Source organism: Mycolicibacter sp. MU0102 (assembly GCF_963378105.1).
GTDB lineage: Bacteria > Actinomycetota > Actinomycetes > Mycobacteriales > Mycobacteriaceae > Mycobacterium > Mycobacterium holstebronense.
The window spans coordinates 4,583,442-4,794,172 of sequence record NZ_OY726398.1; the positions used below are offsets into that span (position 1 = coordinate 4,583,442).

175 protein-coding genes, 3 pseudogenes and 1 riboswitch (1 of these 179 only partly in view) are annotated in these 210,731 nt (G+C 67.1%); of the genes and pseudogenes, 94 read left to right on the plus strand and 84 right to left on the minus strand.

The genetic code is table 11. The features are described 5' to 3' along the window. Together RCP37_RS21270 and pheA are read right to left on the minus strand one after the other, a co-directional pair. On the minus strand, positions 1 to 660 hold the 5' portion of the coding sequence (locus RCP37_RS21270) for a histidine phosphatase family protein (RefSeq protein WP_308484899.1). Its footprint begins 30 nt before the window's first position; the window shows 660 of its 690 coding nt (coding positions 1-660); it begins with the start codon at positions 658 to 660; its stop codon lies off the left edge, out of view. Between the two features lie 32 nt (positions 661 to 692). Beyond that, positions 693 to 1,523, minus strand: a pseudogene (gene pheA, locus RCP37_RS21275) (prephenate dehydratase); the annotation flags it as partial. A gap of 132 nt (positions 1,524 to 1,655) precedes the next feature. Between pheA and RCP37_RS21280 the strand changes: the two are divergent. Beyond that, positions 1,656 to 2,495, plus strand: coding sequence for a DUF2470 domain-containing protein (locus RCP37_RS21280; protein WP_308484900.1), 840 nt, complete (start codon positions 1,656 to 1,658; stop codon positions 2,493 to 2,495). 31 nt (positions 2,496 to 2,526) lie between these two features. Next, on the plus strand, positions 2,527 to 3,276 hold the full coding sequence (locus RCP37_RS21285) for a CPBP family intramembrane glutamic endopeptidase (RefSeq protein ID WP_308484901.1): 750 nt from the start codon (positions 2,527 to 2,529) through the stop codon (positions 3,274 to 3,276). A gap of 24 nt (positions 3,277 to 3,300) precedes the next feature. On the opposite strand, the gene RCP37_RS21290 is transcribed toward RCP37_RS21285, so the two are convergent. Then, positions 3,301 to 5,583, minus strand: a complete 2,283-nt coding sequence (locus RCP37_RS21290) for a cellulase family glycosylhydrolase (RefSeq protein ID WP_308484902.1) — start codon at positions 5,581 to 5,583, stop codon at positions 3,301 to 3,303. Between the two features lie 308 nt (positions 5,584 to 5,891). On the opposite strand from RCP37_RS21290, the gene RCP37_RS21295 reads away from it, so the two are divergent. Continuing rightward, positions 5,892 to 7,106, plus strand: coding sequence for an LCP family protein (locus RCP37_RS21295; RefSeq protein WP_373693081.1), 1,215 nt, complete (start codon positions 5,892 to 5,894; stop codon positions 7,104 to 7,106). 126 nt (positions 7,107 to 7,232) lie between these two features. Beyond that, a complete protein-coding gene (locus RCP37_RS21300; protein ID WP_046282826.1) occupies positions 7,233 to 7,769 on the plus strand; it encodes a ferritin in 537 nt (178 codons plus the stop codon). Between the two features lie 16 nt (positions 7,770 to 7,785). On the opposite strand, the gene RCP37_RS21305 is transcribed toward RCP37_RS21300, so the two are convergent. Both RCP37_RS21305 and RCP37_RS21310 read right to left on the minus strand, forming a co-directional pair. Further along, a complete protein-coding gene (locus tag RCP37_RS21305) occupies positions 7,786 to 8,601 on the minus strand; it encodes a glycerophosphodiester phosphodiesterase (RefSeq protein ID WP_308484903.1) in 816 nt (271 codons plus the stop codon). Positions 8,602 to 8,605: 4 nt separating this feature from the next. Next, positions 8,606 to 9,685, minus strand: a complete 1,080-nt coding sequence (locus RCP37_RS21310) for a DUF4328 domain-containing protein (RefSeq protein ID WP_308484904.1) — start codon at positions 9,683 to 9,685, stop codon at positions 8,606 to 8,608. A gap of 494 nt (positions 9,686 to 10,179) precedes the next feature. On the opposite strand from RCP37_RS21310, the gene RCP37_RS21315 reads away from it, so the two are divergent. From RCP37_RS21315 to RCP37_RS21365, 11 genes are all read left to right on the plus strand, one after another. Further along, positions 10,180 to 10,338, plus strand: a complete 159-nt coding sequence (locus tag RCP37_RS21315; RefSeq protein WP_308484905.1) for a hypothetical protein — start codon at positions 10,180 to 10,182, stop codon at positions 10,336 to 10,338. Positions 10,339 to 10,547: 209 nt separating this feature from the next. Next, positions 10,548 to 11,168 carry a superoxide dismutase gene (locus RCP37_RS21320; RefSeq protein ID WP_308484906.1) on the plus strand — a complete coding sequence of 207 codons (621 nt, stop codon included), beginning with the start codon at positions 10,548 to 10,550 and terminating at the stop codon, positions 11,166 to 11,168. Between the two features lie 206 nt (positions 11,169 to 11,374). Beyond that, positions 11,375 to 11,911, plus strand: a complete 537-nt coding sequence (locus RCP37_RS21325) for a peptidase (RefSeq protein WP_308484907.1) — start codon at positions 11,375 to 11,377, stop codon at positions 11,909 to 11,911. A 203-nt stretch (positions 11,912 to 12,114) separates the two neighbouring features. After that, complete coding sequence (locus RCP37_RS21330; RefSeq protein ID WP_308484908.1) at positions 12,115 to 12,804, plus strand: TMEM165/GDT1 family protein; 690 nt, start codon at positions 12,115 to 12,117, stop codon at positions 12,802 to 12,804. A gap of 342 nt (positions 12,805 to 13,146) precedes the next feature. After that, a complete protein-coding gene (locus RCP37_RS21335; RefSeq protein ID WP_308484909.1) occupies positions 13,147 to 13,545 on the plus strand; it encodes a transcriptional regulator in 399 nt (132 codons plus the stop codon). Between the two features lie 64 nt (positions 13,546 to 13,609). Beyond that, positions 13,610 to 14,278, plus strand: a complete 669-nt coding sequence (locus RCP37_RS21340) for a DUF6474 family protein (RefSeq protein ID WP_308484910.1) — start codon at positions 13,610 to 13,612, stop codon at positions 14,276 to 14,278. After that, positions 14,275 to 14,952 (plus strand): YcnI family protein, encoded by a 678-nt coding sequence (locus tag RCP37_RS21345; protein ID WP_373693082.1) that lies wholly within the window; start codon positions 14,275 to 14,277, stop codon positions 14,950 to 14,952. The genes RCP37_RS21340 and RCP37_RS21345 overlap by 4 nt, the downstream gene beginning before the upstream one ends. A gap of 44 nt (positions 14,953 to 14,996) precedes the next feature. Next, entirely contained in the window at positions 14,997 to 15,485 is a 489-nt protein-coding gene (locus RCP37_RS21350; protein WP_308487193.1) for a copper resistance CopC family protein, read from the plus strand. A gap of 102 nt (positions 15,486 to 15,587) precedes the next feature. Continuing rightward, positions 15,588 to 16,067: a nucleoid-structuring protein H-NS gene (locus tag RCP37_RS21355; RefSeq protein ID WP_308484911.1), complete on the plus strand. Its 480-nt coding sequence runs from the start codon at positions 15,588 to 15,590 to the stop codon at positions 16,065 to 16,067. A gap of 6 nt (positions 16,068 to 16,073) precedes the next feature. Next, positions 16,074 to 16,547, plus strand: a complete 474-nt coding sequence (rraA, locus tag RCP37_RS21360) for a ribonuclease E activity regulator RraA (protein WP_046301938.1) — start codon at positions 16,074 to 16,076, stop codon at positions 16,545 to 16,547. 13 nt (positions 16,548 to 16,560) lie between these two features. Further along, positions 16,561 to 17,280 carry a YggS family pyridoxal phosphate-dependent enzyme gene (locus RCP37_RS21365; protein WP_308484912.1) on the plus strand — a complete coding sequence of 240 codons (720 nt, stop codon included), beginning with the start codon at positions 16,561 to 16,563 and terminating at the stop codon, positions 17,278 to 17,280. 17 nt (positions 17,281 to 17,297) lie between these two features. Here the strand turns inward: RCP37_RS21365 and RCP37_RS21370 are convergent, their stop codons facing one another. Continuing rightward, positions 17,298 to 18,767 carry a flavin-containing monooxygenase gene (locus RCP37_RS21370; protein WP_308484913.1) on the minus strand — a complete coding sequence of 490 codons (1,470 nt, stop codon included), beginning with the start codon at positions 18,765 to 18,767 and terminating at the stop codon, positions 17,298 to 17,300. 76 nt (positions 18,768 to 18,843) lie between these two features. Here RCP37_RS21370 and RCP37_RS21375 point away from each other — a divergent pair, with 76 nt between their 5' ends. Next, positions 18,844 to 19,479: a TetR/AcrR family transcriptional regulator gene (locus tag RCP37_RS21375; protein ID WP_046282840.1), complete on the plus strand. Its 636-nt coding sequence runs from the start codon at positions 18,844 to 18,846 to the stop codon at positions 19,477 to 19,479. Positions 19,480 to 19,500: 21 nt separating this feature from the next. Here the strand turns inward: RCP37_RS21375 and RCP37_RS21380 are convergent, their stop codons facing one another. Then, on the minus strand, positions 19,501 to 19,923 hold the full coding sequence (locus tag RCP37_RS21380) for a hypothetical protein (RefSeq protein WP_308487194.1): 423 nt from the start codon (positions 19,921 to 19,923) through the stop codon (positions 19,501 to 19,503). A 129-nt stretch (positions 19,924 to 20,052) separates the two neighbouring features. On the opposite strand from RCP37_RS21380, the gene RCP37_RS21385 reads away from it, so the two are divergent. Continuing rightward, positions 20,053 to 20,901: an LLM class F420-dependent oxidoreductase gene (locus tag RCP37_RS21385; RefSeq protein WP_308484914.1), complete on the plus strand. Its 849-nt coding sequence runs from the start codon at positions 20,053 to 20,055 to the stop codon at positions 20,899 to 20,901. A 351-nt stretch (positions 20,902 to 21,252) separates the two neighbouring features. Here the strand turns inward: RCP37_RS21385 and RCP37_RS21390 are convergent, their stop codons facing one another. Then, positions 21,253 to 21,861, minus strand: a complete 609-nt coding sequence (locus tag RCP37_RS21390; RefSeq protein WP_308484915.1) for a TetR/AcrR family transcriptional regulator — start codon at positions 21,859 to 21,861, stop codon at positions 21,253 to 21,255. A gap of 87 nt (positions 21,862 to 21,948) precedes the next feature. On the opposite strand from RCP37_RS21390, the gene RCP37_RS21395 reads away from it, so the two are divergent. Genes RCP37_RS21395 through RCP37_RS21415 form a run of 5 tightly spaced genes read left to right on the plus strand, consistent with a single transcriptional unit; the run spans position 21,949 to position 26,228 of the window. Beyond that, complete coding sequence (locus tag RCP37_RS21395; protein ID WP_308484916.1) at positions 21,949 to 22,482, plus strand: DUF4242 domain-containing protein; 534 nt, start codon at positions 21,949 to 21,951, stop codon at positions 22,480 to 22,482. Next, positions 22,479 to 23,525 (plus strand): acyl-CoA dehydrogenase family protein, encoded by a 1,047-nt coding sequence (locus tag RCP37_RS21400; RefSeq protein ID WP_308484917.1) that lies wholly within the window; start codon positions 22,479 to 22,481, stop codon positions 23,523 to 23,525. The genes RCP37_RS21395 and RCP37_RS21400 overlap by 4 nt, the downstream gene beginning before the upstream one ends. Further along, a complete protein-coding gene (locus RCP37_RS21405) occupies positions 23,501 to 24,244 on the plus strand; it encodes an ABC transporter ATP-binding protein (RefSeq protein WP_308484918.1) in 744 nt (247 codons plus the stop codon). The genes RCP37_RS21400 and RCP37_RS21405 overlap by 25 nt, the downstream gene beginning before the upstream one ends. Further along, positions 24,241 to 25,410, plus strand: coding sequence for an ABC transporter substrate-binding protein (locus tag RCP37_RS21410; RefSeq protein ID WP_308484919.1), 1,170 nt, complete (start codon positions 24,241 to 24,243; stop codon positions 25,408 to 25,410). The genes RCP37_RS21405 and RCP37_RS21410 overlap by 4 nt, the downstream gene beginning before the upstream one ends. Next, positions 25,407 to 26,228: an ABC transporter permease gene (locus tag RCP37_RS21415; protein ID WP_308484920.1), complete on the plus strand. Its 822-nt coding sequence runs from the start codon at positions 25,407 to 25,409 to the stop codon at positions 26,226 to 26,228. The genes RCP37_RS21410 and RCP37_RS21415 overlap by 4 nt, the downstream gene beginning before the upstream one ends. A gap of 16 nt (positions 26,229 to 26,244) precedes the next feature. Here the strand turns inward: RCP37_RS21415 and RCP37_RS21420 are convergent, their stop codons facing one another. Then, the gene (locus RCP37_RS21420) at positions 26,245 to 27,696 is read right to left on the minus strand and encodes a glutamate synthase subunit beta (protein ID WP_308484921.1); all 1,452 of its coding nucleotides are present in this window, start codon (positions 27,694 to 27,696) and stop codon (positions 26,245 to 26,247) included. Further along, a complete protein-coding gene (gene gltB, locus RCP37_RS21425; RefSeq protein WP_308487195.1) occupies positions 27,689 to 32,293 on the minus strand; it encodes a glutamate synthase large subunit in 4,605 nt (1,534 codons plus the stop codon). The genes RCP37_RS21420 and gltB overlap by 8 nt, the downstream gene beginning before the upstream one ends. A 273-nt stretch (positions 32,294 to 32,566) precedes the next feature. Here gltB and glnA point away from each other — a divergent pair, with 273 nt between their 5' ends. Together glnA and RCP37_RS21435 are read left to right on the plus strand one after the other, a co-directional pair. Then, positions 32,567 to 33,991, plus strand: a complete 1,425-nt coding sequence (glnA, locus tag RCP37_RS21430) for a type I glutamate--ammonia ligase (RefSeq protein ID WP_308484922.1) — start codon at positions 32,567 to 32,569, stop codon at positions 33,989 to 33,991. A 120-nt stretch (positions 33,992 to 34,111) separates the two neighbouring features. Next, positions 34,112 to 35,161, plus strand: coding sequence for a MinD/ParA family ATP-binding protein (locus RCP37_RS21435; RefSeq protein WP_308484923.1), 1,050 nt, complete (start codon positions 34,112 to 34,114; stop codon positions 35,159 to 35,161). Here the strand turns inward: RCP37_RS21435 and RCP37_RS21440 are convergent. Both RCP37_RS21440 and RCP37_RS21445 read right to left on the minus strand, forming a co-directional pair. Then, positions 35,149 to 35,604 carry a MaoC family dehydratase gene (locus tag RCP37_RS21440; protein WP_308484924.1) on the minus strand — a complete coding sequence of 152 codons (456 nt, stop codon included), beginning with the start codon at positions 35,602 to 35,604 and terminating at the stop codon, positions 35,149 to 35,151. The genes RCP37_RS21435 and RCP37_RS21440 overlap by 13 nt on opposite strands. A 17-nt stretch (positions 35,605 to 35,621) precedes the next feature. Beyond that, positions 35,622 to 36,836 (minus strand): CoA transferase, encoded by a 1,215-nt coding sequence (locus tag RCP37_RS21445; protein ID WP_308484925.1) that lies wholly within the window; start codon positions 36,834 to 36,836, stop codon positions 35,622 to 35,624. Between the two features lie 201 nt (positions 36,837 to 37,037). Here RCP37_RS21445 and RCP37_RS21450 point away from each other — a divergent pair, with 201 nt between their 5' ends. Continuing rightward, complete coding sequence (locus RCP37_RS21450) at positions 37,038 to 38,030, plus strand: esterase family protein (protein ID WP_308484926.1); 993 nt, start codon at positions 37,038 to 37,040, stop codon at positions 38,028 to 38,030. Positions 38,031 to 38,128: 98 nt separating this feature from the next. On the opposite strand, the gene RCP37_RS21455 is transcribed toward RCP37_RS21450, so the two are convergent. Both RCP37_RS21455 and RCP37_RS21460 read right to left on the minus strand, forming a co-directional pair. Next, positions 38,129 to 38,806 carry a YoaK family protein gene (locus RCP37_RS21455; protein ID WP_308484927.1) on the minus strand — a complete coding sequence of 226 codons (678 nt, stop codon included), beginning with the start codon at positions 38,804 to 38,806 and terminating at the stop codon, positions 38,129 to 38,131. A gap of 15 nt (positions 38,807 to 38,821) precedes the next feature. Continuing rightward, a complete protein-coding gene (locus RCP37_RS21460; protein ID WP_308484928.1) occupies positions 38,822 to 39,868 on the minus strand; it encodes a S1C family serine protease in 1,047 nt (348 codons plus the stop codon). 219 nt (positions 39,869 to 40,087) lie between these two features. On the opposite strand from RCP37_RS21460, the gene RCP37_RS21465 reads away from it, so the two are divergent. Genes RCP37_RS21465 through RCP37_RS21475 form a run of 3 tightly spaced genes read left to right on the plus strand, consistent with a single transcriptional unit; the run spans position 40,088 to position 43,512 of the window. Further along, on the plus strand, positions 40,088 to 42,205 hold the full coding sequence (locus tag RCP37_RS21465; protein ID WP_308484929.1) for an elongation factor G-like protein EF-G2: 2,118 nt from the start codon (positions 40,088 to 40,090) through the stop codon (positions 42,203 to 42,205). 20 nt (positions 42,206 to 42,225) lie between these two features. Next, positions 42,226 to 42,708 (plus strand): hypothetical protein, encoded by a 483-nt coding sequence (locus RCP37_RS21470; RefSeq protein ID WP_224974487.1) that lies wholly within the window; start codon positions 42,226 to 42,228, stop codon positions 42,706 to 42,708. A 39-nt stretch (positions 42,709 to 42,747) separates the two neighbouring features. Then, positions 42,748 to 43,512, plus strand: a complete 765-nt coding sequence (locus RCP37_RS21475) for a L,D-transpeptidase (protein WP_308484930.1) — start codon at positions 42,748 to 42,750, stop codon at positions 43,510 to 43,512. A gap of 84 nt (positions 43,513 to 43,596) precedes the next feature. On the opposite strand, the gene RCP37_RS21480 is transcribed toward RCP37_RS21475, so the two are convergent. From RCP37_RS21480 to RCP37_RS21495, 4 genes are all read right to left on the minus strand, one after another. Continuing rightward, positions 43,597 to 43,773, minus strand: a complete 177-nt coding sequence (locus tag RCP37_RS21480) for a hypothetical protein (protein ID WP_308484931.1) — start codon at positions 43,771 to 43,773, stop codon at positions 43,597 to 43,599. Between the two features lie 351 nt (positions 43,774 to 44,124). Continuing rightward, positions 44,125 to 47,640 (minus strand): carboxylic acid reductase, encoded by a 3,516-nt coding sequence (car, locus tag RCP37_RS21485; RefSeq protein WP_308484932.1) that lies wholly within the window; start codon positions 47,638 to 47,640, stop codon positions 44,125 to 44,127. 142 nt (positions 47,641 to 47,782) lie between these two features. After that, complete coding sequence (locus RCP37_RS21490; RefSeq protein WP_308487196.1) at positions 47,783 to 49,858, minus strand: SGNH/GDSL hydrolase family protein; 2,076 nt, start codon at positions 49,856 to 49,858, stop codon at positions 47,783 to 47,785. 146 nt (positions 49,859 to 50,004) lie between these two features. Continuing rightward, positions 50,005 to 50,805 carry a rhomboid family intramembrane serine protease gene (locus RCP37_RS21495; RefSeq protein ID WP_308484933.1) on the minus strand — a complete coding sequence of 267 codons (801 nt, stop codon included), beginning with the start codon at positions 50,803 to 50,805 and terminating at the stop codon, positions 50,005 to 50,007. A gap of 54 nt (positions 50,806 to 50,859) precedes the next feature. Between RCP37_RS21495 and RCP37_RS21500 the strand changes: the two genes are divergently transcribed. Next, positions 50,860 to 51,501 (plus strand): class I SAM-dependent methyltransferase, encoded by a 642-nt coding sequence (locus RCP37_RS21500; protein WP_308484934.1) that lies wholly within the window; start codon positions 50,860 to 50,862, stop codon positions 51,499 to 51,501. Positions 51,502 to 51,554: 53 nt separating this feature from the next. After that, positions 51,555 to 52,004, plus strand: a complete 450-nt coding sequence (locus RCP37_RS21505; protein WP_308484935.1) for an Rv1352/Rv1906c domain-containing protein — start codon at positions 51,555 to 51,557, stop codon at positions 52,002 to 52,004. Between the two features lie 199 nt (positions 52,005 to 52,203). On the opposite strand, the gene RCP37_RS21510 is transcribed toward RCP37_RS21505, so the two are convergent. Beyond that, positions 52,204 to 52,821 (minus strand): TetR/AcrR family transcriptional regulator, encoded by a 618-nt coding sequence (locus tag RCP37_RS21510; RefSeq protein WP_308484937.1) that lies wholly within the window; start codon positions 52,819 to 52,821, stop codon positions 52,204 to 52,206. Between the two features lie 125 nt (positions 52,822 to 52,946). Between RCP37_RS21510 and RCP37_RS21515 the strand changes: the two genes are divergently transcribed. From RCP37_RS21515 to RCP37_RS21535, 5 genes are all read left to right on the plus strand, one after another. Next, positions 52,947 to 53,402 (plus strand): MmpS family transport accessory protein, encoded by a 456-nt coding sequence (locus RCP37_RS21515; protein WP_308484938.1) that lies wholly within the window; start codon positions 52,947 to 52,949, stop codon positions 53,400 to 53,402. Then, the gene (locus tag RCP37_RS21520) at positions 53,399 to 56,383 is read left to right on the plus strand and encodes an MMPL/RND family transporter (protein ID WP_308484939.1); all 2,985 of its coding nucleotides are present in this window, start codon (positions 53,399 to 53,401) and stop codon (positions 56,381 to 56,383) included. Before RCP37_RS21515 ends, RCP37_RS21520 begins: the two co-directional genes overlap by 4 nt. A gap of 85 nt (positions 56,384 to 56,468) precedes the next feature. After that, positions 56,469 to 57,818, plus strand: coding sequence for an NAD(P)/FAD-dependent oxidoreductase (locus RCP37_RS21525; RefSeq protein WP_308484940.1), 1,350 nt, complete (start codon positions 56,469 to 56,471; stop codon positions 57,816 to 57,818). Further along, the gene (locus tag RCP37_RS21530) at positions 57,815 to 58,264 is read left to right on the plus strand and encodes an SgcJ/EcaC family oxidoreductase (RefSeq protein ID WP_308484941.1); all 450 of its coding nucleotides are present in this window, start codon (positions 57,815 to 57,817) and stop codon (positions 58,262 to 58,264) included. The genes RCP37_RS21525 and RCP37_RS21530 overlap by 4 nt, the downstream gene beginning before the upstream one ends. After that, positions 58,257 to 58,928: a maleylpyruvate isomerase family mycothiol-dependent enzyme gene (locus RCP37_RS21535; RefSeq protein ID WP_308484942.1), complete on the plus strand. Its 672-nt coding sequence runs from the start codon at positions 58,257 to 58,259 to the stop codon at positions 58,926 to 58,928. Before RCP37_RS21530 ends, RCP37_RS21535 begins: the two co-directional genes overlap by 8 nt. 2 nt (positions 58,929 to 58,930) lie before the next feature. Here the strand turns inward: RCP37_RS21535 and RCP37_RS21540 are convergent, their stop codons facing one another. Further along, the gene (locus RCP37_RS21540) at positions 58,931 to 59,557 is read right to left on the minus strand and encodes a hypothetical protein (protein ID WP_308484943.1); all 627 of its coding nucleotides are present in this window, start codon (positions 59,555 to 59,557) and stop codon (positions 58,931 to 58,933) included. Positions 59,558 to 59,624: 67 nt separating this feature from the next. Between RCP37_RS21540 and RCP37_RS21545 the strand changes: the two genes are divergently transcribed. After that, positions 59,625 to 61,673, plus strand: a complete 2,049-nt coding sequence (locus RCP37_RS21545) for an MMPL family transporter (protein WP_308484944.1) — start codon at positions 59,625 to 59,627, stop codon at positions 61,671 to 61,673. A 4-nt stretch (positions 61,674 to 61,677) separates the two neighbouring features. Here RCP37_RS21545 and RCP37_RS21550 read toward each other — a convergent pair whose 3' ends face one another. Then, complete coding sequence (locus RCP37_RS21550; protein ID WP_308484945.1) at positions 61,678 to 63,135, minus strand: aldehyde dehydrogenase family protein; 1,458 nt, start codon at positions 63,133 to 63,135, stop codon at positions 61,678 to 61,680. 153 nt (positions 63,136 to 63,288) lie between these two features. On the opposite strand from RCP37_RS21550, the gene RCP37_RS21555 reads away from it, so the two are divergent. Next, complete coding sequence (locus tag RCP37_RS21555) at positions 63,289 to 63,909, plus strand: TetR/AcrR family transcriptional regulator (protein WP_308487197.1); 621 nt, start codon at positions 63,289 to 63,291, stop codon at positions 63,907 to 63,909. Here RCP37_RS21555 and RCP37_RS21560 read toward each other — a convergent pair. Genes RCP37_RS21560 through RCP37_RS21570 form a run of 3 tightly spaced genes read right to left on the minus strand, consistent with a single transcriptional unit; the run spans position 63,878 to position 67,140 of the window. Then, positions 63,878 to 64,822 carry an oxidoreductase gene (locus RCP37_RS21560; protein WP_308484946.1) on the minus strand — a complete coding sequence of 315 codons (945 nt, stop codon included), beginning with the start codon at positions 64,820 to 64,822 and terminating at the stop codon, positions 63,878 to 63,880. The genes RCP37_RS21555 and RCP37_RS21560 overlap by 32 nt on opposite strands. A 14-nt stretch (positions 64,823 to 64,836) precedes the next feature. Then, complete coding sequence (locus tag RCP37_RS21565; protein ID WP_308487198.1) at positions 64,837 to 65,340, minus strand: SRPBCC family protein; 504 nt, start codon at positions 65,338 to 65,340, stop codon at positions 64,837 to 64,839. 36 nt (positions 65,341 to 65,376) lie between these two features. Continuing rightward, entirely contained in the window at positions 65,377 to 67,140 is a 1,764-nt protein-coding gene (locus RCP37_RS21570; protein ID WP_308484947.1) for an N-acyl-D-amino-acid deacylase family protein, read from the minus strand. A gap of 81 nt (positions 67,141 to 67,221) precedes the next feature. Here RCP37_RS21570 and RCP37_RS21575 point away from each other — a divergent pair, with 81 nt between their 5' ends. Further along, positions 67,222 to 67,824, plus strand: a complete 603-nt coding sequence (locus tag RCP37_RS21575; RefSeq protein ID WP_308484948.1) for a TetR/AcrR family transcriptional regulator — start codon at positions 67,222 to 67,224, stop codon at positions 67,822 to 67,824. Then, the gene (locus tag RCP37_RS21580; protein WP_308484949.1) at positions 67,811 to 68,950 is read left to right on the plus strand and encodes an epoxide hydrolase family protein; all 1,140 of its coding nucleotides are present in this window, start codon (positions 67,811 to 67,813) and stop codon (positions 68,948 to 68,950) included. Before RCP37_RS21575 ends, RCP37_RS21580 begins: the two co-directional genes overlap by 14 nt. 4 nt (positions 68,951 to 68,954) lie before the next feature. Here RCP37_RS21580 and RCP37_RS21585 read toward each other — a convergent pair whose 3' ends face one another. After that, positions 68,955 to 70,127: an aromatic ring-hydroxylating oxygenase subunit alpha gene (locus tag RCP37_RS21585; RefSeq protein WP_308484950.1), complete on the minus strand. Its 1,173-nt coding sequence runs from the start codon at positions 70,125 to 70,127 to the stop codon at positions 68,955 to 68,957. Positions 70,128 to 70,220: 93 nt separating this feature from the next. On the opposite strand from RCP37_RS21585, the gene RCP37_RS21590 reads away from it, so the two are divergent. Beyond that, on the plus strand, positions 70,221 to 70,820 hold the full coding sequence (locus RCP37_RS21590; protein WP_308484951.1) for a TetR/AcrR family transcriptional regulator: 600 nt from the start codon (positions 70,221 to 70,223) through the stop codon (positions 70,818 to 70,820). On the opposite strand, the gene RCP37_RS21595 is transcribed toward RCP37_RS21590, so the two are convergent. Genes RCP37_RS21595 through RCP37_RS21605 form a run of 3 tightly spaced genes read right to left on the minus strand, consistent with a single transcriptional unit; the run spans position 70,817 to position 74,534 of the window. Next, positions 70,817 to 73,636 (minus strand): MMPL/RND family transporter, encoded by a 2,820-nt coding sequence (locus RCP37_RS21595; protein WP_308484952.1) that lies wholly within the window; start codon positions 73,634 to 73,636, stop codon positions 70,817 to 70,819. The two genes, RCP37_RS21590 and RCP37_RS21595, sit on opposite strands and share 4 nt — an antisense overlap. Continuing rightward, the gene (locus RCP37_RS21600) at positions 73,633 to 74,076 is read right to left on the minus strand and encodes an MmpS family transport accessory protein (protein WP_308484953.1); all 444 of its coding nucleotides are present in this window, start codon (positions 74,074 to 74,076) and stop codon (positions 73,633 to 73,635) included. The genes RCP37_RS21595 and RCP37_RS21600 overlap by 4 nt, the downstream gene beginning before the upstream one ends. Beyond that, positions 74,073 to 74,534: a hypothetical protein gene (locus RCP37_RS21605; RefSeq protein ID WP_308484954.1), complete on the minus strand. Its 462-nt coding sequence runs from the start codon at positions 74,532 to 74,534 to the stop codon at positions 74,073 to 74,075. The genes RCP37_RS21600 and RCP37_RS21605 overlap by 4 nt, the downstream gene beginning before the upstream one ends. 148 nt (positions 74,535 to 74,682) lie before the next feature. On the opposite strand from RCP37_RS21605, the gene RCP37_RS21610 reads away from it, so the two are divergent. The 10 genes from RCP37_RS21610 to RCP37_RS21655 all read left to right on the plus strand — a co-directional run bounded on the left by RCP37_RS21610 (position 74,683) and on the right by RCP37_RS21655 (position 87,139). After that, the gene (locus RCP37_RS21610) at positions 74,683 to 75,255 is read left to right on the plus strand and encodes a TetR/AcrR family transcriptional regulator (protein WP_308484955.1); all 573 of its coding nucleotides are present in this window, start codon (positions 74,683 to 74,685) and stop codon (positions 75,253 to 75,255) included. Between the two features lie 116 nt (positions 75,256 to 75,371). Continuing rightward, positions 75,372 to 76,841, plus strand: a complete 1,470-nt coding sequence (locus tag RCP37_RS21615) for a cytochrome ubiquinol oxidase subunit I (protein ID WP_308484956.1) — start codon at positions 75,372 to 75,374, stop codon at positions 76,839 to 76,841. Positions 76,842 to 76,861: 20 nt separating this feature from the next. Then, positions 76,862 to 77,908, plus strand: coding sequence for a cytochrome d ubiquinol oxidase subunit II (gene cydB / locus RCP37_RS21620; protein WP_308484957.1), 1,047 nt, complete (start codon positions 76,862 to 76,864; stop codon positions 77,906 to 77,908). A gap of 56 nt (positions 77,909 to 77,964) precedes the next feature. After that, the gene (cydD, locus tag RCP37_RS21625) at positions 77,965 to 79,578 is read left to right on the plus strand and encodes a thiol reductant ABC exporter subunit CydD (RefSeq protein WP_308487199.1); all 1,614 of its coding nucleotides are present in this window, start codon (positions 77,965 to 77,967) and stop codon (positions 79,576 to 79,578) included. Then, entirely contained in the window at positions 79,565 to 81,271 is a 1,707-nt protein-coding gene (gene cydC, locus RCP37_RS21630) for a thiol reductant ABC exporter subunit CydC (RefSeq protein ID WP_308484958.1), read from the plus strand. Before cydD ends, cydC begins: the two co-directional genes overlap by 14 nt. Positions 81,272 to 81,379: 108 nt before the next feature. Beyond that, the gene (locus tag RCP37_RS21635) at positions 81,380 to 82,408 is read left to right on the plus strand and encodes a fused (3R)-hydroxyacyl-ACP dehydratase subunits HadA/HadB (RefSeq protein WP_308484959.1); all 1,029 of its coding nucleotides are present in this window, start codon (positions 81,380 to 81,382) and stop codon (positions 82,406 to 82,408) included. 475 nt (positions 82,409 to 82,883) lie between these two features. Then, positions 82,884 to 84,149: a PPE family protein gene (locus RCP37_RS21640; protein ID WP_308484960.1), complete on the plus strand. Its 1,266-nt coding sequence runs from the start codon at positions 82,884 to 82,886 to the stop codon at positions 84,147 to 84,149. A gap of 68 nt (positions 84,150 to 84,217) precedes the next feature. Continuing rightward, positions 84,218 to 85,540, plus strand: coding sequence for a PPE family protein (locus RCP37_RS21645; RefSeq protein ID WP_308484961.1), 1,323 nt, complete (start codon positions 84,218 to 84,220; stop codon positions 85,538 to 85,540). 50 nt (positions 85,541 to 85,590) lie between these two features. Beyond that, positions 85,591 to 86,766 (plus strand): sodium-dependent bicarbonate transport family permease, encoded by a 1,176-nt coding sequence (locus tag RCP37_RS21650; RefSeq protein WP_308484962.1) that lies wholly within the window; start codon positions 85,591 to 85,593, stop codon positions 86,764 to 86,766. Between the two features lie 58 nt (positions 86,767 to 86,824). Beyond that, positions 86,825 to 87,139 (plus strand): DUF732 domain-containing protein, encoded by a 315-nt coding sequence (locus RCP37_RS21655; RefSeq protein ID WP_308484963.1) that lies wholly within the window; start codon positions 86,825 to 86,827, stop codon positions 87,137 to 87,139. 54 nt (positions 87,140 to 87,193) lie between these two features. Here RCP37_RS21655 and RCP37_RS21660 read toward each other — a convergent pair whose 3' ends face one another. Together RCP37_RS21660 and RCP37_RS21665 are read right to left on the minus strand one after the other, a co-directional pair. Then, complete coding sequence (locus RCP37_RS21660) at positions 87,194 to 88,318, minus strand: acyl-CoA dehydrogenase family protein (RefSeq protein WP_308484964.1); 1,125 nt, start codon at positions 88,316 to 88,318, stop codon at positions 87,194 to 87,196. Beyond that, entirely contained in the window at positions 88,318 to 89,550 is a 1,233-nt protein-coding gene (locus RCP37_RS21665) for an acyl-CoA dehydrogenase family protein (protein ID WP_308484965.1), read from the minus strand. The genes RCP37_RS21660 and RCP37_RS21665 overlap by 1 nt, the downstream gene beginning before the upstream one ends. 158 nt (positions 89,551 to 89,708) lie before the next feature. Between RCP37_RS21665 and RCP37_RS21670 the strand changes: the two are divergent. Further along, a pseudogene (locus tag RCP37_RS21670) lies at positions 89,709 to 90,218 on the plus strand (molybdopterin dinucleotide binding domain-containing protein); the annotation flags it as partial. 11 nt (positions 90,219 to 90,229) lie between these two features. Here RCP37_RS21670 and RCP37_RS21675 read toward each other — a convergent pair. Then, a complete protein-coding gene (locus RCP37_RS21675) occupies positions 90,230 to 90,724 on the minus strand; it encodes a nuclear transport factor 2 family protein (protein WP_308484966.1) in 495 nt (164 codons plus the stop codon). Then, the gene (locus RCP37_RS21680; protein WP_308484967.1) at positions 90,721 to 91,587 is read right to left on the minus strand and encodes an LLM class F420-dependent oxidoreductase; all 867 of its coding nucleotides are present in this window, start codon (positions 91,585 to 91,587) and stop codon (positions 90,721 to 90,723) included. Before RCP37_RS21680 ends, RCP37_RS21675 begins: the two co-directional genes overlap by 4 nt. Positions 91,588 to 91,708: 121 nt before the next feature. On the opposite strand from RCP37_RS21680, the gene RCP37_RS21685 reads away from it, so the two are divergent. Together RCP37_RS21685 and RCP37_RS21690 are read left to right on the plus strand one after the other, a co-directional pair. Continuing rightward, positions 91,709 to 92,548 carry an SDR family NAD(P)-dependent oxidoreductase gene (locus tag RCP37_RS21685; RefSeq protein WP_308484968.1) on the plus strand — a complete coding sequence of 280 codons (840 nt, stop codon included), beginning with the start codon at positions 91,709 to 91,711 and terminating at the stop codon, positions 92,546 to 92,548. Next, positions 92,529 to 93,146 (plus strand): TetR/AcrR family transcriptional regulator, encoded by a 618-nt coding sequence (locus RCP37_RS21690; RefSeq protein ID WP_308484969.1) that lies wholly within the window; start codon positions 92,529 to 92,531, stop codon positions 93,144 to 93,146. Before RCP37_RS21685 ends, RCP37_RS21690 begins: the two co-directional genes overlap by 20 nt. On the opposite strand, the gene RCP37_RS21695 is transcribed toward RCP37_RS21690, so the two are convergent. From RCP37_RS21695 to RCP37_RS21715, 5 genes are read right to left on the minus strand one after another with little or no spacing between them, the layout of a single operon-like run. Next, positions 93,096 to 93,827, minus strand: coding sequence for a hypothetical protein (locus tag RCP37_RS21695; RefSeq protein WP_308484970.1), 732 nt, complete (start codon positions 93,825 to 93,827; stop codon positions 93,096 to 93,098). The two genes, RCP37_RS21690 and RCP37_RS21695, sit on opposite strands and share 51 nt — an antisense overlap. Beyond that, entirely contained in the window at positions 93,824 to 94,624 is an 801-nt protein-coding gene (locus tag RCP37_RS21700; RefSeq protein WP_373693083.1) for a DUF1906 domain-containing protein, read from the minus strand. Before RCP37_RS21700 ends, RCP37_RS21695 begins: the two co-directional genes overlap by 4 nt. Positions 94,625 to 94,652: 28 nt before the next feature. Beyond that, positions 94,653 to 95,573: an LLM class F420-dependent oxidoreductase gene (locus tag RCP37_RS21705; RefSeq protein WP_024441629.1), complete on the minus strand. Its 921-nt coding sequence runs from the start codon at positions 95,571 to 95,573 to the stop codon at positions 94,653 to 94,655. A gap of 24 nt (positions 95,574 to 95,597) precedes the next feature. Further along, positions 95,598 to 96,419: an SDR family NAD(P)-dependent oxidoreductase gene (locus RCP37_RS21710; RefSeq protein ID WP_024441628.1), complete on the minus strand. Its 822-nt coding sequence runs from the start codon at positions 96,417 to 96,419 to the stop codon at positions 95,598 to 95,600. Beyond that, on the minus strand, positions 96,419 to 97,393 hold the full coding sequence (locus RCP37_RS21715) for an acyl-CoA thioesterase (RefSeq protein WP_308484971.1): 975 nt from the start codon (positions 97,391 to 97,393) through the stop codon (positions 96,419 to 96,421). The genes RCP37_RS21710 and RCP37_RS21715 overlap by 1 nt, the downstream gene beginning before the upstream one ends. 471 nt (positions 97,394 to 97,864) lie before the next feature. Next, a riboswitch (M-box (ykoK) riboswitch) is annotated at positions 97,865 to 98,037 on the plus strand. Between the two features lie 289 nt (positions 98,038 to 98,326). On the opposite strand from RCP37_RS21715, the gene RCP37_RS21720 reads away from it, so the two are divergent. Together RCP37_RS21720 and RCP37_RS21725 are read left to right on the plus strand one after the other, a co-directional pair. Continuing rightward, entirely contained in the window at positions 98,327 to 98,626 is a 300-nt protein-coding gene (locus tag RCP37_RS21720; protein WP_308484972.1) for a PE family protein, read from the plus strand. Positions 98,627 to 98,640: 14 nt separating this feature from the next. Further along, a complete protein-coding gene (locus RCP37_RS21725; protein ID WP_308484973.1) occupies positions 98,641 to 99,849 on the plus strand; it encodes a PPE family protein in 1,209 nt (402 codons plus the stop codon). On the opposite strand, the gene RCP37_RS21730 is transcribed toward RCP37_RS21725, so the two are convergent. Beyond that, positions 99,846 to 100,766, minus strand: coding sequence for a carotenoid biosynthesis protein (locus tag RCP37_RS21730; protein WP_308484974.1), 921 nt, complete (start codon positions 100,764 to 100,766; stop codon positions 99,846 to 99,848). The two genes, RCP37_RS21725 and RCP37_RS21730, sit on opposite strands and share 4 nt — an antisense overlap. Before the next feature lie 124 nt (positions 100,767 to 100,890). On the opposite strand from RCP37_RS21730, the gene RCP37_RS21735 reads away from it, so the two are divergent. Continuing rightward, positions 100,891 to 101,685, plus strand: coding sequence for a DUF1906 domain-containing protein (locus tag RCP37_RS21735; RefSeq protein WP_308484975.1), 795 nt, complete (start codon positions 100,891 to 100,893; stop codon positions 101,683 to 101,685). A 358-nt stretch (positions 101,686 to 102,043) separates the two neighbouring features. Further along, complete coding sequence (locus RCP37_RS21740; protein WP_308484976.1) at positions 102,044 to 102,958, plus strand: MBL fold metallo-hydrolase; 915 nt, start codon at positions 102,044 to 102,046, stop codon at positions 102,956 to 102,958. Here RCP37_RS21740 and RCP37_RS21745 read toward each other — a convergent pair. From RCP37_RS21745 to RCP37_RS21755, 3 genes are all read right to left on the minus strand, one after another. Next, complete coding sequence (locus RCP37_RS21745; RefSeq protein ID WP_308484977.1) at positions 102,952 to 110,289, minus strand: beta-ketoacyl synthase N-terminal-like domain-containing protein; 7,338 nt, start codon at positions 110,287 to 110,289, stop codon at positions 102,952 to 102,954. The two genes, RCP37_RS21740 and RCP37_RS21745, sit on opposite strands and share 7 nt — an antisense overlap. Positions 110,290 to 110,310: 21 nt before the next feature. After that, a complete protein-coding gene (locus RCP37_RS21750; protein WP_308484978.1) occupies positions 110,311 to 117,105 on the minus strand; it encodes an SDR family NAD(P)-dependent oxidoreductase in 6,795 nt (2,264 codons plus the stop codon). A 259-nt stretch (positions 117,106 to 117,364) separates the two neighbouring features. Then, the gene (locus tag RCP37_RS21755; RefSeq protein WP_308484979.1) at positions 117,365 to 119,011 is read right to left on the minus strand and encodes a PfaD family polyunsaturated fatty acid/polyketide biosynthesis protein; all 1,647 of its coding nucleotides are present in this window, start codon (positions 119,009 to 119,011) and stop codon (positions 117,365 to 117,367) included. Positions 119,012 to 119,209: 198 nt separating this feature from the next. Between RCP37_RS21755 and RCP37_RS21760 the strand changes: the two genes are divergently transcribed. After that, positions 119,210 to 120,709, plus strand: coding sequence for a bifunctional phosphatase PAP2/diacylglycerol kinase family protein (locus tag RCP37_RS21760; RefSeq protein WP_308487201.1), 1,500 nt, complete (start codon positions 119,210 to 119,212; stop codon positions 120,707 to 120,709). 12 nt (positions 120,710 to 120,721) lie between these two features. Here the strand turns inward: RCP37_RS21760 and RCP37_RS21765 are convergent, their stop codons facing one another. From RCP37_RS21765 to RCP37_RS21800, 8 genes are all read right to left on the minus strand, one after another. Continuing rightward, on the minus strand, positions 120,722 to 122,101 hold the full coding sequence (locus RCP37_RS21765) for an acyl-CoA dehydrogenase family protein (RefSeq protein ID WP_308484980.1): 1,380 nt from the start codon (positions 122,099 to 122,101) through the stop codon (positions 120,722 to 120,724). 100 nt (positions 122,102 to 122,201) lie between these two features. Then, the gene (locus RCP37_RS21770) at positions 122,202 to 122,687 is read right to left on the minus strand and encodes an SRPBCC family protein (protein WP_308484981.1); all 486 of its coding nucleotides are present in this window, start codon (positions 122,685 to 122,687) and stop codon (positions 122,202 to 122,204) included. A gap of 12 nt (positions 122,688 to 122,699) precedes the next feature. Further along, positions 122,700 to 123,032: an ArsR/SmtB family transcription factor gene (locus RCP37_RS21775; RefSeq protein ID WP_036458234.1), complete on the minus strand. Its 333-nt coding sequence runs from the start codon at positions 123,030 to 123,032 to the stop codon at positions 122,700 to 122,702. A 61-nt stretch (positions 123,033 to 123,093) separates the two neighbouring features. Next, on the minus strand, positions 123,094 to 124,077 hold the full coding sequence (locus RCP37_RS21780; protein ID WP_308484982.1) for a PE-PPE domain-containing protein: 984 nt from the start codon (positions 124,075 to 124,077) through the stop codon (positions 123,094 to 123,096). 128 nt (positions 124,078 to 124,205) lie between these two features. Continuing rightward, positions 124,206 to 125,075 (minus strand): MerR family transcriptional regulator, encoded by an 870-nt coding sequence (locus tag RCP37_RS21785; protein WP_308484983.1) that lies wholly within the window; start codon positions 125,073 to 125,075, stop codon positions 124,206 to 124,208. A gap of 94 nt (positions 125,076 to 125,169) precedes the next feature. Further along, positions 125,170 to 126,006 carry an SDR family NAD(P)-dependent oxidoreductase gene (locus RCP37_RS21790; RefSeq protein WP_308484984.1) on the minus strand — a complete coding sequence of 279 codons (837 nt, stop codon included), beginning with the start codon at positions 126,004 to 126,006 and terminating at the stop codon, positions 125,170 to 125,172. After that, on the minus strand, positions 126,003 to 127,544 hold the full coding sequence (locus RCP37_RS21795; protein ID WP_308484985.1) for a flavin-containing monooxygenase: 1,542 nt from the start codon (positions 127,542 to 127,544) through the stop codon (positions 126,003 to 126,005). Before RCP37_RS21795 ends, RCP37_RS21790 begins: the two co-directional genes overlap by 4 nt. Continuing rightward, positions 127,541 to 128,470, minus strand: coding sequence for a ferritin-like domain-containing protein (locus tag RCP37_RS21800; RefSeq protein ID WP_308484986.1), 930 nt, complete (start codon positions 128,468 to 128,470; stop codon positions 127,541 to 127,543). The genes RCP37_RS21795 and RCP37_RS21800 overlap by 4 nt, the downstream gene beginning before the upstream one ends. A gap of 284 nt (positions 128,471 to 128,754) precedes the next feature. Between RCP37_RS21800 and RCP37_RS21805 the strand changes: the two genes are divergently transcribed. The 5 genes from RCP37_RS21805 (at position 128,755) to RCP37_RS21825 (ending at position 133,904) form a co-directional block, all read left to right on the plus strand. After that, entirely contained in the window at positions 128,755 to 129,756 is a 1,002-nt protein-coding gene (locus RCP37_RS21805; protein ID WP_308484987.1) for a PE-PPE domain-containing protein, read from the plus strand. A 59-nt stretch (positions 129,757 to 129,815) separates the two neighbouring features. Then, entirely contained in the window at positions 129,816 to 130,802 is a 987-nt protein-coding gene (locus tag RCP37_RS21810; protein WP_308484988.1) for a PE-PPE domain-containing protein, read from the plus strand. Positions 130,803 to 130,837: 35 nt separating this feature from the next. Further along, positions 130,838 to 132,358: a serine hydrolase domain-containing protein gene (locus RCP37_RS21815; RefSeq protein ID WP_373693084.1), complete on the plus strand. Its 1,521-nt coding sequence runs from the start codon at positions 130,838 to 130,840 to the stop codon at positions 132,356 to 132,358. Positions 132,359 to 132,416: 58 nt separating this feature from the next. Continuing rightward, positions 132,417 to 133,433, plus strand: a complete 1,017-nt coding sequence (locus RCP37_RS21820) for a CobW family GTP-binding protein (RefSeq protein WP_308484989.1) — start codon at positions 132,417 to 132,419, stop codon at positions 133,431 to 133,433. Between the two features lie 84 nt (positions 133,434 to 133,517). Then, positions 133,518 to 133,904 carry a VOC family protein gene (locus RCP37_RS21825; protein WP_308484990.1) on the plus strand — a complete coding sequence of 129 codons (387 nt, stop codon included), beginning with the start codon at positions 133,518 to 133,520 and terminating at the stop codon, positions 133,902 to 133,904. Positions 133,905 to 133,924: 20 nt separating this feature from the next. Here the strand turns inward: RCP37_RS21825 and RCP37_RS21830 are convergent, their stop codons facing one another. From RCP37_RS21830 to RCP37_RS21840, 3 genes are all read right to left on the minus strand, one after another. After that, positions 133,925 to 135,313: an oxygenase MpaB family protein gene (locus tag RCP37_RS21830; protein ID WP_308484991.1), complete on the minus strand. Its 1,389-nt coding sequence runs from the start codon at positions 135,311 to 135,313 to the stop codon at positions 133,925 to 133,927. A gap of 98 nt (positions 135,314 to 135,411) precedes the next feature. After that, entirely contained in the window at positions 135,412 to 136,341 is a 930-nt protein-coding gene (locus RCP37_RS21835; protein WP_308487203.1) for an alpha/beta fold hydrolase, read from the minus strand. Positions 136,342 to 136,432: 91 nt separating this feature from the next. Then, positions 136,433 to 137,233, minus strand: a complete 801-nt coding sequence (locus RCP37_RS21840; RefSeq protein ID WP_308484992.1) for a crotonase/enoyl-CoA hydratase family protein — start codon at positions 137,231 to 137,233, stop codon at positions 136,433 to 136,435. 428 nt (positions 137,234 to 137,661) lie between these two features. Here RCP37_RS21840 and RCP37_RS21845 point away from each other — a divergent pair, with 428 nt between their 5' ends. Continuing rightward, the gene (locus tag RCP37_RS21845) at positions 137,662 to 138,030 is read left to right on the plus strand and encodes a hypothetical protein (protein WP_308484993.1); all 369 of its coding nucleotides are present in this window, start codon (positions 137,662 to 137,664) and stop codon (positions 138,028 to 138,030) included. Between the two features lie 157 nt (positions 138,031 to 138,187). Here the strand turns inward: RCP37_RS21845 and dnaB are convergent, their stop codons facing one another. The 5 genes from dnaB to rpsF all read right to left on the minus strand — a co-directional run bounded on the left by dnaB (position 138,188) and on the right by rpsF (position 142,727). After that, positions 138,188 to 140,575, minus strand: a complete 2,388-nt coding sequence (gene dnaB / locus RCP37_RS21850; protein ID WP_308484994.1) for a replicative DNA helicase — start codon at positions 140,573 to 140,575, stop codon at positions 138,188 to 138,190. A gap of 495 nt (positions 140,576 to 141,070) precedes the next feature. After that, positions 141,071 to 141,529: a 50S ribosomal protein L9 gene (gene rplI, locus RCP37_RS21855; protein ID WP_308484995.1), complete on the minus strand. Its 459-nt coding sequence runs from the start codon at positions 141,527 to 141,529 to the stop codon at positions 141,071 to 141,073. Between the two features lie 33 nt (positions 141,530 to 141,562). Continuing rightward, a complete protein-coding gene (gene rpsR / locus RCP37_RS21860) occupies positions 141,563 to 141,817 on the minus strand; it encodes a 30S ribosomal protein S18 (protein WP_024442719.1) in 255 nt (84 codons plus the stop codon). 32 nt (positions 141,818 to 141,849) lie between these two features. Further along, a complete protein-coding gene (locus RCP37_RS21865) occupies positions 141,850 to 142,359 on the minus strand; it encodes a single-stranded DNA-binding protein (RefSeq protein ID WP_046285276.1) in 510 nt (169 codons plus the stop codon). 77 nt (positions 142,360 to 142,436) lie between these two features. Next, a complete protein-coding gene (gene rpsF, locus RCP37_RS21870) occupies positions 142,437 to 142,727 on the minus strand; it encodes a 30S ribosomal protein S6 (protein ID WP_024442721.1) in 291 nt (96 codons plus the stop codon). A 153-nt stretch (positions 142,728 to 142,880) separates the two neighbouring features. Here rpsF and RCP37_RS21875 point away from each other — a divergent pair, with 153 nt between their 5' ends. Then, on the plus strand, positions 142,881 to 143,561 hold the full coding sequence (locus RCP37_RS21875; protein ID WP_308484996.1) for a sensor domain-containing protein: 681 nt from the start codon (positions 142,881 to 142,883) through the stop codon (positions 143,559 to 143,561). A gap of 6 nt (positions 143,562 to 143,567) precedes the next feature. On the opposite strand, the gene RCP37_RS21880 is transcribed toward RCP37_RS21875, so the two are convergent. After that, on the minus strand, positions 143,568 to 144,365 hold the full coding sequence (locus RCP37_RS21880) for a sensor domain-containing protein (RefSeq protein WP_308484997.1): 798 nt from the start codon (positions 144,363 to 144,365) through the stop codon (positions 143,568 to 143,570). Positions 144,366 to 144,398: 33 nt separating this feature from the next. Next, complete coding sequence (locus tag RCP37_RS21885; RefSeq protein WP_308484998.1) at positions 144,399 to 145,076, minus strand: sensor domain-containing protein; 678 nt, start codon at positions 145,074 to 145,076, stop codon at positions 144,399 to 144,401. 235 nt (positions 145,077 to 145,311) lie between these two features. Here RCP37_RS21885 and RCP37_RS21890 point away from each other — a divergent pair, with 235 nt between their 5' ends. The 3 genes from RCP37_RS21890 to RCP37_RS21900 are packed head-to-tail and all read left to right on the plus strand — an operon-like array spanning position 145,312 to position 148,912. After that, positions 145,312 to 147,051 (plus strand): AMP-binding protein, encoded by a 1,740-nt coding sequence (locus RCP37_RS21890; RefSeq protein WP_308484999.1) that lies wholly within the window; start codon positions 145,312 to 145,314, stop codon positions 147,049 to 147,051. A gap of 33 nt (positions 147,052 to 147,084) precedes the next feature. Continuing rightward, a complete protein-coding gene (locus RCP37_RS21895) occupies positions 147,085 to 147,762 on the plus strand; it encodes a GAP family protein (RefSeq protein WP_308485000.1) in 678 nt (225 codons plus the stop codon). Between the two features lie 52 nt (positions 147,763 to 147,814). Next, entirely contained in the window at positions 147,815 to 148,912 is a 1,098-nt protein-coding gene (locus tag RCP37_RS21900; protein WP_308485001.1) for a PE-PPE domain-containing protein, read from the plus strand. 9 nt (positions 148,913 to 148,921) lie between these two features. Here RCP37_RS21900 and RCP37_RS21905 read toward each other — a convergent pair whose 3' ends face one another. The 8 genes from RCP37_RS21905 to RCP37_RS21940 all read right to left on the minus strand — a co-directional run bounded on the left by RCP37_RS21905 (position 148,922) and on the right by RCP37_RS21940 (position 167,088). Beyond that, positions 148,922 to 151,939, minus strand: a complete 3,018-nt coding sequence (locus RCP37_RS21905; protein WP_308485002.1) for an MMPL/RND family transporter — start codon at positions 151,937 to 151,939, stop codon at positions 148,922 to 148,924. Between the two features lie 84 nt (positions 151,940 to 152,023). After that, complete coding sequence (locus tag RCP37_RS21910) at positions 152,024 to 153,439, minus strand: condensation domain-containing protein (RefSeq protein WP_308485003.1); 1,416 nt, start codon at positions 153,437 to 153,439, stop codon at positions 152,024 to 152,026. A 69-nt stretch (positions 153,440 to 153,508) separates the two neighbouring features. Beyond that, the gene (gene pks2 / locus RCP37_RS21915; RefSeq protein ID WP_308485004.1) at positions 153,509 to 159,838 is read right to left on the minus strand and encodes a sulfolipid-1 biosynthesis phthioceranic/hydroxyphthioceranic acid synthase; all 6,330 of its coding nucleotides are present in this window, start codon (positions 159,836 to 159,838) and stop codon (positions 153,509 to 153,511) included. A gap of 111 nt (positions 159,839 to 159,949) precedes the next feature. Beyond that, the gene (locus tag RCP37_RS21920) at positions 159,950 to 161,575 is read right to left on the minus strand and encodes a glycosyltransferase family 87 protein (RefSeq protein WP_308487204.1); all 1,626 of its coding nucleotides are present in this window, start codon (positions 161,573 to 161,575) and stop codon (positions 159,950 to 159,952) included. A 23-nt stretch (positions 161,576 to 161,598) separates the two neighbouring features. Beyond that, complete coding sequence (locus RCP37_RS21925; RefSeq protein ID WP_308485005.1) at positions 161,599 to 164,007, minus strand: transglycosylase domain-containing protein; 2,409 nt, start codon at positions 164,005 to 164,007, stop codon at positions 161,599 to 161,601. After that, entirely contained in the window at positions 164,004 to 164,141 is a 138-nt protein-coding gene (locus tag RCP37_RS21930; RefSeq protein WP_308485006.1) for a hypothetical protein, read from the minus strand. The genes RCP37_RS21925 and RCP37_RS21930 overlap by 4 nt, the downstream gene beginning before the upstream one ends. Positions 164,142 to 164,198: 57 nt before the next feature. After that, positions 164,199 to 166,745 carry a transglycosylase domain-containing protein gene (locus tag RCP37_RS21935; RefSeq protein WP_373693085.1) on the minus strand — a complete coding sequence of 849 codons (2,547 nt, stop codon included), beginning with the start codon at positions 166,743 to 166,745 and terminating at the stop codon, positions 164,199 to 164,201. Next, positions 166,663 to 167,088 (minus strand): DUF5318 family protein, encoded by a 426-nt coding sequence (locus tag RCP37_RS21940; protein WP_046286212.1) that lies wholly within the window; start codon positions 167,086 to 167,088, stop codon positions 166,663 to 166,665. Before RCP37_RS21940 ends, RCP37_RS21935 begins: the two co-directional genes overlap by 83 nt. 112 nt (positions 167,089 to 167,200) lie before the next feature. Here RCP37_RS21940 and RCP37_RS21945 point away from each other — a divergent pair, with 112 nt between their 5' ends. The 9 genes from RCP37_RS21945 to RCP37_RS21985 all read left to right on the plus strand — a co-directional run bounded on the left by RCP37_RS21945 (position 167,201) and on the right by RCP37_RS21985 (position 175,405). Continuing rightward, on the plus strand, positions 167,201 to 168,052 hold the full coding sequence (locus RCP37_RS21945; RefSeq protein WP_308485007.1) for a DUF1707 SHOCT-like domain-containing protein: 852 nt from the start codon (positions 167,201 to 167,203) through the stop codon (positions 168,050 to 168,052). Between the two features lie 127 nt (positions 168,053 to 168,179). Next, entirely contained in the window at positions 168,180 to 168,719 is a 540-nt protein-coding gene (locus RCP37_RS21950) for a PadR family transcriptional regulator (RefSeq protein WP_308485008.1), read from the plus strand. A gap of 79 nt (positions 168,720 to 168,798) precedes the next feature. After that, positions 168,799 to 169,890: an inositol-3-phosphate synthase gene (locus RCP37_RS21955; protein ID WP_308485009.1), complete on the plus strand. Its 1,092-nt coding sequence runs from the start codon at positions 168,799 to 168,801 to the stop codon at positions 169,888 to 169,890. Between the two features lie 24 nt (positions 169,891 to 169,914). Then, on the plus strand, positions 169,915 to 170,799 hold the full coding sequence (locus RCP37_RS21960) for an Rv0045c family esterase (protein ID WP_308485010.1): 885 nt from the start codon (positions 169,915 to 169,917) through the stop codon (positions 170,797 to 170,799). Positions 170,800 to 170,866: 67 nt separating this feature from the next. After that, entirely contained in the window at positions 170,867 to 171,664 is a 798-nt protein-coding gene (locus tag RCP37_RS21965) for an LLM class F420-dependent oxidoreductase (RefSeq protein WP_308485011.1), read from the plus strand. Then, a complete protein-coding gene (locus RCP37_RS21970; RefSeq protein ID WP_308485012.1) occupies positions 171,646 to 173,427 on the plus strand; it encodes an ABC transporter substrate-binding protein/permease in 1,782 nt (593 codons plus the stop codon). Before RCP37_RS21965 ends, RCP37_RS21970 begins: the two co-directional genes overlap by 19 nt. Beyond that, positions 173,424 to 174,170 (plus strand): amino acid ABC transporter ATP-binding protein, encoded by a 747-nt coding sequence (locus RCP37_RS21975; RefSeq protein ID WP_308485013.1) that lies wholly within the window; start codon positions 173,424 to 173,426, stop codon positions 174,168 to 174,170. The genes RCP37_RS21970 and RCP37_RS21975 overlap by 4 nt, the downstream gene beginning before the upstream one ends. Positions 174,171 to 174,227: 57 nt before the next feature. Further along, positions 174,228 to 174,740 (plus strand): MarR family winged helix-turn-helix transcriptional regulator, encoded by a 513-nt coding sequence (locus RCP37_RS21980; protein WP_308485014.1) that lies wholly within the window; start codon positions 174,228 to 174,230, stop codon positions 174,738 to 174,740. Next, on the plus strand, positions 174,740 to 175,405 hold the full coding sequence (locus tag RCP37_RS21985) for an SDR family oxidoreductase (RefSeq protein ID WP_308485015.1): 666 nt from the start codon (positions 174,740 to 174,742) through the stop codon (positions 175,403 to 175,405). The genes RCP37_RS21980 and RCP37_RS21985 overlap by 1 nt, the downstream gene beginning before the upstream one ends. A 1-nt stretch (position 175,406) precedes the next feature. Here the strand turns inward: RCP37_RS21985 and RCP37_RS21990 are convergent, their stop codons facing one another. The 3 genes from RCP37_RS21990 to RCP37_RS22000 all read right to left on the minus strand — a co-directional run bounded on the left by RCP37_RS21990 (position 175,407) and on the right by RCP37_RS22000 (position 178,006). Then, positions 175,407 to 176,543, minus strand: a complete 1,137-nt coding sequence (locus RCP37_RS21990) for an adenylate/guanylate cyclase domain-containing protein (RefSeq protein WP_308485016.1) — start codon at positions 176,541 to 176,543, stop codon at positions 175,407 to 175,409. Positions 176,544 to 176,650: 107 nt separating this feature from the next. After that, a complete protein-coding gene (locus tag RCP37_RS21995) occupies positions 176,651 to 177,322 on the minus strand; it encodes a sensor domain-containing protein (RefSeq protein WP_308485017.1) in 672 nt (223 codons plus the stop codon). Positions 177,323 to 177,364: 42 nt separating this feature from the next. Beyond that, a complete protein-coding gene (locus RCP37_RS22000) occupies positions 177,365 to 178,006 on the minus strand; it encodes a sensor domain-containing protein (RefSeq protein WP_308485018.1) in 642 nt (213 codons plus the stop codon). A gap of 176 nt (positions 178,007 to 178,182) precedes the next feature. Between RCP37_RS22000 and RCP37_RS22005 the strand changes: the two genes are divergently transcribed. From RCP37_RS22005 to RCP37_RS22025, 5 genes are read left to right on the plus strand one after another with little or no spacing between them, the layout of a single operon-like run. After that, on the plus strand, positions 178,183 to 178,905 hold the full coding sequence (locus RCP37_RS22005) for a sensor domain-containing protein (RefSeq protein ID WP_308485019.1): 723 nt from the start codon (positions 178,183 to 178,185) through the stop codon (positions 178,903 to 178,905). After that, entirely contained in the window at positions 178,902 to 179,717 is an 816-nt protein-coding gene (locus tag RCP37_RS22010) for a sensor domain-containing protein (RefSeq protein WP_308485020.1), read from the plus strand. The genes RCP37_RS22005 and RCP37_RS22010 overlap by 4 nt, the downstream gene beginning before the upstream one ends. Positions 179,718 to 179,743: 26 nt before the next feature. Then, entirely contained in the window at positions 179,744 to 180,433 is a 690-nt protein-coding gene (locus RCP37_RS22015; RefSeq protein ID WP_308485021.1) for a sensor domain-containing protein, read from the plus strand. A 23-nt stretch (positions 180,434 to 180,456) separates the two neighbouring features. Continuing rightward, positions 180,457 to 181,074: a hypothetical protein gene (locus RCP37_RS22020; protein ID WP_308485022.1), complete on the plus strand. Its 618-nt coding sequence runs from the start codon at positions 180,457 to 180,459 to the stop codon at positions 181,072 to 181,074. Beyond that, the gene (locus RCP37_RS22025; RefSeq protein ID WP_308485023.1) at positions 181,071 to 181,664 is read left to right on the plus strand and encodes a DUF4352 domain-containing protein; all 594 of its coding nucleotides are present in this window, start codon (positions 181,071 to 181,073) and stop codon (positions 181,662 to 181,664) included. The genes RCP37_RS22020 and RCP37_RS22025 overlap by 4 nt, the downstream gene beginning before the upstream one ends. A 251-nt stretch (positions 181,665 to 181,915) precedes the next feature. Here RCP37_RS22025 and RCP37_RS22030 read toward each other — a convergent pair whose 3' ends face one another. Both RCP37_RS22030 and leuS read right to left on the minus strand, forming a co-directional pair. Beyond that, positions 181,916 to 183,424, minus strand: a complete 1,509-nt coding sequence (locus RCP37_RS22030; RefSeq protein WP_308487206.1) for a hypothetical protein — start codon at positions 183,422 to 183,424, stop codon at positions 181,916 to 181,918. A gap of 5 nt (positions 183,425 to 183,429) precedes the next feature. Continuing rightward, positions 183,430 to 186,315 (minus strand): leucine--tRNA ligase, encoded by a 2,886-nt coding sequence (gene leuS, locus RCP37_RS22035; protein ID WP_308485024.1) that lies wholly within the window; start codon positions 186,313 to 186,315, stop codon positions 183,430 to 183,432. A 183-nt stretch (positions 186,316 to 186,498) separates the two neighbouring features. Between leuS and RCP37_RS22040 the strand changes: the two genes are divergently transcribed. After that, positions 186,499 to 187,437: an LpqN/LpqT family lipoprotein gene (locus RCP37_RS22040; RefSeq protein ID WP_308485025.1), complete on the plus strand. Its 939-nt coding sequence runs from the start codon at positions 186,499 to 186,501 to the stop codon at positions 187,435 to 187,437. 24 nt (positions 187,438 to 187,461) lie between these two features. After that, positions 187,462 to 187,911, plus strand: a complete 450-nt coding sequence (locus RCP37_RS22045; protein WP_308485026.1) for a hypothetical protein — start codon at positions 187,462 to 187,464, stop codon at positions 187,909 to 187,911. A gap of 28 nt (positions 187,912 to 187,939) precedes the next feature. On the opposite strand, the gene RCP37_RS22050 is transcribed toward RCP37_RS22045, so the two are convergent. Beyond that, complete coding sequence (locus tag RCP37_RS22050; protein WP_308485027.1) at positions 187,940 to 188,545, minus strand: YqgE/AlgH family protein; 606 nt, start codon at positions 188,543 to 188,545, stop codon at positions 187,940 to 187,942. Between the two features lie 132 nt (positions 188,546 to 188,677). On the opposite strand from RCP37_RS22050, the gene RCP37_RS22055 reads away from it, so the two are divergent. Both RCP37_RS22055 and RCP37_RS22060 read left to right on the plus strand, forming a co-directional pair. Then, entirely contained in the window at positions 188,678 to 189,982 is a 1,305-nt protein-coding gene (locus RCP37_RS22055; protein ID WP_308485028.1) for an MFS transporter, read from the plus strand. Beyond that, the gene (locus tag RCP37_RS22060; protein ID WP_308485029.1) at positions 189,969 to 190,742 is read left to right on the plus strand and encodes a TIGR03084 family metal-binding protein; all 774 of its coding nucleotides are present in this window, start codon (positions 189,969 to 189,971) and stop codon (positions 190,740 to 190,742) included. Before RCP37_RS22055 ends, RCP37_RS22060 begins: the two co-directional genes overlap by 14 nt. A 245-nt stretch (positions 190,743 to 190,987) precedes the next feature. On the opposite strand, the gene RCP37_RS22065 is transcribed toward RCP37_RS22060, so the two are convergent. Both RCP37_RS22065 and RCP37_RS22070 read right to left on the minus strand, forming a co-directional pair. Beyond that, entirely contained in the window at positions 190,988 to 191,518 is a 531-nt protein-coding gene (locus tag RCP37_RS22065) for a pullulanase (protein WP_308485030.1), read from the minus strand. 25 nt (positions 191,519 to 191,543) lie between these two features. Further along, the gene (locus tag RCP37_RS22070; RefSeq protein ID WP_308485031.1) at positions 191,544 to 192,986 is read right to left on the minus strand and encodes a CCA tRNA nucleotidyltransferase; all 1,443 of its coding nucleotides are present in this window, start codon (positions 192,984 to 192,986) and stop codon (positions 191,544 to 191,546) included. 214 nt (positions 192,987 to 193,200) lie between these two features. Between RCP37_RS22070 and RCP37_RS22075 the strand changes: the two genes are divergently transcribed. From RCP37_RS22075 to RCP37_RS22110, 8 genes and pseudogenes are all read left to right on the plus strand, one after another. Continuing rightward, positions 193,201 to 193,965: an NUDIX hydrolase gene (locus RCP37_RS22075; RefSeq protein ID WP_308485032.1), complete on the plus strand. Its 765-nt coding sequence runs from the start codon at positions 193,201 to 193,203 to the stop codon at positions 193,963 to 193,965. Between the two features lie 77 nt (positions 193,966 to 194,042). After that, the gene (locus RCP37_RS22080; RefSeq protein ID WP_308487207.1) at positions 194,043 to 196,319 is read left to right on the plus strand and encodes a hypothetical protein; all 2,277 of its coding nucleotides are present in this window, start codon (positions 194,043 to 194,045) and stop codon (positions 196,317 to 196,319) included. After that, a complete protein-coding gene (gene murJ / locus RCP37_RS22085; protein WP_308485033.1) occupies positions 196,316 to 199,699 on the plus strand; it encodes a murein biosynthesis integral membrane protein MurJ in 3,384 nt (1,127 codons plus the stop codon). Before RCP37_RS22080 ends, murJ begins: the two co-directional genes overlap by 4 nt. Positions 199,700 to 199,779: 80 nt before the next feature. Next, positions 199,780 to 200,340: pseudogene (gene sigM / locus RCP37_RS22090) on the plus strand (RNA polymerase sigma factor SigM); the annotation flags it as partial. Positions 200,341 to 200,534: 194 nt separating this feature from the next. After that, entirely contained in the window at positions 200,535 to 200,927 is a 393-nt protein-coding gene (locus tag RCP37_RS22095; RefSeq protein WP_308485034.1) for an RsmA family anti-sigma factor, read from the plus strand. A 98-nt stretch (positions 200,928 to 201,025) separates the two neighbouring features. After that, positions 201,026 to 202,018: a thioredoxin-disulfide reductase gene (gene trxB, locus RCP37_RS22100; protein WP_308485035.1), complete on the plus strand. Its 993-nt coding sequence runs from the start codon at positions 201,026 to 201,028 to the stop codon at positions 202,016 to 202,018. After that, a complete protein-coding gene (gene trxA, locus RCP37_RS22105; RefSeq protein ID WP_308485036.1) occupies positions 202,015 to 202,344 on the plus strand; it encodes a thioredoxin in 330 nt (109 codons plus the stop codon). Before trxB ends, trxA begins: the two co-directional genes overlap by 4 nt. A gap of 167 nt (positions 202,345 to 202,511) precedes the next feature. Continuing rightward, positions 202,512 to 203,732 (plus strand): N-acetylmuramoyl-L-alanine amidase, encoded by a 1,221-nt coding sequence (locus RCP37_RS22110; RefSeq protein WP_308485037.1) that lies wholly within the window; start codon positions 202,512 to 202,514, stop codon positions 203,730 to 203,732. A gap of 67 nt (positions 203,733 to 203,799) precedes the next feature. Here RCP37_RS22110 and RCP37_RS22115 read toward each other — a convergent pair whose 3' ends face one another. The 9 genes from RCP37_RS22115 to rpmH form a co-directional block, all read right to left on the minus strand. Beyond that, positions 203,800 to 204,558: an acetyltransferase gene (locus RCP37_RS22115; RefSeq protein WP_308485038.1), complete on the minus strand. Its 759-nt coding sequence runs from the start codon at positions 204,556 to 204,558 to the stop codon at positions 203,800 to 203,802. Between the two features lie 223 nt (positions 204,559 to 204,781). Beyond that, complete coding sequence (locus RCP37_RS22120) at positions 204,782 to 205,780, minus strand: ParB/RepB/Spo0J family partition protein (RefSeq protein ID WP_308485039.1); 999 nt, start codon at positions 205,778 to 205,780, stop codon at positions 204,782 to 204,784. Positions 205,781 to 205,823: 43 nt separating this feature from the next. Beyond that, the gene (locus RCP37_RS22125) at positions 205,824 to 206,822 is read right to left on the minus strand and encodes a ParA family protein (RefSeq protein ID WP_308485040.1); all 999 of its coding nucleotides are present in this window, start codon (positions 206,820 to 206,822) and stop codon (positions 205,824 to 205,826) included. Beyond that, positions 206,819 to 207,550, minus strand: a complete 732-nt coding sequence (rsmG, locus tag RCP37_RS22130; protein ID WP_308485041.1) for a 16S rRNA (guanine(527)-N(7))-methyltransferase RsmG — start codon at positions 207,548 to 207,550, stop codon at positions 206,819 to 206,821. The genes RCP37_RS22125 and rsmG overlap by 4 nt, the downstream gene beginning before the upstream one ends. 70 nt (positions 207,551 to 207,620) lie before the next feature. After that, entirely contained in the window at positions 207,621 to 208,169 is a 549-nt protein-coding gene (locus tag RCP37_RS22135; RefSeq protein ID WP_308487208.1) for a Jag family protein, read from the minus strand. 72 nt (positions 208,170 to 208,241) lie between these two features. Beyond that, positions 208,242 to 209,282, minus strand: coding sequence for a membrane protein insertase YidC (gene yidC / locus RCP37_RS22140; protein WP_373693205.1), 1,041 nt, complete (start codon positions 209,280 to 209,282; stop codon positions 208,242 to 208,244). A gap of 43 nt (positions 209,283 to 209,325) precedes the next feature. Further along, complete coding sequence (yidD, locus tag RCP37_RS22145) at positions 209,326 to 209,640, minus strand: membrane protein insertion efficiency factor YidD (RefSeq protein ID WP_308485043.1); 315 nt, start codon at positions 209,638 to 209,640, stop codon at positions 209,326 to 209,328. Then, complete coding sequence (gene rnpA, locus RCP37_RS22150; protein ID WP_308485044.1) at positions 209,640 to 210,029, minus strand: ribonuclease P protein component; 390 nt, start codon at positions 210,027 to 210,029, stop codon at positions 209,640 to 209,642. Before rnpA ends, yidD begins: the two co-directional genes overlap by 1 nt. Positions 210,030 to 210,046: 17 nt before the next feature. Further along, the gene (gene rpmH, locus RCP37_RS22155; protein ID WP_024442093.1) at positions 210,047 to 210,190 is read right to left on the minus strand and encodes a 50S ribosomal protein L34; all 144 of its coding nucleotides are present in this window, start codon (positions 210,188 to 210,190) and stop codon (positions 210,047 to 210,049) included. Positions 210,191 to 210,731 lie beyond the last annotated feature (541 nt).

The following is a 210,731-nucleotide window of genomic DNA, read 5'->3' on the forward strand; positions in this document are numbered from 1 at the left end:
CGCGTCGCCGACCGGGTCCGGGTGCGGTTCCGGATAGAACGGCGGCGTCAGCGAGCCCCACTGCACACAGCTCCATCGGCCGTCGGTGATCGGCGCCAGCACCACGGCGGTGGCGTTCTCCAGGTGGTTGTCCAGCACGAAACTGCCGTCCACACCCGCCAGCGTCGCCGCCGCCAGTCGGATCGCCGCGCCGTGGCTGACCACGACGACGTCCCCGGTCCAGTCGTCGTCGTCGAGGTAGCGCAGCCGCAGATCGGTGACGACCGGCAGGTAGCGATCGAGCACCTGTTCGGCCGATTCCCCGCCGGGCAATGCGATGCCGGGTTCGCCGGAGTGCCAGCGCTGATAAATCGCGTTGAACTCGGCGATCGCGTCGTCGTCGCTGCGGTTCTCCAGCGAGCCGGCCTGTACCTCGTGAATACCGTCCAGGGCGCGGGCGGTCACGCCGAGCCGTCCGCTGATCTCGGCAGCGGTCTGAACCGCGCGGGTGGCCACCGAATGGGCGACCAGCATCGGACGGTGGATGCCCTCGGCGGCGAAAGCCCTGGCTTGGTCGCGACCCAGCGGGGTCAGTTCCGATCCCGGCGGGCGGGTGTCGAGTCGACGGTCGACGTTGCCGTAGGACTGGCCGTGGCGCAGCAGCACCAGACGCCCGCTCATGACACCACCCCGCATCGACCTACCGGCTCGATGGGCCAGGAGCCCAGGTAGCGGACGTCGGCGCAGCTGCGGCGCAGGGCCTGCAGTGCCTCGGCGACGGCTTCGTCGTCGATGTGTCCGACGCAGTCCAGGAAGAACAGATACGTGCCCAGCTCGGTGCGGGTCGGGCGCGACTCGATGCGAGTCAGATCGATACTGCGACTTCCGAACTCGGTCAGGGCTGCCGCCAACGCTCCGGGCGCGTTATCGAGGCGCAGCACCACCGACGTCCGGTCGGCGCCGGTGCGCGCCGGAGGAGGCGCCGGGGCACCCACCAGCACGAAGCGCGTGCGCGCATTGGGCTCGTCGATGACTCCCTCGGCCAGCGCCACCAAGCCACGCTGCTGGGCAGCCAGCGCGGTGCTCACGCCGGCATCCACCTCACCGTCGTAGACCTGCTGCGCCGCAGCGGCATTGGAGTTGGCCGGCACAGTGTGGGCCCCGGGCAGGTGCTCGGCCAGCCAGCGCCGCACTTGGGCACCCGCCACCGGATGGGCGGCCACAGTGCGAATTGCCGCTTCGCCGCGACCCGGCGCGACGACGATCGAGAACGAGACGTCCAGGGCGGTTTCGGCGAATATCTGCAACGGCGCCCCGGCCGCGAGGCCGTCCAGCGTGGGCGTCACCCCGCCCTCGATCGAGTTCTCGATCGGCACACACGCGTAGTCGGTGGCGCCGGAGCGCACCGCCTCGAGAGCGGCCGGCGTGCTCTCGGCCGGCACCGGTTGAAGGTCGGCGCCGGGAACCCGTCCGGCGCCATTCAACGCGAGCAGCGCCGCTTCGGTGAAGGTCCCCGCCGGGCCGAGATAGCTGATGCGGGTCACCGGACAACCCTATCGGCCGCAGCCCGTCGGCGCGCTCACCGGCGGCGCGAGCGTGAGGTCATTCCGCAATTCCTGTTGCGCCCACCCGAGTCATTAATTAAGTTAGGCTTACCTCACTTCGAAAGGTGATCGATGGCCACGACTACAGCAGCAACCGTCCCGACGTCCGCCGAGCGGATTCGCAGCGCCTGCATCCGCGGTCAGGCCCTCTTGGCGATCGCCGACGCCGCCGACGCCGCCCCGGTCAACGCACCGGTCTGCCACCTGCTGCGGGACGGATCCCTGGTGGTCGCGGTCCCGGTCGAGGACCCGGTCGCGCGGGCCGCCGCCGACTCCGGCGTGCAGGCGATGCTCGAGCTGACCGATCACGCGCCGTTGCGGCTGCGCGAACGCGTGCGTGCGCTGGCGTGGATCCGGGGCCTGTTGCGCCCAGTGCCCGACCGCGAGATCCCGATACTTCTGGACCGGATCGCGGCGGTCGACCCCAACCCGGCTCTGCTCCAGGTCGTCTCACCGCGCTCGGCGTCGCACTCCCGCGATATGGCTGCACCGGAGAGCAGCGACGCAGACGTCGACTACGCGCTGCTGCGGCTGACGCCCGAGTCGGCGGTGCTGGCCGACGCCACCGGAGCCGAGGCGGTCGACGTGCACGAGCTGCTGGCAGCCCGACCCGACCCGTTCTGCGCGATCGAGGCGCATTGGCTGCAGCACCTCGACTCGGCGCACCCCGAGATGGTCGCCCGGCTCGCCGCCGCCAAGCTGCCGCCGCAGCTGCGCCGCGGCCAGGCCCGCCCGCTTGCGGTGGATCGCTACGGCATGTGGCTGCGGATCGAGGCCACAGACGGGGACCGCGACGTCCGGCTCAGCTTCCCGCGGCCGGTCGAGGACGTAATGAGCCTGAACCGGGCGGTGCGCGCACTGATGGGCTGCCCATTTCTCAACGGGCTACAGCCCCGACGCCAGGAGCAGTAGCCGCACGGAGTCGAGCGGCTACCGTGGCGAGGTGACCGAGCGCCAGACCCCGCGCACGCTGCGCCTGGAGATCATTCTGGTTCTGGCGGTCACTTACGGCCTGAGCGCCGTCACCGCGATTCTGCAGCTCGCCGACGCGGTGCTGCGCGACCTTCGCGCCCAGCGGATCCCCCTGAACCCTCGCCGGTCTTATTTCGACCTGATCGACCTCGGTCTCAACGCCGCCTGGGCGGTGCAACTGATCGCCTGGGGCGCACTGGCGTTGTACCTGCTGTGGCGCAGCGGATTCGGACCCGCCCGCATCGGACTGAACGGGCGACCCCGCCGCACCGACCTGGCCGGAGCACTCGGCCTGGCCGCCCTGATCGGGTTGCCGGGCCTGGGCCTGTACCTGCTGGCGCGAACCCTGGGCCTCAATGCCGACGTCATTCCCGCTGCGATCAACGACACTTGGTGGCGCGCTCCGATGCTGATCGTGATCGCGTTCGCCAACGGGTTCGCCGAGGAAGTGATCGTGGTCGGCTACCTGCTGACCCGGCTACCGCAGCTGCGGGTTTCGCCGCGGGTGGCGCTGGCCTGTTCAGCCCTGCTGCGCGGCGCCTACCACCTCTATCAAGGCTTCGGGGCCGGCCTCGGCAACATCGCGATGGGCCTGGTGTTCGGCTACGCCTGGCAGCGCACCGGACGGTTGTGGCCACTGATCCTGGCGCACGCCCTGATCGACACCGTGGCGTTCGTCGGGTACGCGCTGTTCGCCGACAAGCTCGGCTGGCTGCGGTGACCGCTACCGCGGCCCGCGCAGACCTCAGCCCGCAGCCCGGGTCACCGTGACGGTGATGGTGGTGGCGCCGGCGTTGGATTCGATCACCAGCACCGAGGCGTTGTTCGCCGAGACGACCTCACCACCGGTGACGCTGACCTGGTAGCCGTCCGGGAACTGGACGTCCGGAATCGAGATCCGGGTCTCCGACCCGGCGTCGAAGTTGCCCGCGCCACCGGCGATCGCCGTGGAGTAGCTGAACGAGAAGACCCCGTTCTCGAACGACCAGCTGTTCGGGATACCGGCGATCACCTGCGGATACGGCTGGGCCAGCGTCGCCACAATGGGCTCGTTGACGTTGTCGCCGGTCGGCGGCAGGTTGGTGTTGTGCACCAGCGAGCCCGTGTCGTTGTAGCCCCAGTACAGCCAGCCGAACTTGTGCGGGTTGATCGAGTTCAGCTGGCTGGCGATGGTGTCGATGTTGCCGGTGGCTCCGAACTCGGTGACCACGCCCGGAACGCCGTAGCGGTCGATGTAACGCTGGGCGTTCTCCATCATCATCCCGTCCCAGAGCGAGCAGCCGGCGGAACTGCCAGCGCCCAGGGCGTCGAAGATGCAGTAGTCGTGGAACGAGAAAACGGCGTTGTCGTCGTCGACCCCGCGCATGTTGATGCCCGCAGTTGCGTTGCCGAACAAAACGTTCGGCTCGTAGTACACCGTGGTGCTCGAGTCCACTGACCGGATCGCCGAGATCACCTGGTCGTAGAACGGGGTCAGCGACTGGGTGTCGAAGTGCGGGTTGCCGAGCAGGCTGCCCAACCACGACGAGCCGGCCCACGGCTCGTTCATGATCTCGTAGCCGACCACGCCGGGGGTGCCACCGAAGTAGTCGGCGACGGTCTGCCACATCCTGGCGTAGTAGTTCTGCAGCCCGATGCCGTCGACCTTTTCGTTGGCCCAGAACGCATCCCAGGCCTGGTTCTGCGCCGGGTTAAGCGCGTAGGCGAACGGGAAAGGCTGGGTGGTGTCGTTGTTGTCGGGGTTGAACATCGTCGCCCAGTCCGGTGCGCCGTGGCCGCCGATGTCCACACCGTAGAGGTCCTGGTGCATGTCGAGGATGCTGACGATGCCGTGCGACTTAAGCGTCTGGATGGTCTCCATGACCGACTCGAGGTAGGCCCAGTTGTAGACCCCGGGCTGCGGTTCGATCTGGTCCCAGTACAGGCCAACGCGTACCGCGGTGAAGCCGTTGGCGGCCAGGAACGCCGCGTCGTCGTCGCCGAAGCCGCCACCGCCCGGCGTGAACGGCGGCGACTTGTACACCTGGTTGACGCCCTGCAGGATGACCACCCGGCCGTCCTGGTCGACGATCCAGTTGCCGGATGTGTGGAGTTCGGCCAGGGCCTTCTCCGGAGCTCCATCCAGCGTGCCGAAGTGGCCCACCGCGCCGTGGGTGCCCAGCGATCCGGCGAGCCCGCCCGCCCCGCCCAGGGCGGGCAGATCCCCCTGGCCCAGGTAGACGCCGTTGCCGCCGTCACCGCCGGCGCCGCCGCCGCCGAACCAGATCGACCCGTTTCCGCCGTCACCGCCGTTGCCGCCGAGGTGGGTGCCGTCGCCGCCGTCACCACCAGCCCCGCCAATACCGAGCATCCACCCGCGCCCGTCGCCACCGGCCCCGCCGATGCCGCCGTTGACGCCGTCGCCACCGGCTCCGCCGGCGCCACCGACGCCCATGTACCAACCGCCGGCTCCGCCGACACCACCGCTGCCGCTCTCGCCGCCTTCACCACCGGCGCCACCGTTACCGAAGAAGCCGGCCGATCCGCCGGCTCCACCGGCGCCACCGACCTCGGTGTTGTCCCAGCCGGCCCCGCCGTCACCGAACAACCAGCCGCCCGCACCACCGGCGACGTGCTCGGCAGTGCCGTCCGCGCCATCGCCGATCATCAGGCCCAGGCCCAGCGCCCCACTGATCTGGTTGTACACATCGACCACCGGCGCCAGCAACGGGTTAGTGACCAACCAGTCGATACCGCTGTAGAGCGGGTTGTAGACCCAGTTCTGGACCAACGCCGCCACGTCCGGGTACAGCAAGCTGTCCAGGCTCAACGACCCAGCTGCCGATCCAGCCAGCAGGCCATCCCAGTTGGCCGAGGAGGCGAACGCGTCCCAGGCCGCCGGACTGAACACCGCATCCCAGTCCAGGCCGCCGGTAGTCGTATCCATAAACGGCGCCAGTACCTGTTCGAACACGTCCTCGAAGCCCTCGGCAGACGCCACCGGCGCCGGTGCCATCGGCATCACCCCGAACGCCAGAAACGCCCCCACGGCCGTACCCAACCCGGCGACCCGGCGGTTCAGCGAGGCTCGACGTAGGAGAGGCGAAGCTGGGACCGCCGCACCGACCCGACTGTTCCGCTTCGTGCTGCACTGACGAGTCATCTGCGGGTAGACCTCTCTTCATGTTCGCGGCGGCGAATGACGTGGCCAAGATAACGATTTCTTCGGAAGATTACTAATAATCGCTGAGAATTCCGCGGAATTTGGACGGCGGGCTGGGAATCTTCGGTGTCCATCGCGCAGCTGAGCCGGCCCTGAAGATCGCCCGGGGGCCTATCGATACGTAGATTGGGCAGGTGAACGGTGATCGCGGGCCGGGCCAACCCTGGCACCTTCCACCGCCGCGTCGTGAACCGCCGCCGATGTTGTACCGCGACCCCCATGGCCGGCCGGTCTCGCCGCCGCCACGGGCCGTCCGGCGGCCGGCAACCAAGCCCGCACCGCGCACCACGGAACCCCGCCCCTACCCGGCGGCTCCGCCCGCGCCGCGTCCGCCGGCACCGCGCCCACCGGCTGCACGTCCCCACACGCCGCGGCGCCCCGCTGCGCGCCGACGCCGGTCCTGGCCGCGCCGACTGGCGGTGCTCGCTCTGCTTCTGGCCTTGATCGCCACCTCGTCGGTGGTGGGCGCCGCGGCCTGGCTCGACACCTCGCTGCAGCGGACCGTGGCGTTCGCTGATTACGCCGACCGCCCGACGCCGGGCCGCGGGACGACGTGGCTGCTAGTCGGTTCGGACAGCCGCGCCGATCTCACACTCCAGGAGCAGCAAGACCTGAGCACCGGCGGGAACATCGGCAACGGGCGCACCGACACCGTATTGCTCGTACATCTACCCAGCCCGGGATCTGAGTCAACGGCCACGGTGGTGTCGCTGCCGCGCGACTCCTACGTCACGATCCCCGGCTACGGCAAAGAAAAGATCAACGCCGCATACACCCTCGGCGGGGCTCCCCTGCTGACCCGGACGGTGGAGCAGGCCACCGGGCTACGGCTGGACCACTATGTCGAGATCGGATTCGGCGGTTTCGCCTCGCTCGTCGACGCCCTCGGTGGGGTGACCTTGTGCCCGGACGAACCGATCGACGACCCACTGGCCGGGCTGAATCTGCCGGCCGGCTGCCAGAAACTCGCCGGCGCGGCCGCGCTCGGCTACGTGCGTAGTCGGGCCACGCCGCGCGCCGATCTGGACCGGATGGCCCACCAGCGGCTGTTCCTGTCGGCGCTGCTGACCCGCCTCGCCGATCCGGCCGTCTGGCTCAATCCGCTGCGCTGGTACCGCGTGCCGCACGCTGCCGCGCACGCGGTGACCGTGGACGACAGCTCCGGCGTCATAGACCTGGCGGCCCTGGGCTGGGCGCTACGCGGCGCCACCACCACGCTGACCGTCCCGATCGGCGAGTTCCTCCGGACCGACGTCGGCGACGCGGTGGTGTGGAACCATGCCGAGGCCGCCCGGCTATTCGAGGCATTGCGGCGCGATACACCACCACCATCGAGCGCAGATAATTGAGTCAAACCTAATTCCGACGCGCCACTATTCAATTTCAGCCTACCCTATCTTTACTTAGGCAATGCTGACCTGAGTAAGCCTCGCCTTGGATGCAAACCCACTCTGACCAGGGGTAGCATCGCGTTCATGATCGAGAACGACAGCCACAAGACGAAATTTCACGCGCTGCTTCAAGAGCAGATCTACCACGAATTTACCGCGGCACAGCAATATGTCGCGGTTGCGGTTTATTTCGACGGCGAGGATTTGCCACAATTGGCCAAGTTCTTTTACGCCCAGGCCGTCGAGGAACGTAACCACGCGATGATGTTGGTGCAATACCTGCTCGACCGGGACATCCGCGTCGAGATTCCCGGCGTGGACGCGGTACGCAATCACTTCGACGCCCCGCGGGATGCCCTGGCGCTCACCCTGGAGCAGGAGCGGACCGTCACCGAGCAGATCAGTCGGCTCACCAGCGCCGCGCGCGACGAGGGCGACTACCTCGGCGAGCAGTTCATGCAGTGGTTCCTGCGCGAACAGGTCGAGGAGGTAGCCGTGATGACCCGGTTGCTCCGGGTCGCCGACCGCGCCGGGCACAACCTGTTCGAGCTGGAGACGTTCCTCGCACGCGAGATCACGGTCGGCCAAGAGGCCGGCGCGCCGCGCATCGCCGGCGGGTAAACCCCTCGCCCGCCGATCAGCCCGCCCGCAACCGCGCCTTGGTTCGGGCGGGCTGATTTGTCGCAATCCACGCAACCCCGACATCCCTACAGAAGTCGACGTCTTCATTGCGGTCGACGGTCCAGCAATACAGCGCGCGACCCCGTACGGCGGCCTGGTCCACCAACTCCGGATGTTCCCGCAGCGTCTCGATCGACGGACCGATCGCAGTGGCACCCACCGTCGTCGCCGCACCGCCACCCAGATAGCGCGCGCCCGACCCGAGCAGAACCGTCGGCAGCAGGGGCGCGGCCCGGCGAATCCGCCACACCGCGGCCGCCGAGAATGACATGACCACCGCACGCGACCGCGAGGCCGACGCCGGCGCGGCGAGCCCGAATCGATGCAGCAACGCGAGCACCTCACGCTCAACCATCGAGCCGTATCGCACCGGATGCTTAGTCTCGATAAAGATCTTCACCGGCCGGTGCCAGTCCAGAACCAGCGCAACCAGTGCATCGAGGGTGAGCAGACCGGTGTCGCCGATCTCGGCACCCTCCGCTGAGCCGGTTTGCCCGTTTCGGTGCCACGCGCCGTAGTCGAGGCGCTGCAGCTGCGACAGCGTCATCTCGCTGACCACTCCGGCCCCGCTGGAGGTCCGATCCACCCGGCGGTCGTGTACGCAGACCAGGTGGCCGTCACTGGTCAGCCGCACATCGCATTCGACGCCGTCCGCCCCCTCCTGCAGCGCCAAGTCGTAGGCGGCCAGGGTGTGTTCCGGGCGGTCGATCGACGCACCCCGGTGTGCGACCACGAACGGGTGTTCCGAGACGACATCGCCGGCCGGGGTCATGGGCTTATGCTGCCGGTTCCCGCCCGTCGGACTCAAGAGCCGGGGCCGGGGCCGTGCCTTCTTCCGGTTTCGGCGCGGCGGCCGGAGCCGCCGGCGGTGCAACGGCGGTATCGCGCCCGTCGGCCACCACCACCCAGTGGTGGGCGGGCCGGCCCATCGATCGCCGTTCGAATCCCTCGACCACCCGGGCCGCCGTCACCACTGCCGCCAGTCCGAGGAGGTATGCCACCACGGTCGCCACCATGTTGTTGGCAATGCCCTGTGCCCCGTCGGCCCAGCTGGTGGCGGTAGCGAAGATCGCTACGGCAGTGCTGGCAGCCCACACGGCCCACCACACCACGATGGGCTTGCGCAGCCGGTCCAGCCGGTCCTCGCGTTTGGCCAGCTCCATGACAAACACCGGCGCCCAGGCCAGGTTGACCACCGGCACCAGGCAACCGGCCCACACCGCCCAAGCCGGGCGGGTCTCGGGCAGGTGCAACCGGGCGAAGGTCACCGAACGCCGGGCGAGCAGCCACCTAGTCAGCACCACGGCACAGCTGACCACTGCCGCGATCGCGGCCAGCCCGGCCAGCCGGCCCAGCCACACCGCGCCACCGGCGACCAGGGGATTCAACAGCATGGTGCGATTGACGATCATCAGCACATAGATCAGGGCGTGCACCAGGGCCGCGATGCCCAGCGCGGCGACCGCGGCTGCGAGCGCCTTCTCCAGCGAGCGCGCCGTGGGCGCCGGCCGCTCCCCCGGTTTCTGCTGTGCCGCAGCACGAATCGGCCCGCCCATCAGCGTCCAGCGGGGCATCACCGAATAACGCGGGGTGGGTCCCAGCGGACGCCGTGCCGGCGACTGCGGAGGCGGCGGTCCTGGCCGCACCGCGATCCAGCGGTAACCGAGCCCCGGCCCCGGCGGCGCCTGCCCGGGCGCTGCCGGCGATGCGGGGGGCCCAGGTTGGGTCCACTGCAACTCAGCTTCTTGCTCGGGTGTCAGCGGCGCCCACAGCGCACCGTTGCAGCGTGGGCACCAGGCCCGCTGCTGGTCACGCACGTTCCACCGCGTCTTGCAGCGGGAACACACCTGGATCACCGCACCAGCCTAGCGGCGACCGCAAGGTCGGCGGGACCGACCGCAGCCGGGTCGACGCCATTAAGACCGCTGCGACCGCAAGGTCGGCCGAGCCGCGGCCAGAGCCATCGGCGAACGGCGCCGAAGACGCCCCGCGCGGCCCGGCAGCTACCACTAGCTATCCACAGTTTCCACAGGTTTATCCACACACCGATCGACAACCCCACGGGGCGTGATGTGCTTTTTACATGCCGACAGACGCATCGGTTGTGGATAACGCAGCGTCGTCGAAGCGAACCGACTAACAGCGTCGAGCGAAATCGCTTGATCGGCTAAGCAGCCGCCTGCCGCCCGCCTTTGATGGCCGCGAGGCCCCGGAACACATCGGTGCAGGTAAGTCGGGTTATCCAGGTGAATTTTTCCACTAGGCGAACAAAGCGCTATGATCGCCGTCACAGAACAGATGTGATGCGCCTCACGGGGGTGGGCGCACGGTGAGGTTGGGGGCAACACAGATGACGGCACGGCCGATCGGACCTGTTCCCGTCGCGGCGGCGTCGGGCTGGCATGCGGGATCGTCCACTTACAAGCGCGCCTATTTGCTGGCGTCGCTGCGCGCCGGAGTGATCGCCCTCGTGCTGCTGTCTTTCCTAATTGCGCTCGTCCTGACCTGAAGCTCCGCGTGAGCATTGCGATCGGCTGACACCGCGCGTCAGCTCCACCCGTTGTTGCGGTACACCCGGTGTTGGAGCAATGTGGTTGAAGGTGGCCCCATCACACCGCGACCGTGCTGGCAGTGGGGTGCCGCTAGACCGTCAATGCCTCTCGACAATGATCAACGGTGATCGACACCGGATCAGTACTGACCGAAGGAAGGAACCCCGTGGCCGACTACACGTTGCCGGACTTGGACTGGGATTACGGAGCTCTTGAGCCGCACATCTCGGGTCAGATCAACGAACTGCACCACAGCAAGCACCACGCCGCCTACGTGGCCGGAGCCAACTCCGCATTGGAGAAGCTCGCGGACGCTCGGGCCAACGACGACCACGGCGCGATCTTCTTGAACGAGAAGAACCTGGCGTTCCACCTCGGCGGGCACGTCAACCACTCGATCTGGTGGAAGAACCTGTCCCCCAACGGCGGCGACAAGCCGACGGGCGAACTGGCCGCGGCTATCGACGACGCGTTCGGATCGTTCGACAAGTTCCGTGCGCAATTCACCGCGGCCGCCAACGGCCTGCAGGGTTCGGGCTGGGCGGTGCTCGCCTACGACACCCTGGGCGGGAAGCTGCTGACCTTCCAGCTCTACGACCAGCAGGCCAACGTGCCGCTGGGCATCATCCCGCTGCTGCAGGTCGACATGTGGGAGCACGCCTTCTACCTGCAGTACAAGAACGTCAAGGCCGACTACGTCAAGGCGTTCTGGAACGTGGTCAACTGGGCCGATGTGCAGTCGCGTTTCGCGGCCGCCACCTCGAAGACTTCGGGGTTGATCTTCTAGCCGGACCACCGGTATGGGTGGGGCGTCGCGCCGTTGGCGCGGCGCCCCACTTGTTTTATCCGGCTTTTTCACCGTTTCGTTATCCGCCGCCTCGCCGTGTCACCTTGAATCCGGTTGTCGGGTGCCGCATGCTGCCAAATAACCCACCCGCTGAAATGCGAGCAGGCGAATCAGCCAACAAGCCAAAATGTCGCGGAGGGTGCGCGATGGAGACGACAGGTTCCGGCCGGGCGATCGAAGTCGCCCCGTTTCACTCCCGTGGCGAGCTTCGCGGATTCGTAGTTTTCGGCCGCTGGCCGGATTCGACGAAGGAATGGGCACAACTGCTCAGCATCGCCGTCCGAGTCGCTTCGATGCCCGGATTGCTGCCCACCACAACAGTATTCGGCACTCATGAGGAACTGCCAGACAATCCCGGTCCGGGCACCGTCGGGTTGTTGCTGGCCGAGGGCACTGTCGTCGGTGAATCGGCGATCGCACCGGGGTACTTCGCCGGCCGCCAGCCCTCAGCGCTGCTGATGCTGCACCCGCCGTCGGAGACCGTTCCCTCACTGCCCGAATGTCGGGGCGCGGCATCAGGATGCGTTTTGCTGCCCGGCCTGCCCTACCTGGGCCTGGAGCATCGCGCGGCTTGGGTCGAAGCCGAGTCCGACGGCACCGTCACCTCGATGGTGAGCCGGGTCGGCGTTGACCCGGTCAGCCACCCCGATACAGCGGTACTGGCCATGTTGCTTGCCGCATAAAGCAATTCGCGACGAATTGTCCCTTCGCCGGATCATCGAGGTTGATTCGGCAGTCCCGGCTTCGCCTCGCCTCCGCCGGCCCTCCGGGCCAACTCCGGCGACCCTTGCCGAACCGCCGAGTTCGGCCCGCCGAAATTCCCTGTCGGCTGGCGGCCGGGCCGCGGAGTCATTAGCCTCGGCAGCTGACGAAAGGGCGTGCCCGCATGTTTGCCGCCATGCTGATCAGCCTGGGCGTGGTCTTCCTCGCCGAACTCGGCGACAAGTCGCAACTGATCACCATGACGTACGCGCTGCGGCACCGCTGGTGGGTGGTTCTCAGTGGAGTGGCTATCGCGGCATTCGCCGTCCACGGCATCTCGGTGACGGTGGGGCACTTTCTCGGGCTGACGTTGCCCGCCCGCCCGATCGCCGCCGTCGCCGGCGTTGCCTTCATCGGTTTCGCGGCGTGGTCGTGGCGCGAGGGAACCAACTCCGCAGCTGGGGAAGCCCCCGTCCGTGAGCCTCGATTCGCACTGTTCGCAGTGGTGTCCTCGGTGCTGTTGGCCGAGCTCGGCGACAAGACGATGTTGGCCACGGTTGCGCTGGCCAGTGACCGCAACTGGCTGGGCGTGTGGCTGGGCGCGACGATCGGCATGGTGCTCGCCGACGCGGTCGCGATCGCGGTCGGGACGGTGCTGCACCGGCGGTTGCCCGAACACTTACTCCACACCGCGGCCGGACTGCTCTTCCTGGCGTGCGGCTTGTGGATTCTCTTCGATGAGGCACTGGGCTGGCGGCCGGTGGCCATCGCCTCGGTTGCGGGATTGGTATCGGTGGCGTTGGGGTCAGCGCTTTGGCGGGCTTCGCTCCGACGTTCCGGACAGACCGCCGGAGACGATTCCACCACTCGGTAGCAAATCCTGCCGACAGCCCAACACACGGTGGAAACTTCACTTCGCCGGAGGGGCTTCCAGCAGTGAGGACCAACAGACCGGTGTTGGTGGGTCTCTTCGTTCGTCGTTGCCGATGCAATTGTGCTTGGTACGACAAGAAAATCCGGCTGCAGGGGCCTCTGCGGAGAACCGAATGAACTGCACCAAGCCCGATCTCGTGGTTCAAGATCGAACTCGCCACCGAAACACCCTTGGTTGTGTCGGTAACTATCGCTACGATGATCAGCAAATCATCAGGCGCTACCGCTTGCCCCCTCGCGGAGCGCCTGTCGGCCGCCTGCCTACCCCCTGGAGGTCCTATCGATGAGCGCGACGTTCGCTGTCCGCTTGAATCGCCTTTTCGATGTGGTCTATCCACCCGGCCGCGGACCGCATACGTCCGCTGAGGTAATCGCGGCACTCAAAGCGGAGGGCGTCACGATGTCGGCCCCCTACCTTTCCCAGTTGCGCTCGGGGAATCGGACGAACCCGTCCACCGCCACCATGGCCGCGCTGGCCAACTTCTTTCGGATCAGGCCGGCGTTCTTCACCGACGACGACTACTACGCCAAGCTCGACGCCGAGTTGTCATGGCTGGACAGCGTCCGCGACGCCGGCGTACGGCGCATCGCGACCCAAGCTGTCGGGCTCTCGCCCGAGGCCCAGGAGGACGTCCTGGCCCGCATCGACGAGCTTCGCCGCAAGGAGCACCTCAGCGCCTGAGGCGTCGGCGCCGCGATTAGGGTGACTTGATCGGTTCCAGCGAGACACCGGGGAGGCGGCCGCGATGGGCCTGTTCAGAAAACGCAAGAGCCGCGCGACCCGGCGTGCCGAAGCACGGGCCTTGAAGGCCGGCGCCAGGCTTGAGGCGCGGTTGGCGGCCAAGGGCGAGGCGAAACGCTTCAAGGCCAGCCAGCGCGCGGATTCCCGTGCGCTGAAGGCTCAGATCAAGTCGGACCGCAACCGCGACCGCACCGCACGCAAGGCCGCCGAAAGCCAGCTCAAAGCCGCCCGCGACGGCCGGTTCCTCTCGCCCGCTCGCGTCCGCCGGACGCTGGTGGTCACCCGAATGCTGGCGCCGGTCGTTGTGCCGCTGGTGTACCGGGCCGCGATGGCCGTGCGCGGCCTGATCGATGAGCAGCGAGCGGCCCGGCTCGGGGTACCGCTGGCCCGCATGGGCGAGTTCTCCGGCCCCGCAAGAAACACAGCCCGGCTCTCGGCGCGGATCGCCGGGGCAGAGAAGACCCTGCGCCTGGTGCAAGACCGCAAGCCCAAGGACTCCGAAACCAAGCAGTTCGTCACGGCGATCACCGATCGGCTGTCGGACCTGTCGACGGCAGTGACTGCCATCGAGACCATGCCGGGAGATCGTCGCCGCGTGGCCTCCGCCTCGATCAGCGACCAGCTCGATGGGATCGACGCCGATCTGATGGCTCGACTGGGGCTGCCGTCATGAGCGCCCGAATGCGCGCCCTAGCGCTGGCCGCCGCGGTCACCGCAGCTTCCGTCGTCGGCGCCACTCCGGCCTGGGCGCACGTACACGCCAGCAGCCCCGGCGCGGTGCGCGGCGGGGTTGCGATGGTCACTTTTGAGGTTCCCAATGAGTCACCGAGCGGTTCTGCCACAACGGAACTCACCGTGACGCTGCCCGATGTGGCCTCGGCTCGCACGGAAACCAAGCCCGGCTGGACCGCACGCCTGGACCGCGACCCCAAATCGGGGGCGGTGCGCTCGGTGACCTGGACCGCCGCTGCCGGCGCCGGCATCGGCACCGACCAGTTCGGACTGTTCCGGATCGCAATGCGCCTGCCCGACACAGAAACGGTGAACTTCCCGTCAGCACAGCGGTACGCCGACGGCACCGAGGTGCGCTGGGACCAGACTCCCCCGCCCGGCGGCGGTGAGGCGCAGCACCCGGTACCCACGCTGCAGCTGGGCACCGGCCCCGCGTCGGCGACCGAACACCACGCCCAGCACCCGGAGCCGGCCGTATCCGCCGGCCCGGCACCCGAGGCGGGATCCGAGGCCGGCGAGCATCACGGCGACAATGCGGCCCGGCTGCTCGGCGGCGCCGCACTGCTGGTCGCGGCACTGGCTGCCACGATCGCCCTGGGCAGGCGGCGCGCGTGAGGCAGGCGTTGCGCGGCGCGCTGGCGGGCCTGTTCCTGCTGGGGATGCTTTTCGCGGCCACCGGGGTAGCCGCCGCGCACGCCGTACTGGTGTCGACGGACCCGGCACGCGACGCTGAATTGTCACGTGGCCCAGAGCGCGTCAGCGCCACCTTCAACGAGCAACTGCAGTCCGACTTCGCGGCCATGACCGTGGTGGGCCCCGACGGGCACCTGTGGTCCACCGGGGACACCCGGGTGGACGGCGCAGTCGCCAGTGTCGCGGTGCGTCCACTGGGACCCACCGGCACCTACACGGTCCACTATCGGGTCACCTCCGCCGATGGGCATGTGGTGTCCGGTTCGTGGCCGTTCCAGCTGACGGTGGCCGGCACCGGGGAGCCGGGTCCCGCGGTCACCGACCGTACCGACGCCGCACCCGCCATTCCGCGCCGTTACGCCGACCCCCAGGGTGACCTGCCGATTTGGCCCTTCGTCGCCGGTGCCGTGGTGCTCGTCGGCATCGGTTTGTGGTTCAACCGGCCTCGATCCTGACTTTCGCCCAGCGGTCGCCGCTGGCAGATGCTGGCATGATGGGAACGTTGCCGGTGACGCCGAGTTGATCTCCAGACGAGAACCCGCCAGAGGAGCTGCCGTATGACCGAACCGCAAGGCCAGCCCGACCACGAAGCCGCGGCTTCGCCCGAGCCGGTTACGCCGGCTGCAGCCGACCTGCCGGCCGAGTCGCCGGCTCCGGCGCCGCAGCAGACTCCCGCGAAGAAGGCACCCGCCAAGAAGGTCGCGGCGAAAAAGGCTCCGGCTAAGAAGGCCCCGGCAAAGGCCGCCAAGAAGGCGCCGGCGAAAAAGGCTCCCGCCAAGAGCGCCCCCGCGGCGCCAGCCCCGGCCCCGCCAGTCCCCGCCCCGCCTGCGGTCGCCGCCAACGGCTCGGGCCACCTCGCTGACGGCGCCAAAGAGACGGCTGCCCAGGCGAAGTCCACGGTGGACTCGGCCCGCAACCCGCTGAGCGCGCCGGTGTCACCGGTACGACGTTCGCCCGGCCCGCTGCTGGCCGCCGGAATCCTCGGCGTGTTCGCACTGCTGCTGCTTCGCCGGCTGCGGCGCGCGCGCCGGGGCTGACCGGCGGTGACCGCACGCTTCCGGCCCACCGCCGACCTGGTCGACGAGATCGGTCCCGACGTCCGCAGCTGCGACGTTCAGTTCCGCCAACTCGGCGGCCGCACGGAGTTCGCCGGTCGCATCAGCACCGTGCGCTGCTTCCAGGACAACGCGCTGCTCAAATCGGTGCTCTCTGAGCCGGGCGACGGCGGGGTGCTGGTGATCGATGGTGGCGGCTCGCTGCACACCGCGCTGGTCGGTGACGTCATCGCCGAGCTGGCGCGCAGCAACGGCTGGGCAGGGCTGATCGTGCACGGCGCGGTGCGTGACGCCTCGACCCTGCGCACCCTCGACATCGGTATCAAGGCGCTGGGCACCAATCCGCGCAAGAGCACCAAGACCGGCGCCGGCGAGCGTGACGTCGTCGTCGAGTTCGGCGGCACCGCCTTCGTGCCCGGCGCGATCGCCCACAGCGACGACGACGGCATCGTCGTCGTCTAGGACGGGCACGCCGATGGACGCCACTTTGCGGGCGCGTTGGGAACAGCTCCGCGCGCGCGTCGACGACGCGTGCCGCGCTGCGGGCCGTTCACCCGAGGACGTCGCAGTGCTGCCGGTGAGCAAGACCTTCGGTCCCGAGCTGATCCGAGAAGCCGTCGCTCTGGGCATGCACCGGTTCGGCGAGAACAAGGTCCAAGAGATCAAGGACAAAGCCGGGCCGCTGTCCGACTGCGGGATCGACTGGGTGATGATCGGACACCTGCAGACCAACAAGGCCGGCGTGGTGGCGCGGTTGGCCGCCGAGGTGCAGTCCTTGGACCGGTCCAGACTGGCGGTGGCGCTGGACCGCCACCTGCGCGCCGAGAACCGCGTCATCGACGTACTGGTGCAGGTCAAGACCTCCGACGAGCCCAGCAAGTACGGTCTGGAACCCGATTTGCTGCTGCCGTTCCTCGAGGAGCTGGCCGGCTACTCCACCATGCGGGTGCGCGGCCTGATGACGCTGGCCATCAACACCGACGACCCCGACACCGTCCGCGGCTGTTTCCGCCGGCTGCGCCAGCTACGTGACACTGCCGCCGAACACGGACATGACGTGCCGCGGTTGTCGATGGGGATGAGCGGCGACTTCGCACTGGCGATCGCCGAGGGCGCTACCGAGGTACGGATCGGGACCGCGCTGTTCGGGTCCCGACCCTACCCCGATTCCTACTACTGGCCAGAGCGCGCTTAACGAAAGGCGGCGGCCCGCTAGACGCTTACCGGCGCCCGGTGCTTGCTGAACTTCAGCGACTTCTCGTCCACCTTGCCGTGTCGGATCAGCCGCAGGTCCAGCAGATAGTTCTGCTTGAGACGCCACGGCGCCTCCGACCCCGAGCGCGGCAGGTCATCCATCGCCCGTCGGAAGTAGCCGGGGCTGAAGTCCATGAACGGCTCTTCCTTGACCGCGGCACCGGGGTGCTGCGCCTCGACCCGGTCGAAACCGTTGTCATCCATGTAGTTGAGCACCCGGCAGACGAACTCCGACACCAGGTCGGCCTTGAGCGTCCACGACGCGTTGGTGTAGCCGAAAGTCACCGCGGCGTTGGGCACGCCGGAGAACATCAAGCCCTTGTAGGTCATCGCCTTGGGCAGATCGATCGGCTCGCCGTTGCGCAGCAGCGACGCCCCGCCCAGCAACTGCATGTTCAGGCCGGTCGCGGTGATGATGATGTCGGCCTCGAGTTCCTGGCCGGAGCTCAGCCGGATCCCGGTCTTGGTGAACGTGTCGATCGTGTCGGTGACGACGTCCGCCTTGCCGCTGCGGATGGTCTTGAACAGATCACCGTTGGGCGCCAGGCACAGGCGCTCGTCCCACGGGTTGTACCGCGGCCCGAAGTGCTTCTGCACGTCGAAGCCTTCCGGCAGCCGGTGCTTGGCCATCGTCATCAACGTCTTGCGCATGTACTTCGGGAACTTCCGCGCCAGCTGGTACTGCAGGGTGCTGAAGCCGATCGCCTTCCAGCGGTTGGCGAAGTGCGCCGCCTTGGTCGGCAGGAACCGGTTCGCCTGCACCGCGAACGGGTCGACCAGGGGCAGCGCGCCGATGTAGGTCGGCGACCGCTGCAGCATGGTCACGTGCCCGGCCCCGGAGTTGGCCAGCGCGGGGATCAGCGTGACCGCGGTGGCGCCACTGCCGATCACCACGATCTTCTTGCCGGCGTAGTCCAGGTCCTCGGGCCAATGCTGCGGGTGCACGATGGTGCCGGCGAAGTCCGCGGCGCCCGGGAACTCCGGCGAGTAGCCCTCGGCGTAGTTGTAGTAGCCGCTGCACGCGAACACGAACGACGCGGTGATCTGCTCTTGCTCGCCGTTGTTGTCGACGGTGACCGTCCACTGGTTGTCGGCGTCGGACCAGTCCGCCGAGACGACCCGGTGCCGGTAGCGGATGTGCTTGTCGATGCCGTTCTCGGTGGCGGCCTCATTGATGTAGTTCCAGATGTCGGCGCCTTCGGCGATCGAGTGCGCCGACCGCCACGGCTTGAACCGGAAACCCAGGGTGAACATGTCGGAGTCCGAGCGGATGCCGGGGTACTTGAACAGATCCCAGGTGCCGCCGAGGTTGTCCCGGCTTTCCAGGATGGCGTAGCTCTTGTTCGGGCAGCGGTCCTGCAGGTGCCAGGCCGCGCTGATACCGGAGATGCCGGCGCCGACGATCACAACATCGAGGTGTTCAGTCATGGCGCCAGGTTATCAACGGTGTGTTGAGTCAGTCAACACCCTGTTGATTAAATCGACATCGTGTAAAGTGGCCGCCATGACCAGCCCAAATGCGACCCGTCACGGACGCCGAGGAACGCGGCCATCCGGCGACGATCGGGAGCTGGCCATCCTGGCCACCGCCGAACGACTGCTTGAGCAGCGTCCGCTGGCCGAGATCTCGGTCGACGATCTGGCCAAGGGCGCCGGGATCTCGCGGCCCACCTTCTACTTCTATTTCAAGTCCAAAGACGCGGTGCTGCTCTCCCTGTTGGAGCCCATGATCGCGGCGGCCGACTCCGAGTTCGTCGGAGCGGTGCAACGACTGCCCACCGACCCGCGCCGGATCTGGCGCAGTGGCATCAAGGCGTTCTTCATCGCGTTCAGCTCGCACCGCGCGATCGCCCGGGCCGGAACCGAGGCACTGGCCACCAGCCCGGAATTCAAGGCGATGTGGAACGGCTTCATGCAGAGGTGGATCGAGCAGACCGCTGCGATGATCACCGCGGAACGCGAGCGCGGCGCCGCGCCGACGACCATCGACGCCCTGGATCTGGCGACATCACTGAATCAGATGAACGAGCGCACCATGATGGCGGCGCTGGTGGCCGAGCAGCCGTCGGTGCCGCACGAGAAAGTGGTCGACACGTTGACCCACGTCTGGGTCAGCAGCATCTACGGCCAGGCGTCCTGACGCTGGCGCAGCCAGACGCCGTCAGAACCCGCCGACGCCGAACCCGGCCAGCAGCACCGCAAAGCCGCCGACCTCGCCGATGATCAGCAGCACCATGCCGGCGTGCAGGCGCCAACCGAGCTGCTCGAACTGGTTAGTGGTGTCGCGCAACGCGCCGTGCAGCATGTAACTGCCGATCGCGACGACGAAGAAGAACACAATGACCATTGCCGCGGCCATGTTCACCCAGGTCGGCCAGGCGCTCAGTTCCACGAACACCGCGACCAGCATGGTCGCGAAGGAGTACATCAACGCCGCTCGATGTGCGATGTCAACGTAGACGTGCGCCTGGCGGTTCTCCGAGGTGGCGATCTGTTGGTACTTCCACGCACCCAACAGCAACGCGAGCAGAAAGATCAGGCCCGCGGACAACAAAGTCACCTTGGTGTCGATGTCCAGATTCATGACCACCTGGCGAGCCTACTGCCCGTCACCTGAAGTTTGCCTCTCCGCCGATAACTTGGCCGCTCGGCTGCTGGCAGCTCCGCCGGCCTTGCGATCGCCGCGGGGTTCATGGCGGCTAGGCTCGGCGGGATGCGCTTCGCGTTCAAGACTTCACCGCAGAACACCACCTGGTCGGACATGCTGGCCGTGTGGCGTGCCGCGGACGACATCGACGTCTACGAATCCGGCTGGACCTTCGACCACTTCTACCCGATCTTCTCCGATCCGACCGGCCCGTGCCTGGAGGGCTGGACCACCCTGACGGCGTTGGCCCAGGCCACCACCCGCTTGCGCGTGGGCACATTGGTGACCGGCATCCACTACCGCCACCCCGCGGTGCTGGCCAACATGGCTGCCGCGCTCGACATCATCTCCGGCGGCCGGTTGGAGCTGGGGATCGGCGCGGGTTGGAATGAAGAGGAGTCGGGCGCCTACGGGATCGAGTTGGGCAGCATCTCCGAGCGCTTCGACCGTTTCGAGGAGGCCTGCCAGGTGCTGATCGGCCTGTTGAGCGCGGACACCACCACCTTCGCCGGCACCTATTACCAACTCACCGACGCCCGCAACGAACCCAAGGGTCCGCAGCGCCCCCACCCGCCGATCTGCATCGGCGGCAACGGTGAGAAGCGCACGCTGAAGATCACGGCGAGATACGCCCAGCATTGGAACTTCGTCGGCGGCACTCCCGCCGAGTTCGCCCGCAAGCGCGACGTGCTGGCCGCGCATTGCGCCGATATCGGGCGCGACCCGAAGCAGATCACCTTGTCGGCGCACCTGCGGTTGCAGCCGGATCTCGATTACGGGCAGCTGATCGAGGACGCCGAAGCGCTCGGCGCCGAGGGCCTGGATCTGGCGATCGTCTACCTGCCGGCGCCCCACGACCCGGCGGTTCTAGAGCCGTTGGCCGAAGCCATCCGTGACTCCGGACTGCTGGCGTAGATTACGAACTGATAACGGTCAGCAAACTCTTCTCGGGGACTGCGGCCGCCGGCTCGATCGGCGCTATGTCGCGAAGCGCAAAAGTTCGTCGGCGGTGATCAAGCGCTCATGCTTGGCGGGGAACTCTCGGCTTCGGCGCGGATGGCGCAGCAGTGACCAGGCCATACGGCCCATCCGGTATCGGTATATCGGGTTGATGTACACGGCGCTGACCCCCGCCCCGGTTCGGACCAGATTGGAATAATGCGGACCATGTTAACACGTTGTTAACGCGGATCACATAGCTGTCCATTAGACACCGGGCGCATGGCAAACAAAACCCGACGCGCCGAGTCGTGGGGCAGAAGTTGCCTAAGTGATGTGTGTAGCTGTAGTGGCGATTTGGTTGGCGGCCAGCCGACGGGCCCGGACGATCGGTGCGACAGACTGTTCGACTTTGGAACCCACCAGCGCGCCGTCGTAGAGCAACTGAAGGTCACCTGCGCGCTCCTGCGCATCGGCTACACCAGCTTGAGCAAGTAGTCCCGCCAACGTCGTATGCATCCAGCGCCGATGCGCCACCACCGGCTCGAGTTCGGTACCGGCATACGCGCCGGCGGCGTTGACATACAGGCATCCGCGGTAGCGGCGCTTCTTGGCGGCCGCCGCGGCAAGGTCAAAGAACAGCAGGATCTGCTCGACGGGATCGTCGAGTCGCGCCGCGGCCCCGTGGTATCGCTTGCGATCAGCCTGATCCAAAGCGGTCAGGTAGGCCAGCACGAGCGCTTCCTTCGAGCCGTAGAGGTTGTAGAGACTCGCCTTCGCAACCCCGGCTTCGGCCAGGATCCGGTCAATACCCACTTCTCGAATGTCCTGTGCCGCAAAGAGTTCCGTCGCCGTCTCGAGCAGCCGTTGTGCGGGCGGTGCGGCACGCCTGGAATGCGAGGCATGCTCGCGGCCCGGTCCGGTCGTGCGCGTCATGGCAGCAGATTAACCCAGCCGCCTCGATAGACAGGGTTGTCTATCGCTGGCACCGTCGTAGCCATCCGACGGCGAAAGGCAAACCCAATGACTCTGTACCTCTACGAGATCGCTCCGCTGCGCCTCGACCGCTCCGACGCCGACCGCGCGATCAAGGAACTTGACGCTGTCATCCACCGCGAGGGTGGCGAACTGATCGAGGCCCAGGTGGCCGGTGAGGCACACCGGATCTTCGCGATCGCAGAATTCGGCTCCTGTCAGGCGCCTTCGGTGGACGCCGCAACGTTGTCGGTGGCCGAGGCCAGCGGCCCGCACTCGGTACGGCTGGTCGGCGCCGAGCTCGCTCAACTCAAGGCCGCCCGCCCCGCCGCGGGCTATCTCGTCGAATGGGACCTGCCCGCCGATCTGGACATGGACACCTACCTGGCCCGTAAAAAAGCCAAGTCCCCGAAGTACGCCGATGTCCCCGAAGTGACCTTCTTGCGCACCTACGTTCGCGAAGACATGGACAAGTGCCTGTGCTTCTACGACGCCCCCGACGAGACCGCGGTCCGCCGGGCTCGGGAAGCCGTCACCACCCCAATCGACCGCCTGCACCGCCTGGAAGGCGAGCAGCGGTGAGTGCTCCGGTGCACCTTGTGCACACCGCGCTGGCCGACCTCACGGCGATCGTCGCGGATCGCGCCGAAGCGCTCGACACCGGCCGCCTCGACGTGCGCGACGACCTGGCGCGGTTCGGGTCGGCGGGACTGTTCGAGGCGGCGCTACGCGACGACGGTCTGCCGGACTTGGTGTCGGTGATCGAACACACCGCGGCGGCCAGCCTGGCGGTCGGATTCTCGCTGTGGGCGCACACCATGGCGGTGACCTATCTGGCCCACGCGCCGGAACCGGCACGTGAGGAACGCTTGGAGGCACTGAGCAGCGGTAACCGCGCGGGCGTGACAGCGATGGCAGCCGGACTCAAGCAGGTGGCCGGCCTGGGTCCGGTTCCGCTGGTCGCCGACGGTTCCGGTGACCACCTGCGGATCACCGGACCGATTCACTGGGCGTCCAACGTCTTCGACGATTCCCTGATCGTGTTGCCGGCCCGCCGCCCCGATGGCACAACGCTGGTAGCCGTGGTCGATGCGAACCTGCCGGGCATCACCGTCAACCCCGCTCCAGACCTGATGGCGCTGGGGGCCACCGCGTCGACGTCGCTGCGCCTCCATGAAGTCCCGGTCGCACCGGAGCAGATCCTCACTGAGGACCTGGCAGCCTTCGTCAGCACGATTCGACCGACATTTCTGTTGCTGCAGACCGCCTTCTGCGTCGGCGTGGCCGCTGCCGCGCGCGAGGGCGCCGAGCAAGCGACCGGCCAACTGGCCGAGCAGTTCGGTACCGAGCGCACCGAGCTGGGCCAACAGCTTCACCGGCTGCGCGACACGCTGTTCGCGTTGGCTCGTAACCCGCAGGCGGCCGGTCTCGCCGAGATTATTCGACTGCGCCTGGACGCCGCGACGACCGCGGTGGACGCCACCCGGCTGGAATCGACATTGGCCGGTGGCGCCGGCTACGCCACCCGCAGCGCGGCCAACCGACGCTTTCGGGAAGCGGCGTTTCTCCCTATCCAATCTCCATCGGAAGGACAACTGCGGTGGGAACTGAGTCGGTACGTGTAACCCAGGGCAGCAAGCGGTTTGGTTCGGTCACCGTCTTGCGTGACATCAACCTCGCAGTCGGTGACGGGGAATTCGTAGCGGTCCTGGGCAGCAGTGGCAGCGGCAAGTCGACGCTGCTGCGAGTGCTGGCCGGGCTGGAGCCACTGGATGGCGGCACCGTCACCTGGAATTCTGACGGCAACCGGCCGCGCACCGGCGTGGTGTTCCAGCGTCCGCTGCTGATGCCCTGGTTGAGCGTCGCCGAAAACGTCGCGTACGCACGGCGGTTCGCCGCCCACCGGGCAGACTTCGACCAGGCGCGCGCCGCCGAGTTGATGACCCGATTCGGTGTCGACCAGCTGGCCGATCGCTATCCCGATCAGCTGTCCGGAGGTCAGGCCCAACGCGTGGCCATTCTGCGTGCGGTGGCCACCAACCCGCGGCTGTTGCTGCTCGACGAACCTTTCAGCGCACTGGATCCGACCACCCGCGCCGACTTACAGGGCTGGCTGGCCCAGTTGGCGGCCGAGCTGGGAGTGACCGTCGTCTTGGTGACGCACGACGTTGACGAGGCGCTGCGGCTGGCCGAGCGAGTCGTGCTCCTCGGTGCCGATGGACGCCTGCGCAACCAGTGGGCGGTCGGCGCCACCACGCCACCCGACGGTCACGCCGACCTGCGCCAGGAGATCTTGGCGCACTACGACGGCGACCCTATCGGCGTTGCCGGAGTGCGGTCGTGACCACGCTGACCCGACGCAGTCTGCTGATCGGGGCGGCGGCAACTGCGGCGGCAGGCGGCGTTTTCGGGATCGGCGACCTGGCCCGCAGCGCCACCGTCAGCCGCGCAGCCGATACCGGTGGCCCGCTGCGGATCGGTTACCTACCGATCACCGACGCTGCCCCACTGTTGCTGGCGCACAGCGCCGCGCTGTACCCGGCGGGGCTGGTCAGTTCGGCCAAACCAGTACTGTTCCGCAGTTGGGCATCGCTGGGCGAGGCCTTCGTCACCGGCAAGGTCGATGTGGTGCATCTGCTGATGCCGATGGCCGTCCAGCTGCGCTACGCCTTGGGCGGTGGCGTCCGGGTACTGGGCTGGAATCACACCAACGGTTCGGCGCTGACCGTGGCGCCGCACATCAAGGACCTGGCGGATCTGGCCGGTACCCAAGTGGCGATCCCGTTCTGGTGGTCCATTCACAATATCGTGCTGCAGCAGTTGCTGCGCGCACACGGCCTGCGACCGGTGGTGCGGCGCAGCGCTTCTCGTGCCGCACGCACCGTGGAGCTGATCGTGATGAGCCCCTCGGATATGGTGCCCGCACTGGCGAACCGCTCGATCGGCGGCTACGTCGTCGCGGACCCGTTCAACGCGGTCGCCCAGATCAAGAAGATCGGCCGCATCCACACCTTCCTCGGCGATGTGTGGCGTGACCACGCCTGCTGCGTGCTGATTACCCGCGACGACGTGATCGCCCAGCGGCCGAACGCCATCCAGCAGGTGACCGATGCCGTGGTCGGCGCGCAGCTGCTGCTGAACACCGATCGAGTCAAGGCCGCCAAGGCCCTTGGCGGGGGCCACTACCTGCCCCAACCGGTGCCGGCGGTGCAGCTGGCGCTGACCTATCCCGATCCCCCGTATCCGCTGGCGCATCCGGACTGGCAGCCGCAACGGCTGGGCTTTACCCCGTTTCCCTTTGCCAGCTTCACGGACCGCCTCGTAGAAGCCATGGGTGAGACGGTCATCGACGGCGATCGCCGCTTCCTGGAGCGGCTGGATCCCGCCCGGGTGCACGCGGACCTCGTCGACGACCAGTTCGTGCGGTCCGCCCTGGCGCAACACGGCGGACCCGCAGCGTTCGGCTTGGCCGCATCATTGACCCGCGAAGAACAGGTACACGCCTCATGACCACCATCGCCGTGCAGCCCAATGACCAGCGGCCCCCAGGCGCCGAAGCCGGCACCCGGTCTGCGTGGTGGCCCCGGGTCTGGCCCCCGGTCGTCAGCGTGAGCGTGGCCATCGCGCTGTGGTGGGCGGCGACTTCGGTGCTCTGCGCCCCGCAGTCGCTGCTGCGACAAACGGCACCGCAGCACGTCGTTGCGGCACTGGTGGACCTGATCGGTCGGGGCGTGCTGGTGTCTGACACTGCCGTGAGCCTCTACCGTCTGCTGATCGGCCTGCTGATCGCTGCGCTGGTCGGCATCCCGACGGGCCTGCTCATCGGCTTGAGCCGCACCGCGGAGCGGGCGGCCGGACCGGTTGTGGCGTTCCTGCGGATGATCTCTCCGCTGTCGTGGACCCCGATCATCGTGGCGGTGTTCGGCATCGGCAGCCAGCCGGTGATCTTCCTGATCGCCGCCGCAGCGGTCTGGCCGGTGCTGCTCGGAACGGTCGCCGGAGTCCATGCGATCGACCCGGGCTATCTGCATGTCGCGCGGTCGTTGCACGCCAGCCGGTTCGAGCAGTTGACCGCCGTAGTGCTGCCGGCGGTCCGAGTGCCGGTGCAGAACGGTCTGCGCCTGGCGCTGGGCATCGCCTGGGTGGTGCTGGTGCCCGCCGAAATGCTAGGCGTGCGATCGGGTCTGGGATATCAGATCCTCAACGCCCGCGACCAGCTCGCCTACGACCAGGTGGTCGCGGTGATCGCGGTGATCGGCGTTCTCGGCTACCTGCTCGACCTGGCAGCCCGCATCCTTCTCGCACCGCGTCGTAACGCCGCGAGCTGAATGCGGGCTGCTCGGCTCAGCGAAGCGGCGCCGCGGTCGCGGTGATCGGCGAGGGCAATGCGGTGCGGCCCATCAGGTACCGGTCCACGCTCGCCGCGGCACCGCGCCCCTCGGCGATTGCCCACACGATGAGGGATTGACCGCGGCCCATGTCGCCGGCGACATAGACACCCGGCACCGCGGTGGCGTAGTCCGCATCACGCGCCACACTGCCGCGTTCGGTGAACTCCACACCCAGATCGGCCAGCAGCGGCGAACGCTCCGGCCCGACGAATCCCATTGCGAGCAGCACCAGGTCGGCTTCGAGTTCGAAGTCGGTACCGTCGACCTTCTCGAAGCTGCCGTTGCGGCGGCGCACTTCGTGGGCCCGCAACCCGGTCACCCGACCGTCACGGCCGGTGAATTCCTCGGTGTTGACCGAGAACACCCGATCACCGCCCTCTTCGTGCGCGGACGTGGTCCGCATGATCAAGGGGTAGGTCGGCCACGGGGTGGACGGATCACGGATCTCCGGCGGACGCGGCATGATCTCGAACTGGTGCACGCACGTCCCGCCCTGGCGGTGCACCGTGCCCAGGCAGTCGGCGCCGGTGTCACCGCCGCCGATGATGACGACTTTCTTGCCGTGCGCGGTGATCGGCGGCTCAGCCAGGTCGCCGGCCTGCACCCGGTTCGCCCACGGCAGGTACTCCATCGCCTGATGGATGCCCTCGAGCTCCCGGCCCGGGATCGGCAGGTCTCGCCAGGCGGTGGCCCCTCCGGCCAGCACAACAGCGTCGAAGTCTTCGCGCAGCTGCTCGACGGTCAGATCTACCCCGACATTCACGCCCGTCTTGAACGTCGTTCCCTCGCCGGCCATCTGCTCCAGCCGCCGGTCCAGAATTCGCTTCTCCATCTTGAATTCCGGTATGCCGTAACGCAGCAGACCACCGATGCGGTCATCGCGCTCGAAGACCGTCACCGCGTGCCCGCCCCGGGTGAGTTGCTGGGCAGCGGCCAGTCCGGCCGGCCCCGAGCCCACCACCGCGACCGACTTCCCGGTGCGGACCGTGGGTGGGATCGGTTGCGCCCAGCCTTCGGCGAAGCCGCGTTCGACGATCTCGTACTCGACCTGCTTGATGGTCACCGGCGGCTGGTTGATGCCCAGCACACAGGCCGGTTCACATGGCGCGGGGCAGAGCCGGCCGGTGAAGTCCGGGAAGTTGTTCGTGGCGTGCAGCCTGTCGAACGCCTCACGCCAGCGCCCGGTGCGTACCAAGTCGTTCCACTCCGGGATGAGGTTGCCCAGCGGACAGCCATGGTGGCAGAACGGGATACCGCAGTCCATGCAGCGTCCCGCCTGCTGGCGCAAGGTGTCTTCGGCGAAATCCTGATACACCTCGTTCCAGTCGCTCACCCGCTCGGAGACCGGACGGCGCAACGGCAGGATGCGCTGGGTGTTGGTCATGAATCCTCTCGGGTCAGCCATGAGCCGCCGCCATAATTGCCTCCTCAGGATCTGTGCCACTGGCTTTCGCCTCGGCGACCGCGACGAGCACCCGCCGGTAGTCGCGCGGCATCACTTTGACGAAGTCCCTTCCGCGGTTGGCCCAATCGGCCAGGATCGCGCGGGCGGGTACCGAGTCGGTGGCGGCGGCGTGAGCCGCCAGCACGTCACGCAGCCAGGCCACATCGTCGGCGTCGAAATCGTCGAATGTGTCCAGGTCCACCATCTCGGTGTTCAGCCGGTCGCCCAGCTGCCGGTCCGGGTCGTAGACGTAGGCCACGCCCCCGGACATCCCGGCGGCGAAATTGCGCCCGGTCGGGCCCAGCACCACCACTTTGCCCCCGGTCATGTACTCACAGCCGTGGTCGCCGACTCCCTCGACCACTGCTATCGCACCGGAGTTGCGGACTGCGAACCGTTCCCCGACCACCCCGCGCAGGAACACCTCGCCGGACGTGGCGCCGAACAGAATCACGTTGCCGCCGATGATGTTTTCCTCCGCGACGTAGCCGTCGGGCGCATCCAGCGGGGGGCGGACCACGATCCGGCCACCGGACAGCCCCTTGGCGACGTAGTCGTTGGCGTCGCCAAAGACCCGCAGGTTTATCCCCGGCGGCAGAAATGCCCCGAAGCTGTTGCCGGCCGACCCGGTGAAGGTGATGTCAATGGTTCCATTCGGCAACCCCTGGGCACCATAGGCTTTGGTGACCTCATAGCCGAGCATGGTGCCGACGGTCCGGTTCACGTTTGATATCGCACTGGTGAACTTGACCGGGGTGCCCGCATCGAGCGCCTCACGGCTCATAACGATCAGCTGCTGGTCCAAGGCTTTGTCTAGACCGTGATCCTGACCGGAGGTGCAGTACAGGTCCTGGTTCATGAACGCTGACTCCGGTTCATGCAGGACCGGCCCGAGGTCGAGCTTGTGGGCCTTCCAGTGCGCGCGGGCCAGCGTGGTATCCAGCGCATTCACCTGCCCGACTGCCTCGTTGATGGTGCGGAATCCCAAGGCCGCAAGGTACTCGCGCACCTCTTCGGCGATGAACCAGAAGAAGTTCTCGACGAACTCCGGTTGTCCGCTGAACCGTTCACGCAATTCCGGGTTCTGAGTTGCCACGCCCACCGGGCAGGTGTCCAGGTGACAGACCCGCATCATGATGCAGCCCGACACCACCAACGGCGCGGTGGCGAAGCCGAATTCCTCGGCTCCCAGCAGCGCCGCGATCACCACGTCGCGCCCGGTCTTGAGCTGGCCATCCACCTGCACCACGATCCGGTCCCGAAGTCCGTTGAGCAGCAAGGTCTGCTGGGTTTCGGCCAGCCCCAACTCCCACGGCGCTCCGGCGTGCTTGAGCGAGGTCAACGGCGCCGCCCCGGTGCCCCCGTCATGGCCGGAGATCAACACCACGTCGGCGTGCGCCTTGGACACTCCCGCCGCCACCGTTCCGACACCGTTCTCGGCGACCAGCTTCACATGGATGCGGGCTTCCGGGTTGGCGTTCTTCAGGTCGTGGATCAGCTGCTTGAGGTCCTCGATCGAGTAGATGTCGTGGTGCGGGGGCGGAGAGATCAGCCCGACACCCGGGGTGGCATGCCGAACCTCGGCGATCCACGGGTACACCTTGTTGCCCGGCAGCTGACCACCCTCTCCGGGCTTGGCCCCCTGCGCGATCTTGATCTGCAGGTCGGTGCAGTTGACCAGGTATTCGCTCGTCACGCCGAAACGCGCCGAGGCGACCTGCTTGATCGCGCTACGCCGCCAGGAGCCGTCGGCGTCGGGTAGGAAGCGGCTGGCATGCTCGCCGCCCTCACCGCAGTTGGAACGGCCGCCGATCCGGTTCATCGCGATCGCCAGGGTTTCGTGTGCCTCGGCAGAGATCGAGCCGTAACTCATCGCGCCGGTCGCGAACCGTTTGACGATCTCGGTGGCCGGTTCCACCTCCTCCAGCGGAACCGGTGGCCGCTCCCCGGCCTTGAACCGCAACAAACCACGCAGCGTGGCCAGGCGTTCACTCTGGTCGTCGACCAGCTTGGTGTACTCCTTGAAGACGGTGTACTGGCCCGAACGGGTGGAGTGCTGCAGTTTGAACACCGTCTCCGGGTTGAACAGGTGGTGTTCGCCCTCACGGCGCCACTGGTACTCCCCGCCCACCGGCAGTTCGCGGTGCGCCCGCTCTTCTGGGCGATCCAGGTAGGCCAGCGCGTGGCGGGCGGCGACATCAGCGGCGACGTCGTCGAGGGTGATCCCACCGATCGGGCAGTACAGGCCGGTGAAGTACTCGTCGAGAACGTCTTGCGAGATACCGATCGGCTGGAACAGCTGCGCCCCGGTGTAGGACGCCCGCGTCGAGATCCCCATCTTGGACATGACTTTCAGCACGCCCTTGCCGGCGGCCTTGGCATAGTTGGCCAACGCCTTGTCGCGATCGAGGCCTTCGATCAGGCCCCGGTCGAGCATGTCCTCGACGGACTCGAACGCCAGATACGGGTTGACCGCGGCGGCGCCGAACCCGATCAGCGCCGCCATGTGGTGCACCTCGCGGGCGTCGCCGGACTCCACCACCAGGCCCACCTTGGTGCGGGTCCGCTCGGCGACCAAGTGGTGATGCACCGCCGCGGTGGCCAGCAGTGACGGAATGGGGGCCATCGTCTCGTCGGATTCCCGGTCGGAGATCACCAAGAAGCTGGCACCCTCGGCGATCGCCTCCGAGGCCCGGGCGCACACCTGCTTGAGCGCCGCGCGCAACCCGGCACCGCCCGCCGCGGGCGGATAGAGGCAGCTGATAACGGCCGTGGACAACCCGTGCGGGCCCCGGGAACCGATCCGCTGTTCCGGGCTCAATTTCAGCAGCTTCGCCAGCTCGGAGTTGCTCAGGATCGGCTGGGACAGCACGATCTGCCGCCAGGTGGGTTCACCGGTGTTGAGCAGGTCGCCTTCCGGGCCCAGCGCACCTTGCAGGCTGGTGATCACCTCTTCGCGGATGGCGTCCAACGGCGGGTTGGTGACCTGGGCGAACAGCTGCTGAAAGTAGTCGAACAGCAGCCGCGGTCGCGCCGAGAGCACCGCCACCGGGGTGTCGGTGCCCATGGAGCCGATGGGCTCAGCGCCGGAGCGCGCCATGGGCGCGAGCACCAGGTTGAGCTCTTCGTAGGTGTAGCCGAACATATGCTGCCGCAACAGGACCCGGTGACGTTCCATCCGGGGTGCATCGCCGGGGGGCAGCTCGCCGATTCCGATCAGGCACTCATCGATCCACTGCTGGTACGGCCGTTCGGCGGCCAGCGTCGACTTGATCTCACGATCGGAGATGATCCGCCCGGCGGCGGTGTCCACCAGGAACATCTTGCCCGGCTGCAGCCGCTGTCGGTGCACCACCGTAGCGGGGTCCAGGTCGAGAACACCGGCCTCGGACGCCATCACCACCAGCCCGTCTTCGGTGACCCAAATACGCGACGGCCGCAGGCCGTTGCGGTCCAACACGGCACCCACCACGGTGCCGTCGGTGAAGGTCATCGAGGCCGGGCCATCCCAGGGCTCCATGAGCGAGTCGTGGTACTCATAAAAAGCGCGGGTAGGCCCATCCATGCTTTCGTGCCGTTCCCAGGCCTCCGGGATCATCATCAGCACCGCGTGCGGCAGGCTGCGGCCGCCCAGATGCAGCAGTTCGAGCACCTCGTCGAACCGGGCGGTGTCGGAGGCGCCCGGCGTGCAGATCGGGAACAGCTTGTCGGCGCTACGGTGGCCGCCCTCGGAGCCGAAGACGTCGGTGCGGATCAGCGCCTCCCGGGCGCGCATCCAGTTCTCGTTGCCGGTGACCGTGTTGATCTCACCGTTGTGTGCGATACGCCGGAACGGGTGAGCCAACGGCCACGACGGGAACGTGTTGGTGGAGAACCGCGAATGCACGAGGCCCAGTGCGCTCTGCATCCGCTCGTCGGCCAGGTCGGGATAGAACGCCTTGAGCTGCGGCGTGGTCAACATGCCCTTGTACACCATGGTCCGGCTGGAAAGGCTTGGGAAATAGACGGATTCCCGACCCGGTCCATCCTGGCCCGGCCCCTTGCTGCCCAGCTCATGTTCGGCGCGCTTGCGCACCACGTAGGCCCGGCGCTCCAGAGCCATGTCGGAAGCACCGCCGATGAAAAGCTGCCGGAAGGTCGGCATCGCATCTCGAGCCAGCGCGCCCAACGACGAGTCGTCGATCGGCACCTCGCGCCAGCCGAGCACCTGGAGGCCCTCGGCCTCGACGATCTTCTCCATGCCGACACAAGCTGCCGCCGACTCTTTGGCCGACTGCGGCAGAAATGCGATCCCGGTGGCGTAGCTGCCCTCGGGCGGAAGATCGAAATCGGTTACGGCACGCAGGAATAGATCCGGAATCTGGATCAGGATCCCAGCGCCGTCACCGCTGTTGGGTTCGGCTCCGGCAGCGCCGCGATGCTCCAGGTTGAGTAGCGCCGTAATCGACTTATCGACGATGTCGCGACTGCGCCGACCATGGATATCGACCACCATGGCCACCCCACACGCGTCATGTTCGAACGCGGGGTTGTAGAGCCCCACCCGACTGGGTGCCATCGCCACCTGAGTCACCTGACCCTTCGCACGTCCTTGCCCGTTGCCCGATATGGACAAGCGGTCAAGGGGGTTGGTCCGTGCGACGTTGAACGGCGTTCCTGCCTGAAAACTCTCACAGGCAACGCCACGATATACCCCGACCTAGCAAACACGCTAGTTCGCTGGACAGCGAGCTTGCGGTGAGGTTTGTGTTACGCCAACGCAATAACTGGATGATGTCCAGGAAATGTGGGCTGCCTATCGTTTGGCTGTCTGCACGCGAAGGAGACCAATATGGCCGCCGACATTTTCAAGCTCGTCGCCGACGAGTCAGTCGAGTACGTCGACATTCGATTCTGCGACCTGCCGGGGGTTATGCAGCATTTCTCGATCCCGGCGGAAGCGTTCGATGAAAGTGTGTTCGAGGATGGGCTCGCCTTCGACGGTTCGTCGATCCGCGGCTTCCAGTCCATCCATGAGTCGGACATGCTGCTGCTGCCCGACCCGGAAACCGCCCGCATCGATCCGTTCCGGGCCGCAAAGACGCTGAACCTCAACTTTTTCGTCCACGACCCGTTCACTCGGGAGCCCTATTCTCGCGACCCGCGCAACATCGCGCGCAAGGCCGAGAGCTACCTCACCAGCACCGGCATCGCCGACACCGCTTACTTCGGCGCCGAAGCCGAGTTCTACATCTTCGACTCCGTGAGCTTCGACTCACAGATCAACGGCTCTTTCCACAAAGTGGATTCGGTCGCCGGCTGGTGGAACACCGGCCGCACAACCGAAGCCGACGGCAGCCCCAACCTCGGATATAAGGTTCGCCCCAAGGGCGGCTATTTCCCGGTCGCGCCGACCGATCAATACGTTGATCTGCGCGACGCAATGTCGACCAACCTCACCAACGCCGGATTCACCGTCGAACGCGGCCACCACGAGGTCGGCACCGGCGGGCAAACGGAGATCAACTACAAGTTCAACACCCTGCTGCATGCCGCTGACGATCTGATGTTGTTCAAATACATCATCAAGAACACCGCCTGGGCGCACGGCAAGACGGTTACTTTCATGCCCAAACCGCTTTTCGGGGACAACGGTTCAGGTATGCACGTGCACCAGTCGGTATGGCAGGACGGTGAGCCGCTGTTCTACGACGAGATCGGCTATGCCGGACTGTCCGACACCGCCAGGCACTACATCGGCGGCATCCTGCACCACGCGCCGTCGCTGCTGGCGTTCACCAACCCCACCATCAACTCCTACAAGCGACTGGTTCCGGGTTACGAGGCACCGATCAACCTGGTCTACAGCCAGCGCAACCGTTCGGCCTGCGTGCGCATCCCGATCACCGGCACCAACCCCAAGGCCAAGCGGCTGGAGTTCCGCTGCCCGGACTCCTCCGGCAACCCCTACCTGGCGTTCTCGGCCATGTTGATGGCCGGCATCGACGGCATCAAGAACAAGATCGAACCGGCCGCGCCGGTCGACAAGGACCTCTACGACCTGCCGGCCGACGAGGCGGCGGCGATCTCACAGGCCCCCACCACACTGGCCGAGGTGATGGACAACCTCGAGGCCGACCACGAATACCTCACCGAAGGTGGGGTTTTCACCCCGGACGTGATCCAGACCTGGATCAGCTACAAGCGGGACAACGAGATCACCCCCGTCAACCTGCGTCCGCACCCCTACGAGTTCGCCCTCTATTACGACTGCTGACCGGTGAGCCAGCCCGACTCGCGCTTCTCGGGCTGGCTCACGGTAGATCGGCGCCTCCACGACTAGGCTGCGGTTGTTGGGCCACCTGGCCGTACCGCCGCCGTATGCCTCGAGGAGCCGATGAACGCAGACGACGACTTTCTGCGGCAGCGGATGCCGCCGCAGCAGCAACAGCCGGGACCCTGGACGCCGCCTCCCCAGCAGCAACCGCCGCAGCAACCGCCGCAACCCCCACTGCCGGCCCCCATGCCGCGGCCGCAGCCGGCCCGTGGCTGGCGGCGCATGGTCCTGTCCGCGACGCTGGGGTTGGTCAACCTGGGCCCGTCACCGGCCGAGCGGGAAGAAATGGCCTACCAGGTGGCCATCCGATCCCTGCCCAACGGAAGCTACAAAGTCGGCGTACTCGGAAAGGGCGGGGTCGGCAAGACGACCGTGGCGGCCAGCGTCGGGTCAGTGTTCGCCGCACTGCGCCGGGCCGACCACGTAGTGGCCGTGGACGCCGACACCGCGTTCGGCCGGCTCGGCAGCCGCATTGACCCGCGCGCCACCAGCTCCTACTGGGATCTGGCCGCCGATCAGAGCATGCAGTCGTTCGCCGACATCAGCAGCCGGGTCGGCGCCAACGCGGCGGGGCTCTACGTCCTGGTGGGCGAGCCCGCCGCGGGAAGTCGCCGGATCCTTGACGCGGCGTTGTACCGGGAGGCTGCGCTGCGCCTGGACCGGCACTTCACCATCTCGATCATCGATTGTGGTTCGACGATGGACTCGCCGGTGACCCAGGAGGCCCTGCGTGACCTGGACGCCCTGATCGTGGTCTCTTCGCCGTGGGCGGACGGTGCCGGCGCGGCCGCCAAGACCATGGAATGGCTGGCCGACCGCGGCCAGGGTGGGCTGCTGCAGCGCACCGTGGTGGTGCTCAACGACTCCGACGGCCATGCCGACCGCCGCACCCGCTCCGCATTGACGGCGCAGTTCCTGCAGCACGGCCAGGCGGTCGTTGAGGTGCCCTTCGACCCGCACCTGCGCCCGGGCGGGGTCATCGACGTGATGAGCGAGATGGCACCGGCAACCCGCCGCCGATTCCTACAGATCGCCGCGATCGTCGCGCACTACTTCGCGTCCCGACCCCGGGGGCGGGACGCGAAGCCGGGCCGAACTCAGAGCACGTAGCGCACGACACTCTCAGCGACGCAGGCCGGCTTGGCGCTGCCATCGATAGACACCGTGGTCGAGAAGGTCACCTGGTGGGCACCACCGCCCACATCGGCGACCTCGACCAGGGAGGTCTCGGCCCGGATCTTGGAGCCGACCGGCACCGGCGCCGGGAAGCGCACCTTGTTCAGTCCGTAGTTGATCGCCAACTTGACCCCATCGAGGCGGCTGATCTGCGCCATCAGCTGCGGCAGCATGGCCAGGGTCATGTACCCGTGAGCGATCGTGGTGCCGAAGGGTCCGGTGGCCGCACGCTCGGGGTCGACGTGAATCCACTGATGGTCACCCGTTGCGTCGGCGAACAGGTTGACGGCGTCCTGGGTGATGGTCACCCAGTCGCTGTGCCCGATCACCTGGCCCTGGCATGCGGCAAGTTCATCGATCGATGCGAAAGTGCGCACTTGGTCCCGCTCCTTTACTAATCCGTTGCCACCGCGCCGCTTTGGCGCAGCCGGTCGATCTCGTCGGTGCTCAGACCCAGCCGGGCGGCCAGCACCTGCTCGGTGTCGGCGCCCAGCGCAGGTGCCGCGACGGCGGGCGGGTGGGCGCCGTCGATCGACGCGGGCAGCCCGGCCGCCAAGTACTCCCCCACCCGGGGCTGATGCAGCGTGGCGAACATCGGGTTGTCGCGTAGGCGCTCATCGGCAGCCACCTCGGCAAAGCTGCGGTACCGGTCCCACAGCAGCGACGTCCCTGCCAGGGCGGCTTCGATCTGCGCCGCCGGCCGCTCGGCAAACCAGCCACTGAACAGCCCGGTCAGCAAGTCGCGGTGACGATAGCGCTGTCCTTCGTCGCCGAAGTCGATTCCTCGCGCTTGAGACAGTGCCGCAAGTACTTTCGTTGATCCGGTCAGCTCGGCAAGGTCTCGGAAGTGTCGATCTGTCAGCGTGACGACCATGAACGCCGCTCCGTCACCGCTGGCGAAGCTCTGCCCGTACTGCCCGTAGACCGCGTTGCCGATACGTTCGCGGCGGTCGCCGTTCACCATGGCCTCGGTGAGGAAACCCAGGGCGCTGGCGGTGCCCAGCGCCACGTCCTCCAGTGCCAGCCGGATCCGGCAGCCCTCGCCGGTGTGGTCGCGACGGTGCAACGCGGCGGACACCGCCAGCGCGGCGTGCAGCCCGCAGGCGATATCCCAGGCCGGCAGCACGTGGTTGATCGGGGCGGCGTGATCGCTGGGTCCGGTGACCAGCGGAAAACCGACACCGGCGTTGATGGTGTAATCCACCGCTGTGGAGCCGTCGGCGCGTCCGAGCACCTCGAGGTGGATCAGGTCGGGACGCTGCGACACCAGCGTTTCGTAGGAAAGCCACTGTCGGCCAGCCATATTCGTAATCAGCACACCGCTGTCGGCGATCAATTGCTGCACCACACGCTGCCCCTCGGGCGCGCGCAGATCGGCGACCACGGAGCGCTTACCCTTGTTAAGGCCCGTCCAGTAGATCGAGGTGCCGTCATCGGTGACAGGCCAGCGCCGGTAGTCGGCCGCACCGCCGACCGGGTCGATCCGCACCACGTCGCAGCCCAGTTGTGCCAGCGTCATTCCAGCGAGCGGGACGGCGACGAAGCTGGCGATCTCGATGACGCGCACCCCGGCCAGCGGCCCGGGCGCCTGCGCAGCACTGGCCTGCATGACCTGCCCTTCGTCGATGATTACGTCGACTATATGCCTACCAAAACACCCACCCCGGCCGGTGGCGAGTCCGCGCTGAATCTCAATCGTTGCCGAACCGCGATATGAAAACCCGTGGCGGCGAACAGGACACGGCTCCGACCCGTGTTTGACTCCGTTCAGAAGGGCTAGACCGCACGACATTGGGATGGGACAAGAGCTATGAAGAGCGTTGAGAAGTTACGTAACGCGGCCAGTCGGCTACCGCGCCGGCTGATGGTCGCGGCGGTGGGGGCCGCGCTGCTGAGCGGCCTCGTCGGGGCTGTCGGCGGTGCGGGTAACGCGTCAGCGTTCTCCCGCCCGGGCCTGCCGGTGGAGTACCTCCAGGTGCCGTCTGCGGCGATGGGCCGGGAGATCAAGGTGCAGTTCCAGCCCGGCGGCACCCACGCCGTCTACCTGCTGGACGGCCTACGCGCCCAGGACGACTTCAACGGCTGGGACATCAACACCCCGGCGTTCGAGGAGTACTACCAGTCCGGGTTGTCGGTGATCATGCCGGTGGGCGGGCAGTCCAGCTTCTACTCCGACTGGTACCAGCCCGCGTGCGGTAAAGCCGGCTGCCAGACCTACAAGTGGGAGACCTTCCTGAGCCGGGAGCTGCCGACCTGGCTGCAGGCCAACAAGAGCGTGTCACCGTTCGGCAACGCCGTCGTCGGCCTCTCGATGGCGGGCAGCTCGTCGCTGACACTGGCCGCCTACTACCCGCAGCAGTTCCCCTACGCGGCAGCACTTTCCGGCTTCCTGAACCCGTCCGAGGGTTGGTGGCCGACCTTGATCGGGATGGCCATGAGTGACGCCGGCGGCTACAACGCCTCCAACATGTGGGGTCCGTCGTCCGACCCGGCATGGAAGCGCAACGACCCGATGGTGCAGATCCCGCGACTGGTGGCCAACCGCACCCGAATCTGGATCTACTGCGGCAACGGCACGCCCAGCGAGCTCGGCGGCGACAACCTGCCCGCCAAGTTCCTGGAGGGCATGACACTGAGCACCAACAAGACGTTCCAGCAGAACTACACCGCCGCCGGCGGCAACAACGGGGTCTTCAACTTCCCGGCCGACGGCACCCATGACTGGCCGTACTGGAACCAGCAGCTGGTCGCGATGAAGGCCGACATCCAGCGCACCCTGGGCGTGGGCATCGACCCGACCTGATCGACCCCCCAACACGTCGGCGGCAGTGCAATCCAGCACTGCCGCCGACGTGTTTGTAGGAGAAGGGAAACCGGTGTGCGCCTAAAGCGGGTGAGCCGTCAGCGCCACAACCCGCGGCGGTCGACATAACGATGGCTGTACCAGGTGGCCATCAGGCAGATGGCGGTGGCGGTAGCCAGCATCCAGGTACCACCGACGAACACGCTGATAATGCCACCGACCACCGCGCCCGAGATGTAGCCGGTCAGCAGCATGAAGTTGAAGAACCAGTCGTGAATGGATCCGCCGCTGATGTGGCGCTCGATGCCTTGTCCCAGCTTCACCACGGTGCCGGTCACGTAGCTCAGGGGAATCGACACTTCGCCGTCACGGACGAATGTGGTGTTCAGCGCACCCACCCCGAACGCGACGAGCAGAATCGGCAGCAGGGGCACCGGCAGCGCGGGCCCGCCCTCGATCCAGTCGGTCACGGTCGCGGCCAGCAGCGACACCGCGGTCAACCGCAACGCGCCGTGTGGCCGGCTGCGCCAAACGTGGCGATGGCACAGCGAGGCGATCACCACGCCGGAGATGAAGGACACCAACAGGGCTGCGGCCGAAATCGACATCCACTGGCTGTCGGTGAACAAGCCCAGCGCCGCGCGCCCGGCGTTGCCGGTCATGAAGGTGACGAAGTAGCCCTCGGAATGGGTGTAGGCCGTGGCAGCCAGCACACCGGCCAGCCCAGCAAGAACCCACGACAGTCTTGCTTCACTGCCATAACGTTTATCTAGCACACGCGCCTAAGTGCGTCAGCCGACCGGACCTGGAACCAGGGTCACGGTGGCGCTGTGTTCGCCGCCGCCCGGGTTACGCCACGTAAGCGTGACGCTGTCGCCCGGGTGGCGCTGGTCGAGTACGTCGGTCAGGTCGGTGGCCGAGTTCACCGGCCGGCCGTTGACCGAGGTGATGATGTCGTCGCGGGCAATACCACTGCCCGCAGCGGGGGTGCCGTCGAGCACCTGGGCGACCCGTGCGCCGCCGTTGCTGTCGACCACGCCGACACCCATGAATGCCGTCTCACCGATGTGCACGGTGTTCGACGAGATGCCGGCCCGGATCTGGCCGGCGATGGCCATCGCCTGGTCGATCGGGATCGCATACCCTTCGCCGCCGGGCTGGGCGAACTTGTAGTTGTCCGACGCCGCGGTGTTCATTCCGATCACCTGGCCGGCGGCGTTCACCATCGGACCGCCCGAGTCACCCGGACGGATCGCGGTGTCGGCCTTGATCATGTTGGTCAAAGTCTCGGTGCTGCCGGTCAGCTCGTCGGCTGCGGAAACGGTCTGGTTCAGACCGATGACGCGTCCGGGCACCGCACTCGGCGTGCCGCCGTGGCCGCCGGCATTGCCCATCGCGACCACCGGGTCGCCGATGGCGACCCGCGAGGAGTTGCCGATGTTGGCAGCGGGCAGCCCGTCGGCGCCGCGCAACTGCAGCACCGCGACGTCGTGGCTGCGGTCGAAGCCGAGCACGTCGACCTCGTAGGTCTGGCCGTTGGCGACCGAGACCGCCGTGAGCCCGGTGGCGCCGGCGATGACGTGGTTATTGGTCAGCACCACGCCGCCGGGGTCCAACACGATGCCGGTACCGGCGCCGACTGCGCTCTGATAACCCATCTGGGCGTCGATGTTGACCACCGCGGGAGCGACCTGAGCAACCATCGCCGACGGGTCGAGCGGAGGAGCGGGCATAGTGGGCGACGCCTGAGCCGGCACCGCCACCAGCCCCGCGGTGGCGACCGCCGTGGTCATCACGCTGAGCAGCCGCCACCGTCCGGGGCGATGCGCTCTGCTCATACGTCATACCTCCTGCAGTCAGGGTCACGGTCCAGGCGGCTTCGCCCCGGCACGTCCCGGGACGTCGCAGACGTTGGACTCGCGAAACAAGAATGCCCAGCTTACCGGAACCGCAATTCCCCCTGGCAAACGCTATATGCCGGCAGGGCACCGTCACCGCGGCGCAACTCTTGTGCTCAGCGCCCGTTGAGGGAAGGCTGAACTGCGGAGGAGGCTGCCATGGCAGACAAGACCGGGACTTCGCGAGGCGGCGCTGCTGCCCCGATCGCGGCCACGCCGGCCGCCATCCGCAATGTCGTTCTGGTCGGTCCACCCGGCTCCGGGAAGACCACTCTGGTCGAGGCGATGTTGGTGGCCGCGGGGGTGTTGCCTCGAGCCGGTTGCATCGCCGACGGCAGCACGGTCTGCGACTACGACGACGCGGAGCTCCGTCAGCAGCGTTCGGTCGGTGTCGCGTGTGCCTCGCTGGCACACAACGATGTCAAGGTCAACCTGATCGACACCCCGGGCTGCGCCGACTTCGTGGGAGAACTGCGCGCCGGGCTGCGGGCCGCCGACTGTGCACTGTTCGTGATCGCAGCCAACGAAGACGTCGACGACGCGACCGCCGCGCTGTGGCAGGAGTGCAGCCGGGTGGCTATGCCGCGCGCGGTCGTCGTCACGAAGCTGGACCACGCACGGGCCGACTTTCCGGCCCGCCTGGCCGCCGCCCAGGCGGCGTTCGGCGATACCGTGCTGCCGCTCTATCTACCCGCGCCCGCCGAAGGCGCCGCGCTGATCGATCTGTTGGCGGCGGAACCGCCGCCCGAGGCCGAGCAGCAGCGTGGCGCGCTGATCGAGGCGATCATCGAGGAATCGGAGGACGAGTCGCTGCTGGACCGCTACCTGGGCGGAGAACAGATCGACCCGGCGGTGCTCACCGCCGATCTGGAGTGGGCCTTGAAACAGGTCCTAGCGCGCGGTTGCCTGTGCCCGGTCATCCCGGCATGCAGCGTCACCGGCACCGGCATTCCCGAACTGCTTGAGGTCATCACGACCGGCTTCCCCTCGCCGCCGGAGCATCTGCTTCCTGAGGTGTTCAACCCGAATGGCGTGGCGCGCACCGGGCTCAGTTGCGACCCGGACGGGCCACTGCTGGCCGAAATCGTCCGGACGACATCGGACCCCTACCTCGGCCGGGTCAGCCTGGTGCGAGTGTTCTCCGGAACCATCAAGCCCGACAGCGGAATCCATGTCAGCGGTCATTGCGCGGCTTTCTTCGGCGATGGGACCGGCCGCTGCGACCACGACGAAGACGATCGGATCGGGAACCTGGCGTTTCCGCTGGGCAGACAACAACGCCCTGCCGCGGTCGTGATGGCCGGGGACATCTGTACCGTCGGCCGCCTGAGCCACGCTGAGACCGGAGACACGTTGTCCGGCAAGGACGAACCCCTGGTGTGCAAACCGTGGTCGATGCCGGATCCGCTGCTGCCCGTGGCGGTCATCCCGCACGCCAAGACCGACGAGGACAAGCTCGCGGTCGGGCTGGCCCGGCTGGCCGCCGAGGATCCCAGCCTGCGCATCGAGCGGAACCCGGAGACCCATCAGACCGTGCTGTGGTGCATGGGCGAAGCACACTCCGGGATCGTGCTTGACGCACTGGCCCACCGCTATGCGGTATCGGTCGACACCGTCGGACTGCGGGTGGCGCTGCGAGAGACGTTCGCCACCAAGGCCAAAGGCCACGGCCGTCATGTCAAACAGTCCGGAGGGCACGGCCAGTACGCGATCTGCGATATCGAGGTGGAGCCGGCGACGCAGGGCGCCGGCTTCGAGTTCGTCGACCGTGTGGTCGGCGGGGCCGTTCCCCGCCAGTTCATCCCCAGCGTGGAGAAGGGTATTCGCGCCCAGATGGAGCGCGGGCTGACCGGCGACGCCGGCGGCGGTTACCCGGTGGTCGACATCCGGGTCACCCTGCTCGACGGCAAGGCGCACAGCGTCGACTCCTCGGACTTCGCCTTCCAGATGGCAGGCGCAACCGCCCTCCGTGATGCCGCGACCAACGCGACGGTGCGACTGCTCGAGCCGATCGACGACGTCACCGTGCTGATACCCGACGAACTGGTCGGCGCGGTGATGGGCGATCTGTCCGCGCGCCGCGCCCGGGTGCTGGGCACCGATAAAGTCGGGGCCGACCGCACCTGCGTGAAGGCCGAAGTACCGCAGACCGAGCTCATCCGGTACGCCGTCGACCTGCGATCGTTGACCCACGGCGCCGGTTCGTTCACCCGCGGCTTCGCGCGTTACGAACCGCTGTCGGAGTCAGCGGCCGCGCACGCCGCCAGCACCGCCTGATCGCCGCAGAGAGGACGAACATGTCGACAATCGCCGGGTTGCCCGCACACGTCCTGCTGCTGCACGTGGTGGTCTCGCTGGTCCCGCTGACCGCGGTCCTGCTGATCGTGTGTGCGGTGTGGCCGGCGGCCCGACGGCGATTGGTCTGGCTGGTCGTGACGTTTTCCGCCATCACGCTGCTGGTGACGCCGCTCACGGTCACCGCTGGCGAGTGGCTGGCCGACACCGGCAAGTTCGCCCCGTCGCCCAAGTTGGACGCGCACATGGCCGCCGGCGAGTACGCCCTCTATATGGCGTTGGGCTTGGCGGTCGCTGCGGTATTGCTGGCCGGCTTGCACGTGGCGATGTCACGCGGTAGCAACGTCGGTTCACTGCTGCGGCTGGGAATCGTCACCGTGGTGATCGCACTGGCCGGCGGGTCGATGTTCGCGATCCACACCATCGGCTCGACCGGGACCGAGGCGGCCTGGGGAGACCTGCTCACCGCGTCAGACGACGGCTAAACCTGCGCTGATGGCGTTGCTGTTGGCACAATGGACGGCATGCGCAATGTGAGGCGGGGAATTGTGGCGATTGCCGGGTCGATGGCCCTGGCTCTCGGGTCTGTAGGGGTGTCGGCCGGTATCAGCGAAGCAGCTCAGAGCTCGCCGGCACGGGGGCTGGCCGTCGCGGCGATTGAGCCGGCCGCCGGATCGGTCGTGGGGGTCGCCTACCCGGTGATCGTGACATTCAACGGACCGGTCCGGGACCGAGCGGCCGCCGAGCGTGGGATCCACATCAACTCCACGGGCAATAATGCCGGCCACTTCGAGTGGACCAGCAGCGATGTCGTGCAGTGGGTCCCGGACGGCTACTGGTCACCGCACAGCAAGATCAGCGTCGACGCCCACGGGATGTCAACGGGCTTCGAGACCGGCGACGCGGTCGTGGGACTCGCCGACATCTCCGACCACACCTTCACCGTCAGCGTCAACGGCGAGATCCAGCGGATCATGGCTGCGTCCATGGGTAAACCCAAGCGCCCCACGCCAATCGGTTCCTTCACCGCGTTGTCGAAAGAGCGCACCATCAAGTTCGATTCGCGCACCATCGGCATCCCACTCAATGACCCGGAGGGCTACCTGCTCAACGGCGAGTACGCCGTTCGGGTCACCTGGAGCGGTGTCTACGTGCACTCCGCCCCTTGGTCAGTGGGCTCGCAGGGCTATTCGAACGTCAGCCACGGTTGCATCAACCTGAGCCCCGACGACGCCGCGTGGTACTTCAACTCGGTGCACCTGGGCGACCCAATCATCGTGCAGGCCTAGCACTTAAGGCCTAAGGCAGTCGTAGACGCGGCGATAACTCGCCGCGTCTACGACCGTCTTGGCTCTGGCCTGGGACGCACCGCGTCAGCAGGCGCCGAGCACCGCTGTGGGCATGTGCGCCACGTAGCGCTGAGCGCGCTGCTCACGACGCACTTCGCGACGAGCGGCCAGGCGGCTGCGCAACCGGCTCACCATGCGGTTGCCCGCCTGGTAGTCCGTCGAGCCGTCGAGAGCCAGAACACTGATGGTGATGAAAGCCATGATTTTCTCCTGCCGGGAAGCTCACCGGCCGACGCAACCCGTACGGGTCGCCGGAACTCGTGGTTCAGGCCCTGGAAGGTACTGAAAATGCTTCAGCGGAGGCGCCGGAACCGGTGAGGAACAAATCGATCGTGGAACACGGATACGGATGCGGACCGTCACTAGAACTCACTTCGCCCTCACCTCCTTCCGGTCGAGACACACGGGCATGTCGTGGCATTAACCACCATGGTGGCATCGAAATACAGGACCGTCAAACGCAAACGGGTTCCGGCGGTGCCGGCCATCGCAACAGCGGCGACCAACACCGGCCCGAAACCCCTTCGCAGCAAGCGCTATTCAGCGCTTCACTCAGAGCAGTCCGAGCAGCTGCAGATCGGTGACGTACTTGACGATCACCGCCGGCGTGACATGCGGGATGTCGGGATGCTCGGGGTCAGGCCCGATCCCGGCCGACTGCACCGCAGCCCGGAACCTGTCCGTCGGTGCGATCGACCCGCAGATCGGCGGCTGCGGCTTCTGGTAGTTGTGCAGCAGCGGTAGCAGCGACGCCTGGCGCTGGTTTTCCGGCAGCGCCCGCAGCGTGGTCTCGAACCGCTGCAGCCAGTCGCCGTAGTCGGCGATCCGCCGGATCGGGTAACCGGCTTCGATCAGCCAGTCGACGAATTCGTCCATCCCCAAACCGTCGTCGTACGGGTTCATCACGTGGTAGGTGGTGTACCCGCCCGTCGCAAAGGACCCCAGCGTGGTGGACGCCTCGGCGATGAACTCCACCGGAAGGCCGTCGTAGTGCGCGCGCTGCCGCTGACCGTCGGCGCCCAGTTCGTAGAACGAACCCGGCGCCACGCCGGCCGCAACCAGGCTGAACATCATCCGGGTGAACATGTCGGGCAGGTTCAGCTGGCCGGCGTAGCTGGTGTCGGCCAGGATCATGTCGCAGCGGAACACCGCGACCGGCAGGCCGCACAGGTCGTTGGCCTCACGCAAGAGCACCTCGCCGGCCCACTTGCTGGTGCCGTAACCGTTGGCGTACCCGTCGTTGATCGCCCGGACCGCACTCATCACCCGGACATCGGCGTCCTCGGTGAACTTGCCCAGCGGAATCTGGTCGCCCACACCAATTGTGGAGAAGTAGGTGAACGGCTTGATCTTGCTGGTGAGCGCGATCCGGATCAGCTCGGCGGTGCCGAGCGCGTTCGGGCCGAACAGCTCGCTGTAGGGCAACACGTGGTTGACCAGCGCCGCCGGGTCGACGATCGCGTCGACGGTGTCCGCCAGACGCTGCCAAACTTCTTGGTCCAGGCCAAGGTTCGCTTCGCCCTTGTCACCGGCGATCACCTCAAGGTGCTTGGCGGCCAGTTCGCTGTAGTGCGCCAGCAGCTGCTCGTCTCCACTGTCGAACACATTGTCCAGCCGTCGGCGGGCATCCTCGTCGGACTTCGCCCGCACCAGGCAGATCAGTTTTCCGTCCACCGGGGCCAACCGCTGCAACCACTCCAGCGCCAGGTAGCGACCCAGGAAGCCGGTCGCACCGGTCAGCAGCACGGTGCGCACCTGCTCGGAGGGGCCGGGCAGCGACGGAGCCGCAGCCAGGGTCGCCTCGTCGAGGAACTTGTCCAGGGTCAGGTCGGTCGCAGCCACCTCGACCGCGTCCCGGCCGTGCACCGAGGCGAATGTCGGCCTCTTGGAGCCGTTGCGCTCGGCGGTGATGTAGTCGGCGATCGCCGCCAAATCGTTTGCCGGGCTGACGATCACGCCCACCGGCACGTCGACGTCGAAGATGTCACGCAGCAGGTTGCCGAATGTCAGCGCCGACAGCGAGTCCCCACCCAGGTCGGTGAAATGGGCCTCTGGGGCCAGGTCGCCGGCCGAGGCTCCCAACAGCGCCGCGGCGGCGCGGCTGACGGTCTCCAGCGCCGGGCGCTGCGCTCCATGATGACGCAGTTCGCTCAACTCACTGGCCTGCCCCTCGGCCAGCTCGGCGTAGCGGCGCTCAAGGCGATCGCCGTAGTGCGCCTTCAGCTTCGGCCAGGCCAACTTGCGGATCCCGGTCAGCAGTCCGTTCTCCAGCGTGAACGGCTCAGTCTCGACGATGAAGTCGCGCGGAACTTCGTAGGACTGCAGGTCGGCGTCTTTGGCCACCTGCTGCAGCGACTCGGCGATACCGGCCTTGAGGGCGGCCTCGGAGTCGAAGCGCGCCGCAGCTTCCGGGGTCGGGACCACCACGGCCAGCAGATAGGGCTGAGCGCTGTTGCCGTACACGTAGATCTGGCGCACCAGCGGGCTGTTGCCGAACACCGCCTCCAGCTTCGCCAGGGTGACGAACTCGCCCTGGGCCAGCTTGAGCACGTTGTTGCGCCGGTCGACGTAGACCAGGTGGTCCGGTGCGATCTCGGCCACCACATCGCCGGTCCGGTAGTAACCGTCGGCGTCGAACACCTCGGCGGTCACCTCAGGCCGCTTGTAGTAGCCGGGGAACAGGTTCTCGGTCTTGAGCAGCAGTTCGCCGCGCGGGTGTGGGGTGTCGGTGCCGAAGTAGCCCAGGTCCGGCACGTCGACCAGCTTGTAGTCGACTACCGGCGGCCGCTGCACTTCGCCGTCGAAGAGCACCATGCCCGCTTCGGTGGAGCCGTAGCCGTTGAGCACATGCTGCTCGGTGAGCTGATCGACCCAGGACCGCAGCTCATCCGAGATCGGCGCCGAGCCGGTCATCGCGAACACGCACCGCCCGCCGAGCAGCTCAGCGCGCATCTGCGCCAAGACCTGCGTTTCGGCCGCGGCCCGGTCTCCGCTCACGCCATCGACTTCGCTGCGGAAGTGCTGGTAGAGCATCTCCCAGATCCGGGGGACGAAGTTCAGTTCGGTCGGGCGAACCAGGGCGAGGTCTTCGAGGAAGGTGGACAGGTCGCTGCGTGCGCTGAAGTAGGCGGTACCGCCGTTGCCGAGGGTGCCATACAAGATGCCGCGCCCCATGATGTGGCTCATCGGCATGAAGTTCAGCGTGATCGAGACGGCAGTCGGGCCGAACCAGTTCTTGGTCGACCGCACCCACATCCGGGCCACATTGCTCTCCGGGTACATCGCACCCTTGGGGGCGCCGGTGCTGCCCGAGGTGTAGACCAGCAGTGCCAGTGGGTTGGCGTCGTCGCCGGAGTCTGCCTGGGCCGGCAAGGAAAGAGCGCGACCGCGGGCCAGCAGGTCGGCGAGCGGCTCGACAACCACCTCAACGCCGGCCAGTTGCGCCCGAGCATCGGCAAGCGCCTCGCGGTGGTCGTCGACCTGCTCGTGGTAGTCGAAGACCACCAAGCGGGTGGGGGTCGGGCCCGTCCGCACCAATTCGACCGCATCGGACAGCGAGTCAACGCTGGCAGCGATGACCCGGGGCTCGGTCTCGGTCACGATCGGCACCAACGTGCTGATCGCCGCTGAGGTCTGCAGCGGCACTGAAACAGCGCCGATCTGGCCCAGCGCCACGTCGATGACGGTGTAGTCGACGCTGGTGAACCCCAGCACCGCAACCCGGTCGCCGGGCCGCACGGCGCCGGCGGCCAGGGCGGCGGCCGTGGCGCGGACTCGCTCACCGAGTTCGCCATAGGTGATGGTTTCGTAGCGCGGAAGCAGGGCTGCGGTGCTGCGGCCGGTGGCCGGATCGGTGACGTACTCGACGGCACGCTGCCCGAGCGCCGGCCGGTCGGCGTAGCCCTCGAAGACGGTCCGGGCGATCTGCGCCAGCCGTGACTGTCCTTCGACAGCGGTGGCGACGGCCGGGTCGGGCCGGCCAGCGGCGAACTGCGGGTCTGTGGCGACCAGGTTGGCGATGCGGCGGGCGAGTTGCTCCTCGTCAGCGGTGGTGGAAACAGTCGACATATCGAACCTCTAACGGATATTTCGTGAAAGTGATTTTCAGGGGCGCAGTCTGCGCCGATGTAAACTACGTTAGCAAAACTAACTTAATTTCGGACCCCTGAACTGGTGTGACGTTGCACTCACGGCTGTTTGCCAGTGAGGGTCAGCTCAGCGATTCCTCCAGCCACGGGAGCAGCCACTTCACCCCTTCGGGCGTGAGGTGAATGCCGTCGCTGCGGACCTTGATGCCGTCGACTTTGGCGGTGTAGGTTCCGGCCGGCCCCAGCTTCTTGTTCAGGTCCATCACCGTGACGGCTTCCCGCCCGGCGACCTCCCGGCGCAGCAGGGCGTTCCAGCGGTCGACGCGCTCCGGTTTGTCCTCAGGCCACAGGCTGCCGTCGGGCCGCTCGCCGTAACGGCTGTAGGGCACGGTCGTCACCACGACCCGGCTGCCGGCGGACTCCAGCACGTCGAGCGCACGGCGCAGCTCCGCGGTCAGGTAGGCGTCGAAGGTCGGGTCGCCGATGTGCGACCACTGGCCCTCGTTGACTCGGTCCACGGTTTCCCAGCGGCCGACGAACAACAGCACGACATCGGGCTGGTCGGCCTTGACCTGCCGAGTCCAGCGCGCCGGCCATCCGTCGCACTCCTTGCCCTGGTCGATGACCTTGCCGGCCCAGCGGTACGGGCCGGCTCGCACAATGCTGCAGCCGACGACGGTGTGGTCGATGAAGTCGTAACCGGGGGTGTCCGGCAGATAGTGCATCAGGGTCCAGCCGATCGAATCACCGAACACCGACACGGTGCGCGGCCGGTTGGGGTCGCGTCGCGCGGCCTGCGTTGGTGGCTTTTTGGACTCCGAAAGCCGCGCAGGCGGCGAGGGAGACACCGCGGCCGCCGCGGCCACATCCGGGGTCACCCCATTCTCGGCCGTGGGCCGCTCGACGACCGGGACCACCAGCACGGTGACCGCCACCGCAGTACCGCTGACGGCGGCCCCCAGCGGCAGCAGCGACACCCGCGCCGGCCGCCAGCGGCGGATCGGCTCCTCAAGGACCCACCATGACACCGTCGCGAGCAGCAGCGTGGCGGCGCACCGCACGGCGAACAACGCCCACCCCGACCACCCGGTGCGCTGGCCGTTGAGGACCAGGAAGACCGGCCAGTGCCACAGGTATACGCCGTAGGAGATCGTCCCCAGCCACACCAGCGGCGACCAGGCCAACGCCCGGGCGACCAGACCGCTCTGATGCAGCGCGATCGGGGCGATCACCGCGATCGCAGCGACGGCCACCAGCGTGAGCAGGCCGCCGTGGAACTCCGCGGCCGTGCCGGTAGCGCGGTGGGCCGCCATCGCCAGTACGGCCAGCCCACCCAGCGGCAGCAGCCGAGCGACCCACAGCGCGCGGCGGGTGCGCACCACCGACCAGCCCGCGGTGAGCGCCGGCCAGTCCCCCACCAGCAGGGCCGCGGCCGCGGCACCGATCAGCAGGGCCTGCGCACGAGTGTCGGTGCCGAAGTAGACGCGATCGCGGGTGGCGTCTGAGGCCAGCATCTCCGCGGCCGTCGCCGAAGCCGCCGCCCCTGCGCTGGCCAACAGGAAAACGGTCAGTCGCACCCCGCCGACGGTGGCCCACCCGCCGCGGCGCCGGGCGCGAGCCCCCAGCAGCAACGCGATCGCGATCAGCAGCAGCGGCCATAAGAAGTAGTACTGCTCCTCGACGCCGAGCGACCAGGTGTGCTGCAGCGGCGACGGCGTGCCGGCTTCGGTGAAGTAGTCCGTGTGTTGGGCGACGAACCGCCAGTTGGCCACCCAGAAGAAGGCGGCGATCGCGTCCTCGCGCAGTCCCACCACCGCCTCCGACGGCAGCAGCTCGTGGGCTATGGCGACGGTCAGCACCATGAGCACCAGAGCCGGCAGCAGCCGGCGGATGCGCCGGATCCAGAAACCGGTGAGGTCGATCCGGCCGGTCCGGCCCAGCTCGTCGATGAGCAGCGAGGTGATCAGGAATCCGCTCAGCACGAAGAACAGGTCCACACCCAAGAACCCACCCGACAGTCCGGGGATGCCGCCGTGGTCGGCCAACACCAACGCGACGGCCAGCGCACGCAGACCGTCCAACGCGTGAATGCCCGGGCGTCGTCGCTCCCGCCGAACGCGGTCGGCGGCGCGCGCAGTGGTCAACCGGGCGGCACGCGGGGCCGGCGCAACCCAGCGGGATTTACCCGAGGTGCGCATCGAGGTGGCCTGGCGAGTCCGGTTCCCGGCCGGTCGACTCATGTCATCTTGGTCGCCGTTGGCGCCGATTGGTCGATCCTCTCGCTGGTGGACCACCGAAAGCTTAGGGGGCGAGCGGTCGTCTCAGCCGGATGACACGCGCGCGATCAGTAGACCAATTCGGCAGTGCGCCACCAGATCAGCGCGATGAACAGTGCCAACAGCGCAAGGCTGGCCACCGCCTGAATCCGGGTCCGGCTCGCCTGCGGCGGGTAGACGTAGGCGAACGCGATCAGCACTCCGGTGATCAGACCACCGACGTGTCCCTGCCAACTGATGTGCGGAATGGTGAAAGTGAAAATCAGGTTGACCACGATCACCGCGCCCACCGCGCGGACGTCCATCCGCAGGCGGCGTCCGATGACCAGCGTGGCGCCGAACAAGCCGAAGATGGCGCCGGAAGCGCCGGCGGTCGCGGTGGTGATCGGCGCCAACAGGTAGACGGCAACCGAGCCGCCCAGCGCACTGAGCAGGTACAGCGCGCTGTATCGCACCCGACCCAGCAGGCCCTCGAGCTCGGGTCCCACCACGTACAGCGCCCACATGTTGAGCAGCAGGTGCATCGGGCCGTAATGCAGGAACGCCGACGTCAGCAGCCGGTAAACCTGGCCGTGGGCCACCGCCGGTGTCCAGAGCACCAACTCGGACTCGATCTCCTGCGACGACAACTGCGCGAGGAAGGCCAGCACGCTCAGCGCGATCAGCCCGTAGGTGACCACCGGTGTTCCCGCGGCGGCGCGGACCCGCGGCCGCGCCGCCCGGCGCACCGGCGTGCCACCCGCCTGCGCGCAGTCCACGCAATGCTGGCCGACGGCTGCCCCCCGCATGCAGTCCCCGCAGATGTAACGGTCACACCGGGTGCAGCGCAGCGCGGTGGCCCGATCGGGATGCCGGTAGCAGACGGTCATGGCTATACCCTCTCAGAGCACGTTTGCCGGGGCGCTGCCGGTAGATTTCAGACCATGTCGTCTCAAGCTCCACGCCAAGCGTTCAATGACGTCGTCACCCGGTTTTGGAGCTTCGCCGCTCCGGCCTACGACGCCCAATTTCTGCAACGTTGGGTCTACCGTCCGGCCCAGGACGAGCTGATCGCCGCGCTGCGGTCGCACCAGCCGGCCCGGGTGGCCGACATCGCCTGCGGCACCGGCATCCTGGCCGACCGGATCGAGCGTGAGCTGTCCCCGGCGGCGGTCTACGGGGTGGACATGTCCGACGGCATGCTCAACGAGGCACGGGAACGCTCGTCGCGCGTGCAGTGGCTGACCGGGCCCGCCGAGCAGCTGCCGTTCGAAGACGGCGCGCTCGATGCGGTGGTCACCAGCTCGGCGTTTCACTTCTTCAACCAGCCGGCCGCGGTGCGCGAGTTCTACCGAGTGTTGGCGCCGGGCGGGATGGCGGCGGTCACCGCGATGAGCCCCCGGCTATCCGACCCGCTCAAGGCGCTGGCCGGGATTCGGTGGAACCCGGCGCGCCAGCCGACGCCCAGTGAGATGCGCACGCTGTTCACCGACGCCGGTTTCACCGTTCCCGACCAGCATCGCGTGGCACGTCCGGCCTGGACGCTGGTCGTGTCGGACCTGATCACGGTCGGCGTCAAACCGTAAACGGCCGGCGACGCCCCGGCCCCTGCGATTCCTTCCCGGTACCTTCGTTAGGTATGAGATCGATGAAGCTGGCCGGGACGACGGCGATCGCGCTGACAACCTGGTTGACTGCGGCCGGGATCGCCGGGGCTGATCCGGCCCCTCCTCCCCCGCCCGCGCCTAAGCAGGTGATCGACGGCGACGGCACCTTCGCGGTTGGCAAGGACATCGTGCCGGGCACCTACCGCTCCGACGGCCCGCGTGACGGCGAGGCCTGCTACTGGCGCCGTATCGGCGGCGGTAAGACCCTCGACAGCGCGATGACCAAGAAAGCCCAGGTCGTGCTGATCGAGCCGAGCGACACTTCGTTCCGGACCGACCGCTGCCAGACCTGGCAGCTGACCGAATGCCCACCCACCTGCGCGCCGGTACCGCAACAATCGGTGGGCCTGCCCGACGTATTGAAAGGCTTCGTGCCGCAGCCTCGGCCGCCGGCCCCGGCCCCTGCTCCTAGCGGCGGCTAGGTCAAACGCCGACGCCCACCCGCGAGTCGGAGTCTCACGACGGAACACGCCGTGGACGCGTCGCCAAAGTCCGACTCGATCGGGCGCCGCCAGATCGTTGAGGAACGCCCGGCCGCCTGAACTGAGCATTCAATGAAAATTGCCTGTACGTCACGCGGGATCGCGCCGTTGCAAAGGACAGACCGCAGCGACCTTCAGCTCAGACTGGTTCCGCCTGGGACAGCAATAACGTTGCGCCGTCAACCAGTGTTCCGATCACCTCGTCGGTGCTGAAATCACTGAGCCACAGATTTGGGGCGTCGGTGCGATGCAGCATCGCGACGCCGTGCAGTGCCACGGACAACGCTGCGGCGATCCGGTCCGAATCGGGATCCGAGTCCGAATCCGGCGTCTCCCCCCGGCAGGCCAGCAACCCTCTGGTCACGACGGCCAGCGCCCGGCGGGCCGCCGGCGGAGCGTGACCGTCCTGGGTCATCAGGGCGTAGCGCAACGGGTGGCGCTGCGCGAACGACACGTATACCCGACATCCGATGAGCAGGCGTTCCCGCGGGTCAGTGGCTCGCTGGACGTGTTCGGCGATCTCGTCGGAGACCTGAACCCAGCTCGACTCGGCGACTGACTCGAGCACCCGCTCCAAGTCGTCGAAGTGTGCGTACACCGAAGGTGCGGCGATGCCGGCCTCCCGGGCGATGCGGCGCAGCGAAACCTCGGCTTCGCTGTCCGCCCCGTCGATAACCCGAACAGCGGCAGCCAGGATCTCGTCGCGCAGCAGCGCGCCGTGACCTCGCAAATTGCGCCGACGAGGGGGAGTGGGCACGCGGTGATCCTAACGGTCTGTTAGTTGTCCTCACTTGCGTTCGGCATAACATCTTGCGCGCGCAAGTGTGAGCTGGCACCATTTAACTTTACACTCGTTTCGTTACGGCCGTAAGGTTAATGGTCATGAGCGTAATGAGAAAGCCGGGAAGTCTTCGAGGCCTGCTCGAGCGACTGTGGATCGTGCTGGTGATCGTCCCGGTCGCCGCGATCGGCGGGCTGGTCATCTACCGGTTCCACGGCGTGTTCGGCGCGGACGGGGCGGCGGTCGCCGGCGGCACCGGTGGCGAAATCGTCTCTACCGTGCCGAAGTACGTCACCTACGAGCTCTACGGCCCCGAATCGACGTCGGGCATGGTCAGCTACGTCGACGAACGCGCCCAGTCCCGGGAGGCCCAGTTCCACTCGCTGCCCTGGTCGTTGACGCTGACCACCACGCAGCCGAGTGTGTTCGCCAACGTCATGGCCCAGGGCGACAGCCGCGAGCTGGGTTGTCGAATCACCGTCAACGGCGAACTGCGCGACGAACACCGGGCCGACGGCCACAGCGCCGCGACATTTTGCGTGGTGAAAGCGGCATGAGCGGCGACCGCAATCCCACCGGCGCCAAAGCCCCCTGGTTCCCGCGGCTGATCCGCGCGTGCGCCATCCCGATCATCTTCTTCTGGCTCGCCGCAGCCGCCGCGACCAACCTGCTGGTGCCACAGCTGGAGGTCGTCGGCGCCCGCAACGCCGTGTCGCTCTCCCCGCAGGATGCGCCGTCGGTGATCGCGATGAAGCACATCGGCGAGAAGTTCGGCGAGTTCACCAGCGACTCCGTGCTGATGATCGTGCTGGAAGGCGAAACCGAGCTGGGCGAGGATGCCCACCGCTACTACAAGCGGCTGGTGGCGACGTTGCAGGCCGACACCGCCCATGTCGAACACGTGCAGGACTTCTGGGGCGACCGAGTCACCTCGGCGGGCTCGCAGAGCGAGGACGGCCGGGCCGCCTACGTGCAGGTACATCTGGCGGGCAACCAGGGTTCGGCGCAGGGCGTGGAGTCGGTGGACGCGGTGCGCGAGATCGTCGAAGGATCTGACCCGCCGGCCGGACTGCGCTCCTATGTGACCGGTCAAGCGGCGCTGGTCGCCGACACCAATGAGGCCGGTGACGCCTCCATGGTGAAGATGACGGGCATCACCATGGCCGTCATCGCGGTGATGCTGCTGGTGGTGTACCGCTCGATCGCGACCACGATGATCGGGCTGCTGGTGGTCGTCACCGAGATGAGTGTGGCCCGCGGGCTGATCGCGCTGCTGAGCAACGCCCACGTCTTCGCGATCTCAACATTCGTGGTCAGCATCCTCACCGCGCTGGCCATCGCGGCCGGAACCGACTATTGGATCTTTTTGATCGGGCGCTACCACGAGGCGCGCAACGCCGGTGAGCAGCGTGAAACCGCCCAGAACACCACGCTGTCCAGCGTCAGCCACGTCATCCTGGGCTCCGGCCTGACCATCGCCGGGGCGATGCTGTGCCTGCGCTTCACCCGGCTGAACTACTTCAACACCCTGGCGGTGCCGTGCGCGCTGGGCATGTTCACCATCCTGGCGATGGGGCTGACTTTTGCTCCGGCGGTGCTTGCGGTCAGCAGCCGATTCGGGCTGCTGGACCCCAAGCAGGTGACCAAGACCGGCGGATGGCGCAAAGTAGGCACCGCCGTGGTGCGCTGGCCACTGCCGATTCTGGCCGCCGCCAGCGCCATTGCGGCGGTGGGCGTCCTGGTGCTGCCCGGCTATAAGACCAGCTACGACAACCGGCACTACATCCCGGCCGGCGTCCCGTCCAACATCGGCTATGCCGCAGCCGAGAAGCACTTCAGCTCCGCGCGGATGAACCCGGACATGCTGATGGTCGAGTCCGATCACGACATGCGCAATCCCCGCGACATGCTGGTGCTGGACCGCATCGCGCGCAACATCTTCCGGGTCCCCGGCATCGAACGGGTGCAGAGCATCACTCGGCCGCTGGGGCCGCCCATGGAACACGGATCGGTGCCGTTTCAGATCAGCGCGCAGGGCGTCACGATGCGGGAGAACCTGCAGTTCTTGCACGCCCGCCTCGACGACACCCAGACCATGGCCGATCAGCTCTCGTCGATGGTCACGGTGCTGGACCGGCTGCACGGCCTGACCGTGCAACTCTCCGATGCCACCCACGGCACCGACGAGGCGACCCACGACATGGAAGGCACCGTGGCCGAGGTCCGCGACCGCATCGCCGACTTTGACGACCAGTTCCGCCCGCTGCGCAACTATTTCTATTGGGAGCCGCACTGCTTCAACATCGGCGTCTGTAACGCGTTCCGCTCGGCCTTCGACGCCACCGACGGCTTCGACAAACTGGCGGAGAACACCACGGCCCTGGCCCAGCAGCTGGACCGGGTCGACGAGATCACGCCGGCGATCGCCGATCAGATCCCGCCGATGATCGCCATCACCACCAACATGCGCGACCTGATGCTGACCATGCACAGCAGCTTCAGCCAGGTGGTGACCCAGCTGGAGCAGATGACCGATACCGCTGCGGTGATGGGCCAGGTGTTCGACGACGCCAAGAACGACGACATGTTCTACCTGCCGCCGGAGGCGTTCGACAGTCCCGACTTTCGGCGCGGGATGGAGTTGATGATGTCGCCGGACGGCTCCGCGGCGCGCATCCTGATCACCCATGACACCGATCCGGCGACCGTCGACGGCATCTCGCACGTCGGCGCCGAACTGCAGGCCGCCAAGGAAGCCGTCAAGGGCACACCGCTGGCCAAGGCGAAGTTCTATCTGGGCGGCACCGCCGCCACCTACGCCGACATCGCGACCGGGGCGCACTACGACCTGCTGATCGCGGCGATCGCGGCGATCGTGTTGATCTTCGTGGTGATGCTGCTGATCACCCGGGCGCTGGTGGCCTCGATTGTGATCGTGGGCACCGTGGTGCTCTCGCTGGCCTCCTCGTTCGGGCTGTCGGTGTTGTTGTGGCAGTACGTGTTCGGCATCGAGTTGCAGTGGCTGGTGATCGCGATGTCGGTGATCGTGCTGCTTGCGGTGGGCTCCGACTACAACCTGCTGGTGGTCTCGCGGATGAAGGAGGAGATCAACTCGGGGTCTCGGACGGGTCTGCGCACCGGGCTGATCCGGGCGATGGGCGCCACCGGCAAGGTGGTGACCGCAGCCGGCATGGTGTTCGCCTTCACCATGATCGCGATGATCGCCAGCGACCTGCGGTCCGTCGGGCAGATCGGCACCACCATCGGACTGGGCCTGCTGTTCGACACGTTCATCGTCCGCAGCCTGATCACCCCGTCGATCGCGGCGTTGCTGGGCCGGTGGTTCTGGTGGCCGATCAACGTGCACCGGCGCCTGGCGCCGATCCCGGCTAAGCCGCGGCCTCCCGCCGATTCCCGCGCCGAATCCCCCGCCGAGCGTGAAGGTGGCCGCACGGTGGGCGCCGAACGTAAAGGCAGCGTCACGTTCGGCCCGGGTAGGCCGGCCGCGACGCCGACGCCACCCGTCCCGGCAGGCTAAGAATCTTACTGTTACGCCAAGATACTCTTATTTTTCTTAATTTATCTGTATGGTGGGTCCCTGGCGTCACGGAGAGGGGCTTGCGATGGTCAGATCGGGTACGTCAGCGGTGGTGCTGGGAGCCGGGATAGCCGGGTTGCTGGCGGCGCGAGTGGCGTCGGAGTCCTACGACTCCGTCACGGTCGTGGACCGCGATCGGCTCCCCGATCACCCTGCCCAGCGCAAAGGGGTCCCGCAGGGACGCCATCTGCACAGTTTCCTCACCCGTGGCACCGGCATCCTCGGCGAACTGTTTCCCGGGATTCTCGACGAGCTCGCCACCGCCGGCGCGGTGGTGATCGACAACGGCGATCTGTCTGGGCGCTACGCCCGCATCGGCCGTCATGAGCTCAACCGCACGGGCACGCTCGCAGATCCCCAAGCTCTGGCGATCTACAGCGCGAGCCGACCGTTCATGGAGTTCCACGTCCGTCGACGCGTCGACCACCTCACTAACGTCGCGTTCCTCGACGGCCACGACGCGATCGAGCCGGTGCACGATCGCGGGGTCGTCCGCGGTGTGCGAGTCACGAATCGGCACAACAAGCTCACCCAGGTTCTGCCCGCCGACCTTGTCATCGACGCGACCGGACGGGCTTCGAGGACCGCCGAATTCCTGGCCGGCCACGGCTTCGGCTGCGTGCCCGACCACCGCCTGCGCCCCGCTTGGGCTTACTCCAGCCAGCTGCTGCGCATCCCGCCCGGACGGCTCGCCGACCAAATGGTCTTCATCAACCAGGGGCGCGCCTATCCCGGCCTGCTGCTGGTGGCCTACGAGCACGACACCTGGATGCTGTCGATCGCCCGCCACGGTGACTACGGCTCTCCCCCAAGAAATTTCACCGCCATGCAGGTCGCAGCCAGGCAGCTGCTTCCGGCATCGATCATGGCCGGGCTGCGCGACGCCACACCGGTGGGCGATATCGCGGTCTCCCATGACACCGGAGCGCTGTGGCGCCGCTACCACCAGATGACCCGCTTCCCCGAAGGGCTGGTGGTGATCGGCGACGGGCTCTGCCGACTCAATCCGCTGCACGGACAAGGCATGACGGTCGCGGCACTGCAGGCGCTGGCGCTGCGCGACTGTCTGGCAGATGGCGGGCCGGAGCTGTCGCAGCGCTTCTTCCGCGCGGCGGCCGCCCAGATCGGACCGATCTGGGCGGCAAACGCGACCCAGGATCGTCCCACTGCCGACGACCGCCCTTACTCGATCCGCCGCCGGTTGGGCGGGTGGTTCACCGAGGCGGTGGGGACCGCCGTGTCCCGCGACATCGCCGTCACCGAGCGCATTCTGCGAGTGCGCAACCTGGTGGATTCCCCATCGCGGTTGCGTGATCCGGTCCTGCTGGCCCGCATCCTGCTGGCGAACCTGCGGGGCCCGGGATTCGCCTCATGAACGATGACGAAACCGCCATCCGGGAGCTCATCGCCCAACAGGTCGCCGGCTGGAATGCGGGCGATCCCGCGGCCTACGCATCCGTCTTCACCCCCGACGCGGACTACGTCACTTTCCTGGGCGACCGCTACCAAGGTCGGGAGGCCATCGCCGCGTCGTATGCCCCGCTGTTCGCCAAGTTGCTACGAGGGACACGGCTGGAACTCAAGGCATCTACGCTGCGGTTTGTGACACCGGACGTCGCACTGATCCACTCCCGCGCCGTAGTGACCAAAAATGCGCGAGGCCCCAACCGGGGTGTGCGGATCAACACCAGCGTCGCGGTGCGAACCAGTGCCGGCTGGTTGTTGACCTCCTCGCAGAACACAACCCATCGTCGCCTGACCCAAAGGCTCATGCGCACAATCGTTTCCCGACGCCGCGACACAGGAGTCTCCCTTGCTTGACGCCAGCTACCGAGCCGCACGCGGCAGGATCAGCACCCTGGCGGCCGGACTCACCGAGGACCAATTGGACCTCGCGGTTCCGGCCACTCCCGGATGGTCGGTACACGATGTGCTGGCCCACCTCACCGGCGGCGCCGCAGATGTCTTGGCGCAGCGACTCGATGGGGCGCCGGGCGAATACTGGACCGCACGGCACGTCGCCGAACGTCGCGACCGCCCGGTCGACGAGCTGCTCACCGAGTGGGAACGCGCGGCCCCGGCGGCAGAGGCGAGCCTGCCGGAGCGGTTCGCCGGGCCCAACCTCGCCGCGGACGCGATCTGCCATGAGGGGGACCTACGCGAGGCGCTGGGTCTGCCGCGGGTCGACCGCGAGCACTGGCAGCTGTTTCTGGACGTCCTGGTCCGCTTACCCGGCCGGCGCCTCCCTGACACCGATACCCTGGTGATCAGCGACGAGCTGGGGCAGGAATGGCGTTGCGGTTCGGGTGAATCCGTCACCGCGTTGCGGGCGGCAGGTTACGAGTTGCTGCGAGGCCTGTTCAGCCGGCGCTCCCGCAGTCAGATCGCCGGCTGGGACTGGTCCCCGGAGCCGTCGGCGCGACTGGTCGACAACTTCGGCGCCTTCGGCCACCGCGACGACGATCAACCGATCCCGGTCTGCTGACCTCAAGCTCCGCAGGAGGTCAACCGCGGCGGGGAGAATGCCACCGATCCGACCCCGCCGTCGACGGCACCGTTGTTGGCGAGTTGCATCGTGGTCAGGTAGGTACAGGTTTGAATCTCGGTGGATAAATTCAGGTAGACCACGTTGTAGGTGTAGGCGAACGTGCGGACCAACTGCTTGGCATCCCAGGGCACATCCAGCACGAAACCCAGCGATGAGTCGATCGTCCGGATCCAAATTGCCCGCACACCGGTCTCACCGATCGACGGCGCCACCGAAAACGCCGAACCGTCGGGTTTGGTACCGGCGATGCTGATGCTGTCGATGCGGTAGCCGGTGGCTTCCGCCGGCACCGGCGGCCCGGGCTGAATCCTGGTGGTGAACTGGATTGCGTAGTTGGTTCCGCCGCCAATCGCCCTGGTGGTGGAGAAGCTGGTCCAGCTGAATTCCTCCGGCAACTCCACAGCGCAGTTGTCGATCAGCTCGTACGGATCCCCGCACCCGGTCGAGCCGGCCGGCACGGCCAGCGCACGCGGGCCGGCGAGCGCGGCACCGAATACCGGCAGCGACCAGGCGGCACCGCGCAGGAAGATGCGGCGCGAGATCGCCGTCTTCGCATTGCCGGTCACGAATTCACAGTAGGCGATCAGCCCGCATTCGGTTGTTCGCCCAATGATTCGGTGCCATGCTCGCCGGATGGTGTGGGAGCGATTGTCCGCCGCCGTCGCCGGCCGCCGTTCCTGGCTCGTTGCGCTGATTCCGATCCTGATCGCCGTCGCGCTGATGGTGCTCAGCAACGACAACGCCGCAGCGACCCAATCACCCGAGGCGCTGCCGGCCAGCGCCGAATCCGCCCGAGCCGCCGCGGCGCTGTCCACCTTCGCCGGCGGGGAACAGGCGACCGCGCTGCTGGTCGCCACCCGCAGCGATGGTGCGCCGCTGACGCCGGCCGACCTCGCGGCGGTGACTGCGGCCCGCGATCGCATGACGCAGCTGCCCCAGGTGCTCACCGGCCCGGCCTCGCCGGTGCTGCTGTCCACCGACCACCGGGCGGCGCTGGCTACGGCGCCGTTGAATGCCGAGTTGTCCGGTTTCGGGCTCGCCGATGCGGTCAAAGCCCTGCGGGCGGCCGCCGCCGACGGGTTGCCACCGACGCTGTCGACCCACATCACCGGCGGGCCGGCGTTCGGTGCCGATATTGCCGATGCCTTCACCGGCGCCAACGTCACCTTGTTGGCAGTCACCGCGCTGGTGGTCGCGCTGCTGTTGATCATCACTTACCGCTCGCCGGTGTTGTGGCTGGCGCCGCTGCTGGTGATCGCGTTCGCCGACCGGGTGGCCTCGGTGGTGGGGGCCGATGTCGCGCGCGCCGCGGGCGTGACCTTTGACGGCTCCACCGCAGGCATTACCAGCGTCTTGGTCTTCGGGGCCGGCACCAACTATGCGCTGCTGCTGATTTCGCGCTACCGCGAAGAACTGCGTACCGACGCCGACCATCGCACCGCGCTGCGCCGTGCGGTGGCCGCCGCCGCCCCGGCGATCCTGGCCAGCAACGCCACCGTGGTGCTGGCCCTGCTGACGTTGATCTTGGCAGTCACCCCGAGCACCCGCAGTCTCGGGATCTGCGCCAGCTGCGGGCTGGTGGTGGCCGCGGTGTTCGTGCTGTTGGTGTTGCCCCCGCTGCTGGTGTTGGTCGGCCGGAAGGTGTTCTGGCCGTTCATTCCCCGCGCCACAGGCGGTGCCGCTACGCCGGACGGCCCATGGCATCGTGTCGCCGAGGCGGTCTCGCGCCGCCCGGCCCTGGTGTGCACAGCGGCGGTTGCCGTTCTGGCGGTGTCGGCCGCCGGATTGGTCGGCGCCGGAATCGGGTTGTCGCAGACTGAGCAGTTCCGGTTACAGGCCGACTCGGTGACCGGATTCGACACGCTGGCAGCACATTTTCCGGACGGCGCGGCGAGCCCGACCGTCGTGATCGGCTCCAGTGCCCGGGCCCAGCAGCTCAAGCGGGCGATCACCGCGGTCCCCGGCGTGGTCTCGGTGGTCCAGACGGGTGTGTCGGAGACCGGACGAACCATGTGGTCGGTGGTGCTCGATGCCGCCCCGGCAACGGACGAGGCTTTCCGTACCGTTGCCGGACTTCGCGATTCGGTCGGTGCGGTGGACACACGGGCATTGGTGGGTGGCGCCGACGCACAGGCCCTCGATATCCGTGACGGGGCCGTGCGCGACCGCGCGGTGCTGATTCCGCTGATCCTGCTGGTGGTGCTCACCGTGCTGTTCGTGCTGCTTCGGGCAGTGTTGGCCCCGCCTGTCCTGGTGGCGGCGACGGTGCTCAGCGCGGTCGCCGCGCTCGGGCTGGGTTGCTGGGCCAGCCTGCACCTGTTCGGATTTCCGGCGCTGGACAACAGCACTCCGCTGTTGGCGTTCCTGTTCCTGGTAGCGCTGGGAGTGGACTACACCATCTTCCTGGTGACCCGCGCCCGCGAGGAGACCGCCGACCACGGCACCCGCGGCGGCATGGTGCGCGCGGTGTCAGCCACCGGCGGGGTTATCACCAGTGCCGGCATCGTGCTGGCAGCGGTGTTCTGCGTGCTCGGGGTGCTGCCGTTGATTGTGCTGACCCAGCTGGGCATCATCGTGGGCTTGGGAATCCTGTTGGACACGTTCGTCGTTCGCACACTGGTGATTCCGGCGCTGTTCTCACTGATCGGCGATCGAGTCTGGTGGCCCAGCCTGCCGCGCTGACCTCTTAGAGCGCCGCCCAGATCGACTTGGTCTTCAGGTAGGCCTCGATGCCCTCGTGGCCGAACTCCTTGCCGAGGCCGGACTGCTTGTAGCCGCCGAACGGGACATTGTGGTCGAACGTCAGCTGGCAGTTCAGCCCCACCATGCCGGCGTTGAGCCGCTTGCCCAGGTTGTGCGCGCGCGCCAGGTTGGTGGTCCAGGCGGTGGCGGCCAAGCCGTAGCTGGTGTCGTTGGCCATCGCAACGGCTTCGTCGTCGTCGTCGAACGGCAGGATCGTGACGACCGGTCCGAAGATCTCCTCCTTGTACAGCCGGCTGGTGGCCGGGTCGACGCCAGTGACCACGGTGGGTTTGACGAAGTAGCCCTTGCGGTCCAGCCGGTAGCCGCCGCTGACGATCTCGACGCCGTCTTTTTTGCCCTGGTCGATGTAGCCCAGCACGCGGTCGAGTTGCTTCTGGCTGACCAGCGGGCTGATCATCGCGCCCTCGTCCTTGGGCCCACCCAGCACCAGGTTGTCGCCGATCATCGCGATACCCGCCACCACGCGCTCGTAGACGCTGCGCTGCACGAACACCCGCGAGCCGCACACACAGCCCTGACCGGAGTGCACGAAGATACCCATCGAGGCCATCATGATCGCCATGTCCAGGTCGGCGTCCTCGTAGATCAGCACCGGGGACTTGCCGCCCAGCTCCAGGGTCACCTTCTTCAGGTTGTCCGCCGAGTCACGCATGATCTGCTTGCCGACCTCGGTGGAGCCGGTGAAGGCGACCTTCTCCACGTCCGGGTGCGCGGTGATCGCGGCGCCGGCGGTGGCGCCATAGCCGATCACGAAGTTGGTGACCCCTTCGGGCACACCGGCTTGCGTGATCAGCCGTTCCAGCAGCACCGCCGACAGCGGGGTCTCCTCGGCAGGTTTGACGACGCTGCTGCACCCGGCGGCCAGGGCAGGTGCGACCTTCGCACAGGCGTTGAACAGCGGGCCGTTCCACGGGTAGATCAGGCCGACGACACCGTACGGCTCCTTTTGGGTGTAGGCGTGGAAATTGGCGTGGGTGCTGTTGACGCCACCCTCCATCTGCACCTGGTAGCTGTTGCCGCTGATCTTGGTGCACCAGCCGGCGTAGTAGCGGAAGAACTCCGCGCAGGTGGACACGATCATCTCGGCCTGGGCCGGCGGCATGCCGGCGTCCAGGGATTCGAGCTCGGCGAACTCCTTGGCGTGCTCATCGATCAGGTCGCCCAGGCGCCACAGCGCCTTGGCGCGCTGCCGGCCCGGGATATCGGTCCACACACCCGACTGGTAGGCGGCTTTGGCGGCGGCGACGGCTTCGTTGACGGCTTCGGGGCCGGCGTCGCGGAACTCGGTAATCTGCTCTTCGGTGGCCGGGTCGATGACCCGGATGACCTCACCGCTACCGGGGCGCTTCGCAAGATCATCGATTACCGACTGCACTGTCATTGACGGGGTCCTTTGGTCGCGAAGGCAGATGCTGTGCACCTGCTTAGCATTCGGGACACGGCGGGGTCAACAGCGGGCATTGCTCCGCTCGGCGGCGACCGGGGCTACGGTTCCGGCTATGAATCGGCGTCGCACCCCGGCACTGGGGATCTGATGCGCACCCGCGGTTGGGGCGGGAATGTGCCCGCCAGCGACGAAGAAGCGGTGGCGCGGATTCTGCAAGCCACCCGCCAGACCATCGACGAACGCGGCGAGCAGACCAGCATCGCCGACGTCGCGCGCATGCTCGGCGTCACCCGGCAGACGGTCTACCGCTACTTCCCCAGTACCGAGGAGCTGCTGGCGGCAACGGCCGCCGACGGCGCCGGTGCCTTTCTGGATCAGCTGGCCGAAGCCCTGGCCGGAATGACCGATCCCGGCGAAGCGGTTGCCGAGGGCGTCGCACTCACCCTGGAGCGCCTCCCCCACGACCCCTATGTCGGTCTGCTGCTGCGCTCCCAACAGGCCAGCGCCTTTGCCGTGACCGTCACCACCGACACCGGTCGCAGCTTCGGACACTCCCTGCTCGACCGTCTCGATGTCGACTGGACCGGGTATGACGATCAGGGTATCGACGACATCATCGAGATGGTGCTGCGGACCTTGCAGTCGTTCATCCTGGCACCGCTGCCCGCACCGGGCGACGAACTACGACGCCTGCTGCGCCGGTGGATCGCCCCGGCGGTGAGCGCGGCGCGCAGCGCTACGCCGGATCGCGCGTCAGCGAGTAAGTGACGCCGGTGAGTTCTTCGGCGACCGTCCACAGTCGCCGCTGCGCGTCGGCGTCACAGGCCCGGCCGGCGGCCCGCACCAACACCGGCGGGCCGATCTGCTCGAAACGCCCACCCGGGCCGTAGAACTGACCACCCACCGCCGCCGGGTCAGTTGCTGCCCGCAACATCGGCAGTGCCCCTTCCGCCGGACCCTGAGTGAACCACCCCGTCACGTGGCGAGACCGGCTGTTGAACACCCAACGGACCGCCCTGGACTGCTCCCGCAGGATCGAGGTGCGAGTGCCGCCCGGGTGCGCCGCCAACGCGATCGCCGAACTGCCCGCCGTTTCCAGCCGCCGCTGCAGTTCGTAGGTGGCCATCAATTGGGCAAGCTTGGACTGGGTGTAGGCCACCGCCGGGGTGAACGACGTCGCCAACTGCAGGTCGTCGAACGCGATCCGGCCACTGCGGTGGGTCTTGCTGCTCACCGCGATGATCCGTCCCGTTGGGGAGGCGAGCACGCGATCCAGCAGCAGCCCCGTCAACGCAAACGGCCCAAGGAAGTTCGTGCCGAAGTCACCCTCGAACCCGTCGACCGTCAGCTGCCGGGTCTGGTGCATGACACCGGCGTTGTTGACCAGGATGTCGATCACCGGATACCCGGCCCGCAGCTCGTCCGCGCAAGCCCGCACCGAGGTCAGGTCACTGACGTCCAGTCGAACCACGTCGACGCGTGCGGCCGGAGCCGATCGGAGAATGTCTTGCCGGGCCGCAGCAGCCGCATCGGTATTGCGGCAGGCCAGCACGACCGTGGCGCCGAGGATCGCCAGTCCCCGCGCGACTTCGAGGCCGACCCCGGTGTTGGCCCCGGTCACGACCGCTGTCCGTCCGGCCTGGGCCGAACCCTGCTCCAACGACCACTGCGCCACGCTCATGCGAGCAGACCGCCTTACCCGCGGCTCGCCGTCGCGAAACGCTGGTCGGTGTAGCGGCGCAGGTTGGACAGGAAGCGGCGAAATCCCAGATTCATCAGCGGGCCGCTGATCGGCGAGAACCACGCTGCCGGGCCGGTCAACCGATTGGCCAGCGTCCAGGTGAGCCGACACCCCTGGCCGGTGGGCTCGATGAGGTAGTCCTCGACGAACACCGCCAGCGCCGAGGTCGAGCTCGCATTGAAGCGAAAGGCCATGTGCCGTCCGGGTTCCCAGGCCAGGAACTCCTCGTCCCCGATGATGCCTCCACGCATGTCGACGACGCGGGTGGTGCCGACACCGTGCGGTTCGGGGCTGGTCCAGGTCACGTTGGTGATGACGCTGGCCCAGTGCGGCCAGGCTTCGGCGTCGGCCAGCACCTCCCAGATCTGCTCGGGCGTCACGGCCAGGTCAACGCTGTTGCTGAACCGCTGCGGCGCACGCTCGAGAAAATCGAGGCCGACCTGCTCACACGGATGCATCCGAGACAACTGCTGGTTCCTTTCGGTGGTGGCCTACTAGCGCGCTCCGCGCACCAGACGCCCGGGCCGTGCACCGGTGTCGGCGCCGTTGCGCCGGGTGACGGTACCGCTGACGATCGTCGCAACATACCCGCTCGCGCCCTGCAGCAGACGGCGACCGCCGGCCGGCAGGTCATAGGCCATCCGCGCCGGCTGCAGCGTCAGCGCCTCCATGTCGATCACATTGATGTCGGCCTTCTTGCCGACCTCGATGACCCCGCGATCGCCCAGGCCGAACAGCTGCGCGGTGTCGCGGCACTGTTTACGCACCACGTACTCCAGGGGCAGCTTGTCGCCGCGATGCCGATCGCGCGCCCAGTGTGTGAGCAGGTAGGTGGGATAGGAGGCGTCACAGATCATTCCGCAGTGCGCGCCGCCGTCGGAGAGCCCCAGCACACCGGCGGGGTGGGTGAGCATCTCGCGGATCGCGTCGTGGTTGCCGTCGGCGTAGTTGAAGAACGGCAGCATCAGCATGGCGCCGGCGTCGGCCTCCAGCATCAGGTCATAGAGCGTTGCCAGCGGATCTTCGCCGCGCGCCGCGGCGATCGCCGCGACCGCACGGTCCGGGGTCGGCTCGTAGTCCGGTGGGTCACCCAGGTCGTAGATGCGGTGCAGGGAATGCTGGACCAGCGCGAACATCGCGTCGAACTGCACAGACGGGTCCGGCGGCAGATCGTCCTCGGACAGGATCGCCGCCTTGACCGCCGGTTCGGCGAGCCGCTGGGCCAGTTCAGCGCGGCTGCACTGCGCCTTCAGCCGGCGGTAGGTCGGACGGTGGGTGAACGCGTGGTGCCCGGGGAATCCCAGCAGCATGCCGAACGGTCGCGCGGCGATCTGCGGGTACAGCGCGCTGCCGGCCTGGTGGGCGGCCGCGGAGATGTCCAGCTGTTCGCGCCACAGATTCGGGTCGGCGTCGACCTGGATCAGCGCGAACGACACCGGCCGGTCGATCTCGGCACCCAGGCGCTGCATCCATTCGAGCTCTTTCTTCGGCGCGACGATGTCCTCACCGGCCGCCCCCTGCGGCGCCAGTTCGAAGACCGCCCGTCCGCCGGCCGCCATGGCCCGGCCCAGGCCGAACAGTTCGTCTTCGGCGGCGAAGGTCCCCGGTACCGGCTCACCGTCCATGGCCCGGTGTGCCAGGGTGCGCGACGTCGAAAATCCCAGCGCCCCAGCCTCGACAGCTTCCTGCACCAGGCGGCTCATCGCCGCGATGTCGTCGGGCGTCGCCGGCTCGTTGCGGGCACCGCGCTCGCCCATGGCGTAGGCGCGGATCGCCCCGTGGGCGACCTGACTGCCGACGTCGACGGCGAAGTTCTTCCCGTCAAGTACGTCGAGGTACTCGGGATAGCTCTCCCATCCCCAGGTGATGCCTTCGGTGAGCGCGGTGCCCGGAATGTCCTCGACGCCCTCCATCAGCTTGATCAGCCAGTCCTCGCTGCCGGGCCGCACCGGGGCGAACCCGACCCCGCAGTTGCCGCTGACGATCGTGGTCACGCCGTGACCGCTGGACGGCTCCAGGAGACTGTCCCAGCTAACCTGCCCGTCGTAGTGGGTGTGGATGTCAACGAACCCGGGCGCGACGACTTTGCCGGTGGCATCGATCGTTTCGGCCGCTGCACCCGTCAGCCCCGGATCACCGGCTCCGGTGCGACGCTGGACGGCCACGATGCGTCCGTCCCGGACGCCGACGTCGGCCAAATAGCGCTGTTCGCCCGTGCCGTCGACGACGGTGCCACCAGTGATCGTGAGGTCGTACACAGCCGTCTCCTTCGATAGTGGCGTCGAGCGCACCCAAGAACGGTGTTGATCAATTTGTACACATCTCGATAATGTGTGCAAGTGCCCGGTGAGAAATCGTCGAAACCGCTCCCCCCGCCGTTGCTCCTGGCCGCCACCGAGACCCTGCGTCAGCTCGGTCCCCGGCGCTTCAGCCTCACCGCGGTCGCCGAAACAGCAGGCGTGTCACGCGGCACCGTGCACAACGCCTTCGGCACCCGCGATGACGCTATCGCCGCGGCGCTCGACCAGCTGTCCGCGGCGTTCATCGAGACCATGGCCGCCGAGGTTCACGAGCTGGACACCCTGGCCGAGCAGGTGGCGGCCGCCGCGGTACTGATTTCGGCGCATCGCCGCAGATCGGCCGCCGAGCCGCGCACAATCAATCAGAGCGTGCTGGTCCTGCTGCTCGAGCACGGTGGCGACGACCTGATGCAGCGCTCCGTGGCGCTGTGGATGCCGCTGGTTTGCGCCGCGCAACGCCACGGCGAAGTCGACGCCACTCTCGACGCGGGCCGCGCCGGTGAATGGATCGTGCGGATGCTGTTCAGCTTCGAGTTGCTGCCGCCGATGCGGGTGAATCTCGACAATCCCCGCGCCGTGCGCCGCTTCGTCAGCGACCACATCATCGACGGACTGACCGGAGGTCATCGTGACGCACCCTGAACCGTTCCCGCTGCGCGTCCCCGAGGCCGAACTCGATGATCTGCGCCGCCGGCTCGCCAACTCGCGCTGGCCGGCGGAGATCGACGGCGCGGCCTGGGATTACGGCACCAACCAAAGCTTCCTCCGGTCCGTGGTGGAGCACTGGCTGCACAACTACGACTGGCGGCGCGTCGAGTCCGAGGTCAACGCGCTCGGCTCGTTCGTCACCGAGGCCGCCGGGCAGCGCGTGCACTTCCTGCACGCACGGTCGCCAGAGCCCGACGCTATCCCGCTGCTGATCACCCACGGCTGGCCCGGCTCGATTGTGGAGTTCCTCGACGCAGTGCCGCTGCTGCGGAAGAGATTCCACGTCGTGGTCATCTCGATGCCCGGGTACGGGTTCTCCGGGCCCACCCGCCGGCCCGGTGTCGACGTCGCGGCCGTGGCGGCTGCCGCGGCCGACGTGATGGGACAGCTGGGCTATCACCGGTATGTCGCCCAGGGCGGTGACTGGGGCGCGCTGGTCACCCGCCACCTCGGCGAGCACTACGCGGGCCGCGTCGCGGCCATCCACACCAACATGTGCTTCGCCCCGCCCGATCACGACAACCCCGAGCTGATGGCCGCGGTGACACCGGCCGAGCAGGCGGCGATCATCGACTCGGTGCAGCGCACCGCCGACGGCACCGCATACCTGAATCAGCAAGCCACTCGCCCACATTCGCTGGGCTTCGGCCTCGACGATTCACCGGTGGGCCTGGCCGGCTGGATTCTGGAGAAGTTCCACGCCTGGTGCGACATTCGCGAGGGCATGCCGATCAGCACCGACCGGCTCATCGACAACCTGATGTTCTACTGGCTGACGGTGACCGCGACCTCGGCCGCTCGGCTGTACTGCGAGTCCGCCCGCGCCGGCAACGGCGCGCTCAGCTCGTGGCAAGGGCGCGTCACCGTGCCGACCGGCTACGCGGTCTATCCGTATGAGCTGCTGCAGACACCGCGGGCGTGGGCCGCCAACCGCTACAACCTCGTCCACTACAGCGTTCAGGATCGCGGCGGGCACTTCGCCGCCTTCGAGCAGCCCGCGATCTTCGCCGCTGACCTGGCGGCCTTCGCCGACGTGCTGGTGGCGCAGGCGGTGTTCTAGTTCGTCAGCTCAGCGCGATGCCCAGTTCGTCGGCGAAGGTTCGGATCATGTGCTGCACGCCGATCTCGTTGCGGCCGATGATCATGTGGTCGTGTTGGCCGTGCCGGACCCCCTCACCGCACTGCGGCAGCATGGTGAAGTCCTCATCGCGCACCGCCGCGTGAACCGCGGCGAAGATCATGTCGTAACCGGAGCGCGTGGCGTCGTCGACGGCCGGTATCAGGGCCAGCCAGCTGTGCCGGACCGTGCAACGGGTCGGGGACCCGGCGGGCAGGATGTCGATGACCTCCACGCCCACCGAGCTGTTCGCCAGAATGATGTTCGGGTAGATCCAGTAGATCAGCCCCATGTTGTCGCGCACGTCCCACGAGGCGTTCACGTCGCTTTCCAGGTTGGTGATCCAGTTGAACGGGAAGCCCATTCGGTGATGCCTGCCAAAGCGGTCGTGGATTGAGGTGTTCGCCAGCGCGTTCTGGCCGATGAGGCTCTCACCGTGCACGAACGGGAAGTGGTAGCTCTCAGCGAACGCTTCCAAGGCGCCCTTCCATGACACCTCGGACTCGAACTCGCGGTAGTCGTGGTATCCGAATGAGGTGTAGTCCAGCGCTTCCAGGTCGGGGCCGACGTCGCCGAGATGGGCCTCGACATCGATGTCGGCGCCGACCGTCAAAACGGCCCAGATGAATCCGTGGCTCTCGGTGTTGGGCAGCTCGACCAGCCCATAGTCTTCCTTGGCCATTCCGGTGAATCCGGTGCTCCCCGGCACGGTCAGCAGCTTCCCGTCGTTGCGGTAGGTCCATGCGTGATACGGGCAGGTGAACCGTGTCGCACTGCCCTCCCCGCAGGCCGGCTTCGCGCCACGATGGCGACAGTAGTTGAGGAAGACGTGGCTGCGGCCATCCTTGTCCCGAGTGACCAGGAGCGAATCACCCAGCACCGATCGCACGACGTAGTCGTTGGGCGCCGATACCTGCACGCTCGGCACGATCGCCAGCGGGGTGCGCCGAAGGATCTGGGACTCCTCGATCTCGGTGACCTTCGCGTCCCGGTGGTAGTGCAGCGGTACGCGCAGCACGTCGTCTGCCATGTCGGTGGTTTTCTCGAGCACCAACCGCAGTGCCCGCCGGGTGAGTTCGGTGTCCAGCGCACCAGTGCGCTGTTGCGGCGGGATCGTCACCGGAAGCCCCTTTCGGCGTCGTTGCCCTGGACCATACACATATGGCATATGTATGGTCCACTTGGGGCGCCGGGCAGGCGGTAACGTTCGCACATGCGCACCCACGGGTGGTCGGGCGCAAAGCCGGCCGATGACGACGAGGCCATCGCCCGCCTCCTCGACGCGACCCGGCGGCGAATCGATCAGTCCGGCATCAACTTCGGGATCTCCGATGTGGCAAAGGACGTCGGCGTCACCCGCCAGACGGTGTATCGCTATTTCCCCAGCACCGAAGCGCTGCTGATCGCGACCGCAGTCGCTGAGGTCGGGCCCTTCCTCGACGGCCTGGCCGACCACGTCCGCGGTATCCACGACCCCGCCGAGTCCGTCGTGGAGGGCATCGCGCACACCCTGGAACTCCTTCCCGACGAGCGCTACATGAGCCTGCTGCTGACACCCGGCAAGGCCAGCGCGTTCTCCGCCGGAGTCACCTCGGATGCGGCGCTGACGTTCGGGCGTTCGATTGTCGAACGGTTCGACGTCGATTGGGCCGCGGCGGGTTTCGACAGCGACGACCTTGACCAGTTGGTGGAGTTCATGTTGCGCGTGTTGCAGTCGCTGGTGATCGACCCGGGTCGCCCCCCACGCCGCGGCACACAGCTGCGGGCCTTCTTGCGACGCTGGGTGGCGCCGGCGATCACGCCGGCAACCTAGTTTGCCCGCTGCCGCAGCGGGCGCTGGCGCACCAAGGTCGGCCACCAGAACCACGGTCCGTAGATCCGCACCAGCGAGGGCACGATGAACGACCGCACGATCAGCGTGTCGAGCAGCAGACCGATACACACCGTCGATCCCAGCTGCCCGATGGTCCGCAGATCGCTGGCGAGCATCGCCAGCATGGTAAACGCGAACACCAGGCCCGCCGATGTCACCACGCCACCAGTGCTGCCCAGCGCCCGGATCAGGCCGGTGTTGAGCCCGGCACCGAGTTCCTCTTTGAGCCGGGCGATCAGCAGTAGGTTGTAGTCCGAGCCGACCGCCACCAGGATGATGAACGTCAGCGGCAGGATCAGCCAGTGCAGATGCAGCCCGATCAGATGCTGCCAGATCAATACCGATAGCCCGAACGCTCCGGCATAGGAGAACGCGACGGTTCCGGGAATCACCAACGCCGCCACCAGGCTTCGAGTGATCACCAGCATGATCAGGAAGATCAAGACGAAAGCGGCGATCGCGGCGATCAGCAGATCCGACCGTGAGTACTGCTGAATATCCCGGTTGTTGGAGCCCGAACCACCGATATAGATCTTGGCGCCGGCCAGCGAGGTCTCCTTTAAGGCGATCTTGATCGCCTCGGGGAACCGCTCCACGTGCTCAACCCCCTCGGGACCCATCGCGTTTCCTTCATGAGTGACGATGAACCGGGCGGCCTTGCCGTCCGGGGACATCATCAGCTGCATCCCGGTTTTGACGTCCTCGTTGTCGAACGCCGGGCGGGGTATATAGAAGAAGTCGTCGCTTCCGGAGGCGTCGAAGTCGTTGCCGACGTTGATCATGTCGCCGAAAGTCTGATCGGTGTTGTCCGCCTGAATGCTCGTGGGTCCGTAGGTGTTCACGATCAATGCCTGCAAAGCGATCTGGTCGTCGGCCATCTTGTTCAGTTGCGCGACCATCTGCGGCAGCAGCGTATCGACGACTTCCAGATGCGATACCGCGTCTTTGATGTTCGCCGCCAGTTTGTCGACGCTGTCCATCATGTCCCACAGTGACCGAAACGCCCAGCAGACCGGAATATCGAAACAGTGTGGTTCCCAATAGAAGTAGCTTCGGATGGGCCTCATGAAGTCATCGAGATTGGAGATCTCCTCATCCATCTGTTCGGTGAGCGCCTGCATCTCCTCCATGGTGAGCACCGTGGCATGCATCTCGTCGGCCAGTTTCTGCGTCAACGCGATCGTGCTCTGCAGCACCTCCACCGAATGCGCCATGATCTGCGCCTGCCGTTCGGTGTTGGCGTTCTGCTCCCGGGTGAACGGCAGTTGCTGGCCGTTGCCGCTGCCCTGGGTGGTGAACAGATACGGCAGCGACGCGTGTTCCAGTGCGCGCCCCATCGGGCGGGTGATGCTCTGCACCATCGCGACGCCCGGAAGCCTGATGAGCGCTTTGGCCACCCGGTCCAGGGAGATGAAGTCCGCCGAGTTACGCATGTCGTGATCGGACTCGATCATTAGCATCTCGGAGAACAATTTGCTTTGCGGGAAGTGCCGATCGGCTGCCGCGAACCCGAGGTTGGCGGCGGAATCGTGCGGCTGGTAGGTGCGGTCGTCGAAGCTGACCTCATAGGTCGGCACGAACACCGCCCCGGCCGTCACCAGCGCGGCACTGGCGGTCAGGATCGGCTTGGGCCAGCGCACCACGCTGGTAGCAATCCGGCGGTACAGCCGCGCCTTGACGGTTCGCTTCGGATCGAACAGCCCGAACAGGCTACCCACGCACAGGATCGCCGGGCCGAGCGTCAAGGCGCCCACGACGGTCAGCACCATGCTGATGGCCACCGCCGGCCCCATCGTGTTGAAGTAGTTCAGCCGCGCGAAGCTCAGGCAGAAGGCCGCACCGGCGATCGTCAGGCCGGACCCCAGGATCACGTGCGACACCCCGCGATACGCCGTGTAGAACGCGTCTTCACGGCTCTCGCCGTTCAGCCGTGCCTCGTGGTAGCGGCCCATCAAGAAGATCCCGTAATCGGTTCCCGCGCCCAGGGTCAGCGCAACGACCAAGTTCACCGCGAACGACGACAGCTGGATGTAGCCGAAGTGGCCGAGGGTCGCGATGACCCCCTTGGCCGCCAGCATGAGGATCAGCACGCCGAACAGCGGCACCAGCATGGTGATGTAGGACCGGTAGACCAGCAGCAGCATGAAGATGATCAGGAAGATCGTCGCGATCGTGATGTTGTTCAGGCTCGAATTCGCGATCGCCACGGTGTCGGCGGCCAGCGGTGCCGCGCCACTGACGTAGACGGTCAGCCCCGGCGGCGGGTCGGAGGTGGCGACGGTGTGCCGCACTGCGGCCACGGAGTCGTTGGCTTGCAACTGCCCGATGTCGCCGGCCAGTCGCAGCAGCACATAGGCGGCCTTGCCGTCGAGGCTCTGGGCGCCGGCCGCGGTGATCGGCTTTCCCCAGGTGTCCATCACGTACTGGACGTGTTCGGTGTCGACCTGCAGCGTGCGCACCAGTGCGTCGTAGTAGCGGTGGTCCTGCTCCCCCAGTAGACGATCGGCTTCCAGCACCAGCATCGTCATGCTCGTCGAATCGGACTCCTGGAACTTCTCCCCGATCGCCAGCATCGCGGCCTGGGATGGGGCATAGGTGGGGACCATCGAGCCGGCGAGTTCCTCGGCGACCCTCTCCACTTGCGGCACAAAGGTATTGGTCACCACCGCCAACAGTGCCCAGCACACGATGATCGGAATGGACAGCATGCGGACCAGCCGGGCCGCCAGTGGGCGGGCCGCGCGATGTTCGCTCATGCGGACTTCACCCGGCAACTGATGTCGGCGTTGGGATGGGCATTGGTGCGCTCGTCGCGGATCACGTCGTCGACCAGGATCCGGCAGCCGACGTAGTCGCCGCGCACCTGCGCCGAGATACTGCCGGACACCACCGTGAGCATCGTCGTCTCCTCATGAGTCCACGGCAGGGTGTCCAGCTCGACCGTATGCGGGTGCCCATCGATGTCGACATAGGACAGCAAGGCGCCCGCGCCGACGGAGCCGAACACCTCATAGGTGAGCTTCTTCGGGTTGAACTTCTCTGCTGCCTGGGGCGGATTGACGGTCAGCACCGGCCCCGGTGCCGACATCTGGTGAACCTTCCACATGCCCAGCGCGCCTAAGCCGAGCGCGATGACCGCGATCAACGGCATCCAGGTGCGTGCCAGCAGCGACCGCCGCGGTGCACGGGGGCTCATTCGTCCGCCTCGCCGGACGGCGCCGGAAGCCGCTTCTTCAGTTTCGCCGTCCGTACCAGCTGGGCGGTCACATTGAATGCGCCGAGCATCGGAATGAGCCCCAGGAAGGTCCGCTCCGACGGAGTGGCACCGTGTAGCTGCTCCAGGCTGCCGAGAACGTAGAAGCATCCGAGCGAGAAGATCGTGGCGGGAATGCAGAAGGCCAGCGGGCTTCGCTGATCGTCGATCGTGCGGGTGGCGAACTCCAGCTCCTGCGGTACCAGCGCCTCGCCCTTGCGGACCTTGGCCAGTACAGACTTCCGGGCGCCGATTCCTTCGCTGATCGGTAGGGGCGGCCGGTTGCGCAATCGCCGAATGTAGAGAAACGTCCCGGTCGCGAAGACCAGTAACACCACGAAAGCGACCGCCGCAAGGTCACCGAAGAGGTGCCAATTGGTGCCGAACATGGTCCAGCTCATGGCAACGCCCGCCTCCGATCTGTAGTGCACACGCGGTGCGCGGCCGCACTCCCTGGGTGGACAACTCCACCCGAACGCGGACACTATACGTCCATTAATGAGACGTCAACGTCCTATATAGGGACGGGCGACAGGCTATCATCCGGTCATGGACGTTGATGACCGGGCGCTGACCGGTTCGCAAGCACGCACACGGGCGGCGATCCTCGAGGCGACGGCATCGGTGCTCGCCCGCGACCGCACCGCCACATTGCCCGAAATCGCTGCGGCCGCCCAGGTCGCTCGCTCGACCCTGCACCGCTATTTCGCCGACCGGGAGCGGCTGATCTACGAAACCACTCTGGATTCGATCCGCATCATCAGCGACATCCTCGCGACGGCAGCGACAGCCGAGAGCCCGGCCATCGAGGCGATGCGGCGGGTGATCACCACCCTGGTACCCGAAGGCGATCGGATCGTGTTCCTGTTCGCAGACCCCGCGGTACTGCGCGATATCCCCGCCGAGCATCTGCCGAACTCGGCGCCGATCCTCGAACTCATCGCGCGCGGTCAACAAGAAGGCGTCTTCGACCCTGGCATCAGCGCGGAATGGATCCGGATCGCGTTGTTCGGGATGATGGTCAAAGCCTGCAGCGACGCAACATCCGGCCTCATCTCCCGCCACAGCATCGTGCCGACGCTCACCCGAATCTTCGAGCACGGCGTGACCGCCCCGTTTTAGCAACTCAAGTCACGTCGCGGTGGCATCGTTATCCGCATAACAACGGTCTGTTGCCAGCCCGCCAGAGCTACTACGCTCTGTCGTAGTAGTTGCCCTGCAGCTCCGGGAGATCGCCCATGGATGTTGTCGACGTATCGCGGTGGCAGTTCGGGATCACCACCGTCTATCACTTCATATTTGTGCCGTTGACCATCGGTTTGGCCCCGTTGGTCGCGGTCATGCAGACGGTGTGGGTGTTCACCGACAACGTGGCCTGGTATCGGCTGACGAAGTTCTTCGGCAAACTGTTCTTGATCAACTTCGCCCTGGGAGTTGCGACCGGGATCGTGCAGGAATTCCAGTTCGGAATGAACTGGAGCGAGTACTCGCGATTCGTCGGCGACGTGTTCGGCGCACCGTTGGCGATGGAAGGTCTGGCGGCCTTCTTTTTCGAGTCCACCTTCATCGGGCTGTGGATCTTCGGCTGGAGCCGACTGCCGCGCGTCGTACACCTGGCGTGTATCTGGGTGGTCGCGATCGCCACTAACGTGTCGGCGTTCTTCATCATCGCCGCCAACTCGTTCATGCAGCATCCGGTCGGCGCTCACTTCAACCCGGAGACCAAGCGCGCCGAACTGGACAGCATCATGGCGCTGTTCACCAACAACACCGCCCAGGCCGCGCTGTCGCACGCGGTCGCCGGCTCATTCTTGACCGCCGGGACGTTCGTCGCCGCGGTAAGCGCCTGGTGGATGGTCCGGTCCCGTGCCGACGGCGCCCCGCAGAGCGCCGACAGTGACGCGGCAACCATGTACCGGCCGGCGACCATCCTCGGGTGCTGGGTCGCGTTGGTCGCCGCGGCCGGCCTGTTCTTCACCGGTGACATCCAGGGCAAGCTGATGTTCGTCCAGCAACCAATGAAGATGGCGTCAGCAGAATCGTTGTGCGACACCGCCACCGACCCCAGCTTCTCGGTTTTGACCGTCGGACGACAGAACAACTGCGACCACCTGACCCGGGTGATCGAAGTGCCCTATGTCCTGCCGTTCCTGGCCGAGGGCCGATTCAACGGCGTTCGGCTCGACGGGGTCCGGGACATCCAGCAGCACTACGAGCAGAAGTTCGGCCCGGGCGACTACCGGCCGAACCTGTTCGTCACGTACTGGTCGTTCCGCGCGATGATCGGGCTTCTGCTGTTGCCGGTGCTGTTCGCGACGGTCGCTCTGTGGCTGACGCGTCGCGGACAGATCCCCCAGCAACGCTGGTTCTCCTGGTTGGCGCTGCTGACCATCCCCACCCCGTTCCTGGCTAACAGTGCCGGCTGGGTCTTCACCGAAATGGGGCGTCAGCCTTGGGTTGTCGTCCCCAATCCGACCGGTGACCCGAATGTCCGGCTTACCGTCGCCCAAGGTGTGTCCGGGAACAGCGTGGGTGTGGTGGTCACCTCGCTGGTGATGTTCACCCTGGTTTATGCGGTGCTCGCGGTGATCTGGTTCTGGTTGATCAGACGCTACGTGGCCGAGGGACCACTGGAACACGACGCCGAACCCGCGCCGCCGGCACCTCCCGCCGAGACCGATGTGGCGCCACTGTCATTCGCCTACTGACGTAGAAGGGGGTCATCGCGATGGACCTACAACAGGTGTGGTTCGTACTGGTCGCGGTGCTGTTTCTCGGATTCTTCGTCCTGGAGGGCTTCGACTTCGGGGTGGGGATGCTGATGGCGCCATTCGGCCGAGCCGGTACCGGTGCCGGTGGCCGGGAAGCCCACCGTCGGGCCGCGCTGAACACCATCGGTCCGGTCTGGGACGGCAACGAGGTCTGGTTGATCACCGCCGGCGGCGCGATGTTCGCCGCGTTCCCGGGCTGGTATGCCACGGTGTTCTCGACGCTGTACCTACCGCTGCTGGCAATCCTGTTCGGCATGATCGTGCGCGCCGTCGCGATCGAGTGGCGCGGCAAGGTCGATGACCCGAAGTGGCGCGCCTGGGCCGACCTCGGGATCGCCGCTGGATCCTGGCTGCCCGCGATTCTGTGGGGTGTGGCGTTCGCGGTCCTGGTCCGCGGCCTGCCGGTGGACGCCGATCACCATGTCCGCCTGGCCTTCAGCGACGTGATCAACGCCTACACCCTGCTGGGGGGTCTGGCCACCGGTGGACTGTTCCTGTTTTACGGCGCGGTCTTCACCGCGTTGAAAACGGCCGGGGCGATCCGGGACGACGCGCACCGCTTCGCGACCAGGCTGGCACTGCCGGTGACCGCGCTGGTCGGCGGCTTCGGGTTGTGGACTCAACTCGCTTACGGCACCGGCTGGACGTGGCTGGTGCTGGGCGTCGCGGTGGTCGCCCAGTTGGCCGCGGTCGCGCTGGTGTGGCGCCGGGTGTCCGACGGCTGGGCCTTCGCCTGCAGCGCAGTGGTCGTCGCAGCGGTGGTGATCTTGTTGTTCGGCGCCCTGTACCCGGCGCTGCTGCCCTCCACGCTGGATCCGCAGTGGAGCCTGACGATCTACAACGCGTCGTCGACGCCGTACACGTTGAAGATCATGACCTGGGCCGCGGTGATCTTCGCTCCGCTGGCGATGGTGTACCAGGGCTGGACGTACTGGGTGTTCCGGCAACGGATCTCAGCGGATCAGATTCCGCCGTCCATCGGGTTGGCGAGGCAGCCGTCCTGAGCGCCCGGGTGTCTCGGGCGCCGCTGGACCCGCGACTCTGGCAGGCATCGACGGCGGTGCGCCGCTTCCTGCTGGCTATGGTGGGCTGCGGAGTGCTGATTTCGGCCTGCGCAATTGGGTCCGCAATCGTGTTGGCCGACATCGTGTCTGGAGTGATCACCGAACCGTCGACACGTAGCGTCGCGCACTGGTCACCGCTGCTGGCCGCACTTGTGCTGTTGTGGGCGGTGCGCACCCTGGCGCAATGGTTGCAGGCACGCCTCGGTCAGCGCGGAGCCAGCGCGGTGATCGCCGACCTGAGCGGACAGGTGCTGACCGCGGTCACCGCACGCTCCCCCCGCCGACTGGCCGCCGAACGAGACGCCGCCGTGGTCGTGGTCACCCGGGGATTGGACGGCCTGCGCCCCTACTTCACCGCCTACCTGCCTGCCCTGTTGCTGGCGGCGATCCTCACCCCGGTGAGCGTGCTGGTGGTCGCCCTTTACGACCGACGCGCCGCGGTGCTCGTCATGATCACGCTGCCGCTGATCCCGGTGTTCATGGTGTTGATCGGCCTGGCCACCGCGGATCGCTCGGCGGCGGCGTTGGCGGCCATGACGACTTTGCAGACACGGCTGCTGGATCTGATCGCCGGCATCCCGACCCTGCGCGCCCTCGGGCGGGCGGCCGGGCCAGAGCGGCGCATCGCCGAACTGTCCGACGCGCAGCGTCGGTCGACGATGGCCACCCTGCGTATCGCGTTCCTGTCAGCACTGGTGCTCGAACTGCTGGCCACGCTGAGCGTGGCGGTGGTGGCCGTCAGCATCGGCCTGCGACTGGTGTTCGGCGAGATGAGCCTGACCGCCGGCCTCACGGTGTTGCTGCTGGTTCCCGACGTGTATTGGCCCCTGCGGCGGATAGGGGTGGAGTTTCACGCCGCCGAGGATGGGCGCGCCGCCGTCGAGCGAGCCTTTGCGCTGATCGACGAATCGCCGCGCCGAGCGCCAGGTAGCAGCACGGTAACTGCACGCGGCGCGCAGATTCTTCTCGATTCACTCGGCGTGGCCGGCCGAGACGGCGATGCGCCGACTGGCCTGACCGCGCTGATCGAACCCGGCCAAGTCACCGTGCTGACCGGAGCCAACGGGGCCGGCAAGAGCACCGCGCTGGCGGCGATCGCCGGCCTCACCGAACCCAGCACTGGGCGCATCACGGTAGCCGGCGTCGACATCGCCGACCTGGACCTGCCGGCGTGGTGGGCCCAACTGTCCTGGCTGCCGCAGCGTCCGGCGCTGATCCCGGGCACGGTGGCGCACAACCTGGCGTTGTTCGGCGATCTTGCCGACGCCGACGAAGCTTGCGCTGCAGCGGGATTCGACGACGTGATCGCCGAGCTGCCCGACGGTCTGCACACCATGCTGGGCCGCGGCGGCGTCGGTTTGTCATTGGGGCAGCGGCAGCGGCTGGGGTTGGCGCGAGCGCTGGGGTCGAATGCCCCGGTGCTGTTGCTCGACGAGCCGACGGCCCACCTAGACGCCGCCACCGAACAACGCGTCCTGGCCGCACTGGTGCGACGCGCTCGCGGCGGCGCAACGGTAGTGGTGGTGGGCCACCGTGCTCCGGTGCTGGCGATCGGCGATCGGGTTGTGATCGTGCACAGCGAGGGGGTCGTGGACCATGCGCCGGCCTGATCCGTTGTGGGAAGCCCTCGGGCTACTGCGGCCGCGCCTGCCCCGGCTGCTGTTGGCCGGCCTGCTCGGGACGTTGTCGCTGTGCAGCGCGCTCGCGTTGGCCGCGATCTCGGCCTGGCTGATCACTCGGGCCTGGCAGATGCCACCGGTGCTGGACCTGTCGATCGCAGTGGTGGCGGTGCGGACGTTTGCGATCTCGCGCGGCGTACTGCATTACTGCGAGCGGCTGGTGAGCCACGACGCAGCACTGCGGGCCGCAGGCAGCGCCCGCGGCGGGCTCTATCGGCGACTGGCCCGCGGGCCGGTGGCGACCGCGGTGCGCTTGCCGAGCGGCGAGTTGGTGGCGCGGGTGGGCGCCGATGTCGATGAACTGGCAGACGTCCTGGTACGCGCCCTACTGCCGATCGCGGTGGCGGCGGTGCTCGGTGTGGTCGCCACCGCGGCGATCGCGGCGATCTCGCCGGTGGCAGCGGTGGTCCTGGCCGTCTGCCTGCTGGTCGCCGGTGCGGTGGCGCCGTGGCTAGCCGCGGGGGCCGCCACGGCCCAGGAACACACGGCCCGCGACCACCTCGCCGAGCGTGACGTCGCGGCGATGGAGGCGCTCGACCACGCACCCGAGCTGCGAATCGCCGGGCTGCTGCCCGCCGTCATCGGTGAGTCCCAAGACCGGCAGCGGGCATGGGCCGCAGCCCTGGACGGGGCCGCTAAACCGGCCGCGATCGCCGCTGCTCTGCCCACCGCCGCGATCGGGGTCAGCGTGCTGGGCGCTGTAGTGGCCGGGATCGGGCTCGCCGATGCCGTGGCGCCCACCACCCTGGCAGTGCTCATGTTGTTGCCGCTGTCCGCGTTTGAGGCGACGACCGCCCTGCCCGGGGCCGCCGTCGCGCTGACCCGGGCACGGATCGCGGCACGGCGGCTGCTCGACCTGGCACCGGCAGAGCCCGTGGCTGCGGGCACGCCGGAGCTCGCACCTGCGGATTCGACGCGTACACCGTCACTGCACGCCGACCTGCGTTCCGGATACCGAGAAGATCAGCGCCTCCAGGTACGGCTTGATCTGGCTCCCGGAGACCGGCTGGCGATCACCGGCCCCAGTGGGTCCGGCAAGACCACGCTGCTGATGACCCTGGCCGGTCTGCTGGCACCGCTGACCGGCCGCGTCTTCCTAGACGGGACCGCACTGCAGGAGCTTTCCGAAACCGACCTGCGATTGGCGATCAGCTTTTTTGCCGAGGACGCGCATATCTTCGCGACCACCGTCCGGGACAACCTGCTGGTCGCTCGCGGCGATTGCCACGACGACGAACTGGCCTCCACCGTGGGCCGGGTGGGTCTCGGGCCCTGGCTGGCCGGCCTGCCCGACGGTCTGGCAACCGTGCTGGCCGGCGGCGCCGAGGCCCTGTCGGCGGGTCAGCGGCGACGCCTGTTACTGGCCCGGGCCCTGCTGTCGCCGGCCCGGATCGTGCTGCTCGACGAGCCCACCGAGCATCTGCACGCCGCCGACGCGGACGACCTCCTGCGCGACCTCTTGGCTGTGCCCGGGCTGTTCGGAGCCGACCGGACCGTGGTGGTGGCGACCCACCACCTGCCGGACGACGGCGCCGCGCCCGGCTTCGCCGCGCTTGCGATCCCCGCTGACCCCACGGCGCGGACCCGCAGCGCCCGGCTTCGCCGCGCTTGCGATCCCCGCTGACCCCACGGCGCGGACCCGCAGCGCCCGGCTTCGCCGCGCTTGCGATCCCCGCTAGGGTGCTTTAGTCGGCCTTCCGCAAACCCGCCGATAGAACGGTTGAGTCAACTCATGACCACAGCAGAGACGTCGGCGCTGGAATCGCGGGTCGGCCACTACTACCAGATGGACGGCACCTACGTGGTGGGCCGGGAAAAGGTTCGCGAGTACGCGCGCGCCGTGCAGGACTACCACCCCGCACACTGGGACGTCGCCGCTGCCGCGGAAATGGGCTACTCGGGTCTGGTGGCGCCGTTGACGTTCACCTCGACCCCGGGCATGTCGTGCAACCGGCGCATGTTCGAATCCGTCGTCGTCGGCTACGACACCTACATGCAGACCGAAGAGGTCTTCGAGCAGCACCGCCCGATCGTCGACGGCGACGAACTGACCATCGACGTCGAGCTGACCTCGGTGCGCCGGATCGCCGGCCGCGACCTGATCACCGTCACCAACACCTTCACCGACACGGCTGGGGAAGTGGTGCACACCCTGCACACCACCGTCGTCGGTGTCACCGCCGAGGACATCGGCCCGGAGGTCAAGACAGCGGTACAGCGCGCGATGATGCACGACGTCAACATCCTCGACGTCGGCGAATCGGCCGCCCGCTACGAAAAAACAGTGCGGCCCGCCGGCGAAATCCGGATCTCCGAGGGTGGCCTGACCCGCGTCCCGGCGACGCCGTCCTTCGACGACGTGAAGGTCGGCGACGCGCTACCGGTGCATCACACCCGGCTTTCCCGGGGTGACCTGGTGAACTATGCCGGCGTGGCCGGCGACGCCAACCCCATCCACTGGGATGAGGACATCGCCAAGCTGGCCGGCCTCCCCGACGTGATTGCGCACGGCATGCTCACTATGGGTCTGGGCGCGGGCTTCGCCTCCTCCTGGACCGGCGACCCGGGCGCAGTCACCCGCTACGCCGTACGACTGTCCGCACCGGCGATCGTGTCCGCCAAGGAAGGCTCTGACATCGAATTCAGCGGCCGGATCAAGTCGCTGGACCCGGAGACCCGCAGCGGTATCATTCTCGTCGCAGCGAAGTCCGAGAACCGGAAGATTTTCGGCCTCGCGACCATGAACGTCCGCTTCCGCTGACTTCAGGCCCTGCGCGGACACCCGCAAGCCTGACAGGCCGCCTGCAGCACAGCGACAGGGAAAACCCAGTTCGCTGACAGCCACTTTCCAGTAAACACTGCGTACTATCAGTCCGACTGAGATGACGCTTGTGAAGAAAATTCCGCCCGAACGAAGAGGCGTAGACCGGTTTCGATAAACCGGCTGATGACGCAGCCGGAGAACCCGAACCGGCTGCGATTTCTCTTCTTTGGAATTAACGGCATTAGAGCCGTCAAAAAGCTTGATGTAAGCGGGAAATCGCTGCAGCTAGCTTGATGACAGCTGCCTCACAACAGTTTTCAAAGATGTACTGGTACCACTATCAACTGAAGAAGTCGCACGCTTTTTACATCGCAGGAACCTTGAATAGACAACGGCCGTCTAGGGTTTGGGTTTCGACGGCGAGTTTCGAGCGTCGGCAGTCAGAAACGCGTGACGTAAGGAGTCACCCGAGATGGATTTTGCTGCATTGCCCCCGGAGGTCAACTCCGGCCGGATGTACGCGGGTGCGGGCTCCGGCCCCCTGCTGGCGGCCGCTTCGGCGTGGGACGCGCTCGCCGCGGAATTGGGTTCTGCGGCTTCGTCCTACGAGTCCGTGGTGTCCAGCCTCACCGGGGAATGGTCCGGCCCGTCGTCCACTTCGATGGCCGCCGCAGCCGAGCCGTACGTGACGTGGATGAGCGCGACCGCCGCACAGGCCGAACTCTCGGCCAACCAGGCCCGCGCCGCAGCAGCGGCCTATGAGGCGGCCTTCGCCGCCACCGTGCCACCGCCGGTGGTCGCGGCAAACCGGACGCAGCTTGCAACCCTGATCGCAACGAACTTCCTCGGACAGAACACGCCGGCGATCGCCGCCACCGAAATCCACTACGCGGAGATGTGGGCCCAAGACGCCGGGGCGATGTACGGCTACGCCGGATCGGCCGCCGCAGCAACGCAGCTCGCCCCGTTCAACCAGCCCCCGGAGACCACCAATCCCACCGGCACGGCCAATCAGATGGCGGCATCGGCAGAGGCGACCGGAAACTCGGCGGCCTCCAACATCTCGCAGCAGATTTCCCAGCTGCTCAATGCGATGCCCCAGGCGCTGCAGTCGTTGGCCTCCAACCCCGTGGGGACCGCGGCGGCGACATCATCGGATTTCTTAACCAACTGGAACTTGATCTTCTCCACACTGACCGGGCCCACGACCCCGCTCGGCTGGTCGACAATCCCCGGTGGTTATTGGCTGGCGTTCGGACAGATGTACTCCTGGATCATGAACGGGATGGCTGCGCAGTCCTTCTTCGCCGGCCCGAAAGCCATTACCGGAGCGCTGCTGCCGCTGGCACCTCTCGCACAAACGGCACTACCGGCGGCAAGCCTGAGCAGTGCCACCAGCGTTCTGGGCAACGCAGCCTCCGTCGGCAAGCTCTCGGTGCCGGCATCATGGGCGGTTGCGGCTCCCGCGACCAAGCTGGTCAGCATGGCTTCGTCACTGCCGGCAACTCTGGAGGCCGCCCCGATGGCGGCGGTCGCCGGTCAGGACGCCATGTTCGGTGAGATGGCACTGTCCAGCCTGTTGGGCCGTGGCATAGGCGGCACCGCAACCCAATCCGTCGGTGCGGCGACCCGGTCGCTGCGCAACAGCGGCGGGTCCGATGCCTTCGGCCCCATTCCGCCCGGTGAAGCCGATCCCGCGGCCGCCACCATCATCGTCATTCCGGCATTGGATGAGTGACACCGCGATGACGAAACGTGGCCTCTCCCAGCTGACTCAGTCGCACTCGACCAGATAAGGGTGTCGAAATGTATTTCTCCTTGCTCCCGCCGGAAATCATCTCGGCCAACATGTACGCCGGCCCCGGTTCCGGGTCCCTCATTGCCGCCGCCACGGCGTGGGGGCGTCTCGCCAGCGAATTGAGCACCGCCGCATCCGAATACAACGCGGCGCTCGTCTCGCTCACCGGGGAATCGTGGACCGGTCCGTCGGCAACGGCGATGACGACCGCCGCCGAGCCTTACATCGCCTGGATGACGACCACCGCGGCCACCGCGGCACAGGCCGCCACCCAGGCGCAGGCCGCGGCCACCGCCTACGAAGCGGCGCACGCAGCGACGGTTCCGCCGGAAGTCGTTACAGCCAACCGCACCCAGAACCAGATGCTGTACGCGACGAACTTCCTCGGCCAGAATCTCGCGGCCATCGCGGCCAACGAAGCCCAGTACCTGGAGATGTGGGCGCAGGACGCCGCCGCCATGCAGACCTACGCCGCATCGGCTGCCGCGGCCACCAAGATCACCGCGTTCACCGAGCCTCCGCAGACCACCACCGGGACCGCCGAAGCCACGTCGGCGGCCAACGCGGGGTCGGCGGCAGCCACCTCGGGCAGCAACTCGATCATGGATTTCCTGGGCAACCTGGCGACCCAGTACAACACCTTCGTCAACAACCTGCTCACCCAGCTGACCGGCAATCCGAGTGCTCCGGCCAACTTCGCGTCGCTGTTCGCCGCCTTCAAGGGTCCGGCGGGGCTGACCACGCCGTTCAACGACATTTCGTTGCTGACCAACTTCCCCATCCAGAACGCTCTGAAGTTCGGAACTCCGGTGGGCCGGGTTTTCGAAGGCCTGCCGCTCAGCGGCCTCGGCGCCGGACTTCGGGTGGGCGGCATGGCCGGCCTGACCTCGTCGGTGTCGGCCACCATGTCCGAAGCGAACCTGGTGGGCAACCTGTCCGTCCCGCCGAGCTGGGCCTCTGCCAGCCCAGCGATCCGGCTGGCGGCCACCGGCGCCCCCGCCGCGGCCCTGGCTGCCGCCCCCGCCTCGGGGATGGCCGGCGGCATGCTCAACCAGGCGGCGCTGGGCAGCATGGCCGGCGGAGCCCTGGGAAGCGCCCGCCCTCGCACGGTAGGTGGCAGCGGACGCATCCGGATCCAGGGCGGTAAGGCGAAGACTCCGGTCAAGCTCGACGCGGTGATCGCCAAGCTGCAGAGCCAGCCCGAGGCGGTCCAACACTGGAACGTCGACCAGGCCGGGCTCGACGACCTGCTCGAGGAACTGTCCCGGAAGCCCGGCGTTCACGCCGTGCACCTCAAGGGCGCCAAGAAAGCCGCAACCCCCCTCAGCTGACGCCCACCGGCGGCGCCAAAACCTTCCCCCCTTCCCCGAAAGAGAGAGTCATGCTTCTCGAGTTCTGGCAGAACTTCACGCACAACCTGTTCAAGCCGCTGTTGTTGTTCTTCTACTTCGGCTTCCTGCTCGCACTGGCCAAGGTGCCGTTCGAGTTTCCGAACGCGGTGTATCAGGGCTTGACGATGTATCTGCTGCTGGCCATCGGTTGGCACGGCGGCGAGGAGCTCGCCGGTATCGACATCTCGCAGATCGGCGGAATTCTCGGATTCATGCTGACCGGCTTCGTGCTGAACTTCGTGATCGGCACGATCGCCTACGTGTTGCTGAAATACCTGACGAAGATGCGCGAAGTCGACCGTGCAACGGTCGCGGGCTACTACGGCTCCGATTCGGCCGGAACGTTCGCCACCTGCATGGGCGTGCTGGCCACCATCGGCATGGCCTTCGACGCCTACATGCCCGTCATGCTGGCCATCATGGAGATCCCCGGCTGCTTGGTGGCGCTGTTCCTGGTCGCCCGGCTGCGCCACAAGGGTATGGACGCTGCCGGAAACATGCCCCACGAGCCGGGCTACACGGTGCCGGCCGGTTCGGTCCCGGCAGCTGTGGGCGCCACCCAGGCCGGTGACCCCACCGGCGGCCTGGCCATCCAGATGAGCCCCGAGCGTCGCGCGGAGGCCGAAGGAACCTCGAACGGTCGCCTGATCAGCCGGGAACTGGTGCGGGAGGTCTTCCTCAACCCGGGCATCTGCCTGCTGCTCGGCGGCATCGCGATCGGCTTCATCAGCGGTCTGCAGGGCTCGAAGGTCACCGGCGTCGACGACCCGGTGTTCGTCACCGCGTTCCAGGGCGTGCTGTGCCTCTTCCTGCTCGAGATGGGGCTGACCGCGGCGCGCAAGCTGAAGGACCTGAAGTCCGCCGGTCGTGGTTTCATCCTGTTTGGTCTGCTGGTGCCCAACATCTTCGCAACGCTGGGGCTGTTTGTCGCACACACCTACTCGCAGCTGACCGGCGTCCACTTCCAGCTGGGCACCTACGTTCTGTTCGCCGTGCTGTGCGGCGCGGCGTCGTACATCGCCGTGCCGGCGATCCAGCGACTGGCGATTCCGGAGGCCAGCCCCAGCTTGCCGTTGGCCGCATCGCTGGGCCTGACGTTCTCCTACAACGTCACGATCGGCATCCCCCTCTACATTGAGATTGCGCATCTCATCACGTCGCAGTAGGCAGCTTGGTACAGCATGCAAGCCCCCAGGCAGCCGAGTGAAGAGTAGGAGGAACGACATGCGCAGCGTGTTATCGGTATTGGGCATTGCCGCCGTCATCGGGTTTGCCGCGCCGGCGTACGCGGATCCCGACGCCGGCGGTGGCGATGCAGCCTTCCTGGCTTCCCTGAAGGCGGTCGGGCTGACCTTCAACAGTGGCGATCAGGCCATTGTGGCCGGCCATGCCGTCTGCAGCATGGCCAACAACGGCGAGTCGGGACTGCAGGTCGTTAAACAACTCACGGCCGACAACCCCGGACTGAGCATGGACGCCGCGTCGCAGTTCGCGGCGGTTGCCGCCAACGCTTACTGCCCGCAGCACTTGAAGAAGTAGCCCTCGGTCAGCTGAAGAAGTAGCCGTAGGCCGGTTCCGCGCAGCGGAGCCGGCCTACGTTTTTGTCAGCTCTGCGTAGCGGGCGATGTGGGAGTCGGTGGTTCCGAACTCGTACTGAATTGCGGTGAGCCGCTTGAAATAGTGGCCGATCGCCAACTCTTCAGTCATGCCCATCCCGCCGTGCAGTTGCACCGCCTCTTGGCCGACGAACCGGGCCGCCCGGCCGATGGTGGCCTTGCCTGCCGACACCGCGCGGGCGCGGGTGGCCTCGTCCGCCTCGAGGTTGAGGATCGCCAGGTAGACCGCGGCGGCCGACTGCTCAACCTCCATGAACATGTCGACCATCCGGTGCTGCAGAGCCTGAAAGCTCCCGATGGGCTGCCCGAACTGCTGACGCTGCTTGCAGTATTCGACGGTGTCCGCCAAGACTTTCCGCATGCAGCCGACCGCCTCGGAGCAGATCGCCGCGGCGCCCTCGTCCCGGGCCTGCGCCAATGATGGCCACGCCCCGCCGCGCTCACCCAGCAGGGCGTCGGCGCCGAGCCGCAGATCGGTGAAGGTGACGTCAGCCGCGCTCCGGTCGTCGATGGTGCGATACGGATGCAGCGTGATTCCCGCAGCGTCGGCCTCGGTGAGGAACAACGAGATTCCGTCTTCGCCCTCGATGCGGGCGGTGACCAGCAGGTGCGTGGCAAGAGGCGCCGCCACGGCCATGATCTTCGAGCCGTTCAGCACCCAGCCGTCACCGTCGGAACGCGCCAGGGTCTGCGCGTCCTGCCACCGCTCGGCCGAACCCGGTTCTGCGGCAGCCAATGCGGCAACCGCGGTCCCCGCCACGAGTTCCTTGAGCACCCCGGCTGCCACCGGGTTACCGGAGCGGCGCAGCAGACCGCCGGCGACGACGACGGCGTCGACATACGGTTCGATCACCAGCGCATGCCCGAGCGCTTCGGTGATGACCATGAGTTCGACTGCGCCGCCGCCAATTCCATCGAATTCTTCTGGAAACGTCGCGCCCAGAATGCCCAGTTCACCGGCGAAGGCACGCCAAATCTCGGGCTGCCATCCGGCGCCGGTCTTGGCTGCGGCGCGGCTCGTCTCGAGGTCGTAGCGCGCGGCGAGGAACTTGGTGATGCCGTCACGCAGCATCTGCTGCTCATTGTTCACGTTAAAGTCCATTAGAGCCCCAATGCCGCTTTGGCCAGAATATTCCGCTGAATTTCATTGCTACCGGCGTAGATCGAGCCGGCCCGGTCGTTGAAGTAGCGCAACGGAGCCACCGCCTGCCACGGTTCGCCAGACGCATATCCGTCGGCTGGCGGCTGGTAGTCGGCGATCGGACCCCCAGGCGCGGTGACATGCGGCTGATAGATGCGCCCGCGCGGTCCGGCCGCCTCCAAGGCCAGAGCGGTGAGCTCCTGACTCAGCTCGGTGCCCAAGATCTTGAGCATCGACGACGAGGCGCCGGGGTTGCGTCCCTCGGCGACGGCGGTAAGCACCTGGTATTCCAGGATCTCCAAGACCTCGGCGCGAATCCGCGCGTCCGCCAGCTTGCGCATGAAGGCGTCGTCGTCGGAGAGCTTGCCACCGCCCGGCCCCGGCTGGTTCTTGGCCGCCGTGGCGATCTCCTCGGCCACCACCTGCAGGCCCGGCGCCACCGCGCCGCCGCCGCGCTCGAATTCGAGCAGATACTTCGCGACTGTCCAGCCGCTGTCGATCTCTCCGATGACGTTGGTCTTGGGGACCCGCACCTCGTCGAAGAACACCTGGTTCTGGATCTCTTCGCCGGAGGTCATCACCAGCGGCCGGATCTCGATGCCGGGCGAGGTCATGTCGATCAGCACGAACGTGATGCCCTGCTGCTTCTTGGCGGTCCGGGAGGTGCGCACCAGGGCGAACATCCAGTTCGCCTCGCCGGCGTGGGTGGTCCAGATCTTGCTGCCGGTGCAGACCAAGTCGTCGCCGTCGACCGTGGCCGCCATCGACAACGCGGCCAAGTCCGATCCGGCCTCCGGCTCGGAGTACCCCTGACAGAAGAACACCTCGCCGGTGAGAATCCGGGGCAAGAAGTAGTCCTTCTGTGCGTCCGTTCCGTACCGGACGATCGCGTGCGCGACCATCCGGATTCCCATCGGTGACAACGACGGTGCGCCGGCGAGCGTCGACTCGCGACCGAAGATGTAGTGCTGAGTCAGGCTCCAATCACAGCCACCATGTTCCACCGGCCACGCGGGCGCCGCCCAACCCCGCTCGTGCAGAATTGCCTGCCACGCCATGCTGGCCTCGTGATCGGCATAGACACTGGTCATCAGCCGACCCGCGCGACGCAGCTCCGGGGTCAGTTTCTGGTCGAGAAAATCCCGAACCTCCGATTGAAACGCCCGGTCTTCCTCTGACCACCGCAGATCCATTAATCTCCCCTGCCGTACCGGCGGATAGACGCTTTTCCGCGCAGTCTAGCGTCCAGTTTGTGAGCGGCGATTCCGCCCGCGTTAGGCGATCAAGCGGTCTGCTCAGTTCCGTTCGAAGGACACCCGATCCGACGTCGGGGATCATGACGGAGTGAGCCGCGCTGCGTACCGACGACAGGCGGGTGCACACGGCCCCGCCGGAATTCTTGGCGCGTACTCGGGAACTGTTGTCCGCCCCGAGCCCTGCCGCGCCGCAGGGCTATCCGTTCCAGCTTGGCAATCGGCGGAACCGACATTCGATGAACTCCTGGCTCAACGAGCTTCCTGGGCTACACCGCTCCGGCAAACGCAACGATGTACTGATCAACACCCGCGACGCCGCGGACCTCGGTATTGCCGAAGGCGATCTGGTGCGGGTGTTCTCACCCACCGGCGAGGTCGTGCTGGCCGCATCTGTGTCGGAACGGCCACGGCGCGGAATGGTGATCATCGACCACGGTTGGGGTTCAAGGATATTCGACCCTCGCAGCGGCGGACAGCCCGAGTCGTTCGGCGTCAATCGCAATCTGCTGGTTGACGGCCAATCCCTGGACCCGCTGTCGCAGACATCGCCACTGAGTTCGAGCTACGTCGGCGTCCAGCGACTGGAAGCCCCGAGCGCAGGGTAGAGCGGAGCCCCCTATCGGATTCGGCCTGCAATGCCGTCTAACAGCAACGCCCGACTCTCCTCGGCGCCGTCGAGCATCCGGGTGATTCGCCTGACGATCTGCCACTGCCCGGGCGAGCCGGCCACCCGCTTGAGGTGAAAGTAGTTGGCGCCGCCGCGCGCGACGCGAAACTGGTTGCCCTGTTTGACCAGCAGCGTCGACTCACATACGGCGACCGCCTCGTCTCCGTTCACGGTGACCACCGCCGGGCCCAGAAAGTGCGTACATCCCCGAGCGATCAGATCCTGGTGACCACGAGAGCGCACCATCGCCGCAATCTCTTCGCGGCCGGTCATCAGCCAGTTCTCGACGTCGTAGATGCCGTCGTGTTGCCACAGCGCTGCGGTGGATTCGGGATCGCCGGCATCCACCAGTGGACCGTAGGACGCGATCAGCCGCTCGATCGCGCGCTCGTCCTCGATCTGCTGCAGGCGCCGCTCCAGTTCGGCCAGTCGTTGCTCGATCATCGCCCCTCCCGGCGCGACAGGTCGGCCAGCTCGGCCAATGCGATCAGCTGGTCACGGAAGTGCGCCGACGAGCGCGCCGCGATCACACAGCTGACGTCGGTGGCACCGATGTCAGTGAGCCTGCCGATCCGATCGAGGGTCTGTTGCGGAGCGTCGAGCGGGTCCATCGGAGGCGTCGACAATACGACGGCGAATGACTCTGGGAGGTCCACGGAGCCAAGGTATTTCGTCAGCTCCTCGATGGTCAGGCCGAATGGTGTCCAGCCGTCGCCCAGGTCCACCGCGCGCCGAAGCGAGCGCCGGGTGCGTCCACCCACCCAGATCGGCACCCGCGGTTGCACCGCGCAGGGCTGCACGATCATCGAGTCGAACCCATAAAAGGCGCCGTGATAGGCGGGGCGGGTGCTCGACAGCGACGCCCGCAACGCCTTCATCGCGTCGTCAGCGCGGGCCCCGCGGTCTTCCCACGCGCAGCCGAGCAGATCGAACTCCTCACGTAGCGATCCGACCCCGACGCCTAGAGTCAGCCGGCCACCGCTGAGCCGGTCGAGGGTCCCGTAGCGTTTGGCGAGCTCCAGCGGATGGTGATAGCCCAGCACCACAACCGATGTCACCAATCGAATCGACTGGGTGCGGGCGGCGAGAAACGCCAGCGTGGCCAACGGATCCCAGTAGGTCGTTCCGCGACCGGCCGCGGCGTCGGCGGGAACCGCGACATGTTCCGAGCAGGTGAGGTAGGCGAACCCGAGTTCGTCGGCGGCCGAGGCGATCTGGCTGATGTCCTCGACACCGCCCTCGGCCTCCCAGCTCGACGCTGTTCCGGGGACCTGGATGACGACCGGCGTCGCCAAGCCGAGCCGCATCAGCGGGACCGAATCCGGGGACCGTTGTACCGCAAGGACTCTATGCCTTTCGTTGCGCTGTGAATGTGAGGTAGCCTCATGGGAGTGAAACTAGAATGAATTTTAGTTATGGAGGCGTCTCTTGTCTAGCGGTGATCGACCCGAGTGGGCGCAGCAGTACGGCCCCTGGGCTGTGGTCGCCGGCGGCTCGGAAGGTGTCGGCGCCGAGTTCGCTTTCCAGCTGGCCGAAGCCGGTATCAATCTGGTCCTGATCGCGCGCAAGCCAGACCCGTTGCGTGACACCGCTGATCGATGCAGGGCAGGTGGCGTGTGTGTCCGTGAGCTGGCTGTCGATCTGACTGCCGCGGACGCGGTCACCCGGATCGACGAGGCGACGTCGGACATCGAAGTCGGGTTGCTCATCTACAACGCGGGAGCCAACACGCACAGCGCGGAGTTCCTCGACGGCGATCTGGGGGCCTTCGAGCGCGTGCTCGACCTGAACGTGCGGACGCCGCTGGCGCTGATCCACCATTTCGGGAGGCCGATGCGCGGTCGGCGGCGCGGTGGTCTACTGCTGGTCGGGTCGCTGACCGGGTATCTCGGTTCGGCACGGCAGACCGTGTACGGGGGCGCGAAGGCGTTCACCCGGATCTACGCCGAGGGCCTTTGGCTGGAGTTGCGCGACTACAACGTGCACGTCTTGGAGTTGGTGCTCGGCGTGACCAGGACGCCTGCCATGGCACGGGCCGGCCTCAACTTCGACGTGCGGGGGCTGCGAGTATCCGATCCGGCCGAGGTCGCCCGCGAAGGCCTCGACCAGCTCTCCCGGGGGCCGGTGCACGTCATCTCGGCCCACGCCGACAGTCCTGCCCTGCGCACCACCGCAGATCGCGCCGAAGCCGTGCTCGCCTCACATCGGCTGATGCAGAAGCTGCTCGCGACGGCCCCCCGAGCCGCTGATGCCCCGCCCGCCGGTTGAGCGCGACGCCGCTGTTCCCAGCACGGACGCGCAGCGGCAACGCTGCGAGCGCATCCTTGCCACCGCGGCCCGACTCGGTGCCCGCGACGGGCTGGAGGGCGTCCGGATGCAGGATGTGGCCGACCAGTCGGCGGTTTCGATCGCGACCCTCTACCGCTACTACCCCACCAAGCATCACTTGTTCAGCGCCTTGCTGTTGCACTTCACCCAGACCGCAGGTCCGTTGCACCCGCCGTCGGGCTGTCCGGCAGCCGACGTCACCGATCTCATGGTCGGCATCTGCCGTGCGATGCTCGCGCGACCTCGGCTGGCTCGCGCAATGATCACCTCGGTCAACGCCCGGCGGTCCGAGTCGACGGCAATCGGGGACTTCGACCTGCGTGCCAACATCTTGTCCGTCGCCGGGATCTCCCGGCCCGCACCGCGGGACACCCAGCTGGCGCTGCTGGTGGAGCAGTGCGCCTACGGCATCTTGTCCTGGGCGGTGATGGGTGAGACGACGCCCGTGCAGGCCGAACGCGACATGCGGCGCGCCTGCGAGCTGCTGCTAGCGCCCTGGCGAGGTGATACGCACTCCGGACCCTCGGCGCTGCGCTGACGGCGTGCCTGTGGCTGCGCTATCGCCCGAGCGCGGCATCGCCAGCGCCGTCCCGAGGATCCAGGCGAACAAGAAAGCCGGCATTGCGGTGATCGAGTAGCCCTCCAGCGACAGCGGACCGCTGCGGAAGACGAACGTCAGGAGCAGCACCGGATGGACCACCGCGGCAGCAAGTGCCAGGTGACCTGCGTAGGCCGGCAGCGTCTGGCGGGCGTAGACCGCGACCACGAACGCGCCCAGCGCTACCACCAGGGGCAGCCCCGACATGGCCAGCAGCCCGAACGTCAGGTCATAGAGCAGTGCCGCCGCGTCGGCACTGCGGCGCCGGTACAGCAGGAGGTCAAAGGCAGTGAACCCGCTGAGCAGCAGGGTCAGGCATCCGATGAAGCCCGCGGCGAAGCAGGTCGGAAGGATCGATTTCATGGGAACGCGATCCCGGATGTACGTCCACACCGCGGCACCGAAGACGAACCAGAGCGTGACGCCGACGGTGTTGAGTGCCATCGTCACGACCAGCCGGTCATGGTGGGCTGCGGCCCACCGCGCCACGTCAATCGACTGCGTTCGGGTCGCCGGGAAAGACCAGATCGGATAGGCCAGCAATGTGGTCGCGGGCAGGACGACGCCCAGGATGCCGGACCACCTGGCAACCCGTGGCGCGTCCCAGGATGTGCCGATCACGAAAGTTCCCCCTGTTGTCGGGCGAGGTCCCACTGACCGAAGTCCGCGGCAAGGACGTCGTTGACGTCCACATGCGCGCCGTCGATGACGAAACCCGGCTCGGTCGCGGTGACGATTTCTCGTTGGAAGAGTACGGCTGCCGGTTCGCGGTCTCCGTGCGACCATGCCCGGGTCTGCCATGCCCACCGATGACCCGGGCTGGTCGACTTGCCGATCACCCCGTCGTTGATCGCCCAGGTGCATTGGCGGGCGCCGCCGTAGATTCCGGTGCGATCAACGCCCAGTACGGAGTTGATCCCGTGAAACCATTGGGCCGCCATGTTCTTCCACGTTGTGGCATCGATGTCCTCGTCGACACTGAAGTAGATCGGCGCTGACGGCGGTCCCCCGGCCGCGGCATGCAGCCGCAGCGCCGTCTGCGCATCGGCCACGCCGCCGTCATAGCCCCGGGTGAAATCCGACGGCGACTGCGTCCAACCCGGTTTGCCGAACTGGTAGCAGCTGGCGACTTGCAGGCCGGCGGCGCGTAGCCCGTCGGCATAGTCGCGGGTGACGGGCTTGAAGTCGAAGGTGGCGCCCGGCCGGAGCTCGGAGACGTAGACCAACGCCCCGTCGAATCCGGCGGCCTTGATCTGGTCGGGCGGCACCAGCCGGTGGGCGAAATCAATGACCTGCAGCCCGTTCGCACGGGACCTCGGTGCGCCGACCGTCGCCCCGAGGACGCCGGGCACGGCCAGCGCCGGGGGAAGTAACGCGGCATACCTCAGCAGGTCGCGGCGCGAAGCGGAACGCGTCACAACTGGCAAGGGTACCGGCGAGACGTTCCTACAATGTGCTGATCACCGATTCGCCGAACTGGCCCAGTGCCTCGACCGTATGGCTGAGGCTGTCGCCGGGAACGGTGACCTGTACCCAGGTCACGCCGGCTTCGGCCAGCCGGCCCAGGCCGTCCAGGTAGGCGCCGGGATCGAAGCCGTCGTAGCCGGGACGGCCGCCGACGAGGTTCGAGAAACAGATGTCGATGGCGGCCCAGTCACGGCCGGCCTCGTCGCAGCGCCGTTTCAGGTCGTCGATGCCCGCGGTCAGGGCTTCGACCGAATTCATTTCGGCAGTGCGGGCGGTGCTGGCCAGGCCGGGCGACGCCGGGAACGGCGCCCAGCCCTGGCCCCGTGTCGCGACCCGTTGACGCGCTTTGCCGGTGTTTCCGCCGATCCAGATCGGCGGGTGGGGGCTGCTGACCGGTCGCGGGTGCGCGGTGATCCCGCGGGCGCGAAAATGCCGGCCCTCGAATGAGACGTCGTCACCGGTCCAGATGGCTCGGATGACGTCCAGGCTCTCTTCGACCAGTGCGGCGCGCTCCTCGAAGTCCACCCCCAAAGCGGCGAACTCGCCCTTGAGGTAGCCCACACCGACGGCCAAGGTGAACCTTCCCCCCGACAACAGATCCAGGGTCGCACCCGATTTCGCCACCACGAACGGGTTGCGGTAGGGCAAGACAACGACGTTCGGGATGAACCGGATCGTTTCGGTATGCGCCGCGGCGAATCCCATCGCCACGAAGGGATCGAGACTGTCGTGGCCGCCGGCGTCGAGCCAGCGCTGTGTCGGTGCCGGGTGGTCGGTGAAACCCATGGCGTCAAACCCGGCGGCTTCGGCGGCCCGCGCAACGGTGCTCACCGCCTGCGGCGAAACCAGCTCCGGATGGCAGGGATGGGTGATGATCGGGTAGGTGAACGCGAACCGCATACGCCTCTCCTTCGCGTGGAGTTGCTAAGTGGTCGTCGGCCGTGGCGGGCCGAGGATGTAATCGCCACCGTCGGGATGGTGGTACCAGCCGCCCGCGGCGTGGGTTCCGCCGTCGACGTGAAGCGTCTGGCCGGTCACGTACGAACTCAGGTCGCCGGCCAGAAAGACCGCGGCCCCGGCCATCTCGTCGACATGGCCGGGGCGGCCCATCGGAATCATGTGGGCCACGCCGGCCAGCATCTCTGCCGAGCCGACTCGTTCGATACCTTCGGTGAGCGTGAGGTCCGGGGCCAGGCAGTTGACCCGGATGCCGTGCGGCGCCAACTCCAGAGCCGCCGTTTTAGTCAGGTTGATGACACCCGCTTTCGCCGCCGCGTAGGCCGCATAGCCAGGCGCGGCACGGGTGCCTTCGATGCTGGCGACATTGATGATGCTGCCGGCCGCGCCGTGTTGGACCAGTGTTTGCGCGACGCGCTGCGTGCAGAGCAGGACCTGGGTGAGGTTGGAGCGGATCAGGGTGTCCCACCCCTTGGGTGCGGTTTCCAGCAACGGGGAGAAGAACACCCCGCCGGCATTGTTGACCAACACCGTCGGCAAGCCCACCGTGGCAAGGGTTTCCGCCATTGCCGCATCGACCTGGCCGGAGTCGCGGACATCGATTGCGCAGGCATGACCGCCGACCAGCTTCGCGGTCGCTCGGGCCGCTTCGGCGTCGCGTTCCCAGATCACCACCCGAGCGCCGAATTCCGCGAAGCCCTCGGCGATACCGCGGCCGATTCCCGAACCGCCGCCGGTGATGACCGCTACGCGTCCATCGAGTGTCGCCGTCTCTGCGCGCAGGACCACTACTGGTCCCCGGGTTTCTGCCGTCCCGGCGGCTCGGCTATCGGCCGGACGAGCACTTCTTGTGCGGTGCTGGCCACATGGCGGCCGGTGTCATCGACCATGGTGCCGTGCACCAGGGCGCGGTGTCCGGCCGTTGCGACGGTCTGCTGGGTGTAGAGGTGCCATCGATCGAAGTGGACTGCACGGTGCAGCCACACGCTGTGGTCCAAGGTCAGGCCGGTGTGCGTGGCATGGTCGACCGGCTGCGGGTGGGCACGAAACGCGGTATCCACCAGCAGGTAGTCGCTGGCGTAGGCAAGCAGCACCGCGTGCAGCTGGTGATCGCCGTCGATTCCACGCGGCAACCGCATCCAATGGGCACGCGGACCCGGCGCTTGGGCGCCGCCCAGGAAGACCGGGGCTTCGGCGGTGCGAACTTCCAGCGGCGGGGGCCGTTCTATCCAGGTGTTCCCTCGCCCGGCCAGGTATGGCGGGGCGTGCTGCACCCAGTGCTGTAGCAGCGGAAGGGCTTCCGGTGCAGGCCCGGGCAACGGCACGGGGTCGGCGTCTGTGCTGTCCGGGCTGGTGTCGAAGGACACCGTCGCCACCACGAGGGTGCGACCGCCCTGCTGGATGGTGACCTGCCGTGCCGACATGGTGCGCCCGTCGCGAGTGCGGTCGACGACGATCTCCAGTGGTACGCCCGAGTCGCCGGGACGCAGAAACGACGCGTGAATGGAATGGGCGGTCAGCTCGGGGACCGTGGCCGCGGCCGCTGTCATCGCCTGGGCGATGAGCTGGCCGCCGAAGATCCGGCCGAACCGGCCGGCCTCGTTGTCCGCCCGGAATCGGTCATCGCCCAGTGAGTGCAGCGTCAGCACCTGCTGCAGCCGGTCCAGCGCGTCGAGCGTGGCGCGTTCCAGTTGACTTCCCGACCCGAGCAGGGGACCGCCGTAGTCGGGGTGAGCGGAGACCTCGGACGCCGACGTCTGCACAAGTTCCTCCTCACCCGCTGTGGCCCGTCCGCGGCGGACTGCCGACACGGGTAGCCGGTGATGTGACTGCTAGCCCATTTAAGTAAATCCGGGCTACGTAGGTCAAGGGTGGAGCCCGAACCGCGCGCCGGCAACAACGCGCGCTCGGATCGACCGGGGGCACTTCCGAAGGTAGCAGGAACTCCATCCGGTGCGGGTTTCCGAATCGCCTCCCCGCCAATCCGTCCGGTCGTCCGGTTGCAGCCGTGACTTCGGGATGCATTGGCAATTATGACCGTTCACCTGTTCCGTTGCTTGGACATTCTCAGCAACAACCGATCGATGCGGAGAGGCAAACTTTCTGCGGACATGAATCCTGGTGCACACCAGTATTGTTCGCGAGACATATGCCATGTCAGGCGAACTCATCCGGTAGCGCAGACGTGCTCGTTCGAGTTGACGGCGGCCAGCGGTGATGCCACCATGGCCGCGAACGCACCTCGCTAGGTGAGGCGTCTGTACGGATACAGGCCACTGACCTCAAACGTCGAGAGACGCCCAGGGTCAGGACAGCTCTTCCCGGCTTAAGGGTTGAGCCCAAGTGGCTTTCGGCACATGACTGGATACGCCGTGCAGTGCCAAAACTCTGTCGAGAGGGGTGCCGTCCGGCCAACTCTGCGCTGGTTCGGTTAGCTCCGATGTGCTTACCACAACGGCATCCCCGTATGCCCTGGCCGCGAGGAGGTGAGAGCGACTTTGAGTCCGAGCGATAGTCCCTATCCGAGATCGACGACCATGTCGTTCGAATCCTGCCCCGGCGCCGCCTTCATCCTCTGAATCGGTTCGCCCTTACCGCATCAGCGCTGTCCGCGTCGTGGACGTGTGCTGCTTTGGCGCGCGACTGTTCTTGTGTGGCGGCGAAATTCGTCATGTCCTCTCGAAGGAGAGTCTCCGATGTCTTTTGTGTACGCACTGCCCGAAGATCTCATCGCGACAGCGGCCGATCTGCGCGGTGTCGGCGACACGGTATCCGCGCAAAGCGCCGCTGCCGCAGCGCCGACCACCGGCGTGATTCCCGCCGCCGCCGACGAGATTTCTGCACTGACCGCGGCGCAATTCGCGCGGCATGCACAGATGTACCAAGCGATCAGCAAGCGCGCCGCGGAGGTGCACGAGATGTTCGTCAAAACGCTGCTGCACAGCGCAGAGTCGTACGCAGTGACCGATACCGCAAACGTTATCTCCGTCTACTGAAAGGGTTTTGGCCAATGGACTACGGATCGATGCCACCAGAGATCAATTCGGCGCGCATGTACGCCGGAGCAGGATCAGGGCCGATGCTGGCGGCTGCGGCGTCATGGAATTTACTGTCCGCGGAATTGCGTTCAGCGGCAACGTCGTTCGAATGGCTGGTGGCGAGCCTGGGCAGTCAAGGCTGGTGGGGCCCATCTGCATCGGCGATGGCTGCGGCTGCCCAGCCTTACTTCGTGTGGTTGAGCGTGACCGCCGAGCAGGCTGAGCAGACCGCGGCACAGGCCTACGCCGCGGCCGAGGCGTATGCCGAGGCCCACGCTATGACGGTGCCCCCGGCTGCGATCGAGACCAACCGCGTGTTGTTGGCGTCATTGGTCAAGACCAACGCGCTGGGCCAGAACACACCGGCGATCGCAGCGACCGAAGCGCGCTACGGCCAGATGTGGGCGCAAGACGCGGTGGCGATGTATGGCTACGCCGCGGCTTCCGCCACCGCCACCCAACTGATCCCCTTTGCCAATGCGCCGGAAACCACCAATCGAGATGACGGCAGGCAGGCCGCGGGCGGTATGGACCCCACCGATGCCCACACCCAGCTGCCCGATGCGCTACGGAGCCTCGCGTCGCCGGCGGAGGGCTCGCGTCCTACGGATCCGGACTGGCACTGGACGAAGTTCTTCGACGGCCTCTTCGACGGAACGTGGGGCCACGACGACGGGTCGGGTTTGAACATCAATGCCCAGCTGTGGAACACGATCGCCGCCACCGGCATTTTCGACCCCGGTGGCAACATCGAGGGGTTTTCCGGGTTAGCCACGCTCGGCTTTCTTGCGCGCGGCATGGATGGCGGCACGGCCGCCCTGGCCCGCGGCGGGGTCGGGCCCATGCCGGGTATGACCCTGGCGTCCACGGCCACTGGTGGGCTGGAGACCGCGGGCCGCGCTGCCGGTGGCAGCAGTTCCCCGGTGACCGCGGGAGTGGGCCGGGCCACCCTGGTCGGCTCGTTGTCGACGCCACCCAGTTGGGCGGCGGCAACCCCGACGGGAGCTCCTGCCGCTGGGACGGGTAGCGGCTGGACCGTCGCCCCGGAAAGCCGGTCGATGACCGCGATGCCTCCCCCGATTCCTCCGGGCGGCGCCGGCCGCAACGGCAGCTATGGTCTGGGCACGCCGCGCTATGGCATCAAGCTGACCGTGATGCCGCGGCCCGTCGGGGTCGGCTAGCCGGCGCGGTGTGCGCTCGAGTCGGCGATCTCCGGCGAGGTCGTCGGCGTGCCCTGATAAAGACGTATCACGCTGATGACCACCACCAGGCCCATCATGAACCAGGTCATCTCAGCGGACGTCTCATAGATATCGGCCAGCGCAACGGGCATGCCCCGGATGGTCGTGGTGGCGTCGCCGGCGCGCAGCAGCCCGAGATTCACCTGCAGGCCCAAAGCGAACCAGATGATGGACGGCATCAACAAAGCCGATCGGGTCGAGGTTGCGGCTTCGCGTCGCCACCGTCGTTCGATCAAGGCAAAGGTCTGAAACAGCACCCATCCGGTGATCAGCCAGCCGATGTAGTTGCTCAACGGGACGCCCAGGACCCCGCTCGGTGATCGGTAGGCGAACATGTGGCGCACGTAGGCGCCGATCGGATCGATCACCAGGTCATAGCCACCGACGATGAGGGTGGCGACGACCGGTGTCACCACAACGGAGAGCCGCCGATTGTGGATCTCGCCCACAATCACCCGGGCCAGAATCCACGCCAACCAGGCCAGAATCACCCACGCCGCCACGACAACCACCGGAACGTCGAACGCGCGAGGCCCTTCCGCGTAATGGACGTAGAAGCCGAACGGGAAGCCGGTCGCAATACTGCACGCCTCCAGGCCGAGACCCATTGTCACGGCCGTGGCGAAGTAGGCGGCGGCTCCGGCGGGTTTGTAGAACGTCAACGTATGGAGCACCACGAAGACCGCCAACGCGGCACCCGAGATTGCTTCGGCTGCAGCGGATACCGATCCGGTACTCAAAGCCGTTGTTACCGTAGCGGCGATGTAGATCGCGACGAGGCACCAGCCCGCGACCACGAGCGGGGCTCCAGGGGCGCGCGGAATCGTCGGCGATGTGCTGGTGACGGGCGTCGACACGCACCGAATCGTAGCCGTCGGCGACTCGCCGTCCAGGCAAAGCAAGGATTTTCGGGGAGAAGCATATGCGGGTTCCCGGCGCGGGCGACACAGTTAACAGCTGCCACATTGTTAACATCGGCCCGTGCCTGACTCGCCGCGGACTTCCCACCCTCGGAACCACGTTTCCCGACGGGACGCGCTGCGGTACGCATCCGCCGCAGCGCTCACCGGGCTGGGCGCGGCGTCGGCCGGTGCACCGACGGCTTCGGCTGCGGCTCCCACGCTGATCGACTACGCCATGCGTCAGATTCCCGCGCAGGACATCCGTGCCGCGGGCCATGCCGGCGTCATCAACTACGTGTCGACGTCGCGGCCCGGCTCCAACTTCGGCGCCAAGCCGATCACCCGGCCCTACGCCGAGTCACTGACCGCCGCGGGACTGGTGATCGTCAGCAACTTCCAGTACGGCAAGCCCGGCGGGACGGCCCCGTCGGACTTCACCCGGGGCTACCCCGGCGGGGTTGCCGACGCACGCACCGCCTGGCAGATACACACCGCCGCCGGCGGGGGCCAAAGCGCGCCGGTCTTCTTCAGCGTCGACGACGACATCGACCGCAACACCTGGAACACCGTGGCACTGCAGTGGTTTCGCGGAATCAACTCGGTACTGGGAGTGCAGCGAACCGGCGTCTACGGGGGCGTGAACGTGTGCCAGTGGGCGGCCGCCGACGGTGTCATCGGAGTCTCACGCACACCCGGTAAGCGGTGGGCCTGGCAGACTCGATCGTGGTCACGAGGTCAGATCGATCCCGGGGCAGTGCTCTACCAGCGGATTGTGAGTACCGCCTCGAACCCGGGGCCGATCGTCGGTGGGATAGAAGTCGACGTCAACGACGTCCTGGCCCAAGACTGCGGCCAGTGGAATCTACATCCGTGAGGTCGTGCGACCGATCAGGATCCGCTTGCCCAGAAGAGTGCCAGGGTAAGCAGCACGACACACGCGAGGCACGTGTAGACGCCCAGAGATGCTGACGCCATAAGTGGGCTCCTGTCTGCGAAGACTTGGTCGGTCGATTCGTTGAAGGCCGATCTACGTCCAGCTGCGTAGCTGGTCGGCCCTGCCGCGATCGCCACTAAGCTAGCCGTCCACCACGGCCGCAGTCAAAAGACGCCCCAAAGCCCCCGCGTGGGCGCCGAGGACTACGCGGTTTCCAGGGTGCGCAGACCGATGGCGCCGCGCGATTCTCGACCCGAACGATCCGGGCAGGCGCAGACCGACGACCAAGGAGACGCAGATGAGCTTGAACACCGCCGTACGTGTTGAGAGTCACGAGCCCGACGATCTGGTTCCATCGCGGTACGCGGTACAGGTCGGCGACATCGAGGTGCTGGTGATCAGTGACGGCGTGCTGCCGATCAACGCCGCGACCATGGCCACCAACGTCGACTCGGCCCGCCTGGCGGGCTGGCTCGACGACATGTTCCTGCCGACTGACGTCATCGACTGGCCGTTGAACGTGGCCGTGGTGCGCTCCGGCGACCGGACCGTCCTCGTCGACGCCGGCCTGGGGATGGAGTTTCCGGACTTTCCGCGTGCAGGCCAGGCAGTCCGTCGGCTGGAGGCTGCCGGCATCGATCTGTCTGCCATCACCGACGTGGTGCTGACCCACCTACACATGGACCACGTAGGGGGACTGCTCACCGACGGGATCAAAGCGCGACTGCGTCCGGACCTGCGGATCCACGTCGCGGCCGCGGAAGCCGAGTTCTGGGAGGCGCCCGACTTTTCCGGGACCAATATGCCGGCTCCGGTTCCGGACGCGCTGCGATCGATCGCCTCGCGGTTCTTGGACGAATACCGCAGCCACCTGGTCCCCTTCGAGAAGTCCTACGAGGCGGCCCCCGGCGTGCTCGCCACACGTACCGGCGGGCACACCCCCGGCCACAGCGTGGTCCGGCTGGCATCCGGTGATCACCGACTCACCTTCGCCGGCGACGCCATATTCCAGGTCGGATTCGACAACCCCCAGTGGCACAACGGATTCGAACACGACCCAGAGCAGTCGATCGAGGTCCGGGTCGGCCTGCTGCAGGAGCTGGCATCGACCGGCGAAGCGCTGGTGGCCACTCACCTCCCGTTCCCGTCGGTGTGCCACGTGGCCGCCGCCGGCAACGCCTTTCGGTGCGTACCGGCGATGTGGGATTACTGAGCTGTGCTCGCTGACTGCCGAAACCCGGCCAGCTCCCAGTCCTCGTCGGCGATCAGGTTTCGCCAGTCGACCGGCAGCGAGTCCAGCGCGTCTTCGATGCAGAACCAGACCGATTCCAGCGGCGACGCTCCCGGTGCCGCGGCGGTGATCCGGCTCTCCACGTCGTAGTTCGGCGGATGCGGTGCGTCGCTGAACGGCGCGAGCCCGTTGATCGCGTCCATCACGTAACGCCGCAGCTCGGCGTAGGGCATTCCGCGCAGCTCGTCGGGCAGGATCGGGCGGCCGAAGATGTAGTCCTGCGCGGCGTGGCCATAGGGCACCTCAAGCTTGTGCGGCAACGGCTCCTCGGGCAGTCCGCCCGCGAAGTACAACGGCACGATCGGCATCGACATCTCCAGCGCCATGTCCAGCAAGGTGGACGTCAGCCTCTCGACCCGCTGCCCCGAGCTCACGCTGCGTGTCCCGTCGGCATGCACCATGACCGAAATGCCGAGGGAAGCCGACTCCCGCTTGAGTTCGTCCACCAGGGCGAAGAATTCCTGGGGCTGCTGCTGATCGAAGTAGCGGAGGTGGCCCAGCTGTTTGCCCGCCGTCGCGTCGATCATCCGCAGCAAGTTGCCCACCCAGCCGGTCTCGTGCTTGGCGTGGCCGATGGTGACCACCTTGGTGCCAGTGAGCCAGCTTCCGATGGTGGTGCCCAACAGCGATTCGACCTGCACCTGGTGATTGGCCAACAGCAACACCGGCCGACCGTGCACGGCCGCCATCGCGGCCGGATTGGTGACCACCACGTGGCGCACGTAGCGCGACAGCACCGCCCCCAGAGCCAGCTCGCCGAACCAGCCGTCCGGCATGCCCGCGCTCTCGGTCCACCAGGCTCGGACCGGCTCCCAGTCGGTTACCGATGACGCGCTCGCGCGGCATGCTCCCGGCCCGAGCTTCTCCACGTCGACAGTGATGCGCTCCAGCGGCAGCGCGGGGCAGCTCACCTGACCGTCGATGATCTGGACCTGGTCGGGGTGGACCGCATTGTGGACTGCGTCCGCGACCGCTTCCTTGGTCACGATGTCGACCATCAGCGAATCGCCTTGACTGTCGGTGCCGTACACGGCCTGCAAAGTGCCCTTGAACCAGTCGAGGGTCGCCATCCGGGCCGTATCGAGCTCGAGGACGCCGCGCCCGAGTCGCTCGCTCAGCGACAGTCCCGGGACCGCCTGCCGTCCACCCATGAAGGCGCGCCGTTCAGGCCCGCCGACTTCGGCCAGTGGTCCCTTGCTCAGCAGAAATTCGGCCATCCGGATACGCGCCCAGGGCTTTCCGGCGACGCTGAGCCACAGGTCGAAGGTCGGCATGCGGCCCTCGTCGTCGTCGAAGCCCACGAATCGGGCTTCGACATCCACGGTTCCGGCCACGGGGGTGTCGGAGTAGAACCGGGCCGAGAGGATGCGGCGCGGGAATCCGACATCGGGGTCGCTCGCATCGGCATACGACGCGGGGTCGGCGGTGTCGGTGGTCCACACACTCATCGCGGTGTGCGGAACGACGTGCAACGCGCCGTCCAACAGTCCCGGCTGCAGTTCACCAACCGGTACAGCGCAGCGGTCGATCGCGAGCGCGCCCGTTGAGCCGTTGCGCCCGATTCGGGCACCATCGGTCAGGGTCGCGAATGCCGGACCGTGGAACACCGTTCCGTCATAGGGGTCGGCGTAGGGCACCGCATCTTCCAGCGGGGCGGGCGGCTCCGGCTCACCGCTGTACTGCGCGGCGGTGAGGACAACGGCGTGCGCGTGAATCTCCCAGCGGGACAACTCTGCTCGCGGCGCATCCCGCCAGACCTCGAGACGGCCCTGGAAACGAGCGGGCTCCGATGTCTGCTCCAGCACGACCCGCAGCTGCTTCGGGGAGTCGACGACGACCCACCGGACCATCTGGACGTCGGTGATCTCGACGACCTTGGCTCCGCCTGAGGCCCGGGCCGCCGCCTGCGCGAACAGGTCCATGACCGACATCATCGGCAGCGACGGGATCACGTACGTCGGGCAGTGATCGACGATCCAGGAATCGTTGACCGGATCGAGCACGACTTCCATCACGCTGGTCGCGGGCACCGTATTCTGCACCGCGGCAGCCGATTCCGTTGACGGTAGCGAGGCCGGCGCGGAGGCTGCTACTGCCGCGGCTCCCGGTGCCGACACGGAAGCCGTGACGGCGCCGGTACCGGCCGGGGGACGCTGACCCTCCGTGCCGGCGACGATCCGCATGCCCAGGTTGCTGGCGGTGTAGATGCGCTTGTTGTCCACCCACAGCGATGCCTCGGCCACCGCGAGGATGCCGGCGTCCTCGCGGACGATCCGGGTGATCTCGACCTGCGCCGAGATCTGCTTGTTGGTGGGGATGATCTGGCCGCGATACCGCCAGGTCATAGCGTCGTGCAGGGCGGCCGGCTCGAAGCGTGCCGACGGGCCGGCCTCCTTGCCGAGGCCGAGGTCGAGCATTCCGAATTGCAGGACTTGCAACAGCATTTCGATGCCCAGGGATCCCGGCTGGACCGGGTCCTGGAAGAAGTGCGCCTTGAAGTACCACTCACCGGGGTTGACGTCTTTGACTCCGCGCCACTGGCCCAGCCCGGCGGCGCCGCCGGTAGGCCAGCGGCCGGTGATCCGATCGACCATCAGCAACATCGGGTCCGCCAACCGCGCTCCGGCCCCGAAATACTCAGCGGGCTGAGTGCTCAAGTCCACCACCGGCGCCTCGCAGGGTTGCGCCAGTGCGGCACGTTGCTCGTCGCTGACCGGCAGGCCCACCTGGTTCTGCAGCGCTTCGCGTTTGAAGTAGCCGAACACGGTGTCGAAGGTGTAGACCGGTCCCTCGTCGGCGGTGATCTCCCCGTCGAAGCTGACGATGATGGTGCCCGCGGCCTTGGCGAGGCTTTTGAGCTTCACCTTGATTCGCAGCGTTCCGGTCGCCGGAGTGACTTCGCGGTGCTGGGTTCCGGTCCCGTCCAGGTTGCGGAAGAACAGGTCCGCCTCACCGTCCAGCGGGCAGCCAACGTAGCTGGCCAGCCAGCCGCAGGGCTGCAGCGCGACTTCCATGAGCACCGCGTTGGGCATGGTCTCGTGCCCGTTAGCGGCGCCGTTCTCGGCGAAATACCAGGCGTCCGTGGGGACGTCGTATTCCACGACGACTTCGGCGCCGGCCTTCATCACGCCGGTCTCGCCGACCAGGTCGGTGACCCGGGACATGAAGTGATACGGCGGGCCGGGCAGCCGGGCCGCCTTGCGGGGCGAGTCGAACTTCTCGAACAGCGGCCCGAACGCCATCGACGGCTTGGCGATGGCACTGGCGAGCATCGCCTGGTAGTCGTAACGGAAACCGTTGACTTCGGCGACCGCCTTGGGCTCGACGTAACCTTCGAGCTCTTTGGCGCCGAGGTCCATCGGCCACCCCGGTGACAGCTTCAGGCCCATCCGCTCACAGTGGAAGGCGGGCAGCCCATCGACGGTGCAGAGCAGGTCGGCGAACAGGGTCGGCTCGGGCCCGGCAATCACCTCGCGAACGAACACCTCATAGACCACCTCGCGCGACTGCGGGGTGACCTGGCCCCGACAGCGCAGCTTGTAGGTCTCGAAGGGAACCGGTTCGAAACGCCAGCCGTCGCAGTCGAGCGTCATGCCCAGGGCGGTCATGTAGATCGCCATGGTTTGCATGGTCGCCTCGTACATCAGCGTGCCTGGCATGCAAGGGTCGTTCTTGAAATGGCCGGCGAAGAAACAGTTCTCCGGCGTGACGGGCGCGACGGCCCGCAGGTACCCGCGGCCCCACGGGCCACCGGTGAAGTCGAGGTCGGTCACCTCGTCGACGAAGAGCATGTCGCCGGCGTGGATGCTCGGGGTGCGAGTATGGCTGCCGGCGCGCTCGAAGCCCTCGCCGAACGTATGCCAGATGTCGCCGGACGCCATCGCCTCCAGGTCGGCGCGCTGCAGTGAGGTGCGAGACGTCTGAGCGGGCGTCTGCTCCATCGGTCCACTGACGGTCTGTTCCTCGGGGCGCCACAACACCCCGCCGGATGCCGCCAGCTCCTCGTCGGTGAAGAAACCGGCCTGGCCGTTGCGCATCGACATCCGCTCGACGCCGTCGATCGTGCAGTCGTAGTGAAAGAAGAACAGCCGCACGTCACCCTGGCGGGCGTGGCCGTCCACGTGGATGTCGAAACGCAGGGTGTCGCCGATCTCGGGCAGGCCACCCAGATAGGTGACTTCGCAGCCGAGCAACCGGTAAACCCGCTCGCTCTTGTTGAGCAGATCGGCGCCCATCCAGGAGATGAGCATCAGGTCGGCCTGTCCGCTTTCGATCATGATGCCGGCGGGCATCCGACCCTGCTGGAGCCACCAGGAGTCGGCGTTGACATCGGTTTCGGTCCACAGCGTTCCGGTGCCGTGGCGGGCCGGCTCGGCGTCGATGCCCAGCAGTCGATCCGCCAGCAGCAGTGGCGGTTCGGGCATCCGGACCTGTCGCAGGTACTGGTCCTGCTCGGCGAACGCCGGGCCGAAGATCTCGGAGATGTTCCCCGAGGAGTGCACGCGCAGCCCGTCCTTGTCGAGCTTGAGGCCCACCGGCTCACGCTTGACCGTCGGCGCCGGGACCACCTTGTCGGCAGGCTTGACCGGCTGGATTGCGCGGCTTGCGCCTGCGGGCATGGCAGCGGGTGCCTGGGGGGCAGTGTCGGCCGCCGTCGGCTGCGGCTCCGGCCACGAGGACGTGTCCGCGGCTACACCCAACGGCAGCCGGGCCAGCGACTCCGCGACCGTTGCCAGAGCCGGAGGCATCGGGAGTTGTGTTGGCATGAATTGCTCCAGTTGATGAGGGGGGTTCGTTCCTGGGGCCGTGACGCGTGGGGGCAGGTGGACCGCGGGCAGGTGCGCGGGGAAGTTGAGCCGGATGGGTTTTGCGGCGGCGTTGGCCACGGCCGGTGCCAGCAAGGTCGCGGCCTCCGGCCCGGTCGCCGACGACACCAGCGTGACGTGGTGTCGCTGGTCGGCCATTCCGGTGAGTTCGACGGCGACGCGCCGTTGCTCGGACGTCCAGGGCTCGCCGTCGGGCCACACGCCGAGGGCTCCGTAGAGCACGCCGGCGGCCACGTGCAGCAGTCCCGAGGCAGCGTGCGCGTGACCCAACAGGGCCGAGAGGTTCACCGCCCCGGGAACGGTGCCCAGGTGCAGACATTCGGCGTCCACCTGCTGATCGGGCAGCAAGGTCGCATACACCGGGTCACCGTCACGGTGCGCATCGGCGGCGCGCTTGAGCACGAGAACGACGGCGGCGTCGGCGGGTATCTGTTCGTCGGCGTGCAGTAATGCCCGCGCCGCTGCCTGATGCACGGGTTCGCAGCTGAGGTCCACGGCGCCGACCACTGCCGCGTCGATCTCTCCGCGCCGCAATGCCCGTGCGGCCAACTCAAGGGCGGTGGTGCCCGAGAGCTGTTCCCGCGACACCGTGAAACTGGGTCCCCGTAAATCGAATTGGCTGTTCAAGCGGTTCGCCACGATGTTGGGCATGGCGCCCACGACGCCCGCGGCGGTCCACCCCGCGACAACGCCGTCCCGCGCTGCGGCGAGCTGGTCGGGCTCGTCGAATTCGTCTGCCAGCCGCCAGCGCTGCCCGAACCGGGCGACTTCGGCGTCGCAGCCCATTCCGACGACGACGCTGGTGGTGTCCTGCGGCAAGCCCTTGATCAGCTCGCCGATGCCCAGGGCCGCACCGAGTAACGCCAGTTGTTGGGGTTGGGTCTGCTTGAGGTCCGCAGGCGGGAAGCGGGTTTGGGTCAGGTCCAGACTGACCTCATCCATGCGCGCACCGCGGGCTCCGTCGGCCATGCCGGTGGGGATCGGCTGACATGTCTTCAGATGCTCTGCGACGGAGGCGGTTCCGTTCCCGTCTCCGACCAAGAGGCTCAGGCCGACGATCGCGATCTCCGGCTCGGTCCGGGGTTCGGCGACCGGAGGAGCCGGCGTTGGACCCCGTCCGTCGACCCATTCTTCGAGCAGCAGGTGGGCGTTGTTGCCGCCGAAGCCGAAGTTGTTGACCGCGGCCCGACGGGGGCCGTCGCTGTCCCACGGCTCAGCCTCGGTGAGCAGTCGGAACGGCGAGTCGGCGATGAAGGGCAGCGGATCCTCGGCGTGCAGGGTCGGCGGACGTACCCCGGCACGCATCGCCGCGAGTACCTTGATGGCTCCCGCTGCACCGGATGCTGTGATCGAGTGCCCCAGATTGGATTTCAGTGACCCGATGGGCACGTCGGTCATGCCGGCGAAGATGCGCGCCATGCTCAACATTTCGGTCAGGTCGCCGCGCGATGTTCCGGTGGCGTGGCATTCGATGAGGGAGATATCGCGCGGCTCGAGGCCGGCCATCTCGTAGGCCAGCCGCATCGCGCGTTCTTGGCCGGCCTGGGAGGGCACCAGAAATCCGTGTCCCCGACCGTCGTTGCTCAAGCCGACACCCCGGATGACGCCCAGGATGGTGTCGCCGTCGGCCATCGCATCGTCAAGGCGCCGCAACACCAGGATGGCCGCGCCCTCGGCGGGCACCAACCCGTCGGCACCGTTGTTGAACGGCCGTGACCGTCCCGTTCGGCTCAGTGCCTGCAAGGCGGTGAAACCGATGTGCAGCAGCAGATCACTGGCGCCGTTGATGCCGCCGGCGAACATGACGTCGGCGGTGCGGTCGTGCAAGCGGTCGCAGGCCAGCTTGATGGCGTACAGCGATGAAGCGCAGGCGGCGTCGAGCGCCGCGGCGCCGCCGGTCAGGCCCAGGGCCTGCGCGATGAGGTGCGCCGGTAGCCCGGACATGAAGCGGTTGCGCCAGTCCACCCCGGAGTCGAGGTTGGGTCCTTGTCCCCGCCAGACTGTTTCGGCGAGATCCGTCATCTTCTTGGTCGGGTAGCTCAGGTTGCCCAGGACGATCCCCGCGGAACCCGGGACCTCACCTGCCCGCCATCCCGCACTGTCCAGGGCTTGTCTGGCCGCCTCGATTCCCCACCGGTAGAGCGGGTCGAGTCCGGCGAGGTCGTCGGCGTCGAGGAACAGGCCGCGGGGGTCGAAGACGTCGTCGAAGCCGCGAACATAGCCGCCGCGGTCCGACCAGGTGTGGTCGAGTTCGGGTACGTCCGCGGGGGCACACAGGACGCGTGCCGGCGATACGCCCCAGTAATCCGGGCCGGGTGAGCCCAGTGCGTCGCGGCCATCGTGCACCGTTGTCCAGAGCTCGCCCGCGTTCAGTCCCCCGGGTAGGACGCAGCCCTGCCCGACGATCGCGATGGGTTCAAACTTCACTTCGAATCAGCCACCGTCGTGTCAGCCGCCGTAGGGATACAACTCGAGTCGTTTGAGACTGATCACCAGCTGGTTGTCGGCGTCGACCAGATCAAGGTCGCAGACGGCACGGCTGGTCTTGGCGTCCCCACCGGTGAGCACGCACCGCAGGCCCGCTCCCAGCGCACCGGATCGGTAGCGGACGATCTCGCCCACCCGCAGCGGAAGGACGTTGCGGCCCAGCAGCTCATAGCTCCAGACCAGCGCCGCCTGCAGGCATCCGTCGACGGCGGCCGGGTCAGTGGCCCAGCCCTGGCCCGCCCAGCCCACGGTCGTCAATCCGGACAGGTAGGCCGTCGCGGCCGTCTCGGCGCAGTCGACACCATCGAGCACCTGGAATGCGGCACCGTGGAACAGTGCCCCGCCGGTGTAGCAGGTTTGGCGGTCAATCCTGCGACTGCCCGGCGCCGACACCGGGGCGCTCGCGACCACGGCTGCGCCCGAACGCATCTCGAGTTTGGCCGAGTAGTAGGCGGTCGAGTCTTCGATGTCGGAGAGCGTCAACATCAGCAGTTCGGGCCGATCGTCGACCGGCACGCACCGCACCAGCAGGGGGTTGCCGTGCTTCTCGAACTCGTAGAGCGTCACACCGCGCAACACCTTGAGGTCGAGCACCCGATCCACGTAGTGGCCGGGCCGGCACGCCTCGGCCATCCGGATGAACCATTCGAGTGCCTGCACGACGGGCAACACGACATTGCCCTGGACCCGGTGATCCAGCAGGTAGGGCTGCTGCGTCACATGTGCCAGCACGCGCGCGACCCGGCCCTCCGGCGGGATCGGGTGCGTGGGCAATCCGGCGAGTACGCCGTCGCCGAGGGTCACCTCGGGGCTTCCGGTGTCACCATCGAGTACCTCGGCGGCGAACGCGCGCGCGCCGTCGGCCAGCGGGATCAATGAGATGCCGCGGGACTCGAACATCGCCTTGAGACCGGGTGTCACCATTCCGGAATCCCAAGGGCCCCAACCCAGCGCCCGCACCAGGCAGGACGGCCCGCGGCGCGCCTGCTCGGCCAGGGCCACCTTGTTGAGGATCTCGTTGGCCATGGCGTAGTCGCTTTGCCCGACGTTTCCGCTCCGGGCAGCCACCGACGAGAACAGGCAGATCACCTTGAGTGCGTCGTTGGCCGTGGCATCCAGCAGCGCGCACGCACCGCCGACCTTGGTCTCGAAGACCCGGTCAAACCCCTCGAGGGTCTTCTTGTGCAGCGGCGCATCGGCCAGCACACCGGCACCGTGCACCAGGCCGGTGATGGGGCCGAACTCGCTTCGTACGCTGTCCAGCAAAGCACCCAGCTGCGCGGTGTCCCGGACATCGGCGGCGGCGTAGCGGACGCGGGAGCCGGCCGCAGTCAGCGCGGACAAGGTGGCCCGCACCTCGCGGTCGGCCAGGATCCGCTGCGCCTGTTGCTCCAACTGCTTCGGTGTGACCTTGAGGCCTTGCGCCGCAGCGCTGGCCAGCAACGCCCGCTTGAGCTCCGCATCGGTGGTCAGACCCTGGGCTTCGAGCGGTTCCTCGCTGAGTTCGGTACGGCCGATCAACACGAACGCCGCCTGGGTCTGCTGCGCCAGGGCGATCACCGAACCGGCGGTCACTCCGCGGGCACCACCGGAGACCACGATGACGTCTTGCGGACCGATGCGGTGCGTGCGGGTGGTCACCTGCTGCTCACCCGCGACGACTGTGGTTCGCCCGTGCGAACTACCCAGGCCCACTTCGAGTTCCACTCCGCCGGCCAGGATTTCGTCGGCGATCTGCTCGGCGACGGCTTGCGGGGAACAGTGGCCGACGGCGACGTCGATTGCCTTGACCTGTGCGCTGGTCCATTCCTGCGCAGCCGTCTTGGCCAGCGCGCCGATTCCACCGGACCAGGCCCGCAGGCCGGGGTCGGTGAGCAGACCGAACGTGCCACCGGTGTCTTGAACGGTGACGAATACGCCGCCACGCTCCGCGAATTGCGCGGCGACGCGCTGCGCGTCGGCGAACAGCACCCGGTTGATAGCAAGCGCCTCATCGCGAGTAGCGATTGACCGCAGTCCGCCGAGATGAATGACCGCCTCGGCGTCGGCACTGGGTTGAGCCACGATCGCCGCGCGAATGCCGTGGGCGCGCAGAACCGCGGCCAGGGCCTCGGCCGTCGCAGTCAGCCCGTCCTGAGCTGCCTCGGCCGTCACGATCTCGACGGTCTTGGCGGCATACAGGCCGGGCATGCCCATTCCGCTCACCGGAGCGGCGGTGGCGCGTACCTCGTAGCGCGCCACCTCCGCTCCGGCTAACTCAAAAGGGGCGCGATCACCTGCCGCCAATCCGTTGGGCGCCACCAGATCCGGTGGTGATGAACCCAGCAGTGATTGCAGGTAGTCGACGATCTCCTGCAGCGTCACCAACGCCGCCATCGTCGCGGTCTCCACCTCAGGCAACGACGGAACCCGGTCCTGCACCGCCGACAAGATCTCAACCCGCTTAATCGAGTCGATCCCCAGATCCGCCTCAAGGGCCATCGACAGATCCAGCATCTCCACCGGATAACCAGTCTTGTCAGCAACCACCGCCAACATGTCCCCAACCAAATCCACACCCGCCGCCGCAGCCGGCGCAACAGCCACCGGAGCAACCGGCGCAGGCGCAACAGCCACCGGAGCAACCGGCGCAGGCGCGGGCGCAACAGCGGCAGCCGCCGGGCCCATCAACGACTGCAGGTAGTCGACGATCTCCTGCAGCGTCACCAACGCCGCCATCGTCGCGGTCTCCACCTCAGGCAACGACGGAACCCGGTCCTGCACCGCCGACAAGATCTCAACCCGCTTAATCGAGTCGATCCCCAGATCCGCCTCAAGGGCCATCGACAGATCCAGCATCTCCACCGGATAACCAGTCTTGTCAGCAACCACCGCCAACATGTCCCCAACCAAATCCACACCCGCCGCCGCAACCGGCGCCACCGCCACCGGAGCGGGCGCCGGCGCAACAGCCACCGGAGCAACCGGCGCAGGCGCAACAGGGGCAGCTGCCGGACCCATCAACGACTGCAGGTAGTCGACGATCTCCTGCAGCGTCACCAACGCCGCCATCGTCGCGGTCTCCACCTCAGGCAACGACGGAACCCGGTCCTGCACCGCCGACAAGATCTCAACCCGCTTAATCGAGTCGATCCCCAGATCCGCCTCAAGGGCCATCGACAGATCCAGCATCTCCACCGGATAACCAGTCTTGTCAGCAACCACCGCCAACATGTCCCCAACCAAATCCACACCCGCCGCCGCAGCCGGCGCCACCGCCACCGGAGCAACCGGCGCAGGCGCAACAGCCGCGGGAGCAACAGCCACCGCAACCGAAGCGGCAGCAACAGGGGCCGGAGCCGGCGGCGCCGGCATCGTCGCGACCGCAGCGGCCACCGGCGCCGGTGCTACCGGTACGGCTGCCGGCGCAGGTACAGGTGCAGGCGGTGCGCTGATGGGGGCTGGCGGAGCCGCGGGCGGCGCGGGCATAGCCGGCGGCGGCGGGGCAACCGCCGGCGGAGCCGGAGTGGCCGCCACGCTAAACGGGGCTATCGGCTGAGCCGGCACCACCGTGGTTGCGGCCGGGAAGGCCAGCTGGTTGACCGGCATCGGCGCCATCCCGGTGCTGGAGACCAGGGTCTGCAGCAGGCCCTGCAGGTGGGCGATGGTCTGCTGCATGCTGCCCAGCGCACCGACCATGTGCGTCACCATCTCGGCTCCCGGACCGGAGATCAGCGGCGAGGTCGCCATCGGAACCGGGGCGGCCTGAACCGGCACCGGGACGTGCGTCGGGACGTGTGCGGGCAACCCGTTCGCCGCTGGAACGGTTGGATGAGCTGCGGTCATTGGGGGCTCCGATCCGGTCGCATGGCCGTTGCGGTCACTGCGGGGGGTGGATTTCTCAAATTTTTCGGATTTCTCAAAGTTTTTCGAGGGCCGGGACACCGGCTCGTCGTTGATGTCGGGTCGGCCGAAGTTGGTGCCGTTGAGCTTCATCGTCAACTTGGGCGCCGGACGGGTTCGCGGATCGTCACCGTGGCGGTAGTCCGCCCATAGGGCGTCGAAGTTCATCGGAACGCCGGCGGCCACCAGCTGGGCCAGGCCCATCCACAGCGATCGAATCCCATTTCTGCCCTTGGCATCCAGGGAGACCGCGACATGGTCCTGGCCCGTCAGGCACTTGCCGACAAGGTTGGTGAGCACGCTGCCGGGGCCGACCTCGACAAAAGTTCGGGCGCCGGCGGACCACATCGCCTGAACCTGCTCGACGAACCGCACGGGCTGCGCGATCTGGTTGGCCAGCGTGGCCTGCATCTGCTCGGCGCTGCCGACATACGGCTGAGCTGTTGCGTTGGCGTAGACGGGCACCTGCGGCACGCCGAACGGAATGCCCGCCAAGTACGAGGCGAACGGGGCCGCTGCCGAACTGACGATCTCGGAGTGGAAAGCCGTTGCGACGTCGAGGAGCCGCGCATTCATACCCGCTGCGCTGAACCGCTGCGCGGCATCGGCGATCGCCGCGCTGTCGCCCGAGAGCACGACCTGGTTGGGGGCGTTGTGGTTGGCGATGACCACCGACAGACCCCACTCGCCGAGAAGTCTGCTGACCTGCTCGGCGGGGGCGGTCACGGCGCACATTGCGCCGTCGCTGCTGGCGGCGGCCTGGGCCATCAGCGCACCGCGCGCGCGGGCGATGAGCAGGGCGATGTCGTCGCTGATCACCCCCGCGGCGCACAGGGCACTGACCTCGCCGAAGCTGTGGCCGCCGACGGCGACCGGCGCGATGCCCAGCGAACGCACGACGGACAGCAGGCTGAGGCTGTGCGCGCCGATGCCCGGCTGTGCCCACTCGGTCTTGGTCAGCTCGGCGGCCTGAGCCGCGCGGTCTTCCTCGCTGAAGGCCGTCTTGGGCCAGACGACGTCGTGCAGGTCGCGGTCTGCGTTGAGCAGGCTGGCACGCGCGAGTTCCCAAGGCGCTAGCGCCGGTTCGTGGAGTTGCGGGATGTCGGCACCCATGCCCACGTACTGGCTGCCCTGCCCGGGAAACAGCAGCGCGACCGGGCCGGCCTGTTGGCAGGAGTAGTAGTAGCCCTTGGGCGAGCTGAACGATGTCTCCCCGCTGGCGGTTTGGAGCTTGGCCGCGGCTTCCCCGAGCATCGTGCGCAGGCTATCGACACTGTTGGCGACGACGGCGAGGCGGTGCGGGCGGGTGGCGTCGTATGCCGATTGCGTGCTGTGCGCGAGGTAGCCGAGCATGTCCGGCGAGTCGACCAGCGAGGCGGCCAGCTCCCCAGCCTGAGCGGCCAGCGCTGCCGCGGATTCCGCGCCGAGAACCACGAGCTCGGAGTCCCACGAGCGGTAGCGCGGCGCGTGCTTGCCGGCGCCGGCATACTCCTCGAGCGTGATGTGGAAGTTCGTGCCGCCGAAGCCGAACGCGCTGACCGAAGCGCGTCGCGGCACATTCTGGTCGGCGATCCACGGCTTGGTCTGCGTCGACAGGTAGAACGGCGACGATTCGATCTCGAGCCCGGGGTTGGGCCGGTCGATCTTGATGGTCGGCGGGAGGACCTTGTGGTGCAGTGCCATCACGGTCTTGAACAGGCCGCAGGCGCCGGCAGCTCCCTTGGTGTGCCCGACCTGGGACTTGACCGAGCCGACGGCGCACCATTGCCGGTCGGCCCGTCCTGACTCGTCGAACACCCGGCGCAGGGCGGTGAACTCGGCGACGTCGCCGGCCTTGGTGCCGGTGCCGTGGGCTTCGACGAGGCCGACCGTCTCCGGTCCGTAGCCGGCGGCCTCGTAGGCGCGGCGCAGGGCCTTGGCCTGACCATCCGGACTGGGGGCGTAGATACTCTTGGCCCGACCATCCGAGGATGTGCCGATGCCGCGGATCACGGCGTAGATCCGGTCGCCGTCGCGCTCCGCGTCGTCGAGGCGCTTGAGCGCCAGCATTGACAGACCCTCGCCGAGCATCGTTCCGTCCGACTGGTCGGAGAACGGACGGCAGTCGCCGGTGCGCGACAGCGCGGTGACCTTGGCGAAGCACATGAACATGAAGATGTCGTTGAAGGCGTCCACGCCGCCGGCGATCACCATGTCGGCCTCGCGCAGGTACAGCTCGTGCAGCGCGATTTCGATCGCGGCCAGCGAACTGGCGCATGCGGCGTCGACGACGCAGTTCGTTCCGCCGAGGTCGAAGCGGTTGGCGATGCGCCCGGCGATGACGTTGCCCAGCAGGCCCGGGAAGGTGTTCTCCTGCCACGGGGTGTAGCCCGACGCGACGCGCTCGCTGAACGCGGTCAGCTCGTCGCCGGAGAGGCCTGCTGCGCGCAAGCCGCGTTCCCAGACCGGCCGATGCAGGCGACCGCTCATGTAACCGGACATCTCGGTTCCGCCGGACGAACCCAGCACCACGCTGACACGCTCGCGGTCGATACCGGAGATGTCGCCGCCGGCGTAGTCCTCCAGCACTTGCTGCGCGACCCTCAGCGCCAACAACTGGGCGGTGTCGGTCGCGGGGACGACGTTCGGCGGAATACCGAAATCCATCGGCGAGAAGTCGACGGTGGGCAAGAATCCCCCGCGATGGGCGTATACCTTGTCAGGCGTGCGAGGATCTGCGTCGTAATAGTCGTCGATCCGCCAGTGCGACTCCGGTACGTCGGAGAACAGGTCCGCACCCTCGACGATGTTGCGCCAGAATCGCTCGGCTTCGGGAGACCCGGGAAACAGCGCGCTGACGCCGACCACTGCGACAGGTGGATGTTTGGCTACCACGGGTCTCCTTAAGAACGGCCTTGACGCAAAGCATCGAAAGCCTAAGTTTCGCCATCAGAGACGGTGAGTTGCAGCTGGGGTTCCGCTGATCATCCCGATGGCCAGACGCTGCCGGGACAATATCAGAGTGTTGTCGCCATCACACATCGAAGACGTCCGCCTTCGACTGGCCGTGCATTACAGTCGTCCGCCCGAATGTCACGCCAGCAGTCCGGTGAACTGCTAGCAAGTGGCCGGCCGGCGCGTGGCGCCGAGCGGATCAGACAGCCAGCGGTCGGGGCCGGTAGGCGAATGCGTCCGACGGGACCGGTACTCCGCAGGAGCGAGCCGCACTGGCACGAGTCACGTGGGCGGCGCCTTCAAGCAAGTTAAGGGCCACCTGGACCGCCTGGCGGTTCTCGCATGCCTCCAGGTGGCTGCCTGCCACCCAGCTGTTGAACGCGCCCATGGCCGGGCCACACCAAATCTGGTAGTCCAGCACTCGCTCGGGGATGCCGCTGATAGCCCACCGGCTCGACTGCCCCAGATACCAGCGGAACACCAGTGCCATCTGGTACTTCGGGTCCCTGGAAGCGAGTTCGAGGACCGCCGGGTCACGCTGTTGCCAGTACCGCTGGGTGTCCGCCCACACCTCGGCGACGGTGGTGCCCAGGATCTTCTCCAGCTCGGGGCCGTGCTTGGCGACCACGCTGGCCAGGTCGGGGTTGCCTGCGTACCACTCGTAGAGCTTCTTGCCGCGCGGGGCGAACATCGTTCCCCGTTTGAGTACCTGCAGGTTGACGCCCATTTCGAACATGTCGGAGGCGGGGGCCATCATCACGTCCGCGATGCCGGCCTTGGCGAGCATGGCGCGCCCGGGCGCTGACAGGCCCGACTCCACGCAGGCCTGGTTGACGGTCCCGGTCAGCACGTAGGCCGCCCCCATCGCGAAGGCGCCGGCGACGGCCTGCGGTGCGCCGAGGCCGCCTGCAGCACCCACCCGCACCCGGCAGTTCAGCTGGTGCTGCTGGGCCAGCGAATCGCGCAGCATGACGATTTCGGAGAAAAGCGCCGGTAGCGGGCGATTGTCGGTATGCCCACCGCTGTCGGATTCGACGGTGATGTCCTCGGCCACCGGCACATACCGAGACAGGTCGGCTTCGCGCTGGGTCAGCTTTCCGGCCGCCACCAAGGCAGACACCAGCGCCGCCGGCGCCGGCTCCATGAACATGCGCGCCACCTCGGGCCGCGACACCTTGGCCATCACGTGGTTCCTGCGCACGATGTTGCCGGCCGGATCGGTGTCCAGTCCCGACAGTGCGTAGTGCACCACCGCGGGGGTGAGCTTCATGAATGCCGAGGCCTCGACGACCGGAACGCCGCGCGCAATGAAGAGCTCCGCGACGCGTGTCTCGAGGGAGGCCTCATTGGGCGAGTGGATCAGGTTGGCCCCCCAGGCGAGCCCGGGCCGGCCGGCCAACGCGGCCTGAATCTCGTCCAGCCCCCGCTCCACCGCCTCGTAGGAGAGCCCGCCCGCACCGAAGAAGCCCATCATTCCGGCCTCGGCCATCGCGATGACCAGCGCCGGCGTCGCGATACCGTTGGCCATCGCACCGGTGACATAGGGGAAGCGGACGCCGTGCGCCTCGCAGAATTCGCGGTCCCCCAGCCACTCGGGGTAGATCGCAGGCAGGGTCCCTACCAGGGAGAATTCCGATTCTCCGGCCCCGACCAACTCACCGCCCCGGGCCAGCCCCAACATCCCGGTGGCCGTTTCGCGCACCACATGAACGGGGTTGCGTACATCGCCGATGATGTCGGCGATGTCCTGCGGGGCGAACGCGGCGGACGCGGTGGCAGGGCGCCAACCCAGGCCCGGGCTCGCGCCGGTCTGCTGATCCAGTACTACGCCACGTCGCTCGTTCACAGTCGGTTCCTCTCGATCACCGGTGCTGTGAGCGCTCGCGCCGAGGGGCCCTGCGCACGAACCGGAGAAAACGATGAGAGTTTCTCATGGCCCGCGATGGCGGGGAGTCTCCCCACCGTCAAACGGGTATAGGGCTGCCATTCGGCGCCAGCAGCGGCGCCGGTGGACGGAGGAGTCGTTGCCGTGGGTCTACTACCGATGGCGCCCCTGTCGCGCCGACGTTCCGGGCTGCGTCAGATTACCGACGGTCTCGGCAAACTCGACGCGGAGGTATTCGAGGCGATCGCCCACTCGCCCAGCCGACTGCTCGACACCACCATGCCGGTGCTGACCCGCGCCGCCGATCACTCCAAGCTGTGGCTGGCTCTGGCCGCCGCTATGGCCGCGACAGGCGGTCCGGCAACTCAGCGCGGCGCCGCACGTGGAGTGGCCAGCCTGGCACTGACCAGCTTGGTGACCAACCAAGTGGTCAAACGGATCCGACCACGCGCACGCCCCAACATCGCGCTGGTGCCCCTGCTGCGCCGCGCCCACCGGCTACCGCTGTCGAACTCACTGCCCTCCGGGCACTCCGCGAGCGCGGCGGCGTTCGCCGTCGGAGTGGGCCTGGAGAACCCACTGGTGGGACTGCCCGTCGCGGGGCTGGCCGGCCTGGTCGGTCTGTCCCGCGTCGCCACCGGCGTCCACTATCCCGGGGATGTTCTCGCCGGATTGGGCATCGGTGCGTCGATCGCGGTGGCTGGGGCAAGGCTGGTGCCGCCGATAGCCACTCCGCCCGCGCCCCACACCACGGCCCTGCGTGTCCCCTCACCTGCGCGTCCCGACGGCAAGGGTGTGACGTTGGTGGTCAATCCCGAGTCCGGCAACGGGCGCTCGGGCGAGGTCGCGGCGCAGGTACGCGAAGCCCTGCCGGCCGTCACCATCGTTGAGGTCGGCCCCGACGACGACCTGGCGGAATCGTTGCGCCGCGCCGCCGGTTCCGCCGACGTGCTCGCGATCGCCGGCGGCGACGGCTCGGTCGCAACGGCCGCGCACGTGGCGGTGGAACACGACTTGCCGCTGGCGGTGTTTCCCGGCGGTACGTTGAACCACTTCGCCAAGGACATCGGCTGCGACACCACCGCAAAGACCATCCGGGCCATCGCCGACGGCAGCCTGTCGCGGGTGGATGTGGTGCGGTTCAACGACGAGACAACCGTGATCAATACGGCAAGCATCGGCGCCTACCCGACGTTCGTGCGACGCCGGGAACGGTTGCAGGGCAAGCTCGGCAAGCCGGTGGCCAGCGCTTACGCCATGCTGATGACGCTGCGTCGTGAACGGCCGGTGCGCATCTCCTACGACAACAAGACACTGCAGACGTCGCTGTTCTTCCTCGGCAACTCGACGTATCAGCCCGAGGGCTTCGCGCCGGCCGCACGGCACCGGATGGACGACGGGCTCTTGGATGTGCGGATCCTGGAAACCGGCCGGCCGTGGTCCACGCTGCGCATCCTGGCGGCACTGCTGACCGGACGACTGCAGCGCAGTCGGCTCTACCACGAGTTGCGGGTTCCGCAGTTCCGCTTCACCGCAGTCGACGGACCGGTGCCGATCGCCCACGACGGAGAGGTCGATACCCCGTGCGCGGAAGCCGAATTCACTGCGTGCTATCGCGCATTACAGGTGTTTAGGCCCATGCCCTCGGGCTCGCGGTAGCGACCTGGCCGGTCATCTCGGCGGGCGCAGAACTTTCATCGCGGCCCGTAGCACCGGTGCGGGGATGCGGTCCTGCATCGCCAGCGCGCCGGCCGCGGCCCGGGTTCGCAGCGGTGTGCCGCGACCGAACATCCGGTTCAGCGGTCCGCCGGAGGGCTCGATCTCGACGTGCAGCGGCGGGGTGCCGACCGCGGCGCCGAGGGCCTGCGCGATCACCATCCGCTGGATCTCGCTGGTGCCTTCGAAGATGGTGTACAGCTTGGCGTCTCGGTACCACTTCTCCACCGGATGGTCGGTGATGTACCCCCAGCCGCCCAGGGTCTGCACGGCCCGCTCGGTGACCCGCACTGCGACTTCGCTGGCGGCTAGCTTGGCCATCGATCCCTCGCCGCGACTGAATCCGATCCCGTTGGCCGCCATCCAGGACGCCCGCCAGGTCAGCAGCCGCGCTGCGTCGATCGCGGTGGCCAGCTCCGCCAGCGGGAAAGCAATGCCCTGATTGTCGATGATCGGGCCGCCGAAGGCCTCCCGCCGGGTGGCGTAGTCGGTCGCGTATTCCAGTGCCGCACGGGCGATGCCGATGGCCTGCGCCGCGACTATCGGCCGGGTCTGCTCGAAAGTTCCCAGCGTCGCGGAGCCGGATGTCGCCGCGCCGGCGAGGATTTCGCGGGCCTTGGCGAGTTTGTGCTCGAGTTTGTCCGGCCCGCCAAGCAGGTTCTCGGACGGGACGCGGACGTGGTCGAATCGCAGTTCGGCGGTGTGGGAAGCCCGGCAGCCCAGCTTGTCGAGCTTGCGGACCAACTCCAGTCCGGGTGTGCCACCCGGCACGATGAACAACGCCTGGCCGCGGTGGCCTAGGTCCGGGTCGACGACGGCGTTGACCACGTGCACGTTTGCAATTCCGCCGTTGCCGATCCACATCTTGTGGCCGTCGATGATCCAGTCGTCGCCGTCGCGGCAGGCAGTGGTGCGTAGGTTGCGAACGTCGCTGCCGCCCTCGGGCTCCGATATCGCCAGGGCCGCGAGTTTGAGATCGCCTGGCGTGCCGAAGCATTCAGGCGCCCATTGGAGCATCTGTTCGGCGGTGGCGGCCTGTCCGATCGCCGACAGGGCCAGTGCCGGCATCACGATCGCCAGCCCGATCCCAGCGCAGCCCCAGAATAGCTCTTCCATGAACATCGGCAACGACAACCCCGTCGAGTCGCCGATCAGGTCGCGGTAGAACAGCGGGCTGTAGAAGCCCTGCGCGGCAGCCTCTTCGAGCACCGGCCACGGGAAGTCCTGGCGCTGGTCATAGTCGAGTGCGACCGGCCGAATAACCGATTCGGCGAACTGATGGGCGCGGCGGGCCAGGTCATGCTGCGCCGTGGTCGGCGTGAGATCGAAGGCCATCGCAGGGTCCTTGCCGTCCTTGCGGCTCGCTGCAGCCGCCCGAACACCTGGAATTGCCGCTCCATCGCCGGGTCAAACGCGTCGGCCCCGACGCCGTGATTCAGGTGGCGACCAGGGTGTCGATCTGGTTCAGCGCCGAGGTGGAACCTTCGACGACACCCATGTCCAACACCTTCTGCAGGTCTGCGGCGGACCCGAACGTGCTCGTGTATGTCGCGCGGGTTCCACCGTCGTGCTCGGTGAAGGTGTAGACGTTCCTGGAGGTCGGCATCCCGGGATCGGGGTTGAAGTCCAGATCGGCGAAGCCGTCGTCGAAGGTGAAGCTCCGCGGCTCGTCGACGGCGATGATCTGCCAGTAGCCGGCGTACTTCTCACCGTCGGGACCGGTCATGAAATAGTTCGTGCGTCCGCCGGGCGTGAGGTCGTGGTCGACCACGGTCGCGGGGAATGTAGGTGGACCCCAGACCTTTTCCAGCTGGCGTGGGTCGGCGTAGATCTGCCAGATTCGTTGCACCGGCGCGGCGAACTCGGCGGTGATGGTCAAGGTCAAGGCGTCGATGTCGTGTTGGACGTCGATAACAGGCATGGTGCGGGCCTCCTATGTCTCCTCGGACGAGATGAGTTCGTCGATACGTGCGATGCGACCACGCCAAACCTGTTCCAACTCGGTGAGCATGGCCGCCACCGACCGCACCGCGGCCACGTCACCGCGGGCCAACTGCTCACGGCCGCTGCGGCGCTTGGTGAGCAGGCCGGACTTCTCCAACACGGCGACGTGCTTCTGCACCGCGGCGAAGCTCATCTGGTACTTCACCGCGAGGTCGGAGACCGAGTGCTCGCCGGCCAGCACCCGGCGCATGATGTCACGCCGGGTGCGGTCGGCAAGTGCGTGGAACAGGGCATCTACCCGGTCGTCGTCGAGCGTGATCACCCTGCAATCGTACAACCATTTGGTTGTAGGTTGTCAAGGAGCCGGCGGAGCCCGGCTTGGATCAGACCACCGGGAACCAGTAGTCGAGGGTGTCCTCGACGCCGCCCCAGTCGATGCCCATCCAGTCGGTGAAGAACTCCTCGATCTTGCCGAAGGCGTTGTAGATCATCTCCACGATCGAGTTGAACAGTCCTACGAACACACCGCTTTCGATCAGCCCGCCGCTTGTCAGCGCACTGATCCAGGTGCTGAACTCGTCGATGTCGCCGGAGAGGCTGATGTTGGTGATCAATCCGTCGGTGCTGAAGGTGTGGTTGGCGACCTCTTCCGGCGTGAGGCCCAAGTACATGACGTGCTCCCAGAGCAAGCCGAGCATGGAGTTCGACGCGTAGTCGGCAACCGGATCGCCGGGGAACTCGTAGATGGTGGTGGTGAAGGCGTCGTTGGGGGTATGGAAACCGTTCAGCAGTGGGTAGAGGTCGGAGTTGTCGGTGGTGCCGGAGGGATCGGACCACACGCCGGTCGTACTGGAGGGATCACCGATGAAGACGAAGTGCAACGCCCCCGGCGGGATGACACCGTCATGGGCCAACTGGGCCATCGCGATCGAGCCGGCGGTGGCGCCCTGCGAGTAGCCGAAAATCCACAGCGGGTTCTCGGCGTCGTAGGCGCCGGGGTTGGCGGCAAATTCGGCCTCCACTGCCTGGACGATCAGTGCCGCTCCGGCGAAACTACTGTGCCCCTGCAGGATGAGTTGCGGGGTGGTCAGCACCTGCAGCGCGGAATCGCAGTCGGGGGAACCGATCACGCACACGCTCGCGTCGTCGCCGGCGTCGAAACCCAGCGGCTGAAGGAAGAGATCCGCGGCAGTGTGGGCGAACTGCGCCGACGGCGTGGTCAGCATAGTCCCGCCGACGAAGATCGCGGTATCGGCCAGCAGGGCTACTTCTAGCGCGTGCGTCGCTTGGACGACAGGAGTTCCGACGACGCCGGCCGCGATCACGCTCGCGGCAGCAAGCGGCGCGAAAACCTTGGTTGCGATCATTTGCAGAACCCCTAAGGCTTACGTATGAGCTAGGAAAGAAAACATGAAGAACCAATAGTGGCAGCCCTGCCGAGGGTGCGTCAATGGGAGCGCCCCGCTGGAATTGCCTTCGCTGGCGACGTGCGTACTTAGGGAGCGGGTTCTTCGTCGGTCGGCCTGATGGCCGATATCAACTCCTCGCCGGTGAGGCCGTGACTCGTGGCCATCATCTTTTCGAGGTATTGGGTGACCGCGTGGACCGAATGGTCCGTCAGCGCATCGGCGAGCGCCTTATTGACCGCAAGAGCGCCCAATTCGCGCACGTCGGCGATGGACGCTGCTACTTCGGAGTGCTGGTCGGCCGGCGCTATCCAGCCCTCGCCGTAGTGCTCGATCAGCTTGCCGCTGAGTTCGTCGACTATCTCTTTGGCCAACTGCTCGACCGTGTCGACGGTGGTTTTGCGAACGGCGACAAGGACACGGAGATAGAAGTGCTGGTCTTTGGCGGCGGCGACTATCGCCGCGATCTCGGGGTCCACGATGACGAGGCCACCGTCCGCCTCGCGCGCGATTCCGTAGGCAACGAGCTCCCGCGCAAGCTGGCTCGCGGGGTCCACGAGCAGCGGCTGTGGGGTTTCCGGCACCGCCTTGGCCGCGGCTGGCACCGAGTACCAGGGCGCAGTCACCGCTTGCTGTAGACCGGTGCTGTCTACCAATTCCTGAAGCCCCAAGATGTCGACAAGATCGTGGCGATTCGCCAGGCCTTCCAGAAAGGTTTGGATATGGGTGAGGGCGTAGCCCTTCTCCAACAGCTCGGCGATCATTCGCAGTTGGAAGAGATGGTTTTCGTCGTAAACCGCCACGCGCCCTTCGCGGTGAGGAGGGGGAAGAAGTCCGCGACCTTGATACGCCCGAATGTTGCGCGACGACACTCCGGTTAGCTGCGCCAACTCGTCAAGGCGATATTCAGCCAACTCCGCATCCTCTGTCGCGTCGAACTCTCTGAACAAGACAGGCACAGTTCATGCTGGCACCGTCGGCGTCACATTTTACCGGCGCACCCGCAGGCACGAGACTGCATACGCGCGCGGACGAGCACGGCATCGCGTCACTTCATTGCGGGTCCATCACGTTTTGGGCAAAGCCCATTGCGCGGGTGGTCAGCGCCGGAGCCATACGCTTGATCCGCCAGCCCAGCCAGGCATCGGGTTGCGGCATGACGTAGAGCCGGCCGGCGTCGTTGGCATCGAGCGCTTTGCGTGCGATGACTTCCGGATCAGTCCCCCGTTGCTCGATCATGTTGGCCGCATAATCAGCGGGCTTGCCCGCGATGCGCCCGTCGCGGGCGACGTTGGTCTTGACGAAGGTGGGACACACCACGGTGACGTGGACCCCGGTACCGATCATCTCGGAACGAAGGGTCTCCGACACCGAGAGCACCGCGGCCTTGCTGGCGCTGTAGGCCGCCATCAACGGCGCCGCGGAGTAGGCCGCCGCGGACGCGATGTTGATTATGCCGGCGCGCTTCTGCGGCCGGAGTCGCGGCGCAAAGACCTCACAACCGTGCACTACACCAAGGAGATTGATGCCCAACACCCAATACCACTCGTCGAATCCGATCTCGCCGATCTGGTGGCCGCCTGCCCCGACGCCGGCATTGTTGACCACCAGAGTGGGTGAAGCACCGAACTTCTGCTCTGCCGTCACCGCCAGCTTCTCAACATCCTCTCGCTGGGAGACGTCGCAGACAGTCGGGAATGCGTTGCCGCCGAGGGCTTTCACCAGTTCGGCGGTCTCCTCGGCGCGATCCGCGGACTTGTCGGAGCAGACGACCATTGAGTTGCGGCGCGCCAGCTCCAGGGCAAATGACCGCCCGATGCCGCTGCCCGCGCCGGTGATGACCGCACAGGCCGAATGTGAGATCTTCGCGGTCGAGCCCCAGGCGATCATCCGATTCGCGTCCTTTCCGAGGCGGTCGGGACCCCAGAGCGTGCCCCCACCAGTGCCGTGGGGTCGCCGGTGGCCACATAGTCCTGCAATTCGAGGTCGTCGAGCAGGCGGCGGAACGTCGTGGCGAACCCGGGGAACATGGTGGCGTTGAAGCCGTCCTCGGTGAGATACCAACTGCTACAGCCTCCGGAGTTCCAGGTGGTCTTTTCCAAGCGACGCTGGAGCCACTGGTTGTAGGTCTGCTGGGCTTCCGCACAGACATCGATGGAAGTGAGCCCGCGCGCCGTCAGCAGGGCGATCATCCGCACCGCATAGTCGATCTGGGCTTCCATGTAGACCAGCGCTGAAGTATGGCCCGGGCCGGAATTCGGTCCGAACGTGAAGAACAGGTTCGGATATCCGGCGACACTGACACTCTTGTAGGCGAAGGCACCGCCGGCCCACTCCTCGTTGAGGGAGCTGCCGTTGTGCCCAGTGATCTGAATCGGCGGAGCCGTCTTGGTCGCTTCATAGCCGGTCGCGCAGACGATGACATCTGCCTTGTGCTCGATTCCCTCACACGTCATCACCCCGGTCGCACCGATCCGTGCGATCGGCCACGAGATGAGTTCACAGTTAGGCGCCTGCAGCGCCCTGTAGTACTCGTCGGAGACGAGCATGCGTTTGCAGCCGGGCCGGAAATTCGGGGTGAGACGACGGCGCAGCCACCGATCCTGCACTTGGTTTGCCAGGTACCGCCTCCCGGCGAAGGCCACCGCCGAGGTCAATGCGGTGTTCCACACAACCGCCAGCGCCCCGGCCTCGGACACGCCCAGCAAGGCGGAGCGGGCGGCTCGCTGCGTGACCGGGACTTGCGCGTAGAGCCGGCGAACCCACGACGGAGTTGCCCGGTTGGCGCGGGGGTATACCCAGCCGGGCGTGCGCTGGAAGACCCGGACCCTCTTGGCTTTCCTGACCAGTTCTGGAATGACCTGCACAGCAGTCGATCCCGTCCCAATGACGGCCACCGTCTTGTCGCTGAAGTCGAGCTCGTGATCCCACCGCGCGGTGTGAACCACCTGGCCATCGAAGGAGTCGATCCCATCGATGTTGGGCAACGACCATTGGGCCAGCGGCCCATAGGAGGCGATAACTGTACGAGCCCGGAATTCATCGGTCGCGGTGCGGATCAGCCACTCGTGGCGGCTGTCATCCCACGACACGGCGCAGACATCCTGGTTGAACTCGATGTGCTTGCGCAGACCGCGCCTGTCGACGATATCGACGATGTACTGCTGGATCTCCGCGCCGCTGGCATACGTCTGACTCCACAGCGGGTTCGGCTCGAATGAGTAGGAGTACAACAGTGATGGCACATCGCACGCCACGCCCGGATAGGTGTTGTCTCGCCACGTGCCGCCCACCTCGGAGGCCCGCTCCAACACGATGAAGTCATCGATTCCCTGGTCCAGCAAGCGAATTGCCGCGCCCAGGCCGGCGAATCCGGCGCCGATGACGGCCGTGGTGACCGTTGTGTCCCGTGGAGCCGGCGTGGTCATATCGCCGCCTTCCAGGTCAGCTCGTCCGACCAGCTCGGGGGCGACGGGCGCCGCTCGGGCGGAATCCGATCGCCCATCTTGATCAGTGCCCGCTCGACGCGCGCCAGGACGGGGTTGCGCTCCATGGTGAGAAACGACGCGGCGCGGACAGCCTTGTACATGATGTTGTTGTTCAGACGCGGATCCCGGACGCTCGCTTTGCGATAGCGCTCCATGGACGCCGACAGCCGAGATCCATCCATGCCCAGGTCGAAGAGTTCTTCACGCATCGACGCCAGCAGCGGCAGCACACCGAGCAGGTGCTGCAGGCGCACCACGCCCAAGGCGCTCAGTCCCTTGAACAGCACATACAGCATTCGGCGGGCGGGCGCTGCCGACAGCATCCCCATCACGTGGAAGCCCACGGCCAAATGCCGTGATTCGTCGGCGTTGACTTTGTTGAGCACCACGTGCAGGAGCGGATCTTTGATCTCGTCGGTCAGAAACTTCAGCAATGCCCCGTCGAGGGCCACCTCGAGCATCGGGATGGACGTCGCGTGGTATTCGAAGGGCATGCGGTCAGCGGTCTTGTCCACCATGTCCAGCGCGTAGGCGATCTGGGCTTTCGGCAGCGGAACTTCGTCGCCGTCCAGCAGGCCCCACCGCCTCATCAGGGCCAGTTCGGCGTTGGCGTGCTTCTGCTCTTCGGCGTGGAAGTACTTGTAGATCTCTCGCAGGGTGTCATTGGGGGCGTTCTCGGCCATACCGGCGAAGGCGCGGGCGCCGAGGTGCTCGATCCACATCAAGTCGGCCATGAAGATCTTCAGCTTCGGCTTCTGGTCCTCGGTGACCAACTCCGCGCCGGGGGCGTCCCAGTCGATGTCCTGCAGCATCCACTGTCGGCTCTTGATCTTTTCCAGGGTTTTTTCCAGATCCAGCGTCGTCATCGCCTTCGTCCTGTCTTTTTGTTGAAGGAAGTTCGCTGCTTGCGGCGTGCGTCCAGGGCAGCCGGCGCGGCATCGCCGTAAGTGTCTGCGCCGAATGGACCATTTGTCAATGGGACCATGCCAGTTGTCACTGTCAACGACAGCGGAGCGGCTAGCATCCATTGACTAGGGCCGGAGGCCCCTGCCATGATCGCCCTCAGGTTTAACTTTGGATCTCCTCGCGCGATTCTTAGTTCTCCCCATCGAACTTCGTCGCGCGCATGATTCGGAAGGCGGCAAGCCCAGTGGCGTCGTCCATGCTCTGCGCACCGATCGTGGTTGCCGGCATCGTGGCAGGCGGTGTGCTCGCCGCACCGGTGGTGCACGCCGCGCATGCCAACGTCGACTTGCACGTTGAGGTGGACCTGCTGGCCGATACCGCGATCTTCGTCGGCCCGACGATCCTGTCGACGCCCTCTGCCACATTCGCCCGGACCGCTGCCGATCTCTTCCTGCGGCCGTTGGGTTTTGACGGTGGCGACGACCCGGCCTCGTGTCTGATCGGGTCTGCCGCGTGTGACGCGCCGCTGCAGCTATTGGCCACCCCGGGTCTGATCCAGGTCGGCCACAGCAGTTTCGCCGGTGCGGCCGAGATCGTGCGGACGGTGCAGGCCGAGCTCGCCGCCAATCCGGGCGCCTACGACGCCGAGCACCCGTTGTGGATTTTCGGCTACTCGCAGGGCGCCACGGCCGGCTCGATCGCGATGGCGCAGTTGGCCCACGACGGCGTCGACCCCGAACTGCTGCACTTCGTGTTCATCGGCGACCCGACCGCCCCGGATGGCAAGTATCCGCATATGGAGGACGACGGCTCGGCGCACAGCAACTTCTCCGACAGCTGGATGCTGTACGGCAAGGAGACCCCGAACGACGCCTTCCCGACCACGATCTACACGATCCCCGGTGACCCCAACGCCGACTACACCTCCACGTCACCGTACGGCGATTTCTACGAGCACATGATGTATCTGGGGCTTACCCCCGATCAGGTGGCCAACCACTCCGCCACCACCGACGACCTGCTCACCACCATCAACATCTCTACTGACTTCGACCAGTTCGGCGCCTGGCTCAACGCGTGGGGTCACGGGCTGGCCGACAGCAGCTGGTGGGACGGCCTGTTCTACTCCGCCGTGGCGTTCGTCTACAGCGCCTTCGGCAAGCTCGAGGATTTCTTCGGCGACTGGATGGGTCTGGACTGGGGCGGGTTCGAGGAAACCCTGGACTACTGGTTCCCGACGGTCTGAAACATCCCGCTTCGCAAATGATTTGGAAAGGTGGCACGCCAGTGACGAAAGGGCGCCCCATGACGCTGACCAAGGCCTTGGCGCCGATCGCGGTTGCGAGCACGGTGGCGGGCGGTGTGTTGTCCGCCCCGGTGGTGCACGCCACGCATGTCGACGTGAGCCTGCTGGCCGACACCGCGATCTTCGTCGGTCCCACGATCCTGTCGACACCGTCGGCGACATTCGCTCAGACCGCGGCGGATCTCTTCCTGCGGCCGCTGGGCTTCGACCTCGACGACGACGCGACCGCATGCGTGGTCGGCTCCGCGGGATGCGACGCGCCGCTGCTACTGCTGTCCACCCCCGCACTGGTTCAGCAGGGCCACAGCAGCTTCGTCGGGGCGGCCGAGATCGTGCGGGAGGTGCACGCCCAGCTGGCCGCCAACCCGGACGCCTACGACGCCGAGCACCCACTGTGGGTATTCGGCTGGTCGCAGGGCGCCACGGCCGGTTCGATCGCGATGGCCCAGCTGGCCCACGAGGGCATTGACCCGTCGCTGCTGCACTTCGTGTTCATCGGCAACCCGCTGGATGCCGGCGATGACTTACAGGGAATAGGAGGCGGCGGCTCCTCCTCCGGCGACTTCTTCGACATCGGTCTGTTGTCCGGTCTGCACACCCCGACCAACGCGTTCACCACAACCGTGTACACGATCCCCGGCGACCCGGTCGCCGACCACACGTCCACCTCCGCGTTGGGGATCCTCTACGAGCACATGATGTACCTGGGGCTCACGCCCGATCAGGTGGCCAACCACGCAGCGACCATCGACGGCATGCTCACCGACATCAACATCTCCGGCGACTTCGACCAGTTCGGCGCCTGGCTCAACGCCTGGCCCCACGGCCTGATCGACAGCGGCTGGTGGGAGGGCCTGTTCTACTCGCTGGTGGCGTCCTTCTACAGCGCCTTCGGCAACATCGAGGACTTCTTCGGTGACTGGCTGGGCATCGACTGGGGCGGCGTCGAGGACACTCTCGACTTCTGGTTCCCGGCGGAGGCATAGCGCCGCCCTCCTTGCAGCTGGCTACCGTCGATGCTGTGACAGTGTCGCGATCGCGCGTCAGGCGGGCCTGCGCCGTGGGAGGTGTCGCGCTCGTACTCGGTGCGGTCCCGTCATGCACCCACCCGGGGCATCCGCCCCCGCCGCCGGCCAGCGCCCCGTCCGCCACGACGCCCGTCATACCTCGCGCGGATGCGCCCTACCTACCTCGCGAGGAGCTGGTCGCGCCGATCTCTGCGCTGATGAACGATGCGATCGCGGTTCCCCGGCTGCCGGGTGCGGTCGTCCGGGTCGGGCACGCCGGCACGATCGCCTTCAGCCAGGCTTTCGGCGCGCGCAGGCTCGCAGACGAACCCGCTCTCGACGGCTCGCCCGCACCGGCCGAGCCGATGACCGAGGACACGATCTTCGACATCGCGTCGTTGACGAAATGTCTCGCCACGACCGTCGCGGTCCTGCAGTTGTACGAACAGGGCCGGGTCGGAATCGACGAACCCGTCCAGACCTACCTGCCGGAGTTCAACGAGACCAACGACCCCCGACGCGCCCAGGTGACGTTGCGCATGCTGCTCACCCACACCTCGGGCATCGGGGGCGATTTGAGCCACCAGGGGCCGTGGGGCCTGACCGAGGCGGACAAGGCCGGTGGTGTTCATCGGGCACTGACCGCACCGCTGGAGTTCAGCCCCGGCGAGCTCTTCCACTACTCGGACATCGGTTTCATCATCCTGGGCGTGCTGGTCGAGACGATGACCGGCCAACCGTTGGACACCTACGTGCAGGACAACGTCTTTGCGCCACTGGGCATGACCGACACCCGCTACCTGCCCGCCACCAAAGCCTGTGGCCCCCACCAGATCCGCGGTACCGCCATTGCATTGGACCCGAGGGCATCGCAGCGCGACGAGTGCCCGGTAGGCAGCTGGAGCACCGACCTGTTGGCCCGCATCGCGCCAACGGCGCATGACGAAGACACCCCCGAGATCAACCCCGACTTCGATCAACTGCTGCGCGGCACAGTCAACGACCCGACCGCACGCCGCATGGGCGGGGTGGCCGGCAGCGCCGGAGTGTTCTCGACCGCCGCCGATATCGGCAGGTACGCCCAGGCCCTACTCGATCGGCTCGCCGGGCGCCCGAGTCCCTTTCCGCTGCGGCAATCCACCCTGGAATTGATGACGACACCCCAGCAACCCGGGCACGATCCGGCGCAGCTGGAGGCCGCGAACGCCGCTGCGCAACAGGCCAATGCAGCGACGCCTAACAGAGCCGATCCCCTGCTCGCGGCGAACTATCCGGCGATCAGCGGACAGGATCTCCGTGGTTTCGGCTGGGATATCGATACGCCGCACTCCCGGCCGCGCGGGATGATCTTTCCGATCGGCAGCTTCGGGCACACCGGGTTCACCGGAGTGACGCTGTGGATCGACCCCGGGTCGGAAACCTACGTGATCGTGCTCGCCAATGTGATCCATCAGCGCGGCGGTCCGCCCATCGCCGGGCTCAGCGGCGACGTGGCCACCGTGACCGGCCGGGCGCTGCACCTGTACGGCAGCTGACGGGCCAACTTCCACCCGTGGTCACAGGCGGCCCCGAGCACCTGGCGATAATGGCCAGGTGGCCGATCGCAACGCTCCCGCTATCCCCGTCATCGCGCTGACGGGGTTTCTCGGGGCGGGCAAGACCACGCTGCTCAACCATGTGCTGCGGGCCCCCGGCGCGCGAATCGGGGTCATTATCAACGACTTCGGCGAACTCAACGTCGACGCCGGGCTCGTCACGGGCCAGGTCGATGAGCCGGTGTCGATCGCCGGTGGGTGCATCTGCCACCTGCCGGATGAGGGCGGGCTGGACGAGGCGCTGGAGAAGCTGGCCGACCCGAAGCTCGCGCTCGACGCGATCATCATCGAGGCAAGCGGGGTGGCCGAACCCGCGGATGTATCGCGGGTGATTCGGTTCAGCGGGGTGGAGCGGATACGCCACGGCGGTGTCGTCGACGTGATCGACGTGGCGGAGCACTTCGACACGGTCGATACCGAGTCGGCCCCGCCGCAGCGCTACGGCGTGGCCTCCCTGGTCGTGGTCAACAAGCTGGATCGGATCGCTGAGGACGCCCGCGAAGAGGCTCTTGCTCGGGTTGAAGCCCGTGTGCGCGAACTCAATCCCCACGCTCACGTGGTGGGGGCGATGGCCGGGCGCGTGGATCCCCGGTTGCTCTACGACATCAGCGACGGCGGCGAGTCCGGGCAGATGTCGTTTCGGGAGCTGCTTCTCGACGACGCCGGCGATCACCACAATCACACGCATGCGGACTCGGTGACCGTCGTCGGTGGCGGCGCCGTTGACCCCGGCCCCCTTATCGACCTGCTCGAGCAGCCACCGCAGGGCGTCTACCGGATGAAGGGCACCGTCGCGATCGGCAAGCGTCACTACTTGGTCAACGTCGTCGGCACGTCCGTGCACGTGGTGACCGCCCCGGCGGGTACAGCGGCCAGCCACCTCGTCGCGATCGGCACGCATCTGGACACCGAGGACGTTCGCGCCCGGATGGAAGAGGCGCTGCGCCCGGTCCCGGGAAAGGTCGCCGCCGCCGGCATGCGACGGTTGCAGCGATTGCGGCAGTACAGCATTTAGCCGGCACCGCTACGCTGCGAAATGGACCTCTCGATGACCGGCATCAGGCCGTGAGCCAGTCGCGGGGTCCGGTCAGGAGAGGTTGTGGAGAACGAGGCGCGCATGCAGCCCTTCGTTCCGGTGCTGTTCGTCCGAGACGTGCCGGCGAGCGCTGAATTCTTTCGGGACACGCTCGGGTTTGACATCGACTTCCTGCACGGGACACCCCCGTTCTACGGATCGGTGTCACGTGATGACGCCTGCCTACATCTTCGCTACGTTCCCAAGCCAAACTTCGCGGAACTGGCTGCGGCCGACTACTCGTTGATTCTTGGATCGATCGAGGTGTCGGACATCCAAGCACTCTTCGGCGAATTCACCCGCCGCGGTGCACCCATTTGCCAGCCTCCGACCCAGAAGCCCTGGGGTGGAACGGATCTGCATATCCGCGATCCAGACGGCAACGTCATTTCGTTCGTCGACTACGGGTAAAACCCTAAGCCACGCATCGCTCAGCCGGTGAAACCCTCTCCCGATGTCGACCGGTCGTGGTGGGTATAGGTGAGCGCCAACTGGCGATCTTTGGCGATCTTGTTCAGCATCGCGATCCGCTCGTGTGCGACAGCGCCAGTCCTTTTCCGGCTCTCGCGGATCGGATTGGACCACGGCACCCAGTCGGCCAGCATCGCGATGCGAACGTTGAGCCTGGTGAACCGCTCGAAATTCTGGACACGACGCCGGAAGTTGTAGCCCAGCGGCTCAAAGATGGTGCCCACCAACATGGCATCGATCTGCTCGAACCCGAACACGACGCCGGCCGGCGCGAACGCAACCATCGCCGTGATCTGTTTGGCGTAGTGGGATACCACCTTCCGGACCGAGGCCGGCAGGGTCCCGATCAGGGTCTCCAGGTGTTCGGGACCGGCAACCGCGTCGACGAGCTCGGCTCGCCACGGGGAGGGGTTGCCGCCGCGGGCAAGCACGTAGTTCAGCGACTTGATCAGCTCCAGGCCACTTGCCGAGTGCAAAATCTCGGGCGCACCCCACAGTCGGCCTGAGAACGAGGAGTATTCGGCGAGATCCTCCAACTGATCCTGCGTCAGCGTGCGTCCGAAAGCATGGTCTACGAGACGGCCAAGCAGCATGCCGCTGCCGAATCCCAGCAGCGACGTCACCGGAATGGGTTCTCCGTATTTGAGATACAGCTCGTCGCCCCACTTCCGCCGAAGCCCACGACTGGCCAGTGCATGCATCAGCCGCACCCGCACCACATCCTGGAAAGCCTCCGAGTGCCGGTCGAAGATCTCCGGCAACGTGAACTCGGCGAAGACGCGGGCCGTCTCGATGAAGCGGCGCGGGCCGTCGTCGGCGAATCGGCCGGTGGCCCCCGTGGCAGCGGAGATGTCGCCGGTCATCGCGGTCTCGTACACCGCCCAGCCGCGGATAATCGTGGTGGCTGCGAACGTGCTGGACATCGCCAGCATGCGGCCTCGTTCGGCGGCGACCAGGTCGAACTGTCCGGGCAGTTGATCCAGATGCTCGAACAGGTCAATGAACTCCTGGGGCGGATCGTCAACAGTGTCAATGCCCTGCGTCAGGGCCTGCTCGAAGAGCGCTCGCCCCCGCTCATGTCCGAGACGCTCAAACGCGTCGACGGCGCCGATCATGTGTTCGTCGCGTTGCCAGAAATAGTCGTCGCGCAGGCGGGTCATGTCGTTGGGCTCGACCTCTTTGTCGATGTCTATCCACGGCCCAAACATGAACTGGCGCATCTGATGCCACTGGGCGGCGAAGTAGTCACGCCCCGGTGGGATCGGCCGCAGCGGCCGATCTGGGTGATCACGTCGATTGAAATCGACATCCGCCAGCAGGATCTTCGGACGCTCACCTGTCACAGTCACGCGGGCAACCCAATCTCAGAGTATTGGCGACAAATCGCCGTAATTGTTGCACGGTGGCACCCTCGTGAAGCCCTGATTCCCCAGCGACCTCAAGTTCTTCACACCGATGCGGGCCCGATGAAGTCGACGCCCGCGCGAATCGCAGGCCGATGCCGCAAGATACGGAAATGCGCCAGCCGGCCCAGGCCCGCCGTGGTCATCAGGCGTGCGCCTGGCCATGACGCGACGACCTTCTCGCTCGTCACATAGGGAGTGTCGGGGTCATCAGGGTCGTGGATGAGCAGCAGCGGCGGGTAGTCGGTGTTCTCGGCGATCCGGACCATGTTGGTGTCCTCGAGCGGCATGCCGATACGGCGTTCCAGTCGTCGATGCAGGCCGGCGCGTATCCGCCGGCCGAAGTTGTGGCGGGCGGCGAACAGATCCAGATAGATCGGGAACTCGCCCATCGGCGCGAGGAACACCAACCGCCCGACCGTCGCGCCCCACGACGCCGCGAAGGCGGTCGCGTTACACCCGAGGGAATGGGCGACCACCGCGCGGGCCGGCCCGTGTGTCCGGATCATCGCTGCCACCGCTTCGGCGCATTCGATCGCGGTGGTGCGCCCGGGTGCCAGTACGCCCGGATCGGACTCGTTATGGCTGGGCAGGTCGAACGCGATAACCCGGTACCCGGATTCGACGAGGGGTTTGATGAACATGCCCAGGTGTGGGCGCCGCCCGCCCCAGCCGTGCACGAGGTAGACCGGCGGCCCTTCGCCCCAGGACTCGCCGACGATCCGGTGCCCGTCCCAGTGCGCTTCCAGCGGCTGGCCGGGCGGGACGCCGGGCGGCATACGCAGGCTGGACTCGAGGACCGGTGGGGTGCACCACAGCTCAACCGCCCAGCGCGACCCGATGGCGGGCGCGACTCGCTCCAGTAGCCAGAACAGCCGACGCACCCGCGGGCTGACCGGCGGTTGGACACCGGAGCCCTCTACGTCGAGAACGATGGGGCTCGCAGAAGCGCCGTCCTCGGCACTGACTTGCAGGTGATTCGTTGGGTCGGGCACCTATCGAGGTTAGCGAGACGATGCAGTCTGGGCCATCGTTCCAGCTGGTAGCCGCTATTCGTGGCGACGCTCAGCCAAACGATCGCGGTTCCCAGACGGGTCTGCCGTCACGACCTGCCTTTCGCGCCAAGCGATGATTGCGGCCCCGAAGTAGGCGAAGCTGCAATACCGATTCGGTCCAGAATGTCCGACGAGGGGATGAGGTCCACGTCGAGTGGAACAGCTTCTTGGTCGCCGCCAACGCATCTGGGGATCGCTCGGCGAGTTGTGCCGCCAACTCCTGGGCGGCGGCAACGGGCTCGTCGGCAACTGAGGTCACCAGCCCGTACCCGAGGGCGTCGGTACCCGAGAACACCTCTGCCGTCATGGTCAGGCGTTTGGCCACATCCATGGGAAGCAGCTCGCGCAAGGTGACGGCTCCGGTCATGTCGGGGATCAGGCCCCACTTGGCCTCCATGATCGAAAGCTTGCAGTCCGGCGTCGTGATGCGGAAGTCGGCAGCCAAGGCCAACTGCAGGCCTCCTCCATAGCAATGGCCGTGCAGCGCGGCGATCACCGGAACCGGCAACTCGCGCCAGGCCCAGCAGGCCTGCTGAAACAGGTTGGTCTTCTGACCGGGCAACTTGCCGAAGTTGCGGACGCCGGCCAGCCCGGAGAGCTTCGCTCCGGCAAAGTCGAGCCCGGTGCTGAAGGCCCGGCCGTCGCCACACAGGATCACCACGCGCACCGAACGGTCACGGGCCAGCCGATCGGGGACCGATGCCAGTGCTTGCAGCATCGGCAGATCAAGGCTGTTCATCTTGTCCGCCCGGTTCAGCGTCACGTATGCGATGCCAGCGATGACCTCAACCGTGATGCGTTCCTGTGCCATCGCGACAGGATAGAGCTAGCGGCCCCGGGCCGGACAGGCCTGCGTGTAGGGCAGGGATGTGGCGGCCGTCGCCGCGCGCGGGTCACTTCACGTTGGCGAACGACAAAGTACGGTTTGTCCATCTTCGCTGCATCTCGACAGCTGTAGGTGTCAGGCTCCGTGTCATATGGCGTTGTCCCGACCTGCGACGATACCGGTTATCTCACGTGATGCCACCGCGCCTTGTCTCAAGCTAGTGTCATTTCTTCGCAGTGCCCCGCCGGCGACCTAACCGGCGCGATCGAGATCATTTACGCCAGGCGCGTTGTCTTCCCTTGTCCTGTCACGTGACGGTGATGAGATCACGCCATGTCTTGAGGGGTCGCGCAATTGAAGCGGGCGCTTCGCGCGAGGCTGCGTGAATTTCTGCGGGGTCTAGCGTAGGCGGAATGGGTTTGTTCAGTCATGAGGAATTCCGGGATCCGGCCGACGGCGTTGGTGGCGGCGATCGTGGTGGGGTTGTCGAGCGAGCTCGGCGTGCTGAGTTGGGCCAGTACGGGGTTGATGAACCTGTGGTGGTGGGTCCGGGGTTGCCGCCTGAGGATGGTTCTTGCGGTCAGTTCGCTGTTCAGTTTCACGTGTCTACGTCAATGCTGGTCGGGTTGAAACGTATTGCGGATATTCGTGGGGTGAGCGTGCCGGAGGTATGCCGGCAAGTGATCGGTGTGTTTGTCGCCCAGCAGGAGGGGGAGCTGGGTGCGTTGCTTGCTGCCGAGTCCGAGGCGGCTGATTACCGGCCGAGTTTGGAGCAGGCGTAGTCGTCGCCAACACAACAACGGGCTTCCTTGGTGGAACGCCGACCGTCCTCACGTATGCACATATCTGTACGACACGGTCGTGAGACATATGACAAGGACATGACACCGGCGCTGAGAATATGACACGCAGCGTGAGACCCTACAAAGCTGCAGGTTCTCAGTGCGCCATATTCGTAAACCGCGACAAATGCAGTTGGTGCGCAACGGTAATCGTCTTCGTCGGGCCGTTACGGTGCTTGGCCAAGATCAGGTCCGCCTCACCGCCGCGCGGATCGTCACGCTCGAACGCATCGGGCCGGTGCAGCAGGATCACCATGTCGGCGTCCTGCTCAATGGCACCGGATTCACGAAGGTCGGCCAACATCGGCTTCTTGTCGGTGCGCTGCTCGGGACCACGGTTCAGCTGGCTCATGGCGATCACTGGAACCTCGATCTCCTTGGCCAAAAGCTTGAGGTTACGGGAGAATTCGGAGACTTCCTGCTGGCGTGACTCGACCCGCTTGCCCGACGTCATCAGCTGCAGGTAGTCGATGACCACCAGCCGCAGGTCGGCCTTCTGCTTCAGGCGGCGGGCTTTGGCCCGGATCTCCATCATGGTCAGGTTGGGCGAGTCGTCGATATACAGTGGCGCCTCACTGATTTCGCTCATCCGGCGCGCCAACCGGGTCCAGTCGTCATCGCTCATCCGGCCCGAGCGCATGTCGGCGAGTTTGATCTTGGCCTCGGCCGACAGCAACCGCATCACGATCTCGGACTTGCTCATTTCCAGCGAGAAGATGACGCTGGACATCCGGTGCTTGATCGAGCACGAGCGCATGAAGTCCAGGCCCAGGGTGGAGTTGTGGGTCGGGACCATGGCTTCGCTGGCTAGATACATGTGGCTGTCGTTGTCCACCTCGACGCAGCGCACCGGCACGCTGGCCACCGGGCGGGCGGCCACGATGAACCGGGAACCCGAGCGCGCCGTGCCTTTGACCGTTCGGCGTTCCTTGTGCGCGATCACCTTGCGCTCCAACGCGAAAACCTCGTCGTCGGTGGTGAAGTTCAAGGTGTAGGCGGTGCTGGTTGACTCAGAACGTCCGTGCACGCGCTTGGTGGCGGTCTGGCAGCGGTAGCCGAGGCTGACCACCAGCTCCGCGACGTCGCGGGCCAGCCGGCGGTCAGTCACCGAGAATTGCACCGAACCGCTGGCCGTCACGGTTCCGTCGGTGTCGAGAAGTCCCGCCAGCAGTTGCCGGCGCTGGGCTTCCGAGCCGCGCAGGTACTCCGTCGGGATGTGCTTGTTACCCAGCACACCGATGGTGCGCAGCCCGGCCTGCAGCATCTCCCCGGAGACGCTGAACCCCTCCGCCTCGATCCGCATAATGATCTCGGGATCGGCCGTGGTGATCTGTGCCGCCGCGCTGGTGCCGTCGCCGAGCCACGCACCCAGCGTGTAGGGCGGGACCAGGAATTCGCGCTCGGGCAGATCAAGTGCTTGGGCGTTGGTGACCGAGTGGTTCAGCCGTTGGTCTGCGGTGTCGCAGCGCAGCGTTGCGGCGATCTCCGCGGTGGTCCGAATCGCCGCGAAGGTGCGCTGATTCTTGTAGCGGTTGTATCCGGCCGCCGCGGCCTGCGCCGACTTTCGCGATGCCCGCGTATCGGTCAACCACTGGTGCTCGGCGTCGGCGATGATGACGGTGCCATCGGAGAACTCGACCTCGTAGCACGGCCGATCCGTCATCACCTCGGTGGCGGCGACCACCCGGGTGGGCTTGCCGTCGGGGCCCAGCAGCAGATCACCGACCGCGACCTCGCCCATGGTGGTCCACCCGGTCGGGGTGGCCAGCAGCGTCTTGAGCGAGAGCGCCTTGCCCATACCCGGCCTCGCCGCCACCACGATCATCTGGCCCGGGTGCAGTCCGTTGGTCACCTCGTCGAGGTCGGTGAAGCCGGTCGGCACACCGCGCGCCACCCCGCCGTGCGAGGCGATTGCGTCGATCTCGTCCATGGTGGGCTGCAGCAGGTCTTCGAGTGGGACGAAATCCTCGGAGGTCCGCCGCTCGGCGACCTCGTAGATCTCGGCCTGGGCCCGGTCCACGATCTCGGCGACATCGGCGCCCTCGGCGCCCGCGTAGCCGTACTGGACCACCCGGGTGCCGGCCTCCACCAGCCGGCGCAGGATGGCTTTCTCGGCGACGATCGTGGCGTAGTAGCCGGCGTTGGCCGCGGTGGGGACCGTGGAGATCAGCGTGTGCAGGTACGGGGCACCGCCCACCCGGCGCAGCAGGCCGCGGCGGTCGAGCTCGGCGGCCACGGTGACCGCGTCGGCCGGCTCACCGCGCCCGTAGAGGTCCAGGATCGAGTCGTAGATGTTCTGGTGCACCGGGCGGTAGAAGTCCGCCGGTCGCAGCCGCTCCAGCACGTCGGCGATGGCGTCCTTGCTCAGCAGCATGCCCCCGAGCACCGACTGCTCTGCGGCCATGTCCTGGGGCGGTTGGCGGCCGACGTCCTCGCGTGGCGGCTCTTCAAGCTCAGAGTGCCCACGGTCGTCGACTACTGCCATGCGCCCCTCCTCCTCCACTGGCACGATCGAATGATTATTCGGCGCTAATTAGGCCGAACATATCCGGTGGCTGTGACATCTCTGGCCACCCCCTTGTGCCGTGCCGCGTTGACGGTAGGCGTTGCTGGCGGCCGTACAAAACGAGCTTGTTAACAAAGGTGTGGATTAAGTGTGCACACCGGTCCCCCATTTGTTTGGGACGGTGGGGAAGACTTGTGGATTGCGCTTCTCACCCGGGTTATCCGCGCAGGTAAGGGCCGTAGCGAGGGGCGTTTTGATTGTGGAAGACAATCTCTTCGGCGTGTCGTCGGAGGTTGCCGCCTTGGGCGTGTTGCTTTGCAGACAGGTAGACGCGATTCCACATCAAGGTAAACGACCCGCCCTCACAGACGGGCCCAAAAGTTAGCCAGCACTAACCCGGGCCGACCGCCATCCGAACACAGCAAAGCCCCGGCCGCGCCAATCAGGCGCTGCCGGGGCTGCTGAGGTACGTGCTTAGTTTGCCGCGGCGACGTCGAGTGTGACGTCGACGTTCACGTCGGGGTGCAGGTGCACCGACACCGGGTGGCTACCGACGGCCTTGATGTGGGCCTTGGGCAGCCGGACGATCCGCCGGTCCAGGTTCGGCCCGCCGGCCTTCTTGATGGCGGCGACCACGTCAGCGGCGGTCACCGAGCCGAACAGCTTGCCCGAGTCGCCCGAGGTCTTCACCGGCAACGTGACCGGGCCCAGCGCCTGCAGAGCTTCCTTGAGCTCCTTGGCGTGGTCCAGGTCGCGCACCTGCTTGGTCTCGCGGGCACGACGGATGTCGTCGGCCTGCTTCTGCGCGCCGCGCGTGGCGACGATGGCCAGCCCCCGCGGGAGCAGGTAGTTGCGGCCGTATCCGTCCTTGACCTCGACGGTGTCTCCGGCCGCTCCGAGGTGGTCCACCTCAGCGGTCAAAATGAGCTTCATCGTTTCGTACTTTCTCCAAGATTGAGTGGTCGGCTAGCGCGCCGACGAGGTGAAGGGCAGCAACGCGACCTCGCGGGCGTTCTTCACCGCGAGCGCGACGTCGCGCTGGTGCTGAACGCAGTTGCCGGTCACACGACGGGCGCGGATCTTGCCCCGCTCACTGATGTAGGTGCGCAGCAGCGAGGTGTCCTTGTAGTCGATCACCTGCTTCTTGTTGGAGCAGAATGCGCACTTGCGAGCCTTGATCGGCTTCTCAGGAGCCGGGCGCCGCTTGTTGGATTTGGCCATCTACCTATCTCTTTCGTGCTGTGGTTCGTTTGTCAGAAGGGCGGCTCGTCGTCGGCGCCACCGAAGGAGCCGGACGCCGGAGCACTGCCCCACGGGTCTTCCGCGGGCGGGCCGGACGGAGCGGAGGGGGCTGACATGCCGCCGCCCCCGCCGAAGCCGCCTCCGCCGCCGCCGCGGCTGACCTTGTTGATCTTGGCGGTGGCATACCGCAACGAGGGGCCGACTTCGTCGACCTCCACCTCGTAGACGGTGCGCTTCTCGCCCTCGCGGGTCTCGAAAGACCGCTGCCGCAGCCGCCCGGTGACGATCACCCGCGATCCGCGGGTGAGGCTCTCGGCAACATTCTCGGCGGCCTCGCGCCAGATGTTGCACCGAAGGAACAGCGCGTCGCCGTCCTTCCACTCATTGCTCTGCCGGTCAAAGACCCGCGGAGTGGACGCCACCGTGAAGTTGGCGACCGCCGCCCCCGAGGGGGTGAACCGCAGATCAGGGTCCGCGGTCAGGTTTCCAACGACGGTGATCGTGGTGTCACCTACAGCCACGGGGCCCTCCTAGGATCGGTGTCAGCGCTTGAGTGCTGCATTCGCAGCTGAGCCTACGCAACGGCCGGCCCAACCTGCTACGACTTGTCGGTCCGCATCACCTTGGTGCGGAGCACCGACTCGTTCAGGCTGAGCTGACGGTCGAGCTCGGACACGGTGGCCGGCTCGGCCTTGACGTCGATGACCGCATAGATGCCCTCGGCATGCTTGGCGATCTCGTAAGCCAGGCGGCGCTTGCCCCAGATGTCGACCTTGTCGACCGAACCGCCGTCTTTGCGGATGACGTTCAGGAACGTCTCCAGGGACGGGGCAACGGTGCGCTCGTCGAGAGTGGGGTCAAGGATGACCATGATTTCGTATGGACGCATGGGAACCTCATCACCTCCTATGGTCGTAGTGCGGCCGTGGAGGTGTCCACGGCAGGAGGGTCGCCTGCGTCGGCAACCGGGCTAGGTTACCGGAGGCGGACCGCCGGAGTGAAATCGGCGGGTTGCGCATCGAGTCCGATTAGGCTCACCGCCATGGTGAGTCACGGCAAGTGGTTCGTGATGTCCGCAATCGCCCTTGCCGCACTGAGCGGGCTGGCGATGCCGGCGCCGGCGGTCGCCGACGGCGACTGGGTGCAGCCGGGCCAGGTCGCGATGTTGATCCCCTCCGACGACGAGGTCAGTACATTCGCCGGGATGCCCATGTCCAGCACGGGCCCGGTGGGCATGGTGCCGTCCCAGCCGGAACGTCTCCGACAGCGCGATGACTGCCGGGCGTTCTACGAGGTGGGCACCACTGAGGTGGTCGGGAGCAACTACGCGTCTCACCGAGCGCAGAGGTGGGAGAACCGCGCACACGAAGCGGCCGCGATCGTGGCGGTGACGACCTTTCCTTCGGTGGCTGAAGCGAGCGCGGCGTTCACCAATACCTACAACCGGCCGGCGGTCGACCGCTGCCTCAATGCACGGCTGGTTGGTGCTGACGTCGATGCGGGCGTCACCATGGACTTGGTGCACGTCGAATTAAGCCCGGACGCGACCGTGGCCTCCTGGCTGCTCTCGGCTCGCTACAACGGCGCGAATATGGGGTTCACCTCTGCGTTCCTCGTCGCTGTGGGTGCCAACTTCATGGTCGAGGTGCTGTCCAGCCAGTGGGGCAACGCCGCCGTGACCATGGACCGGCTCAGCCAGCACGTCTTGGACCGGGTGCACTGACCCCGGTCAGGTGGCCGGAATCCAGACCATCAGCCGCTCGGCGAGCTTCGCCGCCGCCTCGGCCCCGCCGGCGCCGCGCTGGCACACCGAGGTGTACAGCAGGACGTTGCTCTTGACGTCGGCCTCATAGGCGCAGCTCCAGTCGAGCGGCTTTCCGTCGGCCAGTTGCACCCGGCTCCACTGCGCTCGGGTGCCATCGACGGTGGGGACGTGGAACTGCCAGGTCAGGTTCGCTTCGGTGTCGCGCGGGTTGTGCACCGCAACCCCTTCGCACTTGCGCAGCTCGGCGGGGAACGCCGCGCCGAACGCGGCGCGTGCCTTCTCGGTGTCGGGGTAAGAAGCCACGCCCTGGCCGACGACGACGTCGGCGTTCTCTTCCCGGTCCTTCTGCTGGGCGCCCTTGTAGGCCGTCCACTCGAAGCCGAAGGCGGGCATGGCCGGGCCGAGCAGCACCGCGCACTCGGCGTGCTCGTCCAGCGTCACCGGTGGCGCCGGCTGGTCGAAGCGCTTCTCAAAACCCAACGGAGAACCGACGATGGGACCGGACACGTCGGCGGGCAACGGCAGGGTGCGCAACCGATCCGGTAGGACCAGCGGCGGCGGAACCGGGGACATCGAGGACCGGCGGGCGGGTTCACCGGCGGGAGCCACCGCCTCTGAGGTCTCGGCCCTGGTGGTGTCACCGGGCGACGGCAGCCTGACGGCCTGGGCGGATCCGCCATCCTGGTCGTCACCGCGCGAACACCCGAGCATCGCCATCGCCACCAGGCCGGCGACGCCCACTGCGGCCGATACCCGTTTCATCGCATCGCTCCGTGCCGGTCCGTCGTTCATGCGTCAGCCCCCGATCCGGTTCGCGGTCATATCCGTTATCTGCTGCGTGGTTGTCGAGGGGTTGCCGGTCTGGCATGCCCCGTCACGATGTATTACATTGCGCTGCAGGCGAATCTGTGTTGCGCAGCGCCATCCGGTGCTCTGCTGGTCGCGCTGTTCCGACAAGAGGACGGACAACTTCGAGTCGGTGACTGTGAGGGAATCGACGTGCCAAGCCGCATGCTCATCGTTCTCGGCGGGCACCACCGCCGTCCGGCAGCGCGCCTGCAGATCGGCGTTGATCGTCCGGCGGAATACCCGCGACGCGGTTCGTCCGTTCGGGTAGGCGGCCACACCCTGCCAGGTAAAGAAGTTCATGTCGTCACTGTCCTGCTGTGAGACCTGCCGATACGCAGTGTAATCCGTGGTCCAGAAATCTTTGCCGGAAAGCGTGAGGGCCTTGCACTCGTCGCGGTCCCGCAATGTGACCTCGGCGCCGGGTACCTGCCAACTGCCGTTTCCATGCATCGGCAACCCGACGATGGCGCTGACATCGTCGTCGGACAGCAGCAGCGCGCCGACCCGGCCGGGCGGCAGCCCGTCCGTGGACGCCAGGCCGGGCGTCTTGGGGGCCGAAGATACGTTGGCCATCATCGCGTCGATGGGGATATCACCCGTGGTCGCGCTGCAGCCAGCGGTCACCAGCAGGGCCAGCGAGCAGCAGGCCGCGGCTTGAACTGAACGGTTCATCGGATGTCCCGCATCTCTCGGTGGCAGCTCGAGCCAAGATCGTCACGATCGTAGCGGCTGGCCGGGCCGCTGTCCGGCGGTAAAGGGCGTGCCAGCCGGCCGCTGACGGCGGCGAAATTGAGGTAGAAGGTCATCACCGTGCAACGTTGCTCGGCAGATCTGGCATTGTGACGGTAGCCTCACCGGAATGTCTGATGTTTCCTTGTTAACTTTGTTGCGCGAACGCGCCTCCCTCGCGCCCGATGAGGCGGCGTTCACCTACACCGATTACGACCAGAACTGGGACGGTGTCGCCGAGACGCTGTCGTGGTCACAGATGTATCGGCGCGCCCTCAATGTCGCGAAGGAACTCCAGCGGCACGGGTCTGCCGGGGATCGCGCGGTGATCCTGGCCCCACAAGGCCTCGGTTACATCGCCGGTTTCCTGGGCGCCATCCAAGCGGGATTCATCGCCGTGCCGCTGCCGGTGCCGCATCCCGGTGCGCACGACGAGCGGGTCAGCGCCGTTCTCACCGACACCGCTCCCACCGTCGTCTTGACCACGTCGGGAGCGGCAGATCTTGTCGCTGAGTACGTCCGGGAATCCGGGGCCGACGCCACGGCAACCGTGGTCGCTGTCGATGAGTTGGATCTGGATGCCAGCGTCGCCATGGGTGCGCAACCTGTCGACTCCGGCGGTGTGGCTTATCTGCAGTACACCTCGGGCTCGACTCGGCTTCCGGCTGGCGTGATGGTCTCGCACCGCAACCTTCAGGTGAACTTCCGCCAGTTCATGGCGGGCTACTTCCCGGAGTTCAACGGGGTGGCGCCCCCCGACACAACGATCGTGTCGTGGCTGCCCTTCTACCATGATCTGGGCTTGATCCTGGGCATCATCGCACCCATCCTGGGTGGCTACCGTTGCGAGCTGACGAGTCCGGTGGCGTTTTTGCAGCGTCCGGCGCGCTGGGTCCAAGCAATGGCCAGCCACACCCGAACGTTTACGGCGGCTCCGAACTTCGCCTTCGAACTGGCGGTGCGCAAGACGACCGAAGAAGACATGGCCGGACTTGACCTGGGCGACGTGCTGGGCATCGTCAGCGGCAGTGAACGCGTCCATCCCGCGACTTTGGAGCGCTTCCTCAACCGATTCGCCCCCCATAACTTCCGCGCTCGGGCCCTGCACCCGGCCTATGGGTTGGCCGAGGCGACTCTGTATGTCGCCACCCTCGATGTGGAATGCCCGCCCCAGACCGTCTACTTCGAATCGGAGAAGTTGACGCGCGGTAGTGCGCAACGGTGCGAGGCACCCGAGGGCACGCCCCTGCTCACCTACGGTGTGCCGAAGTCGCCGGCGGTGCGGATCGTGGACCCCGAAACGTGCGCAGAGTGCTCCGTGGGAACCGTCGGCGAGATCTGGACCGCTGGCGCCAATGTCGCTGCCGGCTACTGGAACAAGCCGGAACAGACGCAGGAAGTGTTCGAGGCGACGCTTGTCAGGGCGTCCGAGGGCACCCCGAGCGGCCCCTGGCTGCGGACCGGCGACCTCGGATTCATCTCCGAGGGTGAGCTGTTCATTGTGGGCCGCATGAAGGATCTGCTGATCATCCGCGGGCGCAACCACTACCCCGAGGACATCGAGGCCACCCTTCAAGAGATCAGCGGCGGTCGCGTCGCGGCCATCTCGGTTCCGGTCAACGAGGACGAGACGCTGGTCACCATCATCGAAGTTCGGGATCGTGGCGAATTCGCCGAGGACGCCGCGCAGCGGCTTGCCGTCCTGAAGAACGACGTGCAGGCAGCGATCGCTCAGGTCCACGGGGTGACCGTTGCTGATGTGGTGCTGGTTGGTCCGGGATCGATTCCCATCACCACCAGCGGCAAGGTGCGCCGGGCGGCCTGCGTCGAGCAGTACCAAAGCCAGCAGTTCACCCGTATGGACCGCTGAGCGGGCCGCGTCCCCGCGCTACGAACTCGCCGCATGTGGATCGCCCTGCTCGTGATGGCTGCCGCCACCAGCGTTGAGCCGGTTCGCATCGGTTTGACACTGCTGATGCTGAACCGGCCCAGGCCGGCGCTGCAGCTGATGGCGTTCCTGTGCGGCGGCTTCGTCATGGGGACAACCGGCGGTCTGGTGGTGCTGTTCTTGCTCCCGCCCACCTTGGCCGAGTCTTCTGGGCTGACCCTGCCGAGGGCCCAGATCGCCATCGGCGCGCTGGCGCTGCTCACCGCAGCGGTTCTCGCGGTCAGAATCGTCACCGACCGGCCGAGTGCGATGCGCGCGGATCGCGCCGATTCCGTCCCGGCCAGATTTTCTGCTCGGGCACAGCGCCTGCTCAAGGGTCGGTCACTGTGGGTGGCGGGAACAGCCGGTTTGAGTATCGCGCTGCCGTCGGTGGACTACCTGGCCGCGTTGGCGATCATCGTGGCCTCCGGCGACGCCACCAGCACGAAGATCGCCGCGCTGCTGACGTTCAACGTGCTGGCGTTTGCGCTCGTCGAGATTCCGCTGCTGGCCTACCTGCTGGCGCCGGGCGCCACCCGCGGGTTCATGGCAACGTTGCACAAGTGGGGTCGAACACGTCGTCCGGGCCAGGTCGCCGCCCTGCTGGCTACCGTAGGCGGTGTCTTATGCACTGCCGGTGTCCTGGGTCTATGAGAAGGTGGACGTCGGGTCCGACAGCGGACCTGCACGGTTGAAGGGGTTAGCAATGAAACGACTGGTCGCCGGAGCTCTCGCGGTGTGGCTCGCCGGTTCGGCTAGCGGGTTGAGCGCCAGTACGGCTACCGCCACCCCGGCACGCCCGACCGATACCCCCTGGGTTGCACCCGCACCGACTCCGACGCCGGCACCGGTGGGCGAAGCGTCGAATGTCGACGTCGTCTACGCGGTCGGCGGTGCCCGGCCGCCCGGCATCCCGTGGGCGGACTACACCCGCCGCGCCGGTTCGGGCTATTTCCCGAACAAGAAGCGGGAAATCATCGACTACCCGGCCGGCGCCATGTTCCGGTGGGTGCCCACCATGTTCGCTCCCGACGCCAAGCGCGACAACGTGACCGTGTCCGCAGCGGTCGACGCGGCCGCCGACAACCTCGATGCAGTGATTCGCCGCGGCACCCAGCCTGCCAGTGTCATCGGTTTGTCGCAGGGCACCATGGCGCTCGACAAGGAGCAGGTCCGGCTCGCCAACGACCCCGCCGCACCGCCGGCAGACATGTTGCAATTCACGACAATCGGCTCACCCATGGGCAAGCACGCTTTCGGGAAGAGCTTTCTTTCCGGCCTCTTTGCGCCGGGCAGCCGGCTGCCTCTCGAGGACTACGACATGCCCCCCGAGGTGGAGAGCCAATACGACACCAATCGGATCGTCGCCGCCTACGACGGCATGGCCGACTTCCCCGACCGGCCCGACAATCTGTGGTCGGTCGCCAACGCCCTGCTCGGTGCCGCGATCGTGCATACGCCGTCCGCGTTCACCACGCCCGCTGATGTGCCCGCGCAGAACGTCCGATCCACCATTAATTCCCGCGGCGCCACCACAACGACGTACCTGATTCCCATCAATCACCTGCCGTTGACCATGCCGCTGCGCTTCGCCGGCGTGCCGGACGACCTGGTCGACCAGCTCGACGGTTTCCTGCAGCCGCAGGTCGACGCCGGATACTCCCGCAATGACGACCCCGCCAGCAGGCCGATCTCGGTGCACCCGGCCGGCATGGATGTGGTGGAGGTTCTGGGACCGGAGACCAGCAGCGCCGTCGATGACACCGTCGGTAAGCTGCGCAGCTTCTTCAATTTCACCGGCTGACGCACGGCGTCAGGCTTCGGCCACCGTCTCAATCGTGTCGCCCTTGGCGGTGCTGCGTTTCGGGTTGCCGGCCAAAGGTTGTAGCCACGGACGCGCGGGCCACCAGTTCGCCCGTCCGAGCAGTGCTGCGGCGGCGGGCACGGTAATGCTGCGCACCACGAACGTGTCGACAAGGATGCCGGCTCCGATCACGAAGCCGCCCTGCACGACAGCCCCGACGCTGGCGAACAGCAGCCCGAACATGGCGGAGGCGAAAATGAGACCGGCAGCGGTGATCACCGCGCCGGTCGACCCGACGGTGCGAATGACGCTGGTACGAACGCCCAGCGGCGCTTCGTCGCGCAATCGGGACGCAAGCAGCATGTTGTAGTCGGCTCCCACAGCCACCAGCACCACAAACGCCAAACCCGGCACGCTCCAGTGCAGTTGCTGCCCCAATATGACCTGAAAGACCAAAGCGCCAAGCCCGATCGCCGACAGGTAGGAGATGATCACCGAGCCCACCAGATAGATCGGGGCAACGATCGCTCGTAGCAGGGCGGTCAAGATCAGCAGCACCACCAGCGTCGTCAGGACGACGATGAGCCGGATGTCCCGGTCGTAGTAGTCGCGAATATCGCGCAGCGTGACCGGGTACCCGGAGATCGAAATCGAGGCGTCCGCCAGCACGGTATTGGGTTGCGCCGCTTGGGCGGTCGCAAGAATGGTGTTGACCTGGTCCATGGCCTTGGTGCTGAACGGATCCTCGTCGGTTTGGATGAAATACCGCACCGAATGTCCGTCGGGCGAGACGAAGGTGTGGGCCAGCGACTTGAACTCCTCGGTGGCCAGAACCTCTCGCGGCACATTGAATCCCGCCATCGACGGTTCGGAAGCGTCGTGGCCCATCGTCATGAGAAACGCCGAGGCGGTGTCCAGGCCCAGTCCCAACTCCTTGGTCTGGTCAACCAGGAGCTGTACCCCGTCGGCCACCTGACGGCCGGCGCTGGCGAGCTCGTTGGTGCCGTTCTGCATCTCGATGATCTTCCGCTGTACCCGGCGAGGATTGTCGAATCCGAGCGCATGCAGAGACTGCGAGGCTGACAGCAAAGACCGGCTCAGCCCGTTGACCGCCGACGACAAGGTCTGCGAGGGCTGCGCAGACTGCAGCTGACGAAACAGGCTGGAGATTTCATCGAGAGTGCCTGCGGCACGGGCGTTTTGCAGCTTGTGGAACTCGGCTCGCGCCGTCTCGCAAATCGGATTGGCGTCACATGTCGGGCTGGCATCGAGGGACTCGGTGACGGGATCGACCCAGTCGAAGCTGGACGCGAGCCCGGCGAAGGTCACCTGGAGGGCGTCGCCGAGTGCCCGGATACTGTTGACCAGCCTTGCGGCCTGGTCGATTTCACCGAATGTCTTGTTGCCCCCGAACTGAGCCTGCAGATACGCCAGCGCGTCGACCAGACTGCGCACGCTGCCAACGGACTGGCTGACCTGGGTGTTCAGATCTCCGAGGCCGTTTGCCAGCTTCCTGGAGCCCGTAGTCAGCCGGTTGAGGTCACCATCGCGCTCAGCGATCAAGCCCGCGGCCTCGCCCAGCTGGCCCCCGACTTCACCGGCTTGGTAAGTGGCCCTGGCCTCTTCGAGGGACTGACCACTCGGTCGGGTAACGCCACGCACAGCAGCCACACCCGGGATCTGGCTGATCCGTTGCGCCATCTGCTCCATGTCGGCCAGAGCCCGCGGAGTACGCAGATCGTTGGGCGATTGAACCAGCAGGTATTCGGGGATCGTCTGGTTCACCGGGAAGTGCCGGTCCAACGCCGCATACCCCACCGAGCTGTCGACCGAAGCCGGCAGTTGTTTGCGGTCGTCGTAGTTGAACCGGATCAGCCCCGCGGCGCTGCCCAATGCCAGCAACAGCGCCAGGCTACCGACCAGATACGTCTTGGGGCGCCGAACGATTCGCACCCCGGTCCGGCGCCAGAACCGCGCAGCGCGTTCGGGACGCGGCGCCACCCAGCCGCGCGGACCGGCCAGCGTCAGAATGGCCGGAAGCAACGTCACCGCAGCCAAGAACGCCACCGCGATCCCGATCGCCAGCACCGGGCCGACGGTGGCGAACACCCCAAGTTTGGCAAAGCCCATCCCCAGCAGGGTGATGGCAACGGTGGCCGCAGACGCGGCAATCACCTTGCCGATCGATGCCAGGGCCCGCCGCACCGCGCGCTGGCAGTCCTCGGCAGTACCGGATCCCATCCGGATGTAGTCGTGATAACGGCTGACCAGGAAGACCACGTAGTCGGTTCCCACGCCGGCGATCAATGCGCTGAGCATCACGATGGCCTGGTTGGAGACGGCCATTCCGGTCACCAGTGACGCCGTCGCGACCGCCGCCTGCGCCGCGACCATCGATGCGCCGATGGTGATCAGGGGCAGCAGCATGGTGAGCGGGTTGCGGTAGATGATGCCCAGAATGAACAGCAGCAGGACACCGATCGCCAGCTCGATCGCGAAGCGGTCCCGCGCCCCGGCGTCGGTCAGGTCGGCGACGGTGGCTGCCGGACCCGTGACGTCGGCGGTCAGCGTCGATCCAGCAACGGTCTCCCTGACCGTCTCGGCAACTCTTACGTATGCCGCGTAGGCCTCGGGAGTTCCCAAGTCCCCCGCGAGCCCGACCGGCAGAATCCACGCCTTGCCGTCACTGCTGGCGAGCACCTCCCGCAACGCCGGGGTGGCGTGAAAGTCCTGCAGCATCACCACGTCTTCGGTATCAAGACGCAGCCGGTCCACCAGTGCGCGGTAGACCTTTTCATCGGCTCGATCTAAGCCCGCCTCATCGGTGAGCAGAACGGTCAGCACGTTCTCCGAGCCGTCCTCGTCAAAGGCGGCGGAGACCTTAGCGGCGGCCTGGACCGACGGGGCATCGGCAGGCAACACCGCGACAGGATGTCGCTGCGCCATATCGGTCAGCGACGGCGCGAACAGCGGCAGCAGCACGACCAACAGCGCCCAGAAGCCGATCACCGGCCACGGGCGCCGCACGACGAAGTCGCCTAGCCGGCTGAAGATGGGTTCACCTCCGGCGGCAGCTGCTGGGCGTGCGTGTCTCAGCGAATGGAGCTGGACTCATGCGACCTTCTCCCCATGGCCCTGCTCGGCAATCCGCTCAAACACGGACTTCAACAACGCCAAGTAGCGCGCCACCGATTCGTGGGCCTCCGGGTTGTCCGGGAATACCGCGGTGACCGCGGTCTCCTCTTGCACCCGGATCACGTAGAGCGACATCTGATACGAGTACCGGCCGTCGCTGTACACGCCGATGTTCAGGTCGTCCAGGCCCGCGGCGATCAACGCCGACAACGGCGCGGCCCCGGCGTCCATGAAATTGACGACGGGAAAATTCGGCGGCGGCTTGCCCAAGCTGGGGACCAACTCCCTCACCCGCTGGTAGGGCACGTCCGCCAGGCTTCTGCCTGAATCGAAAGAATCCTGCGCGGCCTTGGCGGCGTCCGCAAACGAAGACTCACCGATAGGAACGGTGATCGGAATCAGACCGGTGAACCAGCCCAGGGTGAGGTCATCGTCCGGGGATCTGCGGGTGTCCCGCGGCGTCAGTCCGTAATAGGTCGCATCGCCGGTCAACTCCTGCTGCGCCAAACCGCAGCACGCCAAGACGCCACCGATGAACCGGGCGCTCGCGTCGGTGCAGGCCGACTCGAAATCGACGGTCTGCTTTTCATCCAGCATGGTGGCGGTGACCATGGCCGCCGGGCACGGCTGCGTTGGGTCGCCGAGCGGCAACGGGAAACCCGGCAGGCTGTCGTCGTTGCTTTCGGCGAAGCTTCGCCAGGCCTGAATCTCGGGCGACTCTTGGGTGAGCGCAGAGGTGAACTCATGCTGACCGACACAGAACTCGCTGTAGTTTCCCGCCGGGGGCAACTCCAGCGGCGCCCCGCCGGCCACCAGCGCGTTGTACATGAAATAGAGCTCCATCAACGTCACCCCGGCGACCGCCGCGTCCACATGCACGTGATCGATGCTGGCGAAGAACGTGAAGTGGCTCTTGCCCTGAATGATCCCGAACCGGAAGCAGTCCCACTGCAACGGATCGGGCGTCTCAGTCAACAGTTCGCGCACCTGCGGCAACGTCAGTTCGCCGTGATCGACCGGGACGAACGCGATCTCGGCTGGGTCATCAATGACGTGGCGAATGAGGCTTCCGTCGTCGGCGTGCTCGAACCAGCTGCGGTAGGTCTCATGCCGCCGTACATGCGCGTTGATGATGTAGTCGATGGCACGCCGATCGCAGCGGCCCGCCATGTCGCAACTGAGCACCATCAGGCGCGAGTAGTCGAGTCCGACGGCGGTCTGGTCGATGTAGCCACGAATGTGTTGTTCCTGCATGTAGCTGGCCGGCACGGCATTGACCGGCGCCTGTCGCGCCGTGGCCAGTGCAGCAGCCGACGGCTGCCACACCACAGTGGGACCGGCCTCGGGTTCCCAGTCCGACAACGTTCCCAACGCCAATGGCCCTACACGCACCGTCTGCTCCTCTTCTCAGGCGAAAAACGCTTCGGCTGGCGGCTCGGGACAGCGGCCGGCCGACTCAAACTACCTACCACCGGGAGAGTCCGCATGTTCTACACGGGCGGCCAGCTGGTCGCACACGTGCTGGGACAGTCCGCGCACCGTGGTGAGCTGGGCAGGGCCGACCCGGACCCCGGTCTCTGTTTCGACCCGGGTACGAAACTCCAAGCTAGCCAACGAATCCAGGCCGTATTCGGGGAGCGGCCGGTCCGGGTCAACGGTACGTCGCAACAGCAGGCTGATCTGATCGGAGACCAGGCGCAGTATCGAGCCCAACCACTCGTCGCGCGGGAGCTCCTTCAGCTCGGCAAGGAACCTCTGCGCGTCGGGACTGCTTCGGCGCACCGGTCGGAACGCTTCGGCAAACGGGCTACGGTGCGCCAACGCCGTCAACCACGGTGCCCGGGTGATTGGCGCGTATCCGGCCCACGCGCGTCCATAGCTCAGCACCGCACGGAAGGCGCGGGCGGCTTCGGCGGAAGTGATCGCAGCGCGCCCTCCGTCGACGGGGACAGCGGAGCTGCCGGTGTCAGCCCACGGCCCCCACCCGATCACGGTGGCCGGCAAGCCCTGGGCCTGGCGCCAGCGTCCGAACGCGTCCAACCAGCTGTCGGCTGCCGCGGCGGCGCCCTGGCCCGGCGTCCCGATCAGCGCCGCAGTCGAGGAGAACGCGCAGAACCAGTCCACCGATTGTGCGGCGGCCTCTTCTTGCAACGACTGGTGCAGGTTCCACGCGCCGTGGACCTTCGGCCCCCAGCAGCGGTCAACGAGGTGCCCGGTGATCTCGGTCAACGGTGCTTCGCCCACCGCGGCAACCGCATGCAGTACCCCGCGCACCGGCAGACCGGACGCCGTCGCCGCCGCCACCAGCCGGTCGGCCGTCTGCGGCTCCGCGATATCGCCGCATTCCACCTGAATATCGGTGCCCAGTGCACGCAATCGCTCGATGGCCCGTTGCGCTTGACTGTCCGGTGCCGAATCGCCGCTCAGCACGATGCGGCCACAACCCGCTGCGGCCATCTCAGCAGCCAGGTACAACCCGGCCCCACCGGTGCCGCCGGTGACGATGTAGGCGCCGTCGGCCCGGAATAGCTGGGCCTGGGCCGGTGGCACCACCGCTACCGTGCTTCCGGTCTGCGGCATGTCGAGCAAAACCGTTGCCGCGCAGTCATCGGCGTCGGCCACGCCCAGGGCGAAGGAAGCGTCCAGCAAGGAATGGTGCGTGGTGGGCGGTTGCGGAAGTCTGCCGTCTGCTGCATTTCGGTAGACGGTGCACAGCAATCGCTGGACCGTTTCCGGATGGCTGTGCGCCAGCAACGCCAAGTCGACGACATGCAGCGACAGATTTCGGCGGAAGGGGAACAGCCCAAGCCTGCTGTCGCCGTAGACATCCTGCTTGCCCAACTCGATGAACCGGCCGCCGAAGCTCAACAGTTCGATTCCGACGCGTTGCGCCACCCCGGACAGCGAGTTGAGCACCACGTCGACACCGTAGCCATCTGTGTCGTGGCGTATCCGATCGGCGAACTCAAGATTGCTCGAGTCATAGACGTGGTCAATACCCATGTCGTGCAACTGTTGTCGCCGCCGTGGACTGTCCGCTGTGGCGAAGATCTGGCATCCGGCCGCCCGTGCGATTGCGATCGCGGCCTGGCCGACGCCGCCGGTTGCGCAATGGATCAACACCTTGTCGTCTGATGTGACGCGCGCCAGATCGTGCAGCCCATACCAGGCGGTGGCGTATGCGGTCGGCCACGCGGCGGCTTCGGTCAACGGCAGCTCCGCCGGCAAGGTAGCCGTCAGTCGGGCGTCGCAGGTGATGAACGTGCTCCAACAATCGTCGGGAGAAATCCCGCCGACGTGGTCGCCCACTCGGTGGCCGGTGACATCGGGGCCGACCGCCGTCACCACGCCCGCGAAATCTGGGCCCAGCTGCTGCAGGTGTTCCTCGACGGGCGAGGCCTCGGCCCACTTGATTCCGGCGACCGTCACCGCAACTTCGATCTGACCGCTGCCCGGCGCAATCCGGGGGTAGGCGACTGCTTCCCACGACTCGGGCTCGGTCGGATCGTTGCGCTGCAGGCGCAGACAGTCTTGGCCGTGCTCCACCACGGTGGTCCGCCGATCGGCTGGGCCGAGCGGGCCGGGGCGCAGCCGCGCGGTGTACCAATCACCGTCACGCCAAGCGGTCTCGTCCTCGTCAGACCCGCTCTGGAGTTGCGCCGCAAGGTGGGACACCAATGCCTCATCGTGCTCGGCGGCGCCGCCGTCTACATCGATCTGGGTGACCTTCAAGTGTGGATACTCCGAGTCGATGACCCGTATCAGTCCACGCAGGCCAGCCTGTTCCAGGTTGGGCCGGTCCCCCGGTCGCACCGTGGCGGCGTCTCGGGTCACCACGTACAACCGCGGCGACTCCCCGGGTAACGCGACCATCTGCCTCACGACGTCCAACAGGTAAGCCACGAAGTCGCGGCCCCGCTGAGCGGGATTGGCAGCCTCGAGCGCCGGCGGGGTAACCACAACAATCCCGGCGTGGCCGTCGAGCGCTCCGTTCAGGCCCGCAGCCACATCGCCGCGCCCGATCGGCACCGAAACCGTGTGCGATGACGCCCCTTCGCCGTTGAGCACCCCACCGAGACGGCCGGTCAGGGTGTCTGTGGCGTCAGCCATGCTCAACAACAGCCAGCTTCCGGCATCGGTCGAGGCGGCACCCGGTTGATCGCGGCGCTCCCACTCGATGGTCAGCAGGCGCTCATCAAGAATGCGCACATCGGATTCGATCTCCGACCGGCCGGCCGTGAAGTGCAGACCTTCGACGGTGAGCAACACATTGCCAGAGCCGTCCATCAATTCCAGATCGGCCTCGCAGGCGTCGGCTCGCGCCACCGTCACTGTGCTCAGGCAGTACCGCACGTCTCGAATCAGATGATGGCGGCGCAGGCTGCGCACCCCAACCGGGCGCAGCAGTCCCCCGTCGCCGGCGCGCGGAACGTCGGGCCGCATAACGGCAGACATGATGCACGCTTCGAGGAGGGCCGGATGAATCTCATAGAGCCCCTGCTCGGAGCGGGCCGGTCCCGGCAGCGCGATCTCGGCAAGCGCCGTGGCACCGATGGTGTGCCCGCCGTCGCCGACACGGACCGCTACCAAACCCGAGAACGCAGGGCCGTATTGAATTCCGTGACGCTCGGACGTTTTTCGCAGTTCGGCACCGTCCACGCGGTCCTGGTGAGCTGCCAGCAATGCGGCGATATCGCGGACCGCTGGTTGGCGACCATCCGGCCGTGCCTGCAACACTGCGGTTGCGCAGTCAACCCGGTCGCGCCCCTGATGGGTGTGCACCGCAAAGTCCAGTACCCCGGGTGCCACCACCACGGCCCCCGAGGACACCGATGTCCAGTCGTCCAGGGGCAGCATCTGTTCGAATCGAACGTCACGAATCTCGGTTGATTCGCCCAGGCTGGCACGGGCGGCGGCCAAAGCCATCTCGCAGTAGGCGGCCCCGGGCAAGATGGCCATGTTGTGAACCCGGTGATCATCGAGCCACGGGTGCGCCACGATTCCGACTTCGCCTTGCCAGACGTGGCGTTCGGGCTCCTCCAATAGGTGTACGTGCGCTCCCAACAAGGGGTGCACGGCCCGGACCGCTGCGCCGCGCGGAGTGACGTCTGCGTCCTCCCTGCTGAATATCAGCTCGCGGTGGTTCCAGCTCGGCAGCGGCGCCTCCACCAAACTGCCCGACGGGTATTGCGCAGCGAAATCCACCGCCGTTCCGGCGCTGTGCAAGTCAGCGACGAACCCGCGCAATCCGTTCCAGGACTGGCGCTCTCGGGGGGTGGCTGCCAGCGCAGCGATGCGGATGTCGAGACTGCTGGCATTCTGCTCGAGAACCGCAGCCAACCGTGAGTCCGACGCCAGCTCGCCGAAGATCTGGTGGCCATCCTTGATCGCCGCCTGCACAGCCGCTGCGAACCGCGCCATGTAACGCAGGTTGTCCGCCCAGTACTGGCCGTCGAATGACGGCCGGTCACGTGGCGACCACAGTGTTGCCGAGTAGTACGGGATCTCGAGCTCGGTCGGCTTCAGGTCGGCGAGGGCTTGAGCCAGTTCATCGAGGACCGGTTCGACTTGTGGCGAGTGTGCGGCGACCGCGACCGCCAGCTCGCGCACCGGCACTCCCTGTTGCTGCCAGTTGGCCACCAGGTCGCGAACGGTCTCGCCGTCACCGCCGATGGTTGTCGACACCGGCGACTCGACCACTGCGAGCACCGCGTCGGATACGTCACGAATGGAGAGCTCCGAAAGCACTTGCTGCGCAGGCAGTTCCACGGTGGCCATGGCGCCGCTGCCGGCGATTCGCGCTATCAGCCGTGCCCGGCGACAGGTGACGAGGAGCCCGTCCTCCAGCGTCAGCCCACCTGCGACGACGGCCGCCGCCGTCTCCCCGAGCGAATGCCCGATGACCGCGCCCGGCCGAACCCCATGGGCCTTCATCGCTTCGGCCAGTGCGACCTGGATGGCAAAGTTCGTCGGCTGCACTCGTTCGACCTCGGTCGGCGGAAGCTCGGCAGCGATGGTTTCGGCGAGTGAAAAGCCGGACTCCTCGGCGACGACCGGCTCCATTTTCGCGATCGCGGCCGCGAACGCCGGTTCTTCGGCGAGCAATGCCGCCATTTTCGCCCACTGGGGAGTTTGTTCGGAGAAGACCCAGACCGGCCCGCGGCCGTCCGATCCGATAGCAGGCTGGTAGGCCAGGTCATTGCCGGCGATTTCGCGCAGCGCCTGTCCGAGCTCACCGAAGTTGCTCGCCGCCACAGCCGTTCGTATCGGCCGGTGTGACCGCCGCCGCGCCAGGGTGTAGCCGAGGTCGGCGAGAACGGTGTCAGCCATCGCGGGGCCGTGTTCGTCGACCCAGTCCGCCAACCGGGCGGACGTCACCCGCAGCTGGTCAGCGGAGGTCGCCGATATCGGGAAAAGCAGCGGCGCTTGCCGGCCGCCCTCTGTCGCCGATTCGGTAGTCCTCTCCGGTACCGGCGACACAGGTGGTTGCTCGACGATGACGTGCACGTTGGTGCCAGACAGGCTATGTGACGAGACCGCGGCCCGACGCGGATGGGCCGCCCTGGCCGGCCAGGCCGTGTTTTCCAGCGGCACAACCAGGTTGGTCTGTACCCCGGCCAGCTGGTCCGGCAGCCGGGTGAAATTCAAATGCTGTGGAACCGTGCCGTCCTGCAGTGCCAGTATTGCCTTCATCAGACCCAGCGGTCCGGATGCCGATTGGCAGTGCCCGAAGTTGGTCTTGACCGACCCCAAGAAACAGCGATCGTCGGTGCCGTAGACCGCGGCCAGCCCCGCATACTCGGTCAGATCCGCGGCCGGGGCTCCCAGACCATGTGCTTCAACCAGCTCCACCGTCGCGGCCTCGACGCCGGCAGCGGCCAACGCGGCGTGATACACCGCAACCTGCGCCGGCGTCGACGGCGCCTCGGCTGTTCCGGTGCTGCCGTCCTGATTGGCGGCACTGCCGCGCAGCACAGCCAGGATGCGGTCGTGATCGCGTATGGCCTCTGGCAACCGCTTGAGAAGCAACACCACGCAGCCTTCACCCGCGACGAATCCGTCGGCGGCGGCATCGAAGGCCCGGCATCGGCCGGTCGGGGACAACATGCCCTGCTGCGAGTCTGCAACGGACCTGCGGGGTTCGAGCATCACCGATACACCGCCCGCCAGGGCGAGCTCGCTTTCGCCGACCTGCAAGCTGCGGCACGCCTGGTGGACCGCCATGAGGCCCGAGGAACACGCCGTGTCCACCGTGACTGCCGGCCCGTGCAGTCCCAAGGCCTGCGACACGCGGGCGGAAGCGAAGCTGGTGTTGGTGGCGGTGAATCCGTAGGGTCCCTCAGCGGCGCCGTACTCCGCGGACAGCAACTCATAGTCGCTGTGCGTCAGCCCGACGAAGACGCCGGTCTGCGATCGACCCAGGGCCGCCGGGTCGATTCCGGCGTGCTCAACGGCCTCCCACGAGGTCTCCAGCAAGAGGCGATGTTGCGGGTCGACCGCGATGGCCTCCGGCTCGGTCATGCCGAAGAAGTCGGCATCAAACGCGCCGATGGTGTCCAGGAAGCCGCCCCAGCGAGATACCGATCGGCCCGGGGTACCCGGTTCGGAGCCGTAGTAGCTGTCGACATCCCAGCGTTCGGCGGGTACTTCGTCGATGAAATCGGCGCCGCGCAGCAATGCGTCCCAGAACTGCTGCGGCGACTCGATCCCGCCGGGAAGCCGGCACGCCATCCCGATGACGGCGACCGGTGAGGCGGACGGGCTGGAGGGGGGTGTGGGAGCGGTACTCATCGCGCTGGCGAGGTTACAGCAAGGTCACGACAGATTTGCGCCTGAGTAAACCACGGTTCCAATAACAGGCCACTAAACCACTATTTGAGTCCTCGACGACGGTCCAGGAGTTCACTTTGCCGCGATAGGACCCGGCTGGGCAGCATCGCCCTCAAGCCGGCCGCTAACACTACCAGCAGGTCGCAGCCGGGCCGGCAGCCAGGACGGAGGGGCATCGGGTGCCTCATCGAACACCCCGCCGGCCGGGTCGTCGGCCCATCCGTGGGCGCGCACCAGGTCTTGCTGCGGGCGGTAGATCTGCCTGATCACCAGTGCGCACAGCACCACGACCGCTAGATCGCGCAGCAACACCGTGGTGGTGAACCACTGCTCGGGCAGGCTGCGATCCGCAACGCTGTAGAGGTAGTACATCCGCGGCATCCAGACCAGCGCATCGACGGTCATCCAGATCAGCAGCAGCCGGCGGTGGGGCAGCGCGAGCACCGCCAGCGGCACCAGCCACAGCGAGAACTGCGGACTCCAGACCTTGTTGGTCAACAGGAACGCCGCAACCACCAGGAACGCCAACTGCGCGACGCGAGGGCGCCGCGGCGCAGTCAGCGCGATGTAGCCGATTCCGAGGCAGCACAGCGCGAACAGTGCGGCGACGGCGCCGTTGAGCACCGTCGGAGGCTGCCACATCCCCAGGTCGCCGTCGAAACCCCGCCAGCCGGTCAATGACCTGACCACGTTGTAGAGCGAATCCATGTCGTCGCCGCGGCGGGAGTTGAGCCGGAAGAATTCGCTCCAGCCCCGCGGTGCGTACAGCAGGACGGGCAGGTTCACCACCAGCCAGCTGACCGCGGTGGCCACCACGGTGCGTTTAACCTCCTGCAGCCGGCCGGTGCGCAGCGCCAGCACCAGCAGCGGGAACAACAGCAGTACCGGATACAGCTTGGCGGCGGTGCCCAGACCGAGCAGTACCCCGGCCGCAGTCGGGCGCCGGCGCGCCCAGGCCAACAGACCGGCCCCGGCGAACGCCGTCGCCAACGCATCGAAGTTGGTGAAGATCTGGAAGATCACCAGCGGCGAAGCCGCCACCAGCGCCGCGTCCCAGACGCGTCGACCGGCCAGCCCGGCTGTGGACCACACCGTCGCCAACCAGGCCAGGGCCAGACCCAGCGCGACGATGTCGAAGAACACCACCACCTCGGCGACCCCGCTCAACGCCGGGATCTTCACCACCTTGGTGATCGCCGTGTACGTCTTCGCCAGCGCCATCGCCGAATACTGGTACAGCCCGGTCAGCACCGGATATTCCATGTACCGCACGGCGGGCAGTCCGTCGTAGCGGGTCTGTTCCTTGCCCGACGAGTCCTTCTCCACCCAGCTGGACTTGTACGGGAACTTGCCCTGATCCAATAGCTCCGCGGTGTAAAGCGGCACCACGTCGGAGTAGCACAGCTGAAAGTACGCGCGTTCGTTGTCCCAGTTGGCCACCCGCTGGTCGGGGCTCCCGCTACCGGTGCTCTGCAGGCACGCCGCCTTGGTGGTCCAGCCCAGCGCCAAGAAGAGCACGGCGATCAAAAACATCACCCGCAGCGGCGTCATGAACCTGGTCCGCCCGATCAGCGCATGGCGGCCGACGGGCCCACCGATGGTGTTCGACAATGCCCGGCCGACTGCATCGGTGCGGCTGGGCAGATCACGGTCGTCGGCACTGCGCAGGTCCGCCGCCAGCCCGCGCGGTGAGCGCATCGTGCGTTCGGTCGTCTCCTGGCTCACGGGAGAGCCTCCGGCGCCGGGGGCGGGGGCGGCTCCGGCGGCGGGGGTGGTGGAGGCGGAGGAGGCGGTGGCGGGGGTGGAGGAGGCGGGAAGGGTTCCGGCATCGGGAAGCCCGGCGGCGGAGGCGCCGGCTCGTCAATATCCTGTGGCGGCGGCGGCGCCGGATACCAGTCGTACTGCACGGGGATAGGCGCGCTGGTCGGCACGCCCGCGGAACCGCCGATCTCAGTGGGCTTGGGGAACTGCACGATCGGGTCACCCCACAGCGCGCCGTCCATGCTGGCTTTCCAGATCTCGGCCGGCAGGCCCGCGCCGTATACCGGCCCGCCCCACTTGTTGGTCAGCGGTTCGTCGCCGCCGGTGGTGCCCACCCAGACCGCGGTCGACAGGGTCGGCGTGTAGCCGACCATCCAGGCGTCCCGGTTGGCCCCGGTGGTGCCGAGCTGCGTGGTGCCGGTCTTGGCCGCGGCCGGGCGCCCACCAGCCAGGTCGTGCCCGCCCGACCAGCTCGGAATCGCCTTCATGGCGTCGGTGACATTGTCCGCGACTGCTTTCGGGACTCGCTGCTCCCCGGAGTCCTTGGCGGCCGCTACGTCGAAGAGAACCCGGTCATCGGGGCCGACGACCTTCTGAATGAAGTGCGGCCGGTGGTACATGCCGGAGTCGGCCAGGGTCGCGTACGCCGACGCCATATCGATCACCCGAGTCTGGTACTGGCCGAGCACGATGCCATTCTCCGGGGGCCCGCCGAGGCCGTCCTGGGACAGGGTGTGCGCGACACCCGGGAAGCTCTTGGCGACCCCGAGATCGTGTGCGGCGTCGGCGACGTCCTGCGGTCCGTGCTTGAGCTTGAGCATCAGCCGGTAGTACGCCGTGTTGAGCGATCGTTTGAGCGCCTCGGCGATGTTGCAGACTCCACAGCTGGCGCCGCCCACATTGCTGATCTTGGTCTTGCCGACCGTCAGCGGGCCGCTGTCGATCTGCTCCCCCAGGCCGATGCCCTGTTTCAGCGCCGCCACCAAGGCGAACACCTTGAACGACGAACCGGTCTGCAAGCCGGCCTGCGCGAAGTCGAATCCACCGACCTCGTCGCCGCCGTAGTAGGCCCGCACCGCGCCGCTGCGAGGATCGATGGAGACCACAGCGGTCCGCATGGTCGGTTTTTGCCCCGCCATGGTCGCTCTGACGGCTTTCTCCACCGCCCGCTGCGCCTTCATGTCGATCGTGGTGGTGATGCGCAGTCCCTCCATGTTCAGGGTCTGCTCGTCGATGTGGAACATGTCGAGCAATTCCTCGGTGACCTGGCGCTGGATCAGCCCGGCGGGCCCGGAGGCTTGGTCGGCATTGCGCGCCTGGTCAGGCGGGATCGTCGTCGGGAAGAACTGCTTGGCCCGCTCGCTGAGTGTCAGTGCGCCGGTTTGCACCATGCCGTCGAGTACCCAATTCCAGCGGTCGACGGCGCGATCCCGGTTGATCGCCGGGTCCAACGCGGACGGCCGCTGAATCACCGCCGCCAATAAGGCGCCCTCGGAGACGGTGAGGTCCTCGACCTGCTTGTCGAAGTACGCCCGGGCGGCCGCGGCGATCCCGTAGGTAGTGCGGCCGAAGTAGATGATGTTGAGGTAGGCCTCCAGCACTTCGTCTTTGGACCACGCCTCGGACATTTTGGTGGCGATGACGAGCTCTTTGCCCTTGCGGACCAGTCCGCCCATGCCGGCCCGCTCGGACCCGACCAGCGCGTTCTTGACGTACTGCTGGGTGATCGTCGAACCGCCCTGGGTGTCACCGCCGGTCAGATTGTTCTTGACCGCCCGAAACAACCCCGAGACCGAGAAGCCGGAGTTGGTGTAGAAGTCGCGGTCCTCGGCGGCCAACACCGCGTCACGTACGTGAACCGGTACCCGGTCTAGCTTGATGTCAATCCGATTCCCGTCCGGCGGAACGATTTTCGCTAGCTCGGTACCGTCGGCTGCGAGGATTGTCGACACCTGAGTGGTGTGGATGTCACCGGGTTCGGGCACCTCCACGGTGCGGTAGGCCATCCCGAAGGTGACGACCGGCACCGCCAGGAGCGTCGCAGCGGCGGCGTACAGGCCGCGTCTGGCCCAGAGCCATTTCCGTCGCCGCGATTCGTGCTGGTCGAACTGGACGTCGATATCTGCCGGCGATTCGTCTGGGACAAGGGGCTTTTCGCTGTCCGGGCGCGGGCGCTCCATGGCGGCCTTGACCGCTTCGAGGCGCTCTTGCAGGTCCAACTCGTCATCGGTGCAGTCGGCGGACTTGTCCGCGGCGGTGTCGGCGTCCGTCCCGCTCGCTTCGTCGGTGGGCTTGACGTCGGTCGTCGTCAAGAAGTGCTCTTCGTCAGCGCTGTTGGCACCCGGCGCTGTCGGACCCTGGGTCTTCACAGGAACCCAGGGCGTCCTTGCGGGTAGGAGTCGGGCTTCCGGCCCTTCGCCATCCCGAGTCGGGCGCAACCCTTTTCGGTGATCGGCGAAGTGCTCAGCAGCCAGTCGTCCCCCACGCATCGCTGCAGTCGCATGGCCAACAGATTACTTCCGTGGACTCACCATCGGGTTGAAACAAGGTCACAAACGCACTACGGCGCGGGGGGCAGCGGCTCGGCCGCAGGTGGGCCGCCCGGCTCGGGCGCCTGCGGCACCGGCGGCGCCGGTGGGGCGGCCGTGATCGTGGTGGGCGGACCGATCGGGATGGTGATGCCCGGGGCGATCTCGATCGTCGGCTGGATGACGGTTTCCTCCGGGGGGGCCGGCGGGCCGGCGTCCATCGGAGGGGGCGGTGGCGGCGCGGCCGGGACGCCGGCATAGCCGCCGATCTCGGTGGGCGTGGGGAAGGTTTCGTTGGACGTGCCCTTCAGGGCGCCGTCCATGGTGGCCTTCCAGATGTCGGCCGGAATGCCCGCGCCGTAGACCGGACCACCCCACTGATTCACCAGCGGCTCGTCTCCCCCGGTGGTGCCCACCCAGACGGCGGTCGACAGCGACGGCGTGTAGCCGACCATCCAACCGTCCCGGTTGGCCCCGGTGTCGCCCAGCTGCGTAGTGCCGGTCTTGGCCGCCGACGGTCGCCCGCCGGCCAGGTTGTGCCCACGCGACCAGGCGGCGATGGGCTGCATGGCGGAGGTGACGTTGTCGGCGACCGCCTTGGGGATGCGCTGCTCGCCGGTGTCTTCGGAAGTCTTCGCATCGAACAGCACCCGGCCGTCGGCGCTTTCCACCTTCTCCACGAAGTGCGGTGGGTGGTAGATGCCGGAGTCCGCCAGCGTCGCGTACGCCGAGGCCATGTCGATCACCCGGGTCTGGTACTGGCCCAGCACCACTCCGCCTTCGGGCGGGCCGCCATCCTGCGACAGGGTGTGCGGTACGCCGGGGAAGCTCTTGGCCACCCCGGCCTGATGCGCTGCGTCGGCGACGTCCTGCGCCCCGTTCTTGAGTTTGAGCATCAGCCGGTAGTAGGCGGTGTTCAACGAGCGCTTGAGCGCCTCGGCGATGTTGCAGACACCGCAGCCCTCGCCCTCGGCGTTGGTGATCTTGGTCCGGCCGTTGTCGAGGGTCAGCGGTGAACTGTCGATCTGATAGCCCAAGCCGATGCCCTGCTCCAACGCGGCCACCAGGGCGAACACCTTGAACGACGACCCGGTCTGCAGCCCGGCCTGGGCGAAGTCGAAACCGTTGGCATCCGATCCGCCGTAGTAGGCGCGCACCGCGCCGTCGCGCGGGTCGATGGACACGACCGCGGTCCGCATGTTGGGGATCTGGTCTTTGAGGTAAGTGGCCACCGCGTCTTCGGCGGCCTCCTGCGCCGCCGGGTCGATAGTGGTGGTGATCTGCAGGCCCTGGGTGTTGAGCGTCTGTTCGTCGATGTTGAACAGCTCGAGCAGCTCACTCGTGACCTGCCGCTGGATCAACCCGTTGGGCCCGGTGGTGATGTTCTGGCTGCGGGCCAGTTCGGGCGAGACCGTGGACGGAAACTCTTGGGCGGCGCGCTCACCGGCGGAAATGGCTCCGGTCTCCACCATGCCGTCGAGCACCCAGCTCCACCGGTCGAGGGCGCCTTCGGGATCGACCGCCGGGTCCAACGTGGACGGCCGCTGGATCAGGGCGGCCAGCAGCGCACCCTCGGCGATATCGAGCTCCTCGACGGGCTTGTCGAAGTACGCCCGTGACGCCGCGGCGATCCCATAGGCGCCGCGGCCGAAGTAGATGATGTTCAGGTAGGCCTGCAGCACATCGTCTTTGCGCCACGCACTCGACATCTTGGTGGCGATCACCAGCTCTTTGGCCTTGCGGACCAATCCGCCCATACCGGCCCGCTCGGATCCGACCAGGGCGTTCTTGACGTATTGCTGGGTGATCGTCGAACCGCCCTGGGTGTCGCCGCCGAACAGGTTGTTCTTGATCGCGCGGGCGAAACCCGACACCGAGAATCCCGGGTTGGAGTAAAAGTCGCGGTCCTCGGCCGCCAACACCGCGTTGCGCACGTAGACCGGCACCTGGTTGATGTCGATGTCGACGCGGTTGCCTTCCGGCGGAATGATCTTGGCCAGTTCGGAACCGTCACTGGCCAAGATCGTCGATACCTGGTTGGTCCGGATGTCGCCGGGCGAGGGCACGTCGGTGATGGAGTAGGCCATCGCGAAGGTGATGACCGGCAGCAGCAGCATCACCACCACGGCGGTGTAGAGCCCGCGCCGGATCCACCGCCAATTCGGCGGATGGGCGCGCAGCCACTCCAGCGGATTCGGCGCGGCCGGCCGGTCGGCGGAAGCGGAGCGCTCTGCCCGCCGCGGCGGCGACACGGTCGGCTTCTCCGGCGGTGGCTCGCGTCGCGGGATCCGGCCACTCAACGTCTGCTCGCGTTGTGGAGGCGCCCCGTCGAGTGCCGCCCGCACCGCATCGATCGGGTCCCGCAGATCGGCAGTCACGGCGTCGTCAACTGCCGGAATGATCGTGGTCTGGCGGTCATCCGGCCCCGCCGGTGGGCGCCGGCCGGCAGCGTCGGAGGGCCGGGCCGATCCAGCATCGGACCCGTCGTCGTGATGTTTACTCACTGGCGGTACGGGCTCCGCTGCGTGCCGGCCGTCGACCGCGGGATCCCTTGGGCGGGCTCGCGAGGCCCAACACATATGACTTCACAAGGTGATTCCAGCTGCAGGTCCGGCACACCTCGACGACGTACACCGAGAACTCCGAGAAGCGGGTGGCCAGCAGAACCAGCTCCTCGGCGGAGCGCGCCGAGCCCGAGACCGCACCCAGCTGGTCGCCGTACACCCACGACACCAGGGTGAGCGGCTCCTTGCGGCAGATGGGGCAGACCACCGCGCTGGCCTTGCCGTGGAACTTCGCGGCGCGCAGCAGATACGGGTTGGCGTCGCACACCTCGGTGACCCCGGTACGCCCGGAGTAGACCTCGGCCAGCAGGGAACGGCGCCGGAGCGCGTAGTCCACTACCTGTCGCTGCAATCGCACGGTCACCAGAGTACGTCGGGTCCTCACCGGCACTCGCGATCAACGCCCCCAACCGGCGCTAACCGGCGGATTCGCCGCCACTACCGGGCAGCCGTCTTTTACGATCGTCGCCGTGGCGACACGGCAGACCGCAGGCACCCGGGCCAAGGACAGCGACCGCGACGACGTCTGCCGGATCCTGGACAGCGCGCTGGGCGAGGGGCAGGTATCCAGCGCCGAGCACCAGGAGCGAATCAGCGCGGCCACCCGAGCCGTGACCCTGGGAGACCTGCATTCCCTGGTCGGCGACCTGCAGACCGAGACCGCGCCGGTCAAGCTGCCGGCATTGGGCAGTCCCGCGAAGTTCGGCGTGCGCAGTGTCGCCGTCAGGGCACTGGGCGCACTAGGCACCGCGGTGCTGGCGGGCATGCTGCTCGGTTGGGCGATGTACGGAAACACCAGCTCGCCGCTGAGTTTCACCTCAGATCCCGGGGCCAAGCCGGACGGCGTCGCGCCGGTGGTGCTCACCCCACCACGACAGCTGCAGTCCCTGGGCGGACTCACCGGCCTGCTGGAGCAGGCACGGCAGAAGTTCGGCGACACCATGGGCTACCGGCTGGTGGTCTACCCCGACTACGCATCCCTCGATCGGCCCGACCCGACCGAAGAGCGCCGCAAACTGGACTACTCCTACCGCGGCGGCTGGGATGACCCCTCCACTTCGTCCAAGAGCAGTGATGACGTGCTGGTCGATCTGAGCGCATTCGACGTGAAGGCCGCGGTCGGGATCCTGCGTGGGGCTCCCGAGACGCTCGGGATCAAACCAGCCGACGTGAAAAGCACCTACCTGATCGTGGATCCCGCTCGGGATCCCACGACACCGGGTGCTCTATCGCTGTCGGTGTATGTTTCCAGCGACTACGGCAGCGGCTACATCGCCTTCGCGGGCGACGGCACCGTCAAACGCGTCAATTACCCGTCCTGAAATTCTTGGCCCCTACGGCCTGAACAGCTGACGAACAGTAGCCCCTTGGGCGTAGTTATATCGGCGCGATACTATGGCGCGAACCGTCGAACGGTCGTAGCTACACCATCTGGAGGAGGTGACTGGAGTGCTTGAGCTCGCCATTTTGGGCTTGTTGCTCGAGTCTCCGATGCACGGCTACGAGCTCCGGAAGCGGTTGACCGGTCTGCTGGGTGCGTTCCGGGCGTTCTCCTACGGTTCGCTGTATCCCGCACTGCGGCGCATGCAGCTGGCCGGCGTGATCGCCGAGGACGCCACCCCAACGGGGACCCCGGTGCGCCGGGCCCGTCGGGTGTACCGGCTGACCGACGCCGGCCGTCAGCGATTCAACGAGCTGGTGTCCGACACCGGCCCGCAGAACTACACAGACGACGGCTTTGGAGTCCACCTGGCGTTCTTCAACCGCACCCCGGCCGAAGCTCGGATGCGGATCCTCGAAGGCCGCCGCCGGCAGGTGGAAGAACGCCGGGAAGGCCTGCGCAACGCGGTGGCGCGGGCCAGCAACTCGTTGGACCGCTATACCCGCCAGCTGCACCAGCTCGGGCTGGAGTCCAGCGAGCGGGAGGTCAATTGGCTCAACGAGCTGATCGCGGCCGAACGCGCATCGAACCGGGCCGAACAACCCTGATCCTGCATACAGACGCGGGCATCGGGGCAACACAACACAGCACGTCAGCAGTGGAAGCAGAAAAAGGAGATCGTCGGAAATGACTGAGCAATCGACGGAAGTGCGGGTCGCCATTGTCGGCGTCGGTAACTGCGCCTCCTCGCTGGTCCAAGGCGTGCAGTACTACCAGAACGCCGATGACACCTCGACGGTCCCGGGCTTGATGCACGTGCGCTTCGGTCCGTACCACGTCCGCGACGTGAAGTTCGTCGCCGCGTTCGACGTGGACGCCAAGAAGGTCGGCTTCGACCTGTCCGAGGCCATCTTCGCCTCGGAGAACAACACCATCAAGATCGCCGACGTGCCGCCGACCAACGTCATCGTGCAGCGTGGGCCGACCCTGGACGGCATCGGCAAGTACTACGCCGAGACCATCGAGGTTTCCGACGCCGAGGCTGTGGACGTGGTCGCCGCCCTGCGCGAGGCCAAGGTCGACGTGCTGGTCTCCTACCTGCCGGTGGGTTCGGAAGAGGCCGACAAGTTCTACGCCCAGTGCGCCATCGACGCCAATGTGGCATTCGTCAACGCGCTGCCGGTGTTCATCGCCTCCGACCCGGTGTGGGCCAAGAAGTTCGCCGACGCCGGCGTGCCGATCGTCGGCGACGACATCAAGAGCCAGGTCGGCGCCACCATCACCCACCGCGTGATGGCCAAGCTGTTCGAGGACCGTGGCGTCACACTGGACCGCACCTACCAGCTCAACGTCGGCGGCAACATGGACTTCAAGAACATGCTCGAGCGCGAGCGCCTGGAGTCCAAGAAGGTCTCCAAGACCCAGGCCGTCACCTCTAACCTGACCGGCTCGCTGGCCGGCAAGGTCGAGGACAAGAACGTGCACATCGGCCCGTCCGACCACGTCGCCTGGCTCGATGACCGCAAGTGGGCCTACGTGCGCCTCGAGGGCCGCGCCTTCGGCGACGCTCCGCTGAACCTGGAGTACAAGCTCGAGGTGTGGGACTCGCCGAACTCGGCCGGCATCATCATCGACGCGGTGCGTGCCGCCAAGATCGCCAAGGACCGTGGCATCGGCGGACCCATCCTGCCGGCATCGGCGTACCTGATGAAGAGCCCGCCCAAGCAGCTGGCTGACGACATCGCGCGCGCCCAGCTCGAAGAATTCATCGTCGGCTAGACACCATCGACTCTGCGCGGGGACATGACTGACGACGAGCTGGCCGGCCTCTCGGAGTTCGCCCTATTGAGGGGAAACGCCGAGCAGGCCGGTCTGGCCAGTGCGTTGCCCGACGTGGAGCGCATCGATACCGCTGAAGTCAGCGCGCTGCGCTGGGGTTCGGCACCGCCGCGCGTGGTGTTCCTGCACGGCGGCGCGCAGAACGCTCACACCTGGGACACCGTCATCCTCGGGCTCGGCGAGCCCGCGCTGGCGGTGGACCTGCCCGGGCACGGCCGCTCGGCGTGGCGCGAGGACGGCGACTACTCGCCCCAACGCAATGCCGCCACGCTGGCGCCGGTGCTGCGCGAGCTGGCACCGGACGCCGAGTTGGTGGTCGGCATGTCCCTGGGCGGGCTGACCGCGATCCGACTGGCGGCCACCGCCGGCGAGCTGGTGCGCCGGTTGGCGATCGTGGACGTGACACCGTCGGCGTTGCAGCGGCACGCCGAGATGAGCGCTGCCGACCGCGGGACCGTGGCATTGGCCCAAGGCGATCGGACCTTCCCCGACTTCGAGTCACTGCTGGCGATCACCACGGCCGCGGCGCCGCACCGGGATCCGGAGTCGCTGCGACGCGGACTGTTCCACAACACTCGTCGGTTGCCGGACGGCAGTTGGACGTGGCGTTACGACACCATCCGCTCGGTTGGCGACTTCACCGAGCTGTGGACCGATGTCTCGGCGATCACCGCGCCCACCACCTTGATCCGCGGCGGCGATTCGTTCTTCGTCACCGCCGACGACGTCGCCGAGTACGCGCAACGTTCGCCGGGGTTGACCACCCACGTGGTCGACGGAGCCGGGCACTCCGTGCAAAGTGATCGGCCGCGCGTCCTGGTCGAGCTGCTGCGCATGGCCCTGGCATAGAACCAGTCGGTTCAGCGAGGCTGGAAGCGCCGCATCAATCCGGCAATTCCGGGGATAAGGTGGCGAGATGGCCCGGTCCATCCGCATCGCCGTCCAGCTGCAGCCCCAACACACGGCGCACTACAGCGCCATCCGCGATGCGGTCCGGCGTTGCGAGGACCTAGGGGTCGACATCGCCTTCAACTGGGACCATTTCTTCCCGCTCTACGGCGACCGCGACGGACCGCACTTCGAGTGCTGGACCATGCTGGCCGCCTGGGCCGAGCAGACCTCGCGCATCCAGATCGGCGCGCTGGTGTCGTGCAACTCCTATCGCAACCCGGAGCTGCTCGCCGACATGGCCCGCACCGTCGACCACATCGGCGACGGCCGACTGATCCTGGGCATCGGCTCGGGCTGGAAGCACCGCGACTACCGGGAATACGGCTACGAGTTCGGCACCGCGGGCAGCCGCCTGGACGACCTGGCCGGCGCACTGCCGCGCATCAAAACCCGCCTAGCCCAACTTAATCCGCCGCCCACCCGCGCGATTCCGCTGTTGATCGGGGGTGGCGGCGAGCGCAAGACGCTGCGCCTTGTGGCCGAGCACGCCGACATGTGGCACAGCTTCGCCGACGCCGACAGCTACCCGCACAAGGCCGCCGTGCTGGCACAGCACTGCGACGCCATCGGGCGAGACCCCGCCACGATCGAGCACTCGGCGGCACTGGGCGGTGACCAGACCCGCGGCACCGTGGCGGATCTGCTCGCCGAGGCCGACGCGTTGACCGGCCTCGGGGTGAGCCTGCTGACCATCGGCAGCAGCGGTCCCGACTACGACCTGACCGCCGCCGAGGCGCTGTGCCGATGGCGCGATCAGCAATAAGGCTCGCGGCGTTCATCGCCACGTGCATGATCGTGGGCGGTCTGGCGGCGGTGCCGCCAGCCGGGGCCGCCCCGGACCTGTGCACCCCGCCCGGGGAGCAGGCCGCCGTCGCGTTGCCGGTCAAACTGGCCAACGCCAAACGGCCGCGCGAGGACAAATACACCACGGCCGGCGTCGAGCCGCTGAGTTCGATTGACGTGACCAAACTCGGGCTGGGCACCCCCGGGGTACTGACGGTCGGCACGCTGACCGAAAGCCCCCCGACAAACTGCATCAACGCCAAGGGCCGCTACAGCGGGTTCGACAACGAACTGCTGCGGGCCATCGCCAAGAAGCTGGGCCTGCGGGTGCACTTCGTCGGCACCGACTTCTTCGGCCTGCTGGCCCAGGTGGAGTCGGGACGTTTCGACGTCGGGTCGGCGTCGATCAACGCCACCGACGAGCGCCGCCGCACAGTCGGTTTCACCAACGGCTACGACTTCGGCTACATGGCGCTGGTGGTCCCGGCTGGATCGGGGATCACCGGATTCGACGCCCTGGCCGGCGGCCAGCGCATCGCGGTGGTCCAGGGCACCGTCGAAGACGCCTACGCCGTCGACGCCCTGGAAGTCGAACCGGTGCGGTTCCCCGACTCGGTCACGCTGTACGCCAGCCTGAAGAGCCGCCAGGTCGACGCCTGGGTGGCGCCGTCGCTCACCGCGCTGAACCTGTTGAAGCCGGGCGATCCGGCGCAGATCGTCGGCTACACCTTCAGCCCGGCCGGCTTCGAGGCATACGCGGTGGCCAAAGGGAACCAGGCGCTGATCTCGGCGCTGAACTCCGGCCTGGACGCTGTCATCGAAGACGGCACCTGGCCACAGCTGTTCACCGACTGGGTGCCGCGGCCGCTGCCACCAGACTGGCAGCCGGGTTCCAAGTCGGCAGCCACCCCGCATCTGCCGGACTTCGCGGCGATAGCGGCCCGGCATCACCGGCCCGAGTCGGAGCCGTACACGCCCAAATCGACGCTGGCACAGCTACGCGACTCGTTCTTCGACTGGCAGTTGTACCGGCGCGCCCTGCCCGACCTGCTCAAGACCGGCCTGCCCAACACGCTGCTGCTCACCGTGAGCGGCGGCGCGATCGGTTTGGTGGCGGGGCTGGGGCTGGCCGTGGCCGGAATCTCGCGGACCCGGTGGCTGCGCTGGCCGGCGCGGATCTACACCGACATCTTCCGGGGACTGCCCGAGGTACTGATCATCCTGCTCATCGGTCTGGCGGTCGGGCCACTGGTGGGCGGCCTGACGCACAACAATCCGTACCCGCTGGGGATCGCGGCCCTGGGGCTGACCGCCGCGGCCTACATCGGGGAAATCTTGCGCTCGGGCATCCAAAGTGTGGAGTCCGGCCAGCTGGAAGCCTCGCGTGCACTGGGTTTCGGCTACCCGGCCGCGATGCGACTGGTGGTGATCCCGCAGGGCATCCGGCGGGTGCTGCCGGCGCTGGTCAACCAGTTCATCGCCCTGCTCAAAGCGTCGGCGCTGCTGTACTTCCTCGGCCTGGTCGCCGGTCAGCGGGAGTTGTTCCAGGTGGGCCGCGACTTCAACGCCCAGACCGGCAGTCTCTCCCCCTTGGTGGCCGCCGGCATTCTTTACCTGGCCCTGACCATTCCGCTAACCCACCTGGTGAACGTCGTCGATCATCGGCTGCGGCGCGGCAGGCCCCCCGAAGCCGATGATTCGGTCGAGCTGAGCCCGGCGATCTCCAGTCAGGAGATGACGTGAGCGCCCCCGCAGCCCGCGAGCCGGTGTCGCTGGCGGCCAAAGAGATCCAGTTGTCTTTCGGCAAGAACCAGGTGCTGCGCGGAGTCGACCTCGACGTGCCCGCGGGCGCCACCGCCGCGGTGATCGGCCCCTCCGGGTCAGGTAAGTCGACGATGCTGCGCACCTTGAACCGGCTCCACGAACCCGACGCCGGCGACGTCCTGCTGGGCGGCCGATCGGTGCTGGGCGACGACCCCGACGAGCTGCGTCAGCGGATCGGGATGGTGTTCCAGCATTTCAATCTGTTCCCGCACCGCAGCGTGCTGGACAACATCACGCTGGCTCCGCGCAAGCTGCGCGGGATGTCCGACGACGCCGCCCGCGAGCTCGCGCTGAGCCTGCTGGACCGGGTCGGGCTGAGGAACAAGGCCACGTCCCGCCCGTCGGCGCTCTCCGGCGGCCAGCAGCAACGGGTGGCGATCGCCCGCGCGCTGGCGATGCAGCCGCAGGTGATGCTCTTCGACGAAGCCACCTCGGCGCTGGATCCGGAGTTGGTCAAAGGGATCCTGGCGTTGATCGCCGAACTCGGGGCCGATGGCATGACGATGGTGGTGGTCACCCACGAGATGGGCTTCGCTCGCTCAGCCGCGAACACGGTGGTCTTCATGGACCGGGGCAAGGTCGTGGAGTCCGGTCCGCCCGATCAGATCTTCGACAACGCCGAGACGCAGCGACTGCAGAAGTTTCTCTCCCAGGTGTTGTGACAGCAACCTGCACGAGTTGTCAACCCTCTTTACAGTCACCGGTTAGACTGGCGAACTATGACGGACAGCAAGGCCGATACGCCGCAGGTGACGGCGATCGCAGAAGGCTTGCACCGTTCGCTGTCCAAACTGTTTTCGATCCTGCGGCGCGGTGACATCAGCGGAGGCACCCCCACTGGCGAACTCACGCTGGCCCAGCTGTCGATCCTGATCACGCTGCTGGATCGGGGCCCGATCCGGATGACCGAGCTGGCCGCCCACGAGCGGGTCCGCACCCCCACCACCACGGTGGCGATCCGCCGCCTGGAGAAGATCGGCCTGGTCAAGCGCAGCCGCGACCCCTCGGATCTGCGGGCCGTGCTGGTCGACATCACCCCCGAAGGACTGGCGAGCCACCGCGAGTCGCTGGCAAACCGGCACGCGGCGCTGGCGGCGATGCTGAACAAGCTCAGCCAAGAAGAACTCGACCTGCTGACTCGGGCACTCGAGCCCCTGGAGCGACTGGCCACCTGTGATGGTGTCGAACCGGCAGCCGCCGGCGATGCGGGCTGCCCCATGGATTGCGGTTGATGCCGACTGCCCTGATCACCGGAGCCGGCGGCGGTATCGGTTCGGCGATAGCGGCAGCGTTGGCGCCCACCCACACCCTGTTGCTGGCCGGTCGGCCGTCAGCGCGTCTGGACGCGGTGGCCGAGCGGCTCGGCGCCACCACCTGGCCGCTCGACTTGGCCGACATCGACGGGATCGACGCCGCCACCGAGGTCGTCGACGAACTCGACGTCCTGGTGCACAACGCCGGGGTAATGCTGCCCGGTGCTGCCGGCGAGTCCTACATCGAAGAGTGGCGGGCCACCTTCGAGGTGAACGTGTTCGGGGCTGTGGCCCTGACGCTAGCTCTGTTGCCCGCGTTGCGGGCGGCCCGCGGCCAGGTGGTCTTCATCAACTCCGGTGCCGGGCAACGGGTTTCTCCGGGCATGGCGTCGTATTCGGCGAGCAAGTTCGCGCTGCGGGCGTTCGCCGATTCCCTGCGCAGTGACGAGCCCGCGCTACGGGTCACCACGGTCTACCCGGGCCGGGTCGACACCGACATGCAGCAAGATCTGGTCGCCTACGAGGGTGGCGAGTACGACCCGGCCCGATTCCTGCGCCCCGACACCGTCGCCGAAGTGGTAGCCGGCGCAATCCGCACCCCCGCCGAGGCACAGCTGCAAGAAGTAGTGGTCCGGCCGCGCTGAGCTATCCGGTTTCCTGCCGCCGTACCCGGAACAACTTGGTCTCGCCCTCCACACCCTTGAGTGCACGGGTTCCGACAAACGACCAGGCATACCCCGGTACCTCACCGATGGCCTCGCGGGCCGCGCCCTCCGTCATGACCTCGCCGGGCTCGGCGACGCTGGTGACCCGGCTCGCGACGTTCACCGGGCTGCCGAACCAATCCCGGGCTCGGCTCACCGCCCAGCCCGACGCGATACCGGCCCGCAGCTGCGGCAGGTCGGGGTTGTCGGCGGCGCGGTCCAGAAGCTGTAGCGTGGCGCCGAGCAGCTTCGCGGCGTCGGACGACACCAGCATCACCGCATCGCCGATCGTCTTGACCAGCCGCACCGGAGGGTTGACCACCTCGTGCGCCAGATCGGCAAGGCGCTCAACGAGTCCCACCAGCTCCTCGGGCGGTATCGCCTCGCCCAGTCGGGTGAATCCGACCATGTCGGCGAAGGCCACCGCGAGCTGCCGCGCCCCGGGCAGCGCCACCCCGGCCGCCCGCTCGGTGGCGTTGACCTCCTCACCTTCCAGCACCCGCCGCAGCTGGACAAACAGAATGTCGCGAATCATGTCTCCCAACAAAGGGATAACAGTTCGCACGATCTCCTCGTGGGCTTTGGCGACCTCGAGCTCGGTCAGGCCCGGCCGCATGATCGCCGAAATGGTGCTGTACCGGAACGCCGGAACCGCCCGGGAAATGCCCTCGGAAAGCCGGCGGATCATCAGCAGCACCTGGCCCGGGTCCAGTCCGGCCCCGACCAGTTGCTGCAATCGCACGGCGGCCTCACCGTCGGCCCGCAAAAGCAAGGCCGCATCGGGATCATCCAACCGCGGCAGCCCCAACGCACGTTCGATGCCCTGCAACAGGGCCAGATCAATGCCGTGGTCGGCGCTGACCGCACGTTCTGACACGTATTTGCCGTCGTTGCCCAACGCACGATGCGCCGGCATCAGCATCGGCGCCACCTCGGCCCGGATCTGATCCAGTCCGAAGCCCTGCTCCAGCAACCAGACCACCAGCTCGGCACGCTCCTCGCGGGCACTGGCGTCAAGACCGTCGAACAGCCCCAGCTCCGCCAGCGTCTCGTGGAATGTTCCGCTCTCGGCCCACATGCTGTCGCCTCAAATCATTGCCACACCGCCAGGTTGACCGGCCATCCGGACCCCGGGGGCACCTGCAGGAAGGGGTGGTCCGGCCGCGCTGATCCGGTTGATTCGGGTCAGCCGATGATTCCCGCCCGGACCTGGTCGGCGACCTTGAGCGCCTGATCGGACACGATCCCACTGCTGCACACCAGAACCTCGATGGCCGCGTTGGACTTTCCGGTGATCACGTGCGAGCACGTCGAGTGGTCTGACACCCGGTTGGTGCGCACCGCGAAGCCGTCGCCGGCCTCCGCCGGCGTCTGCACGTACCACTGCTCATCGTCCTGTCCGGGCAGCGTCAGGTTGACTTGGTCGCCGGCGCAGTTCTGCCAAGACTGTGCGGTCTCGCTCACGAAGTCCGACGCGGCCTCCTCGGTGGGGAACGCCGCGATCACCGTCGTCACCCGCACCCGAACCGGACCGGTCACATCGCTGGTGAGGGTCTGAAGGTCGATTCCGCGGAATGAACTGCCGCCGTACGTCGATTCGGTTGCGGGATAGACCGCCCCGACACAGCCCTTCTCAATGGACTTGTAGTTCCGCAGCCCGTTGGAATGGTCGGTGACCGTCAGCGACGGATTCCGCAGTCCCGGACCCGCGAAGATGCTGTTGAGCGAAGCCGGGTCGGGCTGCAGGGCCGCGAGGTCACCGGCTTCGACCGGAGCGGCGATGGCCGGTGCCGCAAGCAACAGCCCGGCCGCGGCGATACCGGCGGCGAATATGCCCAGGGTGTGCGAATTGCGCATGGAGAGCTGACCTTTCATCGACGTGGTTCGAGAGGGCTGGAGCTAGGCGAGGTTGCGAACAATCTGCGAACGCAAGCTGCGTCCCTTACCGCCAGGGTTGGTGTCGGTGCACAGTCGGACATCGACGACGTAGTTGCTCTTGGCCTGCAGCACCCGCTCGCAGCCGGCGGTGCCCTTCATGGGATTTGCGAACAGGGTGGCGAACAGCTCCAGTCCGCCCGCGGTGACGACCCCGGCCTTGACGTCGGAAGTCAGGCCGTTGGCGTATTCGGCGGTCAACGGAGTCCCCTTGCAGCTCTTCCAGATGGCGGCCTGATCGTTGAGGTAGGTCTGCGCGGCTTTGGCGTCGGGGAATTCGGCGACGGCCTGAACCACGTTGGGGTTCACCTCGCCACCGGGCTCCCGAAGGGTCTGCACGATGAAGTCGGTGTAGCCCGAGCCGTCGTAAGCCGCTGCCGAGCCGGGCGAATACACCGCCGTACAGTTCGACGGGGTGGTGGTCGGCGTGCTCAGGGGCTGGGTGCCGGATTCGGAACTGATTACCTGCATCGTGGTGTCCAGCCGCTGGCTGACCTCATCGGCGGGAACCAGCACGTCAGCCAGGTCCACGGCAGTGGGCGCGGCCTGCGCGATCGAGCCGTCCGCGAGCACCCCGATTAACGCCGCGGCCGAGACTGCCACCACTGGGGCTAGGTGAATTCGCATCGAAATCCATTCCGTTTCGCCGTGTTGAACTCCCCTACCGGCGGCTGGGGCTGACCGAATGTTATCCGGTGTTCCGCGCCGAGACCCCTCCGTTGGAGTCCGCAATGTGGTTCCATCGATAACCGAACCGATCGACCCAACGTTAAGGACGTGCAATGCAACGGGACGACACCGACCGGAGAATCGGTTACCTTGCGCTCGCAATCGCGACCTGCGCCGCGGGGGCGCTGACGGTACTGCCCGCCCTGGCCTCGGCAACCCCGGGCGCGCCGGGCATCGACGACACCACCCCCTCCGCGGACGTCGACCTGGCCGCTCTCCAGCTGACCTCGGCAGAGGCGTCGCCCATCGTCAAGTGGCCATCGGATCCGCCCGCCGAGTTGACGGTGTACAAGACCGCGACCTCGCCGATCACCGGCGCGGCCAGCACCTCCGATTCGCAATGCGCCAGCGCGGTCTATGCCGGCCTGGACAAGACCTACGACGGCACTGGCTATACCGGCCTGAACTACCAAGAGCTCACCGGATTCGGTTCCAAGAACAGCTATTCGGTGATCTCGGTGGCCTCCAGCTACAACGACGAACACGCCGCGGCCAACATGGTGGCCAACACCATTCAGAACTGGACCGACTGCAGCCGCAAGAAGGTGACCGGCGACCTCAGCGGCTCCACGCAGACCCGAACCGTCAACAACGTGGTCTCCACCACCGACGACATCTACCTGGTCAACAACATCACCGACGACGGCGGCGCCTGCTCGCACGCCATGACGTCGCAGGGCAACGTCGTAGTCGAGGTGTCGGCATGTCGATCCAACATCGGTCTGGTCAAGCAGAGCCTTCAACTGGCCAACAAGATGCTGGTCAAGCTGCCGTGACGCTCCGACTTATCGCCGGCTGGTGTGTCGGGCTGGCCGCGCTGACCCTCTCCGGCTGTGCCGGGGACGACCCCGACCAGGACAGCGCCGCCACGGTTGCGCCGGCGGCGGCCGCGGCGGCCCCCAGCGTCCAACCGGATCCGACGGCGCCCGCCGCTCCGGCCGGTGAGCCAACTGGACAGCCCGCAGCAACCCCGACTCCGGCGGCGGCCGCCGGGCCGCGCTTGGTGACACCGGGCAAGCTTGGCGCTCTGCTGGTTCCGATCGAGGAGCTCAACAACGTCGTCAGTGCAAAGCTGGGATTCGAAACAGTGTTCACCAGGCCCGGTGCGCCGGCCGGCGGCCTGGGCGACAAAGCCGGCTGCGCGGTGTTGTTCGGCTCCAACACCGACACCTACGCAGGCGAATACACCGCCTTCCGGCGCCAGAGCGTGCGGGACGGCGAGGACAGCTCGCAACATTTCGTCGCCCAGGAAGTGGCCGCCTTCGCCGATGTCGCCACCGCGGCCGCGAACTTCGGCCAAACCTTCGACAAGAAGACCCTGGCCGGTTGTGACGGTGCCGTGGTGCATCGCCAGGGTGACGACGACCGCATCACCTGGCGGCTCAAGCTGACCGACATCACTGCCGACACCGCCCGATGGACGCTGGACCAGTACGCCGACGGCAAGCCCAACGACTGGACCTGTGCGCATGAGGCGCGGACCCGCAGCAACGTCGAATTCACGGTGACCGTATGCCAATTCGGCAACGCGGCACCGGCTGCGACAGCGATCGGAAATCAGATCAACGACTGGATTCCCCACCCGTGACCGGCATGCGAGGAAAGGCGGCAGCGATGAAGGCACCGCAGGGACTGCTTCTCGGGATAGGCGTCATGTGCCTTGGCACACTGGTCGCCGGGCTCCTTCCAGTTGCCGCGGCCGACTCAGGCGAAGCCACTGTACCTGCGGGCAAGGTCGAGTCACTGTTGTTGACCCCGACCGCGGTTGGCGACATCGTCGGGGTCACGTTCGACTGGGAGAAAGCCAACCGGCGGCCTTACAAATCCGACGACCTCGGCGAGCACTCGGCGTGCGCCATGCTGACCGGTCCCGATGTCGAAACTTTCGGCCGCGACTACACCGGTTACCGGTTCCGCGCCGACCGCGACGACGCCGAGAACTGGGAGTTCACCGTCCAGCAGCGCGTGGCAACCTACGCGGACGCCGCCACGGCGACGCAGACCTTCCAGAAGGTGTTCACCAAGGCCGCGATGGCCAAGTGCAACGGCGTCATCGCCACCATCAAGGACAACACTGATGCCCAGTGGCGGTTCAGGATTCAGACGGTGACGCCGACGTCGGCGCGGTGGGTGGAGGACCAGTTGTCCGACCAGCAGCCGATCGGCTACAGCTGCTCGGACGTCGCCGGGGTGGCCCGCAACGTGCTCTACAGCATCAAGGTGTGTCAGTACGGCAACGGCGGGCCCGCCGCGGCCACCATCGCCGAACGCGTCACCAGTCAGGTCGCCGGCGTACGCGCCTGATACGCGCGGCGACTGAAGGATCCATGGCCCCGAACAAAGTCACGCAACGCATCTCAGCGCTGGGCCCCTGGCTGCGCGGTGAGCTCAAACGACGCAAGTTGCGTCAACTGCGGACATTCACCGCCGGCGTGATCCTGGCCGTTGCCGGCCTGTTCGGCGGGCTGGACACGGTCGACGCCGGCCCCAGCGTCTTTGCGGCCGACGAAGCGCACAGCGACGGTGAGTTCACCCTGACCATCGCCCGCGCTTCGGTGGTCAACGAACTGCGCGCCGGTCGGCGGATCATCGCACCGGCCCAACCCGGCCATCGCTATCTGGGTGTGGTGAGCACGGTCCGCAACGACGGCACCATTCCCGGCCGGCTGATCGGCGAACTGCAGCTGCGCGACCAGCCGCAAAGCACCTCAGTCGGGGTGTTGCGGATGATCGACGGCTCCCCCATCACCCAGTTGGGGCCGGGCCTCCAGGAGCAGCTCGTGTTCGTCTGGCGCATTCCCGACAGTGCGATTCGTCCTGACCTCACCGTGACGTTGCGGGTCACCCAGAAACGCTTCACCGAGTTGCTCGTCACCTACGGCCGGGACTGGGTGGACAGCTCGAACGACTATGCCGAGATCACCCTGCCGGTGACCGTCAAATGAGCGCACCGATCCGGCGATCCCGCCCCGGACTGACTGCTGCCCTGGCCGCGGCGCCGATCCTGGTGGCTGCCGCGCTGCTGTGGCAACACCTGCCCGACAGCACTCGCGTCTACGGACCGTTCGATGTCCCCGGCCGGTTCGGCGTGCAGACCAGTGGGCGTTCGCTGACGGTCACCGTCGACGGCGTACAGCTGACGCGGGAGGTACAGGGTTCGGCGCGGTGGGCGAACCCGCCGCCGGTGACCGCCGCCGGGGCGTGGGTGGTGGTGCGCGCGAGCGTGTCGGCGACTGAGCGGACAGTGATGCCCAGCGTCGAACTTCGGGTGGGCCCCAACACCTACCGGCCGTCGGATCGGTTCCCCAGCTACACGCTGGGCTATCGAGCCGATCCGGGGATCACCCAGCGCGGCGCCTGGGTCTTCGACGTGCCCCCCGAGCTGTTCGACCCGCCCGGCGCCGACCCGTTCGAGCTGCACGTGTGGCCCGGCCTCGACGACCGCCTGGATGACCGCTTGGTCATCAACCTGCGCGGCCACCTGGATTCCACCTCCGGAACGGTTCTGGTGGTGGCACCGGAGGTGACCGGATGAGCGACCGAACGCTTCGTCTCTGGCAGCGCAACGTGATCGGCCTCGCGGTGGCCGCGGTCGCCGCGGCGGTCCTCGGGATCACCGAGCTGTACCCGGACTGGTCGGCTTACCGCGCCCGCGTCACCCCGGCCGTGCAGGTCCCCAAGGCCGGAAGCGTCACCGCCCACGGGCAGACCTGGCGGTTGGGCTCGATCCACCACCTCAACGCGGTGCCGCACGCATCCACGACCACCCTGCCGGCCCACACGACGCTAACCGTCGTCACCGTCGAGCGGACCGGAACGCCGTCCGCTCTGGAATGCACCGCGGTCATCACCGACGGGCGGCGTCGGTGGCAGACCGCCGCCCTCGGAAACGCTGCGCCATTGGTCGGCGACGCCACCGACCGGTGCACCAAGACCGGTCCGCTGCAGCTGAGCTTCCTGCTGCCCGCCGACGCCATGCCCACTGCGGTCGATTTGATCAATACCGACGGCGGCATCATGCTGCGAATCGGCTTGTGAGCCAGGGCTTCCCGCCGCAATGGTGACGGTGGCCAGGTTGGCCCGGCGCACACAGTAGGCGAACATCGCGGCGACCAGGGCGATCCGCAACGGCTGAATGATCAGCTGCGAGGCCAGGCTCATAGTGCCGCCGAACGCCGACCAGAACTCCGGGCCGTGCGGGCCGAGAACCTTTGCCATCCCTCGGTACAGGTAGCCCTCGGTCAACTGAGTGCGGTAGAAGCTGCCCCGCATGTCCAACCACGCCAACACCAGATACGCCAGCACGTAAGCAGACAGGCCCACTACACCGCCGTGCAGGATCAGCCGGGCCGCATCGACGATCGGGCCGAACCGTCCGGTCTTGGACTTTGCATACTCGGTGGCTCGCGTCCGCAGCTGTTCGGGGGTCTGTCGCCAGCGCTCGGTGACCCCCACCGCCGTCTCCCCCGGCGCGCCGGCTCGCCGCAGGACGGTCGGCCAGTCGATCTGGGCGGACACCCCGTAGACGATTCCGGCCGCGGCCAGCCACATCAGCGGTACGGCCGCACCCCCGAAGGCCGTCCGCACCAGCCACGTGAACCCCTGCCACGCCGTCTGCAGCGGTTGGACGTGCGAGAAAGCGTCGGCACGAACCGTGTTGAACCACACCACAAGCCGACGGTGGCTGATCCAATCGCCGGGTTTGATCAACACGGTGATGCCCGCCGCCAGGGAGAAGGTCAGCACCAGAAACACCCACAGCGCGTCGATGTAGACCCGAAGCGCAATCAGCGCTGTCGGTAATCGACTACTGAAGTGCCCCAACACATAGCGGGCCGCCAGGGCAGCACCGACGACCACCCAGGTGGTTCGGGAGATCGGCAGCATCTCGGTGTTGATCCCGCTCATCGCGTCGGCTACCCGGTAATTGAGTACCAGACGTTGGTAGGCCAGCCAGTCTTCCTTGAACATCTGCCAAGCCAGATAGATAGCGAAGAACGGCACGATCACGGTGGTGAACAGGTCGATGCTGCGCAGCGACCGGCGCGGCAGCGCGGCCACCTCGGGGAGCCCGCGGCGCAGCACCAGGAACATCGCCACGTAGGAACCCAGCTGCGCCAGGCCGGCGCCGGGCATGATCAGTGCCGCCCACAACGGATTGCTGTGCCCGGCCCAGGCGGCCGCGGCGATCACGACCCGGCGGACCACCAGTCCGGCGAGGTAACACGCTGCCAGCTGCGGCCAGTACCGCCACCACAGGGCGAATGGCGTCAGTAAGTTCCGCAGCACCGGCATCGTTGTCACACCACCAGATTCACCAATCGGCCGGGCACCACGATCACCTTCTTCGGGGTGGCACCGGACAGGAATGCCTGCACCTTCTCGTCGGCCAGGGCAGCGGCCTTGATCGCGTCGCCATCGGCATCGGTGGGCACCGTGACCAGTCCGCGCTTCTTGCCGTTGACCTGTACCGGGTAGTCGACGGTGTCGGTCACCAGGTAGGCCGGGTCAGCCACTGGGAACGGTCCGTGCGCCAGCGAGTCATCGTGGCCGAGTCGCCGCCAGAGCTCCTCGGCCAGGTGCGGGGCCAGCGGTGCGAGCAGCAGGGCCAATGGCTCGACGGCCGAGCGTGGTACCCCGTCGCGATGCTGTTTGGTCAGGTGGTTGGTGTACTCGATCAGCTTGGCAGCCGCGGTGTTGTTGCGCAGTGCCGCATAGTCTTCCGACACACCCACGATGGTGCGGTGCAGCAGTCGCAGTGTCTCGGTGTCCGGTTCGCCATCGAGCGTCCGGGTCTCGCCAGTCTCCTCGTCAACAACCAGCCGCCACACCCGCTGCAGGAAGCGATGTGCGCCGACGACGTCCTTGGTGGCCCACGGCCGCGACATATCCAGCGGGCCCATCGACATCTCGTAGACCCGCAGGGTGTCGGCTCCGTAGCTGTCGCAGATCTCGTCGGGAGATACCGAATTCTTCAGGCTCTTACCCATTTTTCCGTACTCGGCGAAGACTTCCGTGTCGCCGTCGGCGCCCGGGAGATAGAACTTTCCGTCGCGTTCCACGACATCGGCGGCCGGCACGTAAGACCCTCGGGAGTCGGTGTAGGCGGCAGCCTGGATGTAGCCCTGGTTGACCAACCGGCGGTAGGGTTCGCGCGAGCTGACGTGCCCGAGGTCGTAGAGCACCTTGTGCCAGAAGCGGCAGTACAGCAGGTGCAACACCGCGTGCTCGGCGCCGCCCACGTAGAGGTCGACACCGCCCGGGTCGTTGGGTCCGTGCTCGGTGGGCCGCGGCCCCATCCAGTAGGCCTCGTTCTCCGGCGCGCAGAAGCGTTCGGTGTTGTGCGGGTCGGTGTAACGCAACTCGTACCAAGAACTTCCGGCCCACTGCGGCATGACATTGGTGTCACGGGTGTAGGGCTGCAGTCCGTCGCCGAGGTCCAGCTCGACATGCACCCAGTCGGTCGCCTTGGCCAGCGGGGGTGAGGGTTCGCTGGACGCATCGTCCGGGTCGAACAGCACCGGTGAGTAGTCGGCGACGTCGGGCAGCTCGACCGGCAGTGCCGCCGCGTCCAGCGAGTGTGCGCGACCGTCGGCATCGAAGACGATCGGGAACGGCTCGCCCCAGTACCGCTGCCGGGCGAATAGCCAGTCTCGCAACTTGTATTCGATGCGCGCCCAGCCCCGGCCCTGAGCCTCCAGCTGTTGCGTCATCGCCTTCTTGGCGTCACCCACGGCCATGCCGTCCAGCGGACCGGAATTGACCAGAGTGCCGTCCCCGGCGTAAGCGGATTCTGAGATGTCCCCGCCGGCAATGACTTCGACCACCGGAAGGCCGAATTCGGCCGCGAACTCCCAGTCTCGCTGGTCGTGCCCGGGGACCGCCATAATGGCGCCGGTGCCGTAGCCGGCCAGCACGTAGTCGGCGATGAAGATCGGCACCTGCTGCCCGTTGGCGGGATTGGTGGCGTAACTGCCCAGGAACACACCGGTTTTGGTCTTGTTCTCCTGGCGCTCCAGGTCCGACTTCGCCGCGATCGCCTTGCGATAGTCCGCGACGGCGGCGGTCGGGGTGACTGCTCCGAAAGTCCAGCGTTGATCGACACCGTCCGGCCACACGTCGACGGTCAGCCGGTCGACCAGCTCGTGCTCGGGGGCGAGCACCAGGTAGGTGGCACCGAAAAGCGTGTCCGGGCGTGTGGTGAACACCTCGATGTCCACCGCTGCACCGTCGGTGGTGGCCGCGCCGAACAATGCCGCCGCACCGGTGGAGCGTCCGATCCAGTTGCGCTGCATGGTCTTGACCTTCTCCGGCCAGTCCAGCAGTTCGAGACCATCGAGCAGTCGGTCGGAGTACGCGGTGATCCGCATCATCCACTGCCGCAACCGCTTCCGGAACACCGGGAAATTGCCGCGGTCGCTTCGCCCATCAGCGGTGACCTCTTCGTTGGCCAACACGGTGCCCAGCCCCGGACACCAGTTGACCATCGAGTCCGTGCGGTAGACCAGTCGGTGGCCGTCGATGACGTCAGCGCGCTCACCGGCCGACAGCTGCACCCAGTCCCGGCCGTCGTCAAGAGTGCGCGCTCCAGAGTCGAATTCGGCGATCAGCTCGGAGATCGGACGCGCCTTGTTCGCACTCGCGTCGAACCAGGCGTTGTAGATCTGCAGGAAGATCCATTGCGTCCACTTGTAGAAGTCGACGTCGGTGGTAGAGAAGCTGCGCCGATTGTCGTGACCTAGGCCGAGGCGCCGTAGTTGCCGGCGGAAGTTCTCGACGTTGGCCTCGGTACGGATGCGCGGGTGGGTGCCGGTCTGCACGGCATACTGCTCGGCCGGCAGGCCGAAGGCGTCGAAGCCCAGGGCGTGCAGCACGTTGTGGCCGGTCATCCGGAAGTAGCGGGCGTAGACGTCGGTGGCGATATAGCCGAGCGGGTGCCCGACATGCAGGCCGTCCCCGGACGGGTAGGGGAACATGTCCTGCACGAACATCTTGCCGGCGGGAACGGTCGAACCGTCGGTCGGTGCGAGCGAACCGACCGGGTTGGCGACGTTGAAGGTGCCCGCCTGCTCCCAGTGGTGCTGCCAGGTGTCTTCGATTCGCCCGGCCAGCGTCGCGTTGTAGCGGTGCCGGGGTGCCTGGTCGGTGGGGTCGCTGGATCCCTGGGTGGTCGGGGCTTCGTTCACCTCAACAGGGTAAACGGCGGCCCTTTTCGGTCTGATCGCCACAGCTTGGTATCAGTTGGATTGCGACCCGGTGAGGGGTTCGTTCCAGGTCGGTTGCAGCCCTGGTGACGCAGTCGGCGCGTGGCTACCGTCAATTCACGGCCAGGGCATCACTACCCGGCCCGCCCCGGAAGGACCCTGGAGATGACGAACACCGCGCACCGTTGGCGACTCCTTTTCGGCAGCGCCGCCGTCATGGCGGCGGGCTTGGCCGGTATCCCCGTCGTGGCGGCCGAGCCGCTGGTCCCGGCACAGCCGAACCCCTACGGCCCCGCCGCCCAAGCGGCAGCGGCGCCGGTAACCGGGCCGCTTGCGGCGGCGCCGCGCCCAGGGGCTCCGGCGCCCGTGATCCTGCCGCCGGCGGGCGTACCTAGTGCCCCGGCTGCGGTAGCGCCGCCGAGCGGTCTCGTGCCGGCGACCTCGGGCACCCTGCGCGACTACTTCGCGGCCAAGAAGGTGCAGTTGCAACCGCAACAACCCGCCGGGTTCAACGCGTTCAACATCACCTTGCCGATGCCGGCAGGGTGGTCCCACGTGCCCGACCCCAACGTCCCCGACGCGTTCGCGGTGATCGCCGACCGGCGCAGCGGCTCGCTCTACACCCCCAACGCCCAGGTCGTGGTCTACCGGCTGGACGGGCAATTCGACCCGAAGGAAGCGATCACGCACGGGTTCGTCGACAGCCAGACCCTGATGGCCTGGCAGACCACCAACGCCTCCCTGAACGACTTCAACGGGTTTCCCTCGGCGAGCATCGAGGGGACCTACCGCGACGCCGACATGACGCTGAATACGTCGCGGCGTCACGTGATCGTGCCGACAGACGACGCGGCCTACCTGGTGTCGCTGACCGTGACCACCGGTGCCGGTCGCGCGATCGGCGCGGCTCCGGCGACCGACGGGATCATCAACGGATTCCGTGTCGAGCGGCCCGGTACCAACCCGCCGCCGCCTGCCCCCAGCGGTCCGGTGCAGTCGGGCACGGTGCGCCACCAGGTGGGCACGGTTCCGCTGCCGCTCGACGCCCCCCACCCTCCGGTGGAGTCAGGCGTCATCCGCCACCAGGTGGGCACCACGGGGTAACTGCCCGGCTCGTATGGTGGACCCATGCTGATCATGGGTGTCTTGTGCCTGGTTGCGGCGATGGTGTCGCTGGTGTTCGGTGTGCGGACGCTGGTGCGCCCGCTCACCGGTGACCCCGAGCAGTTGGTGCTGCGGGCGGTCGCGCCCGCCCAGATTGCCGTCGGCGTGATCCTGGGCGCAGGCGGTGCGCTCGTGCTGGCCGGCCCGTCGTCGATGGCGCTGTTGGCGCTGATCATCTCGATCACCGGGGCGCTCGCGACGCTGGCCGCCGGAGCCTGGCAGGGCGCCCGCTACGCGGCACGCCTGTCGGCTCAGGCCTCCGCGGCAGCCGGCGCCGGCTGTTGTGGGTCTGGTTGCGGCTGCGGCGACAGTGCACCCGTCGAGGAGGCGGGTTGCGGAGCGGGCTGTGGCTGCGGAGAACCCACGCCGCCGGAGCCGGCCTCCGGGTGCGGCAGCGGCTGCGGCTGCGGGTAAGGCGCCTCGGGCGGCGCTGGCCGCCGGCTCAGTTGCGGCTGATGTCGATCGGGTGGGTGGCCAACAGCGCGGTGGGCCACGGCTGCCGACGCAGCGCTCGTCCCCACAGGTCGACTCGCGGCGGCACCATCACATCCGACGGCAGCGCCGAGAGCACGATCCAGTCATCGCGCTCGATCTCGCCCTCCAGCTGGCCGATGGTCCAACCCGCATAGCCGGCGAAGATCCGCACACCCTCCACATGCGGTGCGATGGTTTCGGGGTCCGCATCGAGATCGACCATCACCAGCCGACCGTCGATGTGCCGCAGACCGGGCACACCGTGGGGCTCGACGCCGACCCGCAACAGCCCGACGCACAGGGCGGCGTCGCGCTTCACCGGTCCGCCGATGAACATCGTTTTGGGTTTGGCGGCCAGCTCGGACCACTGCGGCAGCACGTTGTAGACGGCGGTCTCACTGGGGCGGTTGAGTACCACGCCCAAGGTTCCACCGTCGTTGTGCTCGACCACGTAGATCACGGTGCGGCGAAACGTGGGTTCGAGCAGATCAGTGTTGGCCAACAGCAGCGTGCCGGCCCGTACCCGATGCGCAGCGGGCGCGACATAGTCCTCGGGGTCTTCGGGTTGGGCCATTTTTCCATCATGACACCCGCCGCCGTCATCCGTGTTGAGCTGTGCCGAACATCGGCCGACCCGCAATATTTGTAGGCTGGTTTGGGGCCGGTGCCGCAGTGACAGCCGCCCGAGTCTGGAAGAGGTTCTGTGGTGGACAACCGCGCACCCGCGACACTGTGGCGGTCGGCGCGCGGCCTGCCAGGGTTCCGCAGACTGCTGGAACTGCGGGCCGCCAGCCAATTCGGCGACGGCCTGTTCCAAGCCGGGCTGGCCGGAGCGCTGCTGTTCAACCCGGACCGGGCCGCTTCCCCGTGGGCGATCGCGGGCGCTTTCGCCGTGCTGTTCCTGCCGTATTCGGTGCTGGGGCCGTTCGCCGGCGCGCTGCTGGACCGCTGGGATCGTCGCCAGGTGATGGTGGTGGCCAACCTCGCCCGGCTGGTGCTGGTGCTCGGGATCGCGGCTCTGCTCGCTGTCGGCTCCGGTGACCTGCCGGTGCTGTGCGCGGCACTGATCGCCAACGGGTTCACCCGGTTCATCGCCTCGGGGCTGTCGGCGGCGCTGCCGCACGTGGTGCCGCGCGAGCAGGTCGTGACGATGAACGCCGTGGCGATCGCCACCGGTGCGGTGGCCGCCTTTTTGGGCGCCAACTTCATGCTGCTGCCGCGCTGGCTGATCGGTTCCGACGACCGCGGTGCGGCGTCGATCATCGCGGCCGTAGCCATCCCAGTCGCGATCGCCCTGGTGCTCTCGCTGCGCTTCGAAGCCCACGTGCTCGGTCCGGACGACACCAAGCGGGCGATCCACGGCTCGGTGCTCTATGCGGTGACGACGGGCTGGATGCACGGCATCCGGACGGTGCGCGACCGGCCCACGGTGGCCGCCACCCTTTCCGGACTGGCCGCGCACCGGATGGCCTTCGGTATCAACACCCTGGTGGTGCTGGTGCTGGTCCGGCACGTCGGCGAGCACACGGTGTCCGGCTTGGGCACCACGGCGTTGTTCGTCGCCTCGGCCGGCGCCGGGTCATTTCTGGCCACGGTGCTGACCCCGCCGGCGGTGCACCGCTGGGGCCGCTACGCCACCACCAACGGTGCCCTGGCGGCGGCTGCGGTCATCCAACTGGCCGCCGTCGGGCTGTACCTACCGGTACTGGTGTTGTGCGGATTTCTGCTCGGAGTCGCCGGGCAGGTGGTCAAGCTCTGCGCCGACACCGCCATGCAGATTGACGTCGACGACGCCCTGCGCGGACATGTTTTTGCGGTACAGGATTCGCTGTTCTGGGTGTCGTTCATTGCCGCTGTGGCCGGCGCCGCGGCGCTGATTCCCCCCGACGGGCAGGCGCCGTCGCTGATCGTGGCCGGCACCCTGCTGTATCTGGTCGGTCTGGCCGGGCACGCGTTCATCGGGCGGCGCCGCGAACCGGTGGGCCTAAAGTACGAGCATGGCCGAAACTGAATCGATCGTCGCCGATCTGAGCGCCGAAAGCGACGAGCTCGACGACCTAGTCGCCCCACTTGCCGACAGTCAGTGGGGCACGCCCACGCCGGCGGCGGGCTGGTCGATCGCTCATCAGATCGGTCATCTGCTGTGGACCGATCGGGTGTCGCTGACCGCCATCACAGACGAGGCAGGTTTTGCTGCCGCACTCACCGACGCGATGAAGGATCCGGCCGGCTTCGTCGACGCCGCCGCCGCCGAACTGGCCCAGCTGCCGCCGGCCGAGCTGTTGGCCGACTGGCGCTCCACCCGCGCGAAGCTGCACCAGGAGCTGCTCGGCGTGGCTGACGGCCGCAAGCTGCCGTGGTTCGGCCCGCCGATGAGCGCGGCCTCGATGGCCACTGCTCGGCTGATGGAGACCTGGGCGCATGGCCTGGACGTGGCCGACGCCCTCGGGGTGCGCCGGCGCCCCACGGCCCGGTTGCGATCGATCGCCCATCTGGGGGTGCGGACCCGGGATTTCGCCTTCACGGTGCACAACCTGACCCCGCCGGCGGAACCGTTTCACGTGGAACTTCACGCTCCCGAGGGCGGAGTGTGGGCATGGGGCCCGGTGAACGCCGAACAGCGGGTGACCGGAACCGCCGAGGATTTCTGCTTTTTGGTGACGCAGCGGCGTGCGCTGGCCGACCTGGACATCACCGCCCACGGCGACGACGCGCAGCGCTGGTTGGAGATCGCCCAAGCCTTCGCGGGGCCTCCCGGCTCCGGTCGATGAGCGCTCGCGCGAAGAGAGCCGGAGCCGAATCAGCCGAGCTCCGGTCGATGAGCGCTTGCGCGAAGAGAGCCGGAGCCGAATCAGCACGGCTCCGGTCGATGAGCGCTCGCGCGAAGAGAGCCGGAGCCGAATCAGCCGAGCTCCGGTCGATGAGCGCGCCAGCGCGAAGCGAGACCCGGCCGCATGTCGCCGAGTTCAGGATTTCCGGATCGGCCGTTCGTCGATACCCCTAGATGTCCGGAAGTTCACAGCGCGGTGGCGCCATCGGCGGCGCCGTCACCATCGGCATCGATGAGCTTGACGTTCCAGCGTCCGTCGCCATCGGTGTCGACGTAGGCGGCCTCATAGCCTCCCGCGCCATTGCCGATCAGTACCCGATCAGCCCGACCGTCGCCGTCGGAGTCCACCAGCCGGTCGTTGACCCGTCCGTCGCCGTCGAAATCCACCAAGGGGCCGCCCGTGTGCTCGACGTTGTCGAGGCCCACCCAACGCAGCCCGCCCGATCGGTCTGCTGAGCCCGCCGTGGCGCCGTGCCCCCAGGTGCCAGAGCCGTCGTCGATGAAGGAGGCCTCGGGGGTGCCGTCGTCGTCGAGGTCCAGCAGGAGGTGGTCGGCCACCCCGTCCCCATCGAGATCCACCAGCGCGTCGTCGCGCAGTCCGTCCCCGTCGAAATCGAGGCTGATCGCGTCGGCGAACCCGTCCCCGTCAAGATCCAAGTCGGGGGTGCCGGTCCACATGGTGGCCGTGCCGTCCCCGTCGCCCAGGCAGTAGTCCATACCCTGCTCAGACGCGGCGCTGCAGCTATCGGTTCCCCTGCGTCTGCCACCACGACAGCAGCTCGGCCGTCGCCTCCTCGCGCGTCAACGGGCCGCGCTCCAGGCGCAACTCCTTGAGATAGCTCCATGCGCGGCCCACCTGCGGGCCCGCCGGGATATCGAGCAGCTCCATGATCTCGTTGCCGTCCAGGTCCGGCCGCACCCGCTGCAGGTCTTCCTGCTCGGCCAGCACTGCGATTCGCTCTTCGAGCTGGTCGTAGCTGGCCTGCAGGCGCGCCGCGCGCCGCTTGTTGCGAGTGGTGCAGTCCGCCCGGACCAGCTTGTGCAGCCGTGCCAGCAGCGGTCCGGCGTCGGTTACGTAGCGCCGCACCGCCGAGTCTGTCCACTTGCCGTCGCCATAGCCGTGGAACCGCAGGTGCAGGTAGACCAGCTGGGACACGTCGTCGACCATCTGCTTGGAGTAGCGCAGCGCGCGCATCCGTTTCCGGGCCATCTTCGCGCCGACCACCTCGTGGTGGTGAAAACTGACGCCCCCGTCAGTTTCGTGCCGGCGGGTGGCCGGCTTGCCGATGTCGTGTAGCAATGCCGCCCAGCGCAGGACCAAATCGGGACCGTCATCCTCCAGGTCGATCGCCTGTCGCAGCACGGTCAACGAATGCTGGTAGACGTCCTTGTGCTGGTGATGCTCGTCGATCGCCATCCGCATGCCGCCCACCTCGGGCAGCACCACATCGCCCATTCCGGTGGCCACCATCAGATCCAGGCCGGCCACCGGGTCGGCGCCTACCAGCAGCTTGTCCAATTCGGCAGCCACGCGTTCAGCGGTGATGCGACCGAGCTCTGGCGCCATGTCCTCGATCGCGGCGCGAACCCGCGGCGCCACCGTGAAGCCGAGCTGGGAAACGAACCGGGCGGCGCGCAACATCCGGAGCGGGTCGTCGCCAAAGGAAACCTGCGGTGCGGTCGGTGTGTCGAGCACACCGGCCCGCAACGCCGCTAGGCCGCCGAGCGGGTCAAGGAATTCCCCCGGTCCGGCCGCGGTGATCCGGACCGCCATCGCGTTGGCGGTGAAGTCGCGGCGCACCAGGTCCTCCTCGAGCGAATCCCCGAAGCGCACTTCGGGATTGCGGGAGACCTGGTCATACTTGTCGGCCCGGAAGGTGGTGATCTCCACGCGTTGCCCGACCAGCGTTGCGCCCACCGTGCCGAACTCGATTCCGGTGTCCCACATCGCTTCGGTGCGGCCCCGCAGAATTCGCTGCACCTGCTCGGGGCGCGCGTCGGTGGTGAAATCCAGATCCGGGCTCGGCCGGCCCAGCAGCGCATCGCGGACCGATCCACCGACCAGGTAGATCTCCTGACCGGCTTCGGCGAACATCGCGCCGAGGCTGCGCAGCAACTCGGCGTGCCGATTCAGCGCGACGGCCGCCGTGGTCAGCAGGTCAGCGTCTTGATGGGCTTCAGGCACGTTCGATGAGCTTAGCGGTGGTCGCGAGGACGGCGAAGCCGGGCGAAGCGGGCCACCGCCAGCGGCACCGCGGTGGTCGCGAGGACGGCGAAGCCGAGCGAAGCGGGCCACCGCCACCGGCACCGCGGTGATCGCGAGGACGGCGAAACCGGGCCCCGCGGGTCACCGGCGAGGGACGCAGGTCGGCCCGAGCGTGCCAGCTACTATCGCATGGGTGTCGGCCGACGGCGGAGAAGCCAATTCTGGACGGCGCCGCAGGCGGCGTCGTGGTCGACGCACGTCTGGTCCGAAAATCAACCACGCCGAATCCCCGGCCGCTGAAGCCGCCCCCAGCCCGAGCGCGACTCCGAGTCGGTCGGCCCAGCGCCGGCCCCGCACCGCGCGGCACGGGCCGGACCGGCTGCGCACCGTGCACGAGACCTCCGCGGGCGGGCTGGTCGTGGACGGCATCGACGGCCCGCGCGAAGAGCAGGTCGCGGCGCTGATCGGCCGGGTCGACCGGCGGGGCAGGATGCTGTGGTCACTGCCCAAAGGACATATCGAAGTCGGTGAGACCGCCGAGCAGACCGCGATCCGCGAGGTCGCCGAAGAAACCGGCGTGCAGGGCAGCGTGCTGGCTGCGCTGGGCAGCATCGACTACTGGTTCGTCACCGACGGTCGCCGAGTGCACAAGACCGTGCACCACTATCTGATGCGGTTCTCCAGTGGAGAGCTGTGCGACGACGATGTTGAGGTCGCCGAAGTGGCATGGGTGCCGATCCGGGAGCTGCCGTCCCGCTTGGCGTACGCCGACGAGCGACGGCTGGCAGTGGTCGCCGACGAATTGATCGACCGGTTTCAGGCCGACGGCCCGGCCGCCCTGCCGCCCCTGCCGGTGACCGCACCCTGGCGACGCCAGCAGACGCATTCCCGCGCCCGCCGTACTCGCGCAGGCGAGAACTCGCCGGATCCGAAGAACGGTCGCAGGCTGGACCCGTGACCCGCACGCAACGAAGCGGCGGGGGTCCCTCGCCGAGGCGGTTGGCGGCCCTCCCGGCGGTGGTGGCCGCCCTCCTGATGACCCTCGGCACCGCGCTCGGCGGCGCCGCGCCACATGTCCCCGCCGGCGAACCCGATGTGGCGCCGTTCGTCCAGATCCGCATCGACCGTGTCACCCCGGAGGTCGTCACCACCTCCAGCGTCCCACTCGTCACCGTCGCCGGCACGGTGAGCAATGTGGGCGACCGCCCGGTGCGCGATGTGATGGTGCGCCTCGAGCAAGCCGGCGCGGTCGCCTCCTCTGCCGGGCTGCGCACCAACCTCAGCGGAGCCAACGACCAGTACCGCGCGGTAGGCACGTTCAGCACGGTGGCGGCCGAGCTGCAGCGCGGTCAGGAAGCCCGCTTCACGCTGTCGGCGCCGCTGCGCTCGGCGAGCCAGCCGGCCTTGAACATCGACCACCCCGGCATCTATCCAGTGTTGGTCAACGTCAACGGCACGCCCGATTACGGCGAGCCGACCCGGCTCGACGACGCCCGCTTCCTGCTCCCGGTGACCGGCCTGCCCAAGCCCGACGCGGACTCGGACCTGTCGGCCAGTGCCGTCGCACCCGACATCTCCCAGCCGGTACGGCTCACCATGTTCTGGCCGCTGGCCGATCGACCCCGGCTGACCCCCGGCGCTCCCGGCGGCACCCTGCCGGTTCGGCTCACCGACGACGACCTGGCGACATCGCTGGCCCCCGGCGGACGCCTCGATGCGCTGCTGTCCGCCGCCGAGTTCGCCACCAGCCCCGCGGTCGACGCCAACGGAGTGGTCAACCAAGCTCTGTGCCTGGCCGTCGACCCCGACCTGGTGGTCACCGTCAACGCGATGACCAACGGCTACGTCGTCGCCGACTCCCCCGAGAGTGCTACCTCGCACCCGGGCACCGGACGCGACGCAGCCCGGACCTGGCTGGAGCGGCTGCGGCGGTTGGCACACCACACCTGCGTTACGGCGACCCCCTACGCGCAGACCGACCTGGATGCACTCGCGCGGGTGGGCGACGCGCGGCTCGACGAGATCGCGCTGCACAAGCCCGCCGACATCGTCGACCGCATCCTTGAGGTCACCTCGACCCGTGGTGCGGTGCTACTCGGCGACGGCCGGCTCACGGCCGGCGCCGCGGACCTGATCAGTGGCCAAGGCGGCGCGGTGGTGATCACCGCCGGCGACTGTGCGGCGCAGGACTCCGCGTCCGGCGCCTCGGCCACCGCCGACGTCACCCCGCGGCGGGTGTCCCCACAACTGGTGTCCGTGCCGTATGACCCCGCCGTCGGCGCCGCGCTGGCGGCGATGGGCACCGATCCGGTCGCGCCCAGCTACCAGGACACCTCGTTGGCCGTCCGGCTTCACCACGACTCGGCGCTGGCCCGTCGCCAGGACGCCCTGGGTTCGATGTTGTGGCGCGGACTGGAATCCCCAGAGAGCCCCGGCGCACCGCGCGACGAGATTCTGATGCCGCCGGCGTACTGGAAGCCCCGCGCCGACGACGCCCAGGCCGTGCTGACCACGCTGGCCACCGCGCTGCGCTCCGGGCTGGCCGTGGCCCGACCACTGACCGCGGTCCTCGCCGAAGCTCGCAACGTGACAGCCCCACCCGAGCATCCGCTGCCGACCCAACAGCCGGCGGGCGGTTTCAGCCCGGACGTCATCGGCGCGGTAGCCAACGACATCAGTCGGCTGTCGGGCTTGACCGCGGCGTTGACCACCGATGCCCGCACCGGCCTGACCGGTGACCAGTACACCGCGCCGCTCGCCGAAGGGATGCTGCGCGCACTGACCCAGTCCGAGCCGGTCGATGTCCGCAACGGCCTCGCAGCGCAGCGCCTGACGATCATCGGTGACACCGTCAACGACCTGATCGGCGCGGTCACCATCGTCAACCCGGCCGACTCCTACACGCTGGCCACCGAGCACAGCCCGCTGCCGCTGGCGCTGCGCAACGACCTGGCGGTGCCGATCCGGGTGCGGCTGCACGTCGACGCCCCACCCGGCATGACGGTGACCGATGTCGGGGAGTTGGAATTGCCGCCGGGGTATCTGCCGCTGCGGGTTCCGGTCGAGGTCCGCGTCAACCAGCACTTCGTCGTCGACGCCGCGCTGCAAACCCCCGACGGTCTGCCGCTGGGTGAGTCCGTCCGACTGTCGGTGCATTCCAACGCCTACGGCATGGTGCTGTTCTTGATCACCATGACTGCAGCTGCGGCGCTGACGGTGCTGACCGGACGCCGGCTCTGGCACCGCTTCCGCGGTCAGCCCGACCGAGCCGACCTGCCCGCACCCCCCTCCAATCCGGGGGGAGACCGGTGAGCACGCCGGCCCAGCAACCCGCCCGCCCCGAGCTGACCGACGCCGCAGTGGTGTCGCGTTCCTGGGGGATGGCTTTGGCGACCCTGGTCAGCCGCATCACCGGGTTCATCCGGGTGGTGCTGTTGGCGGCGATCCTGGGGGCCGCCCTGTCGAGCGCCTTCTCGGTGGCCAACCAGCTGCCGAACCAGATCGCCGCCCTGGTGCTGGAGGCCACGTTCACCGCGATCTTCGTGCCGGTGCTGGCCCGAGCCGAACGTGACGACGCCGACGGCGGCGCCGCGTTCGTACGTCGGCTGGTCACACTCGCCACCGCCCTGCTGCTGGCCACCACGGTCATGTCGGTGGCGGCGGCACCGATGCTGGTGCGGTTGATGCTGGGCGGCGACCCGCAGGTCAACGAACCGCTGACCATCGCATTCGCCTATCTGCTGCTGCCCCAGGTGATCTGCTACGGGCTGTCCTCGGTGTTCATGGCAATCCTGAACACCCGCAACATCTTCGGAGCACCGGCCTGGGCGCCGGTGGTCAACAATGTTGTCGCGATCGCCACCCTGGTGGCCTACCTGCTGGTGCCGGGGGAACTGTCGGTCGACCCGGTGCGGATGGGCAACGCCAAGCTGCTGGTTCTTGGCCTAGGCACCACGGCCGGCGTCGTCGCCCAGACCGCCGTCCTGCTGGTGGCGATCCGGCGGGAGCGGATCAGCCTGCGCCCGCTGTGGGGAATCGACGACCGGCTCAAGCGATTCGGCACCATGGCCTCGGCGATGGTGCTCTACGTCTTGATCAGCCAGGTCGGCCTGGTGGTGACCAACCAGATCGCCAGCACCGCCGCCGCCTCCGGCCCGGCGATCTACTACTACGCCTGGCTGCTGCTGCAACTGCCGTTCGGCATGATCGGCGTGACGGTGCTGACCGTGGTGATGCCCCGGCTGAGCCGCAACGCCGCCGCCGGCGACGACCCCGCCGTGCTGGCCGATCTGTCCCTGGCCACCCGGCTGATGATGATCACCCTTATTCCGATCGTGGCGCTGATGACCGTCGGCGGCCCGGCGATCGGCAGCGCGCTGTTCGCCTACGGCAACTTCGGCAACGTCGACGCGGGCTACCTGGGCGCCGCGGTGGCGATGTCGGCCTTCACCTTGATCCCCTACGCCATGGTGCTGCTGCAGCTGCGGGTCTTCTACGCCCGGGAACAACCGTGGACTCCTATCGCCATCATCGTGGTGATCACCGCGGTGAAGATCGTCGCGTCGCTGGCAGCCCCGCACCTGACCGACAACCCCGATCTGGTGGCGGCCTACCTGGGGCTGGCCAACGGCCTGGGCTTTCTTGCGGGCGCGATCGTCGGGCACATACTGCTGCGGCGCTCCCTGCGCCCGGTCAGTGGGCATTTGGTGGGGCCGGACGTGATCCGCACCGTGCTGGTGACGTTGACGGCGTCGCTGCTGGCCGGGCTGGTCGCCGAGGTGCTGGATCGGGTGCTGGGCCTGCGGATGCTGACCGACCACGGCGCGGCCGGATCGATGCTGCGCCTGCTGGTCATGACGCTGGTGATGTTGCCCATCATCGGGGCGGTCATGGTGCGCGCCGAGGTGCCCGAGGCGATCGCCGCGCTGGCCGCGGTGCGCCGAAGAATCGGTGCCAGAGGAGCCCAGATCGGCATGCCCAACCCGCCTTCTCCCGATCCGAGCGTCCCGTACGCTGAGCACAACTGTTTGCCCATACCCGGCGGGGACGTCCCGAACGATCCCGCCGCGCACACGCCGCCGGAGCACATCGCCGGTGGCCGGACACCGAAAGGCGCGGAGGTGGCCGACATTCCTTCCGAGGGCGCCGGGTCTCGGGCCGCGTCGCGGACCGTTGCTCCGCAGCAGTCTCAGCGGGCCGCCGAGACCCCCGAGTCAGCCGGCAACGACAGCTTGCTGACACCGGGCCTGAGCATCGCCGGCGGCCGCTACCGGCTGCTGGTCCGCCACGGCGGCACCCCGGTGCTGCAGTTCTGGCAGGCACTGGACACGGCGCTGGATCGGCAGGTCGCGCTGACCTTCGTCGACCCGAATCAGACGATGGCCGATGACCAGCTCACCGGCGTGCTGTCGCGCACGCAGCGGCTCAGCCAGATCACCCTGCCCGGTATCGCCCGCGTGCTTGACGTGGTGCGCGTCGGTGCGGGCGGGCTGGTGGTCTCCGAATGGGTGCGCGGCGCCTCGCTGCAGGAGGTGGCCGGTACCTCGCCTTCGCCGATCGGTGCCGCCCGCGCGATCCGGTCGTTGGCCACCGCCGCCGAATCCGCCCACCAGAATGGCGTGGCCCTGTCGATCGACCACCCGGCCCGGGTCCGGGTCAGCATCGACGGCGACGTCACCCTGGCCTTCCCCGCCACGCTGCCGGACACCAAGCCCGAGGACGACATCCGCGGCATCGGCGCCACCCTGTATGCGCTGCTGGTCAACCGGTGGCCGTTGACCGAGGCCGGGGCCGACGTGGGACTGGAGCCCGCCGACCGCGACGAGACCGGCAACCCGGTCAAACCCGACGCGATCAACCCGGACATCCCGTTCCAGATCGCTGCGGCAGCCAGCCATGCGATCCAGCCCGACGGCGGGATCCGCGGCGCGTCGACGCTGTCGAACCTGCTGCAGCAGGCCACCGCCCTGCACGAGCAGACCGAGCTGTTGGGCACGGTCGCTGACGAGGCACCCGTGCCCCGTCCGGCGCCGGCTCCACCGGACGACGAGACGCGGGCCGAGCGGCGCCGCCGGGTGCTGATCGGCCTGGGCATCGGCGGGGCCGTCATCCTGGTTGCGCTGCTGGTGCTGGCCTCGGTGCTCAACCGGATCTTCGGCGACGTCAACGGGTTGGACAAGACCGAACTGGGCTTGAGCAGTCCGTCGGCGTCGTCGCAGACGGGCACCTCCGGACCCAGCGGCATCGTGAAGCCGGTGCAGGTGACGGTCTTCTCCCCCGGCGGCGAGGCCGACCGGCCCCAGGACGCCGGTCTGGCTATCGACGGAAACCCGGCCACGGCCTGGTCGACGGACACCTACTCCGACCCGGTGCCGTTCCCGAATTTCAAGAACGGCGTCGGGCTGATGCTGCAACTGCCCAAGCCCACGGTGATCGGCACGGTCACCCTCAACGTCTCCAGCACCGGCACCCGAGTGGAGCTGCGCTCCTCCTCGACGCCGAAGCCGACGCGGCTCGAAGACACCACCTTGTTGGCCCCGGCCAAGGCGCTGCAGCCCGGTTCCAACAAGATCACCGCCGACTCGGCGTCGCCGACGTCGAACCTGCTGGTGTGGATCTCCACGATGGGCAACACCGGTGGCGAGAGCCGCACCCAGATCTCCGAGATCACCGTGCAGGCAGCGTCCTCCTAGGCGATCGCGAGGGCGGCGAGCCTGTGCACAGCTCGTTTGGGTGAAGTGCCGACGGGTCCGCCGCTGGTTACTGTCCGCCCATGGGGCACCCGGACCGCAGCGACGCCGAACTGCTGGCCGCGCATGTCGCCGGTGACCGCTACGCCTTCGGCGAGCTCTACGGCCGCCACCACCGCCGGCTACGCCGGTTGGCCCGGCTCACCACCGGGTGTCCGGAAGAGGCCGAGGATGCGCTGCAGGAGGCGATGCTGTCGGCACATCGGGCGGCGGGATCGTTTCGCTACAACGCCGCCGTCGGTAGCTGGCTGCACCGGATCGTGATCAACGCCTGCCTGGATCGCTTGCGTCGCAACAAAGTTTCTTACACCGAGCTGCTCGTCACCCACGCCATCGTCGGTGATCGCACCGCCGAGGTAGAGACCGCACTGGACGTACGCGCAGCGTTGTGCCGGTTGCCGGCCAACCAGCGTGCCGCGGTGGTGGCCGTGGACATGCAAGGGTTTTCGGTCGCCGACGCTGCCCACGCGTTCGGCGTGGCACCGGGCACCGTCAAGAGTCGCTGCGCGCGCGGCCGAGCGCGGCTGGCGACCCTGCTCGGACGATCACCGCACCCCGGGCCCAACACTGCGGTCCGGCCGGCCCGCGGCCGGTTAGCCTTGGCGCCTGAGGGTGGCTTACCTGTGTGCGTGCCGCCTCTACAACGAGCGGAAGCGGCGGCATGCCCATCGATTCGGACGACGAACAGACCCGTGCCCACACCGGGCCCCCCGCGCACTCAAGCCGGCCCCTCCCCTCGTTCCGTCGGATCGCCGCCTGGGCCGGCGGCGCCGCCGCGTTGATCGCGGTCGGGGTCGGCACCGCCGCGCTGCTCCGGTTTCCCGGGGACACTGCTAGCAGCCCGCGTTCCTTCGACGCCATCACGGTGGCCTCCGCGCCGACGGGGGTGCTGCCGCTGTCCGAGCCGGAGATCCTCGAGCTCTTGAACCGTCGCCCCGAATACGGTCCCCTCACCGATCCCGCACGCCGGACCGGCTGCCTGGCCGGGCTCGGTTACCCCGCCTCGACACACGTGCTCGGGGCCCGCGAGGTCACCGTCAACGGCCACCCCGGCGTGGTGCTGCTGCTGCCGGGCACGCCAGAGGGCACGATCATCGCGTTGGCGGTGGCTCCGCACTGCAGTGCCGCGGACACCGGACTGCTCGCCGACACCACCGTCCGGCGCCCCTAGACGCCGGCAGGACCCGGCAGTAGCGAACCGGGGAACATCGCCGCCTACGCTGACGTTGCTAGCCCCAGTAACCAGATCCCCGCGCGGAAAGGCCCTCGATGTCTGAGACACCATCCACCCACGATGTGATCATCATCGGTTCCGGCCCGGCCGGGTACACCGCGGCGATTTACGCCGCCCGCGCCCAACTGGCCCCGCTGGTCTTTGAGGGGACCGCCTTCGGCGGCGCCCTGATGACCACGACCGAGGTGGAGAACTTCCCCGGCTTCCGCAACGGCATCATGGGCCCGGAGCTGATGGACGAGATGCGTGAGCAGGCGCTGCGCTTCGGTGCTGACCTGCGCATGGAGGACATCGAATCGGTGGAGCTGGACGGGCCGGTCAAGACCGTGGTCACCGCCGACGGCGAGACGCACCGGGCCCGGGCAGTCATCTTGGCCATGGGCGCTGCCGCCCGCTACCTGAACATCCCCGGTGAGCAGGAACTGCTCGGCCGCGGGGTGAGCTCGTGTGCCACCTGCGACGGGTTCTTCTTCCGCGATCAGGACATCGCGGTGATCGGCGGCGGCGACTCCGCGATGGAGGAGGCCACCTTCTTGACCCGCTTCGCCCGCAGCGTGACCCTGGTACACCGCCGTGAGGAGTTCCGCGCCTCCAAGATCATGCTCAACCGGGCCCGCGAGAACGACAAGATCCGGTTCCTCACCAACAGCGTCCCGGTGGCGGTGGAGGGTGAGGCGACCGTGACGGGGCTGCGAGTCCGCGACACCGAGACCGGCGAGGAAACCACCCTGCCGGTGACCGGCGTGTTCGTCGCGATCGGCCACGACCCGCGCTCGGCACTGGTGCGTGGGGCCGTCGACCTGGATCCGGAGGGTTACGTGCTGGTCCAGCAGCCGGGTTCACGCACCTCCTTGGAGGGGGTGTTCGCGGCCGGCGACCTGGTGGACCGCACCTACCGGCAGGCGATCACCGCAGCCGGAACCGGCTGCGCGGCCGCCATCGACGCCGAACGCTGGCTGGCAGAATCCGAAGACGCCGCAGATACGCACGAAACCGGTACCGAAACCCTGATGGGAGCACCCCGATGACCGACCACGCCACCGTGAACGTCTCCGACGCCACCTTCGCCGCCGACGTGCTGGCCAGCAGCAAGCCCGTGCTGGTGGACTTCTGGGCGACCTGGTGCGGCCCCTGCAAGATGGTGGCCCCGGTACTGGAGGAGATCGCCGCCGAGCAGGCCGACCAGCTCACCGTCGCCAAGCTGGACGTGGACGCCAACCCGGACACCGCGCGGGACTTCAACGTGGTCTCGATTCCCACCTTGATCCTGTTCAAGGACGGTCAGCCGGTGAAGCGGATCGTCGGCGCCAAGGGCAAAGCGGCCCTGTTGCGGGAGCTCGCAGACGCGACCTAGCGATTCCGGGCACGGTCCGACGCGCTTGTGAGCCTCGGCTCTCAGGTGCCTATTGTTGCCTCGCCGTTTTCGAAAATTGGCCGGGGATCTGAGACAATTCTGGCTAATCTGCTGGCAACCACCAGCACGGTTCCATTGCCAACAGCGACAACCGGAGGGGCTCAGTAATGTCGGGTCGGCATCGCGGCACCGAGCAGGGCCTGCGTCGTGGCGACCGCAGCGGTGCCGTGGTGGAGATTCGGGCGGCGCTGGCCGCGCTGGGGCTGGTGGACAGCCCTGACGCGGATCTGAGCACCGGCAAGCACGTCGCCCTGGACGTCTACGACGAAGCGCTGGACCAGGCGGTGCGGGCGTTTCAGCAGCAGCGTGGCCTGCTCGTCGACGGCGTGATCGGCGAGGCCACCTACCGTGCGCTCAAGGAGGCGTCCTACCGACTGGGCGCCCGCATTCTCAACCACCAGTTCGGGGCGCCGATGTACGGCGACGACGTCGCCACGCTGCAGGCGCGTCTGCAGGATCTGGGCTTCTACACCGGTCTGGTCGACGGCTACTTCGGCATCCAGACGCACAACGCGTTGATGTCCTATCAGCGTGAGTACGGTCTGTACGCCGACGGTATCTGCGGCCCGGAAACGTTGCGCTCCTTGAACTTCCTGGCCTCGCGGGTGACCGGCGGTTCGCCGCATGCGATCCGCGAGGAGGAATTGGTGCGGCGGTCTGGACCCCGGCTGTCCGGCAAGCGGATCGTGATCGATCCGGGCCGTGGCGGCCGTGACCACGGGCTGATCATCCAGACTCCGTCTGGGCCGATCAGTGAAGCGGATATCTTGTGGGACTTGGCAAGTCGTTTGGAAGGCCGGATGACGGCCATCGGGATGGACACCTTCCTGTCCCGTCCCAGCGGCCGCAACCCGTCGGACGCCGAACGCGCCGCTACCGCAAACGCCGTAGGCGCCGACCTGATGATCAGCCTGCGTTGCGCCACCCACGTCAGCCCCGCGGCCAACGGTGTGGCGTCGTTCCACTTCGGCAACTCGCATGGCTCGGTGTCCACCATCGGCCGTAACCTCGCAGACTTCATTCAGCGAGAGATCGTGGCCCGCACCGGATTACAGGACTGTCGGGCGCACGGCCGGACTTGGGACCTGCTGCGCCTGACCCGCATGCCCACCGTCGAGGTCGACGTCGGTTACATCACCAGCCCTCGTGATCGCGGGATGCTGGCTTCTCCCGCTAATCGCGACGCCATCGCCGAAGGAATGCTCGCCGCGGTCAAACGGCTGTATCTGCTGGGCAAGAACGACCGGCCCACCGGAACCTTCACGTTCGCCGAATTGCTGGCCCACGAGCTGTCGGTCGAGCGCACCGGCCATCTCGGCGGTTCTTGATCCCGCGGTTCAGCGAGACTCGACGCAGGAGAGCCGCAGCTGGAACCGCCGCGTAGAACCCCGCGGTTCAGCGAGGCCCGACGGCCCCGGTCGCAGACCCGGACACAGCGGGGGCGCCCACCCCGATCGGTTGCTCCAACCGCGAGCTCTCCAGCAGGCGCTCGAGCGCAGCCTCCACCTCAGCCTTCCACCCCAAGCCCTTGTCGAGTTCCAGTCGCAGCCGCGGGAAGTACTGGTGCGGCGCCACCACGGTGAACCCGACGTCGGTCAAGAAGTCTGCCGCGATGATGCAGTGCTCGACCGAGCAGTCACCGACCGCCTCCAACACCGGTGCGACGTCGGGCGGGGCGGTGCCCATATCGAGTAGTTCGGGGACTGCCGTCGTGCGGCCGAAGGCCTCGAGTGCGCGTACGCCGCGTCGCATCAATTCCTCGACCACCCGGGAGATCAGTTCCCGCGGCAGACCGTCGGCCATCGGCGCCGGATCGACTCCGATCGAAGTCAGTAGCACAGCGTCGGCCGAGACTGGCCCGGTGGGAAACCGCTGCGCCCGCGGCACGGCACGCGGAGGTGCGTAGAGCACGTAGCCGAGGCACTGCGGATCCCCGACACCTCGCGCGGCGGCCGACGGTGTGGCGACCTGGCCGCAGGTCCCCCACTCCAGCATCACCATCGACAGCCAGGCTTCCTTTTCGAACTCCGGGTCCGAGAGGTGATCGTCGCGCCCGAGGGTGGCTGGATCGACTTCCCAGAAGACGCAGCGGCGTGCGTGCTTGGGAAGCTGCTCGAAACCCTCGAGCTTCAGGGGTGCGATTCGGACAGACACTGGACTCCCGGTCTCAACCCGTGCTGCCGCCGACGGCAGCCCCTTAAGAATAGGAGCGTCGAGCCGCCGGATGCCACTCTCGGTGCCATTCGGTCGGTCGACCGCTCCAAAAAATGAAAGCTGCTGTTAATCAACACGTTTCAGTACCCTCGACGGACCGGAGTCACCGTACCGTCACAGTGACGTAACGGCCGTGTGGCCCTGGACCTGGGCGAACAACGCCTCAGGAGGTTGTCGCGTCCATCATTGCGACAATGCGTTGCAAATCGTCGACGGAGCCGAACTCGACCACGATCTTGCCCTTGCGCTTGCCGAGACTGACCGTCACGCGGGTGTCGAATGTGGTCGACAACCGCTCTGCGACGTCTTGCAGACCGGGCATCTGGATCGGCTTGCGCCGCGGCGCGACCGGTGTCGGAGTGCCCCCTCGGTTGGCCAGAGTGACCGCTTCTTCGGTGGCGCGCACCGACAGCCCCTCTGCCACGATCCGCGCGGCAAGCTCCTCCTGGGCCTCGGATCCGGCCTCCAGCGACAGCAGGGCGCGGGCGTGGCCTGCCGATAACACGCCGGCCGCGACCCGGCGCTGCACAGCAATCGGCAGGCGCAGCAGCCGGATCATGTTGGTCACCAACGGGCGAGAGCGACCGATGCGCGTGGCCAGTTCGTCGTGGGTCACCCCGAACTCATCAAGCAATTGTTGGTAGGCGGCCGCCTCTTCCAACGGGTTCAGCTGTACCCGGTGGATGTTCTCCAGCAGCGCATCGCGCAGCAGGTTGTCGTCCTCGGTCTCCCGGACGATCGCCGGGATGGTCTCCAGACCGGCTTGCTGGGAAGCCCGCCAACGCCGCTCCCCCATGACCAACTGGTATCGCGAGGAGCCGGGTACGGCCCGCACGACGATGGGCTGCATGAGCCCGAATTCCCGGATCGAATGCACCAGCTCGGCCAGCGCCTCGTCGTCGAAAACCTGCCGCGGCTGGCGCGGGTTCGGATCGATGTCGGCCGGCCGGATTTCCCGGTACACCGCGCCCACGTCGGGGGTGGCCGCCGGGGTTGAGGCACCCAAACCGCCGAGAACAACGTCGGCAGCGGCGTCGCCCATACGGGGTCCCAGGACGGCGCCCCGGTCGCCCTGGCCGTCGTTCCCCTCGCCGGGTCCCGTCGGGATCAGCGAGGCCAGGCCGCGGCCCAAGCCGCCCTTCTTACGCGACGGTCCGGTCATCTGTGGCGCTCCTGTTCTTCTCCGGGTCGTCGTACAGCGGCGGTCACTGCTGTCCCCCGCCGTCGACCAGGTCCCGCTCGACAAGCTCCCGGCTGGCATCCAGGTAGCTCATCGCACCGCGCGAGCCCGGGTCGTAGTCAATGATCGTCATGCTGTAGCCCGGCGCTTCCGACACCTTGACGCTGCGCGGGATCACCGTGCGCAGCACCCGGTCACCGAAGTAGCGCCGGACCTCATCGGCGACTTGGTCCGCGAGCTTGGTGCGCCCGTCGTACATCGTCAGCAGCACGGTGGTGACTTCCAGACGCGGGTTGAGGTGTGCCTTGACCATCTCGATGTTGCGCATCAGCTGGGATACGCCCTCCAGGGCGTAGTACTCGCACTGAATCGGGATCAGTACCTCCGGCGCCGCAACCAACGCGTTGACCGTCAAGAGTCCGAGCGACGGCGGGCAGTCGATAAAGACGTAGTCGAAGTCGAAGCTGTCCAAATCGGCCAGCGCGTTGCGCAGCCGGTTCTCCCGCGCCACCATGCTGACCAGTTCGATCTCGGCGCCGGCCAGATCGATGGTGGCGGGGATGCAGTACAGCCGCTCGTTGTGTGGGCTCTGCTGCAGGGCTTCGGTTACCGGGATCGCCCCGATCAACACTTCGTAGGACGAGGGGGTCCCCGAGCTGCGCTCGGCGATGCCCAACGCGGTGCTCGCGTTGCCCTGCGGGTCGAGATCGATCACCAGGGTCTTGATCCCCTGTACCGCGAGGGCCGCGGCGAGGTTGACCGCCGTGGTGGTCTTGCCGACGCCGCCTTTCTGATTGGCGACGGTGAACACGCGCCGGCGCTTCGGGCGGGGCAGTCGGTTGTTCGTGTGCAGCACTTGCATTGCGCGTTCGGCCGCCGCTCCGATCGGGGTGTCGACAAAGTCCGGCGATGTTTCACGTGAAACCGAGCCGGACGATGTTTCACGTGAAACAGCTTCGGCGGCGGCTGCGGGCTTCGCGCCCGACGGCCGTGGCGTGACGCCCGGGGGGACTGCTCTACTCATGCCTGCCTCCTGCTGGACCGTCGCGCCGGGCTGCCCGACCGACCGCGTCCCCGCTTCGCTTCGGGGTCTCCCCGCAGTGCCAGCACTACGGTCGCGGGCGGGGTTAAATAGTTCACGCCACATCTCACCACCCTTACGTCGTTGGCGCCTAGTCTGGCCATCGCACCGCGGTGTTCATCAACCTCGGTCTGTGCCCGCTCCCCCTTCATCGCCAGCATCCGGCCACCCTTTCGTAGCAGCGGCAGGCTCCACCGGCCGATCTTGTCCAGGCTTGCGACGGCACGTGAGGTGACCGCATCGCAGTCGCCGGCCGCATCGCGCACCGCGGGATCCTCGGCACGGCCGCGCACCACTTCCACGCTGGCGAGGCCAAGCTCGGAAACGGCCTCGTGCAAGAACTCGCTGCGTCGCAGCAGCGGCTCCACAAGGATCATCGATACGTCCGGGCGCACAATCGCCACCGGTATCCCCGGCAGGCCGGCTCCGCTTCCGATGTCTGCGACCCGCTCCCCGGGCTCCAGCAGCTCGCCGACCGCCGCGCAGTTGAGCAGGTGGCGCTCCCAGAGCCGTTCGACTTCTCGGGGGCCGATCAGCCCGCGCTCTACACCGGGCCCCGCTAACAGGGCCGCGTAGCGACGGACAATGGGAAGGCGGTCGCCGAATACTTCCGCCGCCTCCGGGGGCGGCTCGGGTGCCGGTGCTCCCTCGACATGTTTCACGTGAAACATTCCTCCGGCTTCCCGGGAACGGACCGCAGGCGGGGAATCACATCGCTGTGATTCCCCACGCTGAGTCTGGTCAGTCCCGCCGTACCACTACGCGGCGCGACGGCTCGACGCCCTGACTCTCGCTGTGCACGCCGGCGACGGCGGCCACCGCATCGTGGACGATCTTACGTTCGAAGGGGCTCATCGGGGCCAGTTCCTCATCGGCACCGCTTTCCAGCACGCGCCGGGCCACCTCGTCACCCAGAGCCGTCAAGTCATCGCGACGCCGACGGCGCCACCCGGCGATGTCGAGCATCAACCGGCTGCGCTCGCCCGTCTTCTGGTGCACCGCCAGTCGGGTCAGCTCCTGCAGCGCATCGAGCACCTCACCCTTGCGGCCGACCAGCTTGGTCAGGTCTGAACCGCCGTCGATGCTCACCACCGCACGCCGGCCTTCGACATCCAGGTCGATGTCGCCGTCGAAGTCCAGCAGGTCAAGCAACTCCTCCAAGTAGTCGCCGGCGATCTCGCCTTCGGCTACCAGTCGGTCCTCCAGGTCAACCGCGGGTGCGGCTTGACCCTCCTGGTCCTCGCCTCCGGAACTCACGGCCTCGCGCTCCGTGGTCCCAGCGTCGTTCATGTCAGTCGTGTCAGTCATGTCGTCTCCCTCCGTGCCCGGCGGCTCGCGCGCCGGTTGGCTTGTCGCGGTACGTCACCGCTTACGTTTCTTCGGCTTAGCCCCGGCGCCCGGCCGGCCACCACGGGCAGCGGGTCGATTCGGGCTTCGCTTGGCGGCCTCAGAGTTCCCGGTCTCGCCGGCCTCCGCCTCGATGGCACCCGTCTCCTCGACAGCACCCTCGGCTTCGGCGGCGGCCTCGGTCGTGGCCGCCCGGCTCCCCCGCTTGGGCTTAGCCCCGGGGGCCGGCGCGTTGGCCGCGCGACGCCGCAGCGCCTCCTCCTTCTTGGCCTCTTCCTCCTTGGCGATCAGACCGAACACGTAGTGCTGCTGGCCGAACGTCCAGATGTTGTTGGAGAACCAGTACAAGATGATCGCCAGCGGCAGGAAAGGCCCACCGACCACCACGCCCAGCGGGAAGACATAGAGCGCCAGCTTGTTCATCATCGCGGTCTGCGGGTTGGCCGCGGCTTCTGGGCTCTGCCGCGCAACCGACGCCCGGCTATTGAAGTACGTCGCGATACCGGCCGCGATCATGATCGGCACCCCAACCACAATCACCGACAGCCGGTTGAACTCCGTGAAGGCGTCCAGCCCGGTGCGTTGGATCATGGTCGCGCCCAGCGGCGCACCGAACAGATTCGCGTCGAGGAAGTTTCCGACGTCGGCCGCGCTGAAGAAGTAGTTGCCCAGCTGGCGGTTCAGATCGGGCGACAGGCCAAGCTGACCGATCCCGGTGCTGGTCCGGTTGAAGGACCGGAGCACATGGAACAGACCCAGGAAGACCGGGACCTGTGCAAGCATCGGCAGACACCCGAGGATCGGGTTGAAGCCGTGCTCGCGCTGGAGCTTTTGCATCTCCAGCGCCATTTTCTGGCGGTCCTTGCCGTACTTCTTCTGCAACGCCTTGATCTGCGGCTGCAGCTCCTGCATCTGCCGGGTGGTCCGGATCTGCTTGACGAACGGCTTGTACAGCAGCGCCCGCAACGTGAACACCAGGAACACCACCGACAGCGCCCAGGTGAAGAAGCTCGCGGGTCCCAGCAGGAGGCCAAAAGCCTTGTACCACAACCACATAATGCCCGACACCGGGTAGTACACATAGTCCAGGCTGCCCGGATCAAAGGACACGGTATTCACCCTCCGCTCGATTGTCCGAGTTGTTCTCGGACGGGCAGCCGCAGTCAGCAGCCCCCTGGGACCGTTCGGGAATCGGATCCCATCCGCCTTGATGCCACGGCCCGCACTTGGCCAGCCGTACCGCCGCCAACCAGCTGCCCCGAATCAACCCGTATTCCGTCAATGCGTCAACCGCGTACTGGCTGCAGGTCGGCATGAAGCGACAGCTGGGCAGACGCAGCGGCGAGATCAGATTCCGGTAGAGCTCGATGACGAAGACCAATCCGCGTACCGGTACTGCCGCGACCGCGTGCATCAGCGCACCGCCCCCGCGGCCCGGCGGATCGACCGCAAGCCTGTCCGCAACTGGTTCGCAAGTTCGTCGGAGGTCGCACCGCTGCTACCGGGCAGTGCCCGAATCACCAGCTGCTCTTGCGGCTCTAGGTCGGCTAACACTTCGCGGGCCACATGGCGCAATCGCCGAGCCACACGATGCCGGTCCACCGCGTTACCGACCGACTTGGCAATGATCAGACCGACTCTCGGCGGCGCGGCCGCCACCGCCGACTCCTCGGACGGGTCCGTCCGTCGGTCGTATATGACGCGGTCGTACAGGATGACGTCCGGCTGCACTGCCTTTCGGCCGTGCTTGACCGTTGCACCGAAGTCGGCCGATCGTCTCATCCGGTATTGAGCCGGGAGCACCGCCGAGCTGCCTGTGCTCAGGCGGTCAGCGAGCGACGGCCCTTGCTGCGCCGGGCGGTGACGATGGCACGACCGGCACGGGTACGCATCCGCAGCCGGAACCCGTGCACGCGGGCCCGACGACGGTTGTTGGGCTGGAAGGTCCGCTTGCCCTTGGCCACGGCACACTCTCCTTATTGCATCTTGCGTCGCGTAAGCCCGACACACCGGAAGCCCGTTGTGCCTGTCGCACGCGACGCACTCGGTAAGCTCGGTGAACTTCTGCGTCTTGCTCGTAACCGGCGCGGGCTCCGGCCTTTGGGCCGGTCGCAGCCGTATCGCCAGCGTTCGGGCGACTGTTCGAGGGTACTGATGCGTGATCGCCGGGTCAAACCCCGGTGTCATTGCCGTACTGCACCATGCCCCACGGCCTACGAAATCGACCCAGTATTCACACTGGTCACACCCGTATCGATCGCGTTAACGACCTTCGTTTTCATTCGGTTCATCTCGGTGAAATGAGTAGTCGTCTACGCGGAAACCTGTTAACTTGCTTGCCAGCGCCGTTTCGGAACCGGAGCGGTTCTCTACCACGAACCGAAGATCACGAAGCGGCTGGCGCTTCAGATATAGCGTCTTTTGTCTGGAGTATCCGTTGCTGAGCAACCGGCCCAGAGGGCCTCACCGCGGAATGCGCACCTCATCCACACCTGTGGATAAGTG

Excerpts from the sequence above, each read along its gene's own strand:
- RCP37_RS21280 (WP_308484900.1), top strand. The coding sequence starts at position 1,656 with ATGGCCACGACTACAGCAGCAACCGTCCCGACGTCCGCCGAGCGGATT.
- RCP37_RS21300 (WP_046282826.1), top strand. The coding sequence starts at position 7,233 with ATGATCGAGAACGACAGCCACAAGACGAAATTTCACGCGCTGCTTCAA.
- RCP37_RS21305 (WP_308484903.1), bottom strand. The coding sequence starts at position 8,601 with ATGACCCCGGCCGGCGATGTCGTCTCGGAACACCCGTTCGTGGTCGCA.
- RCP37_RS21315 (WP_308484905.1), top strand. The coding sequence starts at position 10,180 with ATGACGGCACGGCCGATCGGACCTGTTCCCGTCGCGGCGGCGTCGGGC.
- RCP37_RS21325 (WP_308484907.1), top strand. The coding sequence starts at position 11,375 with ATGGAGACGACAGGTTCCGGCCGGGCGATCGAAGTCGCCCCGTTTCAC.
- RCP37_RS21330 (WP_308484908.1), top strand. The coding sequence starts at position 12,115 with ATGTTTGCCGCCATGCTGATCAGCCTGGGCGTGGTCTTCCTCGCCGAA.
- RCP37_RS21335 (WP_308484909.1), top strand. The coding sequence starts at position 13,147 with ATGAGCGCGACGTTCGCTGTCCGCTTGAATCGCCTTTTCGATGTGGTC.
- RCP37_RS21340 (WP_308484910.1), top strand. The coding sequence starts at position 13,610 with ATGGGCCTGTTCAGAAAACGCAAGAGCCGCGCGACCCGGCGTGCCGAA.
- RCP37_RS21345 (WP_373693082.1), top strand. The coding sequence starts at position 14,275 with ATGAGCGCCCGAATGCGCGCCCTAGCGCTGGCCGCCGCGGTCACCGCA.
- RCP37_RS21350 (WP_308487193.1), top strand. The coding sequence starts at position 14,997 with ATGCTTTTCGCGGCCACCGGGGTAGCCGCCGCGCACGCCGTACTGGTG.
- RCP37_RS21355 (WP_308484911.1), top strand. The coding sequence starts at position 15,588 with ATGACCGAACCGCAAGGCCAGCCCGACCACGAAGCCGCGGCTTCGCCC.
- RCP37_RS21365 (WP_308484912.1), top strand. The coding sequence starts at position 16,561 with ATGGACGCCACTTTGCGGGCGCGTTGGGAACAGCTCCGCGCGCGCGTC.
- RCP37_RS21370 (WP_308484913.1), bottom strand. The coding sequence starts at position 18,767 with ATGACTGAACACCTCGATGTTGTGATCGTCGGCGCCGGCATCTCCGGT.
- RCP37_RS21375 (WP_046282840.1), top strand. The coding sequence starts at position 18,844 with ATGACCAGCCCAAATGCGACCCGTCACGGACGCCGAGGAACGCGGCCA.
- RCP37_RS21380 (WP_308487194.1), bottom strand. The coding sequence starts at position 19,923 with ATGAATCTGGACATCGACACCAAGGTGACTTTGTTGTCCGCGGGCCTG.
- RCP37_RS21385 (WP_308484914.1), top strand. The coding sequence starts at position 20,053 with ATGCGCTTCGCGTTCAAGACTTCACCGCAGAACACCACCTGGTCGGAC.
- RCP37_RS21390 (WP_308484915.1), bottom strand. The coding sequence starts at position 21,861 with ATGACGCGCACGACCGGACCGGGCCGCGAGCATGCCTCGCATTCCAGG.
- RCP37_RS21395 (WP_308484916.1), top strand. The coding sequence starts at position 21,949 with ATGACTCTGTACCTCTACGAGATCGCTCCGCTGCGCCTCGACCGCTCC.
- RCP37_RS21415 (WP_308484920.1), top strand. The coding sequence starts at position 25,407 with ATGACCACCATCGCCGTGCAGCCCAATGACCAGCGGCCCCCAGGCGCC.
- RCP37_RS21420 (WP_308484921.1), bottom strand. The coding sequence starts at position 27,696 with ATGGCTGACCCGAGAGGATTCATGACCAACACCCAGCGCATCCTGCCG.
- gltB (WP_308487195.1), bottom strand. The coding sequence starts at position 32,293 with ATGGCACCCAGTCGGGTGGGGCTCTACAACCCCGCGTTCGAACATGAC.
- glnA (WP_308484922.1), top strand. The coding sequence starts at position 32,567 with ATGGCCGCCGACATTTTCAAGCTCGTCGCCGACGAGTCAGTCGAGTAC.
- RCP37_RS21435 (WP_308484923.1), top strand. The coding sequence starts at position 34,112 with ATGAACGCAGACGACGACTTTCTGCGGCAGCGGATGCCGCCGCAGCAG.
- RCP37_RS21445 (WP_308484925.1), bottom strand. The coding sequence starts at position 36,836 with ATGCAGGCCAGTGCTGCGCAGGCGCCCGGGCCGCTGGCCGGGGTGCGC.
- RCP37_RS21450 (WP_308484926.1), top strand. The coding sequence starts at position 37,038 with ATGAAGAGCGTTGAGAAGTTACGTAACGCGGCCAGTCGGCTACCGCGC.
- RCP37_RS21460 (WP_308484928.1), bottom strand. The coding sequence starts at position 39,868 with ATGAGCAGAGCGCATCGCCCCGGACGGTGGCGGCTGCTCAGCGTGATG.
- RCP37_RS21465 (WP_308484929.1), top strand. The coding sequence starts at position 40,088 with ATGGCAGACAAGACCGGGACTTCGCGAGGCGGCGCTGCTGCCCCGATC.
- RCP37_RS21470 (WP_224974487.1), top strand. The coding sequence starts at position 42,226 with ATGTCGACAATCGCCGGGTTGCCCGCACACGTCCTGCTGCTGCACGTG.
- RCP37_RS21475 (WP_308484930.1), top strand. The coding sequence starts at position 42,748 with ATGCGCAATGTGAGGCGGGGAATTGTGGCGATTGCCGGGTCGATGGCC.
- RCP37_RS21480 (WP_308484931.1), bottom strand. The coding sequence starts at position 43,773 with ATGGCTTTCATCACCATCAGTGTTCTGGCTCTCGACGGCTCGACGGAC.
- car (WP_308484932.1), bottom strand. The coding sequence starts at position 47,640 with ATGTCGACTGTTTCCACCACCGCTGACGAGGAGCAACTCGCCCGCCGC.
- RCP37_RS21490 (WP_308487196.1), bottom strand. The coding sequence starts at position 49,858 with ATGCGCACCTCGGGTAAATCCCGCTGGGTTGCGCCGGCCCCGCGTGCC.
- RCP37_RS21495 (WP_308484933.1), bottom strand. The coding sequence starts at position 50,805 with ATGACCGTCTGCTACCGGCATCCCGATCGGGCCACCGCGCTGCGCTGC.
- RCP37_RS21500 (WP_308484934.1), top strand. The coding sequence starts at position 50,860 with ATGTCGTCTCAAGCTCCACGCCAAGCGTTCAATGACGTCGTCACCCGG.
- RCP37_RS21505 (WP_308484935.1), top strand. The coding sequence starts at position 51,555 with ATGAGATCGATGAAGCTGGCCGGGACGACGGCGATCGCGCTGACAACC.
- RCP37_RS21515 (WP_308484938.1), top strand. The coding sequence starts at position 52,947 with ATGAGCGTAATGAGAAAGCCGGGAAGTCTTCGAGGCCTGCTCGAGCGA.
- RCP37_RS21520 (WP_308484939.1), top strand. The coding sequence starts at position 53,399 with ATGAGCGGCGACCGCAATCCCACCGGCGCCAAAGCCCCCTGGTTCCCG.
- RCP37_RS21525 (WP_308484940.1), top strand. The coding sequence starts at position 56,469 with ATGGTCAGATCGGGTACGTCAGCGGTGGTGCTGGGAGCCGGGATAGCC.
- RCP37_RS21530 (WP_308484941.1), top strand. The coding sequence starts at position 57,815 with ATGAACGATGACGAAACCGCCATCCGGGAGCTCATCGCCCAACAGGTC.
- RCP37_RS21545 (WP_308484944.1), top strand. The coding sequence starts at position 59,625 with ATGGTGTGGGAGCGATTGTCCGCCGCCGTCGCCGGCCGCCGTTCCTGG.
- RCP37_RS21550 (WP_308484945.1), bottom strand. The coding sequence starts at position 63,135 with ATGACAGTGCAGTCGGTAATCGATGATCTTGCGAAGCGCCCCGGTAGC.
- RCP37_RS21555 (WP_308487197.1), top strand. The coding sequence starts at position 63,289 with ATGCGCACCCGCGGTTGGGGCGGGAATGTGCCCGCCAGCGACGAAGAA.
- RCP37_RS21560 (WP_308484946.1), bottom strand. The coding sequence starts at position 64,822 with ATGAGCGTGGCGCAGTGGTCGTTGGAGCAGGGTTCGGCCCAGGCCGGA.
- RCP37_RS21565 (WP_308487198.1), bottom strand. The coding sequence starts at position 65,340 with ATGCATCCGTGTGAGCAGGTCGGCCTCGATTTTCTCGAGCGTGCGCCG.
- RCP37_RS21590 (WP_308484951.1), top strand. The coding sequence starts at position 70,221 with ATGCGCACCCACGGGTGGTCGGGCGCAAAGCCGGCCGATGACGACGAG.
- RCP37_RS21595 (WP_308484952.1), bottom strand. The coding sequence starts at position 73,636 with ATGAGCGAACATCGCGCGGCCCGCCCACTGGCGGCCCGGCTGGTCCGC.
- RCP37_RS21600 (WP_308484953.1), bottom strand. The coding sequence starts at position 74,076 with ATGAGCCCCCGTGCACCGCGGCGGTCGCTGCTGGCACGCACCTGGATG.
- RCP37_RS21605 (WP_308484954.1), bottom strand. The coding sequence starts at position 74,534 with ATGAGCTGGACCATGTTCGGCACCAATTGGCACCTCTTCGGTGACCTT.
- RCP37_RS21610 (WP_308484955.1), top strand. The coding sequence starts at position 74,683 with ATGGACGTTGATGACCGGGCGCTGACCGGTTCGCAAGCACGCACACGG.
- RCP37_RS21615 (WP_308484956.1), top strand. The coding sequence starts at position 75,372 with ATGGATGTTGTCGACGTATCGCGGTGGCAGTTCGGGATCACCACCGTC.
- cydB (WP_308484957.1), top strand. The coding sequence starts at position 76,862 with ATGGACCTACAACAGGTGTGGTTCGTACTGGTCGCGGTGCTGTTTCTC.
- cydC (WP_308484958.1), top strand. The coding sequence starts at position 79,565 with ATGCGCCGGCCTGATCCGTTGTGGGAAGCCCTCGGGCTACTGCGGCCG.
- RCP37_RS21635 (WP_308484959.1), top strand. The coding sequence starts at position 81,380 with ATGACCACAGCAGAGACGTCGGCGCTGGAATCGCGGGTCGGCCACTAC.
- RCP37_RS21640 (WP_308484960.1), top strand. The coding sequence starts at position 82,884 with ATGGATTTTGCTGCATTGCCCCCGGAGGTCAACTCCGGCCGGATGTAC.
- RCP37_RS21645 (WP_308484961.1), top strand. The coding sequence starts at position 84,218 with ATGTATTTCTCCTTGCTCCCGCCGGAAATCATCTCGGCCAACATGTAC.
- RCP37_RS21650 (WP_308484962.1), top strand. The coding sequence starts at position 85,591 with ATGCTTCTCGAGTTCTGGCAGAACTTCACGCACAACCTGTTCAAGCCG.
- RCP37_RS21655 (WP_308484963.1), top strand. The coding sequence starts at position 86,825 with ATGCGCAGCGTGTTATCGGTATTGGGCATTGCCGCCGTCATCGGGTTT.
- RCP37_RS21660 (WP_308484964.1), bottom strand. The coding sequence starts at position 88,318 with ATGGACTTTAACGTGAACAATGAGCAGCAGATGCTGCGTGACGGCATC.
- RCP37_RS21665 (WP_308484965.1), bottom strand. The coding sequence starts at position 89,550 with ATGGATCTGCGGTGGTCAGAGGAAGACCGGGCGTTTCAATCGGAGGTT.
- RCP37_RS21675 (WP_308484966.1), bottom strand. The coding sequence starts at position 90,724 with ATGATCGAGCAACGACTGGCCGAACTGGAGCGGCGCCTGCAGCAGATC.
- RCP37_RS21680 (WP_308484967.1), bottom strand. The coding sequence starts at position 91,587 with ATGCGGCTCGGCTTGGCGACGCCGGTCGTCATCCAGGTCCCCGGAACA.
- RCP37_RS21690 (WP_308484969.1), top strand. The coding sequence starts at position 92,529 with ATGCCCCGCCCGCCGGTTGAGCGCGACGCCGCTGTTCCCAGCACGGAC.
- RCP37_RS21705 (WP_024441629.1), bottom strand. The coding sequence starts at position 95,573 with ATGCGGTTCGCGTTCACCTACCCGATCATCACCCATCCCTGCCATCCG.
- RCP37_RS21720 (WP_308484972.1), top strand. The coding sequence starts at position 98,327 with ATGTCTTTTGTGTACGCACTGCCCGAAGATCTCATCGCGACAGCGGCC.
- RCP37_RS21725 (WP_308484973.1), top strand. The coding sequence starts at position 98,641 with ATGGACTACGGATCGATGCCACCAGAGATCAATTCGGCGCGCATGTAC.
- RCP37_RS21740 (WP_308484976.1), top strand. The coding sequence starts at position 102,044 with ATGAGCTTGAACACCGCCGTACGTGTTGAGAGTCACGAGCCCGACGAT.
- RCP37_RS21760 (WP_308487201.1), top strand. The coding sequence starts at position 119,210 with ATGGCGCCCCTGTCGCGCCGACGTTCCGGGCTGCGTCAGATTACCGAC.
- RCP37_RS21765 (WP_308484980.1), bottom strand. The coding sequence starts at position 122,101 with ATGGCCTTCGATCTCACGCCGACCACGGCGCAGCATGACCTGGCCCGC.
- RCP37_RS21770 (WP_308484981.1), bottom strand. The coding sequence starts at position 122,687 with ATGCCTGTTATCGACGTCCAACACGACATCGACGCCTTGACCTTGACC.
- RCP37_RS21780 (WP_308484982.1), bottom strand. The coding sequence starts at position 124,077 with ATGATCGCAACCAAGGTTTTCGCGCCGCTTGCTGCCGCGAGCGTGATC.
- RCP37_RS21790 (WP_308484984.1), bottom strand. The coding sequence starts at position 126,006 with ATGATCGCCTGGGGCTCGACCGCGAAGATCTCACATTCGGCCTGTGCG.
- RCP37_RS21795 (WP_308484985.1), bottom strand. The coding sequence starts at position 127,544 with ATGACCACGCCGGCTCCACGGGACACAACGGTCACCACGGCCGTCATC.
- RCP37_RS21800 (WP_308484986.1), bottom strand. The coding sequence starts at position 128,470 with ATGACGACGCTGGATCTGGAAAAAACCCTGGAAAAGATCAAGAGCCGA.
- RCP37_RS21810 (WP_308484988.1), top strand. The coding sequence starts at position 129,816 with ATGACGCTGACCAAGGCCTTGGCGCCGATCGCGGTTGCGAGCACGGTG.
- RCP37_RS21840 (WP_308484992.1), bottom strand. The coding sequence starts at position 137,233 with ATGGCACAGGAACGCATCACGGTTGAGGTCATCGCTGGCATCGCATAC.
- RCP37_RS21845 (WP_308484993.1), top strand. The coding sequence starts at position 137,662 with ATGGGTTTGTTCAGTCATGAGGAATTCCGGGATCCGGCCGACGGCGTT.
- dnaB (WP_308484994.1), bottom strand. The coding sequence starts at position 140,575 with ATGGCAGTAGTCGACGACCGTGGGCACTCTGAGCTTGAAGAGCCGCCA.
- rplI (WP_308484995.1), bottom strand. The coding sequence starts at position 141,529 with ATGAAGCTCATTTTGACCGCTGAGGTGGACCACCTCGGAGCGGCCGGA.
- rpsR (WP_024442719.1), bottom strand. The coding sequence starts at position 141,817 with ATGGCCAAATCCAACAAGCGGCGCCCGGCTCCTGAGAAGCCGATCAAG.
- rpsF (WP_024442721.1), bottom strand. The coding sequence starts at position 142,727 with ATGCGTCCATACGAAATCATGGTCATCCTTGACCCCACTCTCGACGAG.
- RCP37_RS21875 (WP_308484996.1), top strand. The coding sequence starts at position 142,881 with ATGGTGAGTCACGGCAAGTGGTTCGTGATGTCCGCAATCGCCCTTGCC.
- RCP37_RS21880 (WP_308484997.1), bottom strand. The coding sequence starts at position 144,365 with ATGAAACGGGTATCGGCCGCAGTGGGCGTCGCCGGCCTGGTGGCGATG.
- RCP37_RS21890 (WP_308484999.1), top strand. The coding sequence starts at position 145,312 with ATGTCTGATGTTTCCTTGTTAACTTTGTTGCGCGAACGCGCCTCCCTC.
- RCP37_RS21895 (WP_308485000.1), top strand. The coding sequence starts at position 147,085 with ATGTGGATCGCCCTGCTCGTGATGGCTGCCGCCACCAGCGTTGAGCCG.
- RCP37_RS21900 (WP_308485001.1), top strand. The coding sequence starts at position 147,815 with ATGAAACGACTGGTCGCCGGAGCTCTCGCGGTGTGGCTCGCCGGTTCG.
- pks2 (WP_308485004.1), bottom strand. The coding sequence starts at position 159,838 with ATGAGTACCGCTCCCACACCCCCCTCCAGCCCGTCCGCCTCACCGGTC.
- RCP37_RS21920 (WP_308487204.1), bottom strand. The coding sequence starts at position 161,575 with ATGCGCTCACCGCGCGGGCTGGCGGCGGACCTGCGCAGTGCCGACGAC.
- RCP37_RS21930 (WP_308485006.1), bottom strand. The coding sequence starts at position 164,141 with ATGCGACTGCAGCGATGCGTGGGGGACGACTGGCTGCTGAGCACTTCG.
- RCP37_RS21935 (WP_373693085.1), bottom strand. The coding sequence starts at position 166,745 with ATGTGTTGGGCCTCGCGAGCCCGCCCAAGGGATCCCGCGGTCGACGGC.
- RCP37_RS21955 (WP_308485009.1), top strand. The coding sequence starts at position 168,799 with ATGACTGAGCAATCGACGGAAGTGCGGGTCGCCATTGTCGGCGTCGGT.
- RCP37_RS21960 (WP_308485010.1), top strand. The coding sequence starts at position 169,915 with ATGACTGACGACGAGCTGGCCGGCCTCTCGGAGTTCGCCCTATTGAGG.
- RCP37_RS21965 (WP_308485011.1), top strand. The coding sequence starts at position 170,867 with ATGGCCCGGTCCATCCGCATCGCCGTCCAGCTGCAGCCCCAACACACG.
- RCP37_RS21970 (WP_308485012.1), top strand. The coding sequence starts at position 171,646 with ATGGCGCGATCAGCAATAAGGCTCGCGGCGTTCATCGCCACGTGCATG.
- RCP37_RS21980 (WP_308485014.1), top strand. The coding sequence starts at position 174,228 with ATGACGGACAGCAAGGCCGATACGCCGCAGGTGACGGCGATCGCAGAA.
- RCP37_RS21985 (WP_308485015.1), top strand. The coding sequence starts at position 174,740 with ATGCCGACTGCCCTGATCACCGGAGCCGGCGGCGGTATCGGTTCGGCG.
- RCP37_RS21990 (WP_308485016.1), bottom strand. The coding sequence starts at position 176,543 with ATGTGGGCCGAGAGCGGAACATTCCACGAGACGCTGGCGGAGCTGGGG.
- RCP37_RS21995 (WP_308485017.1), bottom strand. The coding sequence starts at position 177,322 with ATGCGCAATTCGCACACCCTGGGCATATTCGCCGCCGGTATCGCCGCG.
- RCP37_RS22005 (WP_308485019.1), top strand. The coding sequence starts at position 178,183 with ATGCAACGGGACGACACCGACCGGAGAATCGGTTACCTTGCGCTCGCA.
- RCP37_RS22015 (WP_308485021.1), top strand. The coding sequence starts at position 179,744 with ATGAAGGCACCGCAGGGACTGCTTCTCGGGATAGGCGTCATGTGCCTT.
- RCP37_RS22020 (WP_308485022.1), top strand. The coding sequence starts at position 180,457 with ATGGCCCCGAACAAAGTCACGCAACGCATCTCAGCGCTGGGCCCCTGG.
- RCP37_RS22025 (WP_308485023.1), top strand. The coding sequence starts at position 181,071 with ATGAGCGCACCGATCCGGCGATCCCGCCCCGGACTGACTGCTGCCCTG.
- RCP37_RS22030 (WP_308487206.1), bottom strand. The coding sequence starts at position 183,424 with ATGCCGGTGCTGCGGAACTTACTGACGCCATTCGCCCTGTGGTGGCGG.
- RCP37_RS22040 (WP_308485025.1), top strand. The coding sequence starts at position 186,499 with ATGACGAACACCGCGCACCGTTGGCGACTCCTTTTCGGCAGCGCCGCC.
- RCP37_RS22045 (WP_308485026.1), top strand. The coding sequence starts at position 187,462 with ATGCTGATCATGGGTGTCTTGTGCCTGGTTGCGGCGATGGTGTCGCTG.
- RCP37_RS22050 (WP_308485027.1), bottom strand. The coding sequence starts at position 188,545 with ATGGCCCAACCCGAAGACCCCGAGGACTATGTCGCGCCCGCTGCGCAT.
- RCP37_RS22060 (WP_308485029.1), top strand. The coding sequence starts at position 189,969 with ATGGCCGAAACTGAATCGATCGTCGCCGATCTGAGCGCCGAAAGCGAC.
- RCP37_RS22065 (WP_308485030.1), bottom strand. The coding sequence starts at position 191,518 with ATGGACTACTGCCTGGGCGACGGGGACGGCACGGCCACCATGTGGACC.
- RCP37_RS22080 (WP_308487207.1), top strand. The coding sequence starts at position 194,043 with ATGACCCTCGGCACCGCGCTCGGCGGCGCCGCGCCACATGTCCCCGCC.
- trxB (WP_308485035.1), top strand. The coding sequence starts at position 201,026 with ATGTCTGAGACACCATCCACCCACGATGTGATCATCATCGGTTCCGGC.
- trxA (WP_308485036.1), top strand. The coding sequence starts at position 202,015 with ATGACCGACCACGCCACCGTGAACGTCTCCGACGCCACCTTCGCCGCC.
- RCP37_RS22110 (WP_308485037.1), top strand. The coding sequence starts at position 202,512 with ATGTCGGGTCGGCATCGCGGCACCGAGCAGGGCCTGCGTCGTGGCGAC.
- RCP37_RS22120 (WP_308485039.1), bottom strand. The coding sequence starts at position 205,780 with ATGACCGGACCGTCGCGTAAGAAGGGCGGCTTGGGCCGCGGCCTGGCC.
- RCP37_RS22125 (WP_308485040.1), bottom strand. The coding sequence starts at position 206,822 with ATGAGTAGAGCAGTCCCCCCGGGCGTCACGCCACGGCCGTCGGGCGCG.
- rsmG (WP_308485041.1), bottom strand. The coding sequence starts at position 207,550 with ATGTTTCACGTGAAACATGTCGAGGGAGCACCGGCACCCGAGCCGCCC.
- RCP37_RS22135 (WP_308487208.1), bottom strand. The coding sequence starts at position 208,169 with ATGAACGACGCTGGGACCACGGAGCGCGAGGCCGTGAGTTCCGGAGGC.
- yidC (WP_373693205.1), bottom strand. The coding sequence starts at position 209,282 with ATGTGGTTGTGGTACAAGGCTTTTGGCCTCCTGCTGGGACCCGCGAGC.
- yidD (WP_308485043.1), bottom strand. The coding sequence starts at position 209,640 with ATGCACGCGGTCGCGGCAGTACCGGTACGCGGATTGGTCTTCGTCATC.